This window comes from Ruegeria sp. BH6, from assembly GCF_056538105.1.
In genome coordinates this window covers 452,635-679,693 of record NZ_JBQFSR010000001.1, presented here as the reverse complement: position 1 = coordinate 679,693, position 227,059 = coordinate 452,635, and the positions used below count along the sequence as shown (strand labels likewise).

The 227,059-nt window shown below is 57.3% G+C and carries 218 protein-coding genes, 4 tRNA genes, 2 pseudogenes and 1 riboswitch (1 of these 225 cut by a window edge); of the genes and pseudogenes, 110 read left to right on the top strand and 114 right to left on the bottom strand.

Features of this window, described 5'->3' with window-relative positions; all coding sequences use genetic code 11:
- Nucleotides 1-917, top strand: the 3' portion of a protein-coding gene (locus ACR0B8_RS03405) for an ornithine cyclodeaminase (protein WP_170358053.1). It extends 124 nt beyond the left edge of the window; the window shows 917 of its 1,041 coding nt (coding positions 125-1,041); its start codon lies beyond the left edge, outside the window; the stop codon is at nt 915-917.
- Between the two features lie 52 nt (nt 918-969).
- On the opposite strand, the gene ACR0B8_RS03400 is transcribed toward ACR0B8_RS03405, so the two are convergent.
- From ACR0B8_RS03400 to ACR0B8_RS03390, 3 genes are all read right to left on the bottom strand, one after another.
- On the bottom strand, nt 970-2,373 hold the full coding sequence (locus ACR0B8_RS03400; protein ID WP_170358051.1) for a TRAP transporter large permease: 1,404 nt from the start codon (nt 2,371-2,373) through the stop codon (nt 970-972).
- 3 nt (nt 2,374-2,376) lie between these two features.
- Entirely contained in the window at nt 2,377-3,006 is a 630-nt protein-coding gene (locus tag ACR0B8_RS03395; protein ID WP_480657742.1) for a TRAP transporter small permease, read from the bottom strand.
- A 63-nt stretch (nt 3,007-3,069) separates the two neighbouring features.
- Entirely contained in the window at nt 3,070-4,086 is a 1,017-nt protein-coding gene (locus tag ACR0B8_RS03390) for a C4-dicarboxylate TRAP transporter substrate-binding protein (protein ID WP_170359304.1), read from the bottom strand.
- A gap of 417 nt (nt 4,087-4,503) precedes the next feature.
- Here ACR0B8_RS03390 and acs point away from each other — a divergent pair, with 417 nt between their 5' ends.
- The 8 genes from acs to ACR0B8_RS03350 all read left to right on the top strand — a co-directional run bounded on the left by acs (nt 4,504) and on the right by ACR0B8_RS03350 (nt 13,917).
- Entirely contained in the window at nt 4,504-6,468 is a 1,965-nt protein-coding gene (acs, locus tag ACR0B8_RS03385) for an acetate--CoA ligase (protein WP_170348426.1), read from the top strand.
- Nucleotides 6,469-6,475: 7 nt separating this feature from the next.
- On the top strand, nt 6,476-7,159 hold the full coding sequence (locus ACR0B8_RS03380) for an adenylate kinase (protein WP_170358047.1): 684 nt from the start codon (nt 6,476-6,478) through the stop codon (nt 7,157-7,159).
- A 184-nt stretch (nt 7,160-7,343) separates the two neighbouring features.
- Nucleotides 7,344-7,628 (top strand): DUF4212 domain-containing protein, encoded by a 285-nt coding sequence (locus tag ACR0B8_RS03375; protein WP_170348424.1) that lies wholly within the window; start codon nt 7,344-7,346, stop codon nt 7,626-7,628.
- A gap of 5 nt (nt 7,629-7,633) precedes the next feature.
- Complete coding sequence (locus ACR0B8_RS03370) at nt 7,634-9,418, top strand: sodium:solute symporter family protein (RefSeq protein WP_170358045.1); 1,785 nt, start codon at nt 7,634-7,636, stop codon at nt 9,416-9,418.
- Between the two features lie 109 nt (nt 9,419-9,527).
- Nucleotides 9,528-11,351, top strand: coding sequence for a DUF294 nucleotidyltransferase-like domain-containing protein (locus tag ACR0B8_RS03365; protein ID WP_170358043.1), 1,824 nt, complete (start codon nt 9,528-9,530; stop codon nt 11,349-11,351).
- 43 nt (nt 11,352-11,394) lie between these two features.
- The gene (locus ACR0B8_RS03360; RefSeq protein ID WP_170348421.1) at nt 11,395-11,913 is read left to right on the top strand and encodes a hypothetical protein; all 519 of its coding nucleotides are present in this window, start codon (nt 11,395-11,397) and stop codon (nt 11,911-11,913) included.
- 1 nt (nt 11,914) lies between these two features.
- Nucleotides 11,915-13,327, top strand: coding sequence for a 3'-5' exonuclease (locus ACR0B8_RS03355; RefSeq protein WP_170348420.1), 1,413 nt, complete (start codon nt 11,915-11,917; stop codon nt 13,325-13,327).
- Nucleotides 13,328-13,416: 89 nt separating this feature from the next.
- Nucleotides 13,417-13,917, top strand: a complete 501-nt coding sequence (locus ACR0B8_RS03350) for a flavin reductase family protein (protein WP_226688564.1) — start codon at nt 13,417-13,419, stop codon at nt 13,915-13,917.
- Between the two features lie 3 nt (nt 13,918-13,920).
- Here ACR0B8_RS03350 and ACR0B8_RS03345 read toward each other — a convergent pair whose 3' ends face one another.
- The 3 genes from ACR0B8_RS03345 to ACR0B8_RS03335 are packed head-to-tail and all read right to left on the bottom strand — an operon-like array spanning nt 13,921 to nt 16,153.
- Nucleotides 13,921-14,400, bottom strand: coding sequence for a DUF6505 family protein (locus tag ACR0B8_RS03345; RefSeq protein WP_170359302.1), 480 nt, complete (start codon nt 14,398-14,400; stop codon nt 13,921-13,923).
- The gene (locus ACR0B8_RS03340; protein WP_480657746.1) at nt 14,400-15,095 is read right to left on the bottom strand and encodes a biotin/lipoate--protein ligase family protein; all 696 of its coding nucleotides are present in this window, start codon (nt 15,093-15,095) and stop codon (nt 14,400-14,402) included. Before ACR0B8_RS03340 ends, ACR0B8_RS03345 begins: the two co-directional genes overlap by 1 nt.
- Nucleotides 15,092-16,153: an Mrp/NBP35 family ATP-binding protein gene (locus ACR0B8_RS03335; RefSeq protein WP_480657748.1), complete on the bottom strand. Its 1,062-nt coding sequence runs from the start codon at nt 16,151-16,153 to the stop codon at nt 15,092-15,094. The genes ACR0B8_RS03340 and ACR0B8_RS03335 overlap by 4 nt, the downstream gene beginning before the upstream one ends.
- Nucleotides 16,154-16,261: 108 nt before the next feature.
- Between ACR0B8_RS03335 and ACR0B8_RS03330 the strand changes: the two genes are divergently transcribed.
- A complete protein-coding gene (locus tag ACR0B8_RS03330; protein ID WP_480657750.1) occupies nt 16,262-16,990 on the top strand; it encodes a c-type cytochrome in 729 nt (242 codons plus the stop codon).
- Here ACR0B8_RS03330 and ACR0B8_RS03325 read toward each other — a convergent pair.
- Nucleotides 16,984-18,936 (bottom strand): 4Fe-4S binding protein, encoded by a 1,953-nt coding sequence (locus ACR0B8_RS03325; protein ID WP_480657752.1) that lies wholly within the window; start codon nt 18,934-18,936, stop codon nt 16,984-16,986. The genes ACR0B8_RS03330 and ACR0B8_RS03325 overlap by 7 nt on opposite strands.
- Before the next feature lie 221 nt (nt 18,937-19,157).
- Here ACR0B8_RS03325 and ACR0B8_RS03320 point away from each other — a divergent pair, with 221 nt between their 5' ends.
- The 11 genes from ACR0B8_RS03320 to ACR0B8_RS03270 all read left to right on the top strand — a co-directional run bounded on the left by ACR0B8_RS03320 (nt 19,158) and on the right by ACR0B8_RS03270 (nt 28,756).
- Nucleotides 19,158-19,712 (top strand): DUF3305 domain-containing protein, encoded by a 555-nt coding sequence (locus ACR0B8_RS03320; RefSeq protein WP_170532894.1) that lies wholly within the window; start codon nt 19,158-19,160, stop codon nt 19,710-19,712.
- Complete coding sequence (locus tag ACR0B8_RS03315; RefSeq protein WP_226688567.1) at nt 19,709-20,296, top strand: DUF3306 domain-containing protein; 588 nt, start codon at nt 19,709-19,711, stop codon at nt 20,294-20,296. Before ACR0B8_RS03320 ends, ACR0B8_RS03315 begins: the two co-directional genes overlap by 4 nt.
- Nucleotides 20,297-20,300: 4 nt before the next feature.
- Entirely contained in the window at nt 20,301-20,912 is a 612-nt protein-coding gene (locus ACR0B8_RS03310; protein ID WP_170358029.1) for a TorD/DmsD family molecular chaperone, read from the top strand.
- A gap of 61 nt (nt 20,913-20,973) precedes the next feature.
- Nucleotides 20,974-21,162 carry a twin-arginine translocation signal domain-containing protein gene (locus ACR0B8_RS03305; protein ID WP_170348411.1) on the top strand — a complete coding sequence of 63 codons (189 nt, stop codon included), beginning with the start codon at nt 20,974-20,976 and terminating at the stop codon, nt 21,160-21,162.
- Between the two features lie 132 nt (nt 21,163-21,294).
- A complete protein-coding gene (locus ACR0B8_RS03300) occupies nt 21,295-24,189 on the top strand; it encodes a formate dehydrogenase subunit alpha (RefSeq protein ID WP_170348410.1) in 2,895 nt (964 codons plus the stop codon).
- A 12-nt stretch (nt 24,190-24,201) separates the two neighbouring features.
- Nucleotides 24,202-24,795, top strand: coding sequence for a formate dehydrogenase FDH3 subunit beta (fdh3B, locus tag ACR0B8_RS03295; protein ID WP_037307340.1), 594 nt, complete (start codon nt 24,202-24,204; stop codon nt 24,793-24,795).
- Nucleotides 24,796-24,905: 110 nt separating this feature from the next.
- A complete protein-coding gene (locus ACR0B8_RS03290; RefSeq protein ID WP_226688568.1) occupies nt 24,906-25,256 on the top strand; it encodes a putative quinol monooxygenase in 351 nt (116 codons plus the stop codon).
- 27 nt (nt 25,257-25,283) lie between these two features.
- Nucleotides 25,284-26,483: a formate dehydrogenase subunit gamma gene (locus tag ACR0B8_RS03285; protein WP_170358024.1), complete on the top strand. Its 1,200-nt coding sequence runs from the start codon at nt 25,284-25,286 to the stop codon at nt 26,481-26,483.
- Nucleotides 26,484-27,761 carry a c-type cytochrome gene (locus ACR0B8_RS03280; protein ID WP_480657755.1) on the top strand — a complete coding sequence of 426 codons (1,278 nt, stop codon included), beginning with the start codon at nt 26,484-26,486 and terminating at the stop codon, nt 27,759-27,761.
- Entirely contained in the window at nt 27,758-27,883 is a 126-nt protein-coding gene (locus ACR0B8_RS03275; RefSeq protein WP_264187089.1) for a hypothetical protein, read from the top strand. Before ACR0B8_RS03280 ends, ACR0B8_RS03275 begins: the two co-directional genes overlap by 4 nt.
- The gene (locus ACR0B8_RS03270) at nt 27,884-28,756 is read left to right on the top strand and encodes a helix-turn-helix transcriptional regulator (protein ID WP_170358017.1); all 873 of its coding nucleotides are present in this window, start codon (nt 27,884-27,886) and stop codon (nt 28,754-28,756) included.
- Between the two features lie 6 nt (nt 28,757-28,762).
- Here the strand turns inward: ACR0B8_RS03270 and ACR0B8_RS03265 are convergent, their stop codons facing one another.
- From ACR0B8_RS03265 to ACR0B8_RS03225, 9 genes are all read right to left on the bottom strand, one after another.
- Nucleotides 28,763-29,578 (bottom strand): ABC transporter substrate-binding protein, encoded by an 816-nt coding sequence (locus ACR0B8_RS03265; protein WP_170358015.1) that lies wholly within the window; start codon nt 29,576-29,578, stop codon nt 28,763-28,765.
- Between the two features lie 18 nt (nt 29,579-29,596).
- The gene (locus ACR0B8_RS03260; RefSeq protein ID WP_480657758.1) at nt 29,597-30,331 is read right to left on the bottom strand and encodes an ATP-binding cassette domain-containing protein; all 735 of its coding nucleotides are present in this window, start codon (nt 30,329-30,331) and stop codon (nt 29,597-29,599) included.
- Nucleotides 30,324-31,037: an ABC transporter permease gene (locus ACR0B8_RS03255; RefSeq protein WP_226688571.1), complete on the bottom strand. Its 714-nt coding sequence runs from the start codon at nt 31,035-31,037 to the stop codon at nt 30,324-30,326. The genes ACR0B8_RS03260 and ACR0B8_RS03255 overlap by 8 nt, the downstream gene beginning before the upstream one ends.
- A 154-nt stretch (nt 31,038-31,191) precedes the next feature.
- Nucleotides 31,192-32,181 (bottom strand): ABC transporter substrate-binding protein, encoded by a 990-nt coding sequence (locus tag ACR0B8_RS03250; RefSeq protein ID WP_170374904.1) that lies wholly within the window; start codon nt 32,179-32,181, stop codon nt 31,192-31,194.
- A 56-nt stretch (nt 32,182-32,237) separates the two neighbouring features.
- A complete protein-coding gene (locus tag ACR0B8_RS03245) occupies nt 32,238-33,083 on the bottom strand; it encodes an ABC transporter permease (RefSeq protein WP_170358001.1) in 846 nt (281 codons plus the stop codon).
- Nucleotides 33,080-33,997 (bottom strand): ABC transporter permease, encoded by a 918-nt coding sequence (locus ACR0B8_RS03240; RefSeq protein WP_170349379.1) that lies wholly within the window; start codon nt 33,995-33,997, stop codon nt 33,080-33,082. Before ACR0B8_RS03240 ends, ACR0B8_RS03245 begins: the two co-directional genes overlap by 4 nt.
- 7 nt (nt 33,998-34,004) lie before the next feature.
- A complete protein-coding gene (locus ACR0B8_RS03235) occupies nt 34,005-34,799 on the bottom strand; it encodes an ABC transporter ATP-binding protein (protein WP_170348400.1) in 795 nt (264 codons plus the stop codon).
- 56 nt (nt 34,800-34,855) lie between these two features.
- Complete coding sequence (gene hydA, locus ACR0B8_RS03230; protein WP_170357995.1) at nt 34,856-36,310, bottom strand: dihydropyrimidinase; 1,455 nt, start codon at nt 36,308-36,310, stop codon at nt 34,856-34,858.
- 91 nt (nt 36,311-36,401) lie between these two features.
- Complete coding sequence (locus ACR0B8_RS03225; protein ID WP_170348398.1) at nt 36,402-37,652, bottom strand: Zn-dependent hydrolase; 1,251 nt, start codon at nt 37,650-37,652, stop codon at nt 36,402-36,404.
- Nucleotides 37,653-37,823: 171 nt separating this feature from the next.
- Between ACR0B8_RS03225 and ACR0B8_RS03220 the strand changes: the two genes are divergently transcribed.
- Nucleotides 37,824-38,432, top strand: a complete 609-nt coding sequence (locus ACR0B8_RS03220) for a TetR family transcriptional regulator C-terminal domain-containing protein (protein ID WP_170348397.1) — start codon at nt 37,824-37,826, stop codon at nt 38,430-38,432.
- A 108-nt stretch (nt 38,433-38,540) separates the two neighbouring features.
- Complete coding sequence (locus ACR0B8_RS03215; RefSeq protein ID WP_170348396.1) at nt 38,541-38,837, top strand: putative quinol monooxygenase; 297 nt, start codon at nt 38,541-38,543, stop codon at nt 38,835-38,837.
- Between the two features lie 213 nt (nt 38,838-39,050).
- Here the strand turns inward: ACR0B8_RS03215 and preA are convergent, their stop codons facing one another.
- From preA to ACR0B8_RS03200, 3 genes are read right to left on the bottom strand one after another with little or no spacing between them, the layout of a single operon-like run.
- The gene (gene preA / locus ACR0B8_RS03210; protein ID WP_480657761.1) at nt 39,051-40,355 is read right to left on the bottom strand and encodes an NAD-dependent dihydropyrimidine dehydrogenase subunit PreA; all 1,305 of its coding nucleotides are present in this window, start codon (nt 40,353-40,355) and stop codon (nt 39,051-39,053) included.
- A gap of 18 nt (nt 40,356-40,373) precedes the next feature.
- Nucleotides 40,374-41,210: a methyltransferase domain-containing protein gene (locus ACR0B8_RS03205; RefSeq protein ID WP_480657763.1), complete on the bottom strand. Its 837-nt coding sequence runs from the start codon at nt 41,208-41,210 to the stop codon at nt 40,374-40,376.
- Nucleotides 41,211-41,256: 46 nt separating this feature from the next.
- Nucleotides 41,257-42,591 carry an NAD(P)-dependent oxidoreductase gene (locus ACR0B8_RS03200; RefSeq protein ID WP_170357975.1) on the bottom strand — a complete coding sequence of 445 codons (1,335 nt, stop codon included), beginning with the start codon at nt 42,589-42,591 and terminating at the stop codon, nt 41,257-41,259.
- 312 nt (nt 42,592-42,903) lie between these two features.
- Here ACR0B8_RS03200 and ACR0B8_RS03195 point away from each other — a divergent pair, with 312 nt between their 5' ends.
- From ACR0B8_RS03195 to ACR0B8_RS03185, 3 genes are all read left to right on the top strand, one after another.
- A complete protein-coding gene (locus ACR0B8_RS03195; protein WP_226688573.1) occupies nt 42,904-43,899 on the top strand; it encodes a hypothetical protein in 996 nt (331 codons plus the stop codon).
- 72 nt (nt 43,900-43,971) lie between these two features.
- Nucleotides 43,972-45,264, top strand: coding sequence for an O-acetylhomoserine aminocarboxypropyltransferase/cysteine synthase family protein (locus ACR0B8_RS03190; protein ID WP_170357970.1), 1,293 nt, complete (start codon nt 43,972-43,974; stop codon nt 45,262-45,264).
- Between the two features lie 3 nt (nt 45,265-45,267).
- Nucleotides 45,268-46,026, top strand: a complete 759-nt coding sequence (locus ACR0B8_RS03185) for a GNAT family N-acetyltransferase (protein WP_170357968.1) — start codon at nt 45,268-45,270, stop codon at nt 46,024-46,026.
- Here the strand turns inward: ACR0B8_RS03185 and ACR0B8_RS03180 are convergent.
- Nucleotides 45,982-46,677, bottom strand: coding sequence for an SIMPL domain-containing protein (locus ACR0B8_RS03180; protein WP_170357966.1), 696 nt, complete (start codon nt 46,675-46,677; stop codon nt 45,982-45,984). The two genes, ACR0B8_RS03185 and ACR0B8_RS03180, sit on opposite strands and share 45 nt — an antisense overlap.
- A gap of 164 nt (nt 46,678-46,841) precedes the next feature.
- Here ACR0B8_RS03180 and ACR0B8_RS03175 point away from each other — a divergent pair, with 164 nt between their 5' ends.
- A complete protein-coding gene (locus ACR0B8_RS03175; protein ID WP_226688575.1) occupies nt 46,842-48,734 on the top strand; it encodes a hypothetical protein in 1,893 nt (630 codons plus the stop codon).
- Nucleotides 48,735-48,774: 40 nt separating this feature from the next.
- Here ACR0B8_RS03175 and hppD read toward each other — a convergent pair whose 3' ends face one another.
- Nucleotides 48,775-49,872: a 4-hydroxyphenylpyruvate dioxygenase gene (hppD, locus tag ACR0B8_RS03170; protein WP_170348387.1), complete on the bottom strand. Its 1,098-nt coding sequence runs from the start codon at nt 49,870-49,872 to the stop codon at nt 48,775-48,777.
- 145 nt (nt 49,873-50,017) lie between these two features.
- On the opposite strand from hppD, the gene ACR0B8_RS03165 reads away from it, so the two are divergent.
- Both ACR0B8_RS03165 and ACR0B8_RS03160 read left to right on the top strand, forming a co-directional pair.
- Nucleotides 50,018-50,473: an Lrp/AsnC family transcriptional regulator gene (locus tag ACR0B8_RS03165; RefSeq protein WP_170357961.1), complete on the top strand. Its 456-nt coding sequence runs from the start codon at nt 50,018-50,020 to the stop codon at nt 50,471-50,473.
- A gap of 19 nt (nt 50,474-50,492) precedes the next feature.
- A complete protein-coding gene (locus tag ACR0B8_RS03160) occupies nt 50,493-52,373 on the top strand; it encodes a monovalent cation:proton antiporter-2 (CPA2) family protein (RefSeq protein ID WP_170348386.1) in 1,881 nt (626 codons plus the stop codon).
- A gap of 28 nt (nt 52,374-52,401) precedes the next feature.
- On the opposite strand, the gene cobT is transcribed toward ACR0B8_RS03160, so the two are convergent.
- On the bottom strand, nt 52,402-53,415 hold the full coding sequence (gene cobT / locus ACR0B8_RS03155; protein ID WP_170548362.1) for a nicotinate-nucleotide--dimethylbenzimidazole phosphoribosyltransferase: 1,014 nt from the start codon (nt 53,413-53,415) through the stop codon (nt 52,402-52,404).
- A 79-nt stretch (nt 53,416-53,494) separates the two neighbouring features.
- On the opposite strand from cobT, the gene cobS reads away from it, so the two are divergent.
- Entirely contained in the window at nt 53,495-54,259 is a 765-nt protein-coding gene (gene cobS / locus ACR0B8_RS03150) for an adenosylcobinamide-GDP ribazoletransferase (protein WP_170548359.1), read from the top strand.
- Here the strand turns inward: cobS and ACR0B8_RS03145 are convergent.
- The 6 genes and pseudogenes from ACR0B8_RS03145 to ACR0B8_RS03120 all read right to left on the bottom strand — a co-directional run bounded on the left by ACR0B8_RS03145 (nt 54,256) and on the right by ACR0B8_RS03120 (nt 60,156).
- On the bottom strand, nt 54,256-55,026 hold the full coding sequence (locus ACR0B8_RS03145) for a potassium channel family protein (RefSeq protein ID WP_226688576.1): 771 nt from the start codon (nt 55,024-55,026) through the stop codon (nt 54,256-54,258). The two genes, cobS and ACR0B8_RS03145, sit on opposite strands and share 4 nt — an antisense overlap.
- Nucleotides 55,027-55,141: 115 nt before the next feature.
- Entirely contained in the window at nt 55,142-55,657 is a 516-nt protein-coding gene (locus ACR0B8_RS03140; protein WP_170348382.1) for a CarD family transcriptional regulator, read from the bottom strand.
- A 282-nt stretch (nt 55,658-55,939) separates the two neighbouring features.
- Nucleotides 55,940-56,278 (bottom strand): ferredoxin FdxA, encoded by a 339-nt coding sequence (gene fdxA / locus ACR0B8_RS03135; RefSeq protein WP_170348381.1) that lies wholly within the window; start codon nt 56,276-56,278, stop codon nt 55,940-55,942.
- A gap of 66 nt (nt 56,279-56,344) precedes the next feature.
- Nucleotides 56,345-56,711: pseudogene (locus ACR0B8_RS03130) on the bottom strand (RNA-binding S4 domain-containing protein).
- A 6-nt stretch (nt 56,712-56,717) separates the two neighbouring features.
- Nucleotides 56,718-59,525, bottom strand: coding sequence for a helicase-related protein (locus tag ACR0B8_RS03125; protein ID WP_170357949.1), 2,808 nt, complete (start codon nt 59,523-59,525; stop codon nt 56,718-56,720).
- A gap of 22 nt (nt 59,526-59,547) precedes the next feature.
- Nucleotides 59,548-60,156: a tetratricopeptide repeat protein gene (locus tag ACR0B8_RS03120; protein ID WP_170357947.1), complete on the bottom strand. Its 609-nt coding sequence runs from the start codon at nt 60,154-60,156 to the stop codon at nt 59,548-59,550.
- Between the two features lie 30 nt (nt 60,157-60,186).
- On the opposite strand from ACR0B8_RS03120, the gene ACR0B8_RS03115 reads away from it, so the two are divergent.
- From ACR0B8_RS03115 to ACR0B8_RS03105, 3 genes are all read left to right on the top strand, one after another.
- The gene (locus ACR0B8_RS03115) at nt 60,187-60,477 is read left to right on the top strand and encodes an SCP2 sterol-binding domain-containing protein (protein WP_058280950.1); all 291 of its coding nucleotides are present in this window, start codon (nt 60,187-60,189) and stop codon (nt 60,475-60,477) included.
- Entirely contained in the window at nt 60,477-61,454 is a 978-nt protein-coding gene (locus ACR0B8_RS03110; protein ID WP_170348377.1) for an alpha/beta fold hydrolase, read from the top strand. The genes ACR0B8_RS03115 and ACR0B8_RS03110 overlap by 1 nt, the downstream gene beginning before the upstream one ends.
- Nucleotides 61,455-61,536: 82 nt before the next feature.
- Complete coding sequence (locus ACR0B8_RS03105; protein WP_226688577.1) at nt 61,537-63,357, top strand: M3 family oligoendopeptidase; 1,821 nt, start codon at nt 61,537-61,539, stop codon at nt 63,355-63,357.
- On the opposite strand, the gene ACR0B8_RS03100 is transcribed toward ACR0B8_RS03105, so the two are convergent.
- From ACR0B8_RS03100 to ACR0B8_RS03090, 3 genes are read right to left on the bottom strand one after another with little or no spacing between them, the layout of a single operon-like run.
- Entirely contained in the window at nt 63,358-64,233 is an 876-nt protein-coding gene (locus ACR0B8_RS03100) for a DMT family transporter (RefSeq protein ID WP_170577449.1), read from the bottom strand.
- Nucleotides 64,234-64,246: 13 nt separating this feature from the next.
- Nucleotides 64,247-64,516: a DksA/TraR family C4-type zinc finger protein gene (locus ACR0B8_RS03095; RefSeq protein ID WP_170577447.1), complete on the bottom strand. Its 270-nt coding sequence runs from the start codon at nt 64,514-64,516 to the stop codon at nt 64,247-64,249.
- 57 nt (nt 64,517-64,573) lie between these two features.
- Nucleotides 64,574-65,548 carry a Gfo/Idh/MocA family protein gene (locus tag ACR0B8_RS03090; RefSeq protein ID WP_226688578.1) on the bottom strand — a complete coding sequence of 325 codons (975 nt, stop codon included), beginning with the start codon at nt 65,546-65,548 and terminating at the stop codon, nt 64,574-64,576.
- A 152-nt stretch (nt 65,549-65,700) separates the two neighbouring features.
- Between ACR0B8_RS03090 and ACR0B8_RS03085 the strand changes: the two genes are divergently transcribed.
- Nucleotides 65,701-66,879 carry a dipeptidase gene (locus ACR0B8_RS03085; protein WP_226688579.1) on the top strand — a complete coding sequence of 393 codons (1,179 nt, stop codon included), beginning with the start codon at nt 65,701-65,703 and terminating at the stop codon, nt 66,877-66,879.
- 207 nt (nt 66,880-67,086) lie between these two features.
- The gene (locus ACR0B8_RS03080) at nt 67,087-68,166 is read left to right on the top strand and encodes a fasciclin domain-containing protein (RefSeq protein WP_480657771.1); all 1,080 of its coding nucleotides are present in this window, start codon (nt 67,087-67,089) and stop codon (nt 68,164-68,166) included.
- 48 nt (nt 68,167-68,214) lie between these two features.
- Here the strand turns inward: ACR0B8_RS03080 and rpoH are convergent, their stop codons facing one another.
- Together rpoH and ACR0B8_RS03070 are read right to left on the bottom strand one after the other, a co-directional pair.
- Nucleotides 68,215-69,111 (bottom strand): RNA polymerase sigma factor RpoH, encoded by an 897-nt coding sequence (gene rpoH / locus ACR0B8_RS03075; RefSeq protein ID WP_170348370.1) that lies wholly within the window; start codon nt 69,109-69,111, stop codon nt 68,215-68,217.
- Nucleotides 69,112-69,257: 146 nt separating this feature from the next.
- Complete coding sequence (locus ACR0B8_RS03070; RefSeq protein ID WP_226688581.1) at nt 69,258-70,292, bottom strand: RluA family pseudouridine synthase; 1,035 nt, start codon at nt 70,290-70,292, stop codon at nt 69,258-69,260.
- Between ACR0B8_RS03070 and ACR0B8_RS03065 the strand changes: the two genes are divergently transcribed.
- Complete coding sequence (locus ACR0B8_RS03065) at nt 70,291-70,596, top strand: DUF6476 family protein (protein ID WP_170357932.1); 306 nt, start codon at nt 70,291-70,293, stop codon at nt 70,594-70,596. The genes ACR0B8_RS03070 and ACR0B8_RS03065 overlap by 2 nt on opposite strands.
- 3 nt (nt 70,597-70,599) lie before the next feature.
- On the opposite strand, the gene ACR0B8_RS03060 is transcribed toward ACR0B8_RS03065, so the two are convergent.
- The 6 genes from ACR0B8_RS03060 to ACR0B8_RS03035 all read right to left on the bottom strand — a co-directional run bounded on the left by ACR0B8_RS03060 (nt 70,600) and on the right by ACR0B8_RS03035 (nt 78,498).
- Nucleotides 70,600-71,583 carry a hypothetical protein gene (locus ACR0B8_RS03060; protein WP_170357930.1) on the bottom strand — a complete coding sequence of 328 codons (984 nt, stop codon included), beginning with the start codon at nt 71,581-71,583 and terminating at the stop codon, nt 70,600-70,602.
- 31 nt (nt 71,584-71,614) lie between these two features.
- Nucleotides 71,615-72,613, bottom strand: a complete 999-nt coding sequence (locus tag ACR0B8_RS03055) for a glycosyltransferase family 2 protein (RefSeq protein WP_170357928.1) — start codon at nt 72,611-72,613, stop codon at nt 71,615-71,617.
- 134 nt (nt 72,614-72,747) lie between these two features.
- Complete coding sequence (locus ACR0B8_RS03050; RefSeq protein WP_170357926.1) at nt 72,748-74,739, bottom strand: hypothetical protein; 1,992 nt, start codon at nt 74,737-74,739, stop codon at nt 72,748-72,750.
- Nucleotides 74,736-75,677 (bottom strand): hypothetical protein, encoded by a 942-nt coding sequence (locus ACR0B8_RS03045; RefSeq protein ID WP_170348364.1) that lies wholly within the window; start codon nt 75,675-75,677, stop codon nt 74,736-74,738. The genes ACR0B8_RS03050 and ACR0B8_RS03045 overlap by 4 nt, the downstream gene beginning before the upstream one ends.
- Nucleotides 75,678-75,682: 5 nt before the next feature.
- Nucleotides 75,683-76,666: a glycosyltransferase family 2 protein gene (locus ACR0B8_RS03040; RefSeq protein ID WP_170357924.1), complete on the bottom strand. Its 984-nt coding sequence runs from the start codon at nt 76,664-76,666 to the stop codon at nt 75,683-75,685.
- A gap of 890 nt (nt 76,667-77,556) precedes the next feature.
- Nucleotides 77,557-78,498 carry a response regulator gene (locus tag ACR0B8_RS03035; protein WP_170357922.1) on the bottom strand — a complete coding sequence of 314 codons (942 nt, stop codon included), beginning with the start codon at nt 78,496-78,498 and terminating at the stop codon, nt 77,557-77,559.
- 557 nt (nt 78,499-79,055) lie between these two features.
- On the opposite strand from ACR0B8_RS03035, the gene ACR0B8_RS03030 reads away from it, so the two are divergent.
- Nucleotides 79,056-79,796 (top strand): acyl-homoserine-lactone synthase, encoded by a 741-nt coding sequence (locus tag ACR0B8_RS03030; RefSeq protein ID WP_226688584.1) that lies wholly within the window; start codon nt 79,056-79,058, stop codon nt 79,794-79,796.
- Between the two features lie 403 nt (nt 79,797-80,199).
- Nucleotides 80,200-81,336 (top strand): response regulator, encoded by a 1,137-nt coding sequence (locus ACR0B8_RS03025; RefSeq protein ID WP_226688585.1) that lies wholly within the window; start codon nt 80,200-80,202, stop codon nt 81,334-81,336.
- A 63-nt stretch (nt 81,337-81,399) separates the two neighbouring features.
- Here ACR0B8_RS03025 and ACR0B8_RS03020 read toward each other — a convergent pair whose 3' ends face one another.
- Nucleotides 81,400-82,764: a cytochrome P450 gene (locus tag ACR0B8_RS03020; RefSeq protein ID WP_170409423.1), complete on the bottom strand. Its 1,365-nt coding sequence runs from the start codon at nt 82,762-82,764 to the stop codon at nt 81,400-81,402.
- 271 nt (nt 82,765-83,035) lie between these two features.
- Between ACR0B8_RS03020 and ACR0B8_RS03015 the strand changes: the two genes are divergently transcribed.
- Entirely contained in the window at nt 83,036-84,469 is a 1,434-nt protein-coding gene (locus ACR0B8_RS03015; protein WP_226688587.1) for a sensor histidine kinase, read from the top strand.
- Between the two features lie 825 nt (nt 84,470-85,294).
- Here ACR0B8_RS03015 and ACR0B8_RS03010 read toward each other — a convergent pair.
- Nucleotides 85,295-85,381 (bottom strand) — tRNA-Leu (locus ACR0B8_RS03010).
- 142 nt (nt 85,382-85,523) lie between these two features.
- Here ACR0B8_RS03010 and ACR0B8_RS03005 point away from each other — a divergent pair.
- Entirely contained in the window at nt 85,524-86,183 is a 660-nt protein-coding gene (locus ACR0B8_RS03005; protein WP_226688588.1) for a DsbA family oxidoreductase, read from the top strand.
- 39 nt (nt 86,184-86,222) lie between these two features.
- Nucleotides 86,223-86,879, top strand: coding sequence for a lipoyl(octanoyl) transferase LipB (lipB, locus tag ACR0B8_RS03000; RefSeq protein WP_170374827.1), 657 nt, complete (start codon nt 86,223-86,225; stop codon nt 86,877-86,879).
- 289 nt (nt 86,880-87,168) lie between these two features.
- Here the strand turns inward: lipB and ACR0B8_RS02995 are convergent, their stop codons facing one another.
- A complete protein-coding gene (locus tag ACR0B8_RS02995) occupies nt 87,169-88,113 on the bottom strand; it encodes a cation diffusion facilitator family transporter (protein WP_170357908.1) in 945 nt (314 codons plus the stop codon).
- Nucleotides 88,114-88,194: 81 nt separating this feature from the next.
- Between ACR0B8_RS02995 and ACR0B8_RS02990 the strand changes: the two genes are divergently transcribed.
- On the top strand, nt 88,195-88,620 hold the full coding sequence (locus ACR0B8_RS02990; protein WP_170357906.1) for a MerR family transcriptional regulator: 426 nt from the start codon (nt 88,195-88,197) through the stop codon (nt 88,618-88,620).
- Here ACR0B8_RS02990 and ACR0B8_RS02985 read toward each other — a convergent pair whose 3' ends face one another.
- Nucleotides 88,621-89,040 (bottom strand): HIT family protein, encoded by a 420-nt coding sequence (locus ACR0B8_RS02985; RefSeq protein ID WP_170357904.1) that lies wholly within the window; start codon nt 89,038-89,040, stop codon nt 88,621-88,623.
- 305 nt (nt 89,041-89,345) lie between these two features.
- On the opposite strand from ACR0B8_RS02985, the gene ctaD reads away from it, so the two are divergent.
- The 4 genes from ctaD (at nt 89,346) to ACR0B8_RS02965 (ending at nt 93,435) form a co-directional block, all read left to right on the top strand.
- Nucleotides 89,346-91,004, top strand: a complete 1,659-nt coding sequence (gene ctaD / locus ACR0B8_RS02980; protein ID WP_170348353.1) for a cytochrome c oxidase subunit I — start codon at nt 89,346-89,348, stop codon at nt 91,002-91,004.
- A 161-nt stretch (nt 91,005-91,165) separates the two neighbouring features.
- Complete coding sequence (locus ACR0B8_RS02975; RefSeq protein ID WP_170357902.1) at nt 91,166-92,194, top strand: bestrophin family protein; 1,029 nt, start codon at nt 91,166-91,168, stop codon at nt 92,192-92,194.
- Between the two features lie 105 nt (nt 92,195-92,299).
- Nucleotides 92,300-92,899: a 2-hydroxychromene-2-carboxylate isomerase gene (locus ACR0B8_RS02970; protein ID WP_170348351.1), complete on the top strand. Its 600-nt coding sequence runs from the start codon at nt 92,300-92,302 to the stop codon at nt 92,897-92,899.
- Nucleotides 92,900-92,943: 44 nt separating this feature from the next.
- Complete coding sequence (locus tag ACR0B8_RS02965; protein WP_170357900.1) at nt 92,944-93,435, top strand: DUF2244 domain-containing protein; 492 nt, start codon at nt 92,944-92,946, stop codon at nt 93,433-93,435.
- Between the two features lie 25 nt (nt 93,436-93,460).
- Here the strand turns inward: ACR0B8_RS02965 and ACR0B8_RS02960 are convergent, their stop codons facing one another.
- Nucleotides 93,461-93,946: a GatB/YqeY domain-containing protein gene (locus tag ACR0B8_RS02960; protein WP_170348349.1), complete on the bottom strand. Its 486-nt coding sequence runs from the start codon at nt 93,944-93,946 to the stop codon at nt 93,461-93,463.
- A gap of 183 nt (nt 93,947-94,129) precedes the next feature.
- Between ACR0B8_RS02960 and carA the strand changes: the two genes are divergently transcribed.
- Both carA and ACR0B8_RS02950 read left to right on the top strand, forming a co-directional pair.
- Nucleotides 94,130-95,296, top strand: coding sequence for a glutamine-hydrolyzing carbamoyl-phosphate synthase small subunit (gene carA / locus ACR0B8_RS02955; protein ID WP_170357898.1), 1,167 nt, complete (start codon nt 94,130-94,132; stop codon nt 95,294-95,296).
- Between the two features lie 84 nt (nt 95,297-95,380).
- On the top strand, nt 95,381-97,258 hold the full coding sequence (locus tag ACR0B8_RS02950) for a glycosyltransferase (protein ID WP_170357896.1): 1,878 nt from the start codon (nt 95,381-95,383) through the stop codon (nt 97,256-97,258).
- Here ACR0B8_RS02950 and ACR0B8_RS02945 read toward each other — a convergent pair whose 3' ends face one another.
- A complete protein-coding gene (locus ACR0B8_RS02945; RefSeq protein ID WP_170348346.1) occupies nt 97,259-97,906 on the bottom strand; it encodes a GntR family transcriptional regulator in 648 nt (215 codons plus the stop codon).
- Nucleotides 97,907-98,006: 100 nt separating this feature from the next.
- Here ACR0B8_RS02945 and ACR0B8_RS02940 point away from each other — a divergent pair, with 100 nt between their 5' ends.
- The 3 genes from ACR0B8_RS02940 (at nt 98,007) to ACR0B8_RS02930 (ending at nt 100,259) form a co-directional block, all read left to right on the top strand.
- Nucleotides 98,007-98,651, top strand: a complete 645-nt coding sequence (locus ACR0B8_RS02940; RefSeq protein WP_170357894.1) for a pyrimidine 5'-nucleotidase — start codon at nt 98,007-98,009, stop codon at nt 98,649-98,651.
- Nucleotides 98,652-98,737: 86 nt separating this feature from the next.
- Nucleotides 98,738-98,986, top strand: a complete 249-nt coding sequence (locus tag ACR0B8_RS02935; protein ID WP_170357892.1) for a hypothetical protein — start codon at nt 98,738-98,740, stop codon at nt 98,984-98,986.
- A gap of 76 nt (nt 98,987-99,062) precedes the next feature.
- Nucleotides 99,063-100,259, top strand: a complete 1,197-nt coding sequence (locus tag ACR0B8_RS02930) for a UbiH/UbiF family hydroxylase (RefSeq protein WP_226688589.1) — start codon at nt 99,063-99,065, stop codon at nt 100,257-100,259.
- Between the two features lie 10 nt (nt 100,260-100,269).
- Here ACR0B8_RS02930 and ACR0B8_RS02925 read toward each other — a convergent pair whose 3' ends face one another.
- Nucleotides 100,270-101,397, bottom strand: coding sequence for an aminotransferase class V-fold PLP-dependent enzyme (locus ACR0B8_RS02925; protein ID WP_480657778.1), 1,128 nt, complete (start codon nt 101,395-101,397; stop codon nt 100,270-100,272).
- Nucleotides 101,398-101,630: 233 nt separating this feature from the next.
- Here ACR0B8_RS02925 and ACR0B8_RS02920 point away from each other — a divergent pair, with 233 nt between their 5' ends.
- Entirely contained in the window at nt 101,631-102,332 is a 702-nt protein-coding gene (locus ACR0B8_RS02920) for a GntR family transcriptional regulator (RefSeq protein WP_226688591.1), read from the top strand.
- A gap of 6 nt (nt 102,333-102,338) precedes the next feature.
- On the opposite strand, the gene ACR0B8_RS02915 is transcribed toward ACR0B8_RS02920, so the two are convergent.
- Entirely contained in the window at nt 102,339-102,797 is a 459-nt protein-coding gene (locus ACR0B8_RS02915) for an Lrp/AsnC family transcriptional regulator (protein ID WP_226688592.1), read from the bottom strand.
- Nucleotides 102,794-103,249 carry an Lrp/AsnC family transcriptional regulator gene (locus tag ACR0B8_RS02910; RefSeq protein ID WP_226688593.1) on the bottom strand — a complete coding sequence of 152 codons (456 nt, stop codon included), beginning with the start codon at nt 103,247-103,249 and terminating at the stop codon, nt 102,794-102,796. Before ACR0B8_RS02910 ends, ACR0B8_RS02915 begins: the two co-directional genes overlap by 4 nt.
- A gap of 131 nt (nt 103,250-103,380) precedes the next feature.
- Between ACR0B8_RS02910 and ilvC the strand changes: the two genes are divergently transcribed.
- Nucleotides 103,381-104,403: a ketol-acid reductoisomerase gene (gene ilvC / locus ACR0B8_RS02905; RefSeq protein ID WP_170357880.1), complete on the top strand. Its 1,023-nt coding sequence runs from the start codon at nt 103,381-103,383 to the stop codon at nt 104,401-104,403.
- A 78-nt stretch (nt 104,404-104,481) separates the two neighbouring features.
- Nucleotides 104,482-105,384 (top strand): DMT family transporter, encoded by a 903-nt coding sequence (locus ACR0B8_RS02900; RefSeq protein ID WP_226688594.1) that lies wholly within the window; start codon nt 104,482-104,484, stop codon nt 105,382-105,384.
- Here ACR0B8_RS02900 and glmM read toward each other — a convergent pair.
- The 9 genes from glmM to ACR0B8_RS02855 form a co-directional block, all read right to left on the bottom strand.
- Entirely contained in the window at nt 105,381-106,724 is a 1,344-nt protein-coding gene (glmM, locus tag ACR0B8_RS02895) for a phosphoglucosamine mutase (RefSeq protein WP_170348337.1), read from the bottom strand. The genes ACR0B8_RS02900 and glmM overlap by 4 nt on opposite strands.
- A 34-nt stretch (nt 106,725-106,758) precedes the next feature.
- Nucleotides 106,759-107,757, bottom strand: coding sequence for a dihydropteroate synthase (gene folP, locus ACR0B8_RS02890; protein WP_170504971.1), 999 nt, complete (start codon nt 107,755-107,757; stop codon nt 106,759-106,761).
- Nucleotides 107,754-108,674, bottom strand: coding sequence for a dihydroneopterin aldolase (locus ACR0B8_RS02885; protein WP_170357874.1), 921 nt, complete (start codon nt 108,672-108,674; stop codon nt 107,754-107,756). Before ACR0B8_RS02885 ends, folP begins: the two co-directional genes overlap by 4 nt.
- Before the next feature lie 102 nt (nt 108,675-108,776).
- A complete protein-coding gene (locus ACR0B8_RS02880) occupies nt 108,777-110,150 on the bottom strand; it encodes a multicopper oxidase family protein (protein ID WP_480657782.1) in 1,374 nt (457 codons plus the stop codon).
- A gap of 73 nt (nt 110,151-110,223) precedes the next feature.
- Entirely contained in the window at nt 110,224-110,865 is a 642-nt protein-coding gene (locus tag ACR0B8_RS02875) for a cell wall hydrolase (RefSeq protein ID WP_480657784.1), read from the bottom strand.
- A 186-nt stretch (nt 110,866-111,051) separates the two neighbouring features.
- Complete coding sequence (locus tag ACR0B8_RS02870) at nt 111,052-113,613, bottom strand: putative PEP-binding protein (protein WP_170348332.1); 2,562 nt, start codon at nt 113,611-113,613, stop codon at nt 111,052-111,054.
- A gap of 43 nt (nt 113,614-113,656) precedes the next feature.
- Nucleotides 113,657-115,918, bottom strand: coding sequence for a glycine--tRNA ligase subunit beta (gene glyS / locus ACR0B8_RS02865; protein WP_226688598.1), 2,262 nt, complete (start codon nt 115,916-115,918; stop codon nt 113,657-113,659).
- Between the two features lie 9 nt (nt 115,919-115,927).
- The gene (gene gltS / locus ACR0B8_RS02860) at nt 115,928-117,148 is read right to left on the bottom strand and encodes a sodium/glutamate symporter (protein WP_170374811.1); all 1,221 of its coding nucleotides are present in this window, start codon (nt 117,146-117,148) and stop codon (nt 115,928-115,930) included.
- Between the two features lies 1 nt (nt 117,149).
- Nucleotides 117,150-117,671, bottom strand: a complete 522-nt coding sequence (locus tag ACR0B8_RS02855; protein WP_226688599.1) for a DUF6446 family protein — start codon at nt 117,669-117,671, stop codon at nt 117,150-117,152.
- A 91-nt stretch (nt 117,672-117,762) separates the two neighbouring features.
- Between ACR0B8_RS02855 and ACR0B8_RS02850 the strand changes: the two genes are divergently transcribed.
- On the top strand, nt 117,763-118,395 hold the full coding sequence (locus ACR0B8_RS02850; RefSeq protein ID WP_170348328.1) for a MarC family protein: 633 nt from the start codon (nt 117,763-117,765) through the stop codon (nt 118,393-118,395).
- Nucleotides 118,396-118,403: 8 nt separating this feature from the next.
- Here ACR0B8_RS02850 and ACR0B8_RS02845 read toward each other — a convergent pair whose 3' ends face one another.
- A complete protein-coding gene (locus tag ACR0B8_RS02845) occupies nt 118,404-119,333 on the bottom strand; it encodes a glycine--tRNA ligase subunit alpha (RefSeq protein ID WP_170348327.1) in 930 nt (309 codons plus the stop codon).
- Nucleotides 119,334-119,538: 205 nt separating this feature from the next.
- Here ACR0B8_RS02845 and ACR0B8_RS02840 point away from each other — a divergent pair, with 205 nt between their 5' ends.
- Complete coding sequence (locus ACR0B8_RS02840) at nt 119,539-121,278, top strand: serine protease (protein ID WP_170357860.1); 1,740 nt, start codon at nt 119,539-119,541, stop codon at nt 121,276-121,278.
- Between the two features lie 49 nt (nt 121,279-121,327).
- Here ACR0B8_RS02840 and ACR0B8_RS02835 read toward each other — a convergent pair whose 3' ends face one another.
- The 5 genes from ACR0B8_RS02835 to metZ all read right to left on the bottom strand — a co-directional run bounded on the left by ACR0B8_RS02835 (nt 121,328) and on the right by metZ (nt 127,818).
- Nucleotides 121,328-122,902, bottom strand: coding sequence for a thiamine pyrophosphate-binding protein (locus ACR0B8_RS02835; protein WP_170393569.1), 1,575 nt, complete (start codon nt 122,900-122,902; stop codon nt 121,328-121,330).
- A complete protein-coding gene (locus ACR0B8_RS02830; RefSeq protein WP_170348324.1) occupies nt 122,902-124,350 on the bottom strand; it encodes a TrkH family potassium uptake protein in 1,449 nt (482 codons plus the stop codon). Before ACR0B8_RS02830 ends, ACR0B8_RS02835 begins: the two co-directional genes overlap by 1 nt.
- A gap of 50 nt (nt 124,351-124,400) precedes the next feature.
- Nucleotides 124,401-125,078, bottom strand: a complete 678-nt coding sequence (locus ACR0B8_RS02825) for a hypothetical protein (RefSeq protein WP_226688600.1) — start codon at nt 125,076-125,078, stop codon at nt 124,401-124,403.
- Between the two features lie 277 nt (nt 125,079-125,355).
- Entirely contained in the window at nt 125,356-126,459 is a 1,104-nt protein-coding gene (folE2, locus tag ACR0B8_RS02820; protein WP_170374801.1) for a GTP cyclohydrolase FolE2, read from the bottom strand.
- 168 nt (nt 126,460-126,627) lie between these two features.
- Nucleotides 126,628-127,818 (bottom strand): O-succinylhomoserine sulfhydrylase, encoded by a 1,191-nt coding sequence (metZ, locus tag ACR0B8_RS02815; RefSeq protein WP_170357852.1) that lies wholly within the window; start codon nt 127,816-127,818, stop codon nt 126,628-126,630.
- A 65-nt stretch (nt 127,819-127,883) separates the two neighbouring features.
- A riboswitch (SAM riboswitch) is annotated at nt 127,884-127,961 on the bottom strand.
- 122 nt (nt 127,962-128,083) lie between these two features.
- Here metZ and ACR0B8_RS02810 point away from each other — a divergent pair.
- Nucleotides 128,084-128,782: a glutathione S-transferase N-terminal domain-containing protein gene (locus ACR0B8_RS02810; protein ID WP_170357850.1), complete on the top strand. Its 699-nt coding sequence runs from the start codon at nt 128,084-128,086 to the stop codon at nt 128,780-128,782.
- Between the two features lie 60 nt (nt 128,783-128,842).
- On the opposite strand, the gene ACR0B8_RS02805 is transcribed toward ACR0B8_RS02810, so the two are convergent.
- Nucleotides 128,843-130,777 carry a DUF3604 domain-containing protein gene (locus ACR0B8_RS02805; RefSeq protein WP_480657788.1) on the bottom strand — a complete coding sequence of 645 codons (1,935 nt, stop codon included), beginning with the start codon at nt 130,775-130,777 and terminating at the stop codon, nt 128,843-128,845.
- A 386-nt stretch (nt 130,778-131,163) separates the two neighbouring features.
- Here ACR0B8_RS02805 and ACR0B8_RS02800 point away from each other — a divergent pair, with 386 nt between their 5' ends.
- Nucleotides 131,164-131,898, top strand: a complete 735-nt coding sequence (locus tag ACR0B8_RS02800; protein WP_226688602.1) for an extensin-like domain-containing protein — start codon at nt 131,164-131,166, stop codon at nt 131,896-131,898.
- A 4-nt stretch (nt 131,899-131,902) separates the two neighbouring features.
- Here ACR0B8_RS02800 and ACR0B8_RS02795 read toward each other — a convergent pair whose 3' ends face one another.
- Nucleotides 131,903-132,274 (bottom strand): OB-fold nucleic acid binding domain-containing protein, encoded by a 372-nt coding sequence (locus ACR0B8_RS02795; RefSeq protein ID WP_170348308.1) that lies wholly within the window; start codon nt 132,272-132,274, stop codon nt 131,903-131,905.
- Nucleotides 132,275-132,401: 127 nt separating this feature from the next.
- Between ACR0B8_RS02795 and ACR0B8_RS02790 the strand changes: the two genes are divergently transcribed.
- Both ACR0B8_RS02790 and ACR0B8_RS02785 read left to right on the top strand, forming a co-directional pair.
- A complete protein-coding gene (locus ACR0B8_RS02790; protein WP_226688603.1) occupies nt 132,402-132,725 on the top strand; it encodes a 2Fe-2S iron-sulfur cluster-binding protein in 324 nt (107 codons plus the stop codon).
- Complete coding sequence (locus ACR0B8_RS02785; protein ID WP_226688604.1) at nt 132,725-133,513, top strand: FG-GAP repeat domain-containing protein; 789 nt, start codon at nt 132,725-132,727, stop codon at nt 133,511-133,513. The genes ACR0B8_RS02790 and ACR0B8_RS02785 overlap by 1 nt, the downstream gene beginning before the upstream one ends.
- A gap of 92 nt (nt 133,514-133,605) precedes the next feature.
- Here ACR0B8_RS02785 and purD read toward each other — a convergent pair whose 3' ends face one another.
- On the bottom strand, nt 133,606-134,868 hold the full coding sequence (gene purD, locus ACR0B8_RS02780) for a phosphoribosylamine--glycine ligase (RefSeq protein WP_226688605.1): 1,263 nt from the start codon (nt 134,866-134,868) through the stop codon (nt 133,606-133,608).
- 75 nt (nt 134,869-134,943) lie between these two features.
- On the opposite strand from purD, the gene xseA reads away from it, so the two are divergent.
- The gene (xseA, locus tag ACR0B8_RS02775) at nt 134,944-136,437 is read left to right on the top strand and encodes an exodeoxyribonuclease VII large subunit (protein WP_480657791.1); all 1,494 of its coding nucleotides are present in this window, start codon (nt 134,944-134,946) and stop codon (nt 136,435-136,437) included.
- Between the two features lie 7 nt (nt 136,438-136,444).
- Here the strand turns inward: xseA and ACR0B8_RS02770 are convergent, their stop codons facing one another.
- The gene (locus tag ACR0B8_RS02770; RefSeq protein ID WP_170348303.1) at nt 136,445-136,840 is read right to left on the bottom strand and encodes a hypothetical protein; all 396 of its coding nucleotides are present in this window, start codon (nt 136,838-136,840) and stop codon (nt 136,445-136,447) included.
- 124 nt (nt 136,841-136,964) lie between these two features.
- Between ACR0B8_RS02770 and ACR0B8_RS02765 the strand changes: the two genes are divergently transcribed.
- From ACR0B8_RS02765 to ACR0B8_RS02745, 5 genes are all read left to right on the top strand, one after another.
- The gene (locus tag ACR0B8_RS02765; protein WP_480657793.1) at nt 136,965-137,603 is read left to right on the top strand and encodes a lysoplasmalogenase; all 639 of its coding nucleotides are present in this window, start codon (nt 136,965-136,967) and stop codon (nt 137,601-137,603) included.
- Between the two features lie 58 nt (nt 137,604-137,661).
- Nucleotides 137,662-138,825, top strand: coding sequence for a signal recognition particle-docking protein FtsY (gene ftsY, locus ACR0B8_RS02760; protein WP_170348301.1), 1,164 nt, complete (start codon nt 137,662-137,664; stop codon nt 138,823-138,825).
- Nucleotides 138,826-138,910: 85 nt separating this feature from the next.
- Complete coding sequence (locus ACR0B8_RS02755) at nt 138,911-139,813, top strand: EamA family transporter (RefSeq protein ID WP_170357835.1); 903 nt, start codon at nt 138,911-138,913, stop codon at nt 139,811-139,813.
- 16 nt (nt 139,814-139,829) lie between these two features.
- Nucleotides 139,830-140,435 carry an inner membrane-spanning protein YciB gene (locus tag ACR0B8_RS02750; protein ID WP_170357834.1) on the top strand — a complete coding sequence of 202 codons (606 nt, stop codon included), beginning with the start codon at nt 139,830-139,832 and terminating at the stop codon, nt 140,433-140,435.
- 140 nt (nt 140,436-140,575) lie between these two features.
- Nucleotides 140,576-141,244, top strand: a complete 669-nt coding sequence (locus ACR0B8_RS02745; RefSeq protein WP_170348298.1) for a Crp/Fnr family transcriptional regulator — start codon at nt 140,576-140,578, stop codon at nt 141,242-141,244.
- A gap of 219 nt (nt 141,245-141,463) precedes the next feature.
- Here the strand turns inward: ACR0B8_RS02745 and ACR0B8_RS02740 are convergent, their stop codons facing one another.
- The 6 genes from ACR0B8_RS02740 to rpiA form a co-directional block, all read right to left on the bottom strand.
- The gene (locus ACR0B8_RS02740; protein WP_174820436.1) at nt 141,464-142,900 is read right to left on the bottom strand and encodes a DegQ family serine endoprotease; all 1,437 of its coding nucleotides are present in this window, start codon (nt 142,898-142,900) and stop codon (nt 141,464-141,466) included.
- A gap of 185 nt (nt 142,901-143,085) precedes the next feature.
- Nucleotides 143,086-143,280 (bottom strand): DUF2065 domain-containing protein, encoded by a 195-nt coding sequence (locus ACR0B8_RS02735; RefSeq protein ID WP_170348296.1) that lies wholly within the window; start codon nt 143,278-143,280, stop codon nt 143,086-143,088.
- The gene (hflC, locus tag ACR0B8_RS02730; RefSeq protein ID WP_170348295.1) at nt 143,280-144,158 is read right to left on the bottom strand and encodes a protease modulator HflC; all 879 of its coding nucleotides are present in this window, start codon (nt 144,156-144,158) and stop codon (nt 143,280-143,282) included. Before hflC ends, ACR0B8_RS02735 begins: the two co-directional genes overlap by 1 nt.
- Nucleotides 144,158-145,300 carry an FtsH protease activity modulator HflK gene (gene hflK, locus ACR0B8_RS02725; protein ID WP_170374761.1) on the bottom strand — a complete coding sequence of 381 codons (1,143 nt, stop codon included), beginning with the start codon at nt 145,298-145,300 and terminating at the stop codon, nt 144,158-144,160. The genes hflC and hflK overlap by 1 nt, the downstream gene beginning before the upstream one ends.
- Before the next feature lie 72 nt (nt 145,301-145,372).
- A complete protein-coding gene (gor, locus tag ACR0B8_RS02720; protein ID WP_170357832.1) occupies nt 145,373-146,731 on the bottom strand; it encodes a glutathione-disulfide reductase in 1,359 nt (452 codons plus the stop codon).
- 270 nt (nt 146,732-147,001) lie between these two features.
- Nucleotides 147,002-147,787 carry a ribose-5-phosphate isomerase RpiA gene (rpiA, locus tag ACR0B8_RS02715; protein WP_170357830.1) on the bottom strand — a complete coding sequence of 262 codons (786 nt, stop codon included), beginning with the start codon at nt 147,785-147,787 and terminating at the stop codon, nt 147,002-147,004.
- 167 nt (nt 147,788-147,954) lie between these two features.
- On the opposite strand from rpiA, the gene ACR0B8_RS02710 reads away from it, so the two are divergent.
- The 4 genes from ACR0B8_RS02710 to ACR0B8_RS02695 are packed head-to-tail and all read left to right on the top strand — an operon-like array spanning nt 147,955 to nt 151,418.
- Nucleotides 147,955-148,656 carry a glutathione S-transferase family protein gene (locus tag ACR0B8_RS02710; RefSeq protein ID WP_226688607.1) on the top strand — a complete coding sequence of 234 codons (702 nt, stop codon included), beginning with the start codon at nt 147,955-147,957 and terminating at the stop codon, nt 148,654-148,656.
- Between the two features lies 1 nt (nt 148,657).
- Nucleotides 148,658-150,031, top strand: coding sequence for an L-serine ammonia-lyase (locus ACR0B8_RS02705; protein WP_170357826.1), 1,374 nt, complete (start codon nt 148,658-148,660; stop codon nt 150,029-150,031).
- 21 nt (nt 150,032-150,052) lie between these two features.
- Nucleotides 150,053-150,463, top strand: a complete 411-nt coding sequence (locus ACR0B8_RS02700) for a GFA family protein (protein WP_480657797.1) — start codon at nt 150,053-150,055, stop codon at nt 150,461-150,463.
- A gap of 40 nt (nt 150,464-150,503) precedes the next feature.
- Nucleotides 150,504-151,418, top strand: coding sequence for a DMT family transporter (locus tag ACR0B8_RS02695; RefSeq protein ID WP_480657799.1), 915 nt, complete (start codon nt 150,504-150,506; stop codon nt 151,416-151,418).
- Here ACR0B8_RS02695 and ACR0B8_RS02690 read toward each other — a convergent pair.
- Nucleotides 151,363-152,070, bottom strand: a complete 708-nt coding sequence (locus ACR0B8_RS02690; protein WP_480657801.1) for a thiamine diphosphokinase — start codon at nt 152,068-152,070, stop codon at nt 151,363-151,365. The genes ACR0B8_RS02695 and ACR0B8_RS02690 overlap by 56 nt on opposite strands.
- Before the next feature lie 121 nt (nt 152,071-152,191).
- Here ACR0B8_RS02690 and ACR0B8_RS02685 point away from each other — a divergent pair, with 121 nt between their 5' ends.
- A complete protein-coding gene (locus tag ACR0B8_RS02685) occupies nt 152,192-153,820 on the top strand; it encodes a hypothetical protein (RefSeq protein WP_480657803.1) in 1,629 nt (542 codons plus the stop codon).
- Nucleotides 153,821-153,898: 78 nt separating this feature from the next.
- On the opposite strand, the gene ACR0B8_RS02680 is transcribed toward ACR0B8_RS02685, so the two are convergent.
- From ACR0B8_RS02680 to nthA, 5 genes are all read right to left on the bottom strand, one after another.
- Complete coding sequence (locus ACR0B8_RS02680) at nt 153,899-154,141, bottom strand: DUF2842 domain-containing protein (RefSeq protein WP_170357820.1); 243 nt, start codon at nt 154,139-154,141, stop codon at nt 153,899-153,901.
- The gene (locus tag ACR0B8_RS02675; RefSeq protein WP_170357818.1) at nt 154,141-155,436 is read right to left on the bottom strand and encodes an adenylosuccinate synthase; all 1,296 of its coding nucleotides are present in this window, start codon (nt 155,434-155,436) and stop codon (nt 154,141-154,143) included. Before ACR0B8_RS02675 ends, ACR0B8_RS02680 begins: the two co-directional genes overlap by 1 nt.
- 214 nt (nt 155,437-155,650) lie before the next feature.
- The gene (locus ACR0B8_RS02670) at nt 155,651-155,989 is read right to left on the bottom strand and encodes a nitrile hydratase accessory protein (RefSeq protein WP_170348283.1); all 339 of its coding nucleotides are present in this window, start codon (nt 155,987-155,989) and stop codon (nt 155,651-155,653) included.
- Nucleotides 155,986-156,663 carry a nitrile hydratase subunit beta gene (gene nthB, locus ACR0B8_RS02665; RefSeq protein WP_226688612.1) on the bottom strand — a complete coding sequence of 226 codons (678 nt, stop codon included), beginning with the start codon at nt 156,661-156,663 and terminating at the stop codon, nt 155,986-155,988. Before nthB ends, ACR0B8_RS02670 begins: the two co-directional genes overlap by 4 nt.
- Nucleotides 156,660-157,274, bottom strand: a complete 615-nt coding sequence (nthA, locus tag ACR0B8_RS02660) for a nitrile hydratase subunit alpha (RefSeq protein WP_170374743.1) — start codon at nt 157,272-157,274, stop codon at nt 156,660-156,662. Before nthA ends, nthB begins: the two co-directional genes overlap by 4 nt.
- Before the next feature lie 150 nt (nt 157,275-157,424).
- On the opposite strand from nthA, the gene secG reads away from it, so the two are divergent.
- From secG to ACR0B8_RS02610, 10 genes are all read left to right on the top strand, one after another.
- The gene (gene secG / locus ACR0B8_RS02655) at nt 157,425-157,790 is read left to right on the top strand and encodes a preprotein translocase subunit SecG (RefSeq protein WP_170464308.1); all 366 of its coding nucleotides are present in this window, start codon (nt 157,425-157,427) and stop codon (nt 157,788-157,790) included.
- A gap of 159 nt (nt 157,791-157,949) precedes the next feature.
- Complete coding sequence (locus ACR0B8_RS02650; RefSeq protein ID WP_170357814.1) at nt 157,950-159,593, top strand: CTP synthase; 1,644 nt, start codon at nt 157,950-157,952, stop codon at nt 159,591-159,593.
- 101 nt (nt 159,594-159,694) lie between these two features.
- The gene (locus tag ACR0B8_RS02645; RefSeq protein ID WP_170357813.1) at nt 159,695-160,468 is read left to right on the top strand and encodes an isocitrate lyase/PEP mutase family protein; all 774 of its coding nucleotides are present in this window, start codon (nt 159,695-159,697) and stop codon (nt 160,466-160,468) included.
- Between the two features lie 121 nt (nt 160,469-160,589).
- Nucleotides 160,590-161,039, top strand: coding sequence for a tellurite resistance TerB family protein (locus tag ACR0B8_RS02640; protein WP_170348277.1), 450 nt, complete (start codon nt 160,590-160,592; stop codon nt 161,037-161,039).
- Between the two features lie 20 nt (nt 161,040-161,059).
- Nucleotides 161,060-161,497 (top strand): tellurite resistance TerB family protein, encoded by a 438-nt coding sequence (locus ACR0B8_RS02635; protein ID WP_170348276.1) that lies wholly within the window; start codon nt 161,060-161,062, stop codon nt 161,495-161,497.
- A complete protein-coding gene (locus ACR0B8_RS02630; RefSeq protein WP_170357812.1) occupies nt 161,494-162,234 on the top strand; it encodes a phosphate/phosphite/phosphonate ABC transporter substrate-binding protein in 741 nt (246 codons plus the stop codon). Before ACR0B8_RS02635 ends, ACR0B8_RS02630 begins: the two co-directional genes overlap by 4 nt.
- Before the next feature lie 137 nt (nt 162,235-162,371).
- Nucleotides 162,372-163,148: an ABC transporter ATP-binding protein gene (locus ACR0B8_RS02625; protein ID WP_170357811.1), complete on the top strand. Its 777-nt coding sequence runs from the start codon at nt 162,372-162,374 to the stop codon at nt 163,146-163,148.
- Nucleotides 163,149-163,182: 34 nt separating this feature from the next.
- Nucleotides 163,183-163,896, top strand: a complete 714-nt coding sequence (locus ACR0B8_RS02620; protein ID WP_170348273.1) for a transporter substrate-binding domain-containing protein — start codon at nt 163,183-163,185, stop codon at nt 163,894-163,896.
- A gap of 72 nt (nt 163,897-163,968) precedes the next feature.
- Nucleotides 163,969-164,856, top strand: coding sequence for an ABC transporter permease (locus ACR0B8_RS02615; protein ID WP_170349373.1), 888 nt, complete (start codon nt 163,969-163,971; stop codon nt 164,854-164,856).
- Entirely contained in the window at nt 164,853-165,659 is an 807-nt protein-coding gene (locus ACR0B8_RS02610; RefSeq protein WP_170348272.1) for an ABC transporter permease, read from the top strand. The genes ACR0B8_RS02615 and ACR0B8_RS02610 overlap by 4 nt, the downstream gene beginning before the upstream one ends.
- A gap of 104 nt (nt 165,660-165,763) precedes the next feature.
- On the opposite strand, the gene ACR0B8_RS02605 is transcribed toward ACR0B8_RS02610, so the two are convergent.
- A tRNA-His gene (locus ACR0B8_RS02605) sits at nt 165,764-165,840 on the bottom strand.
- 47 nt (nt 165,841-165,887) lie between these two features.
- The gene (locus tag ACR0B8_RS02600; RefSeq protein WP_226688613.1) at nt 165,888-166,370 is read right to left on the bottom strand and encodes a GNAT family N-acetyltransferase; all 483 of its coding nucleotides are present in this window, start codon (nt 166,368-166,370) and stop codon (nt 165,888-165,890) included.
- Between the two features lie 77 nt (nt 166,371-166,447).
- On the opposite strand from ACR0B8_RS02600, the gene ACR0B8_RS02595 reads away from it, so the two are divergent.
- Nucleotides 166,448-166,636, top strand: a complete 189-nt coding sequence (locus tag ACR0B8_RS02595) for a DUF6324 family protein (RefSeq protein WP_226688614.1) — start codon at nt 166,448-166,450, stop codon at nt 166,634-166,636.
- A gap of 4 nt (nt 166,637-166,640) precedes the next feature.
- Here the strand turns inward: ACR0B8_RS02595 and ACR0B8_RS02590 are convergent, their stop codons facing one another.
- Nucleotides 166,641-167,072, bottom strand: coding sequence for an MmcB family DNA repair protein (locus tag ACR0B8_RS02590; protein ID WP_170348269.1), 432 nt, complete (start codon nt 167,070-167,072; stop codon nt 166,641-166,643).
- Nucleotides 167,073-167,187: 115 nt separating this feature from the next.
- Between ACR0B8_RS02590 and ACR0B8_RS02585 the strand changes: the two genes are divergently transcribed.
- Complete coding sequence (locus tag ACR0B8_RS02585; protein ID WP_170348268.1) at nt 167,188-167,508, top strand: ArsR/SmtB family transcription factor; 321 nt, start codon at nt 167,188-167,190, stop codon at nt 167,506-167,508.
- Nucleotides 167,505-167,930 carry an SRPBCC family protein gene (locus ACR0B8_RS02580; RefSeq protein WP_170348267.1) on the top strand — a complete coding sequence of 142 codons (426 nt, stop codon included), beginning with the start codon at nt 167,505-167,507 and terminating at the stop codon, nt 167,928-167,930. Before ACR0B8_RS02585 ends, ACR0B8_RS02580 begins: the two co-directional genes overlap by 4 nt.
- A gap of 216 nt (nt 167,931-168,146) precedes the next feature.
- Here ACR0B8_RS02580 and ACR0B8_RS02575 read toward each other — a convergent pair whose 3' ends face one another.
- The 5 genes from ACR0B8_RS02575 to ACR0B8_RS02555 form a co-directional block, all read right to left on the bottom strand.
- A complete protein-coding gene (locus tag ACR0B8_RS02575) occupies nt 168,147-168,452 on the bottom strand; it encodes a hypothetical protein (RefSeq protein ID WP_170348266.1) in 306 nt (101 codons plus the stop codon).
- 59 nt (nt 168,453-168,511) lie between these two features.
- Complete coding sequence (gene nusB / locus ACR0B8_RS02570) at nt 168,512-168,994, bottom strand: transcription antitermination factor NusB (protein WP_170357808.1); 483 nt, start codon at nt 168,992-168,994, stop codon at nt 168,512-168,514.
- Entirely contained in the window at nt 168,991-169,542 is a 552-nt protein-coding gene (locus ACR0B8_RS02565; protein ID WP_170357807.1) for a 6,7-dimethyl-8-ribityllumazine synthase, read from the bottom strand. Before ACR0B8_RS02565 ends, nusB begins: the two co-directional genes overlap by 4 nt.
- A 2-nt stretch (nt 169,543-169,544) precedes the next feature.
- Nucleotides 169,545-170,666 (bottom strand): 3,4-dihydroxy-2-butanone-4-phosphate synthase, encoded by a 1,122-nt coding sequence (ribB, locus tag ACR0B8_RS02560; protein WP_170348263.1) that lies wholly within the window; start codon nt 170,664-170,666, stop codon nt 169,545-169,547.
- A 102-nt stretch (nt 170,667-170,768) separates the two neighbouring features.
- On the bottom strand, nt 170,769-171,356 hold the full coding sequence (locus tag ACR0B8_RS02555) for a riboflavin synthase (RefSeq protein ID WP_170357806.1): 588 nt from the start codon (nt 171,354-171,356) through the stop codon (nt 170,769-170,771).
- A 138-nt stretch (nt 171,357-171,494) separates the two neighbouring features.
- Here ACR0B8_RS02555 and ACR0B8_RS02550 point away from each other — a divergent pair, with 138 nt between their 5' ends.
- From ACR0B8_RS02550 to ACR0B8_RS02540, 3 genes are all read left to right on the top strand, one after another.
- A complete protein-coding gene (locus ACR0B8_RS02550; RefSeq protein ID WP_170348261.1) occupies nt 171,495-172,793 on the top strand; it encodes a capsule biosynthesis protein in 1,299 nt (432 codons plus the stop codon).
- 92 nt (nt 172,794-172,885) lie between these two features.
- The gene (locus ACR0B8_RS02545; RefSeq protein WP_170357805.1) at nt 172,886-174,016 is read left to right on the top strand and encodes a polysaccharide biosynthesis/export family protein; all 1,131 of its coding nucleotides are present in this window, start codon (nt 172,886-172,888) and stop codon (nt 174,014-174,016) included.
- The gene (locus tag ACR0B8_RS02540; RefSeq protein ID WP_226688616.1) at nt 174,016-176,016 is read left to right on the top strand and encodes a capsular polysaccharide biosynthesis protein; all 2,001 of its coding nucleotides are present in this window, start codon (nt 174,016-174,018) and stop codon (nt 176,014-176,016) included. Before ACR0B8_RS02545 ends, ACR0B8_RS02540 begins: the two co-directional genes overlap by 1 nt.
- Here ACR0B8_RS02540 and ribD read toward each other — a convergent pair.
- The 5 genes from ribD to ACR0B8_RS02515 all read right to left on the bottom strand — a co-directional run bounded on the left by ribD (nt 176,013) and on the right by ACR0B8_RS02515 (nt 179,600).
- Nucleotides 176,013-177,113 (bottom strand): bifunctional diaminohydroxyphosphoribosylaminopyrimidine deaminase/5-amino-6-(5-phosphoribosylamino)uracil reductase RibD, encoded by a 1,101-nt coding sequence (gene ribD, locus ACR0B8_RS02535; RefSeq protein WP_226688617.1) that lies wholly within the window; start codon nt 177,111-177,113, stop codon nt 176,013-176,015. The genes ACR0B8_RS02540 and ribD overlap by 4 nt on opposite strands.
- Entirely contained in the window at nt 177,110-177,580 is a 471-nt protein-coding gene (gene nrdR, locus ACR0B8_RS02530) for a transcriptional regulator NrdR (protein WP_005983889.1), read from the bottom strand. Before nrdR ends, ribD begins: the two co-directional genes overlap by 4 nt.
- Nucleotides 177,581-177,701: 121 nt before the next feature.
- Nucleotides 177,702-178,115, bottom strand: coding sequence for a secondary thiamine-phosphate synthase enzyme YjbQ (locus ACR0B8_RS02525; RefSeq protein ID WP_226688618.1), 414 nt, complete (start codon nt 178,113-178,115; stop codon nt 177,702-177,704).
- A 498-nt stretch (nt 178,116-178,613) separates the two neighbouring features.
- Nucleotides 178,614-179,117, bottom strand: a complete 504-nt coding sequence (locus ACR0B8_RS02520) for a DUF4166 domain-containing protein (protein ID WP_226688809.1) — start codon at nt 179,115-179,117, stop codon at nt 178,614-178,616.
- Nucleotides 179,118-179,162: 45 nt separating this feature from the next.
- Nucleotides 179,163-179,600, bottom strand: a complete 438-nt coding sequence (locus ACR0B8_RS02515) for a thiol-disulfide oxidoreductase DCC family protein (RefSeq protein ID WP_226688619.1) — start codon at nt 179,598-179,600, stop codon at nt 179,163-179,165.
- Between the two features lie 323 nt (nt 179,601-179,923).
- Between ACR0B8_RS02515 and ACR0B8_RS02510 the strand changes: the two genes are divergently transcribed.
- On the top strand, nt 179,924-180,928 hold the full coding sequence (locus ACR0B8_RS02510) for a helix-turn-helix domain-containing protein (protein WP_170357795.1): 1,005 nt from the start codon (nt 179,924-179,926) through the stop codon (nt 180,926-180,928).
- 202 nt (nt 180,929-181,130) lie between these two features.
- Here the strand turns inward: ACR0B8_RS02510 and rpoD are convergent, their stop codons facing one another.
- The 4 genes from rpoD to ACR0B8_RS02490 all read right to left on the bottom strand — a co-directional run bounded on the left by rpoD (nt 181,131) and on the right by ACR0B8_RS02490 (nt 187,140).
- Nucleotides 181,131-183,119 carry an RNA polymerase sigma factor RpoD gene (gene rpoD / locus ACR0B8_RS02505; protein WP_170348252.1) on the bottom strand — a complete coding sequence of 663 codons (1,989 nt, stop codon included), beginning with the start codon at nt 183,117-183,119 and terminating at the stop codon, nt 181,131-181,133.
- 114 nt (nt 183,120-183,233) lie between these two features.
- Complete coding sequence (dnaG, locus tag ACR0B8_RS02500; RefSeq protein ID WP_170357793.1) at nt 183,234-185,183, bottom strand: DNA primase; 1,950 nt, start codon at nt 185,181-185,183, stop codon at nt 183,234-183,236.
- An 80-nt stretch (nt 185,184-185,263) separates the two neighbouring features.
- Complete coding sequence (locus ACR0B8_RS02495) at nt 185,264-185,560, bottom strand: hypothetical protein (RefSeq protein ID WP_170357791.1); 297 nt, start codon at nt 185,558-185,560, stop codon at nt 185,264-185,266.
- Nucleotides 185,561-185,709: 149 nt separating this feature from the next.
- Nucleotides 185,710-187,140, bottom strand: a complete 1,431-nt coding sequence (locus ACR0B8_RS02490; RefSeq protein ID WP_170357789.1) for a Glu/Leu/Phe/Val family dehydrogenase — start codon at nt 187,138-187,140, stop codon at nt 185,710-185,712.
- Between the two features lie 327 nt (nt 187,141-187,467).
- Here ACR0B8_RS02490 and ACR0B8_RS02485 point away from each other — a divergent pair, with 327 nt between their 5' ends.
- The 4 genes and pseudogenes from ACR0B8_RS02485 (at nt 187,468) to ACR0B8_RS02470 (ending at nt 190,269) form a co-directional block, all read left to right on the top strand.
- Nucleotides 187,468-189,150, top strand: coding sequence for a TadE/TadG family type IV pilus assembly protein (locus ACR0B8_RS02485; RefSeq protein ID WP_170504912.1), 1,683 nt, complete (start codon nt 187,468-187,470; stop codon nt 189,148-189,150).
- A pseudogene (locus tag ACR0B8_RS02480) lies at nt 189,147-189,314 on the top strand (TadE/TadG family type IV pilus assembly protein); the annotation flags it as partial. The gene ACR0B8_RS02485 and the pseudogene ACR0B8_RS02480, both read left to right, overlap by 4 nt.
- A gap of 120 nt (nt 189,315-189,434) precedes the next feature.
- Nucleotides 189,435-189,677, top strand: a complete 243-nt coding sequence (locus ACR0B8_RS02475; RefSeq protein ID WP_226688819.1) for a hypothetical protein — start codon at nt 189,435-189,437, stop codon at nt 189,675-189,677.
- 73 nt (nt 189,678-189,750) lie between these two features.
- A complete protein-coding gene (locus tag ACR0B8_RS02470) occupies nt 189,751-190,269 on the top strand; it encodes a pilus assembly protein (RefSeq protein ID WP_170393490.1) in 519 nt (172 codons plus the stop codon).
- Here ACR0B8_RS02470 and ACR0B8_RS02465 read toward each other — a convergent pair.
- Nucleotides 190,232-190,723 (bottom strand): hypothetical protein, encoded by a 492-nt coding sequence (locus tag ACR0B8_RS02465; protein WP_170393488.1) that lies wholly within the window; start codon nt 190,721-190,723, stop codon nt 190,232-190,234. The genes ACR0B8_RS02470 and ACR0B8_RS02465 overlap by 38 nt on opposite strands.
- Nucleotides 190,724-190,869: 146 nt before the next feature.
- On the opposite strand from ACR0B8_RS02465, the gene ACR0B8_RS02460 reads away from it, so the two are divergent.
- A complete protein-coding gene (locus ACR0B8_RS02460; protein WP_170357781.1) occupies nt 190,870-191,781 on the top strand; it encodes a pirin family protein in 912 nt (303 codons plus the stop codon).
- Here the strand turns inward: ACR0B8_RS02460 and ACR0B8_RS02455 are convergent.
- Nucleotides 191,778-192,365, bottom strand: a complete 588-nt coding sequence (locus ACR0B8_RS02455) for a TetR/AcrR family transcriptional regulator (protein WP_170357779.1) — start codon at nt 192,363-192,365, stop codon at nt 191,778-191,780. The two genes, ACR0B8_RS02460 and ACR0B8_RS02455, sit on opposite strands and share 4 nt — an antisense overlap.
- A gap of 99 nt (nt 192,366-192,464) precedes the next feature.
- Here ACR0B8_RS02455 and ACR0B8_RS02450 point away from each other — a divergent pair, with 99 nt between their 5' ends.
- The 6 genes from ACR0B8_RS02450 to ACR0B8_RS02425 all read left to right on the top strand — a co-directional run bounded on the left by ACR0B8_RS02450 (nt 192,465) and on the right by ACR0B8_RS02425 (nt 197,288).
- Complete coding sequence (locus ACR0B8_RS02450) at nt 192,465-192,713, top strand: hypothetical protein (RefSeq protein WP_170348242.1); 249 nt, start codon at nt 192,465-192,467, stop codon at nt 192,711-192,713.
- A gap of 127 nt (nt 192,714-192,840) precedes the next feature.
- Nucleotides 192,841-194,127 carry a homoserine dehydrogenase gene (locus tag ACR0B8_RS02445; protein ID WP_226688623.1) on the top strand — a complete coding sequence of 429 codons (1,287 nt, stop codon included), beginning with the start codon at nt 192,841-192,843 and terminating at the stop codon, nt 194,125-194,127.
- Nucleotides 194,128-194,197: 70 nt separating this feature from the next.
- A complete protein-coding gene (gene glpX, locus ACR0B8_RS02440; RefSeq protein WP_170393480.1) occupies nt 194,198-195,181 on the top strand; it encodes a class II fructose-bisphosphatase in 984 nt (327 codons plus the stop codon).
- 93 nt (nt 195,182-195,274) lie between these two features.
- Nucleotides 195,275-197,017 (top strand): single-stranded-DNA-specific exonuclease RecJ, encoded by a 1,743-nt coding sequence (recJ, locus tag ACR0B8_RS02435; RefSeq protein WP_480657813.1) that lies wholly within the window; start codon nt 195,275-195,277, stop codon nt 197,015-197,017.
- A gap of 98 nt (nt 197,018-197,115) precedes the next feature.
- Nucleotides 197,116-197,190 (top strand) — tRNA-Glu (locus tag ACR0B8_RS02430).
- Nucleotides 197,191-197,213: 23 nt separating this feature from the next.
- Nucleotides 197,214-197,288: transfer RNA gene (locus ACR0B8_RS02425), tRNA-Glu, on the top strand.
- A gap of 9 nt (nt 197,289-197,297) precedes the next feature.
- Here the strand turns inward: ACR0B8_RS02425 and ACR0B8_RS02420 are convergent.
- Genes ACR0B8_RS02420 through ACR0B8_RS02390 form a run of 7 tightly spaced genes read right to left on the bottom strand, consistent with a single transcriptional unit; the run spans nt 197,298 to nt 204,684 of the window.
- On the bottom strand, nt 197,298-199,139 hold the full coding sequence (locus tag ACR0B8_RS02420; RefSeq protein ID WP_480657815.1) for a V-type ATP synthase subunit A: 1,842 nt from the start codon (nt 199,137-199,139) through the stop codon (nt 197,298-197,300).
- Nucleotides 199,136-199,828 carry a hypothetical protein gene (locus ACR0B8_RS02415; RefSeq protein WP_480657817.1) on the bottom strand — a complete coding sequence of 231 codons (693 nt, stop codon included), beginning with the start codon at nt 199,826-199,828 and terminating at the stop codon, nt 199,136-199,138. The genes ACR0B8_RS02420 and ACR0B8_RS02415 overlap by 4 nt, the downstream gene beginning before the upstream one ends.
- Nucleotide 199,829: 1 nt before the next feature.
- Nucleotides 199,830-200,507: a hypothetical protein gene (locus ACR0B8_RS02410; protein WP_170357769.1), complete on the bottom strand. Its 678-nt coding sequence runs from the start codon at nt 200,505-200,507 to the stop codon at nt 199,830-199,832.
- Nucleotides 200,507-200,950, bottom strand: a complete 444-nt coding sequence (locus ACR0B8_RS02405; RefSeq protein ID WP_170348235.1) for an ATP synthase subunit C — start codon at nt 200,948-200,950, stop codon at nt 200,507-200,509. Before ACR0B8_RS02405 ends, ACR0B8_RS02410 begins: the two co-directional genes overlap by 1 nt.
- Complete coding sequence (locus ACR0B8_RS02400) at nt 200,947-202,743, bottom strand: V-type ATP synthase subunit I (RefSeq protein ID WP_480657818.1); 1,797 nt, start codon at nt 202,741-202,743, stop codon at nt 200,947-200,949. Before ACR0B8_RS02400 ends, ACR0B8_RS02405 begins: the two co-directional genes overlap by 4 nt.
- Complete coding sequence (locus ACR0B8_RS02395) at nt 202,740-203,345, bottom strand: V-type ATP synthase subunit D (RefSeq protein ID WP_226688629.1); 606 nt, start codon at nt 203,343-203,345, stop codon at nt 202,740-202,742. The genes ACR0B8_RS02400 and ACR0B8_RS02395 overlap by 4 nt, the downstream gene beginning before the upstream one ends.
- Nucleotides 203,323-204,684, bottom strand: coding sequence for a V-type ATP synthase subunit B (locus ACR0B8_RS02390; RefSeq protein ID WP_226688630.1), 1,362 nt, complete (start codon nt 204,682-204,684; stop codon nt 203,323-203,325). The genes ACR0B8_RS02395 and ACR0B8_RS02390 overlap by 23 nt, the downstream gene beginning before the upstream one ends.
- 245 nt (nt 204,685-204,929) lie before the next feature.
- On the opposite strand from ACR0B8_RS02390, the gene ACR0B8_RS02385 reads away from it, so the two are divergent.
- The 8 genes from ACR0B8_RS02385 to ACR0B8_RS02350 all read left to right on the top strand — a co-directional run bounded on the left by ACR0B8_RS02385 (nt 204,930) and on the right by ACR0B8_RS02350 (nt 212,494).
- Nucleotides 204,930-206,669, top strand: a complete 1,740-nt coding sequence (locus tag ACR0B8_RS02385; RefSeq protein WP_170348231.1) for an ABC transporter substrate-binding protein — start codon at nt 204,930-204,932, stop codon at nt 206,667-206,669.
- A gap of 83 nt (nt 206,670-206,752) precedes the next feature.
- On the top strand, nt 206,753-207,802 hold the full coding sequence (locus tag ACR0B8_RS02380) for an ABC transporter ATP-binding protein (protein WP_170357763.1): 1,050 nt from the start codon (nt 206,753-206,755) through the stop codon (nt 207,800-207,802).
- Nucleotide 207,803: 1 nt separating this feature from the next.
- A complete protein-coding gene (locus tag ACR0B8_RS02375; RefSeq protein WP_170357761.1) occupies nt 207,804-208,880 on the top strand; it encodes an ABC transporter ATP-binding protein in 1,077 nt (358 codons plus the stop codon).
- Entirely contained in the window at nt 208,877-209,740 is an 864-nt protein-coding gene (locus tag ACR0B8_RS02370) for a carbohydrate ABC transporter permease (RefSeq protein ID WP_170348228.1), read from the top strand. The genes ACR0B8_RS02375 and ACR0B8_RS02370 overlap by 4 nt, the downstream gene beginning before the upstream one ends.
- Nucleotides 209,737-210,534 carry a carbohydrate ABC transporter permease gene (locus ACR0B8_RS02365; protein WP_155139158.1) on the top strand — a complete coding sequence of 266 codons (798 nt, stop codon included), beginning with the start codon at nt 209,737-209,739 and terminating at the stop codon, nt 210,532-210,534. The genes ACR0B8_RS02370 and ACR0B8_RS02365 overlap by 4 nt, the downstream gene beginning before the upstream one ends.
- An 8-nt stretch (nt 210,535-210,542) precedes the next feature.
- Complete coding sequence (locus ACR0B8_RS02360; RefSeq protein ID WP_170348227.1) at nt 210,543-210,947, top strand: DUF2160 domain-containing protein; 405 nt, start codon at nt 210,543-210,545, stop codon at nt 210,945-210,947.
- A 67-nt stretch (nt 210,948-211,014) separates the two neighbouring features.
- Nucleotides 211,015-211,410 (top strand): BlaI/MecI/CopY family transcriptional regulator, encoded by a 396-nt coding sequence (locus ACR0B8_RS02355; RefSeq protein WP_170348226.1) that lies wholly within the window; start codon nt 211,015-211,017, stop codon nt 211,408-211,410.
- Entirely contained in the window at nt 211,397-212,494 is a 1,098-nt protein-coding gene (locus ACR0B8_RS02350) for a M56 family metallopeptidase (protein ID WP_226688631.1), read from the top strand. The genes ACR0B8_RS02355 and ACR0B8_RS02350 overlap by 14 nt, the downstream gene beginning before the upstream one ends.
- Before the next feature lie 5 nt (nt 212,495-212,499).
- On the opposite strand, the gene ACR0B8_RS02345 is transcribed toward ACR0B8_RS02350, so the two are convergent.
- Nucleotides 212,500-213,903, bottom strand: a complete 1,404-nt coding sequence (locus tag ACR0B8_RS02345; RefSeq protein WP_226688632.1) for an MATE family efflux transporter — start codon at nt 213,901-213,903, stop codon at nt 212,500-212,502.
- A gap of 311 nt (nt 213,904-214,214) precedes the next feature.
- Between ACR0B8_RS02345 and ACR0B8_RS02340 the strand changes: the two genes are divergently transcribed.
- On the top strand, nt 214,215-214,679 hold the full coding sequence (locus ACR0B8_RS02340) for a putative molybdenum carrier protein (RefSeq protein ID WP_170348224.1): 465 nt from the start codon (nt 214,215-214,217) through the stop codon (nt 214,677-214,679).
- Nucleotides 214,680-214,708: 29 nt separating this feature from the next.
- Here the strand turns inward: ACR0B8_RS02340 and ACR0B8_RS02335 are convergent, their stop codons facing one another.
- Together ACR0B8_RS02335 and ACR0B8_RS02330 are read right to left on the bottom strand one after the other, a co-directional pair.
- On the bottom strand, nt 214,709-216,244 hold the full coding sequence (locus ACR0B8_RS02335) for a trimethylamine methyltransferase family protein (protein ID WP_170357755.1): 1,536 nt from the start codon (nt 216,242-216,244) through the stop codon (nt 214,709-214,711).
- Complete coding sequence (locus ACR0B8_RS02330) at nt 216,241-217,593, bottom strand: MmgE/PrpD family protein (protein ID WP_226688635.1); 1,353 nt, start codon at nt 217,591-217,593, stop codon at nt 216,241-216,243. Before ACR0B8_RS02330 ends, ACR0B8_RS02335 begins: the two co-directional genes overlap by 4 nt.
- Nucleotides 217,594-217,840: 247 nt before the next feature.
- Between ACR0B8_RS02330 and ACR0B8_RS02325 the strand changes: the two genes are divergently transcribed.
- Nucleotides 217,841-218,719, top strand: a complete 879-nt coding sequence (locus ACR0B8_RS02325; RefSeq protein WP_226688636.1) for a LysR substrate-binding domain-containing protein — start codon at nt 217,841-217,843, stop codon at nt 218,717-218,719.
- A gap of 13 nt (nt 218,720-218,732) precedes the next feature.
- On the opposite strand, the gene ACR0B8_RS02320 is transcribed toward ACR0B8_RS02325, so the two are convergent.
- The 6 genes from ACR0B8_RS02320 to ACR0B8_RS02295 form a co-directional block, all read right to left on the bottom strand.
- Nucleotides 218,733-219,749 (bottom strand): D-cysteine desulfhydrase family protein, encoded by a 1,017-nt coding sequence (locus tag ACR0B8_RS02320; RefSeq protein ID WP_226688637.1) that lies wholly within the window; start codon nt 219,747-219,749, stop codon nt 218,733-218,735.
- Nucleotides 219,750-219,759: 10 nt separating this feature from the next.
- Complete coding sequence (locus tag ACR0B8_RS02315) at nt 219,760-220,494, bottom strand: TSUP family transporter (protein WP_170348220.1); 735 nt, start codon at nt 220,492-220,494, stop codon at nt 219,760-219,762.
- A gap of 111 nt (nt 220,495-220,605) precedes the next feature.
- Entirely contained in the window at nt 220,606-221,346 is a 741-nt protein-coding gene (locus ACR0B8_RS02310; RefSeq protein ID WP_170357749.1) for an aspartate/glutamate racemase family protein, read from the bottom strand.
- Nucleotides 221,347-221,383: 37 nt separating this feature from the next.
- The gene (locus ACR0B8_RS02305) at nt 221,384-222,622 is read right to left on the bottom strand and encodes an NAD(P)/FAD-dependent oxidoreductase (protein WP_170357747.1); all 1,239 of its coding nucleotides are present in this window, start codon (nt 222,620-222,622) and stop codon (nt 221,384-221,386) included.
- Nucleotides 222,623-222,626: 4 nt separating this feature from the next.
- Nucleotides 222,627-224,840, bottom strand: coding sequence for a TRAP transporter permease (locus ACR0B8_RS02300; RefSeq protein ID WP_170357745.1), 2,214 nt, complete (start codon nt 224,838-224,840; stop codon nt 222,627-222,629).
- 81 nt (nt 224,841-224,921) lie between these two features.
- A complete protein-coding gene (locus ACR0B8_RS02295; RefSeq protein WP_170348216.1) occupies nt 224,922-225,929 on the bottom strand; it encodes a TAXI family TRAP transporter solute-binding subunit in 1,008 nt (335 codons plus the stop codon).
- A gap of 127 nt (nt 225,930-226,056) precedes the next feature.
- On the opposite strand from ACR0B8_RS02295, the gene ACR0B8_RS02290 reads away from it, so the two are divergent.
- The gene (locus tag ACR0B8_RS02290; RefSeq protein ID WP_170357743.1) at nt 226,057-227,025 is read left to right on the top strand and encodes a LysR family transcriptional regulator; all 969 of its coding nucleotides are present in this window, start codon (nt 226,057-226,059) and stop codon (nt 227,023-227,025) included.
- Nucleotides 227,026-227,059 lie beyond the last annotated feature (34 nt).

Sequence of the window (227,059 nt, the reverse complement as noted above, 5' to 3'; positions counted from 1 at the left end):
AGCGTTGGGAGAGCTTCGACAAAACCCCACGCATCCCGGCCCACTCGCCGCATGGCGTGATCGAATTGATGCCCACCTCGGATGGTGAGGCCTACGGATTCAAATACGTGAACGGTCACCCCAAGAACACCTCCGAAGGGCTGCAGACCGTGACCGCTTTTGGCCTGCTGGCTGATGTCTACACCGGCTATCCCACCCTGCTGACCGAGATGACGATGCTGACCGCCCTGCGTACAGCCGCAACCTCGGCACTAGTGGGCAGTTATCTGGCGCCAAAATCTTCGTCGGTTATGGCCATGATCGGCAACGGCGCGCAATCAGAGTTCCAGTGCCTGGCTTTCAAGGCCATGTGCGGGATTGATACGGTTCGTTTGTATGACACCGATCCGAATGCCACCAAGAAATGTGCCGCGAACCTTCAAGGCAAAGGTCTGACAGTAGTGCCCTGCAAAACCGCCGAAGAGGCCATCGAAGGCGCACACATCATCACGACCTGCACCGCCGACAAGAAATACGCCACGATCCTGACTGACAACATGGTCGGCCCCGGCGTTCACATCAACGCCATCGGCGGAGACTGTCCCGGCAAAACCGAATTACATCGTGATATCCTGTTGCGGTCGGAAATCTTCGTGGAATACCCCGAGCAGACCCGTATCGAAGGCGAGATTCAGGCACTGGACGACACCCATCCGGTGACAGAAATGTGGCAGGTCATGACCGGCCAGGCCAAAGGGCGCAGCGATGATCGTCAAATTACTCTGTTCGACAGCGTCGGCTTTGCGATCGAGGATTTCTCGGCCCTCCGCTACATCAAGTACGCGATTGAGGACACTGATTTCTTTGAACCTTTGGACATGTTGGCCGATCCTGACGATCCGCGCGATCTATTTGGAATGCTGATGCGGGCAAGCTAAAGAACCCGCAAATGGCATTACCTCGCCCCCGGTTCATCACCGGGGGCTTTTTCTATCCGGCCAGTGACGGCAGGTAGAGGACGATGGCCGGGAACGCCACAAGCAACGCGATGGTAATCGCGTCGGCGATGAAGAACGGTGTCACGCCTTTGAAGACGTCCTGAACGCTCAGGTCCGGGCGCACGCCAGCGACGACAAAGCAATTCAGGCCAATCGGCGGCGTGATCAGGCAGAATTCGGCCATTTTCACAACCAGTATACCGAACCAGATCGCACACATCGGCCCCGACATGCCAAAGGCACTTTCAGCGGCGCTGACGGCTTCCCCACCGTTCAGAGCCATGACGGCCGGGTACACGACCGGTAGCGTCAGCAGCAGCATTCCGATGGCATCCATGAACATGCCCAACACCGCATAGGCCAGCAGGATGCAAATCAGGATCAGCATCGGCGACATCTCAAGCGAGGTGATCCAGTCCGAAAACGCGCCCGGCAGGTCGGCGAAACCAAGGAACCGCACGTAGATCAGCACGCCCCAGATGATCGAAAAGATCATCGCGGTCAGTTTGGCGGTTTCAAGCAACGCGGATTTCAGCTCGGTCCAGCGCATGCCGTGGAACAGGGCAAAACAGAAGACAATGAATGCGCCGATGGCACCACCCTCGGTTGGCGTGCCCCAGGCCTTTTCTCCGAACGGGTTATAGACAAAGCAGATGATGATCAGGATCACAGCCACAATCGGCAAGGCACCGGGCAAGGACGCAAAGCGCTGTTTCCATGTAAACCCCGTGACCGGAGGCCCAACGGATTTGAAAATCACCGCTATTCCCACAATAAGCAGGCCATAGATAACTGCCGAAAACGCCCCCGGGATGAACCCGGCCAACAGCAGCTTACCCACGTCCTGTTCAACGATGATGGCATAGATCACAAGAATGGCCGAAGGCGGGATCAACGAGGCCAGCGTACCCCCAGCAGCAACGACCCCAGCAGCGAATTGCTTGTTGTAACCGACTTTCAGCATCTCGGGGATGGCGATGCGGGCGAAAACCGCGGATGTGGCGACCGACGCGCCCGACACGGCGGCAAACCCGGCTGTCGCGAACACGGTCGAAACTGCCAGCCCACCCGGCACCCACGCCACCCAACGTTTGGCCGCCTCGAACAATGCCTTGGTCAGGCCCGCGTAATAGGCCAAGTATCCGATCAGGATAAAGGTTGGGATCAGGCTGAGCGTATGGGCAGCCACCTTGGAATGCGGCACCTGCCCGGCCGTTTTCACGGCAACTGTTAAGGCTTTGCCAAACCGGTCGGGGTCATATCCGAATTTGGCCCAGAAGATCCACACCAACCCGACCAACCCGGCAAGCCCAGCGGCAAAGGCGACCCGCATCCCTGTGACGACCAATACAAGCAGGCCACCTGTAACCCACAGACCAATATCTATTGTGTCCATGCGCTAGTCCTGCCCTTCGAATTGCTCGGCCTCGGCAGCGGCCTGCGCCGCCGCATCCTGGATCAACGGCACGGCCACCGGATGTTCGAGCCCCAGCACAAAAGCACGCCCATATCCCCAGACCTGCAACACCAGCCGCGCGCACAGGACCGAAAACGCCACGGGCGCCAGCAGCTTGGCAGGCCAAAGCGGAATGCCGATGTCAATTGAACTGTCACGGCTCCAGAGCGGTGCGCCAAAACCAAAAGAGCGGTCGAAATGGGACCAGCTGCCCCAGACCAGTGCCAGCATAAGCACAAGGATCAAAACTACCGAGATCAGTTCGAACAGCCACAGCGCCCGCCCGTGCAGACGCGCGATTACGATATCCATTCGGATATGACCGCCTTCGCGCTGCACGTATGAGATTCCAAGGAAGGCAATCAGCGGCATGGCCTGTTCGATCCAGTCCACATAACCGGGCAAAGGCGCGTTAATCGCGTTGCGGCCACTGACCGAAACCACCGCAAGCACCATAAGGCCAAAAACGGCCAGCCCGCTGATCAATGCCAAAAACTGCTCTAACCTCAAGAGCTGACGATCCAACCAACTGAGCCGACTACCGTCCTCAAGCACCGTGGCTTGTCCTGCCATTCCGGTGTTCCCCTGTTTTAGGATTGGTTTCCGGGTGCCCGGTCAGGCACCCGGATAGGGCAATCAGTTGCCGCCACGCTGCTGTTTCAGCGTCGCCTGAACCAGATCATAGAGGTCCTGCGCTGGCAGACCCTGTGCGGACATATCCGCAATCCACTGTTCACGGATCGGATCGGCTGCCTTAGCACGGAATTCTTCAAGAACGGCATCGTCGATCTCAACTTTTTCAACGCCCTTCTCAGACAAAACGCTATCCCACTGCTCAAGCAGCCCGCCGTAGTTCGCAAGGTAATGATCAATCGCCTCGTCGATCGAACTGTTCAGCGCCTCCTTGTGCTCCGCAGGCAGCGCTTCATAGGCTTCGATATTCACCACCACCGGGCAGTTGACCGTGCCGGGGTTCAGGTTCGCGGTCCACCAGTCGGCTTCATTGATGGTGCCGAAAGACAGGTGAGCGTGTTGGGCAAAGGCAACCGTGTCGACCACACCCGATTCCATCGCGTTGAACGCTTCTGTTGCCGGGACAGAGGTTGGCACACCGCCCACAGCCTCGAACGCCTGCCCCAGGCCACCAGTGGCACGTACACGCATCCCGTCAAAATCCGCCAATTCGTCGCGCGGATCACCAGTACCGACCAGATTGTACTGCGGCATTGGTGAGGTCATGATGATGCGCGCGTTCCATTGCGCCATCTCATCCTTAACGGCCGGGTGATCGTAGACCGCGTGGCTGACAGCCACTTCTTCGTCAAGATTGTTCACACCCAAAAACGGCAGCTCAAGCACTGTGATCGCGCGGTTCTTGTCGCGGTGATACCCGGCGCAGAACTGAGCCATTTCAAAAGCACCGATTTCAATCCCGTCCAGATTTTCCTTGGGCTTTGACAGGCCACCATAACTGACGTTGATGGTGAACTCGCCACCCGTCTTTTCACTCACCAGTTCGGCCAACTTTTCGACATGTTCAGTAAAGGCGCGCCGTTTACCCCAAACCGAGGCATTCCATTCGGTTGCAGCAGCCTCTGAGACGAATGCAACACCCAAGGCGGCGACGGCCGCGCCGCTCAACATCTTTTTCATCATGAATTCTCCCTTTTTTGCGCTTCTTGTGCAAGCGCTTGCGATCAAAGCTAGCGCCAACATTGATGTGTGCCAACCCCGGACAAATTCACCAAGCACCAGAAGACAGCGCTAACAACCAATAGGTGCATCCAAGATTCAAAAATTGCGGTTGATCATCTGCATCCACCAATCAAAATTTCATGACAATTACTAATTTGGTTTTATTTGTTTTTTTGAAATTCATAGTAGTTTTATTTACTATTATTTGCACACTAACAAAATTTCTTTACAAACAAATCTAAAGATATCGGTAATTTATTTAATTGTTTTCAGTTTCGCTTATTATTTGACGTGGGGAGGAAACGGGTCGACATCGCCCGTTCCGCGGGCAAGATTTGGCCCAGTGAAATAAAGTCCAGAGGGAGGAGCCTCAGAATGACAACCGCTGCTCAAGCAGATGCCAAGGTCTATCCGCCATCCGCAGAAACCGTTGCCCGCGCCCATGTCGATGCCGACGCATACACCCAGATGTACAACGCCTCGATCGAAAATCCTGTGGCGTTCTGGGATGAGCAAGGCAAGCGAGTAGATTGGATCAAACCGTATACACAAGTCAAAGATGTCAGCTATGATTTCGGCTCGGTTGGAATAAACTGGTATGCCGACGGCACACTGAATGTGGCAGCCAACTGTCTGGACCGCCATCTGAAAACACGCGGCGACCAGACCGCGATCATCTGGGAGCCGGATGACCCGAACGACGACGCCCAGCACATAACCTATGCCGAACTGCACCGCCGCACCTGCCGAATGGCCAATATTCTGGAATCTCTGGGCGTTCGCAAAGGTGACCGGGTGGTGATCTATCTGCCGATGATCCCCGAGGCAGCGTATGCGATGCTGGCCTGTGCGCGTATTGGCGCGATCCATTCCATCGTATTCGCGGGCTTTTCGCCGGACGCGCTGGCAGCGCGGATCAACGGCTGCGATGCCAAGGTGGTTATCACGGCGGATGAGGCCCCGCGCGGCGGTCGCAAGACCCCTCTTAAGTCCAATGCGGATGCCGCTCTGCTGCACTGTAAAGACACCGTGAAATGTCTGGTGGTCAAGCGCACCGGCGGCCAGACCACATGGGTTGACGGCCGCGATTTCGATTACAACGAAATGGCGCTTGAAGCGGATGACTATTGCGCGCCCGCCGAGATGAACGCCGAAGACCCTTTGTTCATCCTGTATACTTCCGGCTCAACCGGTCAGCCCAAAGGCGTGGTGCATACCACTGGTGGCTATCTGGTCTACGCAGCCATGACGCATCAGATCACCTTCGATTACCACGATGGCGACATCTATTGGTGTACCGCAGACGTAGGCTGGGTCACCGGCCACAGCTATATCGTCTATGGCCCGCTGGCCAATGGTGCGACGACCCTGATGTTCGAAGGCGTGCCGACCTACCCCGACGCTGGCCGTTTTTGGGAAGTCTGCGCCAAGCACAAGGTAAACCAGTTCTATACCGCCCCCACGGCGATCCGCGCATTGATGGGTCAGGGTACCGAATGGGTCGAAAAGCACGATCTGAGCGATCTGAAAGTGCTGGGCACCGTGGGTGAACCGATCAACCCCGAAGCGTGGAACTGGTATAACGAGGTTGTCGGCCAGGGCAATTGCCCCATCGTCGACACATGGTGGCAGACCGAAACCGGCGGTCACCTGATGACCCCCCTGCCCGGCGCACATGCGATGAAGCCCGGCTCGGCGATGAAGCCGTTCTTTGGAATTCAGCCTGTCGTTCTTGACCCGCAATCGGGTGTCGAAATCACAGGAAACGGGGTCGAGGGCGTGCTGTGCATCAAAGACAGCTGGCCCGGTCAGATGCGCACCGTCTGGGGCGATCACGAGCGGTTCGAGAAAACCTATTTCGCCGACTACAAAGGCTATTACTTCACGGGCGACGGTTGCCGCCGGGATGAGGATGGCGACTACTGGATCACTGGCCGCGTCGATGACGTGATCAACGTCTCGGGCCACCGTATGGGTACGGCCGAGGTAGAAAGCGCGCTGGTGGCGCACGCCGCCGTGGCCGAAGCCGCTGTTGTCGGTTATCCCCACGATATCAAAGGGCAAGGCATTTATTGCTATGTCACTCTGATGAACGATCGCGAGCCTTCGGATGAGCTTCTGAAAGAGCTGCGTACTTGGGTCCGCACAGAAATCGGCCCGATTGCCAGCCCCGATGTGATCCAGTGGGCCCCCGGCCTGCCCAAGACTCGTTCCGGCAAGATCATGCGCCGTATCCTGCGCAAGATCGCCGAAAACGACTTTGGCTCGCTGGGTGATACTTCGACCTTGGCCGATCCGTCGGTGGTCGAAGATCTGATCGAAAACCGCGCAAGTAAGTGAGGATGTGATGGACGCTGCCACGACCACCACCCCCGCCGTTCTGATCCTTCTCGGCCCTCCGGGCGCCGGGAAGGGCACGCAGGCGCGGATGCTCGAAGATACGTTCGGGCTTGTACAACTCAGCACCGGCGACCTGTTGCGCGCCGCCGTTGCCGCCAAGACCGAGGCCGGACTTGCTGCAAAGGCCGTTATGGAAGCTGGCGATCTGGTCAGCGACGAGATCGTCATCGCTATCTTGCGCGATCGGCTGGATGAACCGGACTGCGCCAAAGGCGTCATTCTGGACGGCTTCCCGCGCACGACCGTGCAGGCTGAGGCGCTGGACGGATTGCTGTCGGAAAACGGCCAGAAGATCAGCGCCGCAATCAGCCTTGAGGTCGAAGACGCCGAAATGGTCACCCGCATCTCGGGCCGTTATACCTGCGCAGGCTGCGGTGAAGGATTTCATGACACGTTCAAGGTCCCCGCGGTCGAGGGCAAATGCGACAAATGCGGCCATACCGAGTTCAAACGCCGCGCCGACGACAACGCCGAAACCGTTGCCTCGCGCCTTGCTGCCTATCACGCCCAAACCGCGCCGCTGATCACTTACTATGAATCCCACGGTGTTCTGCAACGCACTAACGCAATGGGCAAGATCGAAGACATCGCTAACGACCTCAAGAATATCGTGGGTCACGCGATGAGTTAAGGGGAGGAGAAAAGCCCCCCAAGGCTTTGATCCAACAAGAGAATACTTCAATGGACCCGCCTTGGCGGACCAGAGGAGTTTTGCCTGACATCATGCTGGTGCCAGGCACAATCGAGAAGCGGCCCAAGTCACTGGAGGAGTTGGGCACGGGCCGCCCAACGAGGAAGCGAAGGAGGAACCCGCAATGGCGGATCAATCAACAAACTCCGCGCAGGCTGCCGAGGCCGACAAGGGCTATTGGCAGGCCAACCTGCGTCTCATCTACATCAGCCTCGTGATCTGGGCGCTGGTGTCTTTTGGATTCGGCATTCTGCTGCGTCCGCTGCTGTCCGGTATCGCCGTTGGCGGCACCGATCTGGGCTTTTGGTTCGCTCAGCAGGGATCAATCCTGGTCTTTCTGGTGCTGATCTTCAACTACGCCTGGCGCATGAACAAGCTGGACGCCGAATACGGCGTGGATGAGGAGTAAACCCCATGGACCAGTTTACTATCAACCTGCTGTTTGTCGGCGCGTCCTTTGCGCTGTACATCGGCATCGCGATCTGGGCCCGGGCGGGTTCCACTTCGGAATTTTACGCCGCCGGTCGCGGCGTTCACCCGGTCACCAACGGTATGGCAACAGCGGCCGACTGGATGTCGGCGGCTTCGTTCATCTCGATGGCGGGTCTGATTGCCTTTACCGGCTATGACAACTCGACCTTCCTGATGGGGTGGACCGGTGGCTACGTGCTGCTGGCACTGTTGCTTGCGCCTTACTTGCGTAAATTCGGCAAATACACCGTATCGGAATTCATCGGCGACCGCTTCTACAGCCAGACCGCACGTATCGTTGCGGTGATCTGTCTGATCGTGGCCTCTGTGACTTACGTAATCGGTCAAATGACCGGCGTTGGCGTGGCCTTTGGCCGCTTCCTCGAGGTGTCCAACACATCCGGTCTGCTGATCGGTGCCTGTGTCGTGTTTGCTTACGCGGTGTTCGGAGGGATGAAGGGTGTGACCTATACTCAGGTCGCTCAGTACTGCGTGCTGATCACAGCCTATACCATCCCGGCAATCTTTATCTCGCTGCAGCTGACCGGCACGCCGATTCCGGCGCTGGGTCTTTTCAGTGATACCGCCAGTGGTGAGCCTCTGCTGACCAAGCTGGACGCAATCGTGACCGAGCTGGGCTTTGCCGACTACACAGCGCACCATTCGAACACGTTGAACATGGTGTTGTTCACGCTGTCGCTGATGATCGGTACTGCTGGTCTGCCGCACGTGATCATGCGCTTCTTCACCGTGCCTCGCGTGGCTGACGCCCGTTGGTCGGCCGGCTGGACGCTAGTCTTCATCGCGCTGCTGTATCTGACCGCCCCTGCGGTTGGCGCAATGGCCCGCCTGAACATCACCGACATGATGTGGCCCAATGGTGGCATCGAAGGTGGTGCTGTTTCGGTCGAGGAAATCGACACAGATCCGCGTTATGACTGGATGCAGACATGGCAGAAAACCGGGTTGCTGGATTGGGAAGACAAGAACGGCGACGGCAAAATCCAGTACTACAACGATCAAAATGCAGACATGCAGGTGCTTGCCGAAGAAAAAGGCTGGGTTGGTAACGAGTTGACCAAGTTCAACCGCGACATCCTGGTTTTGGCCAACCCCGAGATCGCCAACCTGCCGGGTTGGGTGATCGGTCTGGTCGCTGCCGGCGGTCTTGCGGCTGCTCTGTCGACCGCTGCGGGTCTATTGCTGGCGATCTCGTCGGCTGTGTCCCACGACCTTGTCAAAGGCGCGATCAACCCGCAGATCTCGGAAAAAGGAGAGCTTATGGCGGCGCGGATCGCAATGGCCGTGGCCATCGTTGTTGCAACCTATCTGGGTCTGAACCCACCGGGCTTTGCAGCGCAAACTGTGGCCTTGGCCTTCGGTCTGGCGGCAGCCTCGATCTTCCCGGCGCTGATGATGGGGATCTTCTCGACCCGCATCAACAACACCGGCGCGGTTGCTGGTATGCTGGCTGGTCTGACCGTGACCCTGGTCTACATCTTCCTGCACAAGGGCTGGCTGTTCATTCCGGGCACCAACTCGTTCACCGATGCTGATCCACTGCTGGGTCCGATCAAGTCGACCTCGTTCGGTGCAATCGGTGCGATGATCAACTTCGGTGTCGCCTACGTGGTCGCTGGTATGACCAAAGAGACCCCGCAGGAGATCGTGGAATTGGTCGAAAGCGTTCGCATTCCCCGTGGCGCTGGCGCAGCTCAGAATAAATGAGCATGATGCGGCATATGGATAACACCCGTGTGCCGCGTCTTTCGACCTACTGTTCCCGCCCGGCATTCCACCGGGCGGGATTTTTCAAATGGAAGCCCAGGATTGTCTGATGCCCCTGTCCCATGACCAGATCACCCGGTTTCTGAAATCCGTACACCCCTATGACGCCTTGCCGCCTGACACGCTGGACGATCTGGCCAACCAGATCGAGGTGTGGGAGGTCGATGAAGGGTTTCCCGTGTATGAGCTGGGCAACACCCTACCCGGCATATTTGTGATCTATGAAGGACAGGTTGAGATCACGGATGAAAACGGCGCTGTCGTTTCGCATCTGGGACTGCGCAATTCCTTTGGGGAACGTGGTCTTCTGAAGGACGGCAAAGCTGCAACCCATGCACATACGCATACGCCGTCCGTTCTGATGGTTCTGCCCCCCAACGTGGTGCGCGGGCTGATCGACGGCCATGATGTTGTCGCCAACTTCTTCAACCGTACGCGCGGGGAACGTGCCGGTCCGCAAAGCTTGGCCACCAGCGCGATTGACGTTTTGATGGCCCACAACCCGGCCACCTGTCCTCCGGACATGCAAGTTCAAAAAGCCGCGCGGGTGATGCGCGATCGCCATATCTCGTCTCTGTGCGTGACCCAAGACGACACGCTGCTGGGCATCGCAACGCTGCGGGACGTAGCCGGAAAATACGTGGCGGACAACATGCCCGAAACAACGCCCGTTTCAGCGATCATGACACCTGATCCCGTCACTCTTTCACCCTCCGATATCGGATCGGACGTGTTGCATGTGATGATGGAGCGCGGGATCGGCCATATCCCGATCTGTGAAGGCGGCAAGCTGGTCGGTATCGTCACGCAGACCGATCTGACCCACTATCAGGCCGTAAACTCGGCCGAACTGGTTCGGCGGATCGCTCATGCCAACTCTGCGGGTGAAATGGCACTGGTCACGGCTGAAATTCCTCAACTTCTGGTGCAGCTGGTGGCCAGCGGTAACCGGCATGAGATCGTTACCCGTCTGATCACCGACATCGCCGATACTGTGACCCGCCGTCTGCTGGCGCTGGCAGAAAAGAAATTGGGTCCGCCGCCCGTGCCTTATTTGTGGCTAGCCTGTGGTTCGCAAGGGCGGCAAGAGCAGACCGGCGTATCGGATCAGGACAATTGCCTGATGCTGGACGACAACATGTCTGACGGCGACATGGCCTATTTCAGAGAACTGGCAAAATATGTTTCGGACGGGTTGGACACTTGCGGGTATTTCTATTGCCCGGGCGACATGATGGCGACTAATCCCCGCTGGTGTCAGCCGGTGCGGGTATGGCGGGACTATTTCAACGGCTGGATCGCCAAACCGAACCCCGAGGCGCAAATGCTGGCCTCGGTCATGTTCGACCTGCGCCCCATCGGCGGCGCGTTCGAACTGTTCGAGGATCTGCAAGCCGACACGCTGGCTGCGGCCAACGCGAATTCGATCTTCGTGGCGCACATGATTTCCAATTCATTAAAGCACACGCCCCCGCTCGGCCTGTTACGAGGTTTTGCCACCATCCGTTCGGGCGAACATCGCAATACGCTTGATCTGAAACATAACGGCGTTGTGCCGGTGGTTGATCTGGCCCGCATCTACAGCCTTCAGGGTCAGTTGCCCGAGGCCAACACCCGCGCCCGCTTGAAAGCCGCCGAAGCGGCCCAGGTACTTAGCCCCTCGGGCGCGCGGGATATTCTGGACGCCTATGACTTGATCGCTGAAACACGGCTGGAACATCAGGTGAGGCTGGTCAAATCCGGCAAAAACCCCGACAACTATCTTCCACCATCGACTTTGTCTGACTTTGAGCGAAGTCATCTGCGAGACGCCTTTGTCGTCGTAAAAACAATGCAGTCGGCGGTGGGCCATGGCAAAGGTATGCTGAACTAGGCAGACCCAAACGGGCGCAAAAGCGTTAAACCAGGAGAAGAACATGTTTCTGGAACTGATCGGCACCATCTTTGCAGGGATCGCCTTTGCAGGTGTGGTGATGGGAGTGAACAAACTGACGGGTGGCCGCCTGCCCCGCTGGGCCGCTCCGGTCGCGGCTGGGTTGGGTATGATCGGCATGACCATCGCCAGCGAGTATTCCTGGTACGACCGAACCACTGAAACGCTGCCGGAAGAAATGGAAATCGTGCAAGAGGTTGAAAGCCGGGCCTTCTATCGCCCGTGGACCTATGCCGTACCGTTCGTCAATCGCTTTGCCGCGATCGACACCGCCTCGGTCCGCACCAACGAGCAGGTGCCGGATCAACGCCTTGTGGACATGTATTTCTTTGGTCGCTGGTCCCCGATCTCGAAACTGCCGGTGGCCGTTGACTGCGCCACCAACAGCCGTGCCAGCCTGGCCGATGGAGCCGAGTTCGGTGACGACGGCCAATTGCTCAATGCCGACTGGCTGACCGTCAACGCCGAGGACCCCATCGTCGAGGCCACCTGCGGAGTGTAACATGCTGACCCGGCTTAGCCTGCGCGTCCGAATTTTTCTGTTCTTCTGCTTGATGGCAGTGGGCGCGCTGGCCGTTAGCTCTGTGGCACTTTGGGTAAGCTATCTGCGTGTCGCTGATCCTGCGTTAGCAAGTGCTTTTATCCTGGCTGAAATCCTTATGGGTTTCGGCTTCATCGCCTTGATCATTGCCGTCTGGCTGCTGTTTGACGACAACGTGGCAAAGCCCATCGAACGTCTATCGGCCCAGCTGCGCGCCCGCGCACATGCGGGCGTCAGCACGGATATGGACATGCAGGCCGCGCGTTATCTGGGCGACCTGGCCCCAGCGGCCGCCGGGCTGGCGGATCAGCTGTCAGGCAAGACCATGGATGTGGCTCAGGCCGTGGCTGCTGAGACTGCGCATCTGTCTGCTGAAAAACAAAGACTGACGGCCCTGCTGACCGAGATTCCGGTGGCGATGGTGCTGGCCAGCCCCACCCACAAAATTGTGCTGTACGATGGGCAGGCCGCCGGAGTACTGGCCCAAATCGCCCATCCCCGCTTGAACGCCTCGCTTTACGAATACCTACAGCCCGTGCCACTGCAACAAGCCTATGAGAAACTGTCAAAATCCGGGCTTGAGGTCGATTGCACCCTGACCAGCATCGACGGCGCGCAAACCTATTCCGCCCGCATGAAGCCGCTGGGCGACGCGCCCGGCTATCTGCTGATATTCGACGAAAGCGCCGCTAATATCGCACCCGAGGCTGCGCGCCCACTGGTATACGACTTTGACTTACTGAACAGCGCGGTCGCGGGCGAATTCGAATCTCTCGCCCTTCGCGATCTTTGTTTTGTGGTGTTTGACACCGAAACCACGGGACTACTGCCGCACAAGGACGAAATCGTCCAGATCGGCGCGGTAAGGGTTGTGAATGGACGCATCGTTCAGGGCGAGCGGTTTGATATGTTGGTTGATCCGGGCATGCCGATCCCGCCGGCTTCGACCAAAGTTCATCATATCAGCGACCACATGGTTCAGGGCGCGCCGGATATTGCTGCGGCGGGGCGTACGTTCCACCAATTCGCGCGGGATGCGGTGATCGTGGCCCATAACGCGCCTTTCGACATGGCCTTTCTGCGGCGCCATGCCAAACGCATGGATGTCGACTGGGATCACCCAATCCTCGACACCGTTTTGCTATCTGCTGTTCTGTTCGGCGCCAGCGACAAGCACACCCTGGATGCGTTGTGTGACAGGTTAGAGATTGCCATTCCGCACGACCTGCGCCACACCGCCCTTGGCGACGCTGTCGCCACAGCGCAAGCGCTGGTCAAGATGCTGCCGATGCTGCAAGCCCGTGGCATGACAACCTTTGGCGCAGTCATCGAGGCAACCCGCCAACATGGCCGCCTGCTGGAAGATTTGAACTGAACGTCAAAATATTCGCTCAAGATTCAGCTTTTCATGGACAATTCCGGCAGACCGTGGCACCTGATGCGCGGCCACTGCACGAGCGGACAATGACTGTAAAGACCTTCACCCCAACTCCTGACCAAAGTACCGCTTTTCGCGAGGCGCTGGGGTGTTTCGGAACTGGTGTCACCGTCATCACAACGAACACCGAAAACGGACCGCGTGCGATAACCGTCAACTCGTTCTCATCGGTCTCGCTGGATCCGCCGTTGGTGCTGTGGTGCCTGGCAAAGGACTCGTTTCGGTTCAATTCCTTTAATGCCTGCCAACACTATTCCATTCACGTGATGGCACAGGAACAGCAGAATCAGGCACTGCAGTTCGCGCGTGATGGGTTGGATTTCTCGCACGTGGAATGGGATACGGATCACAAAGGCAGACCGCAACTGAACGAGTGTCTGGCCCGGTTCGATTGCCAATTACATGCCAAGCACGAGGCCGGGGATCACTTGATCTTGGTTGGTGAGGTCGAACATGTGATGTATCGCACAGGCAAAGGCCTGATTTTCAAACGCGGTCAGTTCGGCGGCTTCGCGGACCTGCTGTAATCTTCATTCATCAAGCGAACCGTGAACGGCCAGCGCCTCAAGCTGTGTTTCCTGTGGGGTGATAATACGGAACGCTTCGTGTACACCCGTGTCGGACAACTCGCGCGCGACCGTCAACAGCGTGTTCGGGGCGTGTTCTTCGCAAAGCTCACTCATATGGACGATTTCGGCCTGTGCCACACCCAAGGCCGCTTCGACTGAAGGCGCACCGTAAAATTGCACAAAATGCTCGGCTAGAGTTTGCACGATCTGGTCCAACTCGGCCTGTTCGATCTGGGTCACGGCGACAAATGTCACGCGCCCAAAGGTTTCGACGCCCAACCAACCGTTTGAAAACGCCTGCCGCGCCTTACCTTCCAGATCGGCCTCACCCCAGTTCGAGAATTCAAACCCGCCTGATATGCACCATTCCCCCGTCCGCGCCGGTGAATGGAACACGTTCATATCGCTTTCATCGAAATGGATCGCACGAGCCAGTTTCATCATCGGTTCTCCAATAGTTCGGTCAGCGGGCGTAAACGTGTTTCATCGCCGTCACGGATCAGCATACCGAACCGCTCATCGGTACCCAGAAACACGCCCGTCTCTCCGTAGGGCTCTCCGACGCCGCGCAGCAGCCCCATCCATTCGCCGTGCAAAGGGGCGTTGCCGTCCTCTTGCCAGCGATTGAGCCAGGTCAGCATATGCCGCGACCAGCTTTCAACCAGTTGTCCTGCTGAGACATCGGCGCACCCTTCGTCATACAGTGCGGTGACATCCGGCGTTTTCCCCGGATCATCCCCGGTTTGCAGCAACGCCAGTTCCCAACTGACCACCAGCCAATCGGGTTCTTGCCCGGGATCGCGGCCTGAGGCGGCGGTGCGGAACATTCCACACTTCGCCCCGTTCACGCAAATCAGTCCATCCCAGCCCAAATGCACGGCAACCTCGGGCGGAGCCAGCGCGCCCAGCGCGTTCTGAAACCCCACGGCGCACAAAGGCAGCATCGCCATAGCGTCCTGCAAAGGCACCTCGGGCGCAAAGACGATGGCAACGCGCAAGCGGTCGGCCTGAATGTTGTAAACCACCGTCCCCGCGTCGCAGCCCAGCGAGGCCATGGCTTGGGCGCGGTCGAACGGGTCTTCCCCGCCCTGCACAGGATGGCCCGTTAGCAAAGGCGGAAAGACCGGTAGGTTCATGCTTTACCCTTGGCGATCATATCGCGGGCGACTTTGCGGAATGCCTCAGCCTGCGGGCTGTCGGGTTTGCTGACCACGATGGGCGCGCCCCCGTCCGCAGCGACCCGGATATCCAGATGCAGGGGGATTTCACCCAGCAGCGGGACACCCAGCGCTTCGGCCTCGGATTTCACACCGCCGTGGCCGAACACGTGTTCCTCATGCCCGCAGTTGGAGCAGATATGGGTCGACATGTTTTCGATCATGCCGACGATAGGAGTCTTGAGCTGGTTGAACATGTCGATCCCTTTGCGGGCATCGATCAAGGCCACGTCCTGCGGGGTAGATACAACAATGGCACCGTCCACCTTGAACTTTTGGCTCAGCGTCAGTTGCACGTCACCGGTGCCTGGCGGCAAGTCCACGATCAGCACGTCCAAAGCGCCCCACTGAACCTGGCTCATCATCTGTTGCAGCGCGCCCATCAGCATTGGGCCGCGCCAGACAACCGCTTGCCCTTCATTGGTCATCAGACCCATCGACATCATGGTGACGCCGTGATTGCGCAGCGGCAGGATCGTCTTTCCGTCGGGGCTGGCCGGACGGCCCGAGACACCCAGCATCCGGGGCTGCGACGGGCCATAAACATCAGCGTCCAATAGACCGACACGACGACCCTCGGCCGCCAGCGCACAGGCAAGGTTGGCCGAAACGGTGGATTTACCTACCCCGCCTTTACCCGAGGCAATGGCGATTATCCGATCCACCCCCGGTACGGCCTGCGGGCCGGTTTGCGATGGCTTGGGTTTCGGTTTGAGATCTGGCGGAGCCTTTTCCGAATGCGCGGTCAGCAGAGCAGACACATTGGCCACACCGTCTGCCAACTTTGCGGCCTGCTCGGCGGCGGCACGAACGGGCTCCATTCGCTCGGCCTGTTTCGGATCAATCTCAAGTACGAACCGAACGGTGTCACCTTCGACATTCAGCGCGCGCACCACTCCGGCGCTGACGATATCCTGCCCGGATACAGGGTCAGTGATCTTTTTCAGGTTTGCCAGAACCGCGTCACGAACACTCATGCCATTACCCCTTTAATTCCACCCACGATGAGGTTGCGTTTCATTGCATGTGTCTCCGTCTCATTCAGTTCATTTGACGCAATCGGGACCAGACCGTTAGGTTGGGCCATGCGCTTTGTCCTTTTGTGCCTGAGCCTGACGCTCTCTGCCAGTCCCTCTTGGTCGCAGGAGGCCATTGGCCTTGCCGCCCCGACGGAAGTAACAGACTCTGGTCTGCTGCAACATATCCTTCCTCGCTTCTCTCTCAAGACCGGGGTACGCGTTATTGCGGATGACGGGGGCATTTTGGTGCTGGAAACATCCCCGCCGGGCGATCCAGTCTTTGCACGCGGCGGAGTGGTGTACCATCTACGGATCGAAGACAACGCCCGGCACGAACGGTTCCGCGACTGGCTGCTGTCCGATATCGGCAAGAATACGGTCGAAAGCTTTGTCCCTGACCAAGGGGCACCTTTCTCTGCGAGTTTCGAAGTAACGGCAACCCAGCAGGAAACCGTGATCGAAGGCGACGCTGCCCGGGGCGCGGAACTGTCGATGACCCATTGCGGCCGGTGTCATGTGATTGGGCCGCAGAACCGGATGAACGGTCTGGGCTCAACCCCATCATTCGCGGTGCTGCGATCGATGCCGGACTGGTCTGAACGGTTTGAGGCGTTCTTTGCCCTAAACCCTCATCCCGCCTTCACACAAATTGACGGGCTGACACCGCCGTTTGCCCCTGAACGCCCCTCGCCCATTCACCCGGTCGAGATGACGCTGGAAGAGCTGGAGGCCATTCTGGCGTTTGTTTCTGCCATCCAGGCTGCTGATTTGGGCGCACCGCTACAGCTTCAATGATCCTTTCGCTTTGAGAAATAATCCTCGGTCGTGACAACCTTGGGTCTTGGATTGGACTGGAACGGATTGTCTGATTGCTGAAACTGCGCGTTCACTCGGCAATTGTCACACATCTGGATCATCCGGGCCTTGTCCGAGGTGGCAAACATCGGATGCGTGCCAGACAGCTTTTCCATGATCCGTTCGACCGTAGATTTCACACCGAACAACGCACCGCATTCAACGCAGGCAAAGGGTTCTTCCTCATTCAGCACCTGCTGAGACAAGGCTGCGTCGCTCAGGTCCAGTTGCGGGACAAGGGTAATCGCATCCTCGGGGCAAACGCCCTTGCACAAGCCACATTGCAAACAGGCGTCCTGCTGAAAGTTCAGCTGCGGTTTGTCCGGGTTGTCAGCCAACGCACCTGACGGGCACAGCGACACGCAGCTGAGGCACAATGTACAGGCGTCCGTATTCACCGCCACCGCCCCGTACGGAGCATTTTCGGGTAATGATAAAGGTGTATCCGCCTGCGGATTCAACGCCTGTGCGGACAAGCGCGCGATTTGTCTGCGGTTGCCCAGCGGCAGCACCGGATCGGACAGCGGTGACGGAACATCCTGCGCATATAGCAGGTCTGCCATCGCATCGGGGTCGGCCTGATCAATCAAGGACAATCCATCTGGTCCTGCAATTGCCTGCGCCAGAACCAATTCACGATCCAGCGCGTCGCGTTCGGTGGTTGGGGCCAGAAGGATATCGACACGTGCGAACCCATGCGCCAATGCGGCCAGCATTTCGGCGTGGCCGAACCCCGAAATCACGTTTAACTCAAGCGGGATGACATCTGCGGGCAAGCCGCGCCCGAACCGGGCGGCCAGCCGGATCATCTCAGCCCCGTGGGCATCGTGGACCAACAAACGGGGCGACGTCCCCCCTGCCCGCCGATAGGTCCGCGCCAGAATGTGCATGCGTGACAACAGGGCAGAAACTGGCGGGTCCTCGTATGTGATTGCGGTCGATGGGCACACCGCCGCACATTCTCCGCATCCGGCGCAGACCATTGGGTCAATGGACACATGTTCCCCCGCCGGGACAATCGCACCCGTCGGACAGATATCCAGACAGTTGGTACAGGCGATCTGCTCGGCACGGGAATGGGCACACAGCGTTTCCTCGAGTCGCACGTAAAGCGGCTTTTCAAACGTGCCAACCAGTTGCACCGCCTCATAGGCCAACCGTTCCACGGCAAGCGGGTCCTTGGGATCTGCGCGCAAATAGCCTTCGCGCTTGGCCGGGACCTGCACGAACGCAGTGCCGCCGGTCAGGTCGATGATGATATCGCAGACCGAGTGCGCCCCATCGCGGGCCTCAGTCCAGGTAAACGCCCCACGACCGCCCGGCTTTAGCTGTTGCAAGGCGTCCAGCCGCAATGTGAACCCGCCCAGTGCGCCGTTCAGCGACTGAAGTTGGCCGCGCACCACGTCAAATGACCGCGAAACCGGCGACGCGTCATCGGTCACCAGCACCGTCACAGCCAAAGTGTCCGACAGCCGGGCCGCCAGATCAAAACTCACCTCACCTGCCCCGACAATGAAACAGGTGCCTTCGCTAAAGACGTCAACGCTGGGCGTGATGGGCTGAGGCAGCAGCGCCTCAGCCGCCAAAGCGGCCATCTTGGGGGTCGCATCGCTGCTCTGCTCTGACCAACCGGCGCGGTCACGCAAGTCGACAAACCCCGGCATGTCTATATTCAATTCGTCTGCAAGGTCCCGGAACACATCTTTCTCCTGCCCGCAGGCAATCACAGTATCCCCTTCCTGCATCAGGGACGCAGCGGTCTCCAACTCAGCCGTACACAGGGCCGTATGAACCTTTGAGCAAGCGATCCCACAAGCGGATGCGATTTTCTCGGCCTCCAGATCCTGCGTTCCGGCGCAATCGCATAGTATTAGTTTTGTGCCCATGGCATCCCCTCCCCATCTTGGTTTCAGCTTAGGGTGTCTTGGAAAAGTGGCAATGCCCCATGGCAAATCTTTCGGAATGGCCGGGTCTTCAATGCCTCTCGGGTTCGTAAACAATCGGTGATCAGATCATTAGCCCAGCAATTCAGACTTGGCACATGGTTGCTTTGTGTACCATAGTAGACCCAGGGGAAGGCAGGGGAGAGCCTTCCGGGGAGGACTAAGTGGCCAAGGCCGCAAGCCAGATTGAAATGCCAATCGGCGTCGTCGTGCGCAAAACACCCGGTGTTACCCGCTGGGCGAAATGGAACTGGCGCGCCGTTGCTGTGCTGCCCGGTGCCGGGCCAGCGGATTGGCTTGAGATGCGACGCGAGGGTGAAGCCGTGGAGTACCACGCTGCCACCCTTCCCCTGACGCTTTGGGCTGATGAAACTGAGGCCTACATGGTCAACCTGTCCGACGGACAACCTTCGATCTACCTTGTTCTTCGCGATGCGCTGGATGGCGAACGCCCGATGGATGCGGTGCTGGTCACGGCGTCCCCGTTCGAAGGGCAGGATTATGCAGATACCGGTGAAGAGGTCGTCGAAAAAATCCCGATGACTGAAGGGCTGATTGCCTGGGTTCGGGATTTCGCGCTGGAACACCACCGTGATGAGGTTTTCGTTAAACGCCGCCGCGACAAGAAACGGACGGACCTTGTAGAGGACGGCAAGGGGGATGCGCGTATCCGGCAGACCTCGGACGTTTACCGCGCACCGCGGAGGCTGTTGCAATGACCCAAGCTCACGATTTCTGGTCCCGCCGCAAAGCTGCCGTTCAGGCCGAAGCCGAGGCCGAGGTCATCGCGAGTGAAGAACAGGTCATCGCCACGCAACACGCCGAGTTGGAAGAAAAGAGCGACGCCGAGATTTTGGCACAGTTCAACTTGCCCGACCCCGATCAGTTGCAGGCTGGGGATGATGTCTCGGGGTTTATGGCAAAGGCCGTCCCTGACCGGTTGCGCCGCCGTGCCTTGCGGCGGCTGTGGCGGCTGAATCCGGTATTGGCCAATGTGGACGGGCTTGTCGACTATGGCGAGGACTATACTGACGCGGCCTGTGTGATCGAGAACATCCAGACCGCCTATCAGGTTGGCAAAGGAATGCTGAGCCACATCGAAGCATTGGCTGCAGAGGCCGAAGAGGATGCCCCCGAAATCGAACCCTTGGTGGATGAAGGTGAAACCCTGGCAGCCGAAGAGGAACCGGAAGTGGTTCCAACCCCAGCCCCCGCCCAGGTGGCCGTGGCATTTACCGATGAGGTGGACGAGACAGCGCCGCAGGTTGCCCCGCGCCGCATGAAATTTGAATTTGAAGGATGACGAAATGACCGCAGGCAATGCGCAAAATCTGGAAGTCTCGGCCGAAGATCGCCTGCGCGCGGATTTCTATAATTTTCTGGGTCTGCTTCTGTCAGGCCCACCAGATCAAATGCTGCTAGATCAGGTCGCGGGTCTGACCGGGGATGGCACAGACCTGGGTCAAGCCATTCAAGCCATGGCGCGGGTGGCCAAAGTCACCAAACCCGCCGCCGCGGAACGGGAATTCAATGCGCTGTTCATCGGACTGGGCCGGGGTGAGCTGCTGCCTTATGGCAGCTATTACCTGACCGGTTTTTTGAACGAGAAACCACTGGCGCAGTTGCGCAATGACATGGCCGTCCGCGGGATCACCCGAGCGCAGAACGTATTCGAGCCTGAAGACAACATTGCCTCGCTGATGGAAATGATGGCAGGCATGATCGTTGGCCGTTTTGGCGCACCCGCCACGGTCGAGGATCAAAAGGCGTTCTGGAACAAACATATCGGCCCCTGGGCCACACATTTCTATTCTGATTTGGAAGCAGCCGAAGCGTCGGTTCTCTATGCCTCGGTCGGCACAGCCGGTCGGGTGTTTATGGAAATCGAACGCGAGGCCTTCCGAATGACGGCGGTGTGAACCACCGCAACTCGCCAGCGCCCGAATTGGCGCTAGATCGCAAATGGGAAAGGAGAAGCCCATGAGCAAGACCAAGGAAGAAGGCGCCTCGCGCCGCGACTTCCTCAAACTGGCCGGAACCGCAGCGCCCGCTGCTGTTGCCGCAGCCACACTAAGCGGAAAAGCCGAAGCAGCCGAGCTGCCCACGGACGAAACCCGCATGCAGGACACAGCGCACACCCGCGCTTACCTGGACAGCGCGCGCTTCTAAGCCGCCTCGACTACGCCCGGTTCACCGACTGGACGATGTCACCAACCGACTGACGGTTGCGATTGGCCCTGACGTCGGCATCAGCAGTACCAAGCCAGCCGTGGCTTACACGGCGCGCAAGGGAGGAAAACAATGCTAAGGAAAAAGACCAACGGGGTTGCGAGACGCCCCCAGCGGACAAGTATCCTGTCCCAGGTCGGCGAGAAAACCGTCGATCGCCGCGCATTCCTGCGTGGATCGGGCCTGACGATCGGCGGCCTTGCCGCGATCAGCGCCACGGGTGGAACCGTGACGCCAGCCAGCGCCCAGACAGCGGCCAATCAGGCCGTTGAAAACATCAAATCCGTATGCACCCATTGTTCGGTCGGCTGTACAGTTGTCGCCGAAGTGCAGGACGGCGTCTGGATCGGGCAGGAACCCGGTTGGGACAGTCCGTTCAACCTGGGTGCGCACTGCGCCAAGGGGGCCTCGGTTCGCGAGCACGCCCATGGCGAGCGCCGCCTGAAATACCCGATGAAAAAGGAAGGTGGCGAGTGGAAACGCATCAGCTGGGAAGAAGCGATCAACGAGATCGGCGACGGCATGATGAGCATCCGCGAAGAGTCGGGGCCAGACAGTGTTTATTGGCTGGGTTCCGCGAAGCACAATAACGAACAGGCCTATCTGTTCCGCAAGTTCGCCGCCTACTGGGGTACGAACAACGTGGACCATCAGGCGCGTATCTGCCACTCGACCACTGTTGCGGGTGTTGCGAATACATGGGGCTACGGCGCCATGACCAATTCGTATAACGACATGCACAACAGTAAGGCGATCTTCATCATCGGCGGTAACCCGGCTGAGGCGCACCCTGTCTCGCTGCTGCATATATTGCGCGCGAAAGAGCAGAACAACGCACCGCTGATTGTCTGCGACCCGCGTTTTACGCGCACCGCGGCCCATGCAGATGAATATGTCCGCTTCCGCCCCGGCACAGACGTTGCGCTAATCTGGGGCATCCTGTGGCACATCTTCGACAACGGCTGGGAGGACAAAGAGTTCATCCGCACCCGTGTCTGGGGTATGGACCAGATCCAGGAAGAGGTTGCCAAGTGGAACCCGGAAGAGGTCGAGCGCGTCACCGGCACGCCCGGTTCGCAGCTGAAGCGCGTTGCCCGCACAATGGCCAACAACCGGCCCGGCACAGTCGTCTGGTGTATGGGTGGGACCCAGCACACCAACGGCAACAACAACACCCGCGCCTACTGCGTGCTGCAGCTTGCGCTTGGCAACATGGGCACCTCGGGTGGTGGCACCAACATCTTCCGCGGTCATGACAATGTGCAGGGCGCGACGGACCTTGGTGTTCTGTCTCATACCCTGCCCGGCTATTACGGCCTGTCCGCAGGTGCATGGGGTCACTGGGCACGTGTCTGGGGTGAAGAACCCGAATGGCTGGCTGGTCAGTTCGCCACGATCAAGGACAAGGAAGGCAAGGATAAACCGCTTCAGAACGAGCGCGGTATCCCTGTCTCTCGCTGGATCGACGGTGTTCTGGAAGACCCAGCAAACATGGATCAGGACAACAACGTTCGCGCCATGGTTCTGTGGGGTCACGCGCCGAACTCGCAAACGCGTGGGCCGGAAATGAAGACGGCAATGGAGAAGCTGGACATGCTGGTCGTGATCGACCCGTACCCCACCGTCTCGGCCGTTCTGCATGACCGCACCGATGGCGTTTACCTTTTGCCTGCCTGTACGCAGTTCGAAACCCGTGGCTCGGTCACGGCCTCGAACCGCTCGCTGCAGTGGCGCGACAAGGTGGTCGATCCGCTATTCGAAAGCTTGCCGGATGAGGTCATCATGGCCAAGTTTGCCAACAAGTTCGGCTGGGCGGACCGGTTCTTCCGCAATATCGAAATGGAAGACGCCGAAACCCCGAATGTTGAAAGCATCACGCGTGAGTTCAACTCGGGTCTCTGGACCATCGGCTATACCGGTCAGTCGCCGGAACGTCTGAAAAGCCATATGGCCAACCAGCACACGTTCGACAGAACGACGTTGCAGGCTGTTGGTGGACCAAACGACGGCGAATACTATGGTCTGCCATGGCCCTGCTGGGGCACGGCCGAGATGGGTCATACGGGGACTCCAAACCTTTATGACATGTCCAAACCGGTGGCCGAGGGTGGCCTGACCTTCCGCGCCCGTTTCGGGGTGGAACGCGATGGCGACAACCTGCTGGCCGAAGGGGTCTATAGCGTTGGGTCGGAAATTCAGGATGGATATCCCGAATTCACGATGCAGATGCTGATGGATCTTGGCTGGGATGGCGATCTGACGGATGAGGAACGCGCAGCAATCGACGCCGTTGCGGGTCCGAAGACCAACTGGAAAACCGACCTTAGCGGCGGCATCCAACGGGTTGCGATCGAGCATGGTTGTGCGCCCTTCGGGAACGCCAAAGCCCGTGCGGTCGTCTGGACCTTCCCGGACCCGATCCCACTGCATCGCGAACCGCTATATACCAACCGGCGCGATCTGGTGGAGGATTATCCGACCTACGAAGACCGTCAGGCCTATCGCCTGCCTACCCTTTACGCTTCGATCCAGAAGAACGACTTTTCAAAGGATTACCCGCTAATCCTGACGTCTGGTCGTCTGGTCGAATATGAGGGTGGCGGCGAGGAAAGCCGATCGAACCCGTGGCTGGCCGAACTGCAACAGGACATGTTCGTCGAGATCAACCCGCGCGATGCCAACAACCTTGGTATTCGTGATGGGTCTCAGGTCTGGGTCGAAGGTCCCGAGGGCGGCAAAGTCAAGGTGATGGCGATGCTGACCAACAGGGTCGGTGCCGGCGTGGCCTTCATGCCATTCCATTTCGGCGGCCATTTCCAGGGACAGGACTTGCGGGACAAATACCCCGCTGGCGCTGATCCCTACGTTCTGGGTGAAAGCTCCAACACCGCCCAGACCTATGGCTACGATTCAGTGACCCAGATGCAGGAGACGAAATGTACTCTCTGCAAAATCTCGGCAGCGTAAGGAGGACGATTTATGGCTAGAGCAAAGTTTCTCTGCGACGCTGAACGCTGCATCGAGTGCAACGCCTGCGTCACCGCGTGCAAGAACGAGCACGAGGTCCCATGGGGCATCAACCGCCGCAGGGTGGTGACGATCAATGACGGCAACCCGGGCGAACGCTCAATCTCGGTGGCCTGCATGCATTGCTCGGATGCGCCTTGCATGGCGGTGTGCCCGGTCGACTGCTTCTATCAGAACGAAGAAGGCGTCGTCCTGCACTCCAAGGACCTGTGCATCGGTTGCGGCTATTGCTTCTATGCGTGCCCCTTCGGCGCGCCGCAGTATCCGCAGGCCGGAAACTTTGGATCGCGCGGCAAGATGGACAAATGTACCTTCTGCGCCGGTGGTCCCGAGGAAACGCACTCGACCGCAGAGTTCGCCAAATACGGTCGCAATCGGATCGCCGAGGGCAAACTGCCCATCTGCGCCGAGATGTGTTCCACCAAGGCCCTGCTCGCCGGTGATGGCGACGTGGTTTCGGCCATCTACCGCGAACGCGTCGTGGCGCGCGGGTTTGGCTCGGGCGCCTGGGGTTGGGGCACGGCCTACGACCAGAAAGACGGTTAGTCCCGTTTTGAAATTGGCGGTCCCGTAGTGTCAGCTACGGGACCGTCCCAGCCCGGCCAAACCACTTGGCCGGGCAAAAGTTGGCGCGACCAACCTGAACGGAGTATTTCATGACCGAAGATGTTTATTGGCTGCTGAAACTTGACCTGCAAGCAGATCAGGATGACATATTCGATGCGCTAATGGCTGAAATGGTGGATGCAACACTAAATGAAAGCGGTGCGAAGTCCTATGAATGGCACCGCAGCGGATCGGCAGTTCACATATTTGAACGATACGCCAGTTCTGATGATGCGATGATCCATATGCAAAACTTCGGGGCAAATTTCGCAGATCGTTTTCTGGCAATTCTGACGCCAACTCAGCTGGACGTTTACGGCCCCGCTAATGAAGACCTGCACGCGGCGCTTACGCCGGTTGGAGCGGTCTTTCACAAACAAGTCAGCGGCTTTGACCGATAGACACGAACGACACAGGAGATTCGACAGATGCGCCTGATCTTAATGCTGCTGATCCCCCTATTCCTCACCAGTGTCGCCTTGGCTCAAGAAAGTGCGGATGTCCCGACTGAATCCGAACGCAGCACCACTGGCGGCGCCACGACACTGGAAGACATTCTGGCCCGTCAGCGCGGTGAAAAGGTCGACAATCGCTATCGCTCGGACAACACCGGTCAAGGCAATGCGGAAGGTCTGCTGGGCCAGTTAGGAACACGCGGCGTTGCCTCAGACAGTGATGTCTATCGCGCGATCCGATACGGCTCGGCCGATACAACAGTTTCATCCAAGGGGCCTGCGGCTGGCGTTCTAATCCAGGACGGTGGCATGTGGTGGCTGAACTTCCGCACAGGCCCCTTGCGCGAATACGGAACGTACATCCTGGGCGGAATGGCGGCCATCATCGTGTTGTTTTTCTTGATCCGCGGAAAAATCCGCATCGACGGGGAAAAAACCGGCCGCACCGTAACCCGCTTCAACGGTTTTGAGCGGTTCGGCCACTGGCTGTTCGCCGGGTCTTTCCTTGTACTTGGCCTGACCGGCCTGCTGACCCTTTATGGCCGTGATTTCCTGATCCCTCTTTTCGGGAAAGAAGGATTTGCGTCCATCGCGCAAGGCTGCAAATGGCTGCACAACAATCTCGCATGGGCCTTTATGCTGGGTCTGATCATCGTCACCGTGAACTGGATCGCCCACAACATCCCCAACCGGGTGGACTTGAAGTGGCTGGCCGCCGGTGGGGGCCTTTTCACCAAGGGCAGCCATCCGCCTGCCAGGAAGTTTAACGCAGGACAAAAGGTCATCTTCTGGGCCTGTATCCTGCTGGGCGTTTCGATCAGCCTGTCCGGGCTGTCGCTGCTGTTCCCGTTCGAATTGCCGATGTTCGCCAAGACCTTCTCGGTCGCCAATTCCACCGGTATTCCACAGATGTTTGGCCTGAATTTGCCAACCCAGATGTCCCCGCAGGAGGAGATGCAATACGCGCAGGTTTGGCACGTGATGATCGCCTATGTGTTCATCGCCATCATTATCGCCCATATCTATCTAGGTTCAGTGGGCATGGAAGGTGCCTTTGACGCAATGGGTACCGGCGAGGTTGAAGAACAATGGGCACGCGAGCATCACTCGCTGTGGTTGGAAGAGGTACAAGAAAAAGAGGCCGGTAAGGCAGCGGCCTCACCCGCGGAATAGATGCGCGGGCTGGTCGTGGCCCTGGCGCTGGTCCCCCTGCCCGCCATGGCCGAGTTTTTCACGCTCAAGGGTCACGGCGGACCGATCATGGGGATCGCCACCGCGCCGGACGGGCGGATCGCCACGGCCAGTTTCGACAACTCGGTTGGCTTGTGGTCGAACCGTACGCCCGAATGGCTGGAAGGGCACGAGGCAGCCGTAAACTCGGTCGCGTTCAACGGGCGCGCGATCTATTCAGCAGGCGATGATTTCACCCTGCGCCGCTGGCCGGGCGGAGAGGTTGTTGGCCAGCACAAAGGCAAGATCGTGGGGGTCGCGGCCTCGAAAACCCATGTGGCCACTGCTAGTTGGGACGGCACCATTGGACTTTGGCCCGAAGATGGATCGGCCGAACAAATGCTAACGGCGGGCAGCGGTGTGAACGCCGTCACTTTTTCACCAGATGGTGCAACCCTGTACTCGGCTGGCATAGATGGAACACTGCGAGTTTGGGATGTAGCCAGTGGACAGGAAATCCGGCGACTGGTGGAACACGGGTTCGGGATCAATGAATTGGTTCTGAACGTCGCCGACAACTGGATTGCCTATGGTGCAGTCGACGGTGTGACCCGCATTTTGGACCTGACCACCGGCGAAGAACGCGACTTTACCCTGGATCGCCGTCCTATTCTGGCGCTGGCACTCAGCCCGGATCGTAGCCTTTTGGCCGTGGGTGATGGTGAGGGCTACATCATGGTGATCGACACAGTCGAATGGCACATCGCGCAGGACTTCCGCGCCACTCTTCGCGGGCCGGTTTGGGCGCTGGCCTTTTCTACGGACGGTCAGAACATCCATGCGGGCGGCATGGATGAGGCGATGTATAGCTGGCCGGTTTCATCCCTCGGCGATCGCGCACAGATGGCAGCCACCGAGCCCAGCTTCTTGAAGAACCCCGAAGAAATGAGCAACGGGGAACGGCAATTTTCCCGCAAATGTTCGATCTGCCACAGCCTAACGCCCGACGGGCAAAGGCGTGCCGGGCCGACTTTGTATGGAGTCTTCGGACGCAAGGCCGGTACGCTGGCGGGATATTTCTACTCGGATACGCTGCAAGACTCTGATATCGTTTGGAATGACGAAACGATAAATGCCCTTTTCGACGAGGGGCCAGACCACTACATACCGGGATCGAAGATGCCGATGCAGCGGATCACTCAGGCCCAGGATCGCGATGACCTGATTGCCTTTTTGCGCCGCGCAACGGCACCGGAGAATAAGACCGGAGGAGACCAATGAAAGCCTTTCTTGCCGCTGTGGCCGTAATGGTCGTAATCACCGTCGCTGCGCCCTATGCACTGCAACAGGTCGGCTTCAGCGCCGCCGATGCGGGAACCGGTTCGGCTGTGCGCCTCGACTGAATGTCCGAATACCTGACCACCAAAGAGCTGGCCGACCTGCTGCGCATTGGCGAGCGTAAGGCCTATGATCTGGCCTCATCCGGCGCGGTCCCCTGCGTGCGCGCCATGGGCAAGCTGCTGTTTCCTCGGGCTGAGGTCATCGCCTGGCTGAACGCATCCCGGTCCGGCCCGCAAGTGGCAGAACCCGCCCTGCCCCCGATCATTGCCGGCAGCCATGATCCGCTGCTTGATTGGGCTTTGCGCGAAAGCGGCTCGGGGCTGGCCACGTATTATGACGGTTCCTTCGACGGGCTGACCCGTCTGAAGGACCGCAGCGCGCAGGCTGCGGCGCTGCATATTCATGAGGATCAGGGGTTCAATACGCAATCCCTGCGCGCCAACCTGGGTGAAGCCCCGGTGGTTTTGTATGAAATCGCGCAGCGACAACGCGGATTGCTGTTGGCACCAGGTGTCTCCGGCATCACCGGCTTTGCCGATCTGAAAGGACGGCGGGTGATCCTGCGGCAGGACAGCGCCGCCAGCCAACGGCTGTTCGACGCACAGCTAGAAGCCCACGATCTGACACGCGACGATCTGGACGCCCTACCCGCCTGCGCCCGCACCGAAGAAGAACTGGCCATTGCCCTGCATGACAGCAAGGCTGAGGCCGGGTTTGGGTTGGGTGCCCTGGCCAGCCTATACAATCTGGGCTTCGCGCCCACCCATACTGAACGGTTGGACCTGGCCATCTGGCGCCGCGCTTATTTCGATGACCCGATGCTGAAACTTCTCAGCTTTTTTCAGTCTGAAAGTTTCGCCAACCGTGCTGCCGAATTCGGTGGTTATGACTTGTCCGAGTTGGGCACGATCCACCACAACGGCGCAAGCGGCTGACCCCGATCACTCGGCGTTGGGAAAGAACAACTGCTCACCATCCAGCTTGTAAGACGCAATGGCCGCCTGCCCGTCGGGGCCGATCAGCCAGTCAATGAATCGTTGACCCGCTGCGGCCCGGACCTGCGGATGCTTATCCGGGTTCACAAGGATGATACCGTATTGATTGAATAGACGCGGGTCACCCTCGACCAGAACCTCTAGATCCCCCCTGTTGCCAAAGGATTGCCACGTGGCGCGATCCGTCAGCACATAGGCCCCCATCCCGCTGGCCACGTTTAAAGTCGCCCCCATGCCCGAGCCGGTCTCGCGGTACCACGTCCCCGATGCGGCGGTCGGATCGGCACCCGCCCAATCCCAAAGGCGCATCTCGGCCTTGTGCGTTCCGCTGTCATCTCCGCGCGAGGCAAAGGGCGCTTCGGCTTCGGACACCGCAACCAGCGCCTCAACGATATCCATGCCACCCCGCACCTTGGCCGGATCGGATTTTGGCCCGACCAGAACAAAATCGTTGTACATCACGTCAAACCGCTCGACCCCCCAACCGTCGTCAACGAATTGTTCCTCGGCTGGTCTGGAATGCACCAGCAACACGTCCCCATCCCCGTTGATGGCATTGCGGATCGCCTGACCGGTGCCCACGGCAACAACGCGTACGTCAATACCCGTCTCGGCCTCGAACCCCGGCAGGATGTAATCCAGCAAACCCGAATTCTGAGTGGACGTCGTCGATTGCACCACGATAAAGGGTTCCTCGGCGTTGGCGGACGCAGCGGTCAAACCAACGGTGAAAAGAGCTGCTCGAAAAAAAGTTCGGATCATTTAGATCTCCGTTATTGTTTAAGTGACTAGCCCGCCAGCCAGATATCGGCGTGCGGCGTCGCTTTTGGGGGCATCCAGTACCTGTTTGGCCACCCCATGTTCAACCACGTGACCGCCCTGCATCATCACGATATCGGCGGCTAACCGCCGGGCCTGCCCGATGTCATGCGTCACCATAACGATGCGGACACCCCGGGTTGAGGCGCGCAGGATCATCCTTTCGATCATCTGCGTGGCATTGGGATCAAGCGCGCTGGTAGGTTCATCCAGAAACAATGTCTCTGGGTCCAGCGCGAGGGCGCGCAGAATGGCCAGCCTCTGCGCTTCTCCCCCTGACAGGGACCGGGCGGATTGGTGGGCTTTGCCATCCAGACCGCCTTCGGTCAGCAATTCCTCGATCCGGGACTTGCGCGTGCTGCGCGGCACCCCCTTGCGCTTCAGCACAAAATCCAGGTTGGAAGCAACGGTCCGGCGCAACAGCACGGGCTGCTGAAACACCATCGCCTGCCGCGCCTTGTGATCAGCATTCAGCTCGACACCATCCTGCCGAACCTGCCCGCGATCCGGCACAATTAGCCCGTGCAGACAGCGCAGCAGCAGGCTTTTGCCCGATCCATTCGGCCCAAGAATCAAGGTTGGCCCCGGACCACCAAGGATAAGCTGCGGCACATCCAACAAGGCCTTGCCTTTACGGGTGATCCGCATCCCATCAACCGACAAACAACTGGCCAATTGCAAAGTCAAATCACGCATGGCGCAACCCCTCCTGCTCGGCTCGCAGACTGAGCGTGCTGACCATTGCGTTCACCCCCACCGCGATACCGATCAGGATCGCCCCCAGTGCTAACGCCAGCGCCAGATTGCCCTTTGAGGTCTCCAAAGCAATGGTTGTCGTCATAACACGCGTCACGTGATTGATATTGCCGCCAACGATGATCACCGCACCGACCTCGGCAATGGCCCGACCAAATCCAGCCAGCAGTGCGGTCACCAGCGCCAATCGCGCATCCCACAACAGCACCGGAACCGATGCCAGCCGGGACACCCCCAGTGAGCGGAGCTGTTCCGAATACTCCTCAGCCAGCAATTCGACCACTTGCCGGGTCAACGCTGCGATGATGGGGGTAACTAGAACAACCTGCGCAATGATCATCGCGGTCGGCGTATACAGCAACTCAAGCACACCCAACGGACCCGAGCGTGACAACATCAGATAGACCAACAGCCCGACAACGACCGGTGGGAACCCCATCAAAGCATTCATCAGCACGATCAGAATTCGACGTCCCGGAAACCGAGCGACCGCCAAAGCCGCACCAACGGGCATGCCAATCAACGCAGAAATCAGCACGGCAAAGATGGAAACTTTCAGGGACAGCAACACAATCGCCCACAACTCTGCATCCCCGTTTAGGATCAAAGTCATTGCCGAGTTGAATTCTGATGCAAATCCCTGCATTTCCTACCGTATAACGAGCATTTCGTACAAAATGCGCCTAATTTCATAAAGATACTAGACCATTTACTCACCAAGTACAGACACGATTCCGACATCCCCAAACGAAAACGCGGCCCCTGTTGGGGCCGCGCGTGTTCAGGCAATTGAACTGGGATCAGTTCAGCGCCGCATCTGTGATCTGATGTGTCCAGGCCCCATCAGGCTGCTTGGTGATCACTGGGTCAGACCCACCTGCCAGCAAGGTACCCACGGTACGTTCAAAATCGGCCGGATCCAACGCGCCATTCGAACCCGCGGTCAGTTTGGCGATCTCGCCCATCATGCGCTTCTGATGCTCTTCGGTCTGGGCACCGGTCGCGTCATTCTCAAGCACGATGTCGGCTGCCTCATCAGGGTGTTCTTCAGCGTATTTCCAGCCTTTCATCGAAGCACGAACAAAACGCTCCATTTTTTCAACAAAGGCCGCGTCACCCAAGTTTTCCTCAAGCACATACAAACCGTCCTCCAGCGTCGCCACGCCCTGGTCTTCGTACTTAAAAGTGACCAGCTCATCCGGGCTGACGCCAGCATCGATGACCTGCCAATATTCATTATAGGTCATGGTGCTGATGCAATCGGCCTGACGCTGCAGCAAAGGATCAACGTTGAAGCCCTGTTTCAGAACCTCGACGCCGTTTTCACTTTTGCCACCGGTGTCGATACCCAACTGGCTCATCCAGCTCATGAACGGGAATTCATTACCAAAAAACCAAACACCCAGCGTGCGGTTCTTTAGGTCCTCGGGCGAGGAAATCCCGGCATCTTTCCAGCAGGTCAACATCATGCCTGAGCTTTTGAACGGCTGCGCGATATTCACCAGGGGCAGACCCTTTTCGCGTGCGGCCAGTGCGGCGGGCATCCATTCGACGGTCACATCCGCACCACCGCCGGCAATGACCTGAGTCGGTGCGATATCCGGGCCGCCAGGCAAAATGGTGACGTCCAGTCCCTCTTCCTCGTAGAACCCTTTGTCTTTGGCCACATAATAACCCGCGAACTGCGCCTGAGTGACCCACTTGAGTTGCAAAGTCACCTCATCTGCGGCCAGCGCTGCGCCGGCAGTCAGGCTAAAGGCAGCGATCACCCCGCTGAGTAGCTTGTTCATCTTCATATCTCCTAGTTGTTGTTGGCGCCCCATTTTTGGGGTCTGTTAATTTCCATTTATCCGCGTTGCGACGGGTGCCAGAATGTCACCCCCTTTTCGATCATGGCGACCAGCCCATAAAACGCCGTCCCGGCCAAAGCAGCCACGACAATCTCGGCCCAGACCATATCCAGTGACAGTTGCCCGACACTGGTCGATATCCGAAAGCCCATGCCCAGAGTTGGAGAGCCAAAGAACTCGGCCACGATAGCGCCGATCAGCGCCAGAGTGGTAGAAATCTTTAGCCCATTGAAAACAAACGGCATCGCCGCGGGCAAGCGCAGTTTCAGAAAGCTCTGCCAATAGGTCGCGGCATAGGTCTCCATCAGGTCGCGTTGCATGGTGGTCGCTTCGCGCAGACCTGCTACGGTGTTCACCAGCATCGGAAAGAACACCATCACCACGACCACCGCCGCCTTGGAATGCCAGTCGAACCCGAACCACATCACCAGAATGGGGGCCGTCCCGACAATAGGCAGGGCCGCCACAAAGTTCCCGACCGGCAACAATCCGAGGCGCAGGAAATCCCAGCGATCCACGGCAATCGCCATCAGGAAGGCCGATCCGCAACCGATAATGTAACCGCTCAGCGCGCCTTTGATGATGGTTTGCACGAAATCCGCCCACAGGATTGGCAGGCTGTCAGCAAAGCGCACAGCGATCACTGACGGTGCAGGCAAAATGACCAACGGCACATCAAGCCCGCGCACCAGCAGTTCCCAAATTGCAATCACGGTCAGTCCAAAGATCAGCGGCGCCAAAAACCGCACCGTCTTTGTATCGGCATAAGGTCCACTGGCCAGGCGGCTGTTCAACCACCAGCCAAACAGCCAGACGCCAATTGCACCAAGAACAGGTATCATTGCGCCATCCCCATCCGTTTCAGGACCGCGCGCTCGATCAGACCCAACAGCCCGACCAGACAGGCCGCCAGGATGGCCGCCGCAAACAACGCCGACCAGATTTGCACGGTCTGACCGTAATAGCTGCCAGCCAGCAGTCGCGCACCCAAACCAGCCACGGCCCCTGTCGGCAGCTCTCCGACGATAGCCCCGACCAGTGAGGCCGCGATTCCGATTTTCAGCGAAGTAAACAGATACGGCATCGACGCTGGTAAGCGCAGCTTCCAGAACCCCTGAGACCGACTGGCATTATACGTGCGCAACAGGTCCAATTGCATCGCATCGGGGCTGCGCAGCCCCTTCACCATACCGACCACGACGGGGAAAAAGCTAAGGTAGGCCGAGATAATCGCCTTGGGGATGATCCCCTGAATACCTATCGAATACAGCACCACGATGATCATCGGGGCCAGCGCGATGATTGGAATGGTTTGGCTTACAATGGCCCAGGGCATGACCGACAGGTCCATCACTCGGCTGTGTACAATTCCCACTGCCAGCAGAATGCCCAACCCGGTGCCAATCGCAAAACCTAGAATAGTGGCGCTGAGTGTCACCCAGGAATGATAAATCAATGATCTTTTCGAGGTGATTTTCTTCTCGACCGTGGTGTCCCACAGCTCTTCGGCCACCTGATGCGGTGCGGGCAAACGCGGTCGGTCCTGTTCCCATGTCTCATCAATGGCATAGGGGTTGTCGATGACCAACTCGAACTCGCTCATGTCGCGGCGGTCAACAGCTTTGGGCGGATCGACTTGTTCCCCGGCTCGTTCGAATTCAGTCAGAACACCTTTGATGTTCATCGGCACGCTGGCGGCATACCAGAACAGGATAATGACGCCTACAACGGTCAAGACGGCCCAGACAGCTTTGATCCCTGCACTAGTCATCCGTATGCCCCGCCCGCAGCCCCTCGCGCACACGATGGGCGACTTCGATGAATTCCGGCGTGTCGCGGATATCCAGCGGCCGTTCCTTTGGCAGAGGGCTGTCGATCACATCAGTGATCCGCCCCGGTCGCGGGCTCATCACCACGATCTTTGTGCTGAGATACACCGCCTCAGGGATCGAGTGCGTCACGAAACCGATGGTCTTTTCAGTGCGCGCCCAAAGTGCCAGAAGCTGTTCGTTCAGGTGATCGCGCACGATCTCATCCAGCGCGCCAAAGGGCTCATCCATCAAAAGGATATCGGCGTCAAAAGCCAGCGCCCGCGCAATGCTGGCGCGTTGCTGCATACCGCCAGAAAGCTGCCAGGGGAATTTCCCGCCAAATCCCTCTAGATCAACAAGTTCCAGAACTTTTTTAACCCTCTCTTCCTGCTCGCTGGCGGAATAACCCATGATTTCCAAGGGTAGTTTAATGTTCTTGGCAATGGTCCGCCAAGGATATAGCCCTGCCGCTTGAAACACATAGCCATAGGCCCGGTTCCGCCGCGCCTCATCCGGCGTCATTCCGTTGACGGTTAACGTTCCCCCTGTCGGTGTTTCCAGCGCCGCGATACAGCGCAGAAAGGTGGTTTTACCACAGCCCGAGGGGCCGATGAAGCTGACGAAATCGCCTTTGTCGACTGTCAGGTTCACATCCTTGAGCGCATGGATTGGCCCGTCGTTTGTTTGGAAGGTAAGGTCCAACTGCCTTGCCTCGATTACGGGCTGGGTAGTGCTTTCAGTATTCATTCCATTGCCTTGAAAAGGTTTGGCTTTAGGGTGCCTTGGTGACAATCCCTGCGCAATCAGACACCCGTCGCCGGAATGCCCGTCCGCTCAACCGGGCGCGGCGCAGTCAGCTCTTTCCACGTACTCAGCGCCTTGTTCACGTGACCATTGGGCTCGCGCGCTACAAACTCTCCATGCCCTTCCTGCGTGCGGATTTCACCGTCATGCACGGCCACCTGTCCACGGGTCAGCGTAAAGCGCGGCAGACCTTTGACCTCTTTACCCTCGAACACGTTGTAGTCGATCGACGATTGCTGGGTATCAGCGCTGATCGTTTTTGCTTTCTCAGGGTCCCATACAACGATATCGGCATCCGCCCCCACAAGGATCGCACCCTTTTTAGGATAGCAATTCAATATTTTGGCGATGTTTGTTGAAGTCACGGCCACAAACTCATTCATCGTCAAACGCCCCGTATTCACACCATGGGTCCACAGCATCGGCATCCGATCCTCCAGCCCACCGGTCCCATTCGGTATCTTGGTAAAGTCACCGACGCCAAAACGCTTTTGGTCGGTGGTAAAGGCGCAATGGTCAGTGGCCACAACGCTCAATGTCCCGGAATGCAACCCGTTCCATAGACTGTCCTGATGCTGTTTGTTCCGGAACGGGGGGCTCATGACGCGCCGCGCCGCGTGGTCCCAATCCTGATGGAAATACTCGCTTTCATCCAACGTCAGGTGCTGGATCAGAGGCTCACCCCACACCCGTTTTCCATTCATCTTGGCCCGGCGAATGGCTTCATGCGCCTCTTCACAGGATGTATGCACCACGTAAAGCGGCACGCCCGCCATATCGGCAATCATAATGGCCCGGTTGGTCGCCTCGCCTTCAACCTGTGGCGGTCGCGAATACGCATGCGCTTCGGGGCCTGTATTTCCTTCGGCCAGCAGCTTGGCGCTTAACTCAGCCACGACATCGCCGTTTTCAGCATGCACCATCGCGATGCCACCCAACTCAGCCAATCGCTTGAACGAGGCAAACAACTCATCGTCATTCACCATCAGTGCGCCCTTGTAGGCCATGAAGTGCTTGAACGTATTGATGCCGCGCGTCTCGATCACCGTTTTGATGTCGTCAAACACCTGTTCGCCCCACCAGGTCACCGCCATATGGAAGGAGTAATCGCAGTTTGCACGGGTCGACTTATTATCCCAGCGCTTCAAGGCATCAAGCAGACCCTCACCGGGGTTTGGCAGCGCGAAATCGACCACCATCGTGGTGCCCCCGGCCAGCGCCGCTCGCGTCCCGCTTTCGAAATCATCGCTGGAATAGGTTCCCATGAACGGCATCTCAAGATGCGTGTGCGGGTCAATCCCACCGGGCATCACGTAACACCCCGTCGCATCAAGCACTTTGTCGCCCTTAAGATCCATTCCGATCTCGGTGATCACACCACCTTCGACCAGCACATCCGCCTTATAGGAAAGATCGGCGGTCACGACGGTTCCGTTTTTGATAACAGTGCTCATTTTAATCTCCCTGACGCGGTCTGCGCCGCTTGCTTCATCTGGCCAAAATACCTCGGGTGAGTCGCTTTTCGGGCGACAGGGGCAGCGTCCCTTACTCCACAATCTCTGCGGTTTCGACGACCGCATGAAACAGAACATCTGCCCCGGCGGCCGCCCAGTCTTTACTGATCTCTTCGGCCTCGTTGTGGCTCAGCCCATCAACGCACGGACACATGACCATCGCGGTTGGTGCCACTCGGTTGATCCAGCACGCATCATGTCCTGCGCCCGAGATGATGTCGGTGTGCGAATACCCCAACCTCTCTGCCGCATCGCGAACCGCCTTTACGCACCCCTCGTCGAACGTCACAGGGTCAAAGCCGCCAACTTTCTCGAATTCGATCTGAAGGCCCATCTCTTCGACGATATCTTCGGCGGCAACACGCAGGCGGTTAACCATGTCGGTGATCACGTCCAATTCGGGTGAGCGGAAATCGACCGTGAAAACAGCCTTGCCGGGGATCACGTTGCGAGAGTTCGGATAGACATCGATATGCCCTGCTGCACCGACCGCATGGGGCGCATGCGACCAGGCGATTTCATCCACTTTCTCAAGGATGCGTGCCATTGCAAGGCCAGCATTCTTGCGCATTGGCATCGGGGTCGACCCAGTATGGGAGTCCTTGCCCGTCACGGTGATCTGTGTCCAGCTCAGGCCCTGCCCATGAGTAACAACGCCGATGTCCTTACCCTCGGCCTCAAGGATCGGCCCTTGTTCGATATGCAGCTCAAAGAAAGCGTGCATCTTACGTGCGCCGACCTCTTCGTCGCCCCGCCAGCCGATGCGATTCAATTCATCGCCAAACTTTTTGCCCTCGGCATCCTCGCGGTCATAGGCCCAATCCTGCGTGTGCATTCCAGCAAAAACGCCCGAAGACAACATAGCCGGCGCGTAACGTGTGCCTTCTTCGTTGGTCCAGTTGGTCGCCACGATGGGATGTTTGGTTTTGATGTCCAGATCATTCAGCGTCCGTATGATCTCTAACCCGCCCAGCACGCCCAGCACGCCGTCATATTTCCCGCCGGTCGGCTGCGTATCCAGATGTGAACCTACATAAACCGGCAGAGCCTCGGGGTCAGCCCCCTCTCGGCGAGCAAACATATTGCCCATTTGATCCAGGCCCATTGTACAGCCCGCGTCCTTGCACCATTTCTGGAACAAGGCGCGCCCTTCAGCATCCTCATCCGTCAGGGTCTGGCGGTTGTTGCCCCCAGCAACACCGGGGCCAATCTTTGCCATCTCCATCAGGCTATCCCAAAGTCTGTCGCCATTGATCCTGAGGTTTTGCGCCGGAGCTGCCATTGGTGTCTTCCCTGTTGCTTGCGATTTGGCTCGCTTTTGGTGTCTTGATTTGACCATCTGGTCAAACTCACGCTATCACGGGTTCGAGATCAGTCAAGAAATTGCATGGTGCCGCCGGAATTTTCGGCATAATTGGCCCCCGCATGGCAAAAAAAGAGACACGCTGGAAACATGCCCAAGGATCGCGCCCCGACCCGAATACAGAGAAAGAACCGCGCTGCGATTCTCGAGGCCGCGCTGAACGTGTTTTCCGCCCACGGATTTCGCGGCGCAACTGTTGATCAGATTGCTGCCGAAGCTGGGCTAAGCAAGCCGAATTTACTGTATTATTTCCCGTCGAAAGAGGCGATCCATACTGCCCTGCTTTCGGGGCTGTTGGACACATGGTTGGCCCCCTTACACGAGTTGGATGCCGACGGAGACCCGATGGAGGAAATCCTGTCCTACATCCGCCGCAAATTGCAGATGAGCCGTGAGTTGCCGCGTGAAAGCCGCCTGTTCGCGAACGAGCTTGTTCAGGGCGCACCGCGCATTCACGAGGCTTTGTCGAATGACCTTAAGGCGCTGGTGGACGATAAAACCACGATCCTGACGCAATGGATGGATGAGGGCAAAATTGCGCGCCTGCATCCCTATCATCTGATCTTTTCAATCTGGGCCTTGACGCAGCACTACGCCGATTTCGATGTGCAGGTCCGTGCCATTCTGGGCAACGAGGATCCGTTCGCAGGTGCTGAACCGTTTATTGATACGCTTTATCGCAAACTTCTGGCACCCTAGAAAAACAGTCTCACGGAACCCTTGGCAGACCATTCCATCTTGCCATGATATACTGGGTCAATTGAGGTGACTTTCATGCGGCAGCAACACCGAAAGGAAGGTGACTGCATGATCATTCGCATATTTCAGGTCGTTACACGCCCCGGCAAAGAAGAAGAGTTCGGGAAGTTCTTTCACGAGACGGCGATCCCGCTCATGAAGGGAACGAAAGGGATAGTTCAGGTCATACCCGGGGCGCCGCGTGCCGATACACCCAGAGAGTTTAGTTTTGTTATGGTTTGGGAAGACCTTGAGTCTCTGAAGGCTTTTGTAGGTGACGATATTTCCAGCCCTCATATTGATCCTATGGAAGCTGAACTGGTCGAGTCGCGCTCAATCAGACATTATGAGCTTGTCGACAGTTAGCTTACGGCGATTTTCCATCTAGTTCGCGATTCCCAATGGATAGCTTTGGCTTTACGAGCGGGCGCGTTTCAGAAGGGCTTCGGTCGTTTTTTGATTCCCGATAGCCTATCGAGAGCGAACATTGACCAGACCTGCAGGATCGCTCAAATTTTCTGAGCCATTTGAAAAGGGCTGGCCTATACCAGCCCCTTGTCTTTGTTTCAGTTAACCAATCTACTCGGCCGCTTTCGCCATTGGATTATTGGGATGCGTCGTCCAGTTGGCATAGCCAGGCTGCACTTCATCTCCGGTACGCGGATCGACCTCACCGGCTGTCATCGGCTCCATTGAGATACACCCGTCCACCGGGCAGACATCCACGCACAGATTACAGGCGACGCATTCGTCATCCATGACCTCAAAAACCCGATCTTCGGACATTGAAATCGCCTGATGGCTGGTGTCTTCACACGCGGCATAGCAGCGACCGCATTTGATGCACTGATCCTGGTCGATCTTGGCCTTGGCAACGTAGTTCAGGTTCAGATACTGCCAGTCGGTCACATTCGGCACAGCAAGACCTACGACTTGCGATACGTCTGTATAGCCCTTTTCATCCATCCACTTGGACAGTCCGGCAGTCAGTTCGTCGATAATCTTGAACCCATAGGTCATTGCGGCGGTACACACCTGCACGGTCCCACATCCCAACGCCATGAATTCAGCCGCATCGCGCCACGTGGTCACGCCACCGATACCGGATATCGGCAGGCCTTGCGTGGCTTGGGCACGGGCAATTTCGGACACCATCGAGAGGGCAATCGGCTTTACCGCCGGGCCACAATACCCGCCGTGGCTGCCCTTGCCATCAATCGACGGCTCGGGGCTGAATGTGTCCAGATTGACGCTGGTGATCGAGTTGATCGTGTTGATCAACGACACCGCGTCCGCGCCGCCATTTCTAGCCGCCTCAGCTGGCTTGCGGATATCGGTGATGTTCGGCGTCAACTTTACGATAACTGGGCGGTCGTAATACTGCTTACACCAGCGGGTCACCATTTCGATATATTCCGGCACCTGCCCCACGGCCGAGCCCATACCGCGCTCGCTCATCCCATGCGGGCAACCGAAGTTCAACTCGATCCCGTCTGCGCCGGTTTCTGCCACACGCGGCAAGATGGCTTTCCATGCCTCTTCTTCGCACGGCACCATGATCGAAGCGATCAGCGCACGGTCAGGGTAATCTGCCTTGACCCGCGCCATTTCTTCAAGGTTCACCTCAAGCGGGCGATCGGTGATCAGTTCGATGTTGTTCAGGCCCAAAAGCCGACGATCAGCACCATAAACCGCGCCGTAGCGCGGCCCGTTGACGTTTACGACCGGAGGTCCCTCGGCCCCGAGCGTTTTCCAAACAACTCCGCCCCATCCGGCCTCAAAAGCACGGCGGACGTTATATTCCTTATCCGTCGGTGGCGCCGAGGCCAACCAGTATGGGTTGGGGCTGGAAATCCCCAGAAAGTTTGTTGTCAGATCGGCCATAGCTTCTCCCTTCCCGGCTCAGCCGGATTTCTTGAATATCATTTCGGTCGGGCGAATGCGCCCGGCCTTGAGGTTCATGACGTAGTTTTGAAACTTTTCGGGCGCCGTCTCGCCCATCATAAGGTGGATGCCCAATGGGGGCGGGCCGCTCTCGGCGATGCGCGCGAAAACTTCTTCGAAAAAAGCAAGCGCGAACTCGGTCCGGTCTGTCTCGGCTACCAGCTCAAGACCCGCCAAGGCCGCCGCGTTCTTGTAAACCTCTGGTGAATCTACAAAAGAGGTCTCGGCAACAGTTGACCAGGGCAGAGGAAAGGCCAGCGGCTCGTCCACGTCCCCTCCCATCACATCAAACAGGGCAAAGGAACCATCCCAGGCCAGAGCGCGCGACACTTCTGCAAAAAGACCCGCCTTGTCTTCGATGTTCATCCCAACGTGCATCATAACGGCAAGATCAAAACCCGCATCCGGCACGGGCAAATCCAGTGCGCTACCCACCAGAAAACTTGTTTTGTCGGAATGCCCGACAAGTTCACTCAAAGCAGTGGCCGTTTCGACAAATTCAGGCGTCAGGTCGACCCCGGTCACTGTCGAGTCATAGCGATCCACGATGTAGCGCGACGTCCCGCCGATGCCGCTCCCGACATCCAGGACGCGGGTCGCATGGGTCGGCGAAAGCTGGGCAAACAGGTTGTCCGTTGCCAGAACCCCGCCTGTGTGGAACTCATCACCAGCCTTGAGGTCTGCAACCGTGGCCGCGTTTGGGTCAATGCCACTCGCCTTTAGTGCCTCACGCATACGCTCCGTGAGGGCACCGGTTGTGTAGTGTTGCGCAACAGCTTTTTCGATCTGGGACATGAGAATACCTCAGCAGCGAATGGAATGGGGTGAATGCCCCATCCTATCACGAAACAAGCGTTGAGTGGATGTCCATCGCCGCATCGCGGCCCTCGGCCACGGCGGTTACGGTCAGGTCTTCGCCACCAGCTGCGCAATCGCCCCCGGCCCAGACGCCATCCATCGAGGTACGCCCAGCGCCTGTCACGGCGATCTTGTTGCCGTCCAGCGTCAATCCATCCGGTGCGCCATCCAGCGTCTGGCCAATCGCCTTGAGGACCTGATCGGCGGGCACGCGGATGATTTCTCCGGTCCCCGACAGCTGGCCGTCATGGCTGGATGTGTACTCCAGCTCGATCTCTGCCGCTGCTCCGTTTCCATGAACGGCAACGGGTTGCACATTGGTCATGATCTTGACGCCGTGGGATGAGGCGAGGTCCTGTTCATATCGGCTGGCCCCCATCGCATCGCGGCCACGCCGATAAGCGATGGTGACATGCTCGGCCCCCAGCAGTTTTGATTTCACTGCGGCGTCAACGGCCGTCATTCCGCCACCGATCACCACGACGTTGCGACCAACCGGCAAATGCGCCAGATCAGAAGCCTGGCGCACATCCGAGATGAAATCGACGGCAAAGCGCACGCCATCCAGATCAGCCCCTTGTGCGCGCAGGGCGTTCACGCCGGCCAAACCGATGGACAAAAAGACAGCGTCGTAATTTTCGACCAGACCGTCCAGCGAGATACCCTCACCCAGAACCGAGCCGGTCTCGATCGTGATACCACCGATCTTTAGCAGCCAGTCCACCTCGGCCTGTGCAAAGTCATTGGTCGACTTATAGGCAGCGATGCCATATTCGTTCAGACCGCCCGGCTTGGGTTTGCCCTCATGGATCACCACGTCATGCCCAAACATCGCCAGGCGGTGCGCGCAGGCCAGACCAGCAGGCCCTGCCCCGATCACAGCAACAGCCTTGCCAGTTGACGCGGCGCGTTCAAACGGGTGATCCCCGGAAACCATCACGCTGTCCGTCGCATACCGCTGAAGGCGACCAATCTCGACCGGGGCACCCTCGGCCGTTTCACGTACGCAGGCCTCTTCGCACAATGTCTCGGTCGGACAGACACGGGCGCACATGCCGCCCAGAATGTTCTGCGCCAGAATGGTTTCACCCGCCGCCTCAGGTTGCCCTGCCTGAATCTGACGCATGAACAACGGAATATCGATATCCGTCGGACAGGCCGTCACACATGGCGCGTCATAACAGAAATAGCACCGATCTGCGGCCACTGCGGCCTCATGCGTGGCCAATGGCGGGTGCAAGTCCGTGAAATTCGATGTCAGCTCATCGCTGGAAAGCCGCCCGGAGACAATGCCGGGGGCAATCTGGCCCTGTGCCATCGCTCTACTCCCTGTAGATATGTTCGTTATGTTCTCAGCTTGCCACAATCTGATTTTTTATCAATTGGTAAAATTTAGAAAATCATCAAAAAATCAAAAAAACCGGAAAATTCCGCCCGTTTTACTGAGGAAATCGCCTGTTTTATTGGCATTCGATACTCCTGTTGTGCCCAAAGACCGATTTCGCAGGGCAGACTGCAGCCACGAATTCCGGTTTTCCGGCATCTGGTTTTGACGGAGCCAGCTGCGTAATGTAGGTCAAACTCAACCCGAGCAGCGCCGGTCAACGGCCAGATACCTGAAAGTCATTCGATGCAGGCCACCCACCCGAAGTTCAACATCGTCATCATCGGGCAAAACAACCGGCTACAGTATGAGGCTCTGCTGTTTGCCGCCTCTCTGCGCCATAGCTCACCAAATTTCGCAGGTCGGCTGTTTGTGGCGGTCCCACAGTCCGGCCAGCGCTGGCCGCAAGACCCAAGCATCCGGAACGAGGACGTTCTGAAAGCGTTGCGGCAACTGGATGCGGAAATCCTGCCATTCGACAACCATGTCTTCGGCAACAGCTATCCCTACGGCAACAAGATCGAGGCATTGCTGGCGCTGCCAGAAGGCGAGCCTTTTGTGTTCTTTGACAGCGATACGCTGATCACCGGAGATCTGACCTCGGTACCGTTTGATTTTGACCGACCTGGTGCCTCACAAAAGGTCGAAGGGACGTGGCCCAAACCCACCCTGTATGGCCCTAGTTTCGATGGTATCTGGAGCGCCCTCTATCACCGGTTCGAACTGGACTTCGAAAGCTCATTGGATACCAGCCAGCCCCAGAATTACTGGCGGCGGTATTTGTACTTCAACGCGGGCTATTTCTATTATTCCTGCCCGCGCAAGTTCGGCACGCGTTTTCTGGACTTTGCCCGCACGATCCGGGATGGGAATATCCCCGAACTGGCCGGGCAGAACCTTGACCCATGGCTGGATCAGGTCGCGCTGCCGTTGGTTGTCCATTCCTTCGGTGGCGGGCGGGATACCCTGCCCCCGGGCCTGCTGGATGGATCGGTCAGCTGCCACTATCGTCTGTTCCCCCTGCTCTATGCCCGCGAAAGCGACCATGTGATTGAGGTGCTTGAAACCGTCGTGGCCCCCAACCGGGTCAAGAAGGTTCTCAAGGGATATGACCCGATCAAAAAGCTGGTTTTGCAGCGTAAGGGCCACAAGATCCGGGACCTGTTCGACCGTGATAACCTGCCCCAGCGCGAACAGGTCATTCGCAATACAATCAAGAACAAGGGCCTGTGGATGCGCTGACAGGATTGTTGTGCGCGCGCGCTCAATCGCCTAGAGATTCAGCAACATACATTCCAACAGGAGATTTTAGCGATGTCTGACGGCCCTACCTACGGTTTTGACACACTTCAGATTCACGCGGGCGCACGGCCCGATCCGGCAACGGGCGCGCGTCAGACTCCGATTTATCAAACAACAGCTTATGTGTTTCGCGATGCCGATCACGCGGCGGCGCTTTTCAACTTGCAAGAAGTTGGCTTCATCTATTCCCGCCTGACCAACCCTACTGTGGCCGTATTGCAAGAACGTATCGCCACACTGGAAGGCGGAGTGGGCGCGGTCTGCTGTTCTTCTGGTCATGCAGCACAGATCATGGCGCTGTTTCCGCTTATGGGACCGGGCTGCAACGTGGTGTCCTCGACGCGCCTTTATGGCGGCACGGTCACGCAATTCAGCCAGACGATCAAACGCTTTGGCTGGTCGGCCAAGTTTGTCGACACCGATGATCTGGACGCCGTAAAAAATGCCATCGACGAAAACACCCGGGCGATATTCTGTGAATCAATTGCCAATCCGGGTGGGTATGTGACCGACATTCAGGCCATGGCGGATATCGCTGACGCAGCAGGTATCCCCCTGATCGTCGACAACACCTCGGCCACACCGTACCTATGCCGCCCCATCGAACAGGGCGCGACGCTGGTTGTGCATTCGACGACCAAGTACCTGACCGGCAATGGCACGGTCACCGGCGGCTGTATCGTGGATTCGGGCAAGTTCGATTGGTCGGCGAATGACAAGTTCCCTTCGCTCAGCGAACCGGAACAAGCCTATCACGGACTGAAGTTCCACGAGACCTTTGGCCCGCTGGCTTTTACCTTTCACGGTATCGCCATTGGCCTGCGCGATCTGGGCATGACCATGAACCCGCAAGCCGCGCATTACACGCTGATGGGGGTTGAAACCCTATCCCTTCGGATGGAACGCCACGTGGAAAACGCCCAAAAGATCGCTGCCTGGCTCGAAGCAGACGACCGCGTGGACTATGTGACCTATGCGGGTCTGCCCTCCTCGCCCTATCATGACCGGGTGAAAGCACACTATAAAAAGGGTGCCGGCGCATTGTTCACCTTTGCGGTCAAGGGTGGTTATGACGCCTGTGTCAAACTGGTGAACGCGCTTGAGATTTTCAGCCATGTCGCCAACCTTGGCGATGCGCGGTCGCTGATCATTCACTCAGCCTCGACCACCCACCGTCAGTTGACGCCTGAACAGCAAGAGGCCGCAGGTGCAGGTCCCGGCGTAGTCCGCGTTTCCATCGGCATCGAAGACGCAGACGACCTGATCGCCGATCTGGATCAGGCGCTGGCCAAGGCAACGGCCTGAGTCATGAGCGGCCACGATACCAACGAACTGGGTCAACCCATCGGTCTGCCGGTTTCGGGCGAATTCCCGCGTCCCACGCCGCCCTATACACCGATGGAAGGTCAGTATTGTTCCGTCGTGCCGCTGGACGTGAACCGGCATGCGCCCGGACTTTACCGGGCGTTTGCCAACGACGCGGATGGGCACAACTGGACCTATCTGCCCTACGGTCCCTTCGACAGGGAGCAGGATTTCGAGGATTGGACCCGCGCCACATGCATGGATGCCGATCCGATGTTCCACACGGTCTTAGACGAAGACGAAACGCCAATTGGCATGGCTTCATTTTTGCGGATCGAACCCGCGGCAGGTGTGATCGAGGTCGGCCACATTCACTTTTCACCCCTGCTGCAGCGCAGCCCGAAATCGACCGAGACCATGTATCTGATGATGCGCCGCGTCTTCGACGAGTTGGGCTATCGCCGCTATGAGTGGAAATGCGACGCCCTGAACGCCGCTTCCTGCCGTTCAGCTGAACGATTGGGTTTTACATTCGAAGGCATCTTTCGGCAGGCCACCCACTACAAAGGTCGGAACCGGGATACGGCCTGGTATTCGATCCTCGACAGTGAATGGTCGCGGATCAAGGCCGCGTTTGAGGCTTGGCTATCACCTGACAATTTTGACCAGACGGGCCAACAGCGACAACCGCTGCAGGCCCGCAGTCAAAGCAAAGGATCACTCGGCCAACCCGAATTCCATCGACACGTTGACCGAGACTGAAATCTCACCCCCCGCGACAGGCACACCGCCCCCTTCGGCCATAGCCATCGCACGCATCTGCGGTGCGGGGTTGATTCCTCCGACCCGCTCGCTGATCTGCTGAACCTGACCCAGAGTTACATTGGCCGCCTGTGCCAGTTGTTCCGCCTTTGCAGTTGCTTCGGCAACAGCTTTGGCTCGTGCCTGCGCCTGCAGCGGTGCGGGGTCCTGCACACCAAAGCTGAGCCCACCGAAATCATTCGCACCGTCCTGAATGACCCCATCCATGATCGTGCCCAACTGTGTCAGGTCACGGACGCGGACCTGCACATTGTTCGATGCCACAAAGCCGGAAATCTCGGGCCGTTCACCACTTTGATTGTTGCGCCCGGACCAAACCGGCGACAACGACAGATCGCGGGTTTGAACGTCGCGGGATTCGACGCCCATATCCTCAAGCCGTTTCAGAATCTGCGCCACCGCATCAGATGTCGCCTGCATCGCATTTGACGCCTGCGGATCCTCGTTGGTGACACCCAATGTGATGGTTGCCATATCCGGTGCAGCCTGAACGGTGCCGGTTGCATCTACCAAGATGCGACGTTCTTCCGCATGGGCCATACCTGCGGCTGTCACGGCCAGCACTGCGGCCAGAAAAGCGATTTTCTTCAAGGTCTTCCCTCCAATTTCTTCTGTACCAAGATGGGGCCGCCGGGGTTTATCAGACAAGGGGAAGCGTTGGCTTTTTCTTTCCCTCGGCGAGATCCTGCTTTAATGTCAGCCTGCGGACGAAAAGTCGTTTGCATCGATGCTGACAATTATGGTTCCTCGGGAAAATGAAACCCGCCTTTGCGCTGTCTTTTTCTGCAACCGGAATATCTTTGCACCACCAATCCGATGACGATTGGTTTTGCATTGGTAACGTTGCATTGGACGCGCCGGACCTGAATTCGCATCTTCACGCCCTGCGGGAAAAAGCCTTTGCTTTGGAAAACAACCTGCGGTGCAAGGTCATAATCCCGACCGAGCAGGTGCGTTTTTTGTCGGTGGAAACTGACAATCAGCCATTGGAAGAAGACATAAAGGAAAAGCTGGCCAAGGCTACGCCATATACGGTCGAAGACTTGGTTTTTGACACCGCGACCGTCGGCCCCACCACCTATGTCGCCGCCGTGACGCAACAAACACTGGATGAGGCACGCGAATTTGCAACCGAACACGGTTTCATACCGGTTCAGTTCACAACCGAGACCGATCCCGAGTCTTTCCCTTCTGAGCCATTGTTTGGGACCTCAGAATCTGCGCCTTTTGCGACCGAGGCCAAAGATGAGGTTCAATCGGACGCAGCAGAACCAAATGTGCATCCTATCGCTGAAGAAGCAGCCCCGGATGTGTTCCGATCTGCGCCGGCGACCTCCGCCCCCAGCAAAATACCTACTGAGGTATTCACAAAACAGTATGTTGTTCCAGCCGCGGCCGCACTGGGGGTAGCGGCAATGTTGGGCGCATGGGCGCTGATCGGATCAAACGAGATACAAACAGCCGAACCGAAAACGGCACAGGTAGAAGACGCCCTGCCCGCATCCACCCCTCAGGCCAGTGTCGAAACCGAGAACCCGACCACGCCCGGAGTGCCACCTGCCGAAACGGCCGAGCTTGATACGGACGCCACCCTTTCTGAACAGGACGCACCCGCCCAAAACGAGGATGTTCAACCCGAGCTTTCGCCCACGGACACAGCTATTCTCGAGGCCTTAAACATCGCCCCGACAATCGTGGAAGAGGTTACCCGCGACCCTGTGATCCAAGCAACCTCAACCCAGCCCGGCCTTGAGATCATCGCGCCCGATCCCCTGTTGCCCCCGGTTTTACCCCCGCAGGATGAGCTGTATCTGGCTTCGGTCGACAACTCCAACCTATCGACTGACGCCGTTGCTCTGCCCATAGCGCAGAGCTTTGCCACAGATGAACCCTTTGACCAGGTTGCACTGCCCAGCACTGCCGGCGCCCAGTTCGAGCTTGATGATCGCGGCCTGGTCACACCCAGCGCTGAGGGGACGCTGAACCCGGACGGTATTGTCGTCTATCTCGGTCGTCCTTCGAAGACACCACCCGAGCCACCTGTCCGGTTCGAAGAGGAACCCACACTTGAGAAAACTTCTGACAGGTTGGCCGGGCTGCGCCCAAAGCCCCGCCCCAGCGATCTGATCGAACAGTTCGAACGTCAGCAGCTGGGCGGACGAACGCGTGAAGAGCTGGCGGGACGGCGCCCCAAACTGCGCCCTGCCTCACTGCAACAACAGCCGCAGATTGACTATACGCCAACCGCTCTGGCGGTGGTGCGCGTGCCGCGACCAAAATCCCGCCCGGCAGGTCTTGCACCACCTACCGGGACGCAAACCGCCAATCTGGGATCAACGGCGGCCATCGGTCAGGTCGAGGCCGGGTCATTCCAACCCAAAGCCGTTGCTCCCAAAATTCCGTCTGCCGCTTCGGTCGCGCGTCAGGCGACAATCGACAACGCGCTGAACCTGCGTAAACTGAACCTGATCGGGGTTTATGGAACACCCGCCAACCGCCGCGCGCTGGTTCGGCTGCCTAGCGGTCGTTATAAGAAGCTGAAGGTCGGTGACAGGGTGGACGGCGGCAAGGTCATCGCAATTGGTGACAGCGAATTGCGCTATCAGAAAAAAGGCAGGAACCTGACGCTGAAGATGCCGCGCAGCTAACGCGGACGCGAACGCCCGCATTATGCTTTAACACACGAACTCAAGCCGCTGAAATTTCGCCGCTTTCGATCTGTTCGCGTTCGATAGATTCGAATAGGGCCTGAAAGTTTCCCTCGCCAAACCCATCGTCGCCCTTTCGCTGAATGAACTCGAAAAAGATCGGGCCGATCACGGTTTTCGAGAAGATTTGCAGCAAGATTCTGGTCTCGCCGCCATCCAGAACACCTTCGCCGTCAATCAGAATGCCGTGCTTCATCATACGGTCCAACGGCTCGTCGTGGTCGGCAACCCGTTCCTTGGACATCTCGTAATAGGATTTGTTCGGGCCAGGCATGAATTTCAAACCCTTCTCGGCAATTGCGTCGGTCGAGGCATAGATATCTTCGCTGCCCACTGCGATATGCTGGATACCCTCACCTTTATACTTGTTGAGATAGGACACGATCTGCCCGGTTTCGCCCCGATCTTCGTTGATCGGAATGCGAATGCGTCCACAAGGCGACGTCAGGGCGCGGCTGAATAGGCCGGTAAATTTACCCTGAATGTCGAAAAATCGAATTTCCCGGAAGTTGAACAGAGTTTCGTAGAATTCGAACCACTTATCCATATTCCCGCGATAGACGTTGTGCGTCAGATGATCGAGGTAATAGAAACCGTCGCCACGCGGCTTGGACTGTGTGGTCCAGGTGAACTCTTGGTTATAAGGCGAAGTGTCGTGGTACTGATCGATGAAATAGATCAGCGAGCCACCGATCCCCTTGATCGCCGGAACATTCATGACCTTGTCCGCCGCATCATAGGGTTCTGCACCTTTGGCCACAGCGTGTTCATAAGCTTTTTGCGCGTCCACAACGCGCCAGCCCATCGCAGAAGCACAGGGGCCATGTTCTGCAGCAAAGCGGGCCGCAAAACTTTCAGAGTCAGCGTTGAGGATATAGGTCACGTCACCCTGCTGCCACAGCTCGACCGTGGGCTTATCCTTGTGGTGACCAACTTTTTCATAACCCATTCTGGCAAACAGGTCGCGCAACTCCTGCGGTTCGGGGTGGGCGAACTCTACAAATTCAAACCCGTCCGTACCGACCGGATTTTCTTTGCTGATCACAGATTTCGGGGCGTTGTGGGGGAAAGGACCCATGGCGCGTCTCCTTAAAACAGGAATTTCTTTGCTGATTCCAAAATATGCCTTAACTGGCGCTGTTTCTGCGCATAGTTTTCGTGTAAACTAGGCAAGAGTGCGCAAATTCCGCATGTTTGCGCAAAATTTTGGAGATTTTCCGCATATGTTGGATTCCACCGATATGCGCCTGTTATCCGCTTTGCAGGTGGATGCCCATCTAACTGCACATCAACTGGGTGAGATGCTGAACCTGTCGCCCAGTCAGGCCGGGCGGCGGCGGCAACGGCTGGAGGCCGAAGGATACATCACCGGATACGCGGCGCGACTGGACCCGCTGAAACTTGGGCTGCATGTTCAGGGATTCGTTCAAGTACATCTGGGCACCCACGGCCCCGAACAATCGCAGAGCTTTGCACGCATGGTGGAGACGCGGCCTGAGATCACCAGCGCCTGGACGATGACAGGTGAGGCAGATTACCTGCTGCATGTCTATTGCGACGATCTAGCCGCGCTCAACCGCTTGCTTCACCAGGTGATCCTGCCGCATCCTGCCGTGGCGCGGGTTCAAAGCCAAATCGTGATGGACCAGCTCAAACGCGACGCCCCGTTGCCCACCTGACCCGACCGAAAGGACCGACATGGACGATTTCCTCTATCAGGCTTCGATCTATCTGGCAGCTGCCGTGATCGCAGTGCCGTTATCGGCGCGTCTGGGATTGGGGTCGGTGTTGGGATATCTGGCCGCCGGGATCGTCATCGGACCCATATTCGGGCTGGTTGGTGCGGAAACAGAAAGCCTGCAGCATGTGGCCGAGTTCGGCGTAGTAATGATGCTGTTCCTGATCGGACTGGAACTTGAGCCGCGCGCGCTTTGGGACATGCGCGACAGGCTTTTGGGGCTGGGCGGCCTGCAGGTCGGCCTGTCAACTGCTGCCATTGCTGCTGTTGCTATTTATGCGAACCACCCATGGTCAGTGGCGTTGGCCGTTGGTCTGACACTGTCGCTATCCTCGACGGCGATTGTGCTACAGACCCTGTCCGAAAAAGGGTTGATGCAGACGAACGGAGGCCGCGCCACGTTTTCCGTGCTGCTGACGCAGGATATCGCAGTGATCCCCATTCTGGCCTTGCTGCCGCTGTTGGCGCTGCCAGCCATGCCACATATCGAAAGCGACGGATCGATCGACCGCGGCGCGAAGGACTTGCACGACACGGCGCATCACAGCTTATCTCTGGTCGAGGGCCTGCCCGGTTGGGCCGTCACGCTGGTCACCCTTGGTGCCATCGCGTTTGTAATCCTTGCCGGCGTCTACCTGACGCGCCCCCTGTTCCGTTTCATCCACGCCACCCGCCTGCGCGAGATGTATACTGCGCTGGCCCTGATGATCGTCGTTGGGATATCCTTCCTGATGACCCTTGTTGGTCTGTCCCCCGCCCTGGGCGCTTTCCTGGCAGGCGTTGTTCTGGCCAGCTCGGAATTTCGGCACGAAATGGAAAGCGACCTTGAGCCCTTTAAGGGTTTGTTCCTAGGCCTGTTCTTCATCACCGTTGGCGCCGGAATTGACGTCGCCTATTTCTTCAACGATCCGCTTGAGCTGATCGGACTGGCGCTGCTGGTCATTCTGACAAAGGGGGCCATCTTGTATTTGGTCGGGCGCGCCTTCAAGCTGCGCGGGCGCGATCACTGGCTGTTCACGCTGGGTCTGGCGCAGGCGGGTGAGTTCGGATTTGTCCTGCTGGCCTTTTCCACGCAGCAGAACGTAATCCCACCTGATTTGTCGCAGAAACTGCTGATGATTATCGCACTGACCATGCTGATCACTCCGCTGTTGTTCATCATCTACGACCTTCTGTCCCGTCGGATCAGGGAGAATACCCCGCAGGTCGAACCTGACGAGATCGACGAAAAAGGCCCGGTGATCATCGCGGGCATTGGACGTTTTGGTCAGATCGTGAACCGGTTGGTGCGGGCCAGTGGGTTCAAGACCATCGTTCTGGATCATGATATCGAGACCATTCAACTTATGCGCCGCTTTGGCGTCAAAGGCTTCTTGGGCGATCCGACACGGCCCGAGTTGTTGCGTGCAGCGGGGCTTGATAAAGCCGCCGTACTGGTTGCTGCAATGGACGACCGCAAGACTGTGACCCGTCTGGTCAGCTTTGCACGTCGCCAACGCCCGGATCTGCACATCATCGCGCGCGCGCATGACCGCACCCATGTGTATGAACTGTACCAGGCGGGCGCGAATGATATCGTGCGCGAGATGTTTGACAGCTCACTACGCGCCGGTCGCTATGTGCTCGAGAATATCGGCCTCAGCGAATATGAGGCCGCACAAGCCGAGCAGACCTTTTATCACCACGACCGAGCCTCGATCCGGGATCTGGCCGAGCTTTGGATTCCCGGCATGCCGACGGCGGAAAACAAGAAATACATCGAGCGCGCCCAGCAATTCGAGAAAGACCTTGAAACCGAACTGCTGGAACTGGCTGAGAAACACGCTCAGAAATCGGCCTGATCCTTTTTGGCGGATCAAACCATCCGGTTCAGCCGCCGGACACGCCGGCTTCAGCAAAGGTTGCCATACCTGAATGACAGGCAACCGCGCTTTTGAGGATATTGATCGCCAGCGCACCGCCCGACCCTTCGCCCAGGCGCAGCCCAAGGTTCAACAGTGGCTGTTTGCCCAGCTTCTCCAATACCGCACCGTGTGCGCCCTCGGCACTTTGATGGCCCGCTACGGCGTGATCCAAAGCCCCGGCAGACACATCGGCCAGACAGGCCGCCGCAGCCGAGCAGATGAAGCCATCCAAAATGACCGGAATACACAGAACACGGGCTGCTGCGATCGCTCCAGCCATGGCCGCAATCTCACGCCCGCCCAGACGTCGTAGGATCTCCAGCCCGTCACCCGATGCACCGTGCAAGGCCACGCCCTCGGCCACCACGCGGGTTTTGTTCGCCAACCCGGCATCATCCACACCGGTGCCACGCCCGGTCCAGTCCGAGGCTTCTCCACCGAACAGAGCGCACGCGATTGCAGCAGCCGGGGTTGTATTGCCGATCCCCATCTCTCCGACGACTAGCAGGTCGGACTTGGGGTCAACAGCTGTCCAACCGGTGCGTAAGGCGGACAACAGGTCATCCTCGGACATCGCCGGGCCTGCGGTGAAATCTGCCGTTGGCCGGTCCAATTCCAACGCATGCACATCCATGGTGGCCCCTGCGGCCTTGGCCAATTGGTTGATTGCCGCACCGCCATGTTCAAAGTTCATGACCATCTGCACGGTCACATCTGGTGGAAAAGCCGACACACCCTGCGCCGTCACGCCGTGATTTCCTGCAAAGACGATAACCTGCGGTGCCAAGATTTGCGGGCGGGCATCGCCGCGCCAACCGGCATACCAGATCGCCAATTCCTCAAGCCGCCCCAGCGCGCCGGGCGGTTTGGTCAGCTGTCCGTTCCGGTCAGCCGCGCCCTGCAATGCGGCATCATTCGAACCCGGCGCCTGACTCAGGGCATCGCGGAGTGTTTTCAGGTCATTAAGTTCGGGCAGCATCCAAAGCCTCGTTGCATCAGAGTGGTCCTGTGTGTTTAACCGAAGCGTCCGATCCAACAAGACCCCGAAAGGCGCGGGAGTGCATAAAAACGACACCAAGCTGTTTTCCGTGTGGGATATACCACTGGCGCTGGTCTTGCTGACCCGCCTACCGCTGCCGCGGCTGCCGGAAAACACCTTTGCACGGCAGGCCAGCGCCGCCTGGGCGTTTCCCGTGGTCGGTTTGACAATAGGGCTGCTGGCTTGCGCGGTTGGTTGGGCCACGATGGCTCTGAATTTACCCGCTATGGTCAGCGCTGTTTTCCTGGTTGCGGTTCTGATCATAACCACCGGTGCGATGCACGAAGATGGTTTGGCCGATACCGTAGACGGACTTTGGGGAGGGTTCACCCCGGAGCGCCGATTAGAAATCATGAAGGACAGCCATATTGGCGCCTATGGTGTTCTGGCTCTGATCTTCACGCAGTTGATACGCGTCGCTTTGATTGCAACCCTGTTAACGGCAAGCGACTATGCCGCGATCCTTGCGGCCTGCATCTTGTCCCGCGCGATTATGCCGGTTCTGATGAATGCCCTGCCAAATGCGCGCAATAGTGGTCTGAGCCACTCGGTCGGAGGGCCGCAAGGTGTGACGGTTGCGGCAGGTTTTGGATTGGCTTTGCTAGGCGCGGTACTTTTGATGGGCGCAGCGGCCATTCCGCCAACTCTCGTCGCTGCGCTGGTTGTTGCGGTGCTCGCCGGGGTCGCAAAGGCCAAAATCGGTGGTCAGACCGGTGATATCCTAGGGGCTTCGCAGCAATTGGCAGAACTGACATTCATGACCGCGGTCGTTGCCGCGCTTTAGGCCGTACCACCGGTTTCGATACGCAGCGTTTCACCGCAGTGCTTGCAATGCACCGCGTCAGGATCATGCCGATAAAGGCCACAGCTGGGGCACTTGTGGCGCACTTTCTGCGGCATGAAAACAGCCTGCGCCAGACGTACAAACAGCGCCACACCCACAACCATTATGAAAACTGAGAACAACTTGCCAGCCGGTGTCGCCAAGGTGATGTCGCCAAACCCCGTCGTCGTCAGCGTGGCCATGGTGAAATAGAGCGCATCAATGTATGCATGCGGGCTGCTATCAGGAATGAAGAACACCAGAACCGCCGTTGAGGTCGCGAATACGAATACAAGCAGATTGATCGCCGCGATGACGGCATCCTCATGCGTTCGGAAAAACTGACTGTCACGCCGCAAATCCCGCAGCAAGTGATAGGAATGGATCAGACGCAGGGCGCGCAATATTCGCACGAAGGCCAAGTTTCCGGGCAAGAACGGCTCAAGCAGCAGCGAGGCGATCACGACGATATCGGCCAGTGTGTAAACCTTGCACAGAAGTTTCCAGCGGTCTTTCGAAATCCATAACCGGGCCAAAAAATCCAGCAAGATGAGAAACCCGACGCACAGACTGGCAAGCGTGATCCCCGGCCCATGCGGCACATTCGCCGTGGACACGAAGAACACGATCGACGCGGCGTCAAACAGGATCAAGCCATAGCGAAACCAAACCGAAATCGGGTCATGCGCGATGTACAGAAACTTAACGGTTTGCTTTATCCTGGTCATGTATCCGCCTCTGACTACAGGAAAATTAGCGGCAAAAGCGGATTTCACCAAGACAAGACACAAAAAAAGGCCGCCCCCTTTTCAGGAGCGGCCCCAATTTCAGAATGGCCAGATATCAGGCGGCAGCAGCGCGCGAGGTCAGCACCTCATCAACTTGCTTGGCGGCCGAAACCTCACCGGCGCCGGACACAGCAGCCACTTCGCGGGTCAGACGCTCTAGCGCGGCTTCGTACAGTTGACGCTCGGAATAGCTCTGCTCGCGCTGATCGTCTGTGCGGTGCAAGTCGCGCACCACTTCGGCAATCGAAATCAGATCGCCCGAGTTGATTTTTTGTTCATATTCCTGAGCCCGGCGCGACCACATGGCGCGTTTCACCTTGGCCTTGCCCTTGAGCGTCTTCATCGCCTGGCTGATGACATCGGGCGAACTGAGTGACCGCAAGCCGGACTCGGTGACTTTGTTGGTCGGCACCCGCAGGGTCATTTTGTCTTTTTCAAAGGAGATGACGAACAGCTCAAGCGAATATCCCGCGACTTCCTGCTCTTCGATCGAGATAATCTGACCCACGCCATGCGCAGGGTAGACAACATAGTCATTCGGGCGGAACTCAAGCTTTTTCGACTTAGACATACAGGTTCATCCTTGGTTATAGAGTAAGATGCGGACAACAAAACAGCCTAGCCGGTGCCATTTCGGCCCGGTCAGGTGGCTTGTTTGTCAAAAAATCAGAACTCCAAAGCACACATACTTACGGAGTACATCCCCATCTCATTCATCATTCAGCTTTCGATTATATCACAAAATTACGACATCTGAAAGGGCACGCCCAAAAATGGCCGTGAAACCCTATAAGTTTCAAAGCGTTGCAACTTGTTTCTACACCTGAACCGGCAAGTTCAGAGAGCGAATCGCTTAGCCGCCTTCGCCGGGCGCTTCCGAGAAATACTTCTCCATCTTACCCTCTTCGCCGTCGCGCTCTTCGGCCTCGGGCAGCGGGTCTTTCTTGGTCACGATCACCGGCCATTGTTCCGAGTATTTCCGGTTGAATTCCACCCACTGGTCCATCCCCGGCTCAGTGTCAGGGCGAATGGCGTCAGCGGGGCACTCGGGCTCACACACGCCGCAGTCGATGCATTCATCGGGATGAATGACCAAAGTGTTCTCACCTTCGTAGAAACAATCCACCGGGCATACTTCGACGCAGTCGGTGTATTTGCAGCCAATGCAGTTTTCGGTGACAACATAGGTCATAGTGGGAATCCCGTTTGCGGTTTGGGCGTTTAGCTAATCCAGTATTATACTGTCTTCAAGGGCGGATCAGCCCCTAGTGGTACGAGAAAGATCAAGCGCGCGCCGATCTTTCTTGGTTGGACGACCTTTTTCCTTCGAATCCGGGGTTTCCGGGCGGCGCGTCCTTCTTTTCGGTCATATCGAAGTACAGTGTTTGCGCCTCGGGTGCAGGGCCGCGTCGTTCGCCCAGCTTTTCCACGCGAACGACGCGTACAACTCGCCCTTGCGGGAAGGTCAGAACATCACCGGGTTCTACAGCTTGCGCTGGTTTCAGAACCCGGTTTCCGTTCAACCGAACATGGCCGCCGCTGACCTGTTTGGTGGCCAGGCTGCGGGTTTTGAAGAACCGCGCCTGCCAAAGCCATTTGTCGATGCGCAGCTTGGCCTCAGCCATCGGCGTTTAGTTACCGTCTTTCAAACCCATGAGCGCAGCTGCAAACGGGTTATCGGGGTCGATCGCCTTTTCTTTCTTGGGCGGTCGGGAGGAGAAGGTCTTGGCCCCTTGCGGCTTGCCACCCTTCTTGCCCTGCGGTTTGCCGCGACCATCCTGCGGTTTACCGCGCGGCTTGCCTTTGCCCGGCCCCTGCCTCTGTTCACGACGCGGGCCACGGTTGGCCTGACGCTGACGGCCCCAAGTGAACGTATAGAACACCTCGACTTCGGGTTCATCCGTTGCCGGAGCCTCGGCTGCCGCCTCGGTGTTGTCGGTGGCCTCGGCTGGCGCCTCGGCGGGGGTGACGACCTCTTCGGTTGCCGCTTCTGGTGCCGGGGTTTCTTCAACAGCGGGTTGCTCGACCGCATTGGTCTCAGAAGTTTCGGCAGGTGCCGCTTTCACCTTTTCACGCTCGCCACGCTCGGCTTTATAGCCCAGCCCCTGCATAAGGTCAGCGAACTGTTCCAGCGTCATACCGGTGATCGACAGCATGTCGGGCTTGGCTTCAAACCCGCCACGGCTGTCTTCGGCGCGCAACATGTCGGCCAGACGTTCCAGCATGTCGATTCGGATCGAGCGCTCGCCCGCATCGCGGTAGCCGCACATGGTGTCGTACCCTTCGGGTGCATCCTTCGCGACCGGTACGGTGACAAGACCCGGAGGCGGTGCTTCGGGGAATTCCTGCAGCCCATTGGCCAGAGCCCACAAAACCAGACGCAGACGCGTCGGCGCAGGTTTCAGCAGCAGCGGCATGAAGATGGTGAACTGACCGAACCGGATGCCGTGCTTGCGTAGCGCGCCGCGGGCGTCCTGATCCAGATCCTTGACCTCTTGCGCGACGCCTGCACGCGGCAGCACGCCCAGTGCCTCGACCATGCGGAAGGCGAAGCCTTTGGCCACTCCGGACAGTTCCTCGTCCCGCGACAGGTTCAGCAACGGTTCGAACAACGCGGCCACTTTACGGTCGATGAAATGCTGCAGACGGCGCTGCACTTTCTGCTCAACCTCTGGGCCTGCGGCCTCATCCACAAACACCTCGACCATTGGCTTGAGCGGTTCAGCCCCGGCAACCAGTTTGCCAACGGCATATTCGCCCCACATCAGGCCGCCCTGATCGGTAAAATCAATTTCGGTATCGGGCGCATTGTAGAAGCGATCGGCGCGCAGATGGAATTGCGGCGCGAGTGCTTGCAAAGAGGCCGATTTCAAAGCTTTCGCCTCGGTTCCTTGCGCGCTTTTGTCCGGGATAAACCGGAACCCTTCCAGACGACCGACGAATTCGCCTTCGACGGTCACTTCACCCTTGTCATTTACTTCGGCCAAAAGGGCCTCCTTCTGTTTGAGCCGGCGCAGCAACACTGACGTGCGCCGGTCCACAAATCTTTGAGTCAAACGATCATGCAATGCGTCTGACAGCCTGTCTTCTACAGTGCGTGTTTCGTCACGCCAATGTGATTCGTCATGCACCCAACCGTTTCGCTGCGCAACATATGTCCAGGTGCGAATATATGCCAACCTTTTAGACAACGCATCGATATCTCCGTCGGTTCTGTCGATCCGGCGGATTTGCCGCGCCATGAAATCATCTGGGATCGAACCGCGTTCATGCAAGTGGCCATAGATCACTTCGAGCAGGCTGGCGTGTTCCGCGTGGCTGATGCCGCGAAAATCCGGGATTCGGCACACATCCCACAACAAACGGATCGATTGACCATCATTGGCGCGGGAGGCAACCTCGGTCACTTGCGAGAGCGATTTCAGCACATTCAGATCGTCTGCAGGCCGCGCCTTGACCAGGTGTTCGTCATTCGGGCTGACCTCAAGCGAGTCGATCAGTGCGTCAATCGAGCCAAATCGCAAAGCAGCATTTCGCCAGTTCAGCTTTTTCATCGGCGTAAAGCGACTGTCCATGATCGCCTGCGCCACACCGTCTTCCAGCGGTGGGGCCTCACCGGTCACGCCAAAAGTGCCGTCCGACATGCCGCGCCCGGCCCGACCTGCGATCTGCGCCAGTTCGTTCGGGGCTAGAGGCCGCATTCTGCGTCCGTCAAATTTGCTCAGGGACGAAAACGCCACATGGTTCACATCCAGATTCAGGCCCATACCGATGGCGTCGGTGGCGACCAGATAGTCGACCTCGCCATTCTGATACAGATCGACCTGCGCGTTCCGTGTGCGCGGGCTGAGGGCGCCCATGACCACGGCCGCACCACCCTTTTGGCGACGCAAAAGCTCGGCAATCGCATAGACACTATCAACCGAGAACCCGACAATTGCGCTGCGCGATGGCATGCGGCTGATTTTTTTGGATCCTGCATAGACCAGCTGCGACATCCGCTCGCGCCGGACAAACTGTGCCTCAGGGACCAAAGCCGCGATGGAACCGCGCACGGTGTCCGAGCCCAGAAACAGCGTCTCGTTCGTACCGCGTGCGCGCAGCAGGCGGTCAGTGAAGACATGACCGCGTTCGGGATCGGCACATAGCTGGATTTCATCGATGGCCACGAAATCTGCGCCCATGCCTTCCGGCATCGCCTCGACCGTGCAGACCCAATATTGGGCGCGGGGCGGCACGATCCGTTCCTCGCCCGTGACCAGTGCCACGACAGACGGGCCGCGAATGGCGACGATCTTGTCATAAACCTCTCGCGCTAAAAGACGCAGCGGCAGACCGATTACTCCGGTCCGATAGCCCAGCATCCGCTCGATCGCGTAATGGGTTTTACCTGTGTTTGTCGGGCCAAGTACGGCCACGATTCGGGATGACCCGCTCACCTTTGCCCCCTGCCCCGGTTCTTTAGAGGGCCGAACCCTCGACCTGAGGCTTCAGTCGATTCACCGCATTGGTTACTTCTTCATGATGAGGATGTATAGCCAGCGCGCGCTCATACGCATCCAGTGCCTTGTCGGGCTGTTCGATGATCTCAAAAATCAGGCCAAGCCCAAATATAGCCTCGTAGTTATTCGGGTTCAGCGTCAGCGCATGTTCCAGATCAGCCGCGGCCATGCCAAAGCGATCCATCCCAAAAAACGCCGATGCACGCAGGTGCCACCCTTCAGCAAAGCCGGGCGCGTGATCGGTCAGGGCCGTAAGGTGTTCAACCGCGGTCAACACATCCCCGTCATCCAGCGCCTCGCGCCCGCGTTCCAGCAGCAAATCCGCTGAAGCCGAACCCGATTGCGACCACAACGCCTTGAGCTGACGGTCGATACCAATTGCCTGTTCCGGCGTGGAAAGCGCCAATTGCTGTAGCAAGGCGTCCTCGTCCCGCGAATCCGCCTGTTGTGCCACCGAACTGGTGGAAAACATGACCGTGACAAAAAGTGCCGTGACGGTACGTTTGAGATTGTTGATTGCAATGCCCATAACAATGTTCAGTGTAGCGTTGCGACCGGGGATGTCCATTCACGGCGCAGAAACAATATGAGGAACACCATGAGCGACATTCTTGAAAAAGCCGCAGCCGCGCTGAACGAAAAGCTGTCCGGCGGCGATTTCGACGCATCGGCCAAATTTGCCATCGCCGATCTGGGCGCTATCGTACTGGACGCGGACGGCGCACGTGTCAGCGATGACGACGCAGATGTCACCCTGAGCGCAGATGCGGATACGTTCGAACAAATCCTCAGCGGCGACCTGAACCCCACCGGTGCGTTCATGTCGGGCAAGCTGAGCGTGGATGGAGACATGGGTATTGCCATGAAACTCGCCTCGGTGCTGGCCTGATGAAGTTCTCGCCGGCCCCTTTCTTTGAAGACGTGGCCGGCGGGCCTGCCGGTGGTGCGGCCCATTGGGTGACGACTGCGGACGATACGCGTATCCGTGTGGGTCACTGGTACCCCGAAGGTGCAACAAACGGCACGGTGATGATGTTCCCCGGCCGGACAGAATACATCGAAAAATACGGTAACACGGCGGTTGAATTTATCGACCGTGGGTTTGCCTTTCTGGCCGTCGACTGGCGCGGTCAGGGGTTGGCAGACCGTTTGCTGGACGATCCCCGGGTCGGCCATGTCGATCAGTTCACCGACTATCAACAAGACGTGCATGCCGCCCTGGAACTTGCCGTCCAACTTGATTTGCCCAAACCCTGGTACGTGATCGGCCATTCGATGGGCGGCGCAATTGGTCTGCGCGCGGTGCTGGAGCGAGATGTTTTTGCAGCCTGCGCCTTTACCGGCCCGATGTGGGGGATCTTTTTCACTCCGATCATGAAACCGCTCAGCCGGTTGACGGCCTATTGGGGGCCACGAATTGGGCTGGGTGAGAAAACGCCTCCGACCACGTCGCTGGAAAGTTACGTCGCCTCACAACCCTTCGAAGGCAACATGCTGACGCGCGATGCGGCGATGTATCAAATGATGAAAGACCAGCTTGAGGCGCACCCGGAACTGGCCCTTGGCGCGCCTTCGACCATTTGGCTGCGCGAAGCGCTGGACGAATGCGCCTGGCTGATGGAACAAACCGCGCCCTCCACACCTGCCCTGACCTTCCTTGGCAGTCACGAGCAAATCGTTGACCGCAAAGCGATCCGGGCGCGGATGGCCAACTGGCCCAGCGGCACACTGGTTGAAATTCCCGATGGCGAACATGAGGTACTGATGGAGGCGCCTGACGTGCGCGGGCCCGTCTTTGATCAACTGACGGGACATTTTTTGGCCGCCCACTCGGACGCACCGACCTCGGCTGCTCTTTCCAGCTAAACAAAACCTCACGCAAAGGCGGCTTGTGATCCGGGTCGCCCGCGCCTAGATGTTTGCCAAAGCAGATATTCCGAGGTGATCCATGCGCGACCTTCCCTTTCCCGTCCGTGACGCAAACGCAGCCGGAGGCGCCGGCGATCTTGGCAACCTGCCGGAATGGGATCTGACTGACCTCTACAGCTCGGAAGAAGCGCCGGAACTGGACCGCGATCTGGAATGGCTTGAGGGTGAGTGCGCGTCCTTCGCCGCCGACTACGAAGGCAAGCTGGCTGATCTGGATGCCGAAAGCCTGCTGAACTGCGTGCAGCGCAACGAAAAGATCAACGCCATCGCGGGCCGCATCATGTCCTTTGCCGGTCTGCGCTATTACCAACTGACCACAGATGCTGAGCGCGCCAAATTCCTGTCGGATATGCAGGAAAAGATCACAATTTACACCACGCCGCTGGTGTTCTTCACATTGGAAATCAACCGCATCGACGATGACGCGCTGAAAGCGAACTTCGACGCAAATGCCGATCTGGCCCGATATGAGCCCGTCTTCCGCCGCATTCGCGCGATGAAGCCCTATCAGCTGTCTGATGAGTTGGAAAAATTTCTGCACGATCTGGGCGTTGTAGGTGACGCTTGGGAACGCCTGTTCGACGAAACCATCGCCGGGCTGACATTCACCGTTGATGGTGAAGAGTTGAACATCGAAGGCACCCTGAACCTGCTGACTGAACAGGACCGCTCCAAGCGTGAAGCGGCGGCACGCGAACTGGCGGCTGTGTTTCAGGACAACGTCAAAACCTTCGCCCGCGTACACAACACGCAGGCCAAGGAAAAGGAAATCGTCGACCGTTGGCGCAATATGCCCACGGCACAAACCGGTCGCCACCTTTCAAACGATGTGGAACCCGAGGTGGTCGAGGCCCTGCGCGAGGCCGTCGTGGCTGCATACCCCATGCTCAGCCACCGTTACTATGAACTAAAGCGCAAATGGCTGGGTCTGGATGTGATGCAGGTCTGGGACCGCAACGCACCCCTTCCGATGGAAGACACCCGCATCGTCGGATGGGACGAAGCCGAAAAGACGGTGATGGACGCCTATAACGCGTTTGATCCACGTATGGGTGAGATTGCAGCGCCATTCTTCAGCAAGGGCTGGATTGATGCCGCCGTGAAACCCGGTAAGGCGCCGGGTGCGTTTGCGCACCCAACCGTCACGGAAGTCCACCCCTATGTCATGCTCAACTATCTGGGCAAGCCGCGCGACGTGATGACCCTTGCGCATGAACTGGGCCATGGCGTGCATCAGGTTCTGGCCGCAGATCAGGGTGAGATGCTGTCATCCACCCCGCTGACCCTGGCCGAAACCGCCAGCGTATTCGGCGAGATGCTGACTTTCCGCAAAATGCTGGATCAGGCCGAAACGCCCGAGCAGCGCAAGGTGCTGTTGGCCGGTAAGGTAGAGGATATGATCAACACGGTTGTCCGTCAGATCGCCTTTTATGATTTTGAATGCAAACTGCACGCGGCACGGCGTGAAGGCGAACTGACCCCGGATGACATCAACGCCCTGTGGATGAGTGTTCAGGCCGAAAGCCTTGGCCCCGCATTCGAATTCATGGACGGGTACGAAACCTTCTGGGCCTATATCCCGCATTTCGTACACTCACCCTTCTATGTCTACGCCTATGCGTTTGGGGATGGGTTGGTGAACGCGCTCTATTCCGTTTACGAAAGCGGGTCCGAAGAGTTCGAAGACAAGTATTTCGAAATGCTGCGCGCTGGTGGGTCCAAACACCACAAAGAACTGCTTGCCCCGTTCGGACTGGACGCCAGCGATCCGAAATTCTGGGACAAGGGCTTGTCGATGATTTCGGGCTTCATCGACGAATTGGAAGCGATGGAAAACTGATCACTTCTGATTTTTGGTTGTCAGGAACACGGCGGCTACGATCAACACCGCCCCAAGGGCTGCAATCGGCGTGATTGCGGCCCCGAGAAACAGCGCCGAGTTGATGAAAGTGAACACGACCGAGGCGGCGAACATCAAGGTCGCTGTCAGCGTCGACACCCGCGCGGCGGCCTCGTACCACAAGTAATAGGCCAGCGCGGTCGGAAGCACCCCCAGCAGGAGCAGGAAGACCACGTCATTGGCCGTCGGAACTTGCAACGAAAACACGGCCAGCGGCAGCAACAAAACGCCAGAGCATAGGAATATCCCGAAGAGGAAATTGAGACGCTCTGCGGTTGATTCCGAATTGCGCATCGCGCGGCTGCTTGAGATCAGAAACACCGCCCAGCTGAGGCCCGCACCGATTTCAAGCAGATCGCCGAACAAGGGGTCTCCGCCCCCTTGGAAATCCTGATAAACTGTTAGAAAAACGCCCAGAATTGCCAACGCTGTGGCCAGAACATCGGTGCGTGTGACGGGGGTGTCGGCAAAGAAGTACAAAAACACCAGCACGAAGAATGGCGCCGTATTTTCAAGCACCATCGCATTGGCCGCACCGGTATATTCCAAGCCGATATGGAACAGGATGTAGTTGACGACCGTCGACAGAACCGCAAGCCGAAAGTTCCAGTCGCTCAGACGGATCGACACGGCAACCCGCATCACGCGCAGCATGCAATAGATGGCCATTGCGGCAATGAACAGGCGCGTCACCGCAATTTGCAGCCCGCCCAGATCGCTGGTCAGATAGCGCACGATGACGCTGTGTGTGCCCCAAAGGAAGGCGGCCAGAAACCCAAGCACCAGACCATTTTGAAAAAGCTTGGTGTCGGGCATCCTTCGAATCTGCTTACTTCAACTGACTGTCTTTAGAGCCACGCCGATTGATCCCAGAACGCGCTTTGAAAGCCCCATCCCGTTCCTGCTGGCAATCCAGACACAGTTTGACGCCCGGCAAGGCCAAACGCCGTTTCTCGGGGATCGGTTCCTCGCATTCGGCGCAATGGGTCAGGCTTTCGCCCACTGGCTGCATTTGCGCCTGCATCCGGGCAAGCTCATCCGAAATGGATGCTTCGATTTGTTCACTCACTGCGCCGTCACGCGCCCAACCGCCTGCCATGGCGTCCTCCTGATCAGGTGCACGCCAGATTAGCCGAGCCGGACGCGACGTGGCAAGTCAGAGGGAAACCGCCCCTTCCAGCACGCGATCAATCATCTCCTGCGTCCCGCGTGAGAATTCAAGCGGACATGGGTATTTGACACCTTCGCGCAAGGATCGGCAAAACGCCTCGACCTGCAGCTTGTAATGGTCATCCCCGGGAAAGCGCGTGACCTGAACCTCAAGCCCCGGACGGTGCAATTCCACGCGCGCCTCACCAAAGACGCGTGCGTTGAACGGAGCAGTCAGGCGAATAACCCCACCTTCACCGTGAAACACCATCTCTTGATGCGGATGCATGCGGATCGAGACATAGGCGGAATAGGTAAAATCTGGAAATTGTGCGCGAATTTCCGTGAAAGTGTCGATCCCTTCCTGCCATCGGATGGCTGACTCCACCCGCACAGGTTCCTGCCCTGTCGCAAACCGCGCGCCGCCGATCACATAAACACCGATGTCGCGCAGCCCGCCACCGCCGGTCTCGGCACGATTGCGGATGTTTCCGGTATCCGCGCGATTGTCGAAACTGAAGGCACCGGTCACATGCACCAATTTGCCGATGGCCCCATCGGAAATCAACTTTCGCACCAATTGCCACTGCGGATGATGGACGATCATGAAAGCCTCGGCCGCCAGCAGCCCGGTCTTATCCCGTTTTTGGATCAGAGTGTCGAACTCGGCCCCGGTCATGGCCATCGGCTTTTCACACAGTACATGCTTACCCGCTTCTAGCGCCTTCAGACTCCATTCCACATGCAGGTGGTTGGGCAAGGGAATATAAACAGCCTCAATCTGTGGGTCCGCAAGCAACGCGTCATAACTGTCATAAACCACCAAGTCAGAACAAAAGGCCCGAAACGGTTCAGCCTTGGCAGCGTCTGACGTGGCCAGCCCGGCCAGACGCGCGCCGTGGGCCGCATGAATCGCCGGTGCCATGAATTGCCGCGCGAATTTGGCAGCACCCAGAACGCCCCATTGAACTGGTATATGCATAATTTCCTCCGACCTGTGTAATCAGGGGCGATCCAATCGTTATCGCTAACAGCCCCATTTCCTGACCTTCTAGCAACCATCCGACGTTAAGTCAGGCTTTTATCTGCATAGAACCTTCGTAGTCTGCCCCCAATGGTTGAAAGGGAGTGAGAATGAAACGGGTCCTCAAGTGGATTGGCGGTCTGCTGTTGCTTGCAGTTGCGGTCGGTGCCGTCGTGTTTTTCGGATTTCTTCCGTCTTATATTGAAGCCGAGCGGAACAACGTGATCGCCCATGCCCCTTATGAGGTGTCCGACGATGCCGCCGCATTGCACGAAACCCTGATCGTCGGCGACCTACACGCAGACCCCCTTTTGTGGAGCCGCGATCTGACCGAACGAGGCACCCGCGGTCAGGTAGATATCCCACGACTGATCGAGGGTAACGTCGCGCTACAGGTTTTCACCGCCGTCACCAAATCCCCTGCCGGTCAGAACTATGAGGCGAACTCGGCTGAGTCTTTTGATAACATTACCCTTTTGGCCATCGGACAGTTGTGGCCATTGCGCACGTGGGACAGCCTGAAGGAACGCGCCGTCTATCAGGCGGAAAAGCTACATCAGTTCGAAGCGGCCTCGGACGGGCATCTGAAAGTCGTCAAGACAAGGGCTGACCTGGACGCCGTGCTGGCTGCCCGAGCGGCAGGCCAACCCGTTGTCGGAGGCATCCTAGGCATTGAAGGCGCGCATGCTCTAGAGGGCGATCTGAACAATCTGGACGCTCTGTTCGACGCCGGCCACCGAGTGTTTGGACTGCACCACTTTTTTGACAACGAACTTGGCGGATCATTACATGGGGTGGGCAACGCTGGCCTGACAGAGTTCGGCCGTCAGCTTGTGGCGGACCTAACGCAACGGCCCGTAGTGATCGATTTGGCCCATTCCAGCCCTCAGGTCGCGCGTGACGTGATCGATATGACTGATGTTCCCCTGATCGTCAGCCACAGCGGCTTGCACGGATTCTGCCCGGTCAAACGCAATTATCCCGACGATCTGATGCAACAGATTGCCGCCACCGGCGGTGTAATCGGCATGGGCTATTGGGCGGACGTTACCTGCGGGGACATCACCCCGAACGGCATCGCCAAGATGATAAAGGCAGCCATCCAGACCGTTGGCGAAGACCATGTCTCGTTGGGGTCAGACTATGATGGCTCAGTAGAAACCGCATTTGACACATCGGAATTGGCGGCCCTGACCTCGGCATTGTTGGATCAGGGATTGACCGAAGCTCAGGTTCGGAAAGTGATGGGTGAGAATATGGTGAGAGTTTTCCAGCAACAATTGAACTAGTTGCACCTTGTGATTCAAATTGTTGAAATTTAAATGAGATTCGGTGCCGCCAAACCGGATCTTATCCGGGCTCTCAATTGATAAATCCGAATTTCGTGATCCGTTTTCCAACTCTCCCCGTAACATCTTTATCGCCGGGGAGAGAAACCTGACCTGTCAGCATTACTCCCGACCAAAGGCGCGCAACCGGGTGGGAGATAAACCGATATGCCAGCTAATACAGAACTACCTTCGATTACCGGAAAAGTCCTGGAACTAAGCGGGGACCCGGGATCCTTCGACCATAACGCTCATGATTTCGACATCCTTCGCGAGGCCGTTCTTGCAGCAGGTCTGGACGGAGCGTTGGCCGACCCCAACGCCGATCTGACCGTTTTTGCGCCGAAAGATGCGGCATTTATCGGATTGGCTCAGGCTTTGGGCTTTGAAGGCTCGGACGAAGCCGGAGCGATCAATCACATCGTGAAAGCCCTGACCCTTTTAGGCGGTGGCGATCCGATTCCTCTGCTGACCGAGATTCTAACCTATCACGTCGTCGATGGGTCATTCACGAAACAAGAGGTCGTCAGTTTGGGTGACGGTGCGGCCATCGAAACGCTGCAGGGTGGTGAAGTGGAACTGAACCTTTCCAGCATGCCACCCAGCCTGGGCGATGCGGACCCGGGAATCGACGATCCAGGTCTTGTCGGATTCGACGTTCCCGCCTCGAACGGGATCATTCACGTTTTGGATGGGGTTCTGCTGCCGGTATCCGTGACCGGCATCCTTGGCCAGAAGAATACAGATTTCATTCTGGGAGATGACTCGGACGAATTCCACTTCACCGGTCGTGGCAAGGACTTTGTGCATGGTGGTGGCGGAAATGACGTCATCGGCGCCGGTCGCGGTAAGGATATTGTTCTAGGTGGTGATGGCAATGACACCATTTTCGGCGGGCGCGGCATGGATATACTGCGCGGCGATGATGGGAACGACAAAATCTTTGGCGGTCGCGGCAAAGACCTGATCGATGGCGGCGCTGACGATGACTTTTTGGTCGGCGGCCGTGGGCGTGACACCTTTTTCTTCGAAGAAGGCGACGGAGAAGATACCATCCTCGACTTCGAGATCGGCAAGGACAAGATCGACCTCAGCGGCTACGACGGTATCGACAGCTTCGAGGATATCGAAGACCACATCGAAAGCGGGTTCTTCCGCACCACAATCGAGTTGGGAGATGGCGACAGCATTGACCTGCTTGGCGTTGGAAACAGTCAACTGTCGGAAAGCGATTTTATCTTCGCGTAAACGAAAAAGCCCGCCATCTAAGGCGGGCTTTCTTTGCTTGGGTCCGTCTCAGACGTTGCCCAGCATCCCTTTTTCACGCGCCAATTCGCGCATTTTCTTTTGGAGCTTCTCAAACGCACGAACCTCGATCTGACGAATACGCTCGCGGCTGACATTGTACTGCGTACTCAGGTCCTCCAGCGTGACGGGCTGATCCATCAAGCGGCGCTGAGTCAGGATGTCCTTTTCCCGATCATTCAGGACTTCCAGAGCAGCCGCCAGAAGCTCGCGCCGGGCGTCCAGCTCGTCGCGGGCTTCGTAATCGCCAGCCTGATCGGCATCCTCATCCTCAAGCCAATCCTGCCACTGCATGGTGCCTTCGCCTTCGGACCCAACAGTCGCGTTCAACGAAGCGTCGCCACCGGACATGCGGCGGTTCATGCTGATGACTTCTTCTTCGGTCACGCCCAGATCATTGGCGATCTGCTTGACGTTCTCGGGACGCAGGTCGCCTTCTTCCAGCGCGCCAATGCGTGCTTTGGCTTTGCGCAGGTTGAAGAACAGCTTTTTCTGCGCGCTGGTCGTGCCCAGTTTCACCATGGACCACGACCGCAGGACGTACTCTTGGATCGAGGCGCGTATCCACCACATGGCATAAGTCGCCAACCGGAAACCTTTTTCCGGGTCGAACTTTTTGACAGCCTGCATCAGGCCCACGTTGGCCTCGGAAATCACCTCGGCCTGCGGCAAACCATAACCGCGATAGCCCATGGCAATCTTAGCCGCCAATCGCAGATGCGATGTGACCATTTTATGAGCCGCTTCAGTATCTTGCTCTTCGACCCAACGCTTCGCCAGCATGTACTCTTCTTCCGGCTCCAGCAGCGGAAATTTGCGAATTTCCTGCATATAGCGGTTCAGGCCGCCTTCTGGCGTCGGCGCGGGGAGATTTGCGTAATTTGCCATGATTCATGTCCCTCCGACAAATGTTTAATTCGTTAACATGGGATATGGGAGGTCGTCCCAATCCGTTCAAGAGGTACCGTTAACAGTTTGGAATTAACGATAGATAAAGGAAACCAAAGAAAGTCTTAATCACGTAACTTTGCGCATTATGTCAGCGGTGCGCAAAGCTGTTCAATCAGTTTCTGCATATCTTCGGGCAATTCGGCCTCAAACCGCAGGTTTTCACCAGTTACCGGGTGTTCAAAACCCAACACAGCGGCGTGGAGCGCCTGCCGCGGAAAGGCTCTCACGGCCTCGGCTGTGGTCGCGCTGAACGCCTTGGCGGCCAGTTTTCGCTTGCCGCCGTAAACCGGATCGCCCACCAAACCGTGCCCGGCATGGGCCATGTGTACGCGGATCTGGTGCGTGCGCCCGGTTTCCAACCAGCATTCGATCAAAGCCAACCCTGCTGGTGATCCAAAAACCTCAACCAGACGTGCCCGCGTCACCGCATGACGCCCGCCATGAAACAGCACCGCCTGCCTTTGCCGGTCGGTCTTGTGCCGTGCCAGTTGCGTGGTCAGGCGCATGATGTTTCCGGGCTCGAAGCTGACGCCTTTGACACCGCGCAAACGAGGGTCATTCGCATCCGGCACGCCATAGCAAATCGCGCGATAGTAGCGCTCGACCGTGTGCGCCTCGAACTGTGCAGCCAGACCGTGATGGGCCGCATCGGATTTCGCCACCACCAGCAGGCCGCTGGTTTCCTTGTCGATGCGATGTACAATTCCGGGACGCTTGACCCCGCCTACCCCGGACAGGTCGTCACCGCAGTGATGCAGCAACGCATTGACCAATGTACCGCTCGGAGACCCCGGCGCAGGATGCACAACCATGCCCGCTGGTTTGTTGATAACGATCAGGTCTGCGTCCTCAAAGACAATCTCCAACGGGATATCTTCGGGACCAATATGGCTGTCCTCTGCCTCATTCACGGTAATCGCCACGGATGCGCCCTCGGCCACTTTGGCTTTTGGGTCGCGCGCCTCGATGCCGTCGATCAGAACAGCGCCCTGATCAATCAGCCGGGCCAACCGCGTGCGCGAGAGGTTTTCATCGGCTGGTACATCCCGCGAAAGCGCCTTATCAAGACGAGGCGGCGGATCGGCCGCAATCTGAAATTCAATCTGGCGGGTGCCCATGACTGTCCCTTCCGAACCCCAAGAACCGCAGGAAACACCGCAGCTTCGCCTGCTGCGGAGAATGGTCATGTTGTTGACCGCGGTGATGATTGGCGGGGTTCTAGTGACATTCGCGCTGATTGTCATCCGACTATCGGACAGAACCCCCACCCTGCCCGATCAGATCGAGCTTCCAGACGGCGCCAAAGCACAGGCAGTGACAATCGGCAGCAACTGGTATGCGGTGGTGACCGATGACAACCGTATTTTGATCTTTGACAAAACAACCGGTCGCCAGCGTCAGGAAATCACCGTCGAACGGTAGGGTTCAATCCTCTAGCGCCATGCGAAAGACGATCTCGGACGCGCGGCGCAGGGCGTCGTATTCCTCGGGCGTGTCGCGTCGGAATTTCTGGTCTTCTTCGTTTAGCTCAACCGGTTCAAACAACCTTGGCCGGTCGGGAAAGAACTCTTGCTGGAATGTGACGTCTTGCTTGGTCAAATACTCATCCAGCCAGGCCCGCTCGTCCGGCTCCAGCACATCATAGCTCCGGATCATGACCGGATCACTGACCACGCGCCGACGCAGCTGGCGACTTTCCTTGCGGCCCATGGAACGTGAGACAATGCCAAAAGCTTCGCTGGCCACACGCGACTGAGATTGGTTAGCGGGCTGTTTAGCCGCCGTGCCGTCCGGCAAAGGCACGCCTATGCGCGACATGAAATCATCCACGATATGGCCTTGGACCATCTGAGCGCGATCATACATCATCGGGACAATCGTAACGCCCGGAAAAGCCTGCCGGATTTGGTCCAGTTTCGCCGAAAAGGTGAAAGTGCCAGGGTCATTCTTGATTTTCGCCAGCCTGTCCCGGACATATTCCGACGCGCTGGTGCCCATACGTCCATTCTTAGCGCGCTGCTTGTAGTCGGCTTCAAAGAAATCCGAGTAGCGGCGGCAATAGTAGGTGATCCTTAAGTCGCGAGAGGGGATTTCCGCGAAGACCTGTGCCAACTTGTTCAAGTCGCAGGAATAGAACATCTCTGAAGACACTAGGCAGGTTTGATCGCTGTGCGCCTCATACTCGGTTGCCATCAACGCGCGGAACGGGTCCATCGACTCATTGGTCTGATTGATGCGAAAGGCGATGATGTTGTGGCTGATCGCCAGACGTCCGCTCCCTTCCAACCGACGACGGCCCGCCTCAAGATAATGCAAGCCGACATCAGCCAGTGGGGCCTTGTTCTGACGCACATATGCCTGAAGCGCTGTCGTGCCGGTCTTGGGCATACCCAAATGCAGCCAGAGCATCAGAGACCTCCTGTTTTGGAAATATGCCTGCTCATTCCCTGTGACTGGCCGCAAAATCCGCCGTCATCTGCTGCATGAGGTCCTGCATCTCTGGTTGCGCCCGCAGGTCCATGATCTTCTGCCTGTGCAGATCGCAGGACAAATGATGCAGCCGGGCCGTTTCAGGATCTGACAGCAACTCGTAAAAATGTTCGCGCTTGCGATCCAGGATGACATCGATCGAGCCATCTTCCTCGGCGTTTTGGTTCATCATGTTCCAATAGTCCATGCCAAGGCTTTCCCCCAGATGGTGGGCCCGCCCGCGCATTTTCTTGACCAGGTAGCTTTCACAGGACTTCAGCGCATAGTGATTGATCTGAACCAGATCATACCCAATGGAATCCCGCGCCGAGCGCCAACTGGCGCTAAAATACCGGTCCGGCATCAATTGTCCCGATCCATTGTACCAGTGACAATCTTCCATGGTCTCAACTGTCGGGCGTTTGGGTCGATGAACCCCCAGCGCACTCCAAAGTTCGCGCTGAAACATCGTTTTGAAACCCCAGGCTTGCGGTGGACGGTATTTCTGCTCTTGCGCCGCTCGTCGAAACTGGTCCGACAGGAATCGATCCTCATATCGAACGACACCAGCATTTCCGAACAGGCGCCATGTCATCGAAATCATCTTAGCGTCCGGAACGGCATCGGTCAGCGCGCGCAGAGTGTTATCACCAGTTTTGACGTTGATATGTTCATCGGCATCAATCACGATCACCCAATCCTGTGGGCGCGCAACTTCCATCTTCAGGAATTTTCTGTAGGCGCGTTTTTGCGGGCTGGTCTGGCGGCGAGAATTATTGTCGACGTGGGTCAGGATGCCACGCTCATCCAACCGCTTTAGCAATTCATCCGTGCCATCGGTGCAGTCATTGGTCATCACAATCATCTGGTCAACGCCAAGCGCGCGGTTATGGGCCACCCATTCCAGCACAAAAGGGCCCTCGTTCTTCATCGGGGTAACGCTGATATACCGCGGGTCCTTTTCAGACACTTATTCGCCTCATGTTTAACTGCATATTGAACTTGCGCTCGAAGTTCTGCGGTTTTCGTTCTCGCCACAGCCTAGGCTTAGTGGCTGCGACAGCCAAGAGTATTCCGGCGACGTTCTGAAAGCCTGTGCCATTCTCATCGAGTACGCGCCAACTGATTTGCAAAACGTTTATACGGCGGGAAAAGGTCATGCGCTTTTTGCAAGTAAGGTCTTGCCTTACTTTTCTTCCCGCGCCGCAACAAGATTTGCCCGGCCTCCCCTTGTATGACGGGCGTAGTTTCATCAAGGTCAGCAGCTTGAATAATCTGATTTTGCCCTTGTTCCATGGCATTGTTCCTTATCAGGAATTTCCCCATCGCATAGATCAGAAACGGATTGCCCGGATCGCAGGCCAAAGCCTCTGCTATTGTCATTCGTGCGCGCGTTTGATCCTGATCAGCCTCGTAGAGCGTGGCCAGCCTTAGATGGTACAGCGGGTTTTCCGGCCAATCTGACGCAGTTTTGCGCATCTCATCCACGGTTTGCGAAAGAGAAAAAACATCCTGATGCCAATTCAGCATGGCCTTGGCGGCGGACACGGCTGGATCGTCACCTTCGATATTTGCCAAATTATCCAAGCTCTCGCGCAGGCGCTCTTGACGAAATGGATCGTTCGAAAACCTTCGAGCTTTTTGATCCAAGGTAAGATCAGACCAATCCAGCAGAACAAAGTCAAAATTGCAGGGCTGACGTGCCAGCACTTTATGCTGAACCAAATACAGGTTGTTAAAGGGAGGGAAGCGCCGCCGCCGCACCTCTCGCTGCAACCGCCAGTCTGTTGGCGGAAACAACCGTGCTGACACCTGACCGCGGTACAACATCCGCGACCCAAGCACCGCAACGTCAGGGCGCATGGGTTTGGCCCAAAACGCACGGGCCAAATATCGGCTGGCGGACCACCTTTTCTTTTGTGCGCCCAGAGTAGCCGCCCGAACGGCCAAAAGAACAGCATAATCCTCGGGCCAAAGATCGGAACTCTCTAACCCAATTTTGGCCAGTAGCTCGCTTTCCTTCCACTTTGAAAGGTAAAAACAGTTTATTGACTGCAAAAGCGGCATGAACGCATTGTCCGCCTTTTCCTGCAGAATCGGCTTGGCCAGATCATAGGCTTGTTCAATCCGGTCCTGCGCACAAAGATACTGCGCCGCCTTGGCATAGACATGAGCCGCCTCAGAGACATTTAGAAAGGCACCGGGCCCCTTGGCCACCCGATCAATCACGCGGTGGCTTGCCGACGAAATCTCTTCCTCTGTCAAGACATCCTTGAACACTAAACGCTGCCGTCCCGAGATGCGGGCCGCCGCCATCGAAAACGCCGAGATAAAGGGCGCAACCACCTGTTCAGCGCGTGACATCGTATACAACTCGAGAAAGTCGCGCTGCGCGCGGGGCATGCCTGTCACATCCGCAATGTCGGACATCTGCAGCAATTGCGGAAACCGTTTTTGAAACCGGGTAATCAGTTCGGGTTGGTCGGAAAACATAATGGACGTTTGTCCAGCAGTTTTCTCCAGATGCGCCTCGTACAGTTCCTCGGGTTCGATCTTGGCGGGCCAGGTTGTGTGTTTCCACGGCGAACCGTTCAGAATGTCGCCCCGTCGGATGTGATAGGCCGTCACCCCCTGCCCCGACAGCTTTTCATCCGTCCGGTCCATGATGGCGCGGATTTCGTCCGTAAAGCCGATCTGATGGATGAAATCCCGATACCGAGGGCGGATCGCTTCGATATCCTCCCAGGGAAAGGCCAGCACTTCGAACCCTTCCTCGACCACAACCGACCGGCCCGAATTGAGATGCGCGATCAGGCGGTCTGGGGTTTTATCCCCTTGAAAGGTCCAGATTGGCAAAGCCTTGTCGCTGAGTTTTTCAAACGCCTTTGCACTGAGGAATTGCGCATCCATCCAATCCTGAGCAAACAGTTCCTGCGGATGATCCAGCTCGGGTGCATCCGATCCTTTCGGAAACCAATTGACCTTGTAAGTGGTGTCAAAATCCTCGGCCAGACGAATGCAGGTCAGCATCATCAGCAGGCGCGCGCCCATGCGGTCTTTGCGCTGGCCGATGAACACTCCTTTCGCAGGCGTCATTGGGACTTCTCTGCCTCAACCAATGCGGCGCGACGCAGTATGCGGAATTTATGGCGCGCCTGACCCACCAACTTTGGGTGACGTTCGCCTGCCTGCGCCTCAATCGCGCGCATCACCATCGGCAACCGGCGCCGTGCGCGCATCATCTGATAGAAATCACCTGCCTCAAGCGATCCGTCCATAGCCTTCTGCATGACGGGCTTGAGGATACCCAGCTTGCGCAACATAGGGGCTGCAAAATGGTTCGAAAACCATGTCTTAAGCAGCATGACATTTTCACCCTTCAGCCGAGTGACCTGCTGCCGGTCAAGATCGAAAAACGGGTCATAGAAGACATAGGCCTTACCCGCCTGCTTCACCGTCTGCGCGGCGTCACCATATGGCAGATCCCAATCCTGCACCCGCCCGAAACGATACCGCGTTTCCCACGGGACCAATCGTTCATCCAGTGACGTCTGAGGGTTAAATGCGATCACATTTGCGCCCGGGACCAATTCAGAAAAGGTCAGCGCCCCGAAGCCGCCCATCGAGGCCCCGGCAAAGACGACCTGGTCGAACTGATCGAAAAACCCTTCGGCTGCGCGGTTCTGGAAATACGTGATGATCTCTGGATCTCGATACCAGGCCTTGGTGCGCGCGAATATCCCCATATGCGACCAGCCCTCATCACGAAAGAACTTCCAACCCCAGGGTTCACGCGCAAAGGACAGGTCGTTCGCATTGGCGATATTGTCAAAACTGACAACCAGTTGCGAGGCAGAGCGTTGATGAAACAGCACCGAATGGCGTTCCAGCTTTTGCAGGAAACCGGCCCCATCTCCACCAGGATAGAGTTCGACAAACCACGGCGGTGCAGGGTCGGTCAGAATACGTTCATACCCCGTCTTGCGGTCGGGGTGATCGGGTTTCAACTGCTCTTTCGAAAGGTCGTCTGCCATGATCTTCAGATAAGATTATCCGCCAGCCAAACCCGAAAATCCACCCAGTCAGGCCGCATTTTTATCTCGGCGACCTTGGCACGGTGCCAGTCACAGGCCTTTGCGTGCAGCGCGCCCAACGTTTCGTCCGCCTTCAGTTCTGCCAACAATGGCGCCGCGCGTCGTGCGATGGGCTGAATGGATTGGTCAGCTTCTTTGTTGGCATTCATGTCCTGCCAGTAGGATTGCCCCTGATCCACTTTGATATGGTTGGTCCTCCCCCGGTCGCGCTTGATCAGAAATCCGTCCAACGATCGAACCGAGTAATGATGCAGGCGCCCAAGTGAATGATCGAACCCACGCCAAGCGCGCCAACCCACCTTTTCAGCCGGAAACAGCTTGCCCCCGGCGTCAGACCAGGCAATCTCACTTTCCTTGCCTTCTTCCATGCCCTTTGGGCGATGCGGGCCAAACCGGGTGAATTTGCCATTGTTGCGAAACAGGGTTTTAAGTCCAAACGCCCGGCCCGAATGGTATGGAAACTCCTGATCTCCCATCGCGAAGGTTTCGGTTACAGGCCTGTCTTCAAAACTGATATTGCCGGAACTGCCAAACAGTTTCCAAGCGAATGAAATCGCATCCACCTGCTGCCCTGCACGGTTTTCGACCTCGGTGATCAACGCGTCAAAGCTGTTGTCGCCGTGGCGGATGTTCCAGAACTCATCCACATCCAGACATAACAGCCAGTCCGCTTCCTTGACCTTGGGTTGACGCCGCGCCCGACGCAGCATCTGATGCTGTGGATTGCCCCCTTCTTTCACCTCGTTCGAGACATGGGTGGCCAACCCCAACTCCTGCAGTCGGCGGGCAATATCGTCGGTGCCATCGTCGCAATCGTTGGTGAAGATCACAAAGTGATCGACCCCCAATGTTTTATGAAACGCGACCCATTCCAGCATATAGGGGCCTTCGTTCTTCATCGTGGTGAATACGGTAATGGCCTGAGACATTAATACTTCCCGACTTGCGTTGACCTTCGTCATACACAACCCAGAAGGCGCGGGCGAGACAGGAATTGGAGTAATCAGCAATCCGGCACAAACTGGTGCAACTCTACCCCGATCCAAAGGGCTGATCGCCATGAATTAAGAAGAGAATGGTGCGGTCGAGATGCATTGAAGACTTGAACACGCATACTTCTGACCGTTTCTGGCTGCTTCAAGAAGTCGTCTAACTTACTGCAAAATAAAAAATATGGTTTCACTTCGCCTCAGAGTGGTTCACTGTGCCTCACACTAAAAGGTGGACCATAGGGTGGACCAAATTCCAGCACTCAACAAGCTATCATCATTGAAAGTGAAGAACACTCAAACCGGCTAGTGCTTGGATCGCGAGAACCTCTGGCTGCCAAAAACGACGGTGATGCTGGCAAGTAGTGCTTCGGGTTCATATCCACAGGCTTCGCAGAGGGATGGGGTTGGGTGCTCTGTCAGCCATAGCTCTAAAGATTCACGCCAAGAAGTAGAGAAATGGCGACCCGTAGCCCGTAAAGGCAAAGACCCCATCAAAGAACAAGAACGGATATGCCGGGAAGCTGCTTAGACCGATCACGCTTTGACCGTGGTCGCAAAAGAAACCTTCAGGAAATTAGAGAGAGGCGAATACGCCAGATCTCGCATCAGATCAAATTTCGAGAAGAAGCTTACCGGTTCTTTCTCCAAGTTGTTGCCGCCGGGTAGGCACTGAGAACGGACAAAGTAGGCCAAAAGCACAAAGGTTGAACGTCTGATGAACGAGCGCGCGGATCGATTTAAACCAGCAAAATGAAAAACTCAGGGCGTTCTAATGTATTTTTTACACCAACAGCCTAGTCTCAATCACCATCCATAAATGCAGTTTTTCAACCAATATTCGCCGCTCGGCATTCCGACATTTCAGCCATTTCGACGGCCTTGTCTATCAAGAACAACGCCTCCATCTTGGTTTTGGCTTTAAGCATAACTTCTTCGCTAACTTGGAAGCCAATTGGCCGACCTGAAGTGGTGTCACCGGAAACTTCTTTCAATGCCTCCGGAAGCGGAGCTCCTAACTGGTCCACGCTCAAATTAACTTGATTGTCGTAGATCACCAAGAACACGCCATTTCCCCAATAGGTCGCCACTTTACGCCCTTCCTGACTAGCTGACAGAACAGCTGTACCAGCTAAAGTCATGGCACTACGGAATTCACTGACCGTGCTCGTCTCATAGATTTGTTCGGCGCCTATACATTTCACCGCCACAAGCTTTGCAGCCATGGAGTGCATCGTTGAAAGCTGAATTACGTAGTTCTCAAATTCAGCTAACCCAATGAAACCGGGCAAATCTCCGAAACATTGCGGATCACTTAAGCGAACGTCCGGACTATTGCCAAAACACAACTCAAAATCCGCTTCAGCTTCCAGCACTTCGATTGCGGCTCTGCGTTCCGCTGCCATTCTATAGGCGTCAGACAACCTCTGCTTCAGATCAGAGAACTCAAAAGGCTTTGTAACGTAGTCCGTCGCCCCAACTCCGAATGCTTCGTCGATGTACTCTTTTTGCACCATGGCGGTCACCATGATAATAGGCGTGTAAGTGTAATCTGGTAATTTTCGCACTTCTTCGCAAAGAGTTATGCCGTTCATTTGCGGCATCTGCACATCCAATAGCAAGCAGTCGAACGCTTCGTTAGGTCGTGACAGTATTTCAATGGCCTCTGGCCCACTTCTGGCGGTGACGACGTCTTTATAACCGAACGCGTCTAGAACTCTATCTAGCAACTCCAGGATGCTAGGATCGTCGTCTACAGCAAGAATACGCATAACTTTTCACCAACCTTTTACACCTCACCAAACGTTGGGCATTGCAGACTTCAGGCAACGGTTGGCTCGCGCATGATACACTCAGGGTTTTCTCATCCTCTCTTACGAAGACGGCAAAACGGTGACACAAGGTGGGCTTCCTTATGTCTGTGCATTTTTTTAACTTGCGCAATTCTTCCCGTGCGAGAGCGCATACTGAAAAGCAAATCCCTCCAATTCTTTATGCCATTTTAACTTTGCTCCTATCAGCCGTCACGACCGCCTCGAAATACTATCGGATAGCGAAACCGCGCCTGATCCGGGCGAGAATTTGAAAGGAATACATAAGAGAAGCTGTATTTTTTCAAAATGTTGCCAGACATGGGGGAAAAAGTGGAACCTGCGGGAGAAAATAGAAGCCAAGAACTTTCTAAAGTTTTTGGTCAATTAGCGAAGGTAACCAAAGGAAGGGAGGAGATTTAGACACACCTATCCATCTATTCGGGCAACTACCGCATAGGGTTGTGGACTTGCTGAGTTGAATCTTGCCATAAGTGTGTCAGAAATATGAGTAAAATATGGACCAACCACTCAGGTATAAGCAGACATACCCGGTTCCGGAGGAGCTTCCGGAACTGACACCTGCTAACGGCACTTCAGGCGCACCAAATACTTTGGCGCGACTAGAAATATTTGCTGCCAATAGCAGTCCGCCAATGCCACGTGGCAACATTGGCCATATTCGTGCGACTACACTTAATTTTCGCAATATTTCCGAGCATGGCACCCTTCTGACAAAATACCTTGAAACCAGAAAATCAATTTTCATTGACCAGTTAAAGTGGCAAGTTGGTGAAGCTGACGGGATGGAATTTGACCAATACGACACGCCAGCCTGTCGATGGGTTGTGTTGCATGAATTCGGTGAGGTCTTAGGAGGTGTGCGACTTCTACCCACGACTGCAGAGTGCGGGGTATACAGTTATATGCTGCGCGACGCGCAAAGAGGTATCCTTAAAGGAATACCAACTGACGTTCTATTTATTGACGCTCCGGTAAAGCGCTCTGTTTGGGAAGCATCCCGTTTCTTCGTGGCAAAGGATGTTGCATCGTCGCGCAGGCTTTCGGTTCAACAGGAGTTGTTTCACCAGATGACTACTGTCGCGATGGAAGGTGGTGCGACCAGCATCCTGGGCATCGTCCCCTCAGTCTGGGCACGGTGGTCACGGCGACTGGGCATCAATGCCTCGCCTGTCGGCGCAAAGTTTTCCATCGATGGCACCATCAGTCAGTCGGTTTTATTCAACATCCACAAGTAAATAGAACACCTAACCCACTAGATTGTCTTATTTACTCTTGGACGCCCGACGCATATTTCATTGCAACTAAGGTTGATTTTAAGACTATTGGGAAAACTCGGCTGTATTGCATTTTCGTGGGGTTTCCAGAGTCGATGCTTAGACTTCCAACCGTTGTTCATTTCCGTAGTTTTGCGATCTTAGACTGCCCTTTAGCGCCAACAGATTGCCGAAAAAATAACGTTAAGAGAAAGCGACGCTAGTTCACAACAATAACTGGCAATTCGTTATTGAGGCCGTTGGCGCCAAATAAAGGTCAAGAAAAAGCCCCTTTCTACGAAGACTTTCTCCATTTTTGCCGCTGTTTCGGCCCACTCTCCTCATAAGTTTATCCCGTTATGAGGATATCGACGGTTCACCAGTTATGAGACATTCCACATTTGGCAGTGATCGGTTCCAAAGAAATTTAGAGCATCGAGCGCAAAGAAAGGCCGCACTTACTGTACTGGCGGTTGATGATGATCCTGACATTTTGAAATTGCTCCAGTCAGCACTTCCTGAACTCGAAAACTGCAATGTGGCTGCTGCCAGTTCAGCTGATGAAGCGCTTGGGATGATAGAAGCAGCAGAATCCCCGTTCGACTGTCTGCTTGTTGACATTCAGATGCCTGGAACCTCAGGGATAGAGTTGCTTTCACAAATCCGAAACCTGCCGGAAAATCTGGAAACACCTGTCATAATGCTGACTGCACTGGATGACAGGCACAACATCGAGAAGGCATTTTTAGAAGGCGCGTTTGATTATGTAACTAAACCCTTCGACTTCTTTGAATTGCGCAGCCGTATGAACGCTGCTCACCTTCTGATGATGGAAAGAAGGAAAACCCAATCCTCATCGGCGTCGATAGAAAATCTTCGCAGTGAATTGGATTTCAACCAGAAATTCAATTTCAAGGATCCTTTGTCTATCGACGAGCAGGAACAATGCTTGGGGTATGTCGAATTCGATAACTATGTCGAGCAGCTTTCACGGAGGCGTCGATTTGACACCTGGGTCACCGCAATCAAATTTCGTGACGCCGAGTATCACTTTGATCTGAAGAATTTTGGTGATTTTCGGCGATCTGTTTCCGACATTGGATTCTGCATTGAAAGAACAACACAGGCTGCTGGAGGAATCTATTCCTATCGCGGGAGTGGCGTATTTCTCGTTGTTACACATGGGAGGGAACGCACCCAGAATATTCCGACCGAAGCTTTCCTAAACCAAGAACTAGGGACTGTTCTCAGCAACCGCTGCGCATCTGTCCATCTTAAAGTGGTGAAAGGTACACCGGTATCGCTTCGTTCTTTTACGAAGGTTGGAGCATTCGCCTCTTTGGACACGGCTATCAAAAAAGTGAATCATCGTGAGGCCAATCTCAGAAAGGGTCTGGTTACAACCTCTTCCACATTTTCAGAGCCCACACCGCATCGCAAAGAAATGGTCAACGATAGATTGTTTGATGTAGTCTTGCGTGAGCTGTACGGCGATAACACTTACCTCACTCGCCGGCAGTAAGCTAATTCTATCGCCAGGCCTGACGTCGATCAAAGGTCAGGCACTGGAGTTTAGATATCAACTTTATTCGCGAACCCGTTCGGCATTGAGGATGAGTGGGCCACTGGTACGCATGGTGAATGTCAAAACTGGTTCCGGTAATTCAGACTCTGTAATCGAAAAATTTATTCGACGGAGCACCGAAGCCATAAGTACCATGATTTCAGTTTCAGCGTACTGAGCACCAATGCAGATTCTGGGACCATCTCCAAATGGAATGTACTGACCTCGAGGTAGTGTAGATCCCAAGAACCGTTCCGGTCGATAGTGGTCAGGAGCATCCCATAGTTTTTCGTTTCTGTGCAAAGAGTAAACTGGGAAGAACAGCGCGTCACCATTTGCAATCTTTACCCCTTTGATTTCAAGGTCGGCAGTTGCGTCTCTAGCAAAGAACGCGGCTGAAGGGTAAAGCCGCAGCGTCTCTTTTACATGGGCGCGCAGGAGTGGCATTGCCTCCAGGTCAGAAAACTCCATTGGACCTTTGGGGCGAACCGACCGAATTTCTTGTCTAACCTTAGCTTGCATATCTTGGTGCAACGCCAGCAGATAATACCCCCAGGCCAGAGCGTTGGCGGAAGTTTCATGACCAGCGACGACAAAGGTTAAAAGGTTGTCAACGGTTGTCGCTTCATCCTCGAAATCTGTTTTCAACGCCTCAATCATGAAATCGAGGAAATCCTGTGGCTCGCTGCGGCATTCGGAGCGACGCTGATCAATAACCTGTCTGGCAAGGTTCCGCATATTAGTCACCGGGGCCAGGCTGCGTAGCCAATTCTTGCGCGGCACCCACTTTGGCAAACCCATTAAATCGAAAAGAGACAAATCAGAAATGTACTCAAAATACTTGATCAGCCCCACGCGTATTTGCTCTGAACTGACTTTCTTGTTACCCGAAAAAATCACCCTGGAAATATTCGTCAACGTTGATGCAGGTGCAATTTGTGCAACATCTACGGGGCCTTCGTGTTCCGCCAATGAATCTGCAATCTCGACACCAGTCTCTGCAAAATGCCGAGCCAGAACCGGGAGGTTCCTGGCGGCGAATAGTGGAGAATACCTACGCCGCTGCTGACGCCATTTTTCCCCTTCAGAGAGTATCAACCCGTTGCCTACAGCCGATCCAATAATGTCTTTAGTGAACTTGGCTTTGGGAAACGAACGGCCCTGCCCGACAAGTAGCTCGGTTATTATTTCAGGATCGCAGATATAGTGTATGTTTAAAGGCCCACGAACATAAGTTTCACGCAGAGTTTCGGCCGGGATGACTTCAAACATGTTTCGACCAGCGGACCTTGCAAACTGAAGCAGTGTCACCGGCTTTTTTGCAAGCCTAGCCGAAACAGGAGCGACAGCGCCCTGCCCCAACTTCGTAAATTCAACTGCAGTCAAACCCCAACCCTTTTAGATTTTCTCCTTCTTTATGGCACATTAAGATAAAAAAAATTGCACTTAGCAACGAGATCGTCAATTCTGGGCGCCCCACACTGCATTTGCGCAACAAAAATTTTTCAACCTCTCACATCAGAATCTTGCGTGAAACGCCAACAATTACGGTGGCCTTCAAAGGATTAGCGCCAAACTGTGAACCCAATTCAGACCAACTAAGTCCTCATTATGCCGCTAATGGTACTGTCCAAGCGCGAAAAACGAAGACATCTAGATGACAGCCATCGACGCCAATCTGCCGGACCGGGATTCTGGTGAAACGGAAAACCGGCTTCTGCAAAACATAATAGATTATACTGCCATGAGCTTTGCGCTTCTGTGGCAGCGGCAGGCTATTTATCTGGCCACGACCATTTTGACTGCGTTCTTCTTCGATCCCGTTAACGCCATGCTGTTCTATGGGACAATCCTCATATGCGAAGCGCAAGATTTATTGCTGGCCAAACGCGTACCGCGCTTAAAGCCAGATCAGCACAAAGCAATTGGTATGATGGTTGCTTGGATTCTGTTGAACACGATCCTCAGCTCAACTGCAATCTGCCTGTATGCTGTTTCAGTTGCTTTCGCACAACCCGCCGGCGGTCACTTTACTCCAATGTTCTTCTTGTTTGCTGCGGCGTTGTTTGCTGCAATGAACAACCATCAGTTTCTGTGGGCAATGATTGTCCGTCTGACCATGTACGGCGTATCGTTCATGTTGATTGTCGTCAAAGATATCTGGACCGAACGCCCCGAGCTTTCATCTGAACTCTGGCTGCACTTCTTCACCGTTATCTTTGTAATGTACTTTCTGATTGACTGTTCGATGGTGTTTCTGAAGCTCTACCGCAGGAATTTGGAACAACTCGAAAAGCTCAAAGCAGAGCACGAAAGAACAAAAGCGGCCTACATTGCGAAAACTCAGTTCATATCGACAGTTAGCCATGAACTGCGTACGCCTCTCACTTCGATCAAGGGATCACTTGACCTAATCAACACAGGCGCATTGGGTGAAGCTCCAGAATCAATGCAAAGCCTCATTCATTTAGCAGGTAAAAACTGCGAACGGCTCGCATCCCTAATCAATGATGTGCTGGACATTCAAAAAATGGAAGCGGGCGAGATGAACTACCGTGAAGGAACTGTTGATGTACATGCGCTGATTCAGGAAGCGATTGCATGTAACACGGGATACACCAGTGCTCACAACGTAGAAATTGTAGAAGACTTAAGGGGAAACAATGATCTATACGTTAAAGGTGATGCCTCCCGCCTTCTTCAGGTGTTGGCCAACATTATCTCCAACGCAGCTAAATTCTCCCTTGATGGAGGCGAGATAACCGTCGGATGCGAGAAAGTCGGCGGGCATATTCGCCTCTTCGTCAAAGACCATGGCATCGGGATACCTGAGGGGTTCCATGACAAAGTTTTCGATTGCTTTTCCCAGATAGACTCCTCCGACGAACGTCACGCAGGCGGTACCGGACTCGGGATGCACATTTCAAAGGAAATTGTTGAGCATTTTGGCGGTACAATAGACTACAGAAGCAAACTTGGTGAAGGCACAGAGTTCTTTGTTATGTTTCCCGCGATAAGCGGGCACGAGGTAGGTTCCGCCGGAGCAGAGCACACCTCACTAACCTGCGCCGTGCAATCCAAGCAACTTTAGCCGAATCCCACTAAGCAGGTCACCATGCTCTTTCGAAGGAATCCCATGGTTTCAGAGCGGATTCTTCGCAGTAAAGTTAACGCCAAAACTACATGACCTCATGACAAGCTTGAAACCGCCTGCGGTAAAATGAGGGAGCCTGCATATTGCCAATGCAACTCCAAAAAAAGAAAATGCTGTTCCGGTCATGAGATCGGAACAGCAAACTCGTTACCAGGTACATTTCCGAAGATGCAGTAGATTTACAACTTTCGGCAAAAAGGCCTACTACTTGCAGGCCGCGATATTTCAAAGAACATCATAAGGGATGAGCTGTCCAAGCACCGGTAATTTCTCGTGTTTTGTTCGTTTCAGTTGTTCTAATTGATGTAAACCGGAAACAAAGAAGCCAATGACCGCCGGACTGTCAACATATTCAGCTTCTTCATCGATTCGGCGCACTCTATTTGAACTAATTCACTCAAGTTTTGACGCCCAACTCAGATTGTATGGTCTTCACAGTTCTTAAGCCCGTATTGCACGTTTATCTCAATACTCGCGCTGATCAGCCTTCACATGTGCGGCAGCTAATTACGTTGACGCCCTCATACAGCCTTTTAACCAGCAGTGGAGATTCATCATCGATAAACAGTAGTTGGTGGAAGCCATTTATGTACTTGTTCGGTTGTCGGGCACTCTACTCGACGATCGGAGGCATCAGCGCACGCGTGCAGAAACAGCGAAAGCGACTACGTTGCGCCGATGACCAAATCACAAGCCTTCAGGTGGACCAAGATCGTTCACGCCAACATGATAAATTGAAATTACACAACGAGATGAATTATTTGGTGCGGTCGAGAAGACTCGAACTTCCACGGGTGTTACCCCACAGCGACCTCAACGCTGCGCGTCTACCAATTCCGCCACGACCGCACTGCCAGTGACTTGGTAGTGGGGCGTATAGACGCAGATGATCAGGATGTGAAGAGACAAAAACACGCCAGTTTGAATTCCCCGCCTGCATTCATATCTGTATCGTTAACGTATCCTTCATCTTCCGCTCAGGAGTCTGAACATGACTGCCGCAGATCCCCGCCCCATCCTTCAGATCGACATCATTTCAGACGTCGTCTGCCCCTGGTGTATCGTCGGATTTCAACAGCTTGATCTGGCTCTGAAGCAGGAAAATGTTCTGGCGCGCCTTAGATGGCATCCGTTTGAACTGAACCCCAATATGCCGCCCGATGGTCAGAACCTACGCGAGCATATCATGGAGAAATACGGCTCGACCGCTGAACAGAGTCAACTGAATCGGGATCGGCTGACGCAGTTGGGGGCCGAGCTCGGGTTTGCGTTCAATTTCAATGAAGACAGCCGAATGGTGAACACCTTTGCGGCCCACCAACTGTTGGACTGGGCCGAAGCTCAGGGCCGCCAGCATCCGCTGAAACTGGCCCTGTTCAAGGCGTATTTCACCGACCAGAAGGATGTGTCGAAGGTTGATGTGTTGCTTGAAGCGGTTGCCGAGGCCGGTCTGCCCGTTGATGCGGCGCGATCTGCGCTGGAATCCGGTGCGCATGTCGCCGCAGTACGTAAGAAGCAAGAGTTCTGGACCAGCCGGGGTATTTCCGGTGTCCCGTCGATGGTGTTCGGCGGCAAATATCTGGTGACTGGGGCACAGGGCACAGACACCTATGCCCAGATTCTGCAAAGGTGCCTGGCCGAGGCCGCCTGACCCCTTCCCCTTGCCGCACCTGCGCGATATGGAACCGCCATGGAATGGAAGATCACCGACGGGTTAACTGATTACACTGAAGCCGTCGCCTTTATGGAGGCGCGCGTCGCGGCCATCGCTGCGGGCGAGGCGGACGAGTGTGTCTGGCTGCTGGAACACCCGCCGCTCTATACGGCAGGCACCTCGGCCCGGTCCGAGGATCTGACGGATCCAGATCGCTTTCCGGTCTATGAAGCAAAGCGTGGTGGAGAGTATACTTATCACGGCCCCGGTCAGCGCGTGGCTTATGTCATGCTGGACCTGAACAAACGCGGTAAGGACGTGCGGGGCTTTGTCAAAAAGCTTGAGACTTGGGTGATCGCAGCCTTGGCCGAGTTCAACGTTAAAGGCGAAATTCGCGACGGCCGTGTCGGCGTGTGGGTGCAACGTGATGACAAGCCGCTTACGGTGACCGGCCAGCCAGCCGAAGACAAGATCGCAGCCATTGGATTGCGCCTGCGCAAATGGGTCAGCTTTCACGGTATCTCAATCAATGTTGAACCTGATCTTGAGCATTTTTCCGGCATCGTCCCCTGTGGAATCAGCGAGCATGGTGTGACGTCTCTGGTCGATCTAGGCTTGCCTGTAACGATGGCCGACGTGGACGCTGCCTTGCAAAAAACCTTTGCGGATAGTTTCGAAACGGCCATCGCATAGCCTGAATTCGAATCGCCAAACGCGGCAAGGCGAATTGACAATTCCCCCTCAGAATTCCCTTTGTTTCCGAACCCGTATGCAATCTGCCATTTAGCCCGTTAATTTTGAGTTTATTTGGCGGAAAGCTCACTCAGAACGATACAAATTGCGCGTTAACGGGTAGTCTAACTTTACCGTTCTAGAGTGAGTGGTGTGTTAAACCGGTGATCCCGGAAGACCTGGGTGTCGGAAAAAGTGTTTGTTTACGAGTCTGCCGTTCCGACCCCAAAATCGGAACGGCAATTCCTTTTCAGGACCCTTGCAAATTGTCATGTCCAAACCGGGGCAATGCTGCATGCGTTTTGCCCGCGCGCTCTAACTCCAATGTGACATGCCCGATTGCGAACCGCGACCTCAGGGTTTTTTTCACCAACAGTCTTATGGTTTCCGCGTCTGTCCAGCTTTGGGCGTCGATCTCAAGATGCGCGGTCAGGGCTGGTTCCTGCTCCTGCATGCTCCAAAGGTGGATATGGTGGACACCGGCCACTCCTTCAGTGGCTTCGATCGCGGTGGCCACATCCTCGGGCGACAGATTGGGCGGCGCGCCCAGCATCAGCACCCGGATCGTTTCTCCGATCTCAGATTTCACGTGCCACAGGATGTAGACCGAGATCAGGATCGTCACCGCAGGGTCGACCCAGGTCCAGCCAAACAGTATGACGGCCGCACCTGCGACGATGACGGCAACCGACCCCAGAGCATCGGCGACATTGTGGATAAAGGCCGCACGGATGTTCATGCTGTCCTTTGACATCGAATAGGTCAGCGCAGCGGTGATAAGGTCGACGATCAGAGCTAGCGCTGCGATCCAAACAACCATCCACCCGTTGACAGGCTCGGGCTGGAAAAACCGCATGACACCTTCGTACAGCAGATACACCGACAACACGATCAGTGTGGTGTAATTGACCAGCGCCGCGACCACCTCGGCGCGACCATACCCAAAGCTCATACGCGGATCGGCGGGGCGACGGGCAATCTTACGCGCGAAAAAAGCGATGATCAGCGCGATGGCGTCCGAAAAATTGTGCAATGCGTCTGCAATCAGTGCCAGAGACCCTGAAAGGATGCCGCCGATGACTTGCGCCAGGGTCAGCAGCATGTTCACCCCTATCGCCCCTGCGACGCGCATATCGCCTGCGTCCGGGTCGATATGGTGATGGTTATGTCCCTCGTGGCCGTGATGATGCGCCATGGTGCCGGTGTTCCTTGTTTTGGCTGCACAGCACATGTAATTCCTCTAGTCACTAGAGGTTCAAGAGAGGAAAGCCGAAAAATGTACTCGATCGGAGAGCTTTCCCGGCGAACCGGCGTCAAAGTGCCCACAATCCGGTTTTACGAAGACAAAGGGTTGCTGCCAAAGCCGGAAAGATCGGCTGGGAATCAGCGCCGGTATGACACTGCCGTATTAAATCGGTTGCAGTTCATTCGCCACGGGCGAGACCTTGGCCTGCCTTTAAGCGATATTGAGGCACTGTTATCCTTGGAAGGCGCGCATGGCGATGATTTGAACCGGGCACATGAAATCGCCGAACGTCAATTGGCGGATGTACGCGAGCGTATCGCCCAATTGGTCAGGCTTGAGGTGGAACTGACCCGTATCGCCTCGGCTTGTGACGGTGGGCACGACCATGTTTGCGCCGTGCTCCACACGTTCGGCGACCACAGCGCGTGCCTTGGGCCGCACGACGGCAAGGGGTGATCAGACCAGCGCTGCTTTGATCTTGTCCGCATGCTGGGCGATCAGGTCGAAGTCACCCATCTTGCCCGGAGGCCGCATGGCAACACCTTCCTGACGCGGCAGGATGTGGAAATGCAGGTGAAACACCTCTTGTCCGCCTGCGGCCTCGTTAAATTGCTGAACGGTGACCCCGTCTGCGTCAAACGCCTTGACCACAGCGTTCGCCAGCTTCTGCACGGTTGCCGTCACGGCAGCCAGTTGCGCAGGTGATGCGTCCAGCAGGTTCCGGCAGGGTGTTTTGGGGATCACCAACAGATGCCCGTCGGACCGCGGCATGATATCCATAAAGGCCAGCGTTTCGTCATCCTCGTACACGCGGGTCGCGGGAATTTCCCCGCGCAGGATCTTGGCAAAGATGTTGTCGGGATCGTAAGCGGCCATATCTTGTCTCCGGTTTCGGGAATTGGGGATAGTTCTGCGACCCACACAACCGGGGGTCAAGGCGGAACTCTGCCACGCCGCACGAATGGGCAGAAGCGGACCCTTGAAATTTTGACAGCCATCGCCAGATAGGGCCTGACTGAGACCAAGAATTCGCGGGATTTCCTCCCACCCGCGACAATTATTCTTGATCCAGATCAAACTCGGCCATTGAAGGTGCCCCCTTCGCCCTCTAAAACCAGCAGGAATCCCGCGCGCCAGAGAGGTCTGGCTGCGCGGTGCAGTTGCAACAGGAGGCACCTATAATGGCAGACGCAGCCATTCATGGTCACGAGCATGAAGATAATCGCGGATTCTTTACCCGCTGGTTCATGTCGACCAACCACAAGGACATCGGGATTCTGTACCTGATCGTCTCGGCACTTGCCGGTCTGATCTCGGTTCTGATGACCGTTTACATGCGGCTCGAGCTGATGCACCCCGGTGTGCAGTTCATGTGCCTGGAAGGCTTCATGGCCGACCCGTGTACCCCGAACGGACACCTGTGGAACGTGATGATCACCTACCATGGTGTTCTGATGATGTTCTTCGTTGTCATCCCGGCTCTTTTCGGCGGATTTGGCAACTATTTCATGCCGTTGCAGATCGGCGCGCCGGATATGGCGTTCCCGCGGATGAACAACCTGTCCTTCTGGCTGTACGTCGCCGGTACCTCGCTGGGCGTGGCATCGTTGCTGAGCCCCGGTGGGAATGACCAGCTTGGTTCGGGTGTCGGATGGGTTCTATATCCGCCGCTGTCCACGACCGAGGGCGGCATGTCCATGGACCTTGCGATCTTCGCCGTACACGTATCGGGCGCCTCCTCGATCCTCGGCGCGATCAACATGATCACCACCTTCCTGAACATGCGTGCCCCTGGCATGACGCTGTTTAAGGTGCCGCTATTCAGTTGGTCGATCTTCGTCACTTCGTGGCTGATTCTTCTGTCGCTGCCGGTTCTGGCCGGCGCGATCACCATGTTGCTGATGGACCGCAACTTTGGCTTCACCTTCTTTGACCCGGCAGGTGGCGGTGACCCGATCCTGTATCAGCACATCCTGTGGTTCTTTGGCCACCCGGAAGTGTACATCGTGATCCTGCCCGGCTTCGGCATCATCAGCCACGTGATTGCGACCTTCGCACGCAAGCCGATCTTCGGTTACCTGCCAATGGTCTGGGCGATTATCGCAATTGGCGTTCTGGGCTTCGTCGTATGGGCGCACCACATGTACACCGTTGGCATGTCGCTGCGTCAGCAGGCGTACTTCATGTTGGCCACAATGGTCATCGCGGTGCCGACAGGCGTCAAGGTCTTCTCGTGGATTGCCACAATGTGGGGCGGTTCCATCGAGTTCAAGACGCCGATGCTGTTTGCCTTCGGCTTCCTGTTCCTGTTCACCGTTGGTGGTGTGACCGGCGTTGTACTGTCGCAGGCAGGTATCGACCGCGCCTATCACGACACCTACTATGTCGTTGCGCACTTCCACTATGTGATGTCGCTGGGTGCTGTTTTTGCAATCTTTGCCGGTGTCTACTTCTACTTCTCAAAGATGACTGGTCGTCAGTACTCAGAGTTCTGGGGCAAGGTTCACTTCTGGCTGTTCTTCATCGGCGCCAACCTGACCTTCTTCCCACAGCACTTCTTGGGCCGTCAGGGCATGCCCCGCCGCTACATCGACTATCCTGAGGCTTTCGCCCAGTGGAACTTTGTATCGTCGATCGGTGCGTTCATTTCCTTCGCTTCGTTCCTGCTGTTCTTCGGCATCGTGATCTATGCCCTGCTGCGTGGCGCGAAAGAGACTCGTCCGAACCCTTGGAACGAATACGCGGACACGCTGGAATGGACCCTGCCCTCGCCGCCGCCTGAGCATACGTTCGAGCAGCTGCCAAAGCAGGAAGACTGGGACAAAGGCCACGCGCACTGATCCCGCAGTCCGATAAACCCATTAAAGCCCCGCCTTGAGCGGGGCTTTTTTTGTGTCCGGTCTCTGCACCCTGTCCGGCACGTGCATAGACACATCCAGCACCATGGGAATAGTATTCAAAAACAGGAATTCAGGGCGCCCCGGCGGAAGACACGCATACCATGATACTTCATGATGGCATTTCGATCAGAAAACTGCTCAAAGGTTCGGTCGGTTTTATCGGTATCGTTCTGGCCTGGATTTTACTGGTTCAGGTGGTCGATGAACTGACGCCGATTGACCTGATTTCGAATCCCAGCCCACCAGTAGCGATGTTGGGTTTGGCAGTGGCGTTTTTTCTGGGCTTCAAGAACACTTCCACCTATGGCCGCTGGACAGAAGCCCGCGGGGTTTGGGGTGATATCGCCAATACAAGCCGGGACTGGGGCAATACGATCAGTACCCTGGTTCAACCAAATGGCTCAGTGATTGAAGAAGACCTGCGCGATGAACTGATCGAGCGGCACATCGCCTGGATAAACATGCTGGCCTATCAGCTGCGCCAACCTGCAATTACCGGTCGCAAACGCAGGCCATGGATGTTCGGCCACAAACCCGTATCAGGCCTCGAAGACCTGCATCAAAAACCCGAAAGCTGGCGGAACAGTCAACTTGAGGCGGATTTGCCGCTGTTAGAGGACAAGACCAACCGCGCGGCCTGTCTTATCAACCTGCAGGCCCGTCGTTTGTCAGATATGGCGCAACAGGGAAAGATCGACCCCTTCTGGCACGTGGCGCTGATGGATCGCTTATCCCGGTTTACGACGGCGCAAGGCCAGTGCGAGCGGATCAAAAACACTCCATTCCCGCGTCAGGTTGCCGAGGTCGGCCGCCTGTTCAGCTGGATATTCATTTTCCTGTTGCCTCTGGCCTTCAACGACGAACGTTCCATCATGGTGGGCACCGATGCCTCGATGATTAGAACAGTGCTGTTCGACTGGATGACCTTTGCCCCTGTCGGCGCGCTGGTTTGCTGGATCTTCTTTGTGACCGAGCGCGTCAGTGCCTCGATGGAGGATCCGTTCGAAGGGGATGTCACCGACGTGCCAATCTCGGCGCTGTGCCGAACAATCGAGATCGATATGCGTCAGATGACCGGCTGCGGTGTTGCGCCCCAACCCGCGCAACCTGTCGAAAAAGCCCTGTTTTGAACAACGTGCCACCACGATGGTGAACCGCGTGTTTCAGGCAAAATTCGAAACTCCGACCATTTTAGGGTATGATAGGCGAAGGAACTCTGAGATCGGAGTGATTACATGCCCGAAATTGATTTTTGGTATTCCATTGGCAGCACCTACAGCTTCCTGACGATCATGCGGCTGGATGATTGGTGCGACGAACATGACGTTGCCGTAACTTGGCGGCCCTTCAACGTACGCACGGTCATGGCGGATCAGAAGAATATTCCCTTTGCAGGTAAACCGGTGAAGTCTGCATATATGTGGCGCGATATCGAACGTCGGGCCGCAAAATATCACATCCACGCCAAGCTGCCCGTACCCTACCCGATCTCGGACCTGGCGCTTGCCAATCAGGTTGCCTTGCTGGGCATGGGCGACGGCTGGGGCAAGAATTTCACGCTGGCCCTGTATCGCATCTGGTTCGAAGAAAACATCGAAGCCGGCAGCGAAACCGCGATCTCAGAAGCGCTGCACAGATGCCAGCAGGACCCGCGCCTGGTACTGTCCCGCGCTCGCAGCCCTGATACCGTGGCCGCACTTGAAGCGGAAACCGAACGGGCCGCCAAGCTGGGTGTTTTCGGCGCCCCCAGCCTTGTCGTCCGCGGCGAAGTTTTCTGGGGAGATGACCGACTGGACGACGCGCTGTCCTGGGTGCGTGTTGGCCACGTTGCGTAATCATTTCCCTTCGAAACGCCACAGCATTGCGCTACATAACAGTCATGCCCTACCGATGGACAAAAACGTCTGAAACTGAACAGGAATTGCGCCTCTGGCCGCATAATTCACTGCCTCCACGCGGGGCGATGATCGTGATTCTGTCCGTGTTTCTGTTTGGACTGATCCCCCTGTTGGCAGTGCTTGGGTCGATCATCCTTTGGGGGCTTTTGCCTTTCCTGCTGATAACCGTTCTGGGACTGTGGCTGGCGATCCAGACCAACTATCGCGCGCGCAGCGTGTTCGAGATTCTGACACTGACTGGCACGCGGGCGCACCTCGTCCACCATGACCCGCGCAGCGGTCAGCAAGAATGGACCTGCAACCGCTATTGGGCCCGCCCCGAAATGCATAGACGCGGTGGGCCTGTCCCGAATTACGTGACACTGACCGGAGATGGGCGCGAAGTTGAAATCGGGTCATTTCTGTCCGAGGAAGAACGCATCGCGCTATACGACGACCTGATACAAAAACTGCGCGAACCGGTCGCGCAGTAAAAGCCGTTTCAGACTGAAAGACGGATCAGCAACCGCCGCCTGTTGCCGCGCAAAGTTGATCTTTGACCATCGGCCCGACTTTGCCAAAATCCATCTGGCCGGTGTACCGGGTCTTAAGTTCTCCCATCACTTTGCCCATGTCGCGGATCGAACCCGCACCTGTCGCAGTGATTGCCGTTTGAATGGCCTTGGAAACCTCGTCATCGTCCAATTGCTTGGGCAGAAACTCCTCGATGACTTCAACCTCACGCAACTCGCGCTCGGCCAAGTCCAGCCGTCCGCCTTCTTCATAGGCGCGCGCGCTTTCCTTGCGCTGTTTGGTCATTTTACCAAGAATTTCAAGGACCTCGGTATCGCCGCAGCCCTTGGCCTCTTCGTTTTCTGCAGCCCGCGAGGCAATATCGCGGTCCTTGATTGCGGCATTGATCAAGCGCAGCGTCGACAGACGCTCGGCATTCTTGTCTTTCATTGCTTGCTTCAGGGCTGAGTTCACCCGTGATCGCATATCCATATGTTCTGTCCATCCCCATGGAAAAGGAACCCTGACCATATCGAAACAAAAAGCGTGATACAACAGGGGGTGAATATCGCTAAGTAATTGATTTTCCACAATAGCCCAAATTTTGAACAGACTTGACCCAGCGCCACAACCCCCTTAGGTATGCGCCGATTTACCCAGCAGGAGAGTCGCCCCATGGCCCAGAACGCCCCGTCCAAGCCCACCGCATGTCTGGCTTTGGCCGACGGAACATTGTTCTACGGGATGGGCTTCGGTGCCACCGGCCAAACCGTGGCCGAGTTGTGCTTTAACACTGCCATGACCGGATATCAGGAGATCATGACCGATCCCTCTTATGCCGGTCAGATCGTGACCTTTACTTTCCCCCATATCGGCAATGTCGGTGTAAACCCCGAGGATGACGAAACCGGCGATCCGGTTGCTGCCGGGATGGTGGTCAAATGGGACCCGACCGATGCGTCCAACTGGCGCGCAACCGAAGAGTTGAAGACCTGGCTGGCCAGCCGTGGCCGCATCGCTATCGGCGGTGTGGACACCCGCCGCCTGACGCGCGCCATCCGGCAGCAAGGCGCGCCGCATGTGGCGCTGGCCCATGACCCCGAGGGCAATTTCGACATCGCTGCGCTGATTGCCGCTGCACGGGGTTTTGCTGGGCTTGAAGGCATGGATTTGGCCAAAGAGGTCACCTGCACCCAAAGCTATCGCTGGGATGAGATGCGTTGGGCCTGGCCCGACGGATACACCCGTCAGGAAGCCCCCGTGCACAAGGTTGTCGCCATCGATTACGGTGCCAAGCGCAACATCTTGCGTTGCCTGGCGTCGGCTGGATGCGATGTAACCGTATTGCCCGCCACCGCGACAGCGGCCGAGGTACTGGCCCACAATCCTGACGGACTGTTCCTCTCCAACGGCCCCGGCGACCCGGCCGCAACGGGCGAATACGCCGTGCCGATGATCAAAGAGGTTCTGGACACCACCGAACTGCCGGTCTTTGGCATCTGCCTTGGCCACCAAATGCTGGCGCTGGCGCTTGGCGGTCAGACCGTCAAGATGAACCACGGCCACCACGGCGCCAACCACCCGGTCAAGGATATGGACACTGGCAAGGTCGAGATCACCTCGATGAACCACGGCTTTGCGGTGGATGCGCAATCCTTGCCCGACGGCGTTGTGGAAACGCACCGCTCGCTGTTTGACGGGTCAAACTGCGGTATCCGCATGACCGACCGTCCGGTTTATTCGGTACAGCACCACCCCGAGGCCTCGCCCGGCCCACAGGACAGTTATTATCTGTTTGAACGCTTTGCTGAGGCAATGGCAGCCCAGAAAGCACAGGCATAATAGCCAGTTCGATCATAGTTAACCTGGTGTTAACCTAAATTGCGCAACCCTGACGTCTGGTAACCGCGTCAGGGTTGTTTCATTATGGTCGAATTAAACCTGCAGCATTTCGCGCGTGCCGCACCGATCCCTGCGCAAGACCGTAAGCCATTGGGGGCGTGTCTGATTGATCGAGGTCTGATCACCCGGTCACAACTGGACGAGGCGTTGTTTCTGCAATCCTGGCAACAGGCACTGCTGGGCGAAATTCTGGTGGCCGAAGATTGGGTCACCCGTAAGGATATTCTCTGCGCGCTGTCCGAACAAACCGGTCTACAGATTGCCGATATCAACAGTTCGCCCCCGCCCCTGGAACTGTGTCAATTTAAACCAGTTGAATTCTGGCTGAAACATAACGTCATTCCCTGGCGCCGCCTGGGTCCAATCCTGCTTGTGGCAACTGCGCGACCCGATCTGTTCCCCGCCGTGCGCAGCGGGTTTGAGGATGCCGGTTACACCGTCATGCCGGTACTCGCCGGTGCCGATCAGATCGACAACACCATCGCGCGCATTTACGCCTCTCCGCTTGCCCAATCGGCCGAGACGCGCGTGGAGCTGGATCAAAGCTGCAGATCATGGACCCCGAAATCTCGTATAGGACCCGCCCTTGCCCTAACAGGGCTTACGGGGCTGTTTGCTGCTTTCCCCACGACAGGGCTGACCGTTCTGGTCGCCGCCGCCGTGATCAGCCTTGTCTTGTTTTTGTGCCTGCGCCTTGCCGGGCTGCTGGCCTTTGTCTGGCATTCGGCAAAACACCGGCCCAGGGCAAACCCAGCAGCTCCGCCACAAGCGTTGCCTTGTGTGTCGATCATGGTGCCGCTTTATAAGGAACGTGAAATCGCCGACGCGCTCATTCATCGGTTGCAACGGCTTACTTACCCCAAGGCGCTACTGGACATTATTCTGGTGCTTGAGGAAACCGACGAGGTAACACGCGCCACTCTTGCTCAGGTTGCTCTGCCCAGTTGGATCAGAACCGTCGAAGTGCCCGAGCTGAACGGTCTGACCACCAAACCCCGCGCCATGAACTATGCGCTGGATTTCTGCCGCGGCGATATTCTGGGTGTCTGGGATGCCGAGGACGCGCCGCAGCCTGATCAGATCGAACGTGTCGTCCGCCATTTCGCGCAGGCGGACGAAGATGTTGTCTGCTTGCAGGGCGTATTGGACTACTACAACCCTCGAACCAATTGGCGGTCCCGCTGTTTTACCATTGAATACAACAGCTGGTTTCGGGTCGTCCTTCAAGGCGTCGCGCGGCTTGGGCTTGTTGTGCCCTTGGGCGGAACCACGTTCTTTTTCCGCCGCGACAAGCTGTTGGAGTTGGGCGGCTGGGACGCCCACAACGTCACCGAGGACGCCGATCTTGGTGTGCGCCTTTCGCGCGCGGGCTATCGCACCGAAATGGTGGACACCGCCACCTATGAAGAGGCCAATTTCCGCGCCTGGCCTTGGGTACGACAAAGATCACGGTGGCTAAAAGGGTTCATGGTGACCTACCTGGTTCACATGCGGGCCCCCACGCGGCTGCTTCAAGATCTGGGGCTATTTCGGTTTTTAGGCGTGCAGGCCTTTTTCCTGGGAACTGTCGGGCAATTCCTGCTGGCACCGGTTCTGTGGCTGTTCTGGCTGAAAAGCTTTGGCTTGGCCAGCCCACTAGACCTCATTCTCTCTGACAACGCTCTGGCGGCACTGATCGGCCTTTTTCTAAGCGCCGAGATCATCAATATCGCAGTTGGCGCCATCGCCGTTTCAGCACGTGAAAGGCGGTTTCTATTGCCATGGGTGCCGACCATGCCGCTGTATTTCCCATTGGGTGTTCTGGCGGCCTATAAAGCCTTATGGGAATTGGTGCTGAACCCGTTCTTCTGGGACAAAACGCAACACGGGCAGGCCAGTGAAGAAAGCCTGCCGCCCGCGTGATCAGTTCTCACGCAGAACCGCGTCCTGTTTCAGCCGCGTCATGAACGCCACAGAAATGTGATCCTTGAGCGCGCGTGCCGCGGCCTCTTCGTCGCGCGCAGCGATGGCTTCGACAATTCCCTTATGTTCGCTCTGCGCAATCTCACCGCGCCCTTGCACCGCCAGCGACGTCGTGGCCATCAGCGCCATGGTGCGATGCACAAGATCCAGCTGCTGCACCAGATAGCGGTTGTGCGAAGCCAGATGTATCTGCTCGTGAAACCGGCGGTTCGCCCGAGACAAAGCCTGAGGGTCGTCGACCAGCGCGTCATCCTCGGTCACCATTTCCTGCAGCACTTTGATTTCTTCTTCGGTGGCGTGCTTTGCGGCCAGCTTGGCCGCTAACCCTTCCAACTCGCGTCGTACGACGTACAACTCGGCCATCTGGTTGTGGTTCAGCGAGGCCACGATCAGTGACCGCCCGTCCCGCTCCAAGAGGGATTGCGTTTCAAGTCGCTGCAGTGCTTCGCGAATAGGTGTGCGCGATACACCGAACCGTTCGGCAAGCTCGCTTTCGACCAGACGGTCGCCAGGCTTGTAAACGCCTACGTCGATCGCTTCGAGAATTAGGCTATAGGCGTCTTTGGACGGCTGTCTGGACTGGGGCATATGGTGGTTTGTCTCCTCGTTCGGATATGTCTATCCGTCACTTGCCCTTTGGATCAAGAGCAGCATTGAAAACCGTGCCTTTGCGGCCTAAACAAACCCCATGGTCAAACCAGCTTTTGCTCACGTCACCCAATGGGTGTTCGACCTCGACAACACGCTCTACCCGCCGCATATGCGCCTGTTCGATCAGATCGAGGTGTTGATGACGGATTACGTGGTGCAGGCTATCGGCGTTGACCGGGCCGAAGCGGATCGGCTGCGCTCACATTACTGGCGGCAATACGGAACTACGCTGGCTGGGCTGATGGCCGAGCATGATCTGGACCCCGATCCCTATCTGCACGCCGTCCATCAGGTCGACATGAGCCACATGGACCCCGATGCCGAACTGGCCGATCACATCCAATCCCTGCCCGGTCGTCGGATTGTGTATACCAACGGCAGCGCGCCCTATGCGGAACGTGTACTTGAGGCGCGCGGCCTCAACGGTCTGTTCGATGCAATCTACGGGGTCGAACACGCCGGTTATCGCCCCAAGCCCGAACAGGCAGCGTTTGAGGCGATCTTTGCGCAAGACGGAATCGATGCTGCGCAGGCCGCCATGTTCGAGGATGACCCGCGCAATTTGGCCGCCCCGCATGCAATGGGAATGCGCACCGTCCACGTCGCGCCCGAGCCGCACGAGGCGGACCATATCCACCATCACACAAACGATTTGACCGCCTTTCTGGCCCGCCTGCGATAGGCTGTCACACTGCGACGATCTGCACATTCTGCAGGTGCAAAATCGATCCTATATGCGCCTCAGCGACGAACAGAATCGGAGACCCCATGAGCGCGATCGAGATGCCTCGGCGTCTGCCTTTTTGGCAGCGCCTGTTGTTTGCAATCCCCGTTTTCGGCTGGCTGGCCCGCGATGCCGCCAACGGAACGGCCGAGGATTGGTATTACACGGCAGCGGCCATTTTCAGCATGTGGGGATGTTCGGCGCTGCTCTTCGGTCTGCCAGGGCTATACATCCCGGCCGTCATGATGGTGCCGATGATGTTCATCCTGCTCATCCTGATCTCGCGCGGCTGACACACGGGACAGGATGTCACTTGGCACCGGCCTTGGAACCGAACTAGGTTCTGCCCAAGACTCGGAGACCAAGGCCATGACTGACAGCTGTGATATCCTGATTTCTGGCGGAGGAATCGCCGGACTGACCGCTGCGACGGTCTTTGGAACTGCCGGGTTCGACGTGGTTTGCGTCGACCCCGCGCCACCGATTACCGAACGAGATGTGGACGGATCCGACCTGCGGACCACCGCCTTTTTGCAACCTGCGCATGGGTTGTTGGCGCAATGCGGGCTGTGGCAACGGCTGGACGAATACGCGGCACCCCTTCAGATCATGCGAATCGTGGATGCAGGAGGCGACGTGCCCGAACCCCGCGTAGTGCGCGATTTCAACGCTGCCGATATTTCGGACCAACCCTTTGGTTGGAACCTGCCCAACTGGTTGCTGCGGCGCGAGATGGTGACCCGCCTGGCCGAACTTCCCAATGTCGACTTCCGCCCCGGCACCGGTACCGTCAGCCTGTTTACGCGCACCGCCGAAGCCCGTGTGGGGCTGAGCGATGGCAGCCGTATACGCTGCAAGCTGGTGATCGCCGCAGACGGGCGCAATTCCCCGATGCGCGAGGCCGCGGGAATCAACGTCCACACCACGCGGTATGGCCAAAAGGCGCTGGCCTTTGCGGTCACACATCCGATTCCGCACGACAATGTCTCGACCGAGATTCACCGTTCCGGCGGGCCGTTCACTCTGGTCCCCCTGCCCGACTGGCAAGGGCAGCCCTCATCGGCGATTGTGTGGATGGAGCGCGGCCCAAGGGCGGTTGAATTGCTAAACACCGACCCCGAGGCGTTCGAGACGCTGATGACCGAACGCTCTTGCGGGTTGTTCGGGCCGCTGAAACTGGCCTCGCGCCGGACGATCTGGCCGATCATCAGCCAGTCGGCAGAACGGCTGGCGGGCGAAAGGGTTGCCCTAATGGCCGAGGCTGCCCATGTGGTGCCCCCCATCGGCGCGCAGGGATTGAACATGTCACTGGGTGATCTGCGTACTTTGCTGGATCTGGCACAAGCACGACCCGATGGTCTGGGCGATGCTCAGATGTTGGACGCTTATCACAAGGCCCGCCACACCGAAATCGAGATGCGTGTCAAAGGTATCGACCTGCTGAACCGCGCCTCGATGATCGAGGCGCGTCCACTGCGGGATGCACGGGCGATGGGGTTGAGCGCGCTCTATTCCCTACCGCCCGTACGAAAGACATTGATGCAGATGGGCCTCGGCGTACGCTGAGGCTTCGCAATCAAAGAACCTGATCCAGTACACGCTTGAGCCGCGCGATTGTGCCATCAACGTCATAAAGCTTGTCCAACCCGAACAGACCCAACCGGAACGTGCTGAACCCTTCGGGCTCATCACATTGCAGCGGAACACCTGCCGCGATCTGCATACCCAAAGCGGCGAATTTCTTGCCATTCTGAACTTCGGGGTCCGACGTGTAAGTGACCACAACCCCCGGCGCGCCGAACCCGTCGGCCGCGACCGAGATCAGCCCTTTGTCTTTCAGCGTCGCCCGCACCCCGTTGCCCAGGGTCCACTGAGCGTCCCGCAACTTTTCAAAACCGTAATCACGGGTCTCGACCATGGTGTCCCGGAACGCTTGAAGCGCGTCGGTTGGCATGGTCGCGTGATACGCGTGTCCCCCGTTTTCATACGCCTGCATAATCTGTCGCCATTTCTTCAGATCTACAGCGAAACTGTCAGACGTTGTCTCCTCCAGTCGCGCTTCGGCCCGTTCGGACAGCATGACCAGACCGGCGCAAGGCGAGGCGCTCCACCCTTTCTGAGGGGCCGAAATCAGGACATCCACGCCGGTGGCCTTCATATCAATCCAGGCACAGCCCGAAGCGATGCAATCCAGCACCATCAATGCGCCAACCTCATGCGCGGCCTCCGCCATGGCAGTCACGTAATCATTCGGCAATATGAGGCCTGCGGATGTTTCCACATGCGGTGCAAATACGACATCGGGACGTTGCTCGCGAATTGTTGACACCACCTCTTCAATCGGTGCCGGCGCAAATGGGGATGGGCTGGAGTTTCCGGTTTGCCGCGCCTTGAGTACGGTCGCCGATGCCGTCAAATCCGCAGATTCGATTATCTGGCTCCAACGATAAGAAAACCACCCGTTGCGCACGACCAGAACTTTGGCGTTACGCGCGAATTGGCGCGCCACAGCTTCCATCCCATAAGTACCGCCACCAGGGATCACCGCAACGCCATCAGCGTTGTAAACATCACACAAGATGGACGAAATATCGCGCATGACAGTTTGAAACCGGGCTGACATGTGGTTCAGCGACCGATCCGTAAAAACAACCGAAAACTCTTCGAGCCCGTTCGGGTCGATACTTTCCAAAAGCGCGGGCATGATGTGTCCTTTCAAACTGTCCTTCAGAATTTTGAGGCCTTTTTCGAGAATGGTACAGCCTCAGTCTCGTGCTGATAATTGACGCAACGGAAGTCAAAATCCTAACAAAAAATTAACCACGAAAAGCTCTAATTGAACAACTCGTTGACGCCAAATAGTGTCACCACCCCTTTACACCCAGAGGTGTTTCTGAACAGATACATACACTTTGTACAAGAAAGGTATTGCTTCTCGTGACTGCTCAAAAGCGGATCAGTTTTCAGGTCGTACGTGACGAAGTTAAGCGGCGAATAGAAAGCCGGATTTGGCCACAAGGATCTCTGCTGCCGACAGAAACGCAGCTTGCTGAAGAATTCAATTGCGCGCGTGCAACGGTAAACCGCGCCCTGCGCGAGCTCGCCGAGCAAGGGTTCGTAGAACGCAAACGCAAAAGCGGCACGCGGGTAAAAAAGGAGCCCAGCAAACACGCCAAGCTGGAGTTTTCTCTGGCCCGTCAATCGGTTGAGAATCAAAACTCAATCTATCGCTATGCACTTGTTGAACGGAATGTCGTATCCAGCCCCGGTTGGCTGGCCTCGCAACTCAGCGTTTCGCCCGAAGCGCGGGTGCTGCATGTGATCTGCATGCACTATGCGGACAACCGCCCCTTTCAGCTAGAGGAGCGCTGGATCAACATCGACACAGTACCTGACGTTGAGCATGCGGATCTCAACACGCGGGGCCCCCACGAGTGGCTGCTGAACGTTGCCCCCTTTACCGAGGCTGAGGTTGCATTCTGCGCAATTTCCGCCGACGGGAGGCTGGCAGAATTCATGGGCACCACTGCCGGAACGTCGATGATTCAATTGGAACGCACTACTTGGAAAGATGGTATTCCGATGACCTTTGCCCGGATGACACATCACCCCGGCTATTGCATCCGCACCAAATACTAACCTTGCTTAGCCGATTGGGCCGGGCAAGCGCTCTTCGCTCAGCAATACGTTTGCCTCGACCTCACCCGCGCCGGGTAAGGTCATGATCCGCCGTCGCAGCACCCGTTCGAAATCGGACAGATCACGTGCAACTACCCTCAGGCGATAGTCGTAAAGACCCAACACATGTTCGACCATCTGCACCTCGGGGATGGCGCTGACGGCGCGCTCAAAGTCTTCAAGGCTGACTTGTCCCTTGCGCGCCAGTTTGACGCCCAGAAACACGGTCACGCCGAACCCCAACGCCTCCGCATTCAGACGCAGGCGACGGCCCTTGATGACCCCTGCTGATTCCAGCCGGCGGATGCGCCGCCAGGTTGCTGGTTGGGACAACCCCAGCTTGCGTCCCAACGCCCCGGCACTTTGCGTGGCATCCCGTACCAGCGCACGCAGGATGGTCCGGTCGGTTTCGTCCAGTTCAATCATACCGGCAACACCTCGTTCCGCTTGACCCGCGCGATATGCATCAGCGCTTCGATATCGGCTATGTGCGGCAGGGTTAGAATACGATCGCGATAGATTTGCTGATAGTGCGTCATGTCGCGTGCAATCACCGACAGCCTCACGTCCACACGCCCCAAAAACGTCTGAATTTCAATAACTTCCGAAACTCCCCGCGCGGCAACAGTGAATTCGTCAAACGCGCGCGGCTGGGTTTTGTCCAGCGTCACGCGCAGTGAAACCTCGACCGCATATCCCATCACCGGCCAATCAATGACAACCTCTTGCCCTAGAATGACACCCGAGGCCTGCATCTTTTCAACCCGGCGCCAGCACACTCCCGGACTGATCCCGCAACGCTCGGCCAATTCGGCCATGGTCAGGGTCGGTTCGGCCTGTAAGTGACGCAGAATGCGCCTGTCCATATCATCCAGCATGATTTTTCCGGTTAAGTCAGGTATCGCGCATAAATTTTCGCATTTCGCTTCAATAGTCGATTGTAAAGCGCTCGCCAATAGCTTTGGACCCTATTAGAACCGCAGCAACCGCATATGAAAGGACCTAAAACATGCGCGTCTATTACGATCGCGATTGCGACATCAACCTGATCAAAGACAAAAAAGTAGCGATCCTGGGCTATGGCTCGCAAGGTCACGCTCATGCGCTGAACCTGCGCGACTCGGGCGCCAAGAACCTGGTTGTCGCTCTGCGCGAAGGGTCGGCATCCGCCAAGAAAGCAGAAGCCGAAGGCCTGACCGTCATGGGCATCGCCGAAGCGGCGGCCTGGTGTGACGTCATCATGTTCACCATGCCCGACGAACTGCAGGCCGAAACCTACAAGAAATACGTGCATGACAACATCAAGCCGGGCTCGGCCATTGCCTTTGCCCACGGCCTGAACGTCCACTTTGGCCTGATCGAGCCGAAAGAAGGTGTCGACGTCATCATGATGGCCCCCAAAGGCCCCGGCCACACCGTGCGTGGCGAATACGTCAAAGGCGGCGGCGTACCCTGCCTGGTGGCCGTGGATAGCGACGCAACCGGCAAGGCGCTGGAAATCGGCCTGTCCTATTGCTCGGCCATCGGTGGCGGCCGTTCGGGCATCATTGAGACCAACTTCCGCGAAGAGTGCGAAACCGACCTGTTCGGCGAGCAGGCCGTTCTGTGCGGCGGTATCGTTGAGCTGATCCGCTGCGGTTTTGAGACTCTGGTCGAGGCAGGCTATGCGCCTGAAATGGCCTATTTCGAATGTCTGCACGAGACCAAGCTGATCGTTGACCTGATCTATGAAGGCGGCATCGCCAATATGGATTACTCGATCTCGAACACTGCCGAATACGGCCAGTACGTCACCGGCCCGCGCATTCTGCCCTATGAGCAGACCAAGAAGGCGATGAAAGAGACCCTGTCGGACATCCAAACCGGTAAGTTTGTGCGTGACTTCATGCTGGAAAACGCGGTTGGTCAGCCGACCATCAAAGCGGCACGCCGCCACAATGACGAGCATCAGATCGAGCAGGTCGGCAAGAAACTGCGCGACATGATGCCGTGGATTTCTGCTGGCAAGCTGGTAGATCAGGAAAAGAACTGATCCTGAATGTTCTAATCGAAGGGGCGGCCAATCGGCCGCCCTTTTTCGTCACAACCGCTTTTGATCCCAAGGCGCAACATGGTTGATCAACCCACATCCCGCGATTGGAGCGGCGTGATCGCTTTAGGCCTCATATGGGGCGGCACGTTCATGGTCGTCGCAATGGCGCTTGAGGGATACGGGCCAGTGACAGTCGCTACGGCGCGCACGACGCTGGGTGCCGTGACATTACTTGGGATGATGGCGTTGACCGGTCGCAAGCTGCCGACGGGCGATCTGAACTTGTGGGGGTTCATCGCCATTATCGGTCTGCTGTCTACCGCCCTGCCCTTCATGTTGCTCAGTTGGGGGCAACAATATGTGGCCTCGGCCTTTGCCGGGCTGTCGATGGCGGCAATTCCGCTGATGGTTCTGCCATTGGCCCATTTCTTTTCAGACGAGCCGCTGAACGCCCGCAGGTTCCTTGGAGTCTCACTGGGATTTTGCGGTGCTTTGGTGTTGATCGGGCCGGGTTTGGCGCAGATCGGACAAGGGGCTGAGCCGTTGGCGCAGCTGGCCTGCATCGGCGCGGCTTTGTGTTACTCCTGTGCGTCTATCTTCACACGGCGTTGCCCACCGATTGATCCTGTGGTGCTGGCGGCGCTGTCCTTGGTGGTGGGCGCCGTTCTTTTGTTACCCATCATGCTGGTGACCGAAGGCCTTCCACGTTGGGAAGGAACGCGCCCCGGTCTAGCCATTGTAGCGCTGGGGCTGGTGCCGACCGCCTTTGCCACCTTGCTGCGCGTATCGATCATTCGCAGCGCCGGGTCCGTCTTTCTGACGCTGGTCAATTATCAGGTGCCAATCTGGTCGATGGTTTTCGGCGCCTGGATCTTGTCCGAGGCCCTGCCCCTGCGCTTTTACATCGCGCTGACCATGATTCTGACCGGGCTGGCCATCAGCCAATGGTTTAGCCTGCGCAAGATGCTGATCGGGCGTTAACCGGCGACCGCCTCGACCTCGGCCACGATACCGTCGACGACTTGTGTCAACAGGGCATCATCCTCGCATTCTGCCATCACGCGGATCAGGGGTTCCGTCCCCGACTTGCGGATCAGCAGCCGGCCTTGCCCGTTCAGGCGCGCCTCGGCATCCGCAATGGCCGCTTTCACGGCGCTGGTTTCCAGTGGGGTTTGCCCCTCGCCGTAACGCACGTTTTTAAGCAGTTGTGGGACGGTTTCGAATTGCACCGACAGCTCGGACGCCTTGCGACCTGAATGCACCATCTCGGCCAGGAAATGCAGACCGGCCATCAGGCCGTCACCGGTGGTGGCATAATCGCTCATGACGATGTGGCCTGACTGCTCACCGCCCAAGTTGAACCCGCCTTCGCGCATCCTTTCGACGACATAGCGGTCACCAACGGCTGTTCGTTCCAGACGCAGCCCTTGCGCGGCAAGGTGCCGTTCCAACCCAAGATTCGACATGACCGTCGCAACCAGCGCGCCACCTTCAAGACGATCCGCCTTGGCCCAACAGGTCGCCAGCAACGCCATTAGCTGATCTCCGTCAGCCACCTGCCCGTTTTCGTCAACCATCACCACGCGGTCGGCGTCACCGTCCAGACAGATACCCACATCCGCGCCGTGCGCGACAACCGTTTCGGCCGCCAGCTGAGGTTTGGTCGAGCCGCAATTCAGGTTGATATTCTTACCGTTTGGCGCGATTCCGACCGGAATGACATCTGCCCCAAGCTCCCACAAAACCTCGGGCGCCGTGCGGTGGGCCGCGCCGTTGGCGCAATCGACCACTACTTTCAGCCCGTCCAGACGCAGATCGCGGGACAGCGAGGATTTTACCCGCTCACCATATCGGAACCGCGCATCATCCACCCGCCGGGCACGGCCAATGTTCTGTGCTTGCGCCGGTTTGACACCCTCTTCGATCAGACGTTCAATCTCCAGCTCAGCCTGATCGGACAGCTTGTACCCGTCGGGGCCAAAGAACTTGATACCGTTATCCTCAGCCGGGTTGTGACTGGCCGAAATCATCACCCCCAGATCCGCGCGCATCGAGCGGGTCATCAACCCTACCGCCGGTGTCGGTACAGGACCCAACAGCAGCACGTTCATCCCTGTCGAGGTCAACCCAGCAGTCAGCGCGTTTTCCAGCATATACCCGGACAAGCGCGTATCCTTGCCGATCACCACCCGGTGCGCACCGGATCGATCGCGACGGAAATACCGCCCCACGGCAGCCCCAATGCGCAGGGCCATTTCGGCCGTAATCGGATGAGTATTGGCGGTGCCCCGCACCCCATCGGTTCCGAACAGCTTGCGCATTGTCTAACTCCGTAGTTACTCGTCTAGGACGGGATTACCGGACGGCGGCCCACAGACGCAAGGCCTGAGCGGTTTGAGCCACGTCATGAACACGCACGATCTGCATGCCTTGCGACAATCCGGCCAGTGCTACAGCGATTGATCCCGGCGCGCGGGCATCCTTGCGCGGCTCTTGCCCGATTTGCCCGATAAAGCCCTTGCGCGAGACGCCCAGCAGAACCGGGCATCCCAAGCCATGGAAAAGGCTAAGATTTTTCAACAATGTCAAATTATGCGTCTGGGTTTTACCGAACCCGATACCCGGATCGACCAATATCTGATCGCGGCTCAGCCCAATCTGCTCCAGCTTTTCAACCTGACCTTCAAGGAAATCATAAACGTCCAGCGACACGTCATCATACTGCGGATCGTCCTGCATCACAGTTGGATCGCCCTGCATATGCATCACACAGACAGGCGCGTTAACCTCGGCGCAGAACGGCGCGAGCTGCGGATCAAAGGTAAAGCCCGATACGTCATTGATCAGCCCCGCACCCGTCGTCCACGCAGCCCGCGCCACGCTGGCCTTGCGGGTATCGATGGAAATCAGGGCGCTCGTCTTGGCGCGAATGGCTTCGATCAGGGGTTGCGTCCGGGCGATTTCCTCATCCTCTGGCACATAGGTAGCCCCCGGTCGGGTCGATTCACCGCCGATATCCAGAATACTGGCACCATGCTCCACCATCCGCTCAGCAGCGGACACTGCCGTTTCAACCGAGTTGTGCACCCCGCCGTCCGAGAAGCTATCGGGCGTGGCGTTGAGAATTCCCATGATCTGTGGGCGATCAATCGCCACACCAGCAATCTCTGCGCGTGGGCGCGTCAGACGGTTCAGTGCATCGGCTGGAATATCCCGCGCCGTGACAATCGTCGGCGCATCCGTGCGGGACAGCCGTTCTGCATGTGTGAACCACAATTCCTGCCCGGCAAGAGAAACCGCCCCGTCCGGGCGTGCAGCCCCGTGCTGCACCAGCGGTCGAAAATACGCAGTCACAGTTGCGCCTGATCCACTGGAATAGCGCGCAGAGGCGTCTTTGGAGCGTTCGGCAAGGCACCGCCGATCACCATCATTTCGCTGGCTTCAAAAGTGGCCGCAAACCAGGCCGCCAGGGCAACAGCGTCCGAAGGCGCCGCCGAAGGGCCATCAACCGCATCCAGCACAATCTTTGATGGGGCCCAGACACAAATCTGCCCATTCTTCATTGCCCAATCCAATTCCGTCCGCGTCGACACCACCACACAGCGATGATCCCGTGCGGCCAGAACCCAGGCGTTTTGCTCGATAGCCAGCAGATCAATCCGGCGTTGGGTCATCGCGTGACCAGTCTGTGGCAGCGTCAGTTCCGATGCGCCAACACACAGGATCAGCGGGCGCTGACGGTTCTCCAACTGATCAATCCATCCCGTCAGGTTGGCGGATGAAATGGCCTCGTTCGACAGGAATACCAACCGCGGATGGGGGCGTTCTTCTTCGACCACATCGTGATGGAGCGTGTCCTTTCCGCGCACGATTTCGACACCCAGCGCGCCCGGTCCACGGTCAAGTTTTTCGATGCGAACAAAAGCTCTTACAGCCTGAGGTTCAAGCAAAATGCGCTCTGCCACGCGATCCGCCAACGTCTCAAGCAGGTTCAGACGTTCAGCGGCCAGCTCATGGGCAATCGCCTCGGTCACTCGGTCGTATGACAGAATGCGATCAACATCATCGTCAATCGGATCGGTCAGCGGCCGAACCTCTACAACAATGTTGAAGCAGATACGCTGTGTGGTGCCACGTTCGGCCTGAAAGGCACCGATCTCAACTTCAACGGTATGATCCCTGAGCGAGATGCGATCCAGCGGGCCGCGCGTCGCGGTCGCTTCTGACCGTTCAGACGGGTGCGCAAAGGCAAGGCGGATTTCAGAGCTCATTCGGCGAACCTTTTCGGGCTTGGTAAACTAGTCTACCAAATTTATAGGATGCGCGCGGATATAGCATCGCAACAAACGCCATTCTAGTCGTTGATTGCGGCGTCAGGTTACGCGAAACCAGCTCATCATCCCGGATGCGGCGTGCCCCAGCATATGGCAATGCAGCAACCAGTCGCCCGGATTGTCGGCCACTAGGACAATTTCACGGGTTTGTCCGCGCTCCACCAGCACCGTATCGCGCCATGGGCCAAGGCTGCCGTCGGGCAGGATTAGCCGAAAATGGTGCCCATGTAGGTGCATAGCATGCGGAAAAGCGGTTTCGTTGACGAACTCGATCCGGTGGGTACTACCGCGCTGCGCATCCAGAAAAGGGTCCAACGGGCGTTCAGCATACCCGTTCAAAGCCCAGAAGCGGCCCAGTTGCGCCAATTCGCGGCCAGAAAGCTGCGTGTCGCCAAGCTGCGCGGATTCCAGCCACCGCATCGCACCCCCCTGCAACGTCATCCGATGAACCGGGGCGCCGTCCAACACCACCTGTGCCAATGGATTCGCGGGCAAGGGCACAACGCCTGACCGGGCAGTCGTTGCCGAAGTACCGGAAACCGGGAACCGCACCAGACCAAAGCCCCCGTCCCGCTCGCGACTGATCAGCCCGGCGACGGTGTCAGATTCCGCTGTTACGTCCACAATCAAGTCCGCGCGTTGAGCCGGGGCGAGTGGAAAACCGTCCTCAACCTCTAACAGGCTTTCAAGCGGCATTCCGTCCAGCGCAACGATCCATCCTGCCACCCCATCCAGAGCCAGATCGTAGATTCGCGCGTTAGAGGCATTGATCAGCCGCAGGCGCAAACGCTCGTGGCGGCGCGCGGGAAAAACAGGATCAAACTGGCCGTTGACCGAGATCAAGTTCCCCAACCGCCCGGCATGGCTTTGATCATGACCGTTGTCGAAATCCTCAACGATATGTCCGGTGTCTGGGTCCAGTCGCCAATCGTCCAGCATCAGTGTCAGGTCTTGGTCGACATCTGGCCCTGTAGCCTCTTCAACGATCAGCGGGCCGTATAAGCCGCGCGCCACCTGCTCGACCGAGCGGTTATGCGCGTGATACCAATAGGTTCCCGCGTCCGGGACGACAAAGTCATAATCGAACCCCTCGCCTGGTGCGATCACATCTTGCGTCAGGCCCGGCACACCGTCCATCGCGTTGTCGATCCGGATGCCATGCCAATGCACGGTTGTTGGCTGAGGCAGCTCATTCACCAACCTGCGCTGAACCCGCGCGCCCTGAGGCAAACGGATTTCAGCACCAGGTACACCACCGCCATAGGACCAGACAGGCGTTTGGGGAAAACCATTCGGGGCGATCTGCTGCATCGCGGTCTGTGCGATCAGATCAGAGCTTGATGCGCGGGCCGAGTGTGGCAGTACCGCCAGTGCGGCTGCTGATTGCAGAAATTGTCTGCGTGTAAACGTCATTGCGGACCTCCTGGCCCGCAACATAGGTTATAAAACGCCCCGCGCCAGCAAGGTTCCAGCGCGGGTGCGTCAATCAGTTGCTCGCTGTTCGATAATTATGCCTGTAGAAAATATGAACTCCGATCCGCGCGGTTTCTTTATACACGCGCGACCAGGACGGACGAACCGCCGTGGTGTGATAGTGCGTGGCACCTTCGGTCAGTTCTTTGGTGACGCCGTCGATGGCCGCACGCGCAACTTTAGCTACGCGCTCATACGCCTTCTTTTCGCGGATCACTTCCTTTTGGCCGTCACAGGTGTAAGTGAACTGGCACTGGTATTTCTTACCGGTTCCCTGCTTGATCACGCCGCACAGCGAGTCCGGGAACCGGCCACTGTCCACGCGATTCAGGATAACCTCGGCCACGGCAAACTGTCCGCGCACGCTTTCACCACGTGCTTCAAAGTACAGCGCCTCAGCTAGACATTTAAAATCTTCGTCCCCGGTGGCCTTGGGCTGTTGGTCCAGCCAATCCTTCGAATACGACATTTTTTGAGGCTCAAGCTCTTTTCGGGGCTTGAACAGAGTCAGATAGTCGCGAAAATTCTGCCCGGGCACTTCGGTCCGGGTGACAAGTTCGCGTTCGGCAGTATCGGTGGCTTTCTTTTCAGCGAAAGACACACTTGGCAGCATGGTTGCCGCCAACGTGGCAGCAGCCAGTATGTATCGTAGCATCAGATAACCTCGCACAGGCACATATCGCGCCGTACCCTCCCCCGGCGGGCGCGACGAGGCATTTAGCGCAGTCCGGCGCAGACGTCCAGATCAGAAGAAAACGCAAGTGGAAAATCGCCCGTGGCGAAAATTAATTCTGCCACAAGGTTGCTTGAAAACCACTAATCCTAGGGCAATCAGCCCGTGTCAACCCCCAAGTCTGGACGAAATCGCCAGCTGAGCGGAAGCCAGCCGAGCGACAGGCACCCGGAACGGAGAGCATGACACATAGTCAAACCCCAGATCGCGGCAGATGGCGATTGATTCGGGGTTTCCGCCATGCTCACCGCATACAGAAAGGGTAACATCCGGCTGGGCCTCACGTCCACGTTCCGCGCCGAGTTTCAGCAATTCTCCGACCCCGTCGGGGTCAAGCACATGGAACGGGTCCTCGACAAAAACGCCCTGACGAACATAGTCAGACATGAACCGGCCGGCATCGTCGCGGGACAGGCCATAGGTCATTTGTGTCAGGTCGTTGGTACCAAAACTCAAGAACGCGGTCTGAGGTGCAATTTCATCCGCTCGCAGACAAGCCCGAGGCGTTTCTACCATGACACCCAGGCGGTATTCGAACTCTTGCCCTTGTTCGGTTGCAACCGAGGCCGCGACCGTATCTATGCGGGATTTGACCAGCTCAACTTCGCGCTTGGCCGAAACCAACGGGATCATCACCTCGGGCACGACGGGGGCGCCGTCCTTGCTGGCCTCAAGCGTCGCTTCAAAGATAGCGCGGGCCTGCATGTCGTAGATTTCGGGCACTGTCACCCCCAAACGCACACCGCGCAGACCCAGCATCGGGTTGTATTCAGTCATCGCCGCAACACGCCGTTCGACATCCGACACAGGCAAATCCAGCGCCTCGGCCAGCTCGCGCTGTCCACTGCGCGTGGTCGGCAAAAATTCGTGCAAAGGCGGGTCGAACAGGCGGATACAGACGGGCTGACCTTCCATGATACGGAACAGCTGAACGAAATCCTCGCGCTGCATGGGCAGCAGACGCTCCAGAACCGCCGCGCGACCCGATGAAGTTTGCGCAAAGATCATCTCGCGCATCACGATCAGACGACCGGGATCAAAGAACATATGCTCGGTCCGACACAGGCCGATCCCCTGCGCCAAAAAGTTCCGTGCAGTCTGTGCGTCGGCCGGTGTATCCGCGTTGGCGCGGATGGCGATGTCGCGTTCATCATCCGCCCAGCCCATAAGCGTTTGAAAACAATCGTCCAAAGCCGCCTCAAGCATCGCGGGCTGTCCGGCCAGAACCTGCCCCGAGGACCCGTCGATTGTTAAAACGTCGCCCGTCTTGAACACCCGCCCATCAGGGGCAGACAGCAGCCGTTTCTTGGTCTGAAACCGCATCTCGGACGCGCCGACGATGCAGGGCAAACCCAACCCGCGGCCAATCACGGCGGCGTGGCTCGTCATACCGCCCTTTTCGGTCAGTACGGCAACCGCCGCATGCATCCCGCGCACATCTTCGGGCGAGGTTTCGCGGCGCACCAGAATACACGGCTCACCCCGCGCAGCGCTGGCCTGAGCCTCGGCGGCGGTGAACACGATTTTGCCGGTCGCAGCCCCCGGGCTGGCTGCAATACCGGTGGTCAGAACATCCCGCTCTGCTTCGGGGTGAACCTGCCGGTGCAGCATCTCATTCAGGGAATGCGGATCGACCCGCATCACCGCTTCTTGCGGCGGAATGATGCCATCTTCGGCCAATCGAACCGCGATCCGCATCGCCGCCCGTGCGCTACGCTGTACGCGGACGCCGTCCAGAATATGCACATGACCATTCTCGATAACGAACTCGACCTGCATTTCCTCGCGCAGCTTGGCGCGCATAAAGGCTGCGTGGGCCTTGAGTTCGGCAAATGCCTTTGGGGCGACCTCTTCCAGTGATTTCCCGCGCGGGTCCTTTTCCAGATACAGCGCTGCCACATCCGCACCCAGCGCATCGCGGCCTTGGCTTTGACTGAGATAACGACCGGTGATTTGCGGCAACCCAGTCGCAGGATCAATCAGTTGCAACACACCCGAGCCGCACTCGCCCTGCCCCACGCCGGGGATCATTTCCTGAATGACCAGGCCCAACCCGGCATCCGCCGGCGCCCCCTTGGCCTGTCGCAGCAACCGGGCCGAGGTTCCATCCCACGCCCGCGCCATCGATCGTAGGACGGCAATCAGCTGCTCGCCCCGGTCTTGGGGGAATGCCTCGTCCGTTTCATCCTCATAAGCGCGCAAGGATTGGCTCAGCCCTTCGCTGCCATCCGCGCTGATATCGTCGAAAACATCCGCGTCCAAACGGGCCACATGAATTGCGTAGCTTTGAACAAAGCGCAGGTACAGCGCGGCGGCGGCCTCGGCGCCCATTGAATCCGACAGGTCTACGTAGCGCGCGTCGTTCATACCGATATTCAAGATCGCACCGGGGCCACCCCAATCGGGGTCTTCGGAACTAGGCCGGACGCACAGCAGCGCCGTCTGTTCAAACTGCTCCAGAACTGCGGCGATATCCGGTACCTGCCCTTCGGCAATCCGATGTACCGCGTCAAAGGACAGCGCCACCGTTCGCGGCACTGGAAGGTCTAAACGGACTAGACGTTGCAGACATTTCGCTCGCCCGCCGTGTGTATTGGCGGCCACGGGCGCTTCGGTCGTTATCAGAGTGGTATGCGGATTATTCTGCACTGCAGCACCTTTTGGTTTCACCGCAGCATAAGCCCTTGCACCAATGGCGCAAGGGCGTTCTGGATTAACCTTCGATCTTGCTGAGGTCCGCCACGCTGGAACAAACCTGACGGATTTGGCTCAGCAGGTTCAGACGGTTGCGGCGCAGAATGTCGTTGTCCGTATTCACCTGAACCTCGTCAAAAAACGCATCGACCGGACCGCGCAGCGCCGCCATTGTCGTCATCGCCTTGGGGAAATCTTCGGCCTTGAGCGCCGGTTCGATCTTGCCCTGCGCCTGATCCAAAGCGGCAAACAGAGCCTTTTCGCTGTCCGTCTCCGCGAATTTCACATCCGCGCCATAAGAGTATTCGACGCCATCCTTCTCCTCGGCCTGCGTCAGAATGTTGTTGGCGCGTTTGAATCCTTGGACAAGGTTCTCGCCATCCTCGGTCGCAATCACCGCATTCAGCGCACGGGCGCGTTTGACCAGCAGGTTCAGGTCATCATTGCCGTCCATCGCGATACAGGCGTCGATGATGTCGTGACGGATACCCTCGTCGCGCAGGAAGACTTTGAGGCGGTCGTGGAAGAAGGAGAGGATGGACGACGACGCGTTGCTAATCTTCTTCGAAATTCCTTGAAGGATGGAACCATCACTCACATCCGGTTCAAATGGATTATCAGCGCTTTCAGGAATTTGCCCAATCACTGATTTGAACGCCGCCTGAAATACCCCGTACTTAGCGATCTCCTGAAGCGTACTTTCAAGTGTGAATAGGTCTTGTTCATCGCCGGATACCCGAAGACCCTCAAGTTCATATGACAGCAATTGGCGGTCTACGACACCGTTAATCGGCAAACGCAGATCATTCTCCAAGACCAACCGAATAACCCCCAACGCCGCACGGCGCAGGGCAAACGGATCTTTCGACCCGGTCGGCTTCTCATCAATCGCCCAGAACCCGGTCAGCGTGTCCAGCTTGTCGGCCAGTGCCACGGCCACCGACAACGGCGCGGTCGGCACGTCATCTGACGGACCAAGCGGTGAGTAATGCTCTTGCGCAACGGCGGCCACGGTGGCGTCTTCGCCTGCGGCTTCAATATAATACCGCCCCATAAGCCCCTGAAGTTCGGGGAATTCATAAACCATTTCCGAGTTCAGATCAGCCTTGGCCAGACGCGCGGCTTTCTCGGCCTGATCCGCATCCGCGCCCGTCACCGGGGACAGTTCGCGAGCCAATGCCGCGATGCGGTCGATCCGCTCGGCCTGTGTACCCAGCTTGTTGTGGAAGGTCACATTCTCCAGCGCGCGGGTCCATTGGGCGATGTCCGATTTGGCGACGCGCAGGTCGTTTTCCCAGAAGAACTTGGCATCCGCCAGACGCGCCGACAGCACCTTTTGGTTCCCCGCCAGAATGGTCGCGCCATTGTCGGCGGTTTCGCGGTTGGCGACGGTAATGAACCGCTCGATCCGGCCCGTTTTCGGATTGCGAACCGAGAAGAATTTCTGGTGTTCCTTCATAGAGGTCTGCAGCACCTCGGGCGGCAGGTCGAGGAATTCCTGATTAATCTTGCCCATCAGCACCACGGGCCATTCGACCAGACCAGCGACCTCGGCCAGCAGGCCCTTGTCATCGACCACTTCCAGACCGGCGGCAAAGGCCATGTTCTGGGCGTCGTTCCTGATATGTTCAGCGCGGTCAGAGGGGTTCAGCACCACAAAGGCGCGTTTCAGTTTGGCAGCGTAGTCATCGAACGACGTGACCGCGAAGCGATCTGGCGCCATAAAGCGGTGACCCGCAGTGGTGTCGCCCGCTTTGATCCCTTCGACCTCAAGCGGCACGACTTGCGCGCCAGCCTCATCGGACAGAATGCACAAGATTGAGTGCAACGGGCGCACCCAGCGCAGCGAACCGCCGCCCCAGCGCATAGACTTGGGCCAGGGAAAGTTTCGAATGGTGGTTTCAAGCACCTCGGCCACAATCTCGGCCGCGGGGCGTCCGGCTTTTTCGATAGTCGCGAAATAGACCGCGCCTTTGGGTGTATCGCGTTCTTCCAACTGATCGCGGGTCAGGCCCGCACCGCGCAGGAAGCCTTCGATGGCTTTGTCCGGTGCGCCGACTTTCGGCCCTTTGCGCTCTTCGCGGATCGTTGGGCTCTCAGTCAGAAGACCTTCGATCGCCAGCGTCAGGCGACGCGGCGTGGTCAGGGCGGCAGCCCCGGCATAGGTCAGACCGGCCTCAACCAAACCGTCGGTCATCCGTTTTTTCAGGTCCTCACCGGCGCGGGTCTGCATGCGGGCGGGGATTTCCTCGGAAAACAGTTCGATCAGCAGGTCGGGCATTTTCGGTCCTTAGAAATTAACGATCGTCTGAATGACGATGGCATTGGCGATATCCACAAAGAAGGCGGATACAAGGGGCAGCACGATAAAGGCAATAGGCGACGGGCCATATCGTTTGGTAACTGCGGTCATATTGGCGATAGCGGTCGGGGTCGCGCCCAGTGCAAAACCGCCAAACCCCGCAGACAGTACGGCGGCGCGATAGTTGCCGCCCATCACCGGGAACAACACCCAGATCACGAACGCCACGGCAAACAGGGTCTGCGCACCCATGATAACGACAATGGCCAACCCCAGTTCGGCAATGGTCCAAAGCTGAAGGCTCATCAGCGACATGGCCAGAAACGCGCCCAGCGAAAACTCGGATATCAGCGCCAGCGAGGGAGTCCGGGACACCGGCGGCGCGTTGGGGGCCAGAGCTGCGCGAACATTGGCAATGACGATCCCCATGATCAGGCAGGGCACGAACAAGGGCAGTTTCAACCCGGTAGCCGCGATTGCCTCGCTCAAAAAATATCCGAAGATGATCGCCAGATTCAGATAGAGCAACACGCGCATGATGGTCAGGTGGTCGATCATGGTCTCGGCCTCGGTGGCATCATCCGGCAGCCCAACTGTGTGTTCTTCGTCCGGGCGTTCCGGGGTCAACTTCTTGCCTTCGACCAATAGACGGGCAATCGGCCCGCCCACCAGCGCAGCCAACACAAGGCCAAGCGTCGCCACGGCCACGCCGAGTTCAGTCGCGCCCTCAAGCCCGGTGACTGTGCCAACCTCGGGGGCCCACGCGATGGCGGTACCATGCCCACCAATCAGAGACGCAGAGCCAAAGAGAACCCCAGCTTGGGCCGGATAGCCAAAGGCAACTGCTCCGGCGGCACCGACGGCATTCTGGGCAACGATTGTCACCAACGTCAGAATGAGCAGCAGGAACAACGGCTTGCCGCCGGAAATCAAATCGGCAAGCCGCGCATTCAACCCAATTCCGGCAAAGAACACGATCAGCAGAAAATCCCGCGAGGCAAGGTCGAACGTCAGCTCAAGCCCTGCCACGACATACAGAATCAGCAATACAAGAGACGCCAGCAACCCGCCGGTGACAGGCTCAGGGATATTGAATTGACGCAGCGGAGCGACCCGAGAGTTGATCTCGGCCCCTATCAGATAGACCGCAATGCCAAGAGTGGCGGTCAGAAAATTGGGAATGTGAAGCATTTCCTCGACTTCGGGCATCTCAGTCCCCCGGCCGTGGCGGGCATTCCTCGCCCACCACTGTTCCGTCATATGCCTTTTCACCGCAATTGTTCAGCGCGTGCCAGACATAGCCCTTGCCGTCAGTGGTCACCGCGACGATACGATCCACGCCATAGTGTATGTTCTTGGCCCCCATAAAAGCTTGCGCCTGTCCAGACTTCAGAGCCTCGGCAATGGCAACCGCGTCGTAGCAGTCAAACCAGCCCGGCGCGGTCAGCGGTTCGGGGTTTTCGACCGGCTGAAAAGCCGCAAGTTCATCACTCGTCATCTCGGTCTCAAAACACGCCCGGTATCGGATCGGAGAGCTGTCCGCATCAATCGCGTGAAACGCCGTGTACGGGATCGGCTGGGGTTCCTCTGCCCCCTCGACAAGCAATTCCACGTCCTTCCCTGGCTGGGACGCGACGTCATAGTAGAACCCGTACACCTGAAGGTAATACATGCCCACCCCGGCCAAAGCCGCAGAAACAATAAGGATGATTGCAAGCAGTTTTCCGGTCATCTTCTCAACATCCCGATCACGCGGCCTCTTTCAACTTGGCGGAAAATAGGCCAGTTTCCAAACTGATACAGGTCGGAACGAGGCTATTCGAATGGACATGACCCTTGCCGTTGGGTTCTTCGGCGCGCTGTTTGCGATCATGAACCCGATTACAAATCTGCCCGTCTTCCTGAGCGTTACCGACGGCCTGACGCCCGCTGATCAGCGCAAAGTCGCGGCGAAAACAGCCACGTATTGCCTGATCCTGGGCGGCGCCTTCGCAGCTATCGGCAACCAGACGCTTGGCCTGTTTGGGATCAGTGTCGACGATCTGCGTGTCGCGGGTGGTCTGGTCGTTCTTATGATTGGCCTGAACATGCTGAACGGCAACGAAAGCACCTCGCACCACGGAACCAAGGGGGAAAAGCAAGCCTACCCCGAACCCGCGACGGTGGCGTTTTACCCGCTGGCCTTCCCCATTCTGGTCGGGCCCGGCACGATCACAACGTTGATCCTGTACGCTCACCATATTTCCAAGCCCATGGACGCCATCATCTATGCGGGCGTGTTTCTGGTGGTTCTGTTTTTGTTGTTCATCACCTTCTGGAACGCTTCGGCCCTGGCCAAACGCCTGTCCGACAACGCGCGCGTAATCATGAGCCGTTTCATGGGCATGATCCTGTCGGCCATCGCGATCAGCATGATCGCGGATGGCCTGAAAGTGCTGTTGCCGGGATTGGCCTGAGCGCGCCATCAGGCCTCGAACCCGGCTGCCCCGGTCTGTACAAACGCATCGGCACATTGCTTGGCCAGCGCCCGCACGCGACCAATATAGGCCTGCCGTTCCGTGACCGAGATCACCCCCCGTGCGTCCAATAAGTTGAACATGTGGCTGGCCTTGATGCACTGATCATAGGCCGGGTGCGCCATGATGATACGCTTGCCGGTTTTTGGGTCGTCATGCTCCTGCGCCAGAATGGCGGCGCATTCGGCCTCGGCCTCTTCAAAATGACGCAGCAGAACTTCGGTATTGGCAACGTCAAAGTTCCAGCGGGCGTATTCCTCTTCGGTCTGTTTGAAGATGTCGCCATAGGTCAGCGGGCTGGGTGATTGCGGATCATTAAAGGGCATGTCCATCACGTGATCAATGCCCAGCACATACATTGCCAGACGCTCCAGACCATAGGTCAGTTCACCCGAAACGGGTGTGCAGTCATGGCCGCCGACTTGCTGAAAATAGGTGAACTGGCTGACTTCCATGCCGTCACACCAGACCTCCCAACCCAGACCCCAGGCGCCCAGTGTGGGGCTTTCCCAGTCATCTTCAACAAAGCGGATGTCATGCAGGTCCATATCTATTCCGATGGCCTGTAGGCTGCCCAGATACAGCTCTTGTAGATCCGGCGGGCTGGGTTTGATCAGCACCTGATACTGGTAATAGTGCTGCAACCGGTTGGGGTTTTCACCGTATCGCCCGTCGGTTGGACGGCGCGAGGGTTGCACATAGGCTGCCGCCCACGGCTTTGACCCCAAAGCGCGCAGCGTGGTGGCCGGGTGGAACGTACCTGCACCGACCTCCATGTCATAGGGCTGCAGGATCGCGCAGCCTTTCGAAGCCCAATAGGTCTGAAGTCGCAGGATAATTTCCTGAAAAGAACGTGGTGCGCTGGACGGTTCGGTCATGACATTCCCTTTGGGCACGTCTGCGCCCTGTTCCGGTCGGTTTTGTCCTTCCTATGCAAGGGGCCAAGGGGCGTCAACGGGCCAATCGGGTTGGGCTGTCACTGCACCGCCACACTGGAAATTCCCCGTATTCCAGGCATGGCTTTCTGCGGTTCAATTCGCGTAGTCTGCCGCAAAGCTAAAACACTGCGAACACGGGCAGACAATGACACGCATATTCACTGCAATTCTGTTTCTATTTTCAATCGGCGCAAGTGCCGTATCGGCGCAACAAGACGCCGGCGTTTGGGTCCAGGTCGAGGCGCGCCCTTCGCTGCGCGAGGCACAAGAGCGCGCGCAGGCTTATTCAAGCCTCTTGCCAGACGTAAACGGGTTTCGCCTGAACTCTGGCTGGTATGCCATTGTTATCGGGCCTTATTTGCGCAGTGACGCTGAACAGGTTCTGGACGTTTACCGGGCCGAAAGGCAGATACCGGCTGACAGTTACATAGCCTTCACCAGCTCTCTGGGTCAGCAGTTCTGGCCAGTCGGTGCGAATATCCTGAACCGGGGCGTGGTGACACCGCCCGTCGAAAACACTCCACAACCGGAAGCGACCGTTTCGGGGTTGTCGGCTGAGCCCGCAGATGAAACCCGCTCGCAAGCCCTACAGTCCGAACGCCTGCTCACTGCTCAAGAGCGTCGGGATTTGCAGACAGCCTTGCAGGCCGCAGGGTTTTACAACGCCACTATCGATGGCGCGTTTGGTCAAGGCACGCGCCGATCGATGGGTGACTGGCAACGATTCAACGGTTTTGAAGCCACCGGCGTTCTGACCACAGCGCAGCGCAAGTCGCTGATGGATGACTATAACGCGCCGCTGATCAGCGTCGGCATGGCGCGATATTCGGACCCACAGGCAGGGATTGAACTCGACCTGCCGTTGGATGTTCTTGCCTTTGACCGCTATGAGGCCCCGTTCGCGCATTTCAAAGGCACCACCGACCTGGATGCCAAAGCGCTGCTGATCAGTCAGAAAGGCGACAAGGCGACCCTACGCGCGCTCTACGAGGTCATGCAATCGCTAGAGATCGTCCCACTGGACGGCCCCCGTCAATTGCGCGGTGATCGCTTTACACTGGAAGGTAACGGGAACGGGGTTGTCTCGTACACCCAGGCCGCGCTGAAGGACGGCCAGATCAAAGGCTTCACGTTGGTCTGGCCCGAAGGGGATGAAGCCCGCCGGGCACGGGTTCTGGCCGCGCTCAAGGCCAGCTTCACCACAAACAGCGCCGTTCTAGACGCAGGGGCCGGTGCAAATGCCGAGCAACGGATCGATCTTGTTTCCGGCCTGCAAATCCGCAAGCCGCGCCTGTCCCGGTCCGGCTTTTTCACCGATGCCAACGGTACAATCCTGACGGTATCCGAGGCCACCGACAGCTGCACCCGGATCACCCTGAACGACGATCAGGAAGTTCAGGTCGCCTGGGCCGATGCTGATCTGGGTGTGGCCGTTCTGCGGCCCCGGAACAACCTTGCGCCGATCAGCGTCGCGGAATTCGGCACCGATCAACCGCGCATCCAATCCGAGGTCGCAGTGTCGGGCTTTTCGTATCAGGGCGCATTGGGGGCGCCGACGCTGACCTATGGCCAGATTACTGACGTGCGCGGCCTGAACGGAGAAGACGGAGTGAAACGTCTGGCGATGGCCGCCCAGCCGGGCGATGCTGGCGGACCTGTTTTCGATGACGCCGGTCAGGTTGTCGGCATGTTGCTACCCACCCCGTCCGATGGGCGCACCTTGCCCGCCTCGGTCAGTCTGGCAGCCACGGCTGAGCGGTTGAACGCGGCGCTTGAACAGGCAGGCGTCTCGGGCCAACCGGGTCAATCGACTGCCGAGATCTCACCCAACGAACTTAGCCGCAGAGCCAACGGAATGACTGTTCTGGTGCATTGTTGGGATTAATTTGATCCCCAAAAGTGGAACGCCGCCCCTTTGGGCGGCGTTTTTTTGTTTACACGATATCAGGCGTTACGCGGATCAGGGTTGGAACCGGTGCGTCGAAGGCCGCGCGCACTGCAGTCTGCATCTCCGCCAAACTAGTGGGCGCGGCAGACAGGGCCCCAAAAGCCTCAGCCAGTTTACAGAAATCCGGGTTGTGGGCGATCACCGCGTTCGGCGCGATCTGACCTCGGACCATACTGTCCTCGATCTCTTTCAGCTTGCCGTTGTCCCATAGGATAATGGGCAGTGAAAGGCCAAGCTCGACCGCTACACCAAGTTCCATCATCGTATAGTGAAACCCGTAATCCCCAGCGATTACGGCTGTTGGTTTGCCCCGACGCGCAACCGCACCGCCAATACCGGCGGGCAAGCCATATCCCAGTGTGCCAAAGCCGGTCGGGTGATGCCAGTGATAGGGATAGGCCATTTCCCAGACCTCTTTCCCGGCATAGGCGATTTGGGTCATGTCGGAATAGATCATCGTATCCGCCGGCATGGCATCGCGCAGAGCATCAAGCACCGGAACGATCCCCGGCCGCTCGGCATCGACCTCGGCGCGCCAGCGTCTGCGCGCCTCTGTGATTTCTTCCGGCGTCCAACCCGTTGCAGGTTTCACCTTGTCAATCGCACCCCATAAGGCATGCGCAAAACTTTCCCCATCAGCCTGCAGCTTGACGCCCGCACGATGGTGATCGGACAGAACCCTGGGATCAAGATCGACCCGCACCAGATGAGCGCTGTGCCCCAGGTTGTCGCGCCACAGATCGACCTCGCCCAGTTCGGCACCTACGGCGACTACAAGGTCAGCGGACCCAATCATCTCGGCGCTGCCGGGGCGCGTCAGCATGGCACCAAAGTCCAACGCATAACCCTGCCCGGCCATCCCACGCCCAGCAAAAGTTGTGAAGCAGGCCGCTCCCAGTTCCGTCAAAATCTGCCGCCACAGATTAGACCGCGCGCCACCGCCCAAAATGAACAACGGCCTGCGCGCGATATTCAACAAAGACATGACCGGAGCAATATCGGGTGGCAAAACCTTGGTGCGCAGCCCCGGCTGATTGGGAAATGGCGCGGGGTCGGCATCGGCCTCAAGCTGGGCAATCGGCACCTGAATATGTTTGGGGCGCGGTCGGGACAGTTCGAACTCTTCAAAAGCACGCTCGACCAGACCATAGGCGGTCTGTGCGGAAATGGCCTGCCGCGACCAGTCAGTCACGGTTTCAGCCGCCCCAAGCTGATCCTTCATCTGATGCAATTGCCCATGCACCGCTTGCGTTTCATCCAGACAAGAAGACATCACCAGCAGTGGCACCGAATCCGTATAGGCCTGCCCCATCGGTGTCATGATATTGCACAGCCCCGGCCCGGTGATTACATAGGCCACGCCCGGCTTGCCGGTCGCGCGGGCATAGCCATCGGCCATGAACCCGGCCCCCTGTTCATGCCGGGCCAACACATGTGTGATGCCAGCTTCTTCGATGCCGCGATACATTTCCTGATTGTGAACACCCGGAATGCCAAAAATCACGTCAACGCCCCGATCTTTCAACATATGCGAAATCTGGGCCCCCAAGGGTCTTTTCATTAGTTTCTCCAGAATTGGACGGTGAACAACGCATAGACGGCCAGCAGTTCCAGCCGTCCGACCAACATGCCGATGGACAACAACCATTTGGCGGTGTCATTCAGCCCGGCGAAATTTCCCGCCGGACCGATCTGGCTGCCCAGTCCCGGCCCCACATTGGCCAGTGCGGTCGCAGCCCCCGAAACCGAAGTGATGAAGTCCAACCCCGTCAGCGCCAACGCCCAGGCCAGCACACCCAGCGACAGCACGAAGAACATGAAAAAACTCATCACCGAAGTCAGGACATCCGTCCCGATCGTGCGCCCGCCATATCGCGGGGCAAAAACGCCATGCGGTGACCGGATACGACGAATTTGCGTTTTGATCGACGCAAACAGCAGCTGATACCGGAAAATCTTGATCGAACAGGCGGTCGAGCCCGCGCATCCGCCGATCAGACCGATCAAAAAGAACAGCATGACCGGGAAACTGCCCCACGTCATGTAATCAACGCTGGCATAACCCGTACCCGAAATGATCGAGGTGATGTTGAACAGCGATTCCCGGAACGCCTGTTCCCAGTGATGTGGAAAGACTACGGTTAGGAACACCGCCATGACCACGACCAGCACCAGGATTGTCGCCAGGAATGTCTGTATCTGGCTGTCCTGCCACAGTGAGTTCGTGTTGCCATTGGCGAATTGAACATAGCGCACGAAGGGCAGCGCCGCGAGGATCATAAAGACCGCAGCCGCATACTCGGTCGGCCCCGAGAAACTGCCGAAGGACGTGTCGTAGTTCGAGAACCCTCCGGTCGCGATGGTTGTCATCGCATGCACGACGGCATCGAAAAACCCCATCCCCAAACCGGCGTAGACAAGCGCGCAGACAAAGGTCAAAAAGACATAGATCAGGGAAATCTGCCCTGCGATCTCTTGCGCGCGCGGCAGGATTTTCCCCATGGTTTCAAACCCTTCCGAGCGGAAGATCTGCATCCCTCCCACGCGAAGTTCGGGCAGGAACACCATGGCGACTACAATAATCCCAATGCCGCCCAGCCATTGCAGCAATCCGCGCCACAACAGCAAACCCTGTGGCAGATTATCAAGCCCGGAAATGACAGTCGAACCAGTAGTGGTCAGCCCCGACATTGCCTCAAAATAAGCATCGACAAAGCGCAGCTCGGTCTCGCCGAATAAAAACGGGATTGCGCCGAAAAAGGGAAGCGCCACCCAAACGCCGGTGGTCAGCAAAAAGGTCTGACGGATCGTCAGACCTTCGCCCACTCCGTTCGAACAACTGATGGACAGGATAACGCCCGTCAGCATGGTGATGACGCCGCTTCCCAGAAAAACAGGCCATTCGCCCCGGCCTTCGATGAAATCCGCAAGCATGGGAAGCATCATGGTCGCCCCAAGAATGGCGACCAACAGGCCAATCACATATCCAACCGGGCGCATATCCGTCATGAGGCGCAGCGTTGGCGCGCCTGCACGACTGTGTCAAGCGGATGTCCCGTTTACTCGTCGGTTTTGCTGACGGGTGTGGGCATTGCGGGCGGTTTTGAAGGCGCGCGCGTCCGGTTCTGAGGTGCCGCAGACTTGGCTGTATTCGCCAGGGGCGCCACAGGTTTCGCCTCGGCTTTGGGGGCCACAGGCTTGGCAGCAGGTGCAGCCGTTGGTTTTGCCGTGACCGATTTCGCCGCCTGCACTTTGGGCGCGGCTGGCTTGGCTGTGGCCTTGGGTGCCGCAGGTTTCGCTACTGCCTTTGGAGCCACGCGTTTTGCGGCAGGTTTGGGTGCGGCGGGCTTTGCCTCGGGCTTGACGGCCGCAGGTTTAGGCGCTGCAACCTTGGCCACTGCTGGCTGGGAGGCCGCATTTGCCACAACCGGTTTAGATGATTCGGCTTTTGGGGTCGCTGCCGTCTTGGCCCGAACGCGCGGTTCGGACTTTGGTGCGGCGGTCGTTTTGACCTTGGCTACAGGCTTGGCAGCTGCCGCCTTGGATTTGAATTCCGGTTTCTTTTTGGCAGGTGCAGGAACCGACGAAGACGCGTGCAGAGCATGCACTGGAACGAAAGGCAGTTCCATGGCCGAATTCGCCAAAATCTGCATGATCTTCAGTTGGTTGCTGACTGCATAACCGGCCAGTCGAATGGCCGCCGCCTGAAACTCAAGCGGTTGGGTAATCGGATTCATTAGTCATTTCTCCTGTAAAAACGAAGCAACCTTCCAAGAAAAGAACCGCTCTGCCCCACCCCGGTATTAGGGGCGAGTGACCAAGGCTTGAAATCCCCGGACATCGCACGTCGCGGCTTCCTTTTCAGAGTGGCCCGAGGGCTGACACGCCCTCACACCATGGCTGCGTTCACGGATAGTTTAACGCGAAACACACTGCGCGTGCAGAAATATTGCTGCAGTGCGGCAATTTTTCGCCAATTGGATCAAAATGAGACAACAGGATGCTCTTTTTGAGCTACCCGATGTGAAACAGGGTCGAGAACAAGCGTGGATCCAAACTGGCGGAAACAAAGGTTGGCCCTTCGGTCAGCACCGACACTGCGTCGTGGCTGTGCAGGCTTTCCTGATGGCTGGCCACAACACGGAAATCACCGACATGATGATCGGCCAGAAGCTCGGCACAGAACAAGCGCGCGGCATCTTCGACAAAGATTGGGTTGGCGGCATTCAGCTCGGCAAAGGCCTGTTCGTCCTCGCGCTTGACCATCACTTGCGTTTCGGTCGGTACGGCGCGGCGGCACAGAGCAATCAGATCTTCGAACCACAGGCAATCTGCTTTGCAATCAACAACAACGGAAATCCGCGCAACAGAACGTTGGGAATGCGGTGTCGCCAGTTGCCCCCGTGTGGACCGGGCATGTTCGCTCAGCTCAAGCGAACATGGGCAGGTGGACGAATAGACATAATCCAGATGGATGATCTTCTGACGTACGCCGTTTTGTTCGACCAGTTCCAACGCGATGTCATAATACTGATACCCTTGCAAACCCGATCGCAGGCTTTCCACCCGGTCCGGGTAGGAAAACCGCATCTGGATACGCGCATCGAAACTGTCCAGATCGGTCATATAATCGTCCAGCGCAGCCTCCATGACCTCAAAACTGAACGTACGCTCGGCATGTTTGTAGAACGAGCGCATGATGCGGGACATGTTGATGCCCTTCTTTTCGGCATCAAGGCTGACCGTTCCGGTGACCGAGGTTTCAAGCGTGAGATCCTCACCATGTTTACGGTGGAACCGAATCGGCAAACGGAAATTAGAGATGCCCACATGCTGAATTTGTTGCATGGCCCCGCGGATCAGGCTGGACGGTCCGTTTTGAAGGTCCGGCAACGATGCCCGATAGGCCGCGTCAACTGTGAAGTCTTCGGCATATTCTCGCGACAGCGAAGGATAATTCACTGGAACCAGCCCGGGCACGAGGCGCGCAATTGCAGGATCAAGCTGGCTGATCTCAGCTTCACTCGCGGACTCGGCCCATTTGCGCAGCGTTCTAAGCGCGGCGGCGGCGTCTTCATTGTCAGGTGCGTCTTCAATGGTGCGGGGGTACACATTCATCGAACGGGGTTCCTCGGTTGGTCGCCGGACTATATACAGGTTCGACGCTTTTTCCAGTTTAACCGTATACGCATCAAAGTACGGCCCGGATGAAAATCCGCAAACATCGCGGGAGTTACGCCGCGTTTACGCAGTTTCACCCAAGGCATAACAGGATATAGAGCGTAGTTAGCGCTGAGAAACGTCCAAAGCGCGCTTAATATCGGCAAGCAGGTCGCCCGCATCCTCCAGACCGATGGACAGGCGGATCAGGCCGGGAGTAATGCCCAACTCGTCTTTCTGCTCATCGCTCAGCCGTTGGTGGGTCGTGGTCGCCGGATGGGTCGCAATCGACTTGGCGTCGCCCAGGTTGTTCGAAATCACCGGAATCGTCATCGCGTTGAGGAACGCAAACGCAGCCTCCTTTCCGCCCTTGATATCCAGCGACAGAACGGTGCCGCCCTTACCGCCCAACTGTGATTGAACCAGCTCATTCTGCGGATGCGTCTTTAGCCCCGGATACAATGTGCGTTCCAACGCGGCGTGACCCTCCAGTGCCTCAGCCACGATCTGGGCCGTCTCAGCCTGAGCATTGACACGCAGGGTCATCGTTTCCAGACCTTTCAGCATGATCCAGGCGTTAAACGGGCTCAGCGCCCCACCGGTGTGCTTCAGATAAGGCTCAACGGTGCCGCGGATGAAGTCCTTGGTGCCGATGATTACGCCGCCCAGCGCACGCCCCTGCCCGTCGATATGTTTGGTCGCCGAATAGATCACAACATCCGCGCCCTGCTCGATCGCACGCGAAAACACTGGGGTCGAGAACACATTGTCCACGACCACCATCGCACCAACTGCGTGGGCCAGTTCGGCTACGGCCGAGATGTCGATCACCTCAAGCGTCGGGTTCGACATGGATTCAAAGAACACAGCCTTTGTGTCGGGCCGGACCGCCCCTTTCCATTCGTCCAGATTGGTGCCGTCTACGAAAGTTACATTTACACCAAACCGGGTCAGGATATTCTCGACAATATACAAGCATGAGCCGAACAGCGCCTTAGCCGAAACGATGTGGTCGCCTGCCTTCAGCATCGAGGTCAGCGCGCCATTGACAGCCGCCATGCCCGAAGCTGTGGCGAAAGCATCCTCGCCCCCCTCAAGCGCCGCGATACGCTGCTCAAACATCGACACGGTGGGGTTGCCATAGCGGGCATAGATGAACTCATCCGGGCCACATTCCAGAAAACGGGCCTCGGCCTGTTCGGCATTCTCATAGACGAACCCCTGGGTCAGAAAGATCGCCTCGCTAACCTCATTGTATTGGCTGCGGCGGATGCCGCCATGGACGGCTTGAGTGCGTTTGTTCCAGCTTTCGCTCATGTCATTCCTCTCGACCTTTGCCCGGCAAAGGCATCAAAAAAACCCCAGACGCGGTCAAGCGAAAGGGGCCTTTCATCCTGACCTTTTAGCGGTGTTGTTTAGCGTGGCCCGCAATCCGGTAACAAATCGCCACGTAGCTCTGCGAGAGGCAATACGCTTCGGGCGGTTTGCCGTCAAGCCCGGCGTTCCCCCGGTCACGGTTGCGTAATCGGCCCTTGCCGCCCCGTCAGAAACCCGCATGATCCTTTCAACAAAAGGAGGGCACATGGCGGACCCGATTGATCTGTATTTTTGGCCTACCCCCAACGGGTGGAAGGTATCCATCGCGTTAGAAGAGATGGAGTTGCCCTATTCCACGCATCTGATCAACATCGGCAAGGGCGATCAGTTCGACCCCGAGTTCCTGAAGATTTCGCCCAACAACCGTATGCCTGCAATCTTTGACCCTGACGGGCCCGACGGTGCGCCGGTTTCCGTGTTCGAAAGCGGGGCAATCCTGATGTATCTGGCCCGCAAGACCGGGCGGTTTTATGGCAATACCGAGCGTGACCGGATCGCGGTCGAAGAATGGCTGATGTGGCAGATGGGCGGCGTTGGCCCGATGGCCGGTCAGGCGCATCACTTCCTGAAATACGCACCCTACATGGACCCACCGCAGGACCTGACCTATGCAAAAGACCGCTACCGTACCGAGGTCAGGCGTTTGTACGGTGTGCTGGATCGACGGCTGGCCGACAACGAATATGTCGCGGGAGACTTCTATTCCATTGCCGACATGTCAATCTGGGGCTGGGCAAGTCTATGGGAAGGGCAACAGCAGGAGTTAGAAGACAAGCCGCACTTTGCCCGCTGGCTGGAGACGGTTAGTGCCCGTCCCGGCGTCCAAGCCGGTCGCGCACTGCATGCCGAATTGCGTGGAGATAATCGTGACAAGCAGTCGCAAGAGACCTTGTTTAAGCGATAAATCAAATCGATCCAGTGTCAGCTGTGAGCCCATAGCGGACCGACACCGTAAATCGAACTACTATTGTGGAGAGTACCAAATAGGCGAAGTATAGGCGCGTTCCTGTGCTGTCATAGGGACGCCATCCGGCATGTCTATTCCGAATTTCACTGCATCATACGCCGTCCAGCGAGGGGTCGGAATTTCCATAACCCGGGCATAATAAAATGCGCTTTCCGAGGGATCGAAATCCGGGTCTTCCCACACGGTTCCCAGCTCAGAGGCTCCAATTGTGTTGGTCCACGAGGGGATAGAAAGGTCCACTGTGGTGCCTACCGACGGCAACTTGCCAGCGGCATCTGGTTCGCGGGAACCAGACCAGGCCACGTCGTAGGCTTTTTCCCGTTGCTCTCCATCTGCATCTAACCAGCCCTTTATGATCTGGATTCGATCCAGGTTTGCTCCCATCGGATCACGAAGCGCATATACCAGAAAGGAAGGTGCGCCTTCACCGGGGTAAAGATCACCACCCATCGGCACCCCTTTGCTGTATCCCACAAGCGCCAGGTCGCGCCGTAGGGCATCTTCTTCGGCAAAAGAAAATCCTCCGAACATACGGACGCGCATTCGAGGTCCTGTAGTTGCGTAGGTTTCACGCCGATGCATCGCATCCCAAATGGCTTCTCGGGAATTCTCCTGCGCCCACACAGCTGTCAAACCACCAGTAATGTATTGCGACGAAAGCAGCGCAACAGTCCCGTCAGCATAGGTCTTACTGACATGTTGGCTGCGCTCTTCGCTGGGCTCGTAACCGGTAAACTTCCCGAAGAAATTGTCGTTATCTGGAGCCGTTAAACCTGTGTGTGTGTCACTAGCCCCACCCAGGCCAAACTTGAAAGGGTTTACTCCCAAAGCCTTTTCCAAAGATAAGCCTCGAAGTAAACCGGATCGAGCGTATTCACCGGGCAACATTTCTGGCTCTTTCGGAACCGAAGCATCCAGATTGCCGTAATCCCATGTTTCGAAGTCAGCAAATTCATCGTCAGGTGATAGGAACGGGTGGGCCTCACCATCTCCCTTAATCTGCGTTGGTTCGTATAGTCTTTCCCATTTGTTTCGCGCTTCTGCGTATGCGGGGTCTAACGGCACACCATCCGCGAAGTCATCGACTAACGGGAACATCCAGCCGTTAGACAAGTTCCCATTATGTGGAATAGCAAGAACACGCCCGCCTGTCGTTTGTTCATAGTTCTCCAACCACTTCCAAAGATCACGAGGGTTAGGTGAGCCCACAGGTGGCGTTGTTGTATAAGGCAGTATCTGTCTTGTGAGCTCAGGGCCATCGCGAAAGATCACATTTCGGTGCAAATTGTTCCCTGCGACGAGAGATGTCCATTCATAGGCGATAAAGGTGCTGAACACGCCCGGATCATTGTACTCTTCCGCGGCATCGATAATTTCGTGCCAAACACGGGCATACGCAGGGTTGCCTGGTTGATAGTTCAGCGCAGGGGAAACCTGTCCTTGCGCAAACGCGGCTGTAAGCTCAAGCGCAGCCGCTAGAGCGGCTTCTCCGCCCTTATTGAATTCTTCATGGAAATATCTGCCTTGCTCATCTGCCAAGATGTTGGGAGCACCTCCGATGATATCGGTAATCGCACCCATAGCATCCGAATGATCTGTAATCATGAAGAAATCGAGAGGCCTCGACAACTTTACAGGTTGCCCCGTGTTCGACACAACTTCTTCGCCACGCGCAAACCGATATGCATCATGAGGCATGAGGCGCGTACCGCCCCCTCCAGCATCCCCGGAAAGACCAGTGTGAACGTGAGTGTCACCAAAATAGACTTGAGTTGGATACGCACGTTCGGCGTAAGGTGAATAAGGTCGACCGGAAGGGCCTGAAAGGCCTGACGGATTTATTGCATCCTGAGCTAAAACTGGGCTCACCAAAATGAGAGCTGCTGGCAAAACATAGCGAAACAATTTTTCCTCCATAATTGAAAGCACCATAGCACAACTCTGCTCGAGAATTTATTTCGACTGAGTTCGAAGGTTTGCTAAGTCCGCATTGCAGACCTATCCCCCCGCCCGCACCATCACATCCAGCTCCGCGAGATATCCTCAACATCTCTGCGTTCAAATTGGGCACCAAATGCGCACAGCATTTCGACATGCGCTGAGGCAACAAGGGAAAGCCAGCACAGAGCAATTTGTTCAAGCGATGAGAAATCCCTGCTATACTCTGGCTTTGAATAGGAAAAGGATTTTTCAAAGCCTAGACTGGTCCACGCCTCGACACCTGCTTTGAGGCTGGTCAGGCGACCATCGGTCGGGCCGGAAAATGAACGAGTTGTTTTATGCGAGTTTTAACCCCTCTGGTTATTTTATGCGCAGGAATGGCGAGTGCCGCGCCAGATTGCGAGGAGCCTGCGCAGGCTCAACCGCATGAACTGGTGGCCTATGACCTGTCCGCTGAATTGGACGTCCTGTTGGAGGAAGACGCCGTCGCAGCCCCCGCCAAGCGCGAACTGACTGTATCCCCCAGACCGCGGCTGCGGCCCTGCAAATTCCGTCAGATCGAGGTTGGTCGTGAACGGATGCGCGATCGCGGTGCGGTGTGTGGCGACTGGACCATTCTCGGCGAGAGCCGAAAACCCTTTAGAGGAAAGTACAGGGGATGCGGCATTGCCGATCCCGTGCGTATCCGCGTGGTGTCTGATGTCTTTCTCAGCCAATTGGCGCTGATGGATTGCGAAACCGCCATCACGCTCAAGACTTGGCTGGAGAACACGGCCAAACCGACCTTTGCGGATCAGGGTGGCGGTTTGAAAGGAATTCGTCTGGCCGGCCATTATGCGTGCAAGACACAGAACAATCAGCCGCGCGCGCGAATGTCGGAACACGCCCGCGGTCGCGCGATTGATATCTCATCTTTCGTACTCATGGATGGCACTGTGATCACGGTACGCGACGGGTGGACAGCTGAAGATACAAGCGACGCCATGCGTGAGCTTCATGCAGGTGCTTGCGGTCTGTTCGGCACAGTTCTGGGTCCGGACGCCGACCGCTATCACAAAGGGCATTTCCATTTTGACACAGCGCGCCGCCGCAGCGGATCTGTTTGTCGCTAGAGGCCTAACCCTCCCCCCGTACCAATACATCCAGCATTGATGAGATATCCTCGATCTCTTCCGCGATCACATGGGTCACCGAATGCGCCCGCTGCATCCGGCCCGTGACCCGCAACAGGCGCCCGGAAATCACCGCGCGGCGGAATTGTTCGTAGATTTTCCGCCAGACGACCACGTTCACGATACCGGTCTCATCCTCAAGCGTGACAAAGATCACCCCCTTGGCTGTCCCCGGTCTCTGCCGCAGAATCACCAGCCCGGCGACAGCCACGCGCGCGCCTTCGGGCGGGTCGTCCAGCCGGTTGGCTGGCAAACAGGTCGGCGGGCGCGGCCAGTTCCGGTTTGAAACCGCAGGATGAACAGGGGCAACAAGCATGAGAACAAAAATAGAACAAACTGCAGGAAAGTCCAGACACGGCGTGTTGAGTCGCAAATGGTACTGGAAAGACCTAAACGCCTTCACTAAGGAAGAATTCGACAACCGAAAAAGGAAGACGCACGCAATGGCAAAGATCACCTATGTCGAGCATGGCGGTACCGAACATACAGTCGAGGTCGCCAACGGGCTGACAGTCATGGAAGGGGCCCGCGACAACAACATCCCCGGCATCGAGGCCGACTGCGGCGGCGCGTGCGCCTGCTCGACCTGCCACGTCTACATCCACCCCGACTGGGTCGAGAAAGTCCCAGGCAAGGATGACATGGAAGAAGACATGCTGGATTTTGCCTATGAGCCCGACCCGGCCCGTTCGCGCCTGACCTGCCAGATCAAGGTCACGGATGAGTTGGACGGTCTGGTGGTACAGATGCCCGAAAAGCAGATCTGATGCTTTCCAAAGCGCCGCGTCTGCCCGCCCGTCTGTGGCAACATCGGGCACGCGGCGCGGTGCTGGCGTTGAGTGTGTGGCTGACGGGGATGGGACCAGCAGCTGCAGACACCATCACAAGCGCCCGCTTCACTGAGCCAACGACACGCTATGCCCACGGCGTACTGGGCGACGACATCGAATATGGCGCGCTTGAACTCAAAGTTTCGAATACGTCAACTAAAACGCTCTTCATCCAGCCGGTATACAAACGCTCGGTTCTGACCATCAAGTTGCCGCTTGATCGCGTCTTTGAAGACCTCAGTCCCCGTCTGGTCGATATCAATCTAGATGGATCAAACGAAGTGATCGTCGTGGAATCCAACGTCCATGCCGGTGCACAACTCGCAATCTATGATGCACGCGGAGAAAAGATCGCAGCCACGCCCCACATTGGGACCCGCTTTCGCTGGCTCGCTCCAATTGGCGCTGCAGATCTGGATGGTGACGGGCTAGTCGAGATTGCTTACATCGACCGCCCGCATCTAGCCAAAACCCTGCGCATTTGGCGATTTCAGAACAGCGCACTGACCGAGATCGCAACCCTACCCGGTCTGACCAATCACCAGATTGGAGAGGACATCATCACCGGTGGCATTCGCAAATGCGGAGGAAACCGTGAAATTATTGTGGTCAACGCTGACTGGAGCAGCATTGTCAGCGTCAACTACGATGATGGCTGGAAAAAACGGGAACTGCTGCCCTTTACCCCATCCGCAATGAAAGGGGCACTGGCCTGTCCAAAATAGAACCGACCGCAGCCCGCGCCAGCGGGCTGCCCGGCCCAAGGCCTTTGGCGGTGCATCTTTGATGCAGCGTCAGGACGCGGGAGCGTTTTGGATCAGAGCGCCCGCCAGCCGACGTCGCGACGGTAGAACCCATCAGGCCAGTCAATCCCGTCGACCGCAGCATAGGCCCGGTCCCGTGCCTCTTGCAATGTGCCTCCACGGGCAGTGACATTCAGTACGCGACCGCCAGAGGCCACGATCTGACCCTCCGAAGCCTTGGTTCCGGCGTGGAACACCATATTCCCACTATCCTCGGGAAGGCCCTCCAGACCATTGATCACACTGCCCTTTTCGTACGCACCCGGATATCCGTTCGCCGCCATCACCACGGTCAGGGCATGATCATCCGCCCAGTTCACCCGCGCCTCGCCCAACCGGCCCTCGGCAGCGGCATGCATCAGGTCCATCGCCTGCGCACCGAGGCGCATCATAAGAACCTGACACTCGGGATCACCAAAGCGCACATTGTATTCTACCAACCGAGGCTGACCGTCCTTGATCATCAGACCGGCATAAAGGACGCCCTGAAACGGCATACCACGACGCTTCATTTCGGCCACGGTGGGCTTGATAATCTCTTCCATCGCGCGTTCTTCGATCTCAGCACTCAAAACCGGTGCCGGTGAATAGGCGCCCATACCGCCAGTATTCAGTCCGGTATCACCCTCGCCCACGCGCTTGTGGTCTTGTGCGGTGCCGACGGACAGGATGTTGTCGCCATCGCACAGCACGAACAGTGACGCCTCTTCTCCATCCATGAACTCTTCGATGACAACCTCGGCCCCTGCCCCGCCAAAAGCACCGCCGAACATGTCGTCGATGGCGTCCAGAGCGGTTTGGTCATCCATCGCCACGATCACGCCCTTGCCTGCGGCCAATCCGTCGGCCTTGACGACAATCGGAGCCCCTTGTTCGCGAATATAGGCTTTGGCTGGTTCAGCCTCGGTAAACCGCGCATAGGCTGCGGTCGGTGCGCCCGACGCATCGCAGATTTCCTTGGTAAAACTTTTCGACGCCTCCAACTGGGCTGCCGCCGCAGAAGGCCCAAAAACCAGCACGCCTGCTTCGCGCAGGCGATCCGCCACGCCGGCAGCCAAGGGTGCCTCGGGGCCTACAATCACGAAGTCAATCGCGTTTTCCTCAGCAAAACTAACGACGTCCCCACCGTTCTCAATATTCAGCGCGGCACAATCCGCGATCTGCGCGATCCCGGCATTTCCCGGCGCCACGATCAGACGGTCACATTTAGGGTTCTGCATCACCGCCCAAGCCAGGCTGTGTTCCCGCCCACCACTGCCGAGAATGAGGATATTCATGAATGCTCTCCGATCTGCTTGGCCTCGCCTTGCGCGCGTTCTAAGCTGGCCGGGCATTTGACACAAGGCGCTGAAATGTCCGACCTGCTTGACGACCCCATTCCCGGCCAAAACACCCCTGAATACACTGTCTCGGACATCTCGGGCGAGGTGAAACGCACGCTAGAAGGCACGTTCGGCCGAATCCGTGTGCGCGGCGAGGTCGGGCGCGTGTTCAAGGCGCGCTCGGGTCATCTCTATTACGACATCAAGGATGACCGGAATGTGCTGGCCTGCACCACATGGAAAGGCCAGATCTCGGGCTTGTCCGTTGTCCCCGAAGAAGGGTTGGAGGTTGTGGTCACCGGTCGACTGACCGCATTTGGCGCGCAGTCGAAATACAACTTGAACGTCGATGAGGTCGCCGTTGCCGGACAAGGCGCGCTGATGGCGTTGCTGGAGAAGCGCAAGAAACAGCTTGAGGCCGAAGGGCTGTTTGCCCCCGAGCGTAAAAAACCGCTGCCCTATCTGCCACAGGTCATCGGTGTTGTGACCTCTCCCTCAGGGGCGGTGATCCGGGACATACTGCACCGCCTGCGGGATCGGTTCCCGCGTAAGGTTCTGATCTGGCCAGTCGCCGTGCAGGGGTCGAACTGTGCCCCCGAAGTTGCAAATGCGATCAACGGGTTCAACAAATTAACACCCGGCGGGGCTCTGCCGCGCCCCGACCTGATCATCGTCGCCCGAGGCGGCGGATCGATCGAAGACCTGTGGGGCTTTAATGAGGAAATCGTGGCGCGCGCCGCTGCTGGATCAGATATCCCGCTGATCTCGGCCGTTGGGCACGAGACGGACACGACGCTGATTGACTACGTCTCAGACCGTCGCGCGCCCACCCCGACCGCCGCCGCCGAACTAGCCGTACCTGTACGGATAGAGCTGCTGGCCTGGACCGGCGAACAAGGCGCACGTCTGTCGCGTGCCGCAACCGATGCGGTCCAACGGCGGTTACAGCGCCTGCGCGACCTATCGCGTGCGCTACCGCGACCGGACAGCTTGTTGAATACCCCGCGTCAACGGCTTGATTTGATTGCAGATCGCCTGACCCCGGCGCTTGAGCGCGGTGTGCAGAACCGCCGCCTACAAGTGGTTAAACTTTCCGCCCATTTGCGCCCTTCGACCTTGCGCAACCTTGTTTCAAGCCGACAAGAAGCCGTGCGAAATCTGTCGTCACGCCTGTCCTTGCGTCCCATTCAGCGTGAAATCGAGATACAGCGCCAGTCCATCACCCGGTTGGCCGAGCGTTTGAACGCCGCCCAAACAACGCGCCTGGACCGGATGCGACAACAGCTGGACGCCACCGACCGCCTACGCGAAACGCTCAGCTACAAGGCAACGTTGCAACGGGGTTATGCCGTGGTCCGCGCCGAGGATCAGGTTGTCACGACAAAAGCTCAGGCTGCAAAGCATGGCTCACTTGAGATAGAGTTCGCCGATGGCGTGCTGACCACCGGTCAAACTGCTGCCCCACGATCAGCTACGAAAAAAACGCCCAAAAAAGACGCGCCAGATCAGGGTTCATTGTTCTGAGCCGATCTCAGACTCCAACATCCGGCCCATAGCAGATCATCTCTTCGTCGACATCCTCGGCCTCATAAAGCTCGGTTTCTTCCGGGTCGCCTTCGAATTGCGCGATCAGACCACCCCCTGATCGGGTGAACACCCAGCATTGTGGGTCCAGACGGTCTTCGTAGATGAAACAGATCTGGGCATCCTTTTCGTACCAGACGCCATGCTTGCAATCGCCATCCAGAAACGACCAGATGACACGGCGATTGGGCAAGTACCGTTCGACGCCATATACCTGCCCCTGAAAACCGTAGAACAGGGTTTTGCCCCGCGTGTAGTCGTCAAAATCCGCACCCGACAGGGCTGATTGAGCCGTCGCTGAATACGCGGGCAGCAGAAGAAGAATCACAAGATATCTGAGCATAGCCACATTGTGTCAGAAGCAATTGTCCGGCGCCAATCACCATTTCCGCAGGATCCCTGCCTCAACGTCACGGTTGAGGTGAATCAACAACCCGTCACAAGCTGCTGAAAACGGAGAGGTATCTATGACAACTGTACTGTTCTGGCTCGCGGCAGCTTGCGCTTTGGCCTACCTAACGCTGTCGCCGCGTCCGGCCAGCACATTGCGATCCGTGTTGAAAACTGCATCCGTCGCACTGCTGGCCGTGACTGCCTTGTTGGGTGCAGGTCCGCTTCTTCTGGTGGTCGCCCTCTTATTGTGCGCCATTGGCGACGCGCTGTTGTCGCGCGAAACTGACAGCACTTTCATGGCCGGGATTGGGGCCTTTGCCGCAGGTCACCTTGCATATATCGCCCTGTTTCTTACTCATCCTTCAAGCAATCTTGCCCTGATTTTCGACCAGCCTGGATATTTCTGGTCCCTTATCATTCTAGGCATTGTCGCCGCCACCCTGTTGGCCCCACGGGCCGGGGACCTCAAAGGTCCTGTTCTGGGCTATATTCCGATCATTCTGGGGATGGGCGTCGCCGTACTGACCCTGCCCGAAACCGGCGCCCTGAGATGGGCCTTGCCTGCAGCTCTGGCCTTCATTGCCTCGGATCTTATCTTGGCAACCGAGAAGTTCCTGCTGCCCAAGGGCCACCCCGCCCTGAAGATCACGCCTTATCTGGTCTGGCCACTTTATTGGGGTGCTCAGGCGGGTCTGCTGATTGCGTTCCTCTGACCCTTTGCAACTGCCGCAAATCCGCATTAGGTGAGGGGAACACCTGCGGAGACCAAAAATGGCGTTTTTCTCAAAGCTCAAGGACAAGTTGTTCAAATCCTCGTCCCGCCTCGAACAGGGGCTTGAGGCCATTGTTGAAGATGGGGGCGAGGAAACAGTCGCACCCGACCCGATCATCCCGGACCCCGAGCCGCAGCCGGAACCCGTACCGGAAGTTCCCCAACCAGTCCCTGAGGTGCCCGAACCTACGCCAGCGCCGCAACCGGTTGAGGTACCCGAGCCCGCGCCTGTTGATCCGACACCTGCCCCCCCGCCCCCCGAGGCGACACCTTCCAAAGGCGTGTTGGGTCGATTGTTCGGTCGCAGCGAGGCCAAAACCGCCGTGCGCCGTACGCTGGACGACGACATGCTGGAACAGCTCGAAGAGCTGCTGATCGCCTCGGATATGGGCGTAGATACTGCCTTACGTGTCACCGCCAACATGGCCGAAGGGCGCTTTGGCCGCAAACTCTCGACCCAGGAAATCAAACAACTTTTGGCGCAGGAAGTGGCCCGCGTAATGGAGCCAGTCGCCAAACCCCTGCCTATCTATGCCAAACGTCCGCAAGTGGTGCTGGTCGTCGGCGTGAACGGCTCAGGTAAAACCACAACGATCGGCAAACTGGCCAGCCAGTTCAAAGCTGCCGGCAAAAAAGTCGTGATCGCTGCAGGAGATACCTTCCGCGCTGCCGCTGTCGAACAGCTGCAAGTCTGGGGCGAACGCGCGGGCGTGCCCGTCCTGACCGCCCCTGAAGGGTCCGATCCGGCCAGCCTTGCCTTCGACGCGCTGACCAAGGCGCAAGAGGACGGTGCCGACTTGCTGATGATCGACACCGCCGGTCGGCTGCAAAACCGCGCCGACTTGATGGAAGAACTGGCTAAGATCGTCCGTGTTATCCGCAAGAAAGACGAAACCGCACCGCACAACACATTGCTGGTGCTGGACGCCACCACCGGTCAAAACGCGCTGAGCCAGGTGGAAACTTTCCGCAATCTAGCCGATGTCTCGGGCCTGGTGATGACCAAACTGGACGGCACGGCCAAGGGCGGCGTTCTGGTCGCACTGGCTGACAAGTTCGGCCTGCCCATTCACGCCATCGGCGTCGGAGAGCAGATTGATGACCTCGCTGCTTTCGACCCCGAGGAATTCGCCGCCGCGCTCACTGGTCTGGATCAGTCCTGAACCGCAGCTTTATCTGGCCTCAAATACCCTCCGGGGGTCTGGGGATGGAAAATCCCCGCCCCCTCCCAGCGAAATGATCTGACACTTGAGCGACTGGCTGATCTCTCTCGAAGGCACGGAAGCAGGCCATCAACTCGCCCTGGGGCTTGCTTTGATGGCCGCCTTTCTGCACGCAGTGTTCGGCGCCCTGCAAAAAGGCCGCCACGATCCATGGCTATCACGCGGTGCGATCGACGCTAGCTATTGCCTGATGGCCGCCCCGTTCGCTTTTTTTGTAGTACCGTGGCCAGAACCCTACATGTGGCCAATCTTTGCCACCGTCTGGCTGATCCATGTCGCCTACAAAGTTCTGCAGGCGATGGCCTATACCAAGGGCTCTTACACTGTCGTCTACCCGGTTGTCCGCGGCACAGGCCCCCTGTTCACCGTCATCGGTGCCTACCTGCTGTTCGGAGAAACCTTCACCAGTACCCAGTGGTTCGGCGTGGCTGTCCTGCTGGCCGGTATCTTTGGATTGGCCGCCTATAACTTTCGGTATCTCGAAACCAACCGCGACACGCTGGGCATAGCGCTGGTATTGGCCGTTTCGACCGGCTTGTTCGTGGCGCTTTACACCACATATGACGCCTATGGCATCCGCGCCACTGCCGATCCGTTCACCTTTCTGGCCTGGTTCTTCATGATCGACGGTGCGACCATGCCGATATATGCCTTTCTGAGATGGCGCGTGATGATCAATCGCCCAACCATTGGGCCTTTGATGCTGCGCGGCCTTGCAGGCGGCATTATCGCCCCGATGTCTTTCGGAGCCATCATGCTGGCCACAAGGCTCGACAAGGTCGGCGAAGCGGCAGTCCTGCGTGAAACCTCAACCGTCTTTGCGGCCCTGATCGGATGGCTGGTGTTGAAGGAAACCGTGGGGCCAAGGCGGATTGCACTGATGGCATTGATTGCACTCGGCGCCGTAATAGTTGAAATGGGCGGGTAAGCAGCAGGAAACCACTATGTCAGGCAAAAAAGAGATCAACCCGTTTCTGAAACAAGTGCTGGAGCTTGGGCCTCCACTGGCTTTTTTCTTCATCTACCTACGCCTGCGCGACGACAGCTTCCTGATCGGCGGCATCGAGTATTCCGGTTTTATCATAGCCACCATCCTTTTCGTGCCGCTGATGCTGGCCGCGATGGGGGTTCTTTGGTTCCTGACCGGCAAGCTCAGCCGGATACAGATTTTCACCGCATTCATGGTCATCTTCTTTGGCGGCCTGACCGCCTGGTTCAATGACGAGCGGTTTTTCAAAATGAAAACCACGCTGGTCTACGGCTTCTTTTCAATCATGCTTGGCATCGGTCTGCTGCAGGGCAAATCCTACCTCGCCTATGTTCTGGACGAAATGCTGCCCATGCGCCACGAGGGGTGGATGATCCTGACCCGACGTCTGTGCGGTTGCTTCGCCGTTCTGGCCGTAGCTAACGAATTTGTCTGGCGGACGATGTCCACCGACCTTTGGGTCAAGATCGAAACATTCGGCTTTCCGATAGCGCTGATGGTGTTTCTGATGCTGCAATTCAATCTGCTGCAAAGCTATATGGATGACCCCGACCACCAGTAGATGAACCGGCTGGGAAGGCGTTCGCCTCATACGTTTGCGATGGTTTGTCGGCCGATGCCGACAAAAACCTTGGCTTAAGGCCGAACCTGTGGAAAGTTGTGTCACCACCAAAACACTCACAGCCGGAGAATCTGGAACTCATGACGGCTTTCCCAGACAGCGGCTTCCTGTCCGAGGCATCCGACGGGTTGAAAGCCATGCTTTCCGCCCAGGCGACTGAAATCGCACTGGAACGTGGTGACGTCCTGTTTGAACAGGGTGACGAGGGTGACGCATTGTACGCCATTCTCGAAGGTACGCTTGAGGTGTCCTTTCTGGCCATGAGCGGCCGCAAACTGTCGCTGACCCTTATGCGCCCTGGTGAGGTGTTCGGAGAGATTGCACTGTTCGACAGCGGCCCTCGTACAGCCACCATCGCCGCGGCAGAATCCTCGCGCATTCTGCGTGTCCGGCAGGGGGATGTGATGGAGCAAATTCGCCAGCACCCCGATCTGGCGGTTGACTTGATCCGATTGGCCGGTCTGCGCATGCGGTGGATGGGGTCGCAGCTGAATGAGCAGGTGTTCTTGCCGATGCCAATCCGGTTGGCCCGCAAGCTGTTACACCTGTCCGGACTTCAGGATGACCCATCGACCCGGATCACCCTGTCGCAAAGCGAACTTGCCGAATTCGTTGGCGCCACGCGCGAGGCGGTGTCCAAGACGATCTCGACCTGGAAACGCGACAATGTGGTCGAAGCTTCGCGTGGCGGGTTGATGATTCAGGATTTCCAGGCCCTGCGCGAACTGGCAGAATCCGACCTGATCTGACCCCTGTGACCTGCTTCACAGACCTTTTACAACATCAAGACTAATCTCTTAGTTGTTACCGTAGGAGGTCAGAGAATCATCCCCGATATCTGTCCACTGACCTCTCCCTGTATCAGAGCCATGCGCCTCCCCGGCGTGTGGCTCACCTTTTTTCCACCCCCCAAAAACGCAAAAAAGCCGGAGCGATAACCCCGGCCTTTTGGCTTATTTTGGTGTCAGTTACTCACCCAGGCTCAGCGCCACAAAGCGCGGTTCACCGCCACGGCGCACCAGCAACAACAACGACTTGCGGCCTGCCTCACGCGCTTCTTCCATGCGGGCCTCGAGATCTTCAATCGAGCTGACCTTCTGCTGACCGGCTTCGGTAATCAGATCACCGGCGCGCAGCCCCTTGGAAAAAGCTTCGGACGCTTCGTCCACCGCAGTCACAACCAGCCCTTCTGCCTCCGCATCCAAATCAAGATCGGTGCGCAACGTATCTGTCAGGGGTGAAATCGTCAGACCCAGAATATCGGCGTTTTCCTCAGGCGCGGCATCTGGTGTTTCCTCTTCCTCGCTATCCGCGCGTTCCGCTTCCTCACGACGGCCCAGCGTGACCAAAACGGTCTGAGTGCCCCCGTCGCGATGCACCACAACACGAACCGACTTGCCAACCGTAGTCTCGCCCACCTGACGCACCAGACCGCGCGTATCTTCGACCTCGACCCCGTCAAAGCTGAGGATAACGTCACCCGCAAGCAGGCCCGCATCTTTGGCCGGACCGTCCGGTACATCGCTGATCAGCGCGCCGCCGGGTTTGTCCAGCCCCATCGCCTCGGCCATGTCCTCGGTCACGTCCTGAATGCGCACGCCCAGCCAGCCACGGCGGGTTTCACCGAATTCGCGCAGTTGGTCGACGACCTTAACGACCACGTTGGACGCCATCGAGAACCCGATCCCGATGGAGCCGCCATTGGGCGACAGGATCGCGGTGTTCACGCCGATCACCTCGCCGTTCATATTAAACAGCGGCCCGCCCGAGTTCCCCCGGTTAATGGCTGCGTCCGTCTGAATATAGTCGTCATAAGAACCGCTCAGCGCCCGGTTGCGGGCCGACACGATACCAGCCGAAACAGAAAAGCCCTGTCCCAGCGGGTTACCCATGGCAATCACCCAATCCCCCACACGCGCAATGTCGCTGTCACCGAATTGCACATATTGCAGCGGACCCGAGGCTTCGACCTTGAGCAGCGCGATGTCTGTTTTTTCATCTGTGCCAATCACCTTGGCGGGCAACTCTTTCTTGGGCTGGCCGTCGCCTGGAAAGAATTCCACAAGGATTTCATCAGCTTCCGCAATGACGTGGTTGTTGGTGACGATATAACCGTCCTCGGAAATCACAAAACCCGATCCCAGCGCATTGCTGCGGCGTGGGCGGTCGCCCTCTTCACCATCTCGGTCCTGAAACTCGCGAAAGAAATCCTCGAACGGAGAGCCCTCGGGCACGATCCCTTGCGGGCCAGTTTGCCCTTCGATCAGGGTCGATGTGGTGATGTTCACCACTGCTGGGCTGATCTTTTCGGCTAGCGGCGCCAGGCTTTCGCTCCGCGCCTGCGCGGCGACGGATTGGGCCAGAACAAGCAACATCCCCGCAAAGGCCAACCACATCAGCCGCATGAAACCAACACTGTCGTCCCTTTGGACGGAAATACTGCGCGCTTGTGCCTGCACTTGGGAACTCCTTGTCGAACAACGTCATAAGGGTGCCGCATAGCAACCCCTCTTGGAAACCAATGTAGTCAGTTTACCCAAGCCCGCAACTCGGGATCGCGGGGAATTCACCGGCAATTGAAATCAACGTGTCAAAACCCGAGCTGAAATGCACCCCACAACAACACCAGACCGCTGACAACACATAGCAGACCGGCCAGACGACGGGCCTGTTCAGGCAGTGACCGAAGCGCCTCAAGCATACGTTCAATAAGCGAAGGGGCCAGCGCATAGGCCAGCCCCTCGACAATCAGTACCAGCCCGAAGGCCAGAAGGATCAGGCCCATTACCGACCAGCCTGCCCGGTGGGCGATTTCAGGTAATTGAAGAACTCGGAATCCGGACTCAGAACCATCGAACTGTTGCTGCCGCCCAACGCATTTTCATAGGCCGACAAAGAGCGGTAGAATTCAAAGAACTCAGGGTCCGCGCCGTAAGCTTCGGCAAAGATCGCGTTACGTTCGGCATCTGCTTCACCGCGGATGATCTCGGCCTCACGGCGAGCATCCGACACCAGTTCAACCACAGTACGATCCGCCTGGGCGCGCACTCGCTGGGCCGCCTCGTTACCACGGGCGCGTTCATCGGTCGCCTCGCGTTCACGCTCGGCCTTCATCCGGTCAAAGGTGGCCTCAAGGTTGGCTTGCGGCAGGTCGGTTGCTTTCAAGCGCACGTCGATGACGTTAACGCCCAGCGCCTGCGCTTCGGCGATCGCGCTGTTGCGGATGCGCAGCATCAAGGCGGCACGGTCGGAACTCAGGATATCGCGAGACGAAACCGAACCCAGCACTTCGCGGGTTTCGGCGCGCAAGATGCGATCCAGACGATCCTCGGCGACCGGGATACCGCCAACACCGACGGCCTGACGGAAGCGGTTCAGATCGGAAATCCGATAACGTGCAAACGCATCAACAACCAAACGACGGTCATCCAGTGGCGTTACTTCAAGCGGCTGCACGTCGATCGACAGGATACGGTCGTCATAGCGCACAACTTCCTGAATCAACGGAATCTTGAACGCCAAACCGGGTTCTTCCTTAACGGCAACGACGCGGCCAAATTGCAGAACCAGCGCACGTTCACGTTCGTCCACGATGAAAATCGAGGACAGGCCGATTACACCCAGGATCACAACCAGAATGAGGATAATAGGTGACTTACGCATCAGTTGCTCTCCTCAGTCTGATTGCGGCGCAGCTCGTTCAGTGGAAGATAAGGCACCACGCCCTGCCCCGACCCTGTCGAGTTCTCGTCGAGGATGATTTTATCCACGTCGCCCAGAACCTGCTCCATGCGCTCCAGATACAGACGCTTGCGCGTCACGTCGGGTGCCTTGGAGTATTCTTCCAGAACCGCGCTAAAGCGGCTGGCCTCACCCTGCGCGCCATTGATCTGCTGGGCGCGATAGGCTTCGGCCTCTTCCAGAACCTGTGCGGCTTCACCACGCGCCTCGGCCAAAACGCGGTTGGCATAGGCATCCGCAACGTTCTGCAGGCGGTCACGTTCTTGCGCCGCAGCCTGAACATCACGGAACGCTGCGATCACGTCCTGTGGAGGGTCAGCCTTGTCAAAGTTCACGCGGACGATGTTCACACCAGAATCGTAGCTGTCCATTGTCAGCTGAATCAATTCCTGCAACCGGTCTGCGATAATGCCCCGGTCCCTGTTCAGAATCGGCGCCAACTCGCTCTGTGCGATGATCTCGCGCATCGCCGATTCAGAAACGGCCCGAATCGTCTGACGCGGATCGCGCAGGTTAAACAGATATTTAGCCGGATCGTTGATGTTCCAGACAACCTGATAGTCGATGTCGACCACATTTTCGTCGCCGGTCAGCATCAGACCATCGTCACTGCCGCGCGCACCGCCCATGTCTTCATTCTGTTCACGGGTTACCGGGATCACCTCGGCGGTCACAAACGGCCAAGGCGCAAAGTTCAGACCCGGATTCCCAACGGCCGAAAATTCACCCAAGAACAACTCAACCGACTGTTCTTCCGGTTTGACCGTGTAGAAGCTTGCAGCTCCCCACAGACCCGCGGCAACCAGCAAACCAATCACTACCGTGCCTTTGGTGAAAACCGGACCACCGCCGCCCGTTCCCTGACCGCCGCCACGGCCACCGCCGCCGCGACCGCCCATGAGGACGCGCAGCTGCTCTTGGCCTTTTTTCATCAGCTCATCGATCTCGGGGATCTGCGGGCCGTCGCCTTCGGGAGGCTTGCGTCCGTCCCCATTATTACCCCGATTTCCTCCGCCTCCAGAAGAGCCTCCGCCCCCCCAGGGGCCACCGCTGTTGCCCGCCATATGTATCTGTTCCTTCGTGTTGGACCGTGTGATCACGGTGTCCCTTGTAACTTGTGTGCGCGCGCTTGCAAATCAAGCAGTGCGAACAGGTTGCCGCATTGTCACCAGTTCTTCGGCCATAACCGGGTGAACGGCAACCGTGCGGTCGAAATCTTCCTTGGTTGCACCCATTTTAACGGCGATTCCTGCCAGCTGGATCATCTCGCCCGCGCCCGGTGCCACGATATGGCAACCCAACACCTTGCGGGTCGCCTGACTGACGATCAGCTTCATCAGCACCCGCTGCGTTCCACCCGCAAACGCCTTTTGCATCGGCTTGAAAGAGGTTGCATATACCTCGACCGGCTCTTGCGCGGCAGCGTCTTCCTCGCTCAATCCCACGGTACCGAACTCCGGTTGGGTGAAGATCGCGGTCGGGATCAGCTCGTGATCGACCGGCGTCGGGTTGCCTTTGAACACTGTTTCGACAAAAGCCATGCCCTCGCGGATCGCAACCGGTGTCAAATTCACCCGATCTGTCACATCCCCAATTGCAAAGATCGAAGGCACGCCCGTCTGGCTGTATTCGTCCACAACGATCTCGCCCTTACGACCCCGTTCAACGCCCACCGCCTCAAGCCCTAGGTTGTCGGCATTGGGCGCACGACCAGTGGCGTACATGACAACATCGAATTGATCCTCGGTGCCGTCGGTGGCTTTGACGCGAATTTGGTCACCTTCCTTGGTCATCTCCAACACATTGGTGCCCAGACGTACATCAATACCATTCTGGCGCATTTCCTCGCAGATCAGGCCGCGTGCTTCCTCATCAAAGCCGCGCAGAATTTGCGCGCCGCGGTAGAACTGAGTGGTCTTCACACCCATCCCGTTCATGATCCCTGCGAACTCGCTGGCGATGTAGCCGCCACCTACGATCAAGATGGATTGAGGCAATTTCTCAAGATGGAAGATTTCGTTTGAGGTGATGGCCAGATCCGAGCCCGGAAACTCGGGCACGACTGGACGACCGCCGGTGGCGATCAGGATATGCTTGGCCGTCTTACGCGTGCCATCGGCCAGCTCAACCGTATGCGCATCAACCACATGGGCACGCTGATCAAAGCTTTCGACACCGTTGTTTTTCAGGATATTGCGATAAACACCTTCAAGCCGATCCAGTTCCGCGACCAGCTTGTCGTGGAACATGTTCCAATCAAGCCCGCCGGGTTTAACATCCCAACCATAGGCTTGCGCGTCCTGCATTGTCCCTGAGAACTCACTGGCAAAGACCATTAGCTTTTTCGGAACACAGCCTCGGATGACACAGGTCCCGCCATAACGATCCTCTTCGGCCAGCGCCACCTTGGCACCATTCTCACCAGCAGCCACACGCGCTGCGCGAACCCCGCCCGAGCCGCCTCCGATGACGAACAGATCATAATCAAAGCTCATTTACCGTGCCTCTTTCAGTTTTCAGCAAGCGCCATCAAAGCGACGCCACGGGTGTATCTTATTGCTCACCACAGTCCAGACCGTTCTGGTGAGACAGTTGATCTTGCCAGGACGCAAAAAAATCGGCCAGTAATGCTCAACCGTCCTTACGAACCGCTCAGATATGGGTTTCGCCATAGATTGCAACTGGAGGGGCATGCTCTCGAATGTGCCGTCCGTTTTTTGGAAACTGACTTCGCCGAATTGTAATGCCGAAAGCTCTGGCATTCGTCAGTCAGCCAAATCCGAGAACAGGTTCTCACCGCTGTCCACCAATTCGTCCAGCTCGGTGGTACCCGCGTTGATGTCGCGCAGTTCGACCCGGCCGTCCCCGTGGCCAATCACGACCTTGTCACAGATGTCGATGAACAACCCGTTCTCGACCACACCTGGCACCTGATTAAGCACTAGCGCCAACTGGCGCGCGTTGCCGATGCGCTGTAGGTGCAAATCCAAAACGTGGTTGCCTTCATCTGTCACAAAAGGGGCTTCACCATCCATCCGAAGCATGGCCGAAGTGCCCAGAACATCCATCGTGTCCAGCATCTCTTGGATCAAAGTGCGGGTGGTTTGCCAGCCAAAGGGGATCACCTCGACCGGCAAAGGGAAGGCGCCCAGGGTTTCGACCTCTTTGCCGGCATCGGCGATGACGACCATCTGGTCGCTGGCCGTGGCGACGATCTTCTCCTGCAGATGCGCGCCACCGCCACCTTTGATCAGGTTCAGCTCGCCATCGAATTCATCCGCGCCATCAATGGTCAGATCCAACCACCCCGCCTGATCCAACGAGACCACTTCGATCCCGACTTCGCAGGCCAGTTGCGCGGTGCGGATCGACGTCGGAACACCCTTGATCCGCAGCCCTTCTTTTTTGACCCGCTCACCGATGCGACGCACCATCCAAGCGGCTGTTGACCCTGTCCCCAGACCGACACGCATTCCGTCTTGCACCATGTCAGCAGCGCGACGAGCGGCGACATATTTGGCGTTATCGATGGGTGACAGATCACGGGTCATGGCAGCGTTTCCCTTTATTACTGCCAGACTTATACGAAATGCGGCCACCAACCGCGAGTGCCAAATCGCCGCCATCACGCGTAAACATGCGTGGAAAATACGCGTTTCCGAAGGGAAACGTCGCAATCGAGGCTTCCGGCATTCGCCCCGCAAGTTACATAGGGGCCATGACCGCGCCCTATCGCCTTCATTATGCCCCCGACAACGCCTCGCTGGTGATCAGACTGGTGTTGGAAGAGATGGGCCTTCCTTTTGAGACCGTACTGGTGGACCGCCGCCGGAACGAACAGGACAGCGCGGCCTATCGGTCCTTGAACCCGAATGGATTGATCCCGGTGCTGGACACCCCGCAAGGACCGATCTTTGAAACGGCAGCCATTTTGTTGTGGCTGGCGGATACGCACAAGCAACTGGCCCCTGCCCACAACAGCCCAGATCGGGCGGCGTTTCTGAAATGGCTGTTTTTTGCGTCCAACACACTGCACGCCGATCTGCGCATTCTTTTCTATGCTGAAAAGTACATCGACCCCGCGCAGGCCGAGACCCTGCGTGAAGGCATCCGCCCGCGCCTGCGCCAACATTTGCGGGTACTGGATGCCGAAGCCCAGAAAGCGCCGGATTGGCTGCAGGCCGACACCCCATCGGTTTTAAGCTTTTATCTGGCGTGCCAAATGCGTTGGATGGCGCTGTACCCCGCCAGCGCGGATCGCAGCTGGTTTCAGCTCGGGGACACGCCCCATCTGCAGGACATCCTGACGCGGCTCGAATCCCGCCCTGCGACCCAGGCCGCCATCGCGGCCGAAGGGTTGGGGGTTACGCCGTTCACCTCACCACGTTACGCTACACCTGAAGAAGGCTCAGCTACCTGATATGTTTCTATCTGTCTTCGATATGTTCAAAGTGGGCATCGGCCCGTCATCGTCTCATACCATGGGGCCGATGGTGGCCGCCGCGCGTTTTCTGGACATGATGCGCGCGTCCCCGTTCGAATTTGCGGGGCTGCGCGGATCGCTGCACGGCTCGCTGGCTTTTACTGGGGTCGGACACGCCACCGACCGTGCCACCATTCTGGGACTGGCCGGGTTTGTGCCCGACACCTACGACAACGATAAAGCCGAGGCCGCGCTGGCCGAAATTTCCCAGACGCACTCGGTGACGCCCGAAGGGTTGCCGACGCTTCAGTTCAACCCAAAGACCGACCTGACCTTTGACTATGACAACAACCTGCCCGGCCACGCCAATGGCATGATCCTGATGGCCACCGACGCACAAGGCGATGTGATCCTGCGGCAGGTTTACTACTCGGTCGGCGGTGGCTTTGTCCTGACCGAAGAGGAACTGGCCGAAGGCAAGGCAACCGACGAGGGCGACCCGGTCCCTTTCCCGTTCAAATCCGCCGCCGAAATGCTTGAGATGGCAAAGAACAGCGGCAAAAGCATCGCTCAGATGAAGCGCGATAATGAAATCGCGCGCGGCTGTGCCGACAGCTTCGCCAAAGGCACTGCGCGTCTGTGGGAAGTTATGAACAATTGCATCGAGCGCGGCCTGAATACTGACGGCATTTTGCCCGGTGGCCTGAACGTACGACGCCGCGCCAAAGGCATTCACGATGCTCTGCTGGCCGAGCGGGGCATGAACCTGAACGCGCCGCACACCATCAATGACTGGATGAGTGTCTATGCCATGGCGGTGAACGAGGAAAACGCCGCTGGTGGGCAAGTCGTGACCGCCCCGACCAATGGCGCGGCAGGTACGATGCCTTCGGTCCTGCGCTATTATCTTGATCACGTGCCCGGCGCGTCGGAAAGCCATATCGAGGATTTCCTTCTGACCGCTGCCGCCATTGGCGGGCTGGTTAAATATAACGCCTCGATCTCTGGCGCCGAAGCGGGCTGTCAGGCCGAAGTCGGAAGCGCATCAGCCATGGCTGCGGCAGGCCTGTGTGCCGTCATGGGTGGAACACCGGAACAGGTTGAAAACGCAGCTGAAATCGCGTTGGAGCATCATCTGGGCATGACCTGTGATCCGGTTGCCGGGTTGGTGCAGGTTCCGTGTATCGAACGCAACGGACTGGCGGCGATCAAAGCCGTTTCCGCAGCATCGCTGGCGTTGCGTGGCGATGGGAAACACTTCGTACCGCTGGATTCCGTGATCGAGACCATGCGCCAGACCGGCCATGATATGCACGAGAAATACAAGGAAACGTCACTGGGCGGCCTGGCGGTGAACGTACCCAACTGCTGATGCCGCAATAAGGGGGATATCATGCGGGGACATTGTCTGTGCGGCACCATCCGGTACGAGGTTACGCCTCCGGTCCTGTCCTGCGTTACCTGCCATTGCGACAGTTGCAGACGGCAATGCGCCGCGCCGATGACCACCTATTTCGGCGTGCGCGACGGCCAGTGGCGCTGGACCGGGGACGAGCCGAAAACCTTTGCCTCGTCGCCCGGTGTCACCCGCAGTTTCTGCCCCAATTGCGGCACTCCGATATCATTCCTATCACAAGCCATGTCGGACGTGCTGCATCTGTACGTGGCAACACTGGAAGACCCAAACCAGTTGGAGCCAACGTTGCACGTGGCGCATGAGGAAAAGCTGAACTGGCTGAAACTGGGTGACGGCCTGCCCACTTGCATCGGTCCAGATTATACCAAGGTTCAACCCCTGCCCTAGACGCTTCCCACCGGACCCCAAACCCCGTAGCGTCGCCCTTATGACACAGGATCGTCCGGTCTTTGGCATCATCCTGATGCTTGGCTTTTGCATCATCGCGCCGATGGGCGACGCGATGGCAAAGCTGTTGGCCGAAACCACACCTGTCGGCATGCTTGTCTTTGTCCGCTTTGCCGTTCAGGCGCTGGTGTTGGTCCCACTGGCCGTATTGACCGGGCGATCCCTGCGCATGCGTGGCCGTATCCTGTGGCTGACATTTATTCGCACGGTTCTGCATATCCTCGCCCTTTCAGCCATGTTCAGCTCACTGCTTTTCCTGCCGCTGGCCGACGCGATCGCCATCGTCTTTGTCATGCCGTTCATAATGTTGATCCTGGGCAAATACATACTGAAGGAAACCGTTGGCCCACGCCGCCTGATAGCCTGCGCCGTTGGCTTTGTTGGGACCTTGCTGGTCATTCAACCCAGCTTTGTACAAGTGGGGGCCGCAGCCCTGCTACCGCTTGTGGTAGCTTTGCTCTTTTCCCTGTTCATGCTGGTGACGCGCCAAATCGCCAAAGAAACAGACCCAATCACCCTACAAGCGGCATCGGGCATGATGGCTATAATCCTAATGCTGCCAGTTCTGTTGGCCGGAACAATCGGCGGCAGTTGGGCCGTATCGCTGATCTTACCTCCCCCGGACATTCACCTTTTGCTGATCGCAATCGGGCTGCTGGGAACCGTCGCGCATCTGTTGATGATATGGTCGCTGCGCTTTGCGCCGTCGGCAACGCTGGCCCCGATGCAATATCTGGAAATTCCAATGGCCACCCTATTCGGCTGGCTAATCTTTCATGACCTGCCCAACGGGATCGCGGCCATCGGCATAGCCATCACCATTGCCGCGGGCCTTTACGTCATTCTGCACGAGCGGGCCAACGCCCGGTCAGCTCCGACAGAAACGCCTGCATGATCTGATCCAAGGCGTTGCGCGGAACCATGACCAAAAGGCCGGGCCTGTCCACCTCCAGTTCTACATCAGCCAACGCGCGATTGGAGGTCCCGTCGCGACCGCTCGGCTCTAACACCAGATCATCAATCGGCCATTCCAATCCACGGCTGCGCCCCGTTACCCTCTGAAACGGAAACAGCGAAACCACATCGCCGGGTGAAAGGTCAAAAGCGATCCGCGGTGGGGCGTGGAACACGACTTCATGCTCCCCTAGCAAAATGCACGGACGATCCTGAAGTCGGATCAAAGCGCTCAGCACCGCCAATTGGTGATCCAGCCGCCCGCCCAGAAACCCAACCCCTAGCACTAGCGGCGCCTCGACACTGCGCAGGGTCTTGTCAAAATCCGTGCTGTCCTGCTCGCGGATCGGAAACAATCGCTCTGCCGGAATCCGGTCGCGATAGCCTCTGCTCAGCGAATCAAAGTCACCGATAACCGCATCCGGCATCCGCCCCGAATCCATCAGCGGGATCGCTCCGCCATCTGCGGCAACAACGGTATTGACGCGAATCAGCGCCAAATTTAGGTCATCTGGACCGATTTCTCCGCCTCCGACCACTGCGATTGGCTCCTCAGACCGTACAATCGACTGATTTTTTTTAAGATTGATCATTTTTCCCGGATTTGGACACATTGAGACCACAAAATGGTAGGTTCATGCAGAGAGTTTCGAGCCATAGGTGTGCCCTCTATTGGGTGGGTGGCTCTAGTAGTTTGTAGAGGACGTGCGTCTGATGGTACAGAATAACAAGGTTTTGACCGTTTCTTATGGAACCTTCTCGTGCACTTTGGAAGGCTTTGATGATTCCTTTGAAACGATGAAAGCGATTGCCGAATACTTCCGCGATCTCGCGGCCGATGATCGCTACTTTGGTTCTGAACCCCCACAGCCTGACACCGAAATGCTGACACGGATCGCGCAGCGTGACGCATCCCGCAGGGTCGAAGCCAGTCAGAACGACTCTGGCCTGCTGATCCGCGCAACCGAAGAAAACGCTCCATCCCCCCAATCCGCCGCCAGCGCTCCGGGTTTGAATGTTATCGACACGCCGCCCTCTTCTCAGCCCGTTTTTTCTGACGCGGAAACCGTAGAAGATGCCCCGGCGCCTGCCGCTGACAGTATTGCCGCCAAGCTGCAGCGCATCCGGGCCGTTGTCTCTCATTCCGAAGAAAACTCGGTCATCTACACGGAAGACGAAGACACGACCTTGATGAAAAGCGCCGCTCCGTCTGATGCAGTGGCTGCGGCCTTCGCAGCTGGTTCGCTTGACCCCGCTGATCTGGACGACACTGAAGAGGCCAGCGCGCACGTCGAAACGCAAGACGAAGCACCGGAAACAGAACCGGAAACAGAAGTAGCCGAGGCTGAGATGCCTCAGATCGAAGAATCCGAAGCCCCTGCACTGGAAGTCGAAGCCGAGGATCTGGATTCAGAGGTGTTGGACGCGACATCGGAAGACCAGACCGAAGCGGAAGAGGAAGACACATCCGACGTGCTGTTCTCGGACCTCGAAGACTTTGCGAATAGCGGTTCTGAAGAGGAGGCCAACATTCTCGACGACGCCGGTGTAGAAGAAGACGTCGTCGAAGCCACCGACGAAGGTGTGTTGACGGAAGAGGATGAAGTCGACCTGCTGGAAGAGATTTCAAGCGTGGAAGCTGTACTGGCAAAACGCTCGGCCAATACAGACACTGAAACGTCAGATCTGGATCGGGACGTATCGCGCCTGATGGATAAGGCCGGCGAACAGTTGAATGACCCGGACACCAGCAATCAGCGCGAGGCCTACACGCATCTGCGGGCGGCCGTCGCCGCAACCGAAGCTGAACGTGGCGACGGTAAGGCCACAGCACAGGACAGTGAGGAACAGGGCTATCGTGGAGATCTTTCCTCGGTTGTCAGCCCGCGCCGCCCGGAAATTCAGGTCACCAGCATGCGCCCCATCAGTGACGATGCAGCCCCTCTTAAGCTGGTCGCTGAACAGCGCATCGACAATCAAACCGTAGACGCCGGACCAGTTACCCCTCGCCGCGTAAAATCCGAAACTGAAGCCGAAGACGAAACACCCGAGGAAGGTGGCTTTGCTTTGTTCGCGCAGGAACAGGGCGCGCAGTCCCTCCCCGACTTGCTTGAGGCTGCCGCCGCGTACCTGTCGTTCATCGAAGGTCAGGAACAGTTTTCGCGCCCGCAGTTGATGAACAAAATCCGTTCGCTCAAGCAAAATGACTTCAACCGCGAAGAAAGCCTGCGGTCCTTCGGTCAGTTGCTGCGCGATGGAAAGATTGAAAAAGCGGGCGGCGGGCGTTTCGCGGCCTCGACCCAGATCGGGTTCCGCCCGGATGACGAGCGCGCCGCGGGATAATTCCCCGAACCAGTACAATAGAAAAAGGGCCAGAGGTTTCTCTAGCCCTTTTCTCATCATCACCTGAATTGCCGGTGATCAATCTGAGTTTTGCTCTGGGTCTTCTTTGCCAACACCCTTGAAGACAAATTTGAACGGCAACGCCCACACGATGCCCAAACCAACATAGACCAGCAGTTCCAACCAGATGGGTGGACGGTCGAGCCAGCTCACTACCGTCACAACCGCCACGATATAGATAGGAAGCCCAATCAACAGCAGCACCAGCGACCAACGCCGCCGGGCCTTGTAGCTCAGGCCGGATTTGCCGTGATCGCTCATCAGTCGGCAAACGGGTCGGTCACCAGAATGGTGTCGTCCCGCTCCGGACTGGTAGACAGAAGGGCTACGGGACACTCGATCAGCTCTTCAACGCGACGTACGTATTTGATCGCGTTGGCAGGCAGATCGGCCCAGCTGCGTGCGCCTTCGGTGGATTCACTCCACCCCGGCATTTCTTCGTAGATGGGTTTGCAGCGCGCTTGTTGATCAGCTGCAGTAGGCAGATAGTCCAGACGCTCGCCATCCAGCTCATACCCCACGCAGATTTTCAGTGTTTCAAACCCGTCCAGCACGTCCAGCTTGGTCAGCGAGATGCCGTTCACACCGCTGGTCGCACAAGTCTGGCGTACTAGGCAGGCATCGAACCAGCCACAGCGACGCTTACGCCCGGTGGTTGTGCCGAATTCGTGTCCACGTTCGCCAAGGCGTTGACCGTCCGCGTCATCCAATTCGGTCGGGAACGGTCCTTCACCCACGCGGGTCGTATAGGCTTTGACGATACCGAGAACGAAATCAATCGACCCTGGACCGATACCCACACCAGTCGCCGCCTGCCCCGCGATCACATTGGACGAGGTCACATACGGATAGGTGCCAAAATCAATATCCAGCAACGCGCCTTGCGCCCCTTCAAAAAGGATACGCTTACCAGCTTTGCGCTTTTCGTTCAGCACCTTCCAGACCGGAGCGGCAAACGGAAGAATTTGCGGCGCGATCTCTTTCAATTGGGCGATCAGCGCGTCCCGGTCAACGGGCTCGATCCCAAGCCCTTTGCGCAGCGGGTCGTGGTGTTGCAGCGCACGATCCACGCGCGCCTCAAGCGTGGCTTCATCAGCAAGATCGGCAACACGAACAGAGCGGCGGCCCACTTTGTCTTCGTAAGCCGGCCCAATGCCGCGACCAGTGGTCCCGATCTTGGTGCCCTTGCTGGCAGCTTCTTCGCGCGCACGGTCCAGCTCGCCATGGATTGGCAGGATCAGCGGCGTGTTCTCGGCAATCATCAGAGTCTCGGGCGAGATATCGACACCTTGCGCCCGAATGGTTCCGATTTCCTTGATCAGGTGCCACGGGTCCAGCACAACACCATTGCCAATGACACTCAGCTTACCGCCCCGCACGACGCCTGAAGGCAACGCATGCAGCTTGTAAACTTCACCATCAATGACCAGCGTATGACCGGCATTATGCCCGCCTTGAAAACGCGCGATCACGTCTGCCCGTTCGCTGAGCCAGTCGACGATCTTGCCTTTTCCTTCGTCGCCCCACTGGGCGCCGACAACAACCACATTGGCCATATCCGGTCCTTTTGCGCTGAATTATCAAACTCGGCTCATATAGCGGGGTCAAAGCGGCAGGGAAACCGGTAATTCGCCGCAGTTCAGAACCGCGCAATGTGCGGTGCCTCCGGCGGGGATAGTTTCGGCCAGATTAAGTATGGCTCCCCTGTTCATCCGGCCTCAAATATCTTGGAGGAGTCGCCCAGAACAGGCGGCGGGGGCAGCGCCCCTCCTATTCGCCTGCCGCCAAATGCACCGGTTGACCGTGTGGCGTCGTCAAATAAGCCTCTTCCCAAGCATTTCTCATGCGTTGAATGTCACCTGGTAACGTCGAACCTTGTTCGACCAACAATTGCTCCAAGTTCTCCAGCCACGCGTGAAAATAATCATTCCCGCCATCCAGTTCCTTGTCCAACCCGTGCAATTTCAAAGTATGCGAAAATCGATCGGCCCAATCTGACCACTCGAATTGTCCAGCTTCGTTCAATGCAACTGTCAGGGCGAAGACCTGCGCATGCCAGGGTTCGGCAAAAACCGGCTCTGGTGCGGAATGGGTTGTACAGGTGCTCATACGGGCTCCAGATAGCTTTGCCACAAGTCCAGAACGACCTCGTCCTTGGGATGCTCCGGGTCAGCCCATAACTCGGACGCGGCAAACGCCACCGCATAAAGGGGCTCTGGTGCCTCGCCCAAACCATGTGCATTTGAATCTGGCAACACATGCGTACCGTGCAGCCGCAAAATTCGGCCATTTGCACCCGATGCATAGATTGGCAGTCGCGTATGGCCGCCATTCACCAGGCGATTGGCAGCGGGATCCACAGTTCGGACATTCTGCCCGACCTCAAACTGTATCGGCACGTCCGAAGCCCGATCTGCTGGCCCGCCTTTGGCCAAGGCTCCCGAGACGGTCCCGGCTTTCAGAGCACGGGCTACCAAAGGGTGTGGGTCGTCGGTGCCTGCGCCCGACAAATCATCCAAGGTCAGCACCCCCTTTTCGACCAGCAGGTCGGCCAGACCGGATATCCACTTTTCATAGTAAGAGAACCGTGCGTAGTCCTTGGGCGACAGCCTTTCGCGCGCGTGGCGCGAGACGTCAATATTCCATTGCCCCAGAAACCCGGCCGCCAGCGTCACGGCCAAGGCACGACCATGCCAGTCCTCGGCAAAGACCGGGGCGCTTTCGGCCTCGGGCGTAACCGGACCGTCCCCAAACCGACCACCCATATCATGAACACGGGTCATGACGGCACCTTAGGCAGGCCCGTGCCAATCATGCTGTCACGGGTAACAAGCGCAGCAAGGTCCTCTTCACCTAGCCCTTCTGAGCCTTCCGGACGCATGGGAAGCACGAGGTAGCGAATCTCTGCGGTCGAATCCCATACCCGCACGGATGATTCTGGCGTCAATTCGACACCGAATTCGGCCAAGACCTTGCGCGGCTCACGTACCGCTCGAGCGCGGTAGGCGTCGGACTTGTACCAACCCGGTGGAATACCCAGCAAAGGCCACGGGTAGCAGCTGCATAGGGTACAAACGACCATGTTGTGCTGTTCCGGCGTATTCTCGACCACTACGATATGTTCGCCCTGCCGCCCGTAAAACCCAAGATCAGCGACAACAGACGTCGCGTCTGCAAGCAGGGCTTGCTTGAACGCAGAATCGCCCCACGCCTTGGCGACAACGCGCGCGCCATTCTGTGGACCGATCTTGTTTTGATACGTGTCGATAATCTCATCCAGCGCCACCGGGTCGATCAGACCCTTACGGGTCAGAATCGTCTCAAGCGCTTTAACTCGAAGCGCGGGATCGGGCGGCAACAGGGCGTGCGGGTGGTCGTGATCGTCATGAGGCATGGCCGCAGCCTGCGTTACGTATCATCTGCCTGTCCAGTCCCTTTGCTGTGATCTGGAATATCACCGTTCGTGATGCCAACTCATCCCTTGCCCCCGAAGGCAAACTTGCATAAGTACCACGCGATACACGCCACGCTGTACAGGAACACCATGGAAAACGTCGTTCTCATCATCCACCTCCTCTTGGCCCTGGGCCTGATTGCCGTTGTTCTGATGCAGCGGTCCGAAGGCGGTGGCCTTGGTATGGGCGGTGGTGGCGGTGGCGCCATGACAGGTCGCGCGGCAGCGACCGCTTTGGGCAAGGTGACCTGGATTCTGGCAGCCTGCTTTATCGTGACCTCGATCACGCTGACCATTTTGGCGGCTCAGAAGTCTTCGGGCAGCTCGGTTATCGACCGTTTGGGCGTTCCGGCACCTGCGCCAACCGAAGAAAGCACCCCGGCGGTTCCGTCGGCGGATGATCTGCTGCCCCCGGCGCAGGGCGACAACGCGCCTCTGATTCCTCAGGCCAACTGATCCACAAAACCTAGAAATCTGAAAGAGAGCTGCAACAGCATCTTGCGGTTCTCTTGCGCTATTGGCGCGAATCCTTTATACGTGAAGTCCCGTGATGCAGCGGTTTTTCGGAACCGTCGGGCAGCTGATTTTGACGTCTCACGGGAGCAGCCGAAAAACATGGCGCGTTTTATTTTCATCACTGGTGGTGTGGTTTCGTCCTTGGGCAAAGGGCTGGCTTCGGCGGCTCTGGGTGCCCTGTTGCAAGCCCGGGGATACTCGGTGCGTTTACGCAAGTTGGACCCCTATCTGAACGTTGACCCTGGCACGATGTCGCCCTTCGAACATGGCGAAGTATTCGTCACTGATGACGGGGCTGAGACTGATCTGGACCTGGGCCACTATGAGCGTTTCACTGGCGTGGCGGCCCGCAAAACCGACTCGGTCAGCTCGGGCCGGATTTATTCCAACGTGCTGGAAAAAGAACGTCGCGGCGACTACCTTGGCAAGACCATTCAGGTGATCCCTCACGTCACTAACGAGATCAAGGATTTCATCGCGATCGGCGAGGATGAAGTTGATTTCATGCTGTGTGAAATCGGTGGCACCGTCGGCGATATCGAGGGTCTGCCCTTTTTTGAAGCCATCCGTCAGTTTAGCCAGGACAAGCCCCGTGGTCAGTGCCTGTTCATGCACCTGACCTTGCTGCCCTACATCAAGGCGTCTGGCGAATTGAAAACCAAACCGACGCAACACTCGGTCAAAGAGCTGCGCTCGATCGGTTTGGCACCCGATATTCTGGTCTGCCGGTCCGAGGGCCCGATCCCGACCAAGGAACGCGAAAAGCTGGCGTTGTTCTGCAACGTGCGCCCCGACAGCGTGATTGCGGCGCAGGACCTTTCCACCATTTACGACGCCCCGCTGGCTTATCACCGCGAAGGTTTGGATCAGGCCGTACTGGACGCGTTCCAGATCAGCCCGGCCCCTAAACCCGATCTGACCAAATGGGAAGACGTCAGCGACCGCATCCACAACGCCGAGGGCGAAGTTAAGGTTGCCATCGTGGGCAAATACACTCAACTGGAAGACGCCTATAAGTCGATTGCCGAGGCGCTGACCCACGGCGGCATGGCCAACCGGGTCAAGGTCCAAGTCGAATGGGTGGATGCCGAAGTTTTCGATACAGAAGACGCCGCCCCCCATCTGGAAGGCTTCCACGCGATCCTTGTGCCAGGCGGATTTGGCGAGCGCGGCACCGAAGGCAAAATCAAGGCAGCGCAATATGCGCGCGAACACAAAGTGCCGTATCTGGGCATCTGTCTGGGCATGCAGATGGCCGTGATCGAGGCTGCGCGAAATGCGGCGGGGATCACCGAAGCCGGGTCCGAGGAATTCGACCACGAGGCCGGGAAAAAGCGTTTCGAGCCGGTAGTTTATCACCTGAAAGAATGGGTGCAGGGCAATCACAAAGTCGAACGTAAAGTCGGCGACGATAAAGGCGGCACCATGCGTTTGGGCGCCTATGACGCGGTACTAGCCGAAGGCTCGAAAGTGGCCGAGGTGTACGGTGGCACCAATATCGAAGAACGCCACCGCCACCGTTACGAAGTAGACATCAAATACCGCGAAAAGCTGGAAAAGGCGGGCCTGAACTTTTCGGGCATGTCACCGGACGGACGTTTGCCCGAGATCGTTGAATGGTCAGATCACCCTTGGTTCATCGGCGTGCAATATCACCCCGAACTGAAATCCAAACCGTTTGACCCGCACCCCTTGTTCCGCGACTTTGTGCGCGCAGCCAAGGACAGCTCGCGGCTGGTTTGACCTCGAACAAATCACTGTATTGTGTTGGTCGGCGCGAAACATCTTTACGCGCCGACTATTTGCACGGTTAACTGCCGCCATAGCAGCGACAGGAGACCGGCATGACCAACCAGATTACCCAAGCAGAAGAATTCGCCGCCCTACACAAAAAGGGCGAGCCGGTCATCCTGTACAACATCTGGGATGCGGGCAGCGCCGGGGCTGTCCGCGATGCGGGGGCCAAGGCAATTGCGACTGGCAGCGCGCCGGTTGCGATGGCGCAAGGGTTCGGGGACGGGCAGAAAATCTCACTGGATGCTGCCCTGGACAATGCACGCCGGATCGTTGCCGCGGTGGATCTTCCCGTGACGCTGGATTTCGAAGGCGCCTATGCTGAGGATGTGCTAAGCGTCGCCGCCAATGTTCAACTTGCGCTGCAGACCGGTGTCATCGGCTTTAACTTTGAAGACCAAATCGTTGGCACCAGCGACCTCTACGACATCGAAACGCAGGAAGCACGCGTCCAGGCAATGCGCGAAGGCTGCGATGCTGCCGGCATCCCGGCCTTCATCAATGCCCGCACGGATATCTTCCTGAAAGCCAAGCCCGACACTCATGATAATTCGATGCTGGACGATGCGATCGCACGGGCCAAGGCCTATGCCGATGCCGGGGCCAGCGGGTTCTTTGCGCCGGGTCTCAAAGACGAAGGGCTGATCGCTCGGCTCTGCGAATCGACCGAGTTGCCCGTCAACATTATTGCCCTTCCCGGCACCCCCGATACGACCACTCTGGCGTCGCTGGGCGTGGCGCGGGTCAGCTATGGCCCTGTCCCCTATCGGCAGATGCTGGGCTGGCTGCAAGAGCAGGCAAAACAGGCGCTTCAGGCGGGTTGATCCATCCGCAGGTGGATCGCGCTCAGCGTGTTTCTGCCAAATCCGACAGTCTTGCGACCATTCTGCCTATGACGGGTGGTCTGTGCTTGGCGGCCCACAAAATATGGAATAACCTGAGCGCATGTTGAAGAAGTTCTTTCAGGCTTTTCGCCCACCGCAGCACGATAAACTGCCCGATCCGGATGCCGAGCTGGCCCTGGGTGCGCTTATGGTGCGTGTGGCGCAGGCGGATCGTGACTATAAGCTTGAGGAAATCAGCCTGATCGACCGCATCCTTGCGCGGCTCTATCAACACAATGCGATCGAAGCTGCCAAGGTTCGCGCGACCTGCGAAAAGCTGCACGCCGCCGCACCTGAGACGGACACATTCGGCAAGCTGATCCGCGAAACCACCGACCTTCATGAACGCCTTGCCGCGTTGGACGCCCTGTGGGAGGTCGTTCTGGCCGATGGCGATACAGACGAAGGTGAGATTAAGATTGTGGAAGAGGCACGCATCGCCATGGGCCTTAGCTTCAATGACAGCCAGACTGCTCGCGAGCGAGTTCAAAGAAGCTTGGAAGAGCATTAAGCCCCATCTATATCTAACCCATGTTTAGTGATTTCCTGTCCCGGCTGACACAGCCCGCCCCCGACCCGCTTGCCGATGATGACGCCCGTCTGGCCTTGACGGCCCTGCTGGTGCGCATCGCCAGGTCCGACAACGACTATGCCGATACCGAGATGGCCCGAATCGACAAGATTTCAGCCGAACGTTATGGCCTGTCCCCGTTCGAGGCCGCCGCCCTGCGCGCCCGGGCCGAAGACCTAGAGTCTGAGGCCCCCGACACGGTCCGTTTTACCCGCGCGATCAAAGAGGCCGTGGCCTATGACGACCGTCTGGCCGTGGTGCAGGCGATGTGGTCCGTCGCTTTGGCCGACGGACAGCGCTCGGGCGAAGAGGATTCGCTGTTGCGGCTGGTGGTCAGCCTGCTGGGCGTCAGTGACGTAGATTCCGCCCTGGCACGTCAAAAGGCCGCCAAGTCGTGATCGCGATGCTGGGCATGTATGACATGCCCGCATTACAGCCTGCGAATGATCGGTTATGGGCGTTGATTCGCGATCACCTGGGCTTTGGCCCGGATCAGCTAACGCGAGACACCGATTTCTGGGATGTCTGGCAACACCCCGACCTGACCTTTGCGCAGACCTGCGGCATGCCTTACCGCACCCGCCTACATGGCAACGTACAGCTGGTCGGCACCCCGGACTATGGGCTTGAGGGGTGCCCGCCCGGTTATTATCGCTCCGTTTTTGTGGCCCGAAAAAATGACCCGCGCGATCTGTACGGACTTTCGAACGGCACGTTTGCCTATAACGAGGGCCTGTCACAATCGGGGTGGGCTGCGCCAATGGTTCATCTAGAGGCGCTCAACCTGTGCCCCAAAACCATACTTGAAACCGGTGGGCATGCCCTTTCTGCCGACGCTGTGGCCGATGGCCAGGCTGATTTCGCGGCGTTGGATGCATTGACCTGGGAATTGCTCAAGACGCATTCCGACCTTGGCGCGTCCCTACGCGAGGTTGGAACGACGCCGCCGACGCCCGCCCTACCCTATATTACGGCCATCGGGCAGGATGCGCCAGGTATCGCCCGCGCTGTTCGCGCAGCAATTGACGACCTGAACCCACAAGATCGCGACCTGCTGCATCTTCGCGGCCTGATAACCATCCCTGCCGAGAACTATTTGTCAGTCCCCAATCCGGTCCGAGATTGTGCCATCTGACCCAATCGGTGATCATTTTGGTCAGTACGTTTGGTCAATTTGACGGTTTCAGCACCCGATGATGTCAATTGCGCATTGCATTGCCCCGATTTTTGCGCCCTATTACCGCACCAACACCGACAACACATGGGCCACCCGTGACAGATTCCACTCCCGTTATCGAAATCAAAAACCTCCACAAAAGTTTCGGCCATCTCGAGGTGCTGAAAGGGGTCGATATTACGGCAAGACGCGGGGATGTGGTTTCGCTTATCGGATCGTCCGGGTCAGGCAAATCCACACTGTTACGCTGCTGTAACCTTTTGGAAGACAGCCAGCAGGGCGAAATTCTGTTCAAGGGTGAACCCGTACGCTGGGCCGGTGACCTTCACCATCGCCGCCCCGCCGACCCAAAACAGGTGATGCGCATCCGCACCAACCTGTCGATGGTGTTTCAACAGTTTAACCTGTGGGCTCATATGACCATCCTGCAAAACGTGATGGAGGCCCCGGTAACCGTTCTGGGCCGCGACCCGAAAGAGGTCGAGGATAGCGCCCGAAAATACCTGGCGAAGGTTGGCATTGGCGATAAGTGCGATGTCTACCCGGCGCAGCTTTCGGGCGGTCAGCAACAGCGCGCAGCCATCGCCCGCGGCCTGTGTATGGAGCCCGAGGCGCTGTTGTTCGACGAACCCACTTCGGCACTGGACCCAGAACTGGAACAGGAAGTGATCAAGGTGATCAAGGATTTGGCCGCCGAAGGGCGCACCATGATCATCGTGACCCACGACATGAAAATGGCGGCCGACATCTCAAGCCACGTCGTGTTCCTGCATCAGGGCCTGATCGAAGAAGAGGGCCTGCCAGAAGATATCTTTACGTCCCCCGAATCCGAACGGCTTCGGGGCTTTCTATCCGCCACTCAGGCGGCTTAACTTCAGGACAGAAAACAAAACTGGGGAGTATCCAATGAAAAAACTGATTCTGACTACTGCAGCACTGGCGCTTGGCGCTGGTATGGCCATGGCAGACACCATCCGCCTGGGCACCGAGGGTGCCTATGCACCGTGGAATTTCGTCAATGACGCGGGCGAGATCGACGGGTTCGAGCGTGAGCTGGGCGATGAGCTGTGCAAGCGTGCCGACCTGGAATGCGAATGGGTCAAGAACGATTGGGATTCGATCATTCCGAACCTGGTGTCGGGCAACTACGATGCGATCATCGCGGGTATGTCGATCACTGATGAGCGTGACGAAGTCATCGACTTCACCCACAACTACACGCCGCCGGATCCGTCGGCCTATATCGCCATGTCCGATGGCGTTGATCTGGCAGGCGGCGTGATCGCGGCGCAGACCGGTACCATTCAGGCCGGTTACGTTGCTGATTCCGGCGCAACTCTGGTTGAGTTCGCAAGCCCGGAAGAAACCATTGCCGCCGTACGCGGTGGTGAAGCGGATGCAGTTCTGGCAGACAAATCCTTCCTGGTGCCTTTCACCGAAGATGGCTCGGGTCTAGTCTTTGTTGGCGACGAAGTTCCGCTGGGCGGTGGCGTCGGCATGGGTATCCGTGAATCCGACGGTGAGTTGAAAGAAAAGTTCAACACCGCCATCCAGTCCATGAAGGACGACGGCAGCCTGAACGAGCTGATCACCAAGTGGGAAGTGTCCTCGACCTTCTGACCTTACATTCAGCGGCGCGCCTGATCTTTGGGCGCGCCGCCCATGCGCCCTTGCCAGTCAAAGAGGCCCGCCATTTTCTCGTTCTGCACTGATCCCGAAACACTCGGCACGTTCCGCTGGTTCTCGTGTTATCTGACCAACGGTGTGCATTGGGTGTTCTACCTGTCCTTCTTCAAGGTCTTGCTGTTGCTGGCCATTACGGCGCCGGTCGCGCTGGGTTTTGGGTTTTTGGGCGCTATGGCGGCTCGGTCGCATTTCTTGCCGCTCAGCCTGCTGGGCAAAGGTTATATCGCCGTCGTGCGCGGTGTGCCGGATATTGCCTTCTTCATGTTCTTCGTGATCGCACTGGATCAAGCGTTCGAATGGACTCGTCATCAAATATTGTGCCCGGAATGGACTGATCCGATCCGGCAGGGCAATGACTTTATCGTCTGTCAGGCCGCCAAGCTGCCGCTTGGCACTGCCCCCGAATGGGTACACGAAACTTACGGCTTCTTTCTGGCCGTCATCACATTCTCAATCGTTTTCGGCGCCTTTGCCGCCAACGTACTATTTGGCGGTATGCGTGCTGTCCCACGTGCTCAGCTGGAAACGGCCGAGGCCTATGGCATGACCCGCCGCCAGACTTTCTGGCGCATTCTGGTGCCACAAATGTGGGTATACGCCCTGCCCGGCCTGTCAAACCTGTGGATGGTACTGATCAAGGCTACACCGCTGCTGTTCCTGCTGGGCATCGAAGATATCGTTTATTGGGCGCGCGAGCTGGGTGGGTACAAGAACCCGAAATTCACCCAATACCCGCATGGCGACTGGCGCATGTGGTACTTCCTAGCCCTTCTGGTGTTCTACCTGGGCATGACTCGCGTCTCGGAGATCGGTCTTGAACGGCTGATGCGCCGCCTGTCCCACGGTCAGGCGACCTCGGGCGGAGAGCTGCTGCGCAAGGAGACCACCGCATGAGCTGCTTGCAAACGATCCAGGATTACGGCCTGCGCTCGATCGGGATTGGCGAACGTCTGTTGCCACGAAACGATTTCACCCTGTGCGAACAGTTTACCCTGATCGGCTCGGGCATGATCTGGAACATCTATTTCGGGATCATGGCGCTGGTGACCGGGTTCTTTCTGGCCACCGCGCTTGCCATGGGCAAGGCTTCCACGAATAAGTGGCTGCGCAAACCGGCAGAGTGGTTCATCTTCTTGTTCCGAGGCTCACCGCTGTTTATCCAGTTCTTCTTCGCCTATTTCTTCTTCCTGTCGCTGAAGCAGAGCTATCCGTTCCTCGACGCGCTCACCTCGGCCTGGCTTGGCGCGCTGATCGTGCTGTTCTTCAACACCGCCGCTTATTCCGGCGAGATCTTCTATGGCGCGCTGCGGTCGATCCCCAAGGGTGATATCGAGGCTGCTGATGCCTATGGCATGACGGGCTGGGCACGGTTCCGCCGCATCGTGTGGCCAACCATGCTGCGGCTGGCCTGGCCTGCCTATACGAACGAGGCGATCTTCCTGTTCCATGCCACTACGCTGGTGTTCTTCTCGGCCTTCCCGGTCTGGCAGCAACGTGGCGATGCGCTGTACTACGCGGGCTATTTTGCGGACAAAACATTCAACCCGTTCATCCCCTACCCGATTCTGGCCTTCTACTTTATCCTGCTGACCCTCGTGGTCATCTGGAGCTTTGGTCGCGTGAATAAGCACTTGAACCGACATTTGCCCGCAGAAAAGCGGAGCAAAATGAAGCTGAAACTGAACCTGGCGCGCTAATCACAGGCACGCCAGCCGTCAAATCTGCCAACAAATACAGCAAAATCAGTCACTGCTCCAAGCAGCACATTTTGCACGTTTTTTTCAGACTATATTGAGGGAGATGGTACCGCCTCCCTGGCTTGAACAGGGGACCTCTGGATCCACAATCCAGCGCTCTAACCAACTGAGCTAAGGCGGCACTCGTGAGGGGCGATGTACCGAACGCGTCCAAGGAATGCAAGGGGATTAAAGCCGAATTTTCCAGCTTTGTTCGACAAGATCGACACCAAAGGAATGCACTGGCTTACTGTCCAGCAACTGCCATCCATTCGCACGATACAGCGTACAGGCCGCCCTGTGGCTTTCGTGGGTCCAAAGCCGCATTTCCGCGTACCCTGCATTACGCGCATAGCCCATGCATGTGTCCAGCATGCGCTTTCCCAACCCCCTCCCCCGTGCTTCGGGCAGCAACAGAAAGAGCCGTAGTTTTGCAGTTTGTTCGTCCATTGTGACGCAGAATATGCTGCCAAGTCTTTGGCCGTCGCTTTCCGCTATCCAGCCGCGTTCACACGTCGGATCATGGCTGGCCACAAAATCCTCCAGAATGCTCTGCACCAAAGCGCCGAACGAGGAATCAAACCCCTCGTCGCGCGCATAATACCGGCCGTGCTGCTCTACTAGCCAGGGTGCATCAGTGGCGCGAAAGGGTCTGATCTGAATATTCTCCATACCTCATCAGACCGCAAAGGCAGCTTGATTCTCAACCCTTTGCGCGTTAGCACGAACACCTAGTCCCGGAGGCGAACATGGGCATCAATACCGAACGCGACATTCAGGCAAACCTGCAGATCGGGCCCACTGATCACGGCATGGTGCGGTTATTCATCGAGGCAGACAACCTCGAAATCCCAATGGATTTCGACCCCGAAGAGGCCGAGGAAATCGCGGATGAAATTCGCGCTGCTGCTCAGGCCGCGCGCGCTGTCCAAAGCTAATCGCTTAAATCCTGGGATCACGTAGCGCTTGCAACCTGCGCGCCGCGTCGGTTGCGAATTTCTGGATCATCTTCTTGCGCCGCGCCGGTGCAACCTTGTCTTCCGGCGCCATGCGCACAATCTCGGCGTCATAAGCGTCGGCGATGATCAGACCGGTTTCCGCAGGAAGCAGATCGGTTGGAAAGTCGATATCGACGGCCCAGAAGAATCGATCACACCACTCCAGATAGCCCTGCCATTTGGAATCGGACTGATAATCCGCCCGGCTGGATTTACATTCGATCACCCAAAGCTCGCCCTTGGGGCCCAGCCCCATAACATCGACGCGCAGCCCACGCATCGGTACGAATTCTTCAACTGAAACAAAACCATGCGCCGACAAATGGCGGGCCACGCCGCGGGCCAGCTTTTGTCCGGGTTGCAGATCGAGTGTCATTTTAGAAATGTGAACAATTAGTGAACAAAAATCAAGAACCACTTCAGGCTTGACACGATACCATTTGGTACTGCATTTAATATGATACCAAAAGGTATTACGAATGGTGAAGCACATGCAGCCTCAAACCCAAAACGCATTTCGTGCGCTGGCCGACCCTACCCGCCGGGACATCGTTCAGATGCTCGCCGCGCAGGACATGACCATCGCTCAATTGACCGAACGGTTCGACATGACCCGCGCCGCCGTCAAAAAGCATCTGACTGTCTTGTCGGATGGCGGTCTGATCTCGGTCGAGACACGCGGGCGGGAACGTATCAACCGACTGGAACCAATGGGGATGGCCCCTGTTCTCGACTGGTTCAGCTATTTCGACCAGTTCTGGGACGACCGCCTGAACAAACTGAAAGAAGCCATTGAAAGGAAAGACACATGACACATACCGTTCTGCAAAAAACGATCTTTCTACGGGCCGAGCCCACAACCGTCTGGGCCTATTTGACGGACCCGGACCGTCTGGCCGAATGGTTTCACAAACCCGAACGCCCGCTGGCCGCCGGACAAAAGCTTGAGATGTTCGGAACAACCAGTGGTGATCTGTTGATCTGGGGAGAAGTGCGCGTTGCACGCCCACCGGAGTACCTGGAATACACATTCACCGTCAAACCCATGGGGGACGCCGTCAGCGTGGTGAAATGGACGCTCGAACCCGTTTCGGGCGGTACACGGCTTGCGTTGCAACACGAAGGGCTGCCTCAGAGTGCCGAAGCCTTCGGTCTGATCCTGTCGCTCGATAGCGGCTGGGATGAGCATTTCGTCAAAATGCGCACCGCCCTGCACGAAACAGTCGATGCCTGACCCCTTGTGCAAACCCGCCGCAACCCCTACTTAGGCGCGTGGCGGGTTCTGCCCTTCTTGTGATAGGTAGCATTCTGGTGGCCTTAAGCAATTCCGAGGGGGCTGGCTCTGTTCAGGTCCTGGCCTGATTACCTGGCGCCCACCTGTACATACAGGTCCTCGGGAATCACACCGCACGGTTGACTGGCGGTCCCGCCACATTTTTCTGAAGCAAAATTACTTCGGCGCAGGCGCGTTCTGTTGAACTGCAACAGGTTCAAAGCTGTGTACGACGGGTGAGCCACGACGCGGACCACCCGGTTTCTCTGCCAAGCTCATGATGGAATAGGCAAATTGAACACCTGCGAAGACAATGCCGTTCATGAACCAGATCATGAACAGCGCTATCAGACCGATATCCGAACCGCTGATCAAACCGCGCAAATTGGCCACGTTAAGCGCCAACAACACCCCGACAAAGATGGCCGAGATGACAAATCCCCAGATAACCTGAGTGATGTACAATCGGATCAGTTTGGGCATGGCGGACCTCATTGCGCTTGTACAGTCAGTTTAGCGCGTGTCTGACCATGGTAAAGGCGTCAGAACGCCTCGGGCTGGGCCTCGCGCGCCATGTGATCCAGCACGGCGTTGACGAATTTTGGCTCTTTGCCTTCCGGGAAAAAGGCACGGGCTACATCGACGAACTCGGTAATGACGACTTTGGGCGGAGTGTCGCCCTGAGTCAGCTCGGCCCCGGCGGCACGGAACGTGGCGCGCAAAGTCGGGTCGATGCGCGCAATGGGCCATTTGGCGACCAACGCGCGGTCGGTCATCTGGTCAATGGGCGCCTGATAGTTCACGGCGTCCTCGACCAGTTTGCGGAACACGCGGATATCGCCGTCCAACATCTCTTCGCCCTCGTAGACAGCGCCGAACCGGTGATCCAGAAACTCACTCACAACCTGTTCGGTCGTCTGACCCGACTGCTCCATCTGGAACAGAGCCTGCACGGCATAAAGCCGGGCGGCGGATTTCATCAGGCGTTTCTGGTTGGCCGGTTTCGGCGCATCTGTCTGGGTCATGCTGTCGTGGGTCCGTTGCTGTCGCCCGCCACAAGGATGGACTCGGACGGGGGCTTGAAGCCAACGCCCTTTTGTGAGGCGCCCCACTTACGGCTGAGCGCGATCAGATGCAAGGCCGCAGCGGCAGCCCCGCCACCTTTATTCATCTTTTCTGGATTTGCGCGGACTTCGGCCTGATCGTCATTTTCCACCGTCAGAATACCATTGCCGATGAGCAGACCTTGCAAACCCATCAGTTGGATGGCGCGACTGGAGTCATTGCACACCGTTTCATAATGCGTGGTCTCGCCACGAATGACGCAGCCCAGCGCGACGTAACCGTCGAAATTGCACTGACGGTCCGCCATAGCGATGGCGGTCGGGATTTCCAACGCGCCGGGTACTTCGACCACGTCACAAGTACCACCAGCCGCTTCGATCTCGGCTTTTGCACCGGCTACCAGATTGTCGGCGACAGCGCGATAGAACGGGGCGACCACAATCAGCAGTTTCGCCGGTTTGTCGAAGGTTGGTGTCGGCAGGACGCCGTGTTTGTCTTGTTCAGCCACGATCAGTCATCCTTAAGGATTGAGCGGGTGCCGACGATGGACAGGCCAAAAGCGTCGAGCCCCAGGTATACGGTTTCCGGCGAATCTGTCAGAAGTACCAACTCCTGGATACCCATCTTGGACAGGATTTGCGCGCCCAGGCCGGTTTGCTTGATGGTGCGCGGGCCTTCATCCTCGACCGCGTAAAGCGAGTTGCGCGGCTGACGGAACAGGCACACCACGCCGCGGCCCTCTTCGGCGATCTTTTCCATTGCCCGCGGTAGTTCGCGAGAGGATTTCGGGCCCAGACCCAGAATATCGGGTGCTTCGTGCAGGGCGTGTGTGCGGGTGAGCACCGGGTCGGGTGTGGTGATGTCACCTTTGATCATGACGACATGTTCGATGCCGTGGGTCTGATCGGTGAAAATACGCAGCTCCCACTCTCCGCCATATTCCGAGGTAACAGTTTCGCGCGATGTTTCGACCACCAGATTGTCATTGCGAGACCGATACGCAATCAGGTCGCTGATCGTGCCGATCTTCATGTCATGTTCTTTGGCGAATTCGACCAGATCAGGCAGACGCGCCATGGTGCCGTCAGCCTTCATGATCTCACAGATCACGCCCGAAGGGTTCAGCCCAGCCAGACGCGAGATATCCACGGCGGCCTCGGTGTGGCCCGCACGGACCAGCACCCCGCCGCGCTTGGCGCGCAGGGGAAAGATGTGGCCGGGGGTGGCGATATGCGCCATCGTGTTCTGTTCGTTAATCGCAGTGGCGACCGTCAATGCCCTGTCAGCGGCGGAAATGCCGGTCGACACGCCCTCACGCGCTTCAATCGAAACGGTGAATGCAGTTTCGTGTCGGGATGAGTTGTTCACTGCCATCATCGGCAGTTCAAGGGCGTCCACCCGTTCGGCCGTCATCGGCAGGCAGATCAGCCCGCGCCCATGTGTGGCCATAAAGTTGATCGCGTCGGCATCGGCAAACTCGGCGGGGATCACCAGATCGCCTTCGTTTTCACGATCCTCGTGGTCGACCAGAATATACATCCGGCCCTTGCGCGCCTCGTCGATGATGTCTTCGATCGGGCTGATCGCGTCGCGCAGCTGGGCTTCGACGGGTCCTGGGGTTTCAAAGCTCATGAGGCAGCCTTTCACAGAGCATGTTTGACCCGGTGGATAGACTACCAGACGGTCAAAGGCCAGAGCACTTGCGGCACCAGGCAATCCCGGCGCGACGTAGTTTCAGGACATTTCGGCCAGGCGCGCGACGTAGCGGGCCAGTGTGTCGATCTCAAGGTTCACCTTGTCACCAACCCCTACATCACCCCAGGTTGTGACTTCCTTGGTGTGGGGGATGAAATTGATGCCGAAATCACAATCATCCACATCGTTGACGGTCAGCGAGGTTCCATTCAATGCAACCGAACCTTTTGGCGCGATAAACCGGGCCAGTTCTTTGGGGGCACGCAAGGTGACGCGCGTGCTGTCGCCTTCGTCCTGCACGGCGACCACCTCGGCCACACCGTCCACGTGACCTGAAACGATATGACCGCCCAGCTCATCCCCGACTTTCAGGGCGCGCTCCAGATTGACGCGCTTACCGACCTGCCAACTGTCCAGATTGGTTTTCGAAACCGTCTCAGCGCTGATCTGCACGTCATACCAATCATCGCCCAGCGCGATCACGGTCAGGCACACGCCATCACTGGCGATCGAGGCGCCGATATCAATTCCCGCCGTGTCGTAATCCGTTTTGATCCGGGCCCGCAGATCGCCCTGCTGATCCAGCTCGGTGACTGTGCCGATATCGGTGACGATCCCTGTAAACATTCTGCTAACCCTCAGCTCTTAACCTGATCCAGTGTTCCAAGCCGAGGTAAGCGCAAGCGGCGTGACGGGCAAGCCCCACCTTGCCGGGAAAGGTCGAAACAGGCATAATTTCCTGAACAAAAGGCAAGAGCAGTAGTGATGTCACCCGAAGCCAAAGGCCTGAACCGCCGTGTTTTCCTGTTTTTGCAGGGACCGCATGGCCCGTTTTTCAACGGGCTCGGGCGTATGCTGCGCTCTACGGGGGCCGAGGTTTGGCGCGTAGGGTTCAACGCCGGGGATCAGGCGTTCTGGTTTGACAAGGCCTCGTACATCCCATTCCTCGACACGCCCGAGCTTTGGCCAGACAGGTTGTCTGAGTTGATCGCAGATCGCGAAATCACGGATATTGTCCTGTACGGCGACACGCGCCCAATTCACGCCAGCGCCGTTAAGATTGCTCAAGCCAACGGCGTCACGGTTCACGTGTTTGAGGAAGGTTACCTACGCCCCTGGTGGGTAACGTATGAGCGGTTCGGCTCAAACGGAAACTCACGCCTGATGTCTTTGGGCGTCGATCAGATGCGACATGCACTGAATCAGTCGACAGCGCAGACACCACCGCCACCTTCGCATTGGGGGGATATGCGGCAGCACATCTTTTATGGGGCGCTCTATCATTGGTTTGTATTGTTTCGGAACCGACGTTATCGAAACTTCCGGCGGCATCGCGACCTACCTGTATCAAAGGAATTTAGCTTGTATTTCAAGCGGCTGGCACTGATGCCGTTTCACCGGCTTCAGCGCCGCTGGGCCACAGCGCGCGTTCTGGGGAGCAGTCACCCTTACCATCTGGCGCTGCTGCAACTGGGGCATGACAGCTCGGTTCAATCCCATTCGGACTATTCCTGCATGTCCGACTTTCTTGCGGATGTAATCCGTGGTTTTGCCAACGGCGCGCCCGCGCATCATCGGTTGGTGGTGAAAGAACATCCGCTGGAAAACCACCGCGAACCACTTCGCCACCGTGTGTATGCGCTGGCTCAAGCGCATGGAATTGCGGATCGCGTGCATTATGTGCCCGGCGGCAAGCTCGCCAAGCTTCTGGATGGTGCGAGTTCTGCCGTGACGATCAATTCTACTGCCGGGCAGCAGGTTTTGTGGCGTGGCATCCCGCTGCGCATCTTTGGCAAATCGGTCTATGACAAACCCGAATTCGTATCGCGCCAACCATTGGCGGCGTTCTTTGCCGGCCCGATGCCCCCGGATCAGGATGCCTATCAGACCTATCGCCGGTTTTTGTTGAAAACGAGTCAGGTGCCCGGAGGATTCTATTCCCGCCGGGGCCGCAGGCAGCTTTTGCGTGGCGTGGCGGATATGATGCTGAACGCCGCAGACCCCTATCAATCCGTCCTGTCCCACAAAGAGGCGCAGACGCCACAGTTAAAGCTTGTTGAGTAAAACTGGCCGGTTGGCGCTAGAAGTTATCGCGCGAACCGGGTAGCCTGCGCCCAACAAAAGACCATAACAAAAACGACCGAGGATTACCGGCAGTGCAGCGCTTTCCAATCCGATGGATACGGGGGATATCCCTTGTGACCGCAATTGGCCTGTTGGCCGGGTGTCAACTTCCGAAATCAGGGCCCAACAAGTCCGAAATTTTGGCGGGCTCCACGGAAAAAGGCGGCAATGCTTTTGTGGTCGAAGTTGATGACCGCGTCGCAAAGGCCACTTCGGCCATCCCTCAATACGGGTTTTCGTCCTCTTTTCGCAGTGCGCAACGCCTGGCGGCAGACACTGTTCGCCCCGGTGACGTCCTTGGCTTGACGGTTTGGGAAAACGTCGATGACGGCTTGCTGTCCGGTGAAATAAGCTCCTCCACTATCCTAGAACAGATACAGGTCGACAGCGACGGTTTCATCTTTGTGCCGTATGCCGGACGCATCCGGGCCTCGGGCAACACGCCCGAGCAACTGCGCCAACTGATCACCAGCGAATTGCAGGAACAAACACCTGATCCGCAAGTCGAAGTCCGCCGTGTGGCGGGGGATGGTGCTACAGTATCACTCAGCGGTGAGATTGGGGCAGCGGGCATTTATCCAATCGAACGGCCAAGCCGTACCCTGTCCGGAATGCTGTCGCAGGCCGGCGGCGTTGTCGTGGGTTCGGACATCGCGCTGGTGACGCTGATCCGCGGAAATGACCGCGGGACGGTGTGGTATGACGATCTGGTGCGCAATCCCCAGTTGGACGTCGCGCTGCGCGGCGGAGACCGCATTCTCGTCGAAGCTGACAGCCGTTCCTACATCGCGCTTGGGGCCACCGGGCAGTCGCGCGTGGCATTCGACACACAAGACCTTTCGGCGCTTGAAGCTCTGGCGCAAGTGGGCGGCTTGCAATCCCTGTCCTCGGACCCGACCGGTATTTTCGTACTACGTAAGGAACGGCAGGACATCGCGCGCAACGTCATGGGGCGCCAGGATTTGCAGGGGGATCAGCGCATGATCTATCTGCTGAACCTGACCGCGCCCAATGGATTGTTCGTCGCTCGGGACTTCGTCATCCGTGACGACGACACTATCTATGTGACCGAAGCCCCTTATGCGCAGTGGAGCAAATCGATCTCTCTGATCGCCGGTGGACTGACACCGGTTGCAAACGTCGCCACGCTGACGGGCGGCTGATGCAACTTGACCCAACAGCCGGAGCACAACGGACCCGGTTGCTTGTCTATAACGGTGGTTTCCTGACCCAACGCCGCATACGGCGCATCCTACACCTCAAGGGTTACGACATCCGGCTGGGTCTTCCCCGCGACGGAGACGTAGTGGGTGTTTGGGGCAACAGCCCAACTGCGCATCGCGGCATTAGCATCGCGGCCCGACACAACGCACCGATTCTGCGTGTCGAAGACGCCTTTTTGCGCTCGTTACATCCTGGGCGGACGGGTGAGCCGCCGCTGGGTTTGTTGCTTGATCGGTCGGGGGTTCATTTCGATCCTGCGCAGCCTTCGGATCTTGAAACCCTACTGGCCACGCATCCGCTGGACGATACCGCCCTGCTGAACCGGGCCCGGTATGGGACCGAAAGGATGCGCAAATTGCACCTCAGCAAGTATTCTGCCGTCGATCCCACCCTGCCCCCACCTGAACCGGGTTACGTTCTAGTGGTCGATCAGGCGCGAGATGATGCGTCGGTCGCGGCCAGCGCGGGTGATGACGCACGCTTCCGCGAGATGCTGGTCATGGCACAAGAGGAAAACCCCGGTGCCCGTGTCCTGATCAAGACACATCCCGAAACCGTTGCCGGACACCGCAGCGGGTATTACTCGGATCAAGATATGACCGACCGGGTTTCGTTTGTAACCGAGCCCATCAGCCCATGGACCCTGCTAGAGGGTGCGGTCGGCGTCTACACTCTGTCATCGCAGCTGGGCTTTGAGGCTATAATGGCTGGCCACAAGCCGCGTGTCTTTGGCCAGCCATTCTATGCCGGATGGGGGCTGACACAAGATGAGGTCTATTTCCCTCGCCGCCAGCGCAACCTGACCCGCGCACAGTTATTTGCCGCAGCAATGATCCTCTATCCTACATGGTACGACCCATACCGGGATCAGCTGTGCGAGTTGGAAACTGTGCTGGACACGCTTGAGGCGCAAACGAGGGCGTGGCGTCAGGATCATAAGGGGTGGACAGCGTCCGGCATGCGGCTGTGGAAGCGCAAACACCTGCAAGAGATGTTCGGTCGCGAAAAGAAGATTCGCTTCACTCCGACCCCGCCCGATATACCCGACTGCCCGCATATGGTTTGGGCCAACCACGCCCGTGATGCGGAAGACGCGATCAGGATCGAGGACGGTTTTCTGAGATCCCGCGGGCTTGGCGCCAATCTGGTGCCGCCCCTGTCTTTGGCAACGGACGACCTGGGCATCTACTACGACCCGACACATCCAAGCCGGTTGGAGGAATTGATCACCGCACGTGAAACCCTGCGCCCGGATCAGGAATTGCGGGCCGAACGGTTGGTGGCGCAGATCGTTTCGGGCCAACTCAGCAAATACAATACCGGCGGAGCGCCCCCGGAACTGCCCGAAGGGCATCGCATTCTGGTTCCGGGTCAGGTCGAGGATGATGCCTCAATCCTGCTTGGCACTACGACTGTCCACACAAACACCGACTTGCTGAGGGCCGCGCGTGAGGCGAACCCAAATGCGATCCTGATCTATAAGCCGCATCCTGATGTCGAGGCCGGACTACGCGAAGGGTCGATTGACGACGAAAGTCTCGCCGACGTGATCGCCACAGACACCGATCCAGCCGCGTTGCTGGCCCAAACACACGAAGTCTGGACGATGACCTCTTTGCTTGGGTTCGAGGCCCTGTTGCGCGGGGTCCGTGTGACCACGCTTGGGGCCCCGTTTTATGCTGGGTGGGGGTTGACGAACGATCTGGGAACGGTACCGGCGCGACGTGGCGCAAGACCGTCCATCTTGGGTTTGGTTCATGCCGCGTTGATCGATTATCCACGATACCTCGATCCGCTTACCAGTTTGCCCTGCCCTGTCGAAGTCGCGTTGCAACGCCTGACAGAGGGCAATGAACGAAAGAGCAGTATATCTCTGCGCTTGTTATCGAAACTGCAAGGCGCGCTTGCCACGCACGCTCGCCTATGGCGTCGCCGCTAACGCAGCGCCCTCGCCCAGCGATGCAAAACATCCGGCCCGATGGCGCGGGTTTCGATCAGGTCAAACCGGGGGGCCGCGTCCAACTTGTCCAGCCCCATTGACCCAATGGCGGGCAAGCCTTCGGCACCAATTGTCAGCCCCGCGCTAAAGCCCACCAGCTCATCCACCAGATCATCGGCCAGCAAGGACGCCGCAAGCGCTGACCCGCCTTCGCAGAAAACGCGCGTCAACCCGGCCTGCCCAAGTTGTTGTAACAGGTCAGCGGCATCTATGTGATGTTCCTGCAGCGCACAGGGGATCAGACGTGCGCCCAGCCCCTCCCACGCGCGGGCCCGATCGGCATCAGGGGACGGGCCATGGCATAACCAAACCGGTATCTCAGCAGCCGTACGTGCCAATTGCCCCATCAGCGGAATATCCATGTGGCGTGACACTACCACTCGCACTGGCTGCGCCTCGACCCCCAGATCGCGAACAGTCAGTGACGGATCATCAGCCCTCGCTGTACCTGCTCCGACTATCACCGCATCATGACGCGCGCGCATCGCGTGGACCGCCCGCCGCGCTTTCGGCCCCGTAATCCACTTGCTGTGACCGGTCGATGTGGCAATGCGCCCGTCAAAACTGCTGGCCAGTTTGAGCGTCACAAACGGGCGCCCCTGTTCCGTCTTCAGGAAAAACCCCGCATGTTCGCGCGCAGCTTGTTCCGCCAAAACACCGGTGGTGACCTCAATCCCAGCCTCGCGCAACATGGCAAACCCCTGCCCTGCGACGCGCGGATCGCTATCCTCAATCGCGGAAACCACCCGCGACACACCTGCCTTGATAAGCGCCTCGGCGCATGGCGGTGTTTGACCGTGATGAGAACAAGGTTCCAGTGAGACATACGCAGTTGCCCCTCGCGCGGCCTCGCCCGCTTGGGCCAACGCCTGGGTTTCACCATGCGGTCGACCACCAGGTTGGGTCCAGCCACGCCCGACGATCCGACCGTCGCGCACGATAACACACCCTACCGCAGGGTTGGGCCAACACGTGCCCTGACCGCGCTGCCCCAATGACAAGGCCAGCGCCATATATCGCTTATCTGTTTCGCTCACTCGTCCGTCGAAGGCTGCGGCGGGCGCAGTTCGTGGACAAACTCCTCGAAGTCATCGGCCGCCTGGAAATTCTTGTATACACTCGCAAAGCGAACATAAGCCACGGTGTCGATCCGCGCCAGAGCTTCCATAACGATCTCACCGATCTTGCTGGACGGGATATCGGTTTCACCCATGCTTTCCAGACGGCGGACAATGCCCGAAATCATCTGGTCGATCCGGTCGGGATCAATGGGGCGTTTCTGCATCGAAATGCGGATCGAACGTTCCAGCTTATCCCGGTCGAAATCCTCTCGTTTTCCGTTGGTTTTGATCACCACCAGATCGCGCAATTGTACACGTTCATATGTGGTAAAACGCCCCCCACAAGCGGGACAAAACCGACGTCTGCGGATCGCGACGTGATCCTCTGCCGGGCGTGAATCTTTGACCTGAGTGTCGATATTACCGCAAAACGGGCAGCGCATTCGCCCTCTCCTCGTCCCTTGTTCCGCTTCTTATTGTAAGCGCAGTGGCTTAGTTATCCACAACTATAGGGCAGCCGCTAGGATTTGGGTAGTCGGAAATTTTAACCGCTAGATCATGAATCTACGCGAAATGCGCCGCAACCTTTCGGTGATGCGGCGCAGTGCGATGTTCAAACAGATATATACCCTGCCAAGTGCCCAGAACGGGTTGTCCAGACACCACAGGAATCGACAGGGAAATTGGCAAAAGCGCGGCTTTGATATGGGCTGGCATATCATCGGGACCTTCATAGGTGTGCCGCAGATACGCCATCGACGGGTGATCCGACGGCGGCACCAGCCGATCGAAGAACGCACGCAAATCCGCCTGCACTTCGGGGTCCGCGTTTTCCTGAATGACCAGCGAACAAGAGGTGTGCCGCACGAACAGTGTCAGCAACCCATCCCCCCCGACTGAGTTCAGCCAGTCACGCACATCCGGAGTGAACTCATAAAGTCCGGGACCCCGCGCTGAAATTAAAAACTCGGTCTTCATTAGGTGGACAGGCCTGTATTAGTCAAAGATTGGCCGAGCAGTACACCGGCCATTGGCGGCCGAAACTGACATACTGAAACCCGGCTGAAACCCCGCCGAGAAAACTCCACTGCTTTGCTGCTGAACGGTCTCCGGTGCCGTAAGCGAAAACTGCACGGCTGTTCTGCGCCCCGTGGCTTCACTTGGACCATAACCGCGTTTGACATAAATCCGCTGTTGCCAGCTGGCGCCCAGTGTTCTGCGTGCAAAATCTGAAGCGGCACACCAATACCCGTCTATATCGGTCCGCCCGCGAGGGATAACCTCAAAGACTGTGTTGCTAAGCGCTACGGTCTGATAGCCAAACCGAGCGAACGTCGCTGACGCTGGAGTGGTCAATACAAGGGCCGCGAATACGGCAAAAGACATAACCTTTTTCATAATTACACTCTTTCCTGTTTCGAGGTAGGTATTGACCTAGTGTACTCTGAATTCAAACAAACCCGGTTCACGATGAATTCAATCCGGGTCCATCTGTACGTGAACAAGTTTCAACCAGCCGCGATACCGGATCAATACCCCAAGGCCCGGCATTTTGGCCGAGACATCAAAGCAAAAATCCCCTGTTTCGCTCTGCCATTCTACGGTTGATGAGCGTGGCAGCAAAAATGCCGGGCAACGAAGACCCAAAATGCTCAGGCCCCGGATGTGGATCAACAGGCGTTCAGCTTCGACTTCGGGCTCCAGCCACAGCGTCAGCCAGCCCAGCCTTTCACGAACGCAATCTGCGTCGTGATCAAATGTCAGGAGGGATCGAGTCGTGTGGCCATCAAAATCACGTATCCACTGCCATGTGTCATCGTCACGGTCTATCCGAACTTGCACCGGTATGTCGTTGGCGCTTCGAGGAAACCGTCCGAGGTGCAAAGCAAGCCTGATCAACCACCCTCGTCCCTCGACAATATCGCACCGTCCCACGTAGTGACCTGTGTTGGAATGCAACTGCTGAAGGGCCAAGGGCACTTCTACCCCGGCAGGAAGGGATTGCAAAAACGGATCGGGTTCCACTCAAAATCCCTCGGGCAAAAAACGGGATCGCAGTGCGGCATCCGGGATCATACAGGTCGGATTGCGTCCGAAAATCTTGTACCTGTTGCGTGCAATGGCATGATACAGCGGGTCTTTGATCCAGCTGGGCAGGAACCTACAAAAAGACAAGATCGGCCAAATCCCCGGCAGCGTGCCCATCGCCGCGGCGAAGGCATCCAGACGTTGATGTACGTTGCCGTTCACGATCACCAGGTTGGTTTCAAAATCCTGCATGGGCAATCCAAGCTCTTGGTACAGCCTTTGCCCTAGCGGCGATTGCGCCGTTGCGAATTTAAAACGCTGCGCTTTATCCCTCATCGTCATGAATTGAAAAAAACCTGAACACAGAACACATTCACCATCAAAAACAATGGCATCCTGAGCATCCACCAATTCTGAGACGGCAAAGTTTGGCATATCTGTTGCGCCCGTTAGCTTTCCTACCCGCACCCTTTCACCATGGTCAGGACCGGGCAATGCGACATGAGGCCGTCTGTTTCAAACGCGTGAATGTGCCGGGGAGCCACCGGTTTTGGTGGTTTTTTATCCAGGGCTCTGACCTCATCCCCACAAGGCGCTAACCCGACAACGGACGGGAAATACAAAATGTCTGACTTTGGGTCTTGTGTTTGCCGGCCAAAACCATTCGAATTCCAGACATTGAAGCAATACATGGGATCGACAAACGCCCAATACGCAACAACGGCATTAAACCCGATTGAAATCACGGTGGAACAGCCATGGAAGTTGATATCGCCCGCATTCAGTTATTGACCAAAGCGCTTGATCAACGAACAAACGGTACCGACGCTTCTGACCGCATACTGGAAAAGTGTGAACTCTCACGGGATAGAATTGCAGCGCCGACAACAACGTGCAGCGCCCATCAAGAAGCCCTGTTTGCACGCTATGCCTGCGATACCGTCGGAGATATTACATTTGCCGCGCAGACCGGGTTGCAGTTTTCGTCATCCTCTAGCCTGACGGCGTATATCAGTAAGTATTCGCGCGACCTGCGGCAGGTGATCGAGAACACCTCACGCTTTCATATGTTCATCGACCCGGCCATAGCCTTTGCACTGCGCCTTGCCGGAAACTTTGCCACCATTGAGGCCGAATGGAAAGATGCCAGTTTTGCCCGGTATCACCGCCGGACCGAATTCCTCATGTTCGCCGGATTGGCGCGCATGCGCACCCTGACGCAATTGAATTTCCGTCCGTTTGAGATACGGTTTCAGCACGAGGTTGGGAAAAACAGAGAAAAATTTAAAAAACTTGCAGGATTTCCCGTTGTTTTCGGTGCAGAGAGACTGGAAATCGTCTTTGCCGTATCCTCGTTGGATTTGCCGGTGCCAACCTACGATTCAAACCTGCGCGCGCATCTTCTGGAATATGGTGAACGTGTCCTCGCCGAACGGCGTTCACCCAAGCAAAAACTCAGGGCGCAGGTCGAAGGATTGATCACCCGATCATTGCCTGGCACGGTCATTCACGCTGACGAGGCTGCTGCCAACCTGGGGATGAGCCCGCGTACGTTTACCCGAAGGTTGAGAGAGGAAGGGGCCAGTTATCGCGATATCGTCGACGATCTTAGATGCGATCTGGCGCAAACCTTTATCACCAACGGCATGGCGCTGTCCGAGATTGCCTATTCGCTGGGCTATGCCGATCAACCGGCCTTTTCGACCGCTTTCAAACGCTGGACCGGTCAGGCCCCCAGCACTTTCCGCAGTCGTCTGGATTAATCGGATGCGCTATATGGCAAGTGGCCGGGGGTCATCAGCCGCAAAGCCTCACCCCGGCCTGTCCCATGAGTGGACAATGCTGATATAAAGAGGTGCAGGGGACTTGCCTTGTGACTTCCCGCCAATTTGATCTTTCCAATGGACAATGTGAAAGCGCGTGGGGTGAAAGAAAAAAGGCGCCTCTTTCAGGGCGCCTTTGGTATTATTGATCCAGGAAAGACCGCAGTTTTCGCGACCGGCTGGGATGTTTCAATTTCCGCAACGCTTTCGCTTCGATCTGACGGATACGTTCGCGGGTCACACTGAACTGTTGACCGACCTCTTCCAGCGTATGGTCGGTGTTCATGCCGATGCCAAAACGCATCCGCAGCACCCGCTCTTCGCGCGGGGTGAGCGAGGCAAGAACCCGTGTCGTCGTTTCCTTGAGGTTTTCCTGAATGGCGCTGTCCAGCGGCAGCACGGCATTCTTGTCTTCAATGAAATCGCCCAGCTGGCTGTCTTCCTCGTCGCCAATCGGCGTCTCAAGGCTGATCGGCTCTTTGGCGATCTTCATCACCTTGCGAACCTTTTCCAGCGGCATTTGCAGCTTTTCAGCCAGTTCTTCCGGCGTCGGCTCGCGCCCGATCTCGTGCAGCATCTGACGGCCGGTCCGAACCAGCTTGTTGATCGTCTCGATCATGTGGACCGGAATACGGATTGTACGGGCCTGATCCGCAATTGAGCGCGTGATAGCCTGACGAATCCACCAGGTCGCATAGGTCGAGAACTTATAGCCGCGGCGGTATTCGAACTTGTCTACCGCCTTCATCAGGCCGATGTTACCTTCCTGAATAAGATCAAGGAATTGCAGTCCGCGGTTCGTGTACTTTTTGGCAATCGAAATCACCAGACGCAGGTTTGCCTCGACCATTTCCTTCTTGGCCTGCCGCGCCTCTTTTTCACCCTTCTGAACTTGCTGCACGATGCGGCGGAATTCGGGGATATCCAGACCGACATATTGCCCGACCTGAGCCATATCGTTGCGCAGTTCCTCGACTTTGGCAGTCGAGCGTTCGATGAACATCTGCCAACCCCGACCGGGTTTTTCAGCCATCTCGGCCAGCCAGTTCGGGTCCAGTTCACGGCCACGATAAGCGTCGATAAACTCGCGACGATTGATACGGGCTTGGTCCGCCAGCTTCACCATCGCGCTGTCCAGCGACATGATACGGCGGTTGATACCGTAAAGCTGGTCGATCAGCGCTTCGATACGGTTGTTGTGCAGGTGAAGACCGTTCACCAGTTCAACAATCTCGGCCCGTAGCTTTTGATAGGTCTCTTCGTCCTTGGCGCTGAACGTGCCATCTTCGTTCAGCGTGGCCGAAATCCGGCTGTCCTGCATTTCCGAAAGCATCGCGAAATCGGTCGAGATTCGCTCCAGCGTGGTCAGCACCTGATCTTTCAGCGCCGCTTCCATCGCGGCCAGAGACATGTTGGCCTGATCATCTTCGTCATCATCGTCATCATTGGCGATCGGATTGCCATCCGCGTCCAGTTCCGGTCCGCTGTCCTTGGCTGGCTTTGCCGCCTGTACGGCTGACGTGTCGACGACCGGTTCTTCGACATCGCCGTCTTCGTCCAACTGGTTGCCAAAAGTGGCCTCCAAGTCAATGACGTCACGCAGCAGAATGTCTTCGGACAACAATTCGTCGTGCCAGATGGTAATCGCCTGGAAGGTCAGCGGGCTTTCGCACAGACCGGCGATCATGGTGTTGCGACCGGCCTCGATCCGCTTGGCGATCGCAATCTCGCCCTCACGGCTCAGCAGTTCGACGCTGCCCATCTCGCGCAGATACATGCGCACGGGGTCATCGGTGCGGTCCAGCTTTTCCGTTGCAGCACCGGACAACGCAACCTCACGGTTGCTTTCCGTGGTGGTCAGTTCGGTCGAGCCTTTGTTCTCTTCCTCTTCGGCCTCTTCATCTTCGATGATGTTGATGCCCATTTCGGACAGCATCGACATAACGTCTTCGATCTGTTCCGAGCTGACCTGATCAGGCGGCAGCACCTGATTGAGCTGGTCGTAGGTGATGTAACCTTTCTCGCGGGCCTCGGCGATCATCTTCTTGACGTTGGCCTGGCTCATGTCCAACGAGATTTCCTGTTCCTGCTCGTCGGATTTGCGGTCTTCGTTCGTATCCTTGGCGGCCATTCAATGCTCCTGCAGGGATGGGTGATTCGTTTCAACCGAATCATTAGCGCGTAGAAGTGATTCGGCCACCCGTTTACCTGTTTTTCTTTTCCAGTGCCTTACGAAAACACCACTTCACCGGCGTTTCCGTTCAAAATTGATGCCCGACATGATTGCCTTGAACGCATCTTTCTCGTCGCGGTTGATCCGAGCGCCATTGTCGGCGATGTCGAAAACGGCCCTGTCCTCGTTCTGGCTACGGCTTGTGCGGTTGCGTTCTTCGGCGGCTTGCGCCAATCGGTACGTCAACGCCTCATCGGCCAGATCGGACAGTTCCTCTGCAGCTTCGGCAATCTCAGCATCCAACCCCCGGAGCGCTTTGATCTTTGCGAGTTCCTCGGCCAGAGTCATCTCGGCCTTTTCAACGTCGCCTGGTTTGTACACACAGGGGATTACTGCGACATGGCGAAGGGCCAGCAGGTTTTCAAGGGCTTGGGGCCCCAAAGTATCGGCAATGTGGTCTTTCAGGTTGTCAGGATCATCAATCGCGTGACGCAGGATCGCATGGCGCAGGGCTGCATGGTCGGAATCGCGGCACTCCATATCTTCCAATTGATGCTCAAACTGCACAACGACTTCGGGGTTTAGCGCAGCAATTGCAAGAATAGCCGCTTCGCGCAGTTGAATCTCGGCGCCTTCGGACGAGGCCAAAAACGATGCCCGTGCGTCAGGCGTTGCTGGCTGTTTCTGCGGTTGCCACTTGCCCCGAGGTTGCCATTGGCGGTTCCCAGATTGCCGCTGCGGGCGGAACAATTGCCACCGTAGATCCTTAATCTCTTGCCCGTAATGAGAGCGGATCGAAGGGTCACGGATCAGTTTGATCTTGTCCCTCAGCACCTTATCCAACGCTGCCTTACGTTCTGGGCTGTCAAAGACCTTGCCTTCGGTTTCGCGCTGCCACAGCAATTTGACCATCGGAATGGCCCCATCCAGCACGGCCTGCACCGCCCCTGCCCCTTCGGCACGCAACAGATCGTCGGGGTCCTTGCCTTCGGGCATCAGGGCAAAGCGCAGGGATTTCCCGGCCTCTAGCAACGGCAGAGCCAGATCAACCGCCCGCATGGCGGCCCGCAGACCCGCCGTATCGCCATCCAGTGCAATGATCGGCTCGTCCGAGATACGCCATAGCAATTGCAACTGATGCTCGGTAATCGCGGTACCAAGCGGCGCGACTGAGGCACCAAACCCAGCCTCTGCCAGAGCAATCACGTCCATGTACCCTTCGGCCACGACCAAGGGCAGCCCTTTGCCCGCAGACTGCCGTGCGGGCCCGTGGTTATAGAGGCTGCGTCCCTTGTCGAACAACTCAGTCTCGGGCGAGTTCAGATATTTGGCGTTGTCGGCCGGGTCCATCGCCCGCCCGCCAAAGGCGATGCAACGCCCGCGCGGATCGCGGATCGGGAACATGATACGGTTGCGGAACGTATCATAAGGCTTTTTGCCCTTGTTCGACGGCTTGGCCAAACCCGCGCCAAGGATCAGATCCTCGGCCACGTTCTTGCCCCGCAGATGGTCCCATAGCGCCTGCCAGCCATCCGGGGCAAAGCCGATTTCCCATCGCTCCAACGCCTGCGCATCCAACCCTCGGCGTGACAAGTAATCGCGCGCCGCACCCCCCGCCCCGGTCTTCAGTTGCAGGCGGAAGAATTGCACCGCCTGCTCCATAACCTCAGCCAGTTGCGACCGGCGATCCTGTTTTTCCTGCGCCTTGGGGTCACGCGCAGGCATTGGCATTCCGGCCTCGCGCGCCAGAATCTCAACCGCTTCGATGAACGATACATTCTCGGTTTCTTTCACAAAGCTGATCGCATCGCCTTTGGCATGGCAACCAAAGCAGTAGTAGAACCCCTTTTGATCATCGACGTGGAAAGAGGCGGTCTTTTCATGATGAAACGGGCACGGTGCCCACATGTCACCCTTGCCCTGATTGGACTTGCGCGCATCCCACATGACCTTACGCCCAACGACCTGAGACAAGCTCAGCCGGGTGCGCAGTTCATCCAGAAATCCGGGGGGCAGTGACATGGGTTAAACTTGACAGAAACAGGAACGCGCGCCAAGGGTATGACGCGCGTTTGTCCACAGGGAAATGATGGTGCTGTGGATTATTGCTGCAAACACAGCTCAAGCCACGCGGCGCCCAGATCCTTTTTGCGCACGTCGCGCATCTTTTGCTCGTAAACCCAGGGGGCGATCAACGGAATGGCCGCGTTGTAGTTCTCGGGCCAGGTCGGGCTTGTATCAGCCACCGCCTGCGGTACGTCGCGCTCCTTGACCCTGTCCAGACGCGCCTTTTGGATTGCCGCAACGACATCAGCCTGATACTGGCAGCTTTGTTCTTTAGTTTCCTCAGCAGCCAGAGGTGTGGCCAACAAAAGGGCCGCGATTGCGGTACGCAACATGGGGATCTCCCGGAATCGTTTCTTTCGCGGCAGCTTACCTGTCAGGCGCACTGCCTGCCATCTTCCTTTTCACCGCTTGCGGTCAATTTAGGTCGGACAGCAACAGGGGCAATCGGATCGTGGCCCGATCGCCCCTGTAATGCAAAGGATCAAAGCCCTTTGGCGCGGTAGCTTTTCGAGACGCGATCAATGGCTACGATATAAGCCGCCGTCCGCAGATCTTCGACATCATCACGGCTGTGCCAGACCTCGCGCATGGATTGGTAGGCAATGCGCATCGTGTCATCGAGGCCCGAACGAACCAATTCCAACTCATCCGCACCTTTGAGGTATTTGGCCTTAAAGTCCGGGGACATCGACCACGCATCGCCCAGATACCGATCCAGCCGCTCCAACTCGCTGACGATCAACTCATGGCGCGCTTCTTCCTGACGACGCTGCATCCGGCCAAAGCGGATATGGCTGAGGTTTTTCACCCATTCAAAGTAAGACACCGTCACACCGCCGGCATTCGCGTACATGTCCGGAATGATCACGGTGCCTTTTTTGCGCAGGATTTCATCCGCACCCGCCGTCACAGGACCATTCGCCGCCTCGATGATCAAGGGTGCCTTGATCCGTTCGGCGTTGGATAGGTTGATGACACCTTCAAGGGCCGCCGGAATGAGGATGTCGCAGTCTGCTTCCAGAACCTCGGCACCTTCGGCAGAATGCGTTGCATCCGGATAGTCGCTAACACCGCCATGCTTGACGATCCACTGCCGGACCGATTCAACGTCAATCCCGTCGGGATTATAGAGCGCACCATCCCATTCAACGATACCGACAATACGAGAGCCGTCCTCTTCACTCAGGAACTTTGCGGCGTGATATCCCACGTTGCCCAACCCCTGCACGACAACGCGTTTGCCGTCCAGCTTGCCGGACAGGCCTGCCTTCTGCACGTCCTCAGGGTGGCGGAAGAACTCACGCAATGCGTATTGAATGCCCCGCCCTGTGGCTTCGACACGTCCGGCGATACCACCGGCATTCAGCGGCTTGCCGGTGACACAGGCACGCGCATTGATATCGGTTGTGTTCATTCGTGCGAACTGGTCCGCAATCCACGCCATCTCGCGCTCGCCGGTGCCCATATCGGGCGCAGGCACGTTCTGAGACGGGTTGATCAGATCGCGCTTGGCCAATTCATAAGCAAAACGCCGCGTGATCTGTTCCAACTCATGTTCTTCATACTGCCGGGGATCAATGCACAAGCCACCTTTCGAGCCGCCAAACGGTGTCTCAACCAATGCACACTTGTAAGTCATGAGTGCCGCCAGAGCTTCGACTTCGTCCTGGTTCACGGCCAGAGCATAGCGAATACCGCCCTTGACCGGCTCCATATGCTCAGAGTGAACCGACCGATATCCGGTGAAAGTATGAATCTCACCCCGCAGGCGAACGCCGAAACGCACGGTGTAGGTCGCATTGCAGACCCGGATTTTCTCCTCCAACCCCGGCGGCAGGTCCATCAGGGACGCTGCCCTGTTGAACATAAGGTCCACACTCTCGCGAAAGCTGGGTTCTTTAATGGCCGTCATTTAATCCTCCGTGCCAGCGAACGGTTTACGTTCTGACGTTTTGTCGCACCCATTGGGTAAACGATCAATAATTAAGCAGAAATAAAACTCGAAAAACGCATCAAAAATACTGTGACGGTCGCTGAGTCGCCCAATTCGGCACCCGACTTCGAAATTGTCGCCCAACCGAAGACAGAAGCGCCCATCGCCCGCGAATTATCCCGCTTTTGCTTGTAAATCAGTCAACTCAGCAGCTTTTTCGCCTAAATCCCGCCACGATTCGGCGTTAATTTTTGAGGGTTAATATTTCCTTAGCAGTTTGGATGTCTGCTCAGCGAGGTCATCAAGATGAATAAGCGCGTATTTCAAAGCGGCTCAAAGAGATCTGAAATTAAGGCTTCGGTCGCCCGCCGTTTCGCCAAAGACGAAGGTGGTGCGGTATTCACGCTTTTTGTGCTTATCGGCCTTCTGATGATGTTTGCGACAACCGGTCTGGGCGTCGATATAATGAAGTTCGAACGCGAAAGAGCAACGATGCAAGCGACCTTGGATCGCGCTGTTCTTGCTGCCGCCAATTTGGATCAAGTTGATGTAGACCCCAAGCTGGTGGCTGAAGAGTACATCAAGAAATCTGGGTTGGGTGACGTCAACTACGACATCGAGGTCATTGAAGGCATCGGATCTCGGAAAGTGATCGCATCGGCAGATAAAACCGTCACAACGAACTTTATGAGGTTTGTATACATCGACACTTTGACCGCCTCAGCGACAAGTACCGCGGAAGAATCCGTTGGGTCAGTTGAAATATCCTTGGTTCTGGACATGTCCGGTTCGATGACTCGGGCATCAGCCACGGAAGGCCGTTCCAAAATTGCGGTTCTGCGCGATGCGGCTAAAAGTTTCGTGGACACAATGTACGAAAAGGAAAATCCGGATAAGATTTCAATCTCGATCATCCCCTACGCCACGCAGGTGAACGCGGGTGAGGATATTCTGGGCAAGTTCACAAACGTAACAAATGAACACAATTACTCGCATTGCCTGAACTTTAGCTCATCAGATTTCCGGCAGGCTGCTTTGGACCCAACCGCCTCGTTTGACCGCACCGCCCATTTTGATCGCTATCGGACAAGCAGAACGCAATGGGAAGAACCCAGGTATCTTACTTGCCCAACGCGGGATGGTAGTGAAATCACCGCTCATACAAACGATATCGAAAAATTGCATGACCGGATCGACGATCTTACGGCGCAGGGCAACACCTCGATCGACATCGGCGTAAAGTGGGGCATGGCGTTGCTGGACCCCGATTTTCAGGACATCATAAATGACTTGTCGGCACAGAGAGTCAGCTCGTCTTCGACCGAGACAATTGTTCCTGCTACTTTCGGTGACCGTCCGAAAAACTATGAAGACGATGTAGAAAAAATTCTCATTGTGTTTACCGATGGCGAAAATACCTCACAATACAGGCTGGAAGAAGATCTGCGTGACGGGAATTCGGATGTCTGGTTCAACGCTGGATACACGCATTGGGACGGCAAAGTAGGTGAATACAGCGTCAGAATTACGGAACCTGGCGTAGAACCGCCTGTTTATTATTGGTCCCGTCAGCAGGAATACCGTAACCACCGTCATGGCGATCAAGAGGATGGTGATGCCATTCGCCTGACTTATCCTGAATTGTTCAACCGTGCGTCGCTGCGCTGGAATGCCGAAAACAACTACCGCTTTGACAGCAATCGTATCAACAACTGGTATTACGGTGCATATAACTCTATCGGTTCGTCCACTAAAAATATTCGCACCTCGGATATTTGTGCGGCCGCTAAGGATAAGGGTGTGATCGTCTACGGCATTGCTTTCGAAGCACCTGCAGTCGGCGTGACCACCATCGAGGATTGCGCCAGCAGCCCCAGCACAGTTTATGCAGTCAACAGCGATGGGACGTTGGGCAGCGCCAATCTGACCCTTAAACAGGTGTTCGAATCCATCGCTGCTTCGATCAAACAATTGAAGTTGACGCAATGACCCGTGGGTTTCTGAAAAATATACTACGGTTCAGACGGTCCGAGAAAGGTGGGTTGGCGGTTGAGTTCGTCATCTTGTTCCCCTTGTACCTCGTCGTCATACTGTGCGCTGTGGAATATGCACTGGTTTCCGTAAAACAAGTTATGCTGGAACGTGCTGTCGATATGGTTGTCCGTGATATTCGCCTTGGGACCGGATCAGGGCCCACGCACGATCAAATCAAGGATGCAATTTGCGAAAGATCCCTCGTAATTGACGATTGCACGAGTAACTTGCAGCTGGAAATGATCCGTCAGAGCGCCTTCACTGGCGTCACGCTGCCTGTGTCACCGGACTGTACGGACCGTGCGGAACCGACAAAACCCGTTCGGGAATTCACGAATGGTCCGGCAAATGAGCTGATGATCTTGCGCGCTTGCGCACAGATTGATCCGGTTTTCCCCGGATCAGACATGGCAGTCGCCTTGGTCAGTGACGATGGTGTGATCTCTCTAACTTCAACGACCGCTTTTGTTCAGGAGCCTTGATACAATGCGTTTTCTTACTAGAATCCGACAGTATCTGAGAAGCTCCGCACGGCGTGAGAGCGGGAGCCTCACCTTGGAGTCCCTGCTGTTATTCCCGATCTTCGTTATGACGATCTCGCTGACCTACACGTTCTTTGACGGCTTTCGCCAAAGCACTTTGAACGTGAAAGCCGCGTATACGGTAAGCGATCTGCTCTCGCGGGAAAAAGACACTGTTACTGACACTTACATCGAGTCCATGCACACTCTGATGCAACGGATGGTAAACAGCACCGCCGAGATGAGATTGCGTGTGTCATTCATCCGGTATTTCGAAAACGGTGGCGACGACTACTACGATGTGGAATGGTCAACAACCTGCGGATTTCCCGGGATATGGGACAACGGCAATATCGACAGATTGCGCGACCGACTTCCACCCATGGCCGACCTAGAGCCGATGATTATCGTGGAATCGTCAAACGATTATGAATGGACAGTCAAGCCCGCCTGGCTGGATACCGACTATCAATTCGAGAACTACATCTTCACGCGTCCGCGCTTCGAAAATCAGATTATTGGGGTTGTTTCTCAACAGGGCTGCCAGTCGTAACCAGAGCCTGCAGTATTTCGCACATAAACTTGGTTTCGGCGGCCGTTGTTACCCCGCCGACACCCACCCGGCGTCCCAATCGCCACCACAGGCCAGGCGCCCAGCTATTTTCGGCACTTTGCCGTGTCTTTAGAAGAAACCCGTTTGAGGGTTTGAACGCAAAGACACCCCGGTCAATGCTCTCGATATCTTCGACTTTGGCAATCAACCGCCCTGCCCCGGTTCTGAGTTCGGTTTGCGTCAACTCGATCGCATCATCGGTCGCGAACCACATTCGGTAGGCCAACCAGAAAGACGCACCACCCACCACAAGCAGGAAAACCAGCCATATCGGTTCGGATGGATGTGACAACGCGACATACAGAACAAGTACACCGACACAGCCCAACATTCCGGTGCCCAGCCAACGTCTGGCGATTGAGGGCCTGATGGTGGCCAAAACCTCTTGATGCATGTGACTCCCCGATATTTTCGTCACGGTTTAACGGTTTTGTTCCGGGAAGGACAGAGGGGTAGATTTCCGCACAGCACCCGTTCTTTTCTGCTGATTGACCCGACCCGCGCTTATCATACATGCAAGCCAAAGCTATGGAGGTCACAATGTCCCTACGACCGGTTTTGGAAACCCGTAAATCCACACCAACGCTTGAGGGCGCGGGCGTAAAACTGCACCGCGCGTTCGGGTTTCAGGACCCGACTGAACTGGATCCCTTCTTGCTGTTTGACGACTTTCGCAATGAGAACCCGCAGGATTATCAAGCGGGTTTCCCATGGCACCCTCATCGTGGCATCGAAACGATCACCTATGTTCTGGCTGGCACGGTTGACCACTCGGACTCATTGGGCAACAGCGGGACATTGGGCGCCGGAGATGTGCAATGGATGACAGCCGGGTCTGGGATTTTGCATCAGGAAATGCCGGTAGGTAATGCCGCTGGCCAAATGCATGGTTTCCAGTTGTGGGGCAACCTGCCCTCGGCACAGAAAATGACTGCGCCGCGCTATCAAGATGTGCAAAGCAAGGACATCCCGGAAATCACTGATGATGACGGAACAACTGTGCGTGTGATTGTAGGAGAGTTCTGGGGTAAAACCGGTCCGGTCGATGGGATCGCAGCCGACCCGCAATACCTAGACATTCAAATCCCCGCAGGGGTCAAGAAAACATTCCGGATAGATACCTATCGCCGTGCTTTCGCATATGTGTTTGAAGGTCAGGCAGCCTTTGCCGATGCCTCGCAACCAACCGGCGTTCTGCTGGAAAAAGAGGTTGCCGGGCAAGAAGTTAATATACGGGACATGTCCGGTGATCGCACGCTTGTCCGCTTTGGCAGCGGCGATGAGATCACGGTGCAGGCCGGGGCCGAAGGCGTGCGATTCCTTTTGATCTCAGGGGCACCGATTGCTGAACCTGTGGCTTGGCACGGCCCCATTGTCATGAACACACGGTCCGAATTGGAACAGGCCTTTCGCGAATTGCGTAATGGCACGTTCATTCGACCGGCACACTAGATCGAGACCGATCTACGCACCATGTCCCAATAGACCTGCTCGACTTCGTCCAGCGACAAGCGTCCACCTGCGCGATACCAAGTCATCACCCCGTTCAGCATGGCAATGACGGCGAGAGTGGCGATCTTGGTATCCGCGATATCGAACACCCCGCCCTGCTGCCCGCTGCGCAAGATGGTCTCTAGCGCGTTTTCATAGCTGCGGCGCAAGGCCTCGATTTCCGAGAAGTTTTCCGGTGTCAGGTTGCGCAATTCCATATAGGCAATGAACACCTCATCTGGGCGCTCCAGGTGAAAGCGGATATGAAACCCTACGAACTGGCGCAACGCCTCGGACGCATCGGCAGGATGGTCAAGGTCGTCATAAGCCAAAAGCAGCTCTTGCATGTGTTCGTGCATCAGACGGTATAGCAGGCTTTGTTTATCCGGCGTGTAGTTATACAGAGCCCCTGCCTGCACCCCGACCTCGGACGCGATCTGGCGCATCGAAACGGCCGCATAGCCGTGACGGGCGAACAAACCCAGCGCCGCCTTGCGGATGCGTGGGCCGGTAATATCGGAATGTGAACCTTGCGTACGTGCCATTCCCACACAGTATCTGAACGTTTGTTCAGATAGAACCCCGCTTGAACCAAGTCACTAAAAGGTGCATCACAGTTTCAGTTGATGTTGAAAGAGTTCTGCATGAAACCCCTGCCTTTGCTGATACTGATGCTCGCATGTGCCGGATGCACCGATATTCCAGAATTGGAAGGGCGCGAGTTGCCGGAGCTGGAGTCGGCACGCTATCCTAAGCTTATCCCGCTGCAGGAAAAACTGGGCCCCGCCGTTGATCCGGTGAACGAGGCCGCCGTGGTCGAAGAAGACTTGATTGCGCGGCGTGAGGAACTTGAGAAAAAGTCAGAAGAACTCCAGAACGCGGAAATCAACTAAGCCCCTACGATTAAGCCCCATCCGGGACCGGTACGCATTGCACCCTAGCGCTGAACCCGCTAAGGCAGCGCTGAACGGGCAAAAGGCCCGAAACCACGGAAATTTCGAGCGGAAAGGAACCCACGGGATGACACAGGCGCTGCGGCTGGGAATTGCGGGCTTGGGAACGGTTGGCGTGGGTGTCGTAAAGATCATCCGCCGCCACGCAGACCTGCTGCAGGCACGCACGGGCCGATCTGTCGAGATCGTTGCCGTTTCGGCGCGCGATGCGAATAAGGATCGCGGTGTGAACCTGTCGGACTACGCTTGGGAAACCGATCCCGTGGCGTTGGCGAAGCGCAATGACATCGATGTGTTTGTCGAACTGATCGGCGGCGAAAACGGCCCGGCCAAAGCCTCGGTCGAGGCGGCGCTGGCCACTGGCAAGGACGTGGTGACCGCCAATAAGGCACTGCTGGCGATCCACGGTCAGGACCTAGCCGAAAAGGCCGAAGCAACCGGTCGTGTCATCCGGTTCGAGGCCGCCGTTGCAGGCGGTATCCCGGTGATCAAGTCGCTGACCGAAGGGCTGGCCGGAAATGAGATCACCCGCGTCATGGGCGTGATGAACGGAACCTGCAATTATATCCTGACCCGCATGCAATCGCAGGAGCTGGGCTATAACGCGCTGTTCGAAGAATGCGCGCAGCTTGGGTACCTTGAGGCCGATCCGAACCTGGACGTTGGCGGCATCGACGCGGCGCATAAGCTGGCGTTGTTGTCTTCGATCGCCTTTGGCACCAAGCCGAACTTCGATGGAATCCAGATCGAAGGCATTCAGCAGATCACCCTGGAAGACATTCATCAGGCCGCCGATATGGGCTATCGCATCAAACTGCTGGGCGTCGCGCAACGCTCGGCCCGTGGTTTGGAACAGCGTATGCAGCCGTGCCTTGTGCCCAGCAGCTCGCCCTTGGGTCAGTTGGAAGGCGGCACAAACATGGTGGTGATCGAGGGCGACGCGGTCGAGCAAGTCGTGCTGCGCGGCCCCGGTGCTGGCGAAGGCCCTACGGCAAGCGCAGTAATGGGCGATGTTTGCGATCTGGCACGCGGGCTGCAAATCCCGACCTTTGGTCGCCCCGCAACCTCGTTGCAAGATGCCAAGCCTGCGGTGACCGGATTGCCCGCCCCCTATTATCTGCGACTTGCCCTGTTCGATAAACCTGGTGCGCTGGCCAAAGTGGCGGCTATTCTGGGCGATGCAGGTGTTTCAATCGACCGGATGCGCCAATACGGGCACACGGAAAGCACCGCTCCGGTTCTGATCGTCACCCACAAAACCACGCGCGCCACGCTGGACGTTGCCCTGAACGGGCTGCGGGACACCGATGTGGTGGCGGATGAGCCAGTTGCATTGCGCATCGAAGAGGTTTGACCCTTGCGGCCTGCCCAAGACGCAGGCTATGCCGAAGAAAACGCCGATACTGACCTGAGGATAGTGAAAAATGAGTGCTGCCAAGATTGATTTCAACGACCGACTGTTGTCTCTGGGCCTTGCGCGGGTCGCAGAACAGGCCGCACTGGCGTCCGCCTCTCTGGTTGGGCGTGGCGACGAAAAAGCCGCCGATCAGGCAGCAGTAAACGCCATGCGCGAACAGCTGAACCTGCTGGATATCGCGGGTGTGGTTGTTATCGGCGAAGGTGAACGCGACGAAGCGCCGATGCTGTATATCGGCGAAGAAGTCGGCACCGGAAACGGACCTGGTGTGGATATCGCGCTGGACCCGCTGGAAGGCACCACCTTGACCGCCAAGGACATGCCAAATGCGCTGACCGTGATCGCCATGGGCCCGCGCGGCTCGATGTTGCATGCACCGGACGTTTACATGGACAAGCTGGCCATTGGTCCGGGGTTCCCCGAAGGTGTGGTCAATCTGGACATGTCGCCCCGCGAACGGGTCGAAGCACTGGCCAAGGCCAAGGGTTGTGAGCCTGCCGATATCACCGTCTGCATTCTGGAGCGTCCCCGTCACGAAGCGATGATCGCTGAAGTCCGTGAAACCGGCGCCTCGATCCGCCTGATCACCGATGGTGACGTGGCCGGTGTCATGCACTGTGCCGAAAGCGAAGAGACCGGCATCGACATGTATATGGGTTCGGGTGGCGCGCCCGAAGGCGTTCTGGCTGCTGCTGCGCTTAAATGCATGGGCGGGCAGATCTTTGGCCGCCTGTTGTTCCGCAACGATGACGAACGCGGCCGCGCCGCCAAGGCAGGCATCACCGATCTGGATCGCGTTTATTCCCGCGACGAAATGGTCACCGCCGACGTGATTTTTGCTGCCACCGGTGTCACCGGCGGTTCGCTGTTGCCGCGCATCAAGCGCGAACCCGGCTGGGTCGAAACCACCACGCTGCTGATGCGGTCGAAAACCGGCTCGGTCCGCCGCATGTCGTATCGCACGCCGATGTGGCCCCACGACAAAGCGTGATGGCTTGCGCCATTGCCTTCGGCAAGAGTATTTGGAAAAAGATGAAGAGGCCGGATCCGAGAGGGTCCGGCCTTGGCGCATAAGAGGCACACCATGAGTTATCTTGGGGTTGAGCAGTCACTATCCGGGCGACGTTGGGTCGGCCCAGCGCCCGACCTTGAGCGGGCCGCGGAAATGCTGATCCAACAGGCCGGTCTGCCCCGCGCGGTGTGTCAGGTTCTGGCGCGACGCGGCGTCTCTGCTATGGAGGCGTCCGGGTTTCTGGAACCCAAACTGAAAGAACTGCTGCCTGACCCGCGCGACATGAAGGATATGGAAAAAGCCGCAATGCGATTCCTGTCAGCGGTCACGAACAATGAGCGGATCGCAGTGTTCGCGGACTATGACGTAGATGGCGCCAGTTCTGCGGCTTTGCTGCTGGTTTGGCTGCGGCAGATGGGCCGGCAGGCTACTTTGTACGTGCCCGACCGAATTGACGAGGGCTATGGCCCCAACGTGCCCGCGATGCAGGAACTGGCCGCCACGCATGACCTGATCATCTGCGTCGATTGTGGCACGCTGAGTCACGAACCGATTGCAGCCGCCAAGGGCGCGGATGTGATCGTGTTGGATCACCACTTGGGCGGCGAAACTCTGCCCGATTGTGCCGCCGTGGTGAACCCTAACCGGCAGGATGAAAGCGGCGATCTGGGCTTTCTCTGCGCCGCCGGTGTCGTGTTTCTGATGCTAATCGAAGCCGGACGTCAACTGCGTGAGACAGGTGTAAAGGGGCCTGACTTGATTGGTCTGCTGGATCTCGTGGCGCTGGCGACCGTGGCTGATGTGGCCCCGCTAATCGGGGCAAACCGGGCGCTTGTGCGACAAGGCCTGAAGGTTATGGCCCAACGGCAAAGGCCCGGTCTTGTGGCGCTGTCGGATATGGCGCGCATGGATTCAGCGCCTAACAGCTATCACCTGGGGTTTCTGCTGGGTCCGCGCGTTAATGCGGGTGGGCGCATTGGTCAGGCAGATTTGGGCGCGCGGTTGCTTAGCACAGAATCGATGCTTGAGGCGCAGGCGCTCTCGCAACGCTTGGATGAATTGAACACCGAGCGTCGTGACATCGAAAACGCTGTACGTGCCGCAGCGTTAGAGCAAGCCGAGGAACGTGGTCTGGATGCGCCGCTTGTTTGGGCTGCGGGTGAAGGCTGGCACCCTGGTGTGGTCGGCATCGTGGCCTCACGCCTGAAGGAAAACGCCAACCGCCCCGCGATTGTCATCGGTTTCGACGGGGATGAGGGCAAAGGCTCGGGCCGTTCGATCTCGGGCGTTGATCTGGGTGCGTCGATCCAGCGGCTAGCGGCCGAAGGGTTATTGGTGAAGGGTGGCGGCCACAAGATGGCGGCGGGGCTGACCGTGATGCGCGACCAGTTGGAACCTGCCATGGCGCGGCTCAGCGAATTGCTGGCCAAGCAAGGCGCGGGTGAAGGCGGTCCGGCCGATTTGAAACTAGACGGCACCCTGATGCCTGGTGCAGCCACTATTGATCTGATCGAACAGATCGAAAAGGCAGGTCCGTTCGGGGCCAGCGCCCCTGCCCCGCGATATGCGCTGCCGGACCTGCAGGTGCGTTTTGCCAAACGCGTTGGTGAATCCCATCTGAAACTGTCCCTGTCCGACGGTGTTGGCGGCGGTCTGGATGCCATTGCCTTTGGGGCCTTTGACGGTCCGATGGGCGAAAAGCTGTCAAATCACGGCGGCGCACGCTTTCATTTCGCCGGACGGCTGGAAGTGAACACGTGGGGTGGACGTCAAAGTGTGCAACTTCGGCTGGAAGACGCAGCAGAGGCCATTTAAGCCCGATTTCAGGCCTTGGAAAAAACTTTCACGTCCTTGCATTTTTCGGCTTGCGGGGGTCCGGGCGAAACCGTAAAAGGCCCTCCACAAGCCAGCGTGGCCCGTTCGTCTATCGGTTAGGACGCCAGGTTTTCAACCTGGAAAGAGGGGTTCGATTCCCCTACGGGCTACCACTTGTGCTTGCGCCATACTAAATGGCCCGTTCGTCTATCGGTTAGGACGCCAGGTTTTCAACCTGGAAAGAGGGGTTCGATTCCCCTACGGGCTACCACTTCCCTATTTAGACACCAAACTTCTCGCGGCACAGATTTTGTATCTGCCCCCAGATCGACTTGAATTCCGGTGTGTTTTCCGCCGCATAGTGAAAGTTCTTCATCAATCCTGTGAGCTGCGTAAACACCTGCCGAACCTCGGCCTTGTCAGCGAACTCCGCAGTTGATTGGGTCACGTCGTAGACCAGCTTGAAGGTCATTTTCTGACGTTCCAGCGGCACCGTCGCGTCCACTTTGTCAAACGCGTCCTGCTGCAGATAAACCATATCCACAAACAGCGCTTTTTGCTGGGTTACGAAATCTTGGATCGTGACGCCCTCTTCCCCCGTCACCTGCATCATCTGATCGACCTGTTCGCCTTTTTCGATCAGGGCCAGCAAATCCCGGACCTTGCCGGTCCAACCCGGTTCGGCGTTTTTGTCGTACCAGTCGGACAATTGATCCGTATAGCGCGACCAACTGAGCATCGGATCGACCGCAGGATAAAACCGCTTGTAGGCGCGTTCCGAAGACAGGCCGAGGAAACATTTCACTGTGGACAGGGTCGATTGCGTGACCGGCTCGTCAAAGTTGCCGCCGGCGGGGGAGACGGTTCCGATCAAGGTAAGGCTGCCCAAATCGCCGTCATTGGTTTTCATTGCTCCGGCACGCTCATACAGCCCCTTGATCGAGCTTTCCAGATAGGCAGGAAAACCCTCTTCGCCCGGGATTTCCTCAAGTTTCCCGGATGTTTCGCGCATCGCCTGCGCCCAGCGGCTGGTACTGTCGGCAATCAGCAACACGTCATAGCCCATCTGTCGATAGTATTCGCCCAGCGTAATACCGGTGAAGATCGAGGCCTCGCGCGCGGCAACCGGCATGGACGACGTGTTGCAGATGATGATCGTACGATCCACCAGACTGCCACCCGTGGTTGGGTCGGTCATCTTGGGAAACTCGTGGATCGTCTCAACCACTTCACCCGCACGTTCGCCACAGGCTACGACAATGACGATATCCACCTTGGCATTGCGCGCGATCAGGTTTTGCAGAACGGTTTTGCCCGCCCCAAACGGCCCAGGAATACAGGCCGTCCCCCCGCGTGCGATGGGAAAGAACGTGTCGATCAGGCGCTGAGAGGTCAGGACCGGTTCGGTCGGATACAACCGCTCGGACAGCGCGCGTTTCAGAATGCTTTCCGATAAAGGCCGCCGCACTGGCCATTTCTGGCATAAGGTCAGCGTGTGTTCGCCGCCTTGCTCATCTTCCAGACGGGCCACTATGTCGTGGATCGTGGCCGCGCCTTTTTGTACCCAGATGACCTTGTAATCGCCCATCCAGTTAAACGGCAGCATGATCTTGTGGGTGAAATGTCCCTCGGGGACCGTTCCGATGCTGTCACCGGCCGTCACCGTATCCCCGACCTTGATCGAAGGGCTGAACGACCATTTTGCCTGATCGTCCAGCGGAGCGACATCGGCCCCGCGGGGCAGGAAGGTGCCAAAATCAGCCGCTACTTTGGGCAAAGGCGATTGCAACCCGTCGAACACCTGCCCCAACAAACCCGGCCCCAGCTCGACCGACAGCAATTGGCCAGATTGTTCGACCGGGTCACCCACGGCAACCCCGTCGGTGCTTTCATAGACCTGCACATCCGCCGTATCACCACGCACCCGCAGCACCTCGGCCTTCAGGCGTTCCTGCCGCCCACCCGGCCCGGGGCGTGTTGGCAGAATAAAGACCACTTCGTTCTTGACCAACTGCCCGGGCTGGCCCGAGGCGTCATGGTTAGCCTGAATCTGCACCAACCCCTCTTGCACCGAGACGACACGGGCGGTGGCGGTCTGTTTGGCAGAGGTTGGGGCGGTCATGCGTTTGCTCCGTCAAAATCGATATCGGCGACATTAGCCATGGCCTCCTGGGCCAGATGCTCAAATCTATTGGCCGCCTCCTGCGCATTGCTTTGCGCCCAGCGGTCGAAAATGTTCCAGATCAGCACGTAGATCACCACTGCTTCGAAATCGAAATAATGGCGGGCAGCGTGGCGTTTCAGTTGCTTGTGGCTGACCGACAAGAGCAGCCGCTCCAAGCCCAAAGGATCTGCAGCGTCCAATAGTTGCTGGGCCTCCTTGATCCAAGGCATCGGACCTTCCAATCGAAAGCTCGGATCGTTCCAATTGGCAGGGATATGGCGGACCCAACGCCCCATACCGAACGATCCGGCAGGTGGGCTGACCCCCTGTTTGCGCAGGCGCAGCGCGGCCACTACAGTACGCAAGTCCATCCGCTCAATAAGCATCTTGCGCAAGGTGGGCTGCGAGATATCGTGCAACGCCTCGTTGCAGCGCCCAATGGCCTGCGCGTCGGTTACCCCGATGTCGTAGTCGCCCCAGTTCAAAGCATGCTCCAACACCTTCAAAACGCGCGCATCCTCGGGTGTCAGCGCCTGTAAACGTCGATCCAGCCGCAACCGCGACAAGGGCGGCTGTTTGGCGACAAACAACCGCTCCGACCCCGGTAAGCTGCTGATCAGCGCGATATAGGCGTCAGGGTTTGGCATCCTAACGGATCACCCCCTCCAGAACGGCCCGGAAACGCGGCTGTAGATGCTCCATCAGCAACGAGGCCACCGCTTTATCCGTCAGATCCAAAGCCACGCCTTGATCGTCCGCCCGCACCCGTATGCCACCCTCGGCATCATCCGAGGCGTGCAGTTCGACCTGCTCGCGCAGCATTTCAGCGGTCAGGCCCAGTACATATTTAGTGAGCTTGCCAGATTGGATATCGTCGGCATTCTGTTTGATATCCTCTTGCGTGGCGATCTTCGCGGGCAAAATGACTTCTACCTTTCCGTCCAGATTGGCACCTTCTGCCGCACGGCCCACAACTTCGAGTATCATCTGCTTCAGCAGGTCTGGATCGGCCATTTCCTTGGTGACCAGACGTTCGACGTCTTCGCGGAAGCGGTCCGTCAGCCCGGCTTTCATGGTCAGCACCGCATCCCGCATGGCAGTGTTCAGCGCCTCTTCGCCCGCTGCGCGGTAGTTGTCAGAATCCGTGCGGGCCTTCTTTTGATACGCGTCCGCCTCGCGTTTGGCGTCGGCCAGTATCTTCGCTGCTTCGGCCTTGGCATCGGCGCGCAGTTTATCTGCATCCGCCTGGCCAGCGGCCACCCCATCGTTGCGCAACTTGTCGATCAGCGCGTCAACACCGTGAGAGATCATGCCATCCTGTGCCATCAGCTTATCCCCGCGCTGATGACCAAGGCAAAGACAAAGGCGAAAACGCCAAAGCCTTCGATAATCGCGGCCGGTGCCAACGACAGCCCGAAGATTTCCGGCTTTTCCTTAGTTGCATTGATCGCTGCGGCACAGGCCCGGCCCTGCCAGATACCGCAATACATCAATGCGATGCCCGACAAGATGCCGATCCCGAACAACCCGCCCGCATTTTCAGGCGTCACCTCACGGTTCAGGGTGAACATGATGACGATGCCATAGATCACCATGGTCGACGGAAAGGCCGAAACGCCAACGAACCGACCATAGCCCCCCTCGGTCTCGGTCATGGCGCCGATGCTAGCCATTCCGGCAATGGAGCAGCCAATGGCGCTTGCCGCCGCCCCCAGTGCCATCGGTGCGTAAATCCCCAGCCAACCCAATGTAAGAACAAGCTCATTCATTCCTGAACCTCCTTGCGGGCAAACGGGCGAAAGACGATGCCTTCATCCGGCAAACCCCATTTAAAGAATTCGATGTAATTAAGACGCAGCCCGTGGACGACGCCGCTCATCATCGCGAGGGCGAAGTTCAGGGCGTGACCGACGATCAGGATCAGCAGAGCGAACAGGATGCCGGGCCCCTTCAGCGCGTGCATCACTGACACCGCCAGATCGTTGAATGTGATCGCCAGCGAGGCCGAAGCCAAGCCCAGCGCGAACAGGCGCATATAACTGAGGACGTCACCAAACGCCCCCATCGCTCCGGCAAGGGCTTGGATGCCGCCAATCAGACGCCATAACCAATCGATTGGCTTGTTGATCTGGCGATCGCTGGAAAACCAAAGGATCGCCAGAACACCCGCGCTAAGGATCACCGCACCAGGTGTTGCAGAGTTTCCCTTCATAAAGCTGAGCCACAAAACAAATCCGCCAATCAGTGCAGCGATCCAGCCCAGATTGGCAATCGCATTGCGCTGCCCCCAGGCGGCGTGGGCGGCCAGTGCATTGGCCAGCACCAAATGCAGAACTCCCACAACGATCGAGACCATCATCATGGCACCAAAGTTGTTCAGATCGAGCAATTTGGTCTTGGCGAGGACGGAACCATCCGGCGGTGACACGCCGAAATAACTGCCTACCAGAACGCCATAAACAATCGTCGCGCCCGAAATAATCAGCCCATACCGACGCCATGATTTCTGCCCGGCAGTTCCGTCCATTCGTTTCCAAAACAGCAGCAAGCCCAGCAATATGATCGCGCCGTACCCCGCATCGGCCACAATCATGGCAAAGAAGAACGCGAAGGACACAGCGACGATGACGCTTGGGTCCCAATCCTTATAACCCGGCACTTGATAAAACAGCGCCAAATCTACGGCAGCGTTACGTTTTTCCGGCTGCTCCAACAGCGTGGGTGGCGAGTCTTCGGGGCCTGGGTCCTCGATCAGAATCGCGGCGTCCTTACCCTTCGCCATGTCCAACACGGCATCAACGCGATCTTCTGGCACCCAGCCCTGAAGGGCAAACATCGCCTCTTCGTCGCGCACTTTCTGCGTCGCATGGGCAAGCTCTGCTGCGCTCTCGGCCACCGAGAGGTTACGCCGCATCAGCGTCAAGTAGCGGGTCTGGGCGACCCGTTCGGCCTCAAGCGCTTCAATGGCAATTTCTGTCTCTTCCAACTGGGCTTCCAGCTCATGAATGGGCAGTGACCCCGTATGGGTGCGCGGCACTGGCAGAATGTCGTCGGCGGGCTCATCCGACGAGATCAGAACGGCATATATAAACCGATGATCCTGCTCCAGAATCGCCCAGGGCAGCGTCAGGTCATTCAAAGCATCTCGACGCTTTAACGGCAGTTGGTAGAACCATAGCCGGTTGCCCGCCAGAACGTCATCGGGCGGAAAATCCAGATCGCCCCACGGCCGCACCTTCGCAATGCGATCGGCCAGAAAATCCCGCCTGTCTGTCATGTCGCGGCTGCGCTGCATCAGGTCGCGCACATCCTTGACGAACTGATCCATATTAAAGTCCGTGTCGCGCTGAATTTGGCGGCGTGGCTCAGGTACATCTGTCAGGAAACGCAATGCCTTATAGGCATCTCTTGCACCGCGCGCGCTGATCTTTTCCGGCTCAGATGGTGGCGGGGCCAGTGGCAATACATGCATGCACCCCAGTGCTTGCAACGCCTCAAGCGTTGCGGTTTTCTGCGCTGCCCGTCCTACCAGCGAGAGCTTTTTTAGGCGCGCGATACTCATGTCGCTGCCTCTTGCGCATGTTTGCGCTTGGAGATTTTCGAGCGGACGACGGCCTGCATCTGCTCATCACTCAGGTAGATGCGGATCTTCTTGATATTGGCCTTGGCGCGCGGGATCAGTACCTTTTCGAACAGGTTCACCCGCTGCGTGATCGTGGCAACAGCCTTGTCGAAAATCCTGACCCTCTCCTCGGCTACTTTGACCCGCAGGCGCGCCTCGATCATGTCATGCAGCAACTGCGCCGCGGCATCCACCCAATGGGGTTTTGCCAACAGCGAATAGGGGCGCACAGCAACCTCGATCCGGTCCAGATCAGGCATCTTGACGCCCACCACGTTGACCTCTTTGATCCTGTAGTCTTTCAGTTCCACCAGCCCGTCCAGATCGATGCTTTGCTGTGCCAGCATTGGCAGCTTTGCCCCTACCTGCTGGGCCAGCTCTTGCACCTCGTCCTCTAGCCGTCTCACCTCCTCACGGGCTTTCACACGTTCCGCCATCAATTGCTGGCGCTTGAGGTCCAGTGACGGCAGGAACCGCTCATAGCTTTTCAGCTGCGTCTGCTCGCGGGCGAGCGACGATTTATTCAGCTGCAACCGCGCCATCGGCATCCTTTGGGAAATATTTGTCGACCAGAGCTTGCTTCATCAGCAATTGTTCTGGGGCAAAACACTCAGCCAGGGTTTTCCAGCCCAGATCAAGCGCATCCTCCAGCGGGATCGAGACGTTGATATCCATGAAACGCTTACGGAACAGCGCGCCAAACTTCAGCAGTTGGTGATCGTAATCCGACAGGTCAAAGGCCATCGCCTGCTTCTGCGCGGCGTCCCGGCTTTCCGAATAAAACCGGATCATCGTGTTCATAATCTGCCCGTGGTCTTCGCGGGTCGTCTTACCAACTACGTTCTGCTTGAGGCGCGACAGGCTGCCGAACGGGTCTATCACACCCGAATGCAGGTAAATCTGGCCTTCGGTGATATAGCCCGTGTTGTCCGGCACCGGATGGGTCACGTCATTGCCTGGCATTGTCGTCACGGTCAACACGGTGACCGACCCGCCCTTGGCGTAATCACACGCCTTTTCGTACCGGCGCGCCAACTGCGAATAGAGGTCACCCATATATCCGCGCTGCGATGGAACGCGTTCCTGACTGATCCCCACTTCTTTCATCGCATCTGCGAAAGCGGTCATGTCAGTCATCAGAACCAGCACGCGCTTGCCCTCTTCCACCGCGAATTTCTCGGCCACGGCCAACGCCATATCCGGCACCAATAAGCGTTCGACCAGAGGGTCCATCGCCTGATTGACGAACATCACGGTGCGCGAGAACACGCCCGCATCCTCAAAGGAGGTGCGGAACGTGTAATAGTCATCAAAGATCAATCCCAGCCCACCGAACACCACGATATCGGCATCCGCCTGAATACCGATTCGGCTGAGAAAGGCGTTGAACGGCTCACCTGAGACCGAGAAAATCGGGATTTTCTGGCTTTCGACAAGCGTGTTGAACACGTCGATCATCGGCACATCCGTGCGGATCATCTTGTTGGGAACCGCACGCTCGGCCGGGTTTACGGTGGGACCACCGATGTCGATGCGCGGCTCGGCAGTCAGGTCGGGTCCGCCGTCGATCGCCACCCCCGCCCCGTCGAACACGCGCCCCAAAATGTTGGCCGAATAGGGCGTCTGCATTGGGTGGCCAAGAAAGGTCGCCGTCGCCTCGGTGGATATGCCCTTGGTGCCCGAGAACACCTGCAACGTCACCACGTCCCGATCAATTAAGATCGCCTGAGCCAGAGTTTTGCGGCCATCCACCGTCTCGATCACCGCCAGATCGTTGAAGCGAACGGCTGGGTCGCGTGCGCCATCAATCGGCACCCGAACCTTGATCGTGTCACCGACAATTTCCAGAACACGCGTGTACTTCAACAGGCTTCGGGACATCACTTACCCCCATGCGTCAAAGAGATTTTCAGTAAATTCGCCACGGTGGTCAGTGGCATTTTTTGTAATTGTAAGGACAGCTTACAACGAATTCAGAAATTGGCAACCGAGGATAAATCAACCCTTCGAAACCGGCGGAATTATCATTTACTAAAAATTTAGTTTGACAGGTGCGCAGAAAATCGCTGATGCTGTCGGTCATCCGGTTAGCGCCGGACAACCATAATTTTTTTGGGAGGAGACAGATGCGGAGACATCTACTTTCCGCAGTGGCGGCGGCTGCCGTCATTGCGGGGCACGGTCCCGTTTGGGCCGACGAAGCCGCAGCACAACGTTGGATCGACGACGAATTCCAGCCATCGACCTTGTCGAAAGACGAACAGATGTCGGAAATGCAGTGGTTCATCGAAGCTGCACAGCCTTACGCTGGCATGGAAATCAACGTCCTGTCCGAAGGCATCCCGACACATTCTTACGAATCCGAGGTCCTGACCAAGGCGTTCGAGGAAATCACTGGCATCAAGGTCAACCACCAGATTCTCGGTGAAGGCGAAGTGGTTCAGGCGGTTCAAACCCAGCTGCAGACCGGCCGGAATCTGTATGACGGCTATGTCAACGACAGTGACCTGATCGGCACCCACTCGCGCCTGCAACTGGCCTATCCGCTGACCGATATGATGGCTGGCGATTGGGCGGCGACAACTTCGCCGACGCTGGATCTGGATGACTTCATGGGCATTCAGTTCACCACCGGTCCGGACGGCAAGCTGTACCAGCTGCCTGACCAGCAGTTCGCGAACCTTTACTGGTTCCGCAAGGACTGGTTCGACGACGAAGCCAACAAAGCCGCGTTCAAAGAAAAGTACGGCTATGACCTGGGTGTTCCGGTCAACTGGTCTGCTTACGAAGACATCGCCGAATTTTTCACCAATGACGTGAAGGAAGTCGACGGAGTGGCGATCTATGGCCACATGGACTACGGCAAACGCGCACCTGACCTTGGTTGGCGTATGACCGATGCGTGGCTGTCAATGGCCGGTGCCGGTGACGTGGGCGAGCCCAACGGCATTCCGGTTGATGAGTGGGGCATCCGCATGGAAGCGGGCACTTGTAACCCCGTTGGTGCGTCGGTATCACGCGGTGGAGCTGCAAACGGCCCGGCTGCGGTCTATGCGATCCGCAAATGGGATGAGTGGCTGCGGGCATATGCGCCTCCGGGTGCGGCGTCCTATGACTTCTACCAGTCGCTACCAGCGCTTAGCCAAGGCAACGTCGCCCAGCAGATCTTCTGGTACACCGCCTTTACTGCCGACATGGTGAAGCCGAAATCCGAAGGTAACAACACCGTGGATGACGAGGGTACGCCGCTGTGGCGGATGGCACCCAGCCCGCACGGCCCCTATTGGGAAGAAGGCCAGAAGGTTGGTTATCAGGACGTGGGGTCTTGGACCTTCCTGAAATCGACCCCTGCGGATCGTGCTCAGGCGGCTTGGCTCTATGCCCAGTTCGTGACCTCCAAGACTGTCGATGTGAAGAAGTCCCACGTGGGTCTGACCTTCATCCGCGACAGCTCGGTCAATCACGAGTCCTTCACCGAGCGCGCACCCAAGCTGGGTGGTCTGGTCGAGTTCTATCGCTCGCCTGACCGTGTGGCATGGTCGCCCACCGGCATCAACGTGCCGGACTATCCGAAGCTGGCCCAGATCTGGTGGCAGCAGATCGGTGACGTGAACTCAGGCGCGTTTACCCCGCAAGAGGCGATGGACCGTCTGGCTGAAGAGATGGACATCACCATGGCCCGTATGCAGGCTGCGGACGAAAGCGCCGGTGTCTACGGTGGTTGTGGTCCACGCCTGAACGACCCGCAGGATCCTGCCTTCTGGCTGGAAAAAGAGGGTTCGCCAAAGGCCAAGCTTGAGAACGAAAAACCGCAAGGCCAGACCGTCAACTATGACGAACTGGTTCAGCGCTGGCAGGCTCAGTAGACCATTGAAACCCGGGGGTGCCGGTTCAGGCATCCCCACCCTAAAGACCAGTGCAAAGCACTGAAGGACCGGAACTCACGGACATGATCGAATTACAAGATGCCACCAAACGGGTTGGCAACGTCATCCATATCAAACCCACCAACCTGACGCTGCAAACGGGCCATTTCAACGTGCTGTTAGGCGCGACGGGCTCGGGCAAGACCTCTCTGATCAAGATGATGGCCGGGCTGGACCCGATCGCTTCGGGCAAGGTTCTGATGGATGGGCAGGATGTGACTCGGCTGAACACGCAAAAGCGTCAGATCAGCTTGGTACACCAGTTCTTCGTGAACTACCCGCATATGAGTGTTTTCGACAATATCGCCTCGCCCCTGCGCGTGGCTGGTATGGCGCAATCCGAAATCGAGGGCCGCGTGGAAGAGGCCGCCGATCTGCTGCAATTGCGCCCGATGCTTAACCGTCGCCCGCATGAGCTGTCGGGCGGGCAACAACAACGTACCGCGCTGGCCCGTGCCATCGCGAAAGAAAGCCGCGCCGTGTTCCTGGATGAACCGTTGGCGAACCTTGACTACAAATTGCGCGAAGAGCTGCGCGAACAATTACCAGACCTGTTTGCAGGTCGAGGTGCCGTCGTGGTTTATGCCACCTCGGAACCAGAAGAGGCCTTGCTGTTAGGTGGGTACACCGCTCTGATGGAAGACGGCCACGTTACTCAGTTCGGCCCAACCGCTGATATCTATCGCAATCCCGAAAACATCGCCGCTGCGCGGGTGTTCTCGGACCCGCCAATCAATGTGGCTCGAGTCTCGGTCACTGGCGCTCAGGCGCAACTGGCGGGAGGGGGCGGCTGGACCGTTACGGATATGGCTGATGGAGAATACATGGTTGCTGTGCGTCCGCACCGAGTAACCCCGGTCCGCACCTCGGACGCAGATGTGGAACTGACCGGTCGTGTGATCGTCACTGAACTGTCCGGTTCCGATTCCAGCGCGCATTTCCAACATGGGGATGAAGCGTGGGTCTCGCTGGCTGCCGGTGTGCATCCCTATCAGGTCGGTGAGGATCACAGCTTTTACATGAACCCGGCGCATTGCCGGTATTTCGGCCAAGACGGCAAAAGGGTGGCCTGACATGGCACAGATCAAACTTTCAAACCTACGACACAGCTATATGCCAACGCCAAAAGGCCCGGAAGATTACGCGCTGAAGGAAATCGATGTGACCTGGCGCGATGGTGGGGCCTACGCGCTGCTCGGCCCGTCGGGCTGCGGCAAGTCCACTCTGCTGAACATCATCTCGGGTCTGTTGACTCCGTCCGAGGGGCAGATTCTGTTCGATGACCGCGACGTCACCACCCTGCCCCCCGATCAACGCAACATTGCACAGGTGTTCCAGTTCCCGGTGATCTACGACACGATGACGGTGGGTGAAAATCTTGCCTTCCCGCTGAAAAACCGCGGCGTGGACCCAGCGACAATCAAACATCGCGTGGATGAGATTGCCGAAATGCTGGACGTCACGGATATGCTCAACACCCGCGCATCGGGCCTGAGCCCTGACAACAAACAGAAGATCTCGATGGGGCGCGGTCTTGTGCGCGATGATGTAAACGCGGTGATGTTTGACGAACCGCTGACGGTGATCGACCCGCATCTGAAATGGAAACTTCGGTCAAAGCTGAAAGAACTGCACCAGCGCGTGCAGGCCACGATGATCTATGTGACCCACGACCAGACCGAGGCGCTGACTTTCGCGGACGAAGTCGTCGTAATGCAGGAAGGCGAAGTGGTTCAGATCGGCACTCCAGTCGAACTGTTTGAACGCCCCCAGCACACATTTGTCGGACACTTTATAGGTTCACCCGGTATGAATGTCCTGCCCTGCGAGGCCAAAGGCGACCGCGCCGTGTTCGAAGGCCACGAGGTGATGCTGGAAGGTCCCACCCTTGGTGACGGAGGCCGTACACACTTGGGAATCCGCCCTGAGTATGTGGGTTTTGGGGACACCGGCATCCCGGCGCATGTGACCAAAGTGGCCGATATCGGCCGCCACTTTGTTGTCAGTGCGATGGTCGGGAACACGGCCCTTAAGGCTGTGACCGAACACAGTGTACCCGAGCCCGGATCACAAGTCTTTCTGCAATTCAAACCTGAACAATCCCGCGTCTATCGTGACGGCTGGATCGCAACCGAGGAGCGGGTGCAATGAGAACCGAAAACCAAAAGGCATGGTTCTTTGTCTTGCCCGTTCTGGCGCTGGTCGCGTTCAACGCGCTGGTGCCGATGATGACCGTGGTCAACTACTCGGTGCAGGAAACCTTCGGCAACAATCAGTTCTTCTGGGAAGGTCTTGGTTGGTTTGAACAAATCCTGCGATCTGACCGATTCCAGGCCGCACTGGGGCGGCAGTTTCTGTTCACCTTCCTGATCCTGATCATCGAGGTCCCGCTGGGTATCATCGTGGCCCTGTCGATGCCACGCAAAGGGTTCTGGGTGCCGGTTTGTCTGGTGCTTATGGCGCTACCGATGCTGATCCCGTGGAATGTGGTCGGCTCGATGTGGAATATCTTCACCCTGCCCCAGATCGGCCTGCTGGGTTACTTTCTGAATGACGTTTTGGGCATCAATTATGACATGACCCAACAGCCAATCTCAGCTTGGATCACTGTCGTCGTCATGGATGTCTGGCACTGGACCTCGCTGGTAGTCTTGCTGTGCTATGCGGGGCTCGTGTCGATCCCTGATGCGTACTACCAAGCGGCCAAGATCGACGGTGCCACCCCGTGGTCGGTGTTCCGCTATATCCAGTTGCCCAAGATGAAAACGGTTCTGACCATCGCAGTCTTGTTGCGGTTCATGGATAGTTTCAACATCTACACCGAGCCATTCGTTCTGACCGGCGGCGGCCCCGGCAACTCGACCACCTTGCTTTCGATCGACCTTGTGAAGATCGCGCTGGGGCAATTTGACCTTGGTCCTGCGGCCGCGATGAGCCTGATCTATTTCGCCATCACGCTGCTTGTGTCGTGGCTATTCTACACTCTGATGACAAAGGATGACGCAGAATGAAAAAGCGTTCCATCATCCCGATCCTCTATATCGCATTCCTGATGCTGCCGATCTATTGGCTGGTGGCGATGTCCTTCAAGACCACGAATGAAATCCTGTCGGGCTTTTCCCTGTTTCCCCAGACCTTTACGTTGGAGAATTACATCACCATCTTCACTGATCCAACATGGTATTGGGGCTACATCAACTCGATCACCTATGTGACTCTGAACACGGTGCTTTCTGTCTGCGTGGCTTTGCCTGCCGCCTATGCGTTCTCGCGCTATCGGTTTCTGGGTGACAAACAGCTGTTCTTCTGGCTGCTGACCAACCGTATGGCCCCAGCGGCGGTCTTCGCCCTGCCGTTCTTCCAGCTTTATTCGTCGATCCACCTGTTCGACACGTATCTGGCCGTGGCGTTGGCGCATACGCTGTTCAACGTACCGCTTGCGGTGTGGATTTTGGAAGGCTTCATGCGTGGCATCCCGAAGGAACTGGATGAGACGGCTTATGTCGATGGCTATTCCTTCCCGCGTTTCTTCGTGACCATCTTCCTGCCCAACATCAAGGCGGGCGTGGGCGTCGCGGCATTCTTTTGCTTCATGTTCTCATGGGTTGAGATGCTGCTGGCCAAAACCCTGACCGCGGTCGAGGCCAAACCTATCGCAGCCGTGATGACCCGCACCGCGTCCAGCGCGGGGTATGAGTTGGGCCTGCTGGCCGCCGCCGGAACGCTCACCATTATCCCCGGCGCCATCGTCATCTGGTTTGTCCGCAACTACATCGCGCGTGGTTTCGCGATGGGTCGAGTATGAGGTTCGAAATGCGAAAATTGCTACTCATCCTTCCCTTCCTGCCCTCGACGGCTTTTGCACAGGCTCAGGCCGGATGGGGCAATGTCGGCCAGCAAGAGGAAAAGGGCTTTTCCTGGACCGCACCCCTGTGGCCCGATTTCTGGATGGCCTGGACCCCGGCCACATTGGCCGTATTCGTAGGCATCTTTTCGGCCATTGCCCTGATCGGCGTTCTCGAAGGTTTCAAGTACCGCGACGGCATCGAACGACGGGGTGTTTTAGGCCTGACAACCACGCTGGGCGACCGGCTGTTCATCACCCTGCTGGGATCAGCCTATATCTTTCTGGCCTGGCTTGGTCTGGTGGGTCAGCCGGTCTGGACACCACTTTTTCTGTCCGTCGGCTGGGGCATCTTCGTCTTCTGGAAAGTTTAAGCTTTGCGAAACAGCGAAAGGATGCTTGTCTGTCAGGCATACTAAAAAAATGCGACACGAAAGACCGATGCGAAAGAAAAAAACAACAAACCTGCTGACCGAAGTAGAACTTGAGTTCATGAACGAGCTCTGGGCGCTGGGTCAGGGCTCGGTCCGTGACGTGCTTGATCGCCTGCCAGCCGAACGCAATCTGGCTTATACATCTGGCGCCACCATCCTGCGTATTCTCGATGAAAAAGGATTTGTCGAAAGCCGCAAGGATGGAAAGACGCTGATCTATACTCCGCTGCTGGAGAAGGACAGATATCAGGCGCGGTCGCTGCAAAACCTGTCGCGGACCCTGTTCGACGACACGCCCGCCACACTGGTCGCGCGTTTGGTTGACGACGCAGGGCTCAGCGAAGCCGATCTGGAGGAAATTCGAGCACTGGTAGAGAGGAGACTGCAAAATGACAGCGGTTAAACCGGTTCTCGACGCGTATCTGGAATTGAATCTGGTCCTTGGGTTAGCCGCGCTTGTGTGGCTGGCAGCCCGAGGCATTCTGTCCAGAACATCCTTCAGCCACGGATTTGTGGCGCAACTGCGCGCGCTCAAGGCGCTTTGCCTGTGCGTCGTCCTCAGCCCCGTTCTGGCATTGGGTGTGTCCGTGCTGGCCACTCACACCCCGGCAAAAGGCACTGTAGCCATCGGAGACATCGCCGTGGCGGCTTATCTGCGTGGTGACATTGCCATGCCAGCCACCCAGTTCGAAGCCTTGCTGAACACACGACAGCGTTGGGTCGATGTGTTGTTCAGCGGGGATCACCCCGTTGTTTTGGTGATCCTTGCGCTGCTGGCGCTGGCAGCGTTGATTTATACCCTGCGCGTCATCCGCGACGGGCTGTCGATCCGCGAAACAGTGAACACCAGCTTTCTGTGGCGACGCTCTGCCAAGGTGGACATCCGCCTGTCCGACCGTATCGCCGTTCCCTTTGCTGTGCGCGGCCTGCGTCGACGCCATGTAGTGCTGCCCAGCCATCTGCTGGACTCCCCGCACGAAATGCGCTTTGCCCTTGCGCATGAGCTGCAACACATCCGCGCCGGTGATGTAGAGTGGGAGCTGGGGTTCGAACTGCTGCGCCCCCTTCTGTTCTGGAACCCCGCCTATCTGGTCTTGAAATACCAGTTCGACCGCCTGCGTGAGTTGGCCTGTGATCAATCGGTCGTTGCCCGCAAAGGCATCGACACGCAGGACTACACCAGCTGTCTTTTGGACTATTGCGCCCGAACAGTTGTGCGCGGCAGCCCGCGAGTGCTGAATGTTGCTCTGGTTACGGGAGGCAAAGCTAAGCGGGTTCTGCGGCAACGCGTAATCGCACTGGCCGATGCGCCTTCGGTTAACTCATCTATGCCGTTCATGTTCCTAGGCCTGACCATCTTGTTTGCTCTGGTGCTGGGCCTCGGTGCCGCTTCGATCCAACAGACCGAGGATTGGAGCCACGACCGGCTGATGCTGTCGACTGTCGTCAACCTGGAGCGGCTAGAGGCGCGCAATCAGGGCAACTAATTGATCTACCAACCTCGCCGCCCAAACAGCGCCTGCAATCGGGTCTGCCCGGCAAACGGGTCCATCGGTTGCGGCGTAGCCAGTTTTGATACGACCCGGCGGACCAGAACCCAGCAGACCCCCGCAAAGATCACGCCACCCAAAGCCTGCCCCAGCAGGACCCCCGGTGCCCCTGCGATATAGGCACCGGCCACAGCAAAGGGCCATGTGCCCAAAGTATGCCGCCCCCAATTCACCCAAGTCGAATACACTGGGTGACCCAGATTGTTGAAACTGGCATTTGCAACAAAGATCACACCGTTAAAGAACGACGCCAAGGCCAGCGGCCCGCAAAACAGGTAGATCAGTACGCGCGTTTCCCCCTGCGCCTGAAACAGATCGGCAATCGGCGCGCGCAATAAGAACAAGGTGGCGGCCATCAGGCAGACATAAACAGCGGTGAATTTGACCCCGGCCAAAAAACTCTGCTTTACGCGGTCGAACTGCCCCGCCCCGAAATTCTGCCCGACAATAGGTCCGATGGCCCCGGACAGGGCAAAAATGACCGAAAATGCCACGGGCAATAGCCGCCCGATCACGGCCATGCCAGCCACCGCATCCGTTCCGAACTGTGCAATCTCGCGAATGACGATGGCATTGCCGATGGGGGTGGCGATATTGGTCAGAACGGCAGGTACGGCAATTGCGCTGACCGGACGAATATCCGCCCCAAGCTGCTGCAAAGAGGGCCGACCAAACCCGCGGTGTACCCGCACCGCCGGTCTGACCGTCGCGATCAACATGCAAATACGCGCAATCACCGATGCGATGGCCGCCCCATCCAGCCCCAGCCCGACAGCAAAAATTAGGATCGGGTCCAGCACGGCGTTTGCCACACCGCCATAAATCGTGGCCAACATCGAACGCCGAGCATCTCCGTAAGCGCGCAGAACCGCCATACCGGTCATCGCCACAGCCATCACCCACATGGTTGGCAAAATGATCGAGGTATAGCGGGCAGCCAACCGCAGCACCTCGCCTTCTGCGCCCAGAAGCGACAGAAAGAACGTCAGATTGAACAGGACGATTACAGACACGATCAACCCGACGACGGCACCCAGAACAGCCACACTGGTGCCGAATTGGCGGGCTTGTTCGTGCCGCCCGGCGCCAAGTTCCCTAGCGACCAGGGCCCCTGCCGCAATCGAAAGGCCAACATTGACCGAGTTGGTGAAGAACAAAAGCGTCCCGGCATAGCCAACAGCTGCGGCCAGCGCATCGTTTCCCAACATCGAGATGAAAATCATGTCGACGAAATCAACGGCGAAAATTGCCATAAGACCAATACTGGTGGTCAAGGACATCCGGGTCACGTGCCCCATCAGGCTGCCCGTCAGAAAGACCGCCTTGCTGTCAGATTGTGTCGCCATGCCTTATTAGCCTTTTTGAATGCGGGCACTTCTCTGGTTCTGTTGGGGGAACTGCCCGGTAAGCCCCCAGTTCCTCTTGCACTACCTGAGAGCCGTACAGGAACTACAGGACAAATTCGGACCACTCTGACCGTACGGCAATTGCGTCCAAGGCGACAAACCGACCTTCAGGTGACAGTTTGACGATCCCATGAACCGCTCAAAATCCGTTTCGTGCAAGGGGTGAATACCTCCAGCCCTTTGAATTTCGCCGGTTTGCGGTACACCGGCAACCTGACTAATCTAGACCACAACAAATAGGGGCGTGAGTCATGAAAATTGTCTCAGGTGGACAGACTGGCGTAGATATGGCTGCTTTGGAGTTCGCACGCCAAAACGGTTTTGCATACGGTGGCTGGGTCCCCAAAGGGCGCATGAACGAGGATGGAAGGATTCCGGCCCAATTCGACGGTCTGACCGAAACGCACTCCGAAGACGTTGTGGAACGCACCCGCTGCAATGTCTTATCGAGCGATGCTACCTTGATCTTTGTGGATGGCTCAATCAGCCCCGGAACGCAGCAAACTATTGTTTTCGCTGAAGAAACTGGAAAGTTACATCTGACCGTCGATGTCAGAAAAGGAATAGCGACCAGTGCCGCGCATGTCAGTGAGTGGCTGCAGGCAAACCCGGTGTCGGTTCTGAACATCGCCGGCCCCCGTGCCTCGGAAGCACCACAAATCGGGGCGCAGGTACGGGCGGTGCTGGATCGGACTTTGCGACAACTCTCGCCGTGAAACCCAAGGTTCGATTTCGTCGCCCATTCTCATGGAAAATATCTGCCAATCTCGGGAAACCGCTGCGCGATGTCGGTTGCTGTTTTTACGCCGAACACGGGCGTTGGATCGCCGGCAAGAATCGCGTCGGTCCGGACGCGTGCAGAATCGATCAGACTGGGTGATCCTGCATCGGACCACGCCTGTGGTGTCGTCCGATCCGCAAGTGCGGGATAGTAATAGTCGCTTTGCATGCGGCCCAGGGTTTGACTCGCGCCCAGAAAATGCCCCGGACCGTTCAGGCACATGTCGCGGATCACATCGAAGGCGAGCGCATCCTCGGTGATCTCAAACCCGCGTGTCGCACGCATCACCGATCCAATCAGGTCGTTATCCAGGACAAAACTTTCCTTGCTCGCCGCCAGAAGCGAGCCGTACATGCCAGCGGCTTCGTAAATCAGATTGGCCCCCGCCAACGCGCTGAGCAATTCGGTGATGCCCTTTTCATACCCTGCCTGAAAGTCTGGCAGCTTGCTGTCCGTCATCCCCGCGCTCACCGCACAGGGAATGCCATAATATTGCGCCATCTGCGCACAGGCCGCCATCAGCACGCCCTGCTCGGCACTGCCACCGGACATCGCGCCGGTGCGTAGGTCGCTGACAAAGGGCAAGGCACCAAATAACGCCGGGTGCCCGGGATTCAGCAGGTTCAGATAGACCAACCCGGCCAGAACCTCGGCCGTTTGCTGAGCGACAGCGCCCGCCAAAGGCGCGGGGCTTGTCGCACCCGCCTGCCCTGCCGACACCAGTTTTAACGGTGTCCCGGTCTCGGCTGCGCATTCGATTATTCCCAGTGCTTCGGCAGCAAAAGTCAGGGGTGGCACGACAAAACACGTGGAAACACAGCAGAACGGCCTTGCCCGCCAAGCCGCTTCGCCGCCCGCAATCATATGGAACATCTCAATCGCCGCACGCATTGTTTCGGCAGAACTGAAGGACGTTCCGATTGGCTTGGCGGTACCCGCTGCGCAGGCGAAGGCCGTGCTCATCTCCATTGCATGCGTGTCAGGAATATCCCGGGCGACCACGGTGCGCTGAAACATGTGAATGTTGGGCAGCGCTTCGGCCAACCGCGCCATTTCGTGCAGGTCCTTCAGCGTGCTGTCGCGCACCTCACCTGTCGCGCTGTCGACGATATGGACCGCCGCGCCCGAGGTACCAAGGTGGATGCGCGTACCGCTTGGATCAAGGTCGTATTCCGGCCGTTGACCGTACAACGTGAAACCCCGGCCAACCGTTGTTAACACTTGCTCCACCAACTTGGACGGAAACAAAAGCCGACCAGCATCCGAAACCAATCCCCCGGCAGCAACGACGGTGTCGACACAGCGGGGCGTCGCGTTGGCCATGCCAATCTCGGCCAGAATGCGAAGTGTGGTTTTGTGGATGGCCGCAATCCCCTCAGTTGAGATTGGGCGATATCGCCCACCTTCGATGCCCGGCCAGATCGCGGTGGTTGGGCCAGTTCCCGCCCCACCTTTTCGCTGAGCCTTGCGGGCGGCCCGTCCTGATCTTACGCGGCTCATGCGTATTCTCCCTGACGGCAGAACAACGAAGACACGGCAGGTAGCTCGGGCCAGATGCGCAACTTTTCGACCCAGCTTTCGGGCACCGGCCCGGTATTGGCCGCAAACTTCTCCCAAAGCTGTGATTGTGACATCGGCGACTGCGGCGCACCTGTGGGAAAGCTGCAGCTTTCCTCGATGATCTGCCCATCTTGGAACGTCACAACAAGCCGGTCTGGGTCCTTGGCCGAATAGTTTTGACCGGACTGATTGGGCGCAAAAGCATGCACGCGAGACTTGCCAATCAGGCGTTCAATCATCGGCTTCTTCCACGCCTGCTGCGTGAGATCGGCATGCGTCAAATTACCATTTACCAACCCCATGGCCGCTACAAATGGCAGGCTGAACAGAGCCTCTGGGATGGACCTGGGTTGCACGAATGGCAGCACGGCGGCGTGAAAATCGGGCACATAAAGGTCAATCGCGGTGATCTTCGTCGGATCAATCCGTCCATAAAGGCGACGTGCGCAGGTCATGATCCGATGGGTATACCCGCAGCTTGGCCAGGGTTTCAGAACCAGCCCGTATTCGGCCAGAGCGTATCCCGTTCCCAGTTTGCCCAGCGCCGCCTGCAACCGATCAGGCACAAGCCCGCCCATCAAAACCGCCTGCCCCCGCTCATGATCCAGCACATGTGCTTGACCGGTGACACCGGCGCGAGCCAAACAGGCGGCCTCGACCCCTGCTCGCGCAGCGAACCCCGCCTGAACCGGCTTGGCATTAGAGCCGAACTGACAAGTATATCCACCAATCGCACTGATTGAGAGAGACATCGCATGGGTCGTTTCCGATGCGTCCAGCCCCATCAATCGCGCGCAAGCTGCAGCAGCGGCCGGAGCCCCAAAAGTCGCGGTAGAATGCCAGCCAGCGTCGTAATGTTCGAAATTCAACGCCTCACCCAGACGTGCGATGACTTCGAACCCCGCCAGATAGGCTTGCGCCAGATCACGACCCGTTGCCCTGGTCCCCATGACGGCAAGCATCGCGGGAAATAAAACTACGGTCGGGTGCGTGTTGCCGGGCAATTCCCAATCGTCAAAGTCCAGCGCATGTCCCGCAACCGCATTCAGAAACGCGGCATGCGGGCGCGAGGTTGTCATTTTGGCACCCAGCACCTCAGCCCCGCCTTCCACTGACATAGCCTGCACCGCTGCGCGTGTTTTGAAGGCCACTTCGGTTCTTACACCTGCCAGAATGCAGCCCAGCGTATCGATCACCCCATCGCGCAGAACGGCCAGTGTATCCGGGTCGGGCATAAGCGGATCGTCGACCACAAAGCGGGCCAACCGACAAAGGGCGGATCGGGTCATGGCACACCTTTGTTTAACAGGATGATACCCGTGGTTTTCATTCAGAAAAACCTTCATCCGGCGTCTGGCACGGCGGATCCAATGCTTCGGCCCGCATCCGTGATTGCGGATCACAATGAACTGCCATCTGCACTTTCATGACGCACCTCATTCTTGGAATGCTGTTATTCTTCAAGAATGCTAATTCTGCTTGTTTTTTCCGGGAAGATCGAAAAACCTTATACTCGACATTCCATTGAGGAATGATATGGCCGCGCCAAATTGGAAACTACTTACTGCTTTTGAGGCAGCTGCACGACACCGCAGCTTTACGCGTGCCGCGCAAGAACTGAATGTTCAGCAACCGGCGATCAGCCGCCGCGTTGCCGCGCTTGAAACGGAACTTGGCGTCAGACTGTTAAATCGGACCCGCCCCAACGTGTCATTAACACGCGAAGGCGAAGTTCTGTTCCGCGCCGTTGCCAGCAGCATTCTACAGGTTAGCAGCGCGGCAGAACAGATTTGCCGCCGTCCGGACAAAGATGTTGTCACCGTCAACACCACCATCGGCTTCGCCAGCTGTTACTTGATGAAGCGCCTGCCCGCCTTTCGTACCGCGCATCCCGAAATCTCGGTCGAGTTGATTTCCCGGGACCAAAACAACGCATATGGGCCTGATGCCGACATCATCATTGCGTTTGACCACCCGGACAGGTTGCCGGGGGTCAGGCACCGCCTGATTTTTCAGGAAACCATGGTTGCAGTGGCGCATCCCGAAGTCGCGAACACCATCCTTGACACCCCGGCGGCCCTGGCGCAAAGCCCGCTTCTCCATCTTACAATGGGCAATCACACCGACGACTGGAATACGTTCTTCGCAGATACTGGCCTTACACCGCCCCCGCCAGTGTCCGAGCGGAAATTTACCAGTTTCATGGTCTACCTGCAGGCTGCTTTGAACGGGGATGGTGTGATCCTGGGATGGCAAACACTGTTGCAGGACCATTTTGACCTTGGACAATTGACGCCGGTGACGTCACGGCGCCTAAATACTGAACGGGGGTACTTCGTGTGCCTGACAGAGCGCGCGCAACGCAATGCGGCTGCTTTGAAAATTATGGATTGGCTTGCAGACGCCACCCCATAAGCAGCAAGCCGTCTTACTGCAGGCTGCCCAACAACTCGCTTTGGTAACCAAACAGCGCAGGCAATCCTCCGGTATGCAGCATGACAACCTTCTGTCCTTGTTGGATTTTCCCTGTTTCAACCAAATGCAACAACCCCGCAAAGGTCTTTGCGGTATAAACGGGATCAAGGAATATTCCTTCTGTCCGGGCCATCTTTTGCAATGCGGCTTGTGTCATGGCGCTCAACTTGCCGTAGCCCGGGGGCAAGGCCTCGTCCATAACCTCAATTCTGTCTTTCAGAGGGTCCGCTTCGATGCCCAGCAAATCTGCTAGCTTTTGCAGGACAGTTTCCATGCGCGCATGCTGTTGGGTTTTGTCGCGACGCACGCAGACACCGAAGACCGGCGCGGACGCCTCTGACAGCGCGACGCCGGTTAGCAAGCCACCATGTGTCGCCCCACTGCCCGACGGCACGACAACCGCATCAAAATCACGCATCTGCTGGCACAGTTCCTGACCCGCTGCGACATACCCCAAAGCACCCAACGGAGGGTGATGTAGCCCCAGATGAATGACGTAAGGCTTGCGCCCCTGTGCCTTTAACTCATCCGCGCGCGCATGCAGGGCTGCATCTGCGCCGGCTTCGTCCTCACCCAGAGGATAGCTCATGTGTTCCGCGCCGAGTATTTTGGCCAACAGAACATTCCCCGAGGTGTAATAGTCGGGGGCCATGTCTGGCACACGCTCTTCCAATTGCAGGACCGACTGCATGCCCAACCGTGCAGCTGCTGCGGCGGCGGAACGCACATAGTTGGATTGGACGGCACCTGTGATCAGAACAGTATCAGCGCCTTGCTGTATGGCGTCACCGAAATAGAATTCGAGCTGCCGTGTCTTGTTTCCCCCAAAACCAAGCCCCGTCAGGTCATCGCGTTTCAGCCACAGATCAATGCCCAGTTCGTTGGACATTTTGTTCAGGCGCTCCAGCGGCGTTGGGCCGGACATAAGCTTAGCGCGTGGGAATTGGGCCAGTATATCAGTGCGTGTCATCATTTGCCCCTCAGAGATAAGCCATCGCATAGGCACGTTGAAAGAGAACACAGCAGGCAATCAGCGAAACCAGCCGAATTGCAGCAGTGATAAGTGGTTGCGGCAAGTACGGGCCGATGGCGCGGCCGATCAGGCTACCGACCAAAGTAACCGAAGCGAACGCCCATAACTGCGGCCCGAACGGGTTTGTCTGCACCGAAGACAAACTATGCAGCAAAAACGCGGTGCCATAGGCGACCAGAGCAATGGGTTGGACCAGCTTCGCGACTTCCTTGGCCTGATGACCTTTCGCAATCAGACCGAACACCATCAGGGGCCCGGGCGTCGCTGCCCAAACGGTTGCAAGCCCGGATAACCCTGACACGGCTGAGAAACCCGCCGTACCAATGGCGCGGTGAAACGGGATAAGGGTTGTAATCAACCCGATCAGTAGCAAGCAGGCCGTCAGGGTCAGAACGAACACGTCGCTTAGAAACGGGTAGATTGCCAGGCCAGCGATCACACCGACAAGGCAACCGGCAATGCCGATGAGGGTTGTCTTTCGTTCGATCGCAAGGATGCGCCGGTCAGTGGCGACCACGGACACTATGGTGTTCAACAGCAATAAAACGGGCACGGCTGTCGATGTACCCAACATGATCATCATTGGCGGACCTGCAATGATGCTGAACCCAATCCCTACCCCGACCTGAAGTACTGCGCCTAAGCAGATGGCGACCATCAGGATGGATAGTTCGACAGACACTTCCACACCCCCTTGGTCATTGTCACCCCTTGCAAGGATTGGCATATCCGCAATTGCAGACCGGGGTCCATGCCTTTCCGATATGGCACGAAGCGCCTGGCCTGCAGATTTTTACGTCCAGGGCATGATCCCAGAATACGCGCTGCGCGTGGCAACGGAATGCGCCATCTGAGCCAATGTCGTCAGATCAAATACTGGCAGCTGAAGTTCTTGCTGAATCCGCGCGGCGTAGGGCGGCAGATCGGTGCATTCCAGAACGATGGACCGGATGTCAGGCGACTGCCGCTTCAGGTTGCGCACTGCATCCATCAATTCGGCCTCGATCAGATCGGTGTCCATACGGGTTCTTATGTTGCGTAGGATCACTTCGGCGAATTCAATGGTGTGCTCCAACCCTTGTACGACCACGGGAATACCAGCCGCTCCGACGCCTTCGAAATGCCGGTCCGTCAGTGCCGATGCATCTGCGGTCACCACGCCCACCGGCGCCTTGGCTCCGGTCATGTGAAAGGCCAGAGGCACCTGGATCAGGCTGGACGCAAATACAGGAACAGACACTGCTGCTGCCAGTTCCTTCTGAAACAGGGCGAGAAAACCACAGCTGCCGGTAATGGCTCGTACGCCTTCAGCTTCTAGCCTCTGCGCACCTTTGATGAATGGGTCAAGTAGCTCGGGTGTGGGGTTGTTCAGCAGGGTCGGGACAGTAACGCCGTCGATCATTTCATAAAGGACCGGAAACGGCAGGCTGGACGGATTCTTGATATGCCCCGGAGGTTTGGGGAAATAGCTCTCAAGACAAAGAACGCCTATTGAGGCCCCACAGATATTCTGACCGCCTTCATAAATCGGCATGGTATTCAAATCCTTTCAAGGTGAGTGTGCCGCAGGTTCAAAACCGGGTCGGTGAAAATGGCGCCAGATCGACGTTGGGCTTGCGTCCCGACACAAGATCGGCAACCAGTTCGCCGGTTTTAGGGGCCATCATCAGGCCATAATGGGAATGCCCGAACGCCGTATAAAGCCCGGCCTGCCCGTCAAGTTGCCCAATCGCAGGAAGGCTGTCTGGGAATGAAGGCCGCCGACCCATCCAGAACTGTGCCCGGCTGGTATCAAGATCCGGCACCATCGCCTTGGCTTGCTCTGTCAGAATTTTTTCTTTGCGCGGATCGGCCGGTGCGTCGACCTTTGCAAACTCGGCCGTTCCGGCAACCCTAAGCCCATCGACCATCGAGCTGGCAACGACCTTTGCATCCACATCCATGACCGAATTGTTCAGGCTGGCAGCAGGGTTCTGAAACTGAACATGGTATCCCCGCTCGGCGACAAGCGGAACGGTTAGACCCAGCGGTTTCAAAAATTCAGCAGACCATACGCCAGCCGCCAGAATGATGTTGCGCGCGTGCAGCGTTTCTTGCGGTGTGGATAGATGCCATCCGCCACCTTGGGCAAAGGTCAGACCAGTGACCTCGGTCTTTACGATCTCTGCCCCCTGCGTGCGGGCTTTTTCCGCCAGAACCGCGCCAACGCGACCCGGCGAGGTTAAACGGGCCTGACCTTTGATCAGCACCGCCGCTCTGAATTCGGACGTCAGCGCAGGTTCAAGACGCCGCAGTTCGTGCCCGTCAACACGCTCAAGATCACCACCTTTTTCCTGACGGATAAGATAGTCGAGACCTTCCAAATCAGCCTGTTCGGGACGACGGAATGCATGAACATAGTAGCTGTCGGTAATCAGATCTTCGCAGCCAGTGCCTTGCAAATGCCGACGGTACAGGTCAATTGACGGGCGACACAAAAGATCCATCGCATCCGACACTTCGCGAACGGTCTTTTCGCCGGAATTGCCCAGAAAACGTAAACCCCAGGGGATCATCTTTGGCCAGAAATTGGGCCGCACCGAAAGCGCGCTTTTCGGATCCAAAAGCATTTGGGGAAGCTTCTTCCAGATCCCCGGCATCGCCTGCGGGATAATCGACCAGGGCGATACCACACCCGCATTCCCGAACGAGGTTTCCTGACCCGGCTCGCCCCTATCGACAAGCCGGACCGGAATGCCACGCTCTTGCAGCGACAAGGCGCAGCAGATGCCGACGATGCCGGCACCGATGATGGTGACTTGTTCTGTCATTTCATCAGGCCGCCGAATGACTGCGATTGCGGGCGATCAACTGCGTGATGATGACTGGCGAAGCCACGGCCAGCGCGACCAGATCGGCAGTCAGGGTCGGCGCCACGAAAATGACCCCGGCGACCGCCATCAGGATACGCGACACCATGTTCAACGGGCTCAACCAGTATCCCACGACAGCTGCGGACAGGGCGATAACCCCGGCGATACAGCTTGATGCCGTATAGGTGAATTCCCACAGGTCAAACCCGGTCGAAGACACAAACAGAAGAACCGGCGCATAGACAAAAGCCATCGGTGCAATCACCTTACCCAACCCGAGCGTAAAGGCAGATAGCCCGGTACGGAACGGGTTCGAGTTCGCAATGGCCGCCGCCGCATAGGCCGAGGTACAGACTGGCGGCGTGATTTCCGAGACCACCCCATAGTACAGCACAAACAGGTGGCTGGCGATCGGCGGGACGCCAAGCTGCGCCAGCGCAGGCTGCGCGACGGACACCAGCATGATGTACAGCGCCGTGGTGGGGATACCCGCGCCCATCAGGATGCAGACGATGGCGATGAAGACCAGCGAGATGAACAGTTGCAGGTCTTCCATCGCAAACAGTTGGAAGCTGCCGAACGAGATCATGTTGTACAGATCCGATGCCAGATTGCCTGCGCCCTGCGTCACCATAAACCCGATGCGGAAGCCGATGCCGGTGGTGTTGATCACTCCGACTACGATGCCCACGGCTGCGGCAGCGGCACCCACGGCCAGCGAATATTTCACGCCCAACTCGACCGCCTGCAGCATCTCCGGCACTTCGATCCGTTTTTGCGGGTTGAGTGTTGCTACAACTGAAAGGCCGCACAGAATGGCCGTCATGGTCAGATCAAATCCGCCATCCGAGAATTTCCAAAGGACAAAGGCCAGGAATGCGGCTGCGTAGATCAACGTCGGAGGTTGCTTGATCCGCGACATGCCCGCAATCACTGCCAGCGAAATACCGCAGAAGGCCGACATGAACGGCGTGTAACCGGTGAACAGGACCACCAGCAGACCGATCAGAGGCACAATGTTCGCCCACCCTTCGGCCCACACAGCCTTGAGCTGCGGCAGTTGCTCTTTGGCCAGACCCTGCAGGTTCAGTTTACGCGCCATCAGATGCACAACGGCGAAGACGCCGACATAATGCAGGATCGCCGGGAAGATCGCCGCAATCACGATGGTGGTGTACGGGACCTCAAGGAACTCGGCCATGATAAACGCCGCAGCGCCCATGATCGGCGGTGTAATTTGACCACCAGCCGAAGACGCGGCCTCGACCCCGCCTGCAAAATGGCCGGGGTATCCTAGGCGCTTCATGTTTGGGATAGTCAGCGCGCCGGTTGATACGGTGTTGGCCACCGAAGAACCCGAAATCGTGCCGAAGAAGGCCGAGGATACCACCGACACTTTTGCCGGACCGCCAGTATAGCGGCCCGCCAAAATCGTGGCGTTATCGATGAAAAGCTGTCCCAGCCCTGTGCGCTGTGCGATCACGCCGAACAGGACAAAGTGGAACACGATGGTTGAGACAACCCACAGAGTGACGCCGTAAATACCCTCTTGCGGGAAATACATCGACGACACGAAAGTTTTGAAGTTCACACCGGGATGTTGCAGCAGACCGGGGAAATACGGCCCCAGCAGCGCGTATGAAATGAATACACAGATGATCAGCGGCAAAACCCAACCCAGCGTGCGGCGCGCGATGTCCAGCACCAGCAGAATGATGACGACGCCCAGGAACACGTCATAGCCGTTTGGGTTGCCCATTCGGAACGTCTGCTCCTCGATCCCCAAAAAGGGAATGCCACGCCAGGCGAAGCCAACGTACAGCGCGGCAATGATACCCAGCGCCATGAAGACCAGATCGTAAAGGGGGATGTTGCCGACGCGGAACCGGCTGACTTTGAGCGCATACAGGCTTTGCGACCCGATAATCGGAATGGTCGCGTAAACCAGAATGAACAGCAGGGCCAGATAGATGCCCATATGCCAGTGGTCGGCAGGCAGGCCGAACCCGGCAGTAAAGAATTCATAGAAAGCAAAGATCAGGGCAACGACGCGCAGGACCTTACCGGTGGTTGGTGTGACCTGACGAACAGCGGCGCCTTCGTCGAACTGTTCTTCGATGGCCGCAAGTTCTTCGGCCGTCAGTTCGTGGTCATCAAGTTTCTGGGTCTCGGTCATGATGGCCCCCTGATTTCGCATAATTCAAGTGTGCGGTGCCCCGAAATGGGGCACCGGACGATAGGTTACGGTGGGATTTGATTACTGAAGAAGCCCAGCTTCTTTATAGAACTTCTCGGCACCCGGATGCAGCGGAACGCCCAGCGCTTCGACGCCGTCCAGCGCGGTATCCGGCGTGATCTGCTTGCCTTTGGCATGGCCATTGTCCAGCAGCTTGCGTGTGTTGTCGTTCCACATCGCCTTGGTCAGTTGATAGACCAGATCATCCGACAGGTCCGAGGACACAACCAACATCGCGCTGACCGCCGGGGTCTTGGTTTCGCCATCGATACCTTCATAAACACCACCCGGAATGGCCGAGGGGATATAGGCCGGAATGATCTCGTTGATCTTGGCCAGATCTTCGTCACTGAAGGAATGCAGGTTCATACCCTTGGTCGAGGACAGCTGTACCATCGCGGCAACCGGCCAGCCTGCGGCATAGAAGTAGGCGTCCAGCTGACCATCGGCCAAACGCTCGGCGCTTTGGCTGTTGTTCAGCTCGGCTTCGTCCATGTTGTCGCGGTTAACACCCCAGGCGTCCAGCATCTGCAGCACGGCAACCTGCGTGCCGGAGCCAGCCTGCGCGATACCGACACGCTTGCCTTCCAGATCACCCAGATCGTTGATCGTCGATCCGGCGGGCAGCACCAGGTGCAGGTCTTCGGGGAACAGATTGGCGACAATGCGCAGCTTGGGGTGCGGTTTGCCTTCGAACTTGCCCTCACCCAGATACATCGAGCGGGTGACATCCGCCGCCGCAAGGCCAGCTTCCAACTCACCGTTCTGAACAGCCGCGTTGTTGAACACCGACGCGGTGGTCGATTGTGCAATCGCGATCAGACCAGGAACACCGCACTGGCCGCCTTCTTCACAGGGGCGCGAACCCGGAGGGGCCGAGATACCGTTTGCGATGGTGCCGCCGATGGGGAAGTAGGTTCCGCCAGCACCGCCGGTGCCGATGCGGAAAAAGGTCGGGTCCTGCGCCAACGCCGGTGCGGCCAGCGCGCCAGCCAAAGCCAGTCCAGTCAAGCATTTCACTAGTTTCATTGTCATCTCCCAAGTTGGAACGTCGGATTCGGTTCGCCCGACTTCGATCCTGCAAGCGTAAAGGCAATTCTCATAAATACAAATTTGTTATATTTCACAAAATTAAATTTTAACTTATACATTGAGCATGAACCTCACCCAACTCACCGTTTTTCGCGAGGTGATGGAGTCCGGCTCCATCTCTCAGACTGCCAAGAAATTGCATCGGACGCAGCCTGCGATCAGCCTTGCCCTCAAGAACCTCGAAAAATCTTTGGGCCTGACATTGTTTGAACGCAAAGGACGTCGGCTGGTTCCGGTCCCCGAGGCGCATTACCTTCTGGCCGAAACCGCAGGCATTCTGGATCGCCTGTCAACGATCTCAAACACCATGGAGGGTTTGATCAAAGGGCATTCCGGCAGCCTGAATATCGCAACGATGCCGGGCCCTTCGGCCTTTTTGTTCCCGCGGTTCATCAGTCAGTCGGTGGGTGAAAACCCGGACATTCAAATTACGTTGTCCTCGCGGAGTTCTCCGCAAATCATGGAGCTTGCGGGAACGCAGAATATCGATTTCGGCTTTGCTGATTTCGAGCATTCAGCCGGACGAAAAGCACAATATTCGGTCGAACTGATTCAGGCAGACTGTTTCTGCGCGATAGATTGCGATCATCCGCTTGCGTCTCAGGACAGCATTACGATTTCCGATTTGGACGGAACGCCGATGGGCGGGCTATACGCAACCCATCCGTTTCAGCGCAAAGTCCGGCGGGAGTTTCAGGACATGTCAGCAAACTATAATCCGACCGTGACCTGTCAGTATTTCCTACCGCTTATTCCGTTTGTAAGTTCGGGCCAGTGCTGCACGATAGTTGATCCGCTGACCGTCGCAACAGAACGTGAGATGAACCTGTCCAACGACAAGGTTGTGTTCGTGCCTTTGGGCAATCCGCTCAGGTATGAATACGCGATCCTTGAACCCGCTCACCGCCCGCCGTCTCAGTTGGCCTTAAAGATCAAGGCTGGTTGGAAAGCCGAAGTTCTAAAAATGCTCGAGGAAGTGAAGGCCAACCCCCACACAGAATGGGTTGGTGACGTGCGTGGCCAGCAGGTTTGACTGTCTTTGAAAAATCGGCAATGGTCTATCCGAA

What these genes read in the sequence shown, in the direction of transcription:
- ACR0B8_RS03400 (WP_170358051.1), bottom strand. Translation starts at nt 2,373, where the DNA reads ATGGACACAATAGATATTGGTCTGTGGGTTACAGGTGGCCTGCTTGTA.
- ACR0B8_RS03395 (WP_480657742.1), bottom strand. Translation starts at nt 3,006, where the DNA reads ATGGCAGGACAAGCCACGGTGCTTGAGGACGGTAGTCGGCTCAGTTGG.
- ACR0B8_RS03390 (WP_170359304.1), bottom strand. Translation starts at nt 4,086, where the DNA reads ATGAAAAAGATGTTGAGCGGCGCGGCCGTCGCCGCCTTGGGTGTTGCA.
- acs (WP_170348426.1), top strand. Translation starts at nt 4,504, where the DNA reads ATGACAACCGCTGCTCAAGCAGATGCCAAGGTCTATCCGCCATCCGCA.
- ACR0B8_RS03380 (WP_170358047.1), top strand. Translation starts at nt 6,476, where the DNA reads ATGGACGCTGCCACGACCACCACCCCCGCCGTTCTGATCCTTCTCGGC.
- ACR0B8_RS03375 (WP_170348424.1), top strand. Translation starts at nt 7,344, where the DNA reads ATGGCGGATCAATCAACAAACTCCGCGCAGGCTGCCGAGGCCGACAAG.
- ACR0B8_RS03370 (WP_170358045.1), top strand. Translation starts at nt 7,634, where the DNA reads ATGGACCAGTTTACTATCAACCTGCTGTTTGTCGGCGCGTCCTTTGCG.
- ACR0B8_RS03365 (WP_170358043.1), top strand. Translation starts at nt 9,528, where the DNA reads ATGCCCCTGTCCCATGACCAGATCACCCGGTTTCTGAAATCCGTACAC.
- ACR0B8_RS03360 (WP_170348421.1), top strand. Translation starts at nt 11,395, where the DNA reads ATGTTTCTGGAACTGATCGGCACCATCTTTGCAGGGATCGCCTTTGCA.
- ACR0B8_RS03355 (WP_170348420.1), top strand. Translation starts at nt 11,915, where the DNA reads ATGCTGACCCGGCTTAGCCTGCGCGTCCGAATTTTTCTGTTCTTCTGC.
- ACR0B8_RS03350 (WP_226688564.1), top strand. Translation starts at nt 13,417, where the DNA reads ATGACTGTAAAGACCTTCACCCCAACTCCTGACCAAAGTACCGCTTTT.
- ACR0B8_RS03345 (WP_170359302.1), bottom strand. Translation starts at nt 14,400, where the DNA reads ATGAAACTGGCTCGTGCGATCCATTTCGATGAAAGCGATATGAACGTG.
- ACR0B8_RS03340 (WP_480657746.1), bottom strand. Translation starts at nt 15,095, where the DNA reads ATGAACCTACCGGTCTTTCCGCCTTTGCTAACGGGCCATCCTGTGCAG.
- ACR0B8_RS03335 (WP_480657748.1), bottom strand. Translation starts at nt 16,153, where the DNA reads ATGAGTGTTCGTGACGCGGTTCTGGCAAACCTGAAAAAGATCACTGAC.
- ACR0B8_RS03330 (WP_480657750.1), top strand. Translation starts at nt 16,262, where the DNA reads ATGCGCTTTGTCCTTTTGTGCCTGAGCCTGACGCTCTCTGCCAGTCCC.
- ACR0B8_RS03325 (WP_480657752.1), bottom strand. Translation starts at nt 18,936, where the DNA reads ATGGGCACAAAACTAATACTATGCGATTGCGCCGGAACGCAGGATCTG.
- ACR0B8_RS03315 (WP_226688567.1), top strand. Translation starts at nt 19,709, where the DNA reads ATGACCCAAGCTCACGATTTCTGGTCCCGCCGCAAAGCTGCCGTTCAG.
- ACR0B8_RS03310 (WP_170358029.1), top strand. Translation starts at nt 20,301, where the DNA reads ATGACCGCAGGCAATGCGCAAAATCTGGAAGTCTCGGCCGAAGATCGC.
- ACR0B8_RS03305 (WP_170348411.1), top strand. Translation starts at nt 20,974, where the DNA reads ATGAGCAAGACCAAGGAAGAAGGCGCCTCGCGCCGCGACTTCCTCAAA.
- ACR0B8_RS03300 (WP_170348410.1), top strand. Translation starts at nt 21,295, where the DNA reads ATGCTAAGGAAAAAGACCAACGGGGTTGCGAGACGCCCCCAGCGGACA.
- fdh3B (WP_037307340.1), top strand. Translation starts at nt 24,202, where the DNA reads ATGGCTAGAGCAAAGTTTCTCTGCGACGCTGAACGCTGCATCGAGTGC.
- ACR0B8_RS03290 (WP_226688568.1), top strand. Translation starts at nt 24,906, where the DNA reads ATGACCGAAGATGTTTATTGGCTGCTGAAACTTGACCTGCAAGCAGAT.
- ACR0B8_RS03285 (WP_170358024.1), top strand. Translation starts at nt 25,284, where the DNA reads ATGCGCCTGATCTTAATGCTGCTGATCCCCCTATTCCTCACCAGTGTC.
- ACR0B8_RS03280 (WP_480657755.1), top strand. Translation starts at nt 26,484, where the DNA reads ATGCGCGGGCTGGTCGTGGCCCTGGCGCTGGTCCCCCTGCCCGCCATG.
- ACR0B8_RS03275 (WP_264187089.1), top strand. Translation starts at nt 27,758, where the DNA reads ATGAAAGCCTTTCTTGCCGCTGTGGCCGTAATGGTCGTAATCACCGTC.
- ACR0B8_RS03270 (WP_170358017.1), top strand. Translation starts at nt 27,884, where the DNA reads ATGTCCGAATACCTGACCACCAAAGAGCTGGCCGACCTGCTGCGCATT.
- ACR0B8_RS03265 (WP_170358015.1), bottom strand. Translation starts at nt 29,578, where the DNA reads ATGATCCGAACTTTTTTTCGAGCAGCTCTTTTCACCGTTGGTTTGACC.
- ACR0B8_RS03260 (WP_480657758.1), bottom strand. Translation starts at nt 30,331, where the DNA reads ATGCGTGATTTGACTTTGCAATTGGCCAGTTGTTTGTCGGTTGATGGG.
- ACR0B8_RS03255 (WP_226688571.1), bottom strand. Translation starts at nt 31,037, where the DNA reads ATGCAGGGATTTGCATCAGAATTCAACTCGGCAATGACTTTGATCCTA.
- ACR0B8_RS03250 (WP_170374904.1), bottom strand. Translation starts at nt 32,181, where the DNA reads ATGAACAAGCTACTCAGCGGGGTGATCGCTGCCTTTAGCCTGACTGCC.
- ACR0B8_RS03245 (WP_170358001.1), bottom strand. Translation starts at nt 33,083, where the DNA reads ATGATACCTGTTCTTGGTGCAATTGGCGTCTGGCTGTTTGGCTGGTGG.
- ACR0B8_RS03235 (WP_170348400.1), bottom strand. Translation starts at nt 34,799, where the DNA reads ATGAATACTGAAAGCACTACCCAGCCCGTAATCGAGGCAAGGCAGTTG.
- hydA (WP_170357995.1), bottom strand. Translation starts at nt 36,310, where the DNA reads ATGAGCACTGTTATCAAAAACGGAACCGTCGTGACCGCCGATCTTTCC.
- ACR0B8_RS03225 (WP_170348398.1), bottom strand. Translation starts at nt 37,652, where the DNA reads ATGGCAGCTCCGGCGCAAAACCTCAGGATCAATGGCGACAGACTTTGG.
- ACR0B8_RS03220 (WP_170348397.1), top strand. Translation starts at nt 37,824, where the DNA reads ATGCCCAAGGATCGCGCCCCGACCCGAATACAGAGAAAGAACCGCGCT.
- ACR0B8_RS03215 (WP_170348396.1), top strand. Translation starts at nt 38,541, where the DNA reads ATGATCATTCGCATATTTCAGGTCGTTACACGCCCCGGCAAAGAAGAA.
- preA (WP_480657761.1), bottom strand. Translation starts at nt 40,355, where the DNA reads ATGGCCGATCTGACAACAAACTTTCTGGGGATTTCCAGCCCCAACCCA.
- ACR0B8_RS03205 (WP_480657763.1), bottom strand. Translation starts at nt 41,210, where the DNA reads ATGTCCCAGATCGAAAAAGCTGTTGCGCAACACTACACAACCGGTGCC.
- ACR0B8_RS03200 (WP_170357975.1), bottom strand. Translation starts at nt 42,591, where the DNA reads ATGGCACAGGGCCAGATTGCCCCCGGCATTGTCTCCGGGCGGCTTTCC.
- ACR0B8_RS03195 (WP_226688573.1), top strand. Translation starts at nt 42,904, where the DNA reads ATGCAGGCCACCCACCCGAAGTTCAACATCGTCATCATCGGGCAAAAC.
- ACR0B8_RS03190 (WP_170357970.1), top strand. Translation starts at nt 43,972, where the DNA reads ATGTCTGACGGCCCTACCTACGGTTTTGACACACTTCAGATTCACGCG.
- ACR0B8_RS03185 (WP_170357968.1), top strand. Translation starts at nt 45,268, where the DNA reads ATGAGCGGCCACGATACCAACGAACTGGGTCAACCCATCGGTCTGCCG.
- ACR0B8_RS03175 (WP_226688575.1), top strand. Translation starts at nt 46,842, where the DNA reads ATGAAACCCGCCTTTGCGCTGTCTTTTTCTGCAACCGGAATATCTTTG.
- hppD (WP_170348387.1), bottom strand. Translation starts at nt 49,872, where the DNA reads ATGGGTCCTTTCCCCCACAACGCCCCGAAATCTGTGATCAGCAAAGAA.
- ACR0B8_RS03165 (WP_170357961.1), top strand. Translation starts at nt 50,018, where the DNA reads ATGTTGGATTCCACCGATATGCGCCTGTTATCCGCTTTGCAGGTGGAT.
- ACR0B8_RS03160 (WP_170348386.1), top strand. Translation starts at nt 50,493, where the DNA reads ATGGACGATTTCCTCTATCAGGCTTCGATCTATCTGGCAGCTGCCGTG.
- cobT (WP_170548362.1), bottom strand. Translation starts at nt 53,415, where the DNA reads ATGCTGCCCGAACTTAATGACCTGAAAACACTCCGCGATGCCCTGAGT.
- ACR0B8_RS03145 (WP_226688576.1), bottom strand. Translation starts at nt 55,026, where the DNA reads ATGACCAGGATAAAGCAAACCGTTAAGTTTCTGTACATCGCGCATGAC.
- ACR0B8_RS03140 (WP_170348382.1), bottom strand. Translation starts at nt 55,657, where the DNA reads ATGTCTAAGTCGAAAAAGCTTGAGTTCCGCCCGAATGACTATGTTGTC.
- fdxA (WP_170348381.1), bottom strand. Translation starts at nt 56,278, where the DNA reads ATGACCTATGTTGTCACCGAAAACTGCATTGGCTGCAAATACACCGAC.
- ACR0B8_RS03120 (WP_170357947.1), bottom strand. Translation starts at nt 60,156, where the DNA reads ATGGACATCCCCGGTCGCAACGCTACACTGAACATTGTTATGGGCATT.
- ACR0B8_RS03115 (WP_058280950.1), top strand. Translation starts at nt 60,187, where the DNA reads ATGAGCGACATTCTTGAAAAAGCCGCAGCCGCGCTGAACGAAAAGCTG.
- ACR0B8_RS03110 (WP_170348377.1), top strand. Translation starts at nt 60,477, where the DNA reads ATGAAGTTCTCGCCGGCCCCTTTCTTTGAAGACGTGGCCGGCGGGCCT.
- ACR0B8_RS03105 (WP_226688577.1), top strand. Translation starts at nt 61,537, where the DNA reads ATGCGCGACCTTCCCTTTCCCGTCCGTGACGCAAACGCAGCCGGAGGC.
- ACR0B8_RS03100 (WP_170577449.1), bottom strand. Translation starts at nt 64,233, where the DNA reads ATGCCCGACACCAAGCTTTTTCAAAATGGTCTGGTGCTTGGGTTTCTG.
- ACR0B8_RS03095 (WP_170577447.1), bottom strand. Translation starts at nt 64,516, where the DNA reads ATGGCAGGCGGTTGGGCGCGTGACGGCGCAGTGAGTGAACAAATCGAA.
- ACR0B8_RS03090 (WP_226688578.1), bottom strand. Translation starts at nt 65,548, where the DNA reads ATGCATATACCAGTTCAATGGGGCGTTCTGGGTGCTGCCAAATTCGCG.
- ACR0B8_RS03085 (WP_226688579.1), top strand. Translation starts at nt 65,701, where the DNA reads ATGAAACGGGTCCTCAAGTGGATTGGCGGTCTGCTGTTGCTTGCAGTT.
- ACR0B8_RS03080 (WP_480657771.1), top strand. Translation starts at nt 67,087, where the DNA reads ATGCCAGCTAATACAGAACTACCTTCGATTACCGGAAAAGTCCTGGAA.
- rpoH (WP_170348370.1), bottom strand. Translation starts at nt 69,111, where the DNA reads ATGGCAAATTACGCAAATCTCCCCGCGCCGACGCCAGAAGGCGGCCTG.
- ACR0B8_RS03065 (WP_170357932.1), top strand. Translation starts at nt 70,291, where the DNA reads ATGACTGTCCCTTCCGAACCCCAAGAACCGCAGGAAACACCGCAGCTT.
- ACR0B8_RS03070 (WP_226688581.1), bottom strand. Translation starts at nt 70,292, where the DNA reads ATGGGCACCCGCCAGATTGAATTTCAGATTGCGGCCGATCCGCCGCCT.
- ACR0B8_RS03060 (WP_170357930.1), bottom strand. Translation starts at nt 71,583, where the DNA reads ATGCTCTGGCTGCATTTGGGTATGCCCAAGACCGGCACGACAGCGCTT.
- ACR0B8_RS03050 (WP_170357926.1), bottom strand. Translation starts at nt 74,739, where the DNA reads ATGACGCCTGCGAAAGGAGTGTTCATCGGCCAGCGCAAAGACCGCATG.
- ACR0B8_RS03045 (WP_170348364.1), bottom strand. Translation starts at nt 75,677, where the DNA reads ATGGCAGACGACCTTTCGAAAGAGCAGTTGAAACCCGATCACCCCGAC.
- ACR0B8_RS03040 (WP_170357924.1), bottom strand. Translation starts at nt 76,666, where the DNA reads ATGTCTCAGGCCATTACCGTATTCACCACGATGAAGAACGAAGGCCCC.
- ACR0B8_RS03035 (WP_170357922.1), bottom strand. Translation starts at nt 78,498, where the DNA reads ATGCGTATTCTTGCTGTAGACGACGATCCTAGCATCCTGGAGTTGCTA.
- ACR0B8_RS03030 (WP_226688584.1), top strand. Translation starts at nt 79,056, where the DNA reads ATGGACCAACCACTCAGGTATAAGCAGACATACCCGGTTCCGGAGGAG.
- ACR0B8_RS03025 (WP_226688585.1), top strand. Translation starts at nt 80,200, where the DNA reads ATGAGACATTCCACATTTGGCAGTGATCGGTTCCAAAGAAATTTAGAG.
- ACR0B8_RS03015 (WP_226688587.1), top strand. Translation starts at nt 83,036, where the DNA reads ATGACAGCCATCGACGCCAATCTGCCGGACCGGGATTCTGGTGAAACG.
- ACR0B8_RS03005 (WP_226688588.1), top strand. Translation starts at nt 85,524, where the DNA reads ATGACTGCCGCAGATCCCCGCCCCATCCTTCAGATCGACATCATTTCA.
- lipB (WP_170374827.1), top strand. Translation starts at nt 86,223, where the DNA reads ATGGAATGGAAGATCACCGACGGGTTAACTGATTACACTGAAGCCGTC.
- ACR0B8_RS02995 (WP_170357908.1), bottom strand. Translation starts at nt 88,113, where the DNA reads ATGGCGCATCATCACGGCCACGAGGGACATAACCATCACCATATCGAC.
- ACR0B8_RS02990 (WP_170357906.1), top strand. Translation starts at nt 88,195, where the DNA reads ATGTACTCGATCGGAGAGCTTTCCCGGCGAACCGGCGTCAAAGTGCCC.
- ACR0B8_RS02985 (WP_170357904.1), bottom strand. Translation starts at nt 89,040, where the DNA reads ATGGCCGCTTACGATCCCGACAACATCTTTGCCAAGATCCTGCGCGGG.
- ctaD (WP_170348353.1), top strand. Translation starts at nt 89,346, where the DNA reads ATGGCAGACGCAGCCATTCATGGTCACGAGCATGAAGATAATCGCGGA.
- ACR0B8_RS02975 (WP_170357902.1), top strand. Translation starts at nt 91,166, where the DNA reads ATGATACTTCATGATGGCATTTCGATCAGAAAACTGCTCAAAGGTTCG.
- ACR0B8_RS02970 (WP_170348351.1), top strand. Translation starts at nt 92,300, where the DNA reads ATGCCCGAAATTGATTTTTGGTATTCCATTGGCAGCACCTACAGCTTC.
- ACR0B8_RS02965 (WP_170357900.1), top strand. Translation starts at nt 92,944, where the DNA reads ATGCCCTACCGATGGACAAAAACGTCTGAAACTGAACAGGAATTGCGC.
- ACR0B8_RS02960 (WP_170348349.1), bottom strand. Translation starts at nt 93,946, where the DNA reads ATGGATATGCGATCACGGGTGAACTCAGCCCTGAAGCAAGCAATGAAA.
- carA (WP_170357898.1), top strand. Translation starts at nt 94,130, where the DNA reads ATGGCCCAGAACGCCCCGTCCAAGCCCACCGCATGTCTGGCTTTGGCC.
- ACR0B8_RS02950 (WP_170357896.1), top strand. Translation starts at nt 95,381, where the DNA reads ATGGTCGAATTAAACCTGCAGCATTTCGCGCGTGCCGCACCGATCCCT.
- ACR0B8_RS02945 (WP_170348346.1), bottom strand. Translation starts at nt 97,906, where the DNA reads ATGCCCCAGTCCAGACAGCCGTCCAAAGACGCCTATAGCCTAATTCTC.
- ACR0B8_RS02940 (WP_170357894.1), top strand. Translation starts at nt 98,007, where the DNA reads ATGGTCAAACCAGCTTTTGCTCACGTCACCCAATGGGTGTTCGACCTC.
- ACR0B8_RS02935 (WP_170357892.1), top strand. Translation starts at nt 98,738, where the DNA reads ATGAGCGCGATCGAGATGCCTCGGCGTCTGCCTTTTTGGCAGCGCCTG.
- ACR0B8_RS02930 (WP_226688589.1), top strand. Translation starts at nt 99,063, where the DNA reads ATGACTGACAGCTGTGATATCCTGATTTCTGGCGGAGGAATCGCCGGA.
- ACR0B8_RS02925 (WP_480657778.1), bottom strand. Translation starts at nt 101,397, where the DNA reads ATGCCCGCGCTTTTGGAAAGTATCGACCCGAACGGGCTCGAAGAGTTT.
- ACR0B8_RS02915 (WP_226688592.1), bottom strand. Translation starts at nt 102,797, where the DNA reads ATGATTGAACTGGACGAAACCGACCGGACCATCCTGCGTGCGCTGGTA.
- ACR0B8_RS02910 (WP_226688593.1), bottom strand. Translation starts at nt 103,249, where the DNA reads ATGCTGGATGATATGGACAGGCGCATTCTGCGTCACTTACAGGCCGAA.
- ilvC (WP_170357880.1), top strand. Translation starts at nt 103,381, where the DNA reads ATGCGCGTCTATTACGATCGCGATTGCGACATCAACCTGATCAAAGAC.
- ACR0B8_RS02900 (WP_226688594.1), top strand. Translation starts at nt 104,482, where the DNA reads ATGGTTGATCAACCCACATCCCGCGATTGGAGCGGCGTGATCGCTTTA.
- glmM (WP_170348337.1), bottom strand. Translation starts at nt 106,724, where the DNA reads ATGCGCAAGCTGTTCGGAACCGATGGGGTGCGGGGCACCGCCAATACT.
- ACR0B8_RS02885 (WP_170357874.1), bottom strand. Translation starts at nt 108,674, where the DNA reads ATGAGCTCTGAAATCCGCCTTGCCTTTGCGCACCCGTCTGAACGGTCA.
- ACR0B8_RS02880 (WP_480657782.1), bottom strand. Translation starts at nt 110,150, where the DNA reads ATGACGTTTACACGCAGACAATTTCTGCAATCAGCAGCCGCACTGGCG.
- ACR0B8_RS02875 (WP_480657784.1), bottom strand. Translation starts at nt 110,865, where the DNA reads ATGCTACGATACATACTGGCTGCTGCCACGTTGGCGGCAACCATGCTG.
- glyS (WP_226688598.1), bottom strand. Translation starts at nt 115,918, where the DNA reads ATGCCCGACCTGCTGATCGAACTGTTTTCCGAGGAAATCCCCGCCCGC.
- gltS (WP_170374811.1), bottom strand. Translation starts at nt 117,148, where the DNA reads ATGCCCGAAGTCGAGGAAATGCTTCACATTCCCAATTTTCTGACCGCC.
- ACR0B8_RS02855 (WP_226688599.1), bottom strand. Translation starts at nt 117,671, where the DNA reads ATGACCGGAAAACTGCTTGCAATCATCCTTATTGTTTCTGCGGCTTTG.
- ACR0B8_RS02850 (WP_170348328.1), top strand. Translation starts at nt 117,763, where the DNA reads ATGGACATGACCCTTGCCGTTGGGTTCTTCGGCGCGCTGTTTGCGATC.
- ACR0B8_RS02845 (WP_170348327.1), bottom strand. Translation starts at nt 119,333, where the DNA reads ATGACCGAACCGTCCAGCGCACCACGTTCTTTTCAGGAAATTATCCTG.
- ACR0B8_RS02840 (WP_170357860.1), top strand. Translation starts at nt 119,539, where the DNA reads ATGACACGCATATTCACTGCAATTCTGTTTCTATTTTCAATCGGCGCA.
- ACR0B8_RS02835 (WP_170393569.1), bottom strand. Translation starts at nt 122,902, where the DNA reads ATGAAAAGACCCTTGGGGGCCCAGATTTCGCATATGTTGAAAGATCGG.
- ACR0B8_RS02830 (WP_170348324.1), bottom strand. Translation starts at nt 124,350, where the DNA reads ATGACGGATATGCGCCCGGTTGGATATGTGATTGGCCTGTTGGTCGCC.
- ACR0B8_RS02825 (WP_226688600.1), bottom strand. Translation starts at nt 125,078, where the DNA reads ATGAATCCGATTACCCAACCGCTTGAGTTTCAGGCGGCGGCCATTCGA.
- folE2 (WP_170374801.1), bottom strand. Translation starts at nt 126,459, where the DNA reads ATGAATGTGTACCCCCGCACCATTGAAGACGCACCTGACAATGAAGAC.
- metZ (WP_170357852.1), bottom strand. Translation starts at nt 127,818, where the DNA reads ATGAGCGAAAGCTGGAACAAACGCACTCAAGCCGTCCATGGCGGCATC.
- ACR0B8_RS02810 (WP_170357850.1), top strand. Translation starts at nt 128,084, where the DNA reads ATGGCGGACCCGATTGATCTGTATTTTTGGCCTACCCCCAACGGGTGG.
- ACR0B8_RS02805 (WP_480657788.1), bottom strand. Translation starts at nt 130,777, where the DNA reads ATGGTGCTTTCAATTATGGAGGAAAAATTGTTTCGCTATGTTTTGCCA.
- ACR0B8_RS02800 (WP_226688602.1), top strand. Translation starts at nt 131,164, where the DNA reads ATGGCGAGTGCCGCGCCAGATTGCGAGGAGCCTGCGCAGGCTCAACCG.
- ACR0B8_RS02795 (WP_170348308.1), bottom strand. Translation starts at nt 132,274, where the DNA reads ATGCTTGTTGCCCCTGTTCATCCTGCGGTTTCAAACCGGAACTGGCCG.
- ACR0B8_RS02790 (WP_226688603.1), top strand. Translation starts at nt 132,402, where the DNA reads ATGGCAAAGATCACCTATGTCGAGCATGGCGGTACCGAACATACAGTC.
- ACR0B8_RS02785 (WP_226688604.1), top strand. Translation starts at nt 132,725, where the DNA reads ATGCTTTCCAAAGCGCCGCGTCTGCCCGCCCGTCTGTGGCAACATCGG.
- purD (WP_226688605.1), bottom strand. Translation starts at nt 134,868, where the DNA reads ATGAATATCCTCATTCTCGGCAGTGGTGGGCGGGAACACAGCCTGGCT.
- xseA (WP_480657791.1), top strand. Translation starts at nt 134,944, where the DNA reads ATGTCCGACCTGCTTGACGACCCCATTCCCGGCCAAAACACCCCTGAA.
- ACR0B8_RS02770 (WP_170348303.1), bottom strand. Translation starts at nt 136,840, where the DNA reads ATGCTCAGATATCTTGTGATTCTTCTTCTGCTGCCCGCGTATTCAGCG.
- ACR0B8_RS02765 (WP_480657793.1), top strand. Translation starts at nt 136,965, where the DNA reads ATGACAACTGTACTGTTCTGGCTCGCGGCAGCTTGCGCTTTGGCCTAC.
- ftsY (WP_170348301.1), top strand. Translation starts at nt 137,662, where the DNA reads ATGGCGTTTTTCTCAAAGCTCAAGGACAAGTTGTTCAAATCCTCGTCC.
- ACR0B8_RS02750 (WP_170357834.1), top strand. Translation starts at nt 139,830, where the DNA reads ATGTCAGGCAAAAAAGAGATCAACCCGTTTCTGAAACAAGTGCTGGAG.
- ACR0B8_RS02745 (WP_170348298.1), top strand. Translation starts at nt 140,576, where the DNA reads ATGACGGCTTTCCCAGACAGCGGCTTCCTGTCCGAGGCATCCGACGGG.
- ACR0B8_RS02740 (WP_174820436.1), bottom strand. Translation starts at nt 142,900, where the DNA reads ATGCGGCTGATGTGGTTGGCCTTTGCGGGGATGTTGCTTGTTCTGGCC.
- ACR0B8_RS02735 (WP_170348296.1), bottom strand. Translation starts at nt 143,280, where the DNA reads ATGGGCCTGATCCTTCTGGCCTTCGGGCTGGTACTGATTGTCGAGGGG.
- hflC (WP_170348295.1), bottom strand. Translation starts at nt 144,158, where the DNA reads ATGCGTAAGTCACCTATTATCCTCATTCTGGTTGTGATCCTGGGTGTA.
- hflK (WP_170374761.1), bottom strand. Translation starts at nt 145,300, where the DNA reads ATGGCGGGCAACAGCGGTGGCCCCTGGGGGGGCGGAGGCTCTTCTGGA.
- gor (WP_170357832.1), bottom strand. Translation starts at nt 146,731, where the DNA reads ATGAGCTTTGATTATGATCTGTTCGTCATCGGAGGCGGCTCGGGCGGG.
- rpiA (WP_170357830.1), bottom strand. Translation starts at nt 147,787, where the DNA reads ATGACCCGTGATCTGTCACCCATCGATAACGCCAAATATGTCGCCGCT.
- ACR0B8_RS02710 (WP_226688607.1), top strand. Translation starts at nt 147,955, where the DNA reads ATGACCGCGCCCTATCGCCTTCATTATGCCCCCGACAACGCCTCGCTG.
- ACR0B8_RS02705 (WP_170357826.1), top strand. Translation starts at nt 148,658, where the DNA reads ATGTTTCTATCTGTCTTCGATATGTTCAAAGTGGGCATCGGCCCGTCA.
- ACR0B8_RS02700 (WP_480657797.1), top strand. Translation starts at nt 150,053, where the DNA reads ATGCGGGGACATTGTCTGTGCGGCACCATCCGGTACGAGGTTACGCCT.
- ACR0B8_RS02695 (WP_480657799.1), top strand. Translation starts at nt 150,504, where the DNA reads ATGACACAGGATCGTCCGGTCTTTGGCATCATCCTGATGCTTGGCTTT.
- ACR0B8_RS02690 (WP_480657801.1), bottom strand. Translation starts at nt 152,070, where the DNA reads ATGATCAATCTTAAAAAAAATCAGTCGATTGTACGGTCTGAGGAGCCA.
- ACR0B8_RS02685 (WP_480657803.1), top strand. Translation starts at nt 152,192, where the DNA reads ATGGTACAGAATAACAAGGTTTTGACCGTTTCTTATGGAACCTTCTCG.
- ACR0B8_RS02680 (WP_170357820.1), bottom strand. Translation starts at nt 154,141, where the DNA reads ATGAGCGATCACGGCAAATCCGGCCTGAGCTACAAGGCCCGGCGGCGT.
- ACR0B8_RS02675 (WP_170357818.1), bottom strand. Translation starts at nt 155,436, where the DNA reads ATGGCCAATGTGGTTGTTGTCGGCGCCCAGTGGGGCGACGAAGGAAAA.
- ACR0B8_RS02670 (WP_170348283.1), bottom strand. Translation starts at nt 155,989, where the DNA reads ATGAGCACCTGTACAACCCATTCCGCACCAGAGCCGGTTTTTGCCGAA.
- nthB (WP_226688612.1), bottom strand. Translation starts at nt 156,663, where the DNA reads ATGACCCGTGTTCATGATATGGGTGGTCGGTTTGGGGACGGTCCGGTT.
- nthA (WP_170374743.1), bottom strand. Translation starts at nt 157,274, where the DNA reads ATGCCTCATGACGATCACGACCACCCGCACGCCCTGTTGCCGCCCGAT.
- secG (WP_170464308.1), top strand. Translation starts at nt 157,425, where the DNA reads ATGGAAAACGTCGTTCTCATCATCCACCTCCTCTTGGCCCTGGGCCTG.
- ACR0B8_RS02650 (WP_170357814.1), top strand. Translation starts at nt 157,950, where the DNA reads ATGGCGCGTTTTATTTTCATCACTGGTGGTGTGGTTTCGTCCTTGGGC.
- ACR0B8_RS02645 (WP_170357813.1), top strand. Translation starts at nt 159,695, where the DNA reads ATGACCAACCAGATTACCCAAGCAGAAGAATTCGCCGCCCTACACAAA.
- ACR0B8_RS02640 (WP_170348277.1), top strand. Translation starts at nt 160,590, where the DNA reads ATGTTGAAGAAGTTCTTTCAGGCTTTTCGCCCACCGCAGCACGATAAA.
- ACR0B8_RS02635 (WP_170348276.1), top strand. Translation starts at nt 161,060, where the DNA reads ATGTTTAGTGATTTCCTGTCCCGGCTGACACAGCCCGCCCCCGACCCG.
- ACR0B8_RS02620 (WP_170348273.1), top strand. Translation starts at nt 163,183, where the DNA reads ATGAAAAAACTGATTCTGACTACTGCAGCACTGGCGCTTGGCGCTGGT.
- ACR0B8_RS02610 (WP_170348272.1), top strand. Translation starts at nt 164,853, where the DNA reads ATGAGCTGCTTGCAAACGATCCAGGATTACGGCCTGCGCTCGATCGGG.
- ACR0B8_RS02600 (WP_226688613.1), bottom strand. Translation starts at nt 166,370, where the DNA reads ATGGAGAATATTCAGATCAGACCCTTTCGCGCCACTGATGCACCCTGG.
- ACR0B8_RS02595 (WP_226688614.1), top strand. Translation starts at nt 166,448, where the DNA reads ATGGGCATCAATACCGAACGCGACATTCAGGCAAACCTGCAGATCGGG.
- ACR0B8_RS02590 (WP_170348269.1), bottom strand. Translation starts at nt 167,072, where the DNA reads ATGACACTCGATCTGCAACCCGGACAAAAGCTGGCCCGCGGCGTGGCC.
- ACR0B8_RS02585 (WP_170348268.1), top strand. Translation starts at nt 167,188, where the DNA reads ATGCAGCCTCAAACCCAAAACGCATTTCGTGCGCTGGCCGACCCTACC.
- ACR0B8_RS02580 (WP_170348267.1), top strand. Translation starts at nt 167,505, where the DNA reads ATGACACATACCGTTCTGCAAAAAACGATCTTTCTACGGGCCGAGCCC.
- ACR0B8_RS02575 (WP_170348266.1), bottom strand. Translation starts at nt 168,452, where the DNA reads ATGCCCAAACTGATCCGATTGTACATCACTCAGGTTATCTGGGGATTT.
- nusB (WP_170357808.1), bottom strand. Translation starts at nt 168,994, where the DNA reads ATGACCCAGACAGATGCGCCGAAACCGGCCAACCAGAAACGCCTGATG.
- ribB (WP_170348263.1), bottom strand. Translation starts at nt 170,666, where the DNA reads ATGAGCTTTGAAACCCCAGGACCCGTCGAAGCCCAGCTGCGCGACGCG.
- ACR0B8_RS02555 (WP_170357806.1), bottom strand. Translation starts at nt 171,356, where the DNA reads ATGTTTACAGGGATCGTCACCGATATCGGCACAGTCACCGAGCTGGAT.
- ACR0B8_RS02550 (WP_170348261.1), top strand. Translation starts at nt 171,495, where the DNA reads ATGTCACCCGAAGCCAAAGGCCTGAACCGCCGTGTTTTCCTGTTTTTG.
- ACR0B8_RS02540 (WP_226688616.1), top strand. Translation starts at nt 174,016, where the DNA reads ATGCAACTTGACCCAACAGCCGGAGCACAACGGACCCGGTTGCTTGTC.
- nrdR (WP_005983889.1), bottom strand. Translation starts at nt 177,580, where the DNA reads ATGCGCTGCCCGTTTTGCGGTAATATCGACACTCAGGTCAAAGATTCA.
- ACR0B8_RS02525 (WP_226688618.1), bottom strand. Translation starts at nt 178,115, where the DNA reads ATGAAGACCGAGTTTTTAATTTCAGCGCGGGGTCCCGGACTTTATGAG.
- ACR0B8_RS02515 (WP_226688619.1), bottom strand. Translation starts at nt 179,600, where the DNA reads ATGCCAAACTTTGCCGTCTCAGAATTGGTGGATGCTCAGGATGCCATT.
- ACR0B8_RS02510 (WP_170357795.1), top strand. Translation starts at nt 179,924, where the DNA reads ATGGAAGTTGATATCGCCCGCATTCAGTTATTGACCAAAGCGCTTGAT.
- rpoD (WP_170348252.1), bottom strand. Translation starts at nt 183,119, where the DNA reads ATGGCCGCCAAGGATACGAACGAAGACCGCAAATCCGACGAGCAGGAA.
- dnaG (WP_170357793.1), bottom strand. Translation starts at nt 185,183, where the DNA reads ATGTCACTGCCCCCCGGATTTCTGGATGAACTGCGCACCCGGCTGAGC.
- ACR0B8_RS02495 (WP_170357791.1), bottom strand. Translation starts at nt 185,560, where the DNA reads ATGTTGCGTACCGCAATCGCGGCCCTTTTGTTGGCCACACCTCTGGCT.
- ACR0B8_RS02490 (WP_170357789.1), bottom strand. Translation starts at nt 187,140, where the DNA reads ATGACGGCCATTAAAGAACCCAGCTTTCGCGAGAGTGTGGACCTTATG.
- ACR0B8_RS02485 (WP_170504912.1), top strand. Translation starts at nt 187,468, where the DNA reads ATGAATAAGCGCGTATTTCAAAGCGGCTCAAAGAGATCTGAAATTAAG.
- ACR0B8_RS02475 (WP_226688819.1), top strand. Translation starts at nt 189,435, where the DNA reads ATGATCCGTCAGAGCGCCTTCACTGGCGTCACGCTGCCTGTGTCACCG.
- ACR0B8_RS02465 (WP_170393488.1), bottom strand. Translation starts at nt 190,723, where the DNA reads ATGCATCAAGAGGTTTTGGCCACCATCAGGCCCTCAATCGCCAGACGT.
- ACR0B8_RS02460 (WP_170357781.1), top strand. Translation starts at nt 190,870, where the DNA reads ATGTCCCTACGACCGGTTTTGGAAACCCGTAAATCCACACCAACGCTT.
- ACR0B8_RS02455 (WP_170357779.1), bottom strand. Translation starts at nt 192,365, where the DNA reads ATGGCACGTACGCAAGGTTCACATTCCGATATTACCGGCCCACGCATC.
- ACR0B8_RS02450 (WP_170348242.1), top strand. Translation starts at nt 192,465, where the DNA reads ATGAAACCCCTGCCTTTGCTGATACTGATGCTCGCATGTGCCGGATGC.
- ACR0B8_RS02445 (WP_226688623.1), top strand. Translation starts at nt 192,841, where the DNA reads ATGACACAGGCGCTGCGGCTGGGAATTGCGGGCTTGGGAACGGTTGGC.
- glpX (WP_170393480.1), top strand. Translation starts at nt 194,198, where the DNA reads ATGAGTGCTGCCAAGATTGATTTCAACGACCGACTGTTGTCTCTGGGC.
- recJ (WP_480657813.1), top strand. Translation starts at nt 195,275, where the DNA reads ATGAGTTATCTTGGGGTTGAGCAGTCACTATCCGGGCGACGTTGGGTC.
- ACR0B8_RS02420 (WP_480657815.1), bottom strand. Translation starts at nt 199,139, where the DNA reads ATGACCGCCCCAACCTCTGCCAAACAGACCGCCACCGCCCGTGTCGTC.
- ACR0B8_RS02415 (WP_480657817.1), bottom strand. Translation starts at nt 199,828, where the DNA reads ATGCCAAACCCTGACGCCTATATCGCGCTGATCAGCAGCTTACCGGGG.
- ACR0B8_RS02410 (WP_170357769.1), bottom strand. Translation starts at nt 200,507, where the DNA reads ATGGCACAGGATGGCATGATCTCTCACGGTGTTGACGCGCTGATCGAC.
- ACR0B8_RS02405 (WP_170348235.1), bottom strand. Translation starts at nt 200,950, where the DNA reads ATGAATGAGCTTGTTCTTACATTGGGTTGGCTGGGGATTTACGCACCG.
- ACR0B8_RS02400 (WP_480657818.1), bottom strand. Translation starts at nt 202,743, where the DNA reads ATGAGTATCGCGCGCCTAAAAAAGCTCTCGCTGGTAGGACGGGCAGCG.
- ACR0B8_RS02395 (WP_226688629.1), bottom strand. Translation starts at nt 203,345, where the DNA reads ATGGCGCGGTTGCAGCTGAATAAATCGTCGCTCGCCCGCGAGCAGACG.
- ACR0B8_RS02390 (WP_226688630.1), bottom strand. Translation starts at nt 204,684, where the DNA reads ATGTCCCGAAGCCTGTTGAAGTACACGCGTGTTCTGGAAATTGTCGGT.
- ACR0B8_RS02385 (WP_170348231.1), top strand. Translation starts at nt 204,930, where the DNA reads ATGCGGAGACATCTACTTTCCGCAGTGGCGGCGGCTGCCGTCATTGCG.
- ACR0B8_RS02380 (WP_170357763.1), top strand. Translation starts at nt 206,753, where the DNA reads ATGATCGAATTACAAGATGCCACCAAACGGGTTGGCAACGTCATCCAT.
- ACR0B8_RS02375 (WP_170357761.1), top strand. Translation starts at nt 207,804, where the DNA reads ATGGCACAGATCAAACTTTCAAACCTACGACACAGCTATATGCCAACG.
- ACR0B8_RS02370 (WP_170348228.1), top strand. Translation starts at nt 208,877, where the DNA reads ATGAGAACCGAAAACCAAAAGGCATGGTTCTTTGTCTTGCCCGTTCTG.
- ACR0B8_RS02365 (WP_155139158.1), top strand. Translation starts at nt 209,737, where the DNA reads ATGAAAAAGCGTTCCATCATCCCGATCCTCTATATCGCATTCCTGATG.
- ACR0B8_RS02360 (WP_170348227.1), top strand. Translation starts at nt 210,543, where the DNA reads ATGCGAAAATTGCTACTCATCCTTCCCTTCCTGCCCTCGACGGCTTTT.
- ACR0B8_RS02355 (WP_170348226.1), top strand. Translation starts at nt 211,015, where the DNA reads ATGCGAAAGAAAAAAACAACAAACCTGCTGACCGAAGTAGAACTTGAG.
- ACR0B8_RS02350 (WP_226688631.1), top strand. Translation starts at nt 211,397, where the DNA reads ATGACAGCGGTTAAACCGGTTCTCGACGCGTATCTGGAATTGAATCTG.
- ACR0B8_RS02345 (WP_226688632.1), bottom strand. Translation starts at nt 213,903, where the DNA reads ATGGCGACACAATCTGACAGCAAGGCGGTCTTTCTGACGGGCAGCCTG.
- ACR0B8_RS02340 (WP_170348224.1), top strand. Translation starts at nt 214,215, where the DNA reads ATGAAAATTGTCTCAGGTGGACAGACTGGCGTAGATATGGCTGCTTTG.
- ACR0B8_RS02335 (WP_170357755.1), bottom strand. Translation starts at nt 216,244, where the DNA reads ATGAGCCGCGTAAGATCAGGACGGGCCGCCCGCAAGGCTCAGCGAAAA.
- ACR0B8_RS02330 (WP_226688635.1), bottom strand. Translation starts at nt 217,593, where the DNA reads ATGACCCGATCCGCCCTTTGTCGGTTGGCCCGCTTTGTGGTCGACGAT.
- ACR0B8_RS02325 (WP_226688636.1), top strand. Translation starts at nt 217,841, where the DNA reads ATGGCCGCGCCAAATTGGAAACTACTTACTGCTTTTGAGGCAGCTGCA.
- ACR0B8_RS02320 (WP_226688637.1), bottom strand. Translation starts at nt 219,749, where the DNA reads ATGACACGCACTGATATACTGGCCCAATTCCCACGCGCTAAGCTTATG.
- ACR0B8_RS02310 (WP_170357749.1), bottom strand. Translation starts at nt 221,346, where the DNA reads ATGCCGATTTATGAAGGCGGTCAGAATATCTGTGGGGCCTCAATAGGC.
- ACR0B8_RS02305 (WP_170357747.1), bottom strand. Translation starts at nt 222,622, where the DNA reads ATGACAGAACAAGTCACCATCATCGGTGCCGGCATCGTCGGCATCTGC.
- ACR0B8_RS02300 (WP_170357745.1), bottom strand. Translation starts at nt 224,840, where the DNA reads ATGACCGAGACCCAGAAACTTGATGACCACGAACTGACGGCCGAAGAA.
- ACR0B8_RS02295 (WP_170348216.1), bottom strand. Translation starts at nt 225,929, where the DNA reads ATGAAACTAGTGAAATGCTTGACTGGACTGGCTTTGGCTGGCGCGCTG.
- ACR0B8_RS02290 (WP_170357743.1), top strand. Translation starts at nt 226,057, where the DNA reads ATGAACCTCACCCAACTCACCGTTTTTCGCGAGGTGATGGAGTCCGGC.